At 59.6% G+C, this 230,686-nt stretch carries 215 protein-coding genes (2 of these 215 only partly in view); 92 read left to right on the forward strand and 123 right to left on the reverse strand.

All coding sequences use genetic code 11. The annotated features are described in order from the left end of the window. From HU754_RS00530 to HU754_RS00540, 3 genes are all read right to left on the reverse strand, one after another. Positions 1-525 carry the start of an ABC transporter permease subunit gene (locus tag HU754_RS00530; protein WP_175559543.1) on the reverse strand. 1,509 nt of this gene lie to the left of the window's left edge, so 525 of the gene's 2,034 nt are visible here — the first part of the coding sequence; its start codon is at positions 523-525; its stop codon lies off the left edge, out of view. Positions 526-947: 422 nt separating this feature from the next. Next, the gene (locus HU754_RS00535; protein WP_186620218.1) at positions 948-1,949 is read right to left on the reverse strand and encodes a phosphate ABC transporter substrate-binding protein PstS; all 1,002 of its coding nucleotides are present in this window, start codon (positions 1,947-1,949) and stop codon (positions 948-950) included. A gap of 233 nt (positions 1,950-2,182) precedes the next feature. Beyond that, a complete protein-coding gene (locus HU754_RS00540) occupies positions 2,183-3,481 on the reverse strand; it encodes an MFS transporter (protein ID WP_186620220.1) in 1,299 nt (432 codons plus the stop codon). A gap of 376 nt (positions 3,482-3,857) precedes the next feature. On the opposite strand from HU754_RS00540, the gene HU754_RS00545 reads away from it, so the two are divergent. Both HU754_RS00545 and HU754_RS00550 read left to right on the forward strand, forming a co-directional pair. Then, positions 3,858-4,262 carry an acyl-CoA thioesterase gene (locus HU754_RS00545; protein WP_003229628.1) on the forward strand — a complete coding sequence of 135 codons (405 nt, stop codon included), beginning with the start codon at positions 3,858-3,860 and terminating at the stop codon, positions 4,260-4,262. A 57-nt stretch (positions 4,263-4,319) separates the two neighbouring features. Continuing rightward, a complete protein-coding gene (locus HU754_RS00550) occupies positions 4,320-5,219 on the forward strand; it encodes a D-hexose-6-phosphate mutarotase (RefSeq protein WP_186620222.1) in 900 nt (299 codons plus the stop codon). A gap of 125 nt (positions 5,220-5,344) precedes the next feature. On the opposite strand, the gene HU754_RS00555 is transcribed toward HU754_RS00550, so the two are convergent. From HU754_RS00555 to HU754_RS00575, 5 genes are all read right to left on the reverse strand, one after another. Beyond that, the gene (locus HU754_RS00555; RefSeq protein ID WP_007920225.1) at positions 5,345-5,881 is read right to left on the reverse strand and encodes a DUF3299 domain-containing protein; all 537 of its coding nucleotides are present in this window, start codon (positions 5,879-5,881) and stop codon (positions 5,345-5,347) included. A gap of 93 nt (positions 5,882-5,974) precedes the next feature. Continuing rightward, positions 5,975-6,220, reverse strand: coding sequence for a GlsB/YeaQ/YmgE family stress response membrane protein (locus HU754_RS00560; RefSeq protein ID WP_003229635.1), 246 nt, complete (start codon positions 6,218-6,220; stop codon positions 5,975-5,977). A gap of 110 nt (positions 6,221-6,330) precedes the next feature. Further along, positions 6,331-7,413, reverse strand: a complete 1,083-nt coding sequence (locus HU754_RS00565) for a 5-(carboxyamino)imidazole ribonucleotide synthase (RefSeq protein WP_047596872.1) — start codon at positions 7,411-7,413, stop codon at positions 6,331-6,333. A 10-nt stretch (positions 7,414-7,423) separates the two neighbouring features. After that, positions 7,424-7,915 carry a 5-(carboxyamino)imidazole ribonucleotide mutase gene (purE, locus tag HU754_RS00570; protein WP_085579114.1) on the reverse strand — a complete coding sequence of 164 codons (492 nt, stop codon included), beginning with the start codon at positions 7,913-7,915 and terminating at the stop codon, positions 7,424-7,426. A gap of 331 nt (positions 7,916-8,246) precedes the next feature. Beyond that, complete coding sequence (locus tag HU754_RS00575) at positions 8,247-9,155, reverse strand: LysR substrate-binding domain-containing protein (RefSeq protein WP_093429621.1); 909 nt, start codon at positions 9,153-9,155, stop codon at positions 8,247-8,249. A gap of 180 nt (positions 9,156-9,335) precedes the next feature. Here HU754_RS00575 and HU754_RS00580 point away from each other — a divergent pair, with 180 nt between their 5' ends. The 6 genes from HU754_RS00580 (at position 9,336) to HU754_RS00605 (ending at position 20,985) form a co-directional block, all read left to right on the forward strand. Continuing rightward, the gene (locus tag HU754_RS00580) at positions 9,336-10,760 is read left to right on the forward strand and encodes an aspartate ammonia-lyase (RefSeq protein ID WP_186620224.1); all 1,425 of its coding nucleotides are present in this window, start codon (positions 9,336-9,338) and stop codon (positions 10,758-10,760) included. Between the two features lie 463 nt (positions 10,761-11,223). Next, positions 11,224-12,672: an alanine/glycine:cation symporter family protein gene (locus tag HU754_RS00585; RefSeq protein WP_093429619.1), complete on the forward strand. Its 1,449-nt coding sequence runs from the start codon at positions 11,224-11,226 to the stop codon at positions 12,670-12,672. Between the two features lie 171 nt (positions 12,673-12,843). Then, on the forward strand, positions 12,844-13,848 hold the full coding sequence (locus HU754_RS00590; RefSeq protein WP_186620226.1) for an asparaginase: 1,005 nt from the start codon (positions 12,844-12,846) through the stop codon (positions 13,846-13,848). Between the two features lie 248 nt (positions 13,849-14,096). Further along, positions 14,097-15,089, forward strand: coding sequence for an AraC family transcriptional regulator (locus HU754_RS00595; protein ID WP_116254211.1), 993 nt, complete (start codon positions 14,097-14,099; stop codon positions 15,087-15,089). 123 nt (positions 15,090-15,212) lie between these two features. Next, positions 15,213-16,238, forward strand: a complete 1,026-nt coding sequence (locus HU754_RS00600; protein WP_186620228.1) for a histone deacetylase family protein — start codon at positions 15,213-15,215, stop codon at positions 16,236-16,238. Between the two features lie 151 nt (positions 16,239-16,389). Further along, positions 16,390-20,985, forward strand: a complete 4,596-nt coding sequence (locus HU754_RS00605) for a dermonecrotic toxin domain-containing protein (protein ID WP_186620230.1) — start codon at positions 16,390-16,392, stop codon at positions 20,983-20,985. On the opposite strand, the gene pdxR is transcribed toward HU754_RS00605, so the two are convergent. Then, positions 20,942-22,495: a MocR-like pyridoxine biosynthesis transcription factor PdxR gene (gene pdxR, locus HU754_RS00610; protein WP_186620232.1), complete on the reverse strand. Its 1,554-nt coding sequence runs from the start codon at positions 22,493-22,495 to the stop codon at positions 20,942-20,944. The two genes, HU754_RS00605 and pdxR, sit on opposite strands and share 44 nt — an antisense overlap. 92 nt (positions 22,496-22,587) lie before the next feature. Between pdxR and HU754_RS00615 the strand changes: the two genes are divergently transcribed. From HU754_RS00615 to HU754_RS00625, 3 genes are read left to right on the forward strand one after another with little or no spacing between them, the layout of a single operon-like run. After that, positions 22,588-23,211: an FMN-binding negative transcriptional regulator gene (locus HU754_RS00615; RefSeq protein WP_093429613.1), complete on the forward strand. Its 624-nt coding sequence runs from the start codon at positions 22,588-22,590 to the stop codon at positions 23,209-23,211. A gap of 11 nt (positions 23,212-23,222) precedes the next feature. Further along, entirely contained in the window at positions 23,223-23,669 is a 447-nt protein-coding gene (locus HU754_RS00620) for a GNAT family N-acetyltransferase (protein WP_186620233.1), read from the forward strand. A gap of 12 nt (positions 23,670-23,681) precedes the next feature. After that, positions 23,682-24,353 (forward strand): GNAT family N-acetyltransferase, encoded by a 672-nt coding sequence (locus tag HU754_RS00625; protein ID WP_186620234.1) that lies wholly within the window; start codon positions 23,682-23,684, stop codon positions 24,351-24,353. Positions 24,354-24,453: 100 nt separating this feature from the next. Here HU754_RS00625 and HU754_RS00630 read toward each other — a convergent pair whose 3' ends face one another. Beyond that, on the reverse strand, positions 24,454-25,353 hold the full coding sequence (locus tag HU754_RS00630; protein WP_186620235.1) for a homocysteine S-methyltransferase family protein: 900 nt from the start codon (positions 25,351-25,353) through the stop codon (positions 24,454-24,456). A 113-nt stretch (positions 25,354-25,466) separates the two neighbouring features. Between HU754_RS00630 and HU754_RS00635 the strand changes: the two genes are divergently transcribed. The 4 genes from HU754_RS00635 to HU754_RS00650 all read left to right on the forward strand — a co-directional run bounded on the left by HU754_RS00635 (position 25,467) and on the right by HU754_RS00650 (position 32,540). Continuing rightward, a complete protein-coding gene (locus HU754_RS00635) occupies positions 25,467-26,288 on the forward strand; it encodes an ABC transporter substrate-binding protein (RefSeq protein ID WP_186620236.1) in 822 nt (273 codons plus the stop codon). Then, complete coding sequence (locus HU754_RS00640) at positions 26,285-27,124, forward strand: amino acid ABC transporter permease (protein WP_099757553.1); 840 nt, start codon at positions 26,285-26,287, stop codon at positions 27,122-27,124. Before HU754_RS00635 ends, HU754_RS00640 begins: the two co-directional genes overlap by 4 nt. Positions 27,125-27,205: 81 nt before the next feature. Further along, the gene (locus HU754_RS00645; protein WP_186620240.1) at positions 27,206-30,163 is read left to right on the forward strand and encodes an autotransporter outer membrane beta-barrel domain-containing protein; all 2,958 of its coding nucleotides are present in this window, start codon (positions 27,206-27,208) and stop codon (positions 30,161-30,163) included. Positions 30,164-30,362: 199 nt separating this feature from the next. Next, entirely contained in the window at positions 30,363-32,540 is a 2,178-nt protein-coding gene (locus HU754_RS00650; protein WP_186620244.1) for an autotransporter domain-containing protein, read from the forward strand. Between the two features lie 196 nt (positions 32,541-32,736). On the opposite strand, the gene oadA is transcribed toward HU754_RS00650, so the two are convergent. After that, positions 32,737-34,545 carry a sodium-extruding oxaloacetate decarboxylase subunit alpha gene (gene oadA / locus HU754_RS00655; protein WP_099757556.1) on the reverse strand — a complete coding sequence of 603 codons (1,809 nt, stop codon included), beginning with the start codon at positions 34,543-34,545 and terminating at the stop codon, positions 32,737-32,739. 11 nt (positions 34,546-34,556) lie between these two features. Beyond that, complete coding sequence (locus HU754_RS00660; protein WP_025112637.1) at positions 34,557-35,972, reverse strand: acetyl-CoA carboxylase biotin carboxylase subunit; 1,416 nt, start codon at positions 35,970-35,972, stop codon at positions 34,557-34,559. A gap of 190 nt (positions 35,973-36,162) precedes the next feature. Between HU754_RS00660 and HU754_RS00665 the strand changes: the two genes are divergently transcribed. Continuing rightward, the gene (locus HU754_RS00665; RefSeq protein WP_093429604.1) at positions 36,163-37,125 is read left to right on the forward strand and encodes a LysR family transcriptional regulator; all 963 of its coding nucleotides are present in this window, start codon (positions 36,163-36,165) and stop codon (positions 37,123-37,125) included. On the opposite strand, the gene HU754_RS00670 is transcribed toward HU754_RS00665, so the two are convergent. From HU754_RS00670 to HU754_RS00680, 3 genes are all read right to left on the reverse strand, one after another. Next, on the reverse strand, positions 37,067-37,270 hold the full coding sequence (locus HU754_RS00670) for a PA3496 family putative envelope integrity protein (RefSeq protein WP_095188667.1): 204 nt from the start codon (positions 37,268-37,270) through the stop codon (positions 37,067-37,069). The genes HU754_RS00665 and HU754_RS00670 overlap by 59 nt on opposite strands. A 239-nt stretch (positions 37,271-37,509) precedes the next feature. Beyond that, entirely contained in the window at positions 37,510-38,376 is an 867-nt protein-coding gene (gene hexR / locus HU754_RS00675; protein WP_007962240.1) for a transcriptional regulator HexR, read from the reverse strand. Between the two features lie 127 nt (positions 38,377-38,503). Further along, positions 38,504-41,374 carry a GGDEF domain-containing phosphodiesterase gene (locus HU754_RS00680; RefSeq protein WP_186620245.1) on the reverse strand — a complete coding sequence of 957 codons (2,871 nt, stop codon included), beginning with the start codon at positions 41,372-41,374 and terminating at the stop codon, positions 38,504-38,506. Positions 41,375-41,631: 257 nt separating this feature from the next. Between HU754_RS00680 and uvrD the strand changes: the two genes are divergently transcribed. The 4 genes from uvrD to HU754_RS00700 all read left to right on the forward strand — a co-directional run bounded on the left by uvrD (position 41,632) and on the right by HU754_RS00700 (position 45,996). After that, positions 41,632-43,815 carry a DNA helicase II gene (gene uvrD, locus HU754_RS00685; RefSeq protein WP_007912069.1) on the forward strand — a complete coding sequence of 728 codons (2,184 nt, stop codon included), beginning with the start codon at positions 41,632-41,634 and terminating at the stop codon, positions 43,813-43,815. Positions 43,816-43,956: 141 nt separating this feature from the next. Next, positions 43,957-44,397 carry an EamA family transporter gene (locus HU754_RS00690; protein ID WP_016984014.1) on the forward strand — a complete coding sequence of 147 codons (441 nt, stop codon included), beginning with the start codon at positions 43,957-43,959 and terminating at the stop codon, positions 44,395-44,397. Between the two features lie 177 nt (positions 44,398-44,574). Continuing rightward, on the forward strand, positions 44,575-45,450 hold the full coding sequence (locus HU754_RS00695) for a Tim44 domain-containing protein (protein WP_093429599.1): 876 nt from the start codon (positions 44,575-44,577) through the stop codon (positions 45,448-45,450). A 138-nt stretch (positions 45,451-45,588) separates the two neighbouring features. After that, positions 45,589-45,996, forward strand: coding sequence for an SMI1/KNR4 family protein (locus tag HU754_RS00700; protein ID WP_003187120.1), 408 nt, complete (start codon positions 45,589-45,591; stop codon positions 45,994-45,996). 21 nt (positions 45,997-46,017) lie between these two features. Here HU754_RS00700 and HU754_RS00705 read toward each other — a convergent pair whose 3' ends face one another. Next, positions 46,018-47,781 (reverse strand): cation:proton antiporter, encoded by a 1,764-nt coding sequence (locus tag HU754_RS00705; protein ID WP_093429598.1) that lies wholly within the window; start codon positions 47,779-47,781, stop codon positions 46,018-46,020. 279 nt (positions 47,782-48,060) lie between these two features. Here HU754_RS00705 and HU754_RS00710 point away from each other — a divergent pair, with 279 nt between their 5' ends. Next, positions 48,061-48,543 (forward strand): acyl-CoA thioesterase, encoded by a 483-nt coding sequence (locus tag HU754_RS00710; protein WP_003229693.1) that lies wholly within the window; start codon positions 48,061-48,063, stop codon positions 48,541-48,543. A gap of 104 nt (positions 48,544-48,647) precedes the next feature. Here HU754_RS00710 and pdxY read toward each other — a convergent pair whose 3' ends face one another. Then, a complete protein-coding gene (gene pdxY, locus HU754_RS00715; protein WP_007912061.1) occupies positions 48,648-49,520 on the reverse strand; it encodes a pyridoxal kinase PdxY in 873 nt (290 codons plus the stop codon). A 117-nt stretch (positions 49,521-49,637) separates the two neighbouring features. Here pdxY and HU754_RS00720 point away from each other — a divergent pair, with 117 nt between their 5' ends. Then, positions 49,638-50,051 (forward strand): DUF3301 domain-containing protein, encoded by a 414-nt coding sequence (locus HU754_RS00720; RefSeq protein ID WP_026000521.1) that lies wholly within the window; start codon positions 49,638-49,640, stop codon positions 50,049-50,051. A 78-nt stretch (positions 50,052-50,129) separates the two neighbouring features. On the opposite strand, the gene HU754_RS00725 is transcribed toward HU754_RS00720, so the two are convergent. Then, on the reverse strand, positions 50,130-51,095 hold the full coding sequence (locus HU754_RS00725) for a CobW family GTP-binding protein (RefSeq protein ID WP_186620246.1): 966 nt from the start codon (positions 51,093-51,095) through the stop codon (positions 50,130-50,132). 29 nt (positions 51,096-51,124) lie between these two features. Between HU754_RS00725 and HU754_RS00730 the strand changes: the two genes are divergently transcribed. Beyond that, positions 51,125-51,481: an NADH:ubiquinone oxidoreductase gene (locus HU754_RS00730; protein ID WP_186620248.1), complete on the forward strand. Its 357-nt coding sequence runs from the start codon at positions 51,125-51,127 to the stop codon at positions 51,479-51,481. A 4-nt stretch (positions 51,482-51,485) separates the two neighbouring features. Here HU754_RS00730 and HU754_RS00735 read toward each other — a convergent pair whose 3' ends face one another. Continuing rightward, positions 51,486-52,130, reverse strand: coding sequence for a DUF1826 domain-containing protein (locus HU754_RS00735; protein WP_093429594.1), 645 nt, complete (start codon positions 52,128-52,130; stop codon positions 51,486-51,488). Beyond that, entirely contained in the window at positions 52,130-53,335 is a 1,206-nt protein-coding gene (gene zigA, locus HU754_RS00740; RefSeq protein WP_186620250.1) for a zinc metallochaperone GTPase ZigA, read from the reverse strand. Before zigA ends, HU754_RS00735 begins: the two co-directional genes overlap by 1 nt. A 222-nt stretch (positions 53,336-53,557) precedes the next feature. Between zigA and HU754_RS00745 the strand changes: the two genes are divergently transcribed. Continuing rightward, a complete protein-coding gene (locus HU754_RS00745; RefSeq protein WP_186620252.1) occupies positions 53,558-53,935 on the forward strand; it encodes a glutamine synthetase in 378 nt (125 codons plus the stop codon). Here the strand turns inward: HU754_RS00745 and HU754_RS00750 are convergent. Next, positions 53,932-55,134 carry an N-acetylmuramoyl-L-alanine amidase gene (locus tag HU754_RS00750; protein WP_186620254.1) on the reverse strand — a complete coding sequence of 401 codons (1,203 nt, stop codon included), beginning with the start codon at positions 55,132-55,134 and terminating at the stop codon, positions 53,932-53,934. The genes HU754_RS00745 and HU754_RS00750 overlap by 4 nt on opposite strands. Positions 55,135-55,218: 84 nt before the next feature. On the opposite strand from HU754_RS00750, the gene folE2 reads away from it, so the two are divergent. Genes folE2 through HU754_RS00780 form a run of 6 tightly spaced genes read left to right on the forward strand, consistent with a single transcriptional unit; the run spans position 55,219 to position 60,426 of the window. Further along, positions 55,219-56,115, forward strand: a complete 897-nt coding sequence (gene folE2, locus HU754_RS00755) for a GTP cyclohydrolase FolE2 (RefSeq protein WP_186620256.1) — start codon at positions 55,219-55,221, stop codon at positions 56,113-56,115. Continuing rightward, entirely contained in the window at positions 56,112-56,780 is a 669-nt protein-coding gene (locus HU754_RS00760; RefSeq protein WP_186620261.1) for a metal ABC transporter ATP-binding protein, read from the forward strand. The genes folE2 and HU754_RS00760 overlap by 4 nt, the downstream gene beginning before the upstream one ends. Next, entirely contained in the window at positions 56,780-57,646 is an 867-nt protein-coding gene (locus HU754_RS00765; protein ID WP_186620263.1) for a metal ABC transporter permease, read from the forward strand. Before HU754_RS00760 ends, HU754_RS00765 begins: the two co-directional genes overlap by 1 nt. Positions 57,647-57,657: 11 nt before the next feature. Continuing rightward, on the forward strand, positions 57,658-58,533 hold the full coding sequence (locus HU754_RS00770) for a metal ABC transporter substrate-binding protein (RefSeq protein ID WP_186620265.1): 876 nt from the start codon (positions 57,658-57,660) through the stop codon (positions 58,531-58,533). After that, positions 58,530-59,090: a gamma carbonic anhydrase family protein gene (locus HU754_RS00775; protein ID WP_186620267.1), complete on the forward strand. Its 561-nt coding sequence runs from the start codon at positions 58,530-58,532 to the stop codon at positions 59,088-59,090. Before HU754_RS00770 ends, HU754_RS00775 begins: the two co-directional genes overlap by 4 nt. 4 nt (positions 59,091-59,094) lie before the next feature. Next, complete coding sequence (locus HU754_RS00780; RefSeq protein ID WP_186620269.1) at positions 59,095-60,426, forward strand: dihydroorotase; 1,332 nt, start codon at positions 59,095-59,097, stop codon at positions 60,424-60,426. A 93-nt stretch (positions 60,427-60,519) separates the two neighbouring features. Here the strand turns inward: HU754_RS00780 and HU754_RS00785 are convergent, their stop codons facing one another. Then, positions 60,520-61,038, reverse strand: coding sequence for a DUF3617 domain-containing protein (locus tag HU754_RS00785; RefSeq protein ID WP_034152149.1), 519 nt, complete (start codon positions 61,036-61,038; stop codon positions 60,520-60,522). 131 nt (positions 61,039-61,169) lie between these two features. Here HU754_RS00785 and cls point away from each other — a divergent pair, with 131 nt between their 5' ends. Beyond that, complete coding sequence (gene cls / locus HU754_RS00790) at positions 61,170-62,609, forward strand: cardiolipin synthase (protein WP_186620272.1); 1,440 nt, start codon at positions 61,170-61,172, stop codon at positions 62,607-62,609. Positions 62,610-62,644: 35 nt separating this feature from the next. On the opposite strand, the gene cfaB is transcribed toward cls, so the two are convergent. The 8 genes from cfaB to hflK (HU754_RS00830) all read right to left on the reverse strand — a co-directional run bounded on the left by cfaB (position 62,645) and on the right by hflK (HU754_RS00830) (position 71,914). Continuing rightward, positions 62,645-63,832, reverse strand: a complete 1,188-nt coding sequence (cfaB, locus tag HU754_RS00795; protein ID WP_116254199.1) for a C17 cyclopropane fatty acid synthase CfaB — start codon at positions 63,830-63,832, stop codon at positions 62,645-62,647. Positions 63,833-63,916: 84 nt separating this feature from the next. Next, entirely contained in the window at positions 63,917-64,705 is a 789-nt protein-coding gene (locus tag HU754_RS00800; RefSeq protein ID WP_186620274.1) for an HvfC/BufC N-terminal domain-containing protein, read from the reverse strand. Then, positions 64,696-65,541: an MNIO family bufferin maturase gene (gene bufB / locus HU754_RS00805; protein WP_186620276.1), complete on the reverse strand. Its 846-nt coding sequence runs from the start codon at positions 65,539-65,541 to the stop codon at positions 64,696-64,698. Before bufB ends, HU754_RS00800 begins: the two co-directional genes overlap by 10 nt. 65 nt (positions 65,542-65,606) lie before the next feature. After that, the gene (gene bufA2, locus HU754_RS00810; RefSeq protein ID WP_093429581.1) at positions 65,607-65,858 is read right to left on the reverse strand and encodes a BufA2 family periplasmic bufferin-type metallophore; all 252 of its coding nucleotides are present in this window, start codon (positions 65,856-65,858) and stop codon (positions 65,607-65,609) included. 110 nt (positions 65,859-65,968) lie between these two features. Continuing rightward, a complete protein-coding gene (locus HU754_RS00815) occupies positions 65,969-67,876 on the reverse strand; it encodes a heavy metal translocating P-type ATPase (RefSeq protein ID WP_186620278.1) in 1,908 nt (635 codons plus the stop codon). Continuing rightward, positions 67,873-68,922, reverse strand: coding sequence for a protease modulator HflK (gene hflK, locus HU754_RS00820; RefSeq protein WP_186620279.1), 1,050 nt, complete (start codon positions 68,920-68,922; stop codon positions 67,873-67,875). Before hflK (HU754_RS00820) ends, HU754_RS00815 begins: the two co-directional genes overlap by 4 nt. Beyond that, a complete protein-coding gene (gene hflC, locus HU754_RS00825) occupies positions 68,919-69,956 on the reverse strand; it encodes a protease modulator HflC (RefSeq protein ID WP_186620280.1) in 1,038 nt (345 codons plus the stop codon). Before hflC ends, hflK (HU754_RS00820) begins: the two co-directional genes overlap by 4 nt. Then, entirely contained in the window at positions 69,953-71,914 is a 1,962-nt protein-coding gene (hflK, locus tag HU754_RS00830) for a protease modulator HflK (protein ID WP_186620281.1), read from the reverse strand. The genes hflC and hflK (HU754_RS00830) overlap by 4 nt, the downstream gene beginning before the upstream one ends. A gap of 210 nt (positions 71,915-72,124) precedes the next feature. On the opposite strand from hflK (HU754_RS00830), the gene lpdA reads away from it, so the two are divergent. Next, positions 72,125-73,525: a dihydrolipoyl dehydrogenase gene (gene lpdA / locus HU754_RS00835; protein WP_186620282.1), complete on the forward strand. Its 1,401-nt coding sequence runs from the start codon at positions 72,125-72,127 to the stop codon at positions 73,523-73,525. Positions 73,526-73,655: 130 nt separating this feature from the next. Here the strand turns inward: lpdA and HU754_RS00840 are convergent, their stop codons facing one another. Next, complete coding sequence (locus HU754_RS00840; protein ID WP_186620283.1) at positions 73,656-74,129, reverse strand: Lrp/AsnC family transcriptional regulator; 474 nt, start codon at positions 74,127-74,129, stop codon at positions 73,656-73,658. Positions 74,130-74,273: 144 nt separating this feature from the next. On the opposite strand from HU754_RS00840, the gene HU754_RS00845 reads away from it, so the two are divergent. Beyond that, on the forward strand, positions 74,274-74,903 hold the full coding sequence (locus tag HU754_RS00845) for a LysE family translocator (protein WP_186620285.1): 630 nt from the start codon (positions 74,274-74,276) through the stop codon (positions 74,901-74,903). Here HU754_RS00845 and HU754_RS00850 read toward each other — a convergent pair. The 6 genes from HU754_RS00850 to HU754_RS00875 form a co-directional block, all read right to left on the reverse strand. After that, positions 74,900-77,038 (reverse strand): hypothetical protein, encoded by a 2,139-nt coding sequence (locus tag HU754_RS00850; protein ID WP_186620287.1) that lies wholly within the window; start codon positions 77,036-77,038, stop codon positions 74,900-74,902. The two genes, HU754_RS00845 and HU754_RS00850, sit on opposite strands and share 4 nt — an antisense overlap. Next, positions 77,025-78,209 (reverse strand): DUF3142 domain-containing protein, encoded by a 1,185-nt coding sequence (locus tag HU754_RS00855; protein ID WP_186620289.1) that lies wholly within the window; start codon positions 78,207-78,209, stop codon positions 77,025-77,027. Before HU754_RS00855 ends, HU754_RS00850 begins: the two co-directional genes overlap by 14 nt. Before the next feature lie 135 nt (positions 78,210-78,344). Beyond that, positions 78,345-79,184: a class I SAM-dependent methyltransferase gene (locus tag HU754_RS00860; RefSeq protein ID WP_186620291.1), complete on the reverse strand. Its 840-nt coding sequence runs from the start codon at positions 79,182-79,184 to the stop codon at positions 78,345-78,347. After that, on the reverse strand, positions 79,178-80,332 hold the full coding sequence (locus HU754_RS00865; protein ID WP_186620293.1) for an acyltransferase family protein: 1,155 nt from the start codon (positions 80,330-80,332) through the stop codon (positions 79,178-79,180). The genes HU754_RS00860 and HU754_RS00865 overlap by 7 nt, the downstream gene beginning before the upstream one ends. Beyond that, the gene (locus HU754_RS00870) at positions 80,329-81,630 is read right to left on the reverse strand and encodes a glycosyltransferase (protein WP_186620295.1); all 1,302 of its coding nucleotides are present in this window, start codon (positions 81,628-81,630) and stop codon (positions 80,329-80,331) included. The genes HU754_RS00865 and HU754_RS00870 overlap by 4 nt, the downstream gene beginning before the upstream one ends. After that, positions 81,624-83,201 carry a glycosyltransferase gene (locus HU754_RS00875; RefSeq protein ID WP_225919955.1) on the reverse strand — a complete coding sequence of 526 codons (1,578 nt, stop codon included), beginning with the start codon at positions 83,199-83,201 and terminating at the stop codon, positions 81,624-81,626. The genes HU754_RS00870 and HU754_RS00875 overlap by 7 nt, the downstream gene beginning before the upstream one ends. Positions 83,202-83,627: 426 nt before the next feature. Between HU754_RS00875 and HU754_RS00880 the strand changes: the two genes are divergently transcribed. Genes HU754_RS00880 through HU754_RS00915 form a run of 8 tightly spaced genes read left to right on the forward strand, consistent with a single transcriptional unit; the run spans position 83,628 to position 92,616 of the window. After that, a complete protein-coding gene (locus tag HU754_RS00880; RefSeq protein ID WP_186620299.1) occupies positions 83,628-84,542 on the forward strand; it encodes a GDP-mannose 4,6-dehydratase in 915 nt (304 codons plus the stop codon). After that, positions 84,539-85,510, forward strand: coding sequence for a GDP-mannose 4,6-dehydratase (gene gmd / locus HU754_RS00885; RefSeq protein ID WP_093429566.1), 972 nt, complete (start codon positions 84,539-84,541; stop codon positions 85,508-85,510). Before HU754_RS00880 ends, gmd begins: the two co-directional genes overlap by 4 nt. Before the next feature lie 3 nt (positions 85,511-85,513). Continuing rightward, complete coding sequence (locus HU754_RS00890) at positions 85,514-86,956, forward strand: mannose-1-phosphate guanylyltransferase/mannose-6-phosphate isomerase (RefSeq protein ID WP_093429565.1); 1,443 nt, start codon at positions 85,514-85,516, stop codon at positions 86,954-86,956. Next, a complete protein-coding gene (locus HU754_RS00895; protein ID WP_186620301.1) occupies positions 86,957-87,754 on the forward strand; it encodes an ABC transporter permease in 798 nt (265 codons plus the stop codon). It begins immediately after the preceding gene. After that, on the forward strand, positions 87,754-89,007 hold the full coding sequence (locus tag HU754_RS00900; RefSeq protein ID WP_186620302.1) for an ABC transporter ATP-binding protein: 1,254 nt from the start codon (positions 87,754-87,756) through the stop codon (positions 89,005-89,007). The genes HU754_RS00895 and HU754_RS00900 overlap by 1 nt, the downstream gene beginning before the upstream one ends. Beyond that, a complete protein-coding gene (locus tag HU754_RS00905) occupies positions 89,004-90,371 on the forward strand; it encodes a glycosyltransferase family 4 protein (protein WP_186620303.1) in 1,368 nt (455 codons plus the stop codon). The genes HU754_RS00900 and HU754_RS00905 overlap by 4 nt, the downstream gene beginning before the upstream one ends. Continuing rightward, positions 90,355-91,485: a glycosyltransferase family 4 protein gene (locus HU754_RS00910; protein ID WP_186620304.1), complete on the forward strand. Its 1,131-nt coding sequence runs from the start codon at positions 90,355-90,357 to the stop codon at positions 91,483-91,485. The genes HU754_RS00905 and HU754_RS00910 overlap by 17 nt, the downstream gene beginning before the upstream one ends. Beyond that, complete coding sequence (locus HU754_RS00915) at positions 91,486-92,616, forward strand: glycosyltransferase family 4 protein (RefSeq protein WP_186620305.1); 1,131 nt, start codon at positions 91,486-91,488, stop codon at positions 92,614-92,616. 118 nt (positions 92,617-92,734) lie between these two features. On the opposite strand, the gene HU754_RS00920 is transcribed toward HU754_RS00915, so the two are convergent. The 24 genes from HU754_RS00920 to rpmH form a co-directional block, all read right to left on the reverse strand. Beyond that, on the reverse strand, positions 92,735-94,765 hold the full coding sequence (locus HU754_RS00920; protein WP_186620307.1) for a pyridoxamine 5'-phosphate oxidase family protein: 2,031 nt from the start codon (positions 94,763-94,765) through the stop codon (positions 92,735-92,737). Between the two features lie 45 nt (positions 94,766-94,810). Next, complete coding sequence (locus HU754_RS00925) at positions 94,811-95,437, reverse strand: glutathione S-transferase family protein (protein ID WP_186620309.1); 627 nt, start codon at positions 95,435-95,437, stop codon at positions 94,811-94,813. Positions 95,438-95,542: 105 nt separating this feature from the next. Beyond that, the gene (locus HU754_RS00930; RefSeq protein WP_186620311.1) at positions 95,543-96,469 is read right to left on the reverse strand and encodes a LysR family transcriptional regulator; all 927 of its coding nucleotides are present in this window, start codon (positions 96,467-96,469) and stop codon (positions 95,543-95,545) included. Between the two features lie 73 nt (positions 96,470-96,542). Next, positions 96,543-98,375: a glutamine--fructose-6-phosphate transaminase (isomerizing) gene (gene glmS, locus HU754_RS00935; protein WP_186620313.1), complete on the reverse strand. Its 1,833-nt coding sequence runs from the start codon at positions 98,373-98,375 to the stop codon at positions 96,543-96,545. Positions 98,376-98,377: 2 nt separating this feature from the next. Then, the gene (locus HU754_RS00940) at positions 98,378-99,154 is read right to left on the reverse strand and encodes a DeoR/GlpR family DNA-binding transcription regulator (protein ID WP_007911964.1); all 777 of its coding nucleotides are present in this window, start codon (positions 99,152-99,154) and stop codon (positions 98,378-98,380) included. 231 nt (positions 99,155-99,385) lie between these two features. After that, complete coding sequence (gene glmU, locus HU754_RS00945) at positions 99,386-100,753, reverse strand: bifunctional UDP-N-acetylglucosamine diphosphorylase/glucosamine-1-phosphate N-acetyltransferase GlmU (RefSeq protein WP_186620316.1); 1,368 nt, start codon at positions 100,751-100,753, stop codon at positions 99,386-99,388. Positions 100,754-100,871: 118 nt separating this feature from the next. Beyond that, the gene (locus HU754_RS00950; protein WP_007954164.1) at positions 100,872-101,297 is read right to left on the reverse strand and encodes a F0F1 ATP synthase subunit epsilon; all 426 of its coding nucleotides are present in this window, start codon (positions 101,295-101,297) and stop codon (positions 100,872-100,874) included. Positions 101,298-101,342: 45 nt separating this feature from the next. Beyond that, the gene (gene atpD, locus HU754_RS00955) at positions 101,343-102,722 is read right to left on the reverse strand and encodes a F0F1 ATP synthase subunit beta (protein WP_007911961.1); all 1,380 of its coding nucleotides are present in this window, start codon (positions 102,720-102,722) and stop codon (positions 101,343-101,345) included. A gap of 27 nt (positions 102,723-102,749) precedes the next feature. Continuing rightward, positions 102,750-103,610, reverse strand: coding sequence for a F0F1 ATP synthase subunit gamma (gene atpG, locus HU754_RS00960; RefSeq protein WP_008084419.1), 861 nt, complete (start codon positions 103,608-103,610; stop codon positions 102,750-102,752). Between the two features lie 50 nt (positions 103,611-103,660). Beyond that, positions 103,661-105,205 carry a F0F1 ATP synthase subunit alpha gene (gene atpA / locus HU754_RS00965; RefSeq protein WP_016984064.1) on the reverse strand — a complete coding sequence of 515 codons (1,545 nt, stop codon included), beginning with the start codon at positions 105,203-105,205 and terminating at the stop codon, positions 103,661-103,663. Between the two features lie 21 nt (positions 105,206-105,226). Then, on the reverse strand, positions 105,227-105,763 hold the full coding sequence (locus tag HU754_RS00970) for a F0F1 ATP synthase subunit delta (RefSeq protein WP_007911956.1): 537 nt from the start codon (positions 105,761-105,763) through the stop codon (positions 105,227-105,229). 12 nt (positions 105,764-105,775) lie between these two features. Next, positions 105,776-106,246, reverse strand: coding sequence for a F0F1 ATP synthase subunit B (locus HU754_RS00975; protein WP_003229781.1), 471 nt, complete (start codon positions 106,244-106,246; stop codon positions 105,776-105,778). Positions 106,247-106,305: 59 nt separating this feature from the next. After that, complete coding sequence (atpE, locus tag HU754_RS00980) at positions 106,306-106,563, reverse strand: F0F1 ATP synthase subunit C (protein WP_003097235.1); 258 nt, start codon at positions 106,561-106,563, stop codon at positions 106,306-106,308. A 133-nt stretch (positions 106,564-106,696) separates the two neighbouring features. Continuing rightward, positions 106,697-107,566, reverse strand: a complete 870-nt coding sequence (atpB, locus tag HU754_RS00985) for a F0F1 ATP synthase subunit A (RefSeq protein ID WP_093429553.1) — start codon at positions 107,564-107,566, stop codon at positions 106,697-106,699. A gap of 16 nt (positions 107,567-107,582) precedes the next feature. Next, positions 107,583-107,990 carry a F0F1 ATP synthase subunit I gene (locus HU754_RS00990; protein WP_186620435.1) on the reverse strand — a complete coding sequence of 136 codons (408 nt, stop codon included), beginning with the start codon at positions 107,988-107,990 and terminating at the stop codon, positions 107,583-107,585. Positions 107,991-108,138: 148 nt separating this feature from the next. Then, the gene (locus tag HU754_RS00995; protein WP_034152184.1) at positions 108,139-109,011 is read right to left on the reverse strand and encodes a ParB/RepB/Spo0J family partition protein; all 873 of its coding nucleotides are present in this window, start codon (positions 109,009-109,011) and stop codon (positions 108,139-108,141) included. Positions 109,012-109,020: 9 nt separating this feature from the next. Further along, positions 109,021-109,818, reverse strand: coding sequence for a ParA family protein (locus HU754_RS01000; RefSeq protein WP_008084406.1), 798 nt, complete (start codon positions 109,816-109,818; stop codon positions 109,021-109,023). Between the two features lie 18 nt (positions 109,819-109,836). Next, entirely contained in the window at positions 109,837-110,481 is a 645-nt protein-coding gene (rsmG, locus tag HU754_RS01005; protein WP_038359549.1) for a 16S rRNA (guanine(527)-N(7))-methyltransferase RsmG, read from the reverse strand. Continuing rightward, positions 110,478-112,376 carry a tRNA uridine-5-carboxymethylaminomethyl(34) synthesis enzyme MnmG gene (gene mnmG, locus HU754_RS01010; RefSeq protein WP_016984066.1) on the reverse strand — a complete coding sequence of 633 codons (1,899 nt, stop codon included), beginning with the start codon at positions 112,374-112,376 and terminating at the stop codon, positions 110,478-110,480. Before mnmG ends, rsmG begins: the two co-directional genes overlap by 4 nt. Positions 112,377-112,928: 552 nt before the next feature. After that, positions 112,929-114,299: a tRNA uridine-5-carboxymethylaminomethyl(34) synthesis GTPase MnmE gene (gene mnmE / locus HU754_RS01015; RefSeq protein WP_186620318.1), complete on the reverse strand. Its 1,371-nt coding sequence runs from the start codon at positions 114,297-114,299 to the stop codon at positions 112,929-112,931. A gap of 79 nt (positions 114,300-114,378) precedes the next feature. Beyond that, positions 114,379-116,058, reverse strand: a complete 1,680-nt coding sequence (gene yidC / locus HU754_RS01020; protein ID WP_034152190.1) for a membrane protein insertase YidC — start codon at positions 116,056-116,058, stop codon at positions 114,379-114,381. A 2-nt stretch (positions 116,059-116,060) separates the two neighbouring features. After that, positions 116,061-116,306 (reverse strand): membrane protein insertion efficiency factor YidD, encoded by a 246-nt coding sequence (yidD, locus tag HU754_RS01025; protein ID WP_010465488.1) that lies wholly within the window; start codon positions 116,304-116,306, stop codon positions 116,061-116,063. Further along, a complete protein-coding gene (gene rnpA / locus HU754_RS01030) occupies positions 116,299-116,700 on the reverse strand; it encodes a ribonuclease P protein component (RefSeq protein WP_042704971.1) in 402 nt (133 codons plus the stop codon). Before rnpA ends, yidD begins: the two co-directional genes overlap by 8 nt. Before the next feature lie 16 nt (positions 116,701-116,716). After that, the gene (gene rpmH / locus HU754_RS01035) at positions 116,717-116,851 is read right to left on the reverse strand and encodes a 50S ribosomal protein L34 (protein ID WP_003213577.1); all 135 of its coding nucleotides are present in this window, start codon (positions 116,849-116,851) and stop codon (positions 116,717-116,719) included. A gap of 566 nt (positions 116,852-117,417) precedes the next feature. Here rpmH and dnaA point away from each other — a divergent pair. From dnaA to gyrB, 4 genes are read left to right on the forward strand one after another with little or no spacing between them, the layout of a single operon-like run. Further along, positions 117,418-118,944 carry a chromosomal replication initiator protein DnaA gene (gene dnaA / locus HU754_RS01040; RefSeq protein WP_093429550.1) on the forward strand — a complete coding sequence of 509 codons (1,527 nt, stop codon included), beginning with the start codon at positions 117,418-117,420 and terminating at the stop codon, positions 118,942-118,944. Positions 118,945-118,983: 39 nt separating this feature from the next. Beyond that, positions 118,984-120,087, forward strand: a complete 1,104-nt coding sequence (gene dnaN, locus HU754_RS01045) for a DNA polymerase III subunit beta (RefSeq protein ID WP_007911887.1) — start codon at positions 118,984-118,986, stop codon at positions 120,085-120,087. Between the two features lie 14 nt (positions 120,088-120,101). Next, positions 120,102-121,205: a DNA replication/repair protein RecF gene (recF, locus tag HU754_RS01050; RefSeq protein WP_038359568.1), complete on the forward strand. Its 1,104-nt coding sequence runs from the start codon at positions 120,102-120,104 to the stop codon at positions 121,203-121,205. A gap of 5 nt (positions 121,206-121,210) precedes the next feature. Further along, positions 121,211-123,628 carry a DNA topoisomerase (ATP-hydrolyzing) subunit B gene (gyrB, locus tag HU754_RS01055; RefSeq protein WP_093429549.1) on the forward strand — a complete coding sequence of 806 codons (2,418 nt, stop codon included), beginning with the start codon at positions 121,211-121,213 and terminating at the stop codon, positions 123,626-123,628. A 102-nt stretch (positions 123,629-123,730) separates the two neighbouring features. On the opposite strand, the gene HU754_RS01060 is transcribed toward gyrB, so the two are convergent. Further along, positions 123,731-124,450: a response regulator transcription factor gene (locus tag HU754_RS01060; protein ID WP_186620320.1), complete on the reverse strand. Its 720-nt coding sequence runs from the start codon at positions 124,448-124,450 to the stop codon at positions 123,731-123,733. Between the two features lie 169 nt (positions 124,451-124,619). Between HU754_RS01060 and HU754_RS01065 the strand changes: the two genes are divergently transcribed. After that, positions 124,620-126,152, forward strand: a complete 1,533-nt coding sequence (locus HU754_RS01065) for a sensor histidine kinase (RefSeq protein ID WP_093429547.1) — start codon at positions 124,620-124,622, stop codon at positions 126,150-126,152. Positions 126,153-126,320: 168 nt separating this feature from the next. Here the strand turns inward: HU754_RS01065 and HU754_RS01070 are convergent, their stop codons facing one another. From HU754_RS01070 to glyQ, 4 genes are all read right to left on the reverse strand, one after another. Next, positions 126,321-127,100 (reverse strand): lysophospholipid acyltransferase family protein, encoded by a 780-nt coding sequence (locus tag HU754_RS01070; protein WP_093429546.1) that lies wholly within the window; start codon positions 127,098-127,100, stop codon positions 126,321-126,323. 83 nt (positions 127,101-127,183) lie between these two features. Further along, positions 127,184-127,723, reverse strand: coding sequence for a D-glycero-beta-D-manno-heptose 1,7-bisphosphate 7-phosphatase (gmhB, locus tag HU754_RS01075; protein ID WP_186620322.1), 540 nt, complete (start codon positions 127,721-127,723; stop codon positions 127,184-127,186). Between the two features lie 4 nt (positions 127,724-127,727). Beyond that, entirely contained in the window at positions 127,728-129,782 is a 2,055-nt protein-coding gene (gene glyS, locus HU754_RS01080; protein ID WP_186620324.1) for a glycine--tRNA ligase subunit beta, read from the reverse strand. Continuing rightward, positions 129,779-130,732, reverse strand: coding sequence for a glycine--tRNA ligase subunit alpha (glyQ, locus tag HU754_RS01085; RefSeq protein WP_003187265.1), 954 nt, complete (start codon positions 130,730-130,732; stop codon positions 129,779-129,781). Before glyQ ends, glyS begins: the two co-directional genes overlap by 4 nt. Before the next feature lie 81 nt (positions 130,733-130,813). Here glyQ and HU754_RS01090 point away from each other — a divergent pair, with 81 nt between their 5' ends. The 3 genes from HU754_RS01090 (at position 130,814) to HU754_RS01100 (ending at position 132,612) form a co-directional block, all read left to right on the forward strand. Next, positions 130,814-131,371 carry a DNA-3-methyladenine glycosylase I gene (locus HU754_RS01090; protein WP_186620326.1) on the forward strand — a complete coding sequence of 186 codons (558 nt, stop codon included), beginning with the start codon at positions 130,814-130,816 and terminating at the stop codon, positions 131,369-131,371. 40 nt (positions 131,372-131,411) lie between these two features. After that, entirely contained in the window at positions 131,412-132,299 is an 888-nt protein-coding gene (locus tag HU754_RS01095) for a lysophospholipid acyltransferase (RefSeq protein ID WP_093429542.1), read from the forward strand. A 73-nt stretch (positions 132,300-132,372) separates the two neighbouring features. Continuing rightward, positions 132,373-132,612, forward strand: coding sequence for a PilZ domain-containing protein (locus tag HU754_RS01100; RefSeq protein ID WP_095049573.1), 240 nt, complete (start codon positions 132,373-132,375; stop codon positions 132,610-132,612). 1 nt (position 132,613) lies between these two features. Here HU754_RS01100 and HU754_RS01105 read toward each other — a convergent pair whose 3' ends face one another. The 5 genes from HU754_RS01105 to def all read right to left on the reverse strand — a co-directional run bounded on the left by HU754_RS01105 (position 132,614) and on the right by def (position 137,304). Next, positions 132,614-132,928 (reverse strand): tetratricopeptide repeat protein, encoded by a 315-nt coding sequence (locus HU754_RS01105; protein ID WP_186620329.1) that lies wholly within the window; start codon positions 132,926-132,928, stop codon positions 132,614-132,616. 146 nt (positions 132,929-133,074) lie between these two features. Beyond that, positions 133,075-134,451, reverse strand: coding sequence for a Trk system potassium transporter TrkA (gene trkA / locus HU754_RS01110; RefSeq protein WP_093429539.1), 1,377 nt, complete (start codon positions 134,449-134,451; stop codon positions 133,075-133,077). A gap of 22 nt (positions 134,452-134,473) precedes the next feature. Continuing rightward, entirely contained in the window at positions 134,474-135,784 is a 1,311-nt protein-coding gene (gene rsmB / locus HU754_RS01115; protein ID WP_093429538.1) for a 16S rRNA (cytosine(967)-C(5))-methyltransferase RsmB, read from the reverse strand. Then, on the reverse strand, positions 135,781-136,740 hold the full coding sequence (gene fmt, locus HU754_RS01120; RefSeq protein ID WP_186620331.1) for a methionyl-tRNA formyltransferase: 960 nt from the start codon (positions 136,738-136,740) through the stop codon (positions 135,781-135,783). Before fmt ends, rsmB begins: the two co-directional genes overlap by 4 nt. 57 nt (positions 136,741-136,797) lie before the next feature. Further along, on the reverse strand, positions 136,798-137,304 hold the full coding sequence (gene def, locus HU754_RS01125) for a peptide deformylase (RefSeq protein ID WP_016984087.1): 507 nt from the start codon (positions 137,302-137,304) through the stop codon (positions 136,798-136,800). A gap of 160 nt (positions 137,305-137,464) precedes the next feature. On the opposite strand from def, the gene HU754_RS01130 reads away from it, so the two are divergent. The 4 genes from HU754_RS01130 to HU754_RS01145 all read left to right on the forward strand — a co-directional run bounded on the left by HU754_RS01130 (position 137,465) and on the right by HU754_RS01145 (position 141,199). Then, positions 137,465-138,490: a LysM peptidoglycan-binding domain-containing protein gene (locus tag HU754_RS01130; RefSeq protein ID WP_077575172.1), complete on the forward strand. Its 1,026-nt coding sequence runs from the start codon at positions 137,465-137,467 to the stop codon at positions 138,488-138,490. A gap of 80 nt (positions 138,491-138,570) precedes the next feature. Beyond that, entirely contained in the window at positions 138,571-139,671 is a 1,101-nt protein-coding gene (gene dprA / locus HU754_RS01135; RefSeq protein WP_186620439.1) for a DNA-processing protein DprA, read from the forward strand. A gap of 55 nt (positions 139,672-139,726) precedes the next feature. Then, positions 139,727-140,284, forward strand: coding sequence for an L-threonylcarbamoyladenylate synthase type 1 TsaC (tsaC, locus tag HU754_RS01140; protein WP_093429535.1), 558 nt, complete (start codon positions 139,727-139,729; stop codon positions 140,282-140,284). A 240-nt stretch (positions 140,285-140,524) separates the two neighbouring features. After that, the gene (locus HU754_RS01145; RefSeq protein WP_099757606.1) at positions 140,525-141,199 is read left to right on the forward strand and encodes a hypothetical protein; all 675 of its coding nucleotides are present in this window, start codon (positions 140,525-140,527) and stop codon (positions 141,197-141,199) included. Between the two features lie 64 nt (positions 141,200-141,263). On the opposite strand, the gene HU754_RS01150 is transcribed toward HU754_RS01145, so the two are convergent. Next, positions 141,264-142,241 (reverse strand): NADPH:quinone reductase, encoded by a 978-nt coding sequence (locus tag HU754_RS01150; RefSeq protein WP_186620332.1) that lies wholly within the window; start codon positions 142,239-142,241, stop codon positions 141,264-141,266. A 150-nt stretch (positions 142,242-142,391) separates the two neighbouring features. On the opposite strand from HU754_RS01150, the gene hemF reads away from it, so the two are divergent. Beyond that, positions 142,392-143,306, forward strand: a complete 915-nt coding sequence (gene hemF / locus HU754_RS01155; RefSeq protein WP_186620333.1) for an oxygen-dependent coproporphyrinogen oxidase — start codon at positions 142,392-142,394, stop codon at positions 143,304-143,306. A 9-nt stretch (positions 143,307-143,315) separates the two neighbouring features. Continuing rightward, positions 143,316-144,137: a shikimate dehydrogenase gene (aroE, locus tag HU754_RS01160; protein ID WP_186620334.1), complete on the forward strand. Its 822-nt coding sequence runs from the start codon at positions 143,316-143,318 to the stop codon at positions 144,135-144,137. Between the two features lie 116 nt (positions 144,138-144,253). Here the strand turns inward: aroE and HU754_RS01165 are convergent, their stop codons facing one another. The 3 genes from HU754_RS01165 to betC all read right to left on the reverse strand — a co-directional run bounded on the left by HU754_RS01165 (position 144,254) and on the right by betC (position 148,527). After that, the gene (locus tag HU754_RS01165; protein ID WP_186620335.1) at positions 144,254-145,822 is read right to left on the reverse strand and encodes a SulP family inorganic anion transporter; all 1,569 of its coding nucleotides are present in this window, start codon (positions 145,820-145,822) and stop codon (positions 144,254-144,256) included. A gap of 253 nt (positions 145,823-146,075) precedes the next feature. Further along, on the reverse strand, positions 146,076-146,996 hold the full coding sequence (choX, locus tag HU754_RS01170) for a choline ABC transporter substrate-binding protein (RefSeq protein WP_186620341.1): 921 nt from the start codon (positions 146,994-146,996) through the stop codon (positions 146,076-146,078). Between the two features lie 16 nt (positions 146,997-147,012). Continuing rightward, positions 147,013-148,527, reverse strand: coding sequence for a choline-sulfatase (gene betC, locus HU754_RS01175; RefSeq protein ID WP_186620343.1), 1,515 nt, complete (start codon positions 148,525-148,527; stop codon positions 147,013-147,015). Positions 148,528-148,641: 114 nt separating this feature from the next. Here betC and HU754_RS01180 point away from each other — a divergent pair, with 114 nt between their 5' ends. Continuing rightward, positions 148,642-149,592 carry a choline sulfate utilization transcriptional regulator gene (locus HU754_RS01180; protein ID WP_186620344.1) on the forward strand — a complete coding sequence of 317 codons (951 nt, stop codon included), beginning with the start codon at positions 148,642-148,644 and terminating at the stop codon, positions 149,590-149,592. A 7-nt stretch (positions 149,593-149,599) separates the two neighbouring features. Here the strand turns inward: HU754_RS01180 and HU754_RS01185 are convergent, their stop codons facing one another. After that, positions 149,600-150,265 carry an NAD(P)-dependent oxidoreductase gene (locus tag HU754_RS01185; protein ID WP_186620345.1) on the reverse strand — a complete coding sequence of 222 codons (666 nt, stop codon included), beginning with the start codon at positions 150,263-150,265 and terminating at the stop codon, positions 149,600-149,602. Between the two features lie 83 nt (positions 150,266-150,348). On the opposite strand from HU754_RS01185, the gene HU754_RS01190 reads away from it, so the two are divergent. Continuing rightward, entirely contained in the window at positions 150,349-150,675 is a 327-nt protein-coding gene (locus tag HU754_RS01190) for a DOPA 4,5-dioxygenase family protein (RefSeq protein WP_093429525.1), read from the forward strand. Here the strand turns inward: HU754_RS01190 and HU754_RS01195 are convergent, their stop codons facing one another. Further along, positions 150,676-151,077 carry a GFA family protein gene (locus tag HU754_RS01195; protein ID WP_186620346.1) on the reverse strand — a complete coding sequence of 134 codons (402 nt, stop codon included), beginning with the start codon at positions 151,075-151,077 and terminating at the stop codon, positions 150,676-150,678. Between the two features lie 322 nt (positions 151,078-151,399). Here HU754_RS01195 and HU754_RS01200 point away from each other — a divergent pair, with 322 nt between their 5' ends. The 9 genes from HU754_RS01200 to HU754_RS01240 all read left to right on the forward strand — a co-directional run bounded on the left by HU754_RS01200 (position 151,400) and on the right by HU754_RS01240 (position 161,854). Continuing rightward, positions 151,400-152,707: a CitMHS family transporter gene (locus HU754_RS01200; RefSeq protein WP_007911819.1), complete on the forward strand. Its 1,308-nt coding sequence runs from the start codon at positions 151,400-151,402 to the stop codon at positions 152,705-152,707. Between the two features lie 85 nt (positions 152,708-152,792). Then, the gene (locus HU754_RS01205) at positions 152,793-153,560 is read left to right on the forward strand and encodes a TerC family protein (RefSeq protein WP_093429523.1); all 768 of its coding nucleotides are present in this window, start codon (positions 152,793-152,795) and stop codon (positions 153,558-153,560) included. 305 nt (positions 153,561-153,865) lie between these two features. Next, positions 153,866-155,524 (forward strand): Na/Pi cotransporter family protein, encoded by a 1,659-nt coding sequence (locus HU754_RS01210; protein ID WP_186620347.1) that lies wholly within the window; start codon positions 153,866-153,868, stop codon positions 155,522-155,524. A gap of 168 nt (positions 155,525-155,692) precedes the next feature. Next, positions 155,693-157,084 carry a M16 family metallopeptidase gene (locus HU754_RS01215; RefSeq protein ID WP_116254169.1) on the forward strand — a complete coding sequence of 464 codons (1,392 nt, stop codon included), beginning with the start codon at positions 155,693-155,695 and terminating at the stop codon, positions 157,082-157,084. Between the two features lie 178 nt (positions 157,085-157,262). Further along, a complete protein-coding gene (locus HU754_RS01220) occupies positions 157,263-158,291 on the forward strand; it encodes a DUF5924 family protein (protein WP_016986428.1) in 1,029 nt (342 codons plus the stop codon). A 54-nt stretch (positions 158,292-158,345) separates the two neighbouring features. Beyond that, on the forward strand, positions 158,346-159,494 hold the full coding sequence (locus tag HU754_RS01225) for an ABC transporter permease (RefSeq protein ID WP_093429519.1): 1,149 nt from the start codon (positions 158,346-158,348) through the stop codon (positions 159,492-159,494). Then, on the forward strand, positions 159,491-160,294 hold the full coding sequence (locus HU754_RS01230; protein ID WP_116254167.1) for an ABC transporter ATP-binding protein: 804 nt from the start codon (positions 159,491-159,493) through the stop codon (positions 160,292-160,294). Before HU754_RS01225 ends, HU754_RS01230 begins: the two co-directional genes overlap by 4 nt. 1 nt (position 160,295) lies before the next feature. Beyond that, positions 160,296-161,234 (forward strand): MlaD family protein, encoded by a 939-nt coding sequence (locus tag HU754_RS01235; RefSeq protein ID WP_093429517.1) that lies wholly within the window; start codon positions 160,296-160,298, stop codon positions 161,232-161,234. Further along, on the forward strand, positions 161,231-161,854 hold the full coding sequence (locus HU754_RS01240) for an ABC-type transport auxiliary lipoprotein family protein (protein ID WP_093429516.1): 624 nt from the start codon (positions 161,231-161,233) through the stop codon (positions 161,852-161,854). Before HU754_RS01235 ends, HU754_RS01240 begins: the two co-directional genes overlap by 4 nt. Before the next feature lie 121 nt (positions 161,855-161,975). On the opposite strand, the gene HU754_RS01245 is transcribed toward HU754_RS01240, so the two are convergent. From HU754_RS01245 to HU754_RS01265, 5 genes are all read right to left on the reverse strand, one after another. Then, on the reverse strand, positions 161,976-163,205 hold the full coding sequence (locus HU754_RS01245) for a nucleoside recognition domain-containing protein (RefSeq protein WP_186620348.1): 1,230 nt from the start codon (positions 163,203-163,205) through the stop codon (positions 161,976-161,978). A gap of 231 nt (positions 163,206-163,436) precedes the next feature. After that, positions 163,437-164,768, reverse strand: a complete 1,332-nt coding sequence (gene gltP, locus HU754_RS01250; protein WP_186620349.1) for a glutamate/aspartate:proton symporter GltP — start codon at positions 164,766-164,768, stop codon at positions 163,437-163,439. A 702-nt stretch (positions 164,769-165,470) separates the two neighbouring features. Next, entirely contained in the window at positions 165,471-165,935 is a 465-nt protein-coding gene (locus tag HU754_RS01255; RefSeq protein WP_093429513.1) for an inhibitor of vertebrate lysozyme family protein, read from the reverse strand. A 2-nt stretch (positions 165,936-165,937) separates the two neighbouring features. Further along, positions 165,938-166,102: a DUF1328 domain-containing protein gene (locus tag HU754_RS01260; protein WP_003177151.1), complete on the reverse strand. Its 165-nt coding sequence runs from the start codon at positions 166,100-166,102 to the stop codon at positions 165,938-165,940. 72 nt (positions 166,103-166,174) lie between these two features. Next, positions 166,175-166,459: a hypothetical protein gene (locus HU754_RS01265; RefSeq protein WP_093429512.1), complete on the reverse strand. Its 285-nt coding sequence runs from the start codon at positions 166,457-166,459 to the stop codon at positions 166,175-166,177. Positions 166,460-166,886: 427 nt separating this feature from the next. Between HU754_RS01265 and algB the strand changes: the two genes are divergently transcribed. Next, positions 166,887-168,233, forward strand: coding sequence for a sigma-54-dependent response regulator transcription factor AlgB (gene algB, locus HU754_RS01270; protein WP_007954049.1), 1,347 nt, complete (start codon positions 166,887-166,889; stop codon positions 168,231-168,233). A 10-nt stretch (positions 168,234-168,243) separates the two neighbouring features. Further along, complete coding sequence (locus tag HU754_RS01275; protein WP_186620352.1) at positions 168,244-170,034, forward strand: KinB sensor domain-containing domain; 1,791 nt, start codon at positions 168,244-168,246, stop codon at positions 170,032-170,034. Here the strand turns inward: HU754_RS01275 and HU754_RS01280 are convergent. The 7 genes from HU754_RS01280 to HU754_RS01310 form a co-directional block, all read right to left on the reverse strand. After that, positions 170,031-171,644: an EAL domain-containing protein gene (locus HU754_RS01280; RefSeq protein WP_186620441.1), complete on the reverse strand. Its 1,614-nt coding sequence runs from the start codon at positions 171,642-171,644 to the stop codon at positions 170,031-170,033. The two genes, HU754_RS01275 and HU754_RS01280, sit on opposite strands and share 4 nt — an antisense overlap. Positions 171,645-171,720: 76 nt before the next feature. Continuing rightward, the gene (locus tag HU754_RS01285) at positions 171,721-172,503 is read right to left on the reverse strand and encodes an N-acetylmuramoyl-L-alanine amidase (RefSeq protein WP_186620353.1); all 783 of its coding nucleotides are present in this window, start codon (positions 172,501-172,503) and stop codon (positions 171,721-171,723) included. A 101-nt stretch (positions 172,504-172,604) separates the two neighbouring features. After that, the gene (locus HU754_RS01290) at positions 172,605-174,683 is read right to left on the reverse strand and encodes a GGDEF domain-containing protein (RefSeq protein ID WP_186620356.1); all 2,079 of its coding nucleotides are present in this window, start codon (positions 174,681-174,683) and stop codon (positions 172,605-172,607) included. After that, entirely contained in the window at positions 174,680-175,558 is an 879-nt protein-coding gene (locus HU754_RS01295; RefSeq protein ID WP_093429507.1) for an endonuclease/exonuclease/phosphatase family protein, read from the reverse strand. Before HU754_RS01295 ends, HU754_RS01290 begins: the two co-directional genes overlap by 4 nt. A 14-nt stretch (positions 175,559-175,572) precedes the next feature. Continuing rightward, positions 175,573-176,214, reverse strand: coding sequence for a thiol:disulfide interchange protein DsbA/DsbL (locus HU754_RS01300; protein WP_007911777.1), 642 nt, complete (start codon positions 176,212-176,214; stop codon positions 175,573-175,575). A 187-nt stretch (positions 176,215-176,401) separates the two neighbouring features. Further along, a complete protein-coding gene (locus HU754_RS01305; RefSeq protein ID WP_008081240.1) occupies positions 176,402-177,013 on the reverse strand; it encodes a c-type cytochrome in 612 nt (203 codons plus the stop codon). Between the two features lie 43 nt (positions 177,014-177,056). Then, on the reverse strand, positions 177,057-177,347 hold the full coding sequence (locus HU754_RS01310; protein ID WP_186620357.1) for a c-type cytochrome: 291 nt from the start codon (positions 177,345-177,347) through the stop codon (positions 177,057-177,059). A gap of 191 nt (positions 177,348-177,538) precedes the next feature. Between HU754_RS01310 and yihA the strand changes: the two genes are divergently transcribed. Continuing rightward, positions 177,539-178,183, forward strand: a complete 645-nt coding sequence (gene yihA, locus HU754_RS01315; protein ID WP_008081236.1) for a ribosome biogenesis GTP-binding protein YihA/YsxC — start codon at positions 177,539-177,541, stop codon at positions 178,181-178,183. A gap of 424 nt (positions 178,184-178,607) precedes the next feature. Here the strand turns inward: yihA and polA are convergent, their stop codons facing one another. Continuing rightward, positions 178,608-181,412 carry a DNA polymerase I gene (polA, locus tag HU754_RS01320; RefSeq protein ID WP_093429505.1) on the reverse strand — a complete coding sequence of 935 codons (2,805 nt, stop codon included), beginning with the start codon at positions 181,410-181,412 and terminating at the stop codon, positions 178,608-178,610. Positions 181,413-181,486: 74 nt separating this feature from the next. Between polA and HU754_RS01325 the strand changes: the two genes are divergently transcribed. Together HU754_RS01325 and HU754_RS01330 are read left to right on the forward strand one after the other, a co-directional pair. Further along, positions 181,487-181,783: a DUF2782 domain-containing protein gene (locus HU754_RS01325; RefSeq protein WP_093429504.1), complete on the forward strand. Its 297-nt coding sequence runs from the start codon at positions 181,487-181,489 to the stop codon at positions 181,781-181,783. Positions 181,784-181,844: 61 nt separating this feature from the next. Beyond that, positions 181,845-182,798, forward strand: coding sequence for a homoserine kinase (locus tag HU754_RS01330; protein WP_093429503.1), 954 nt, complete (start codon positions 181,845-181,847; stop codon positions 182,796-182,798). Positions 182,799-182,888: 90 nt separating this feature from the next. On the opposite strand, the gene HU754_RS01335 is transcribed toward HU754_RS01330, so the two are convergent. Beyond that, positions 182,889-183,809, reverse strand: a complete 921-nt coding sequence (locus HU754_RS01335; protein ID WP_186620362.1) for a zinc ABC transporter substrate-binding protein — start codon at positions 183,807-183,809, stop codon at positions 182,889-182,891. A gap of 66 nt (positions 183,810-183,875) precedes the next feature. Here HU754_RS01335 and HU754_RS01340 point away from each other — a divergent pair, with 66 nt between their 5' ends. The 4 genes from HU754_RS01340 to HU754_RS01355 are packed head-to-tail and all read left to right on the forward strand — an operon-like array spanning position 183,876 to position 186,675. After that, positions 183,876-184,358, forward strand: coding sequence for a Fur family transcriptional regulator (locus tag HU754_RS01340; protein ID WP_007911760.1), 483 nt, complete (start codon positions 183,876-183,878; stop codon positions 184,356-184,358). Next, positions 184,358-185,143: a zinc ABC transporter ATP-binding protein ZnuC gene (gene znuC, locus HU754_RS01345; protein WP_007911759.1), complete on the forward strand. Its 786-nt coding sequence runs from the start codon at positions 184,358-184,360 to the stop codon at positions 185,141-185,143. Before HU754_RS01340 ends, znuC begins: the two co-directional genes overlap by 1 nt. Continuing rightward, the gene (gene znuB / locus HU754_RS01350; RefSeq protein ID WP_007911758.1) at positions 185,136-185,924 is read left to right on the forward strand and encodes a zinc ABC transporter permease subunit ZnuB; all 789 of its coding nucleotides are present in this window, start codon (positions 185,136-185,138) and stop codon (positions 185,922-185,924) included. Before znuC ends, znuB begins: the two co-directional genes overlap by 8 nt. Positions 185,925-185,961: 37 nt before the next feature. Next, complete coding sequence (locus HU754_RS01355) at positions 185,962-186,675, forward strand: PA5502 family lipoprotein (RefSeq protein ID WP_093429501.1); 714 nt, start codon at positions 185,962-185,964, stop codon at positions 186,673-186,675. A gap of 137 nt (positions 186,676-186,812) precedes the next feature. On the opposite strand, the gene katE is transcribed toward HU754_RS01355, so the two are convergent. Further along, a complete protein-coding gene (gene katE, locus HU754_RS01360; RefSeq protein WP_186620443.1) occupies positions 186,813-188,954 on the reverse strand; it encodes a catalase HPII in 2,142 nt (713 codons plus the stop codon). Positions 188,955-189,214: 260 nt separating this feature from the next. Between katE and HU754_RS01365 the strand changes: the two genes are divergently transcribed. From HU754_RS01365 to HU754_RS01375, 3 genes are all read left to right on the forward strand, one after another. Continuing rightward, positions 189,215-190,222, forward strand: coding sequence for a methionine ABC transporter ATP-binding protein (locus HU754_RS01365; RefSeq protein WP_099757627.1), 1,008 nt, complete (start codon positions 189,215-189,217; stop codon positions 190,220-190,222). Next, positions 190,222-190,896, forward strand: coding sequence for a methionine ABC transporter permease (locus HU754_RS01370; RefSeq protein ID WP_016986455.1), 675 nt, complete (start codon positions 190,222-190,224; stop codon positions 190,894-190,896). Before HU754_RS01365 ends, HU754_RS01370 begins: the two co-directional genes overlap by 1 nt. A 76-nt stretch (positions 190,897-190,972) precedes the next feature. Next, a complete protein-coding gene (locus tag HU754_RS01375) occupies positions 190,973-191,743 on the forward strand; it encodes a MetQ/NlpA family ABC transporter substrate-binding protein (RefSeq protein ID WP_186620363.1) in 771 nt (256 codons plus the stop codon). Positions 191,744-192,066: 323 nt separating this feature from the next. Here the strand turns inward: HU754_RS01375 and HU754_RS01380 are convergent, their stop codons facing one another. The 5 genes from HU754_RS01380 to HU754_RS01400 are packed head-to-tail and all read right to left on the reverse strand — an operon-like array spanning position 192,067 to position 195,975. Continuing rightward, positions 192,067-192,702, reverse strand: coding sequence for an SCO family protein (locus tag HU754_RS01380; protein WP_008081211.1), 636 nt, complete (start codon positions 192,700-192,702; stop codon positions 192,067-192,069). Next, the gene (gene cyoE / locus HU754_RS01385; protein WP_093429498.1) at positions 192,699-193,598 is read right to left on the reverse strand and encodes a heme o synthase; all 900 of its coding nucleotides are present in this window, start codon (positions 193,596-193,598) and stop codon (positions 192,699-192,701) included. The genes HU754_RS01380 and cyoE overlap by 4 nt, the downstream gene beginning before the upstream one ends. Continuing rightward, entirely contained in the window at positions 193,586-194,665 is a 1,080-nt protein-coding gene (locus tag HU754_RS01390; protein ID WP_095113101.1) for a COX15/CtaA family protein, read from the reverse strand. Before HU754_RS01390 ends, cyoE begins: the two co-directional genes overlap by 13 nt. Positions 194,666-194,675: 10 nt before the next feature. Continuing rightward, positions 194,676-195,269, reverse strand: coding sequence for a PA_0111/PP_0108 family redox-active disulfide protein (locus HU754_RS01395; RefSeq protein ID WP_186620364.1), 594 nt, complete (start codon positions 195,267-195,269; stop codon positions 194,676-194,678). Continuing rightward, positions 195,235-195,975, reverse strand: a complete 741-nt coding sequence (locus tag HU754_RS01400; RefSeq protein WP_186620365.1) for an SURF1 family protein — start codon at positions 195,973-195,975, stop codon at positions 195,235-195,237. Before HU754_RS01400 ends, HU754_RS01395 begins: the two co-directional genes overlap by 35 nt. 71 nt (positions 195,976-196,046) lie before the next feature. Between HU754_RS01400 and HU754_RS01405 the strand changes: the two genes are divergently transcribed. Next, positions 196,047-196,250: a twin transmembrane helix small protein gene (locus tag HU754_RS01405; protein ID WP_007911731.1), complete on the forward strand. Its 204-nt coding sequence runs from the start codon at positions 196,047-196,049 to the stop codon at positions 196,248-196,250. Between the two features lie 9 nt (positions 196,251-196,259). Here the strand turns inward: HU754_RS01405 and HU754_RS01410 are convergent, their stop codons facing one another. From HU754_RS01410 to coxB, 4 genes are all read right to left on the reverse strand, one after another. Beyond that, the gene (locus HU754_RS01410) at positions 196,260-197,147 is read right to left on the reverse strand and encodes a cytochrome c oxidase subunit 3 (RefSeq protein ID WP_093429494.1); all 888 of its coding nucleotides are present in this window, start codon (positions 197,145-197,147) and stop codon (positions 196,260-196,262) included. A gap of 25 nt (positions 197,148-197,172) precedes the next feature. Continuing rightward, positions 197,173-197,724, reverse strand: a complete 552-nt coding sequence (locus HU754_RS01415; RefSeq protein WP_186620366.1) for a cytochrome c oxidase assembly protein — start codon at positions 197,722-197,724, stop codon at positions 197,173-197,175. 116 nt (positions 197,725-197,840) lie between these two features. After that, entirely contained in the window at positions 197,841-199,427 is a 1,587-nt protein-coding gene (gene ctaD / locus HU754_RS01420) for a cytochrome c oxidase subunit I (protein WP_034152254.1), read from the reverse strand. A gap of 82 nt (positions 199,428-199,509) precedes the next feature. Then, the gene (gene coxB, locus HU754_RS01425) at positions 199,510-200,637 is read right to left on the reverse strand and encodes a cytochrome c oxidase subunit II (protein WP_108224870.1); all 1,128 of its coding nucleotides are present in this window, start codon (positions 200,635-200,637) and stop codon (positions 199,510-199,512) included. Positions 200,638-201,006: 369 nt separating this feature from the next. Between coxB and HU754_RS01430 the strand changes: the two genes are divergently transcribed. Further along, positions 201,007-201,657 carry a hypothetical protein gene (locus HU754_RS01430; RefSeq protein WP_093429493.1) on the forward strand — a complete coding sequence of 217 codons (651 nt, stop codon included), beginning with the start codon at positions 201,007-201,009 and terminating at the stop codon, positions 201,655-201,657. A gap of 129 nt (positions 201,658-201,786) precedes the next feature. On the opposite strand, the gene HU754_RS01435 is transcribed toward HU754_RS01430, so the two are convergent. The 3 genes from HU754_RS01435 to HU754_RS01445 all read right to left on the reverse strand — a co-directional run bounded on the left by HU754_RS01435 (position 201,787) and on the right by HU754_RS01445 (position 205,429). Further along, the gene (locus tag HU754_RS01435; RefSeq protein ID WP_186620367.1) at positions 201,787-203,313 is read right to left on the reverse strand and encodes a SulP family inorganic anion transporter; all 1,527 of its coding nucleotides are present in this window, start codon (positions 203,311-203,313) and stop codon (positions 201,787-201,789) included. 90 nt (positions 203,314-203,403) lie between these two features. Next, positions 203,404-204,132, reverse strand: a complete 729-nt coding sequence (locus HU754_RS01440) for a carbonic anhydrase (RefSeq protein ID WP_064116616.1) — start codon at positions 204,130-204,132, stop codon at positions 203,404-203,406. 238 nt (positions 204,133-204,370) lie between these two features. Then, positions 204,371-205,429, reverse strand: a complete 1,059-nt coding sequence (locus HU754_RS01445) for a PA0069 family radical SAM protein (protein ID WP_186620368.1) — start codon at positions 205,427-205,429, stop codon at positions 204,371-204,373. Positions 205,430-205,656: 227 nt separating this feature from the next. Here HU754_RS01445 and HU754_RS01450 point away from each other — a divergent pair, with 227 nt between their 5' ends. Both HU754_RS01450 and HU754_RS01455 read left to right on the forward strand, forming a co-directional pair. Then, complete coding sequence (locus HU754_RS01450) at positions 205,657-205,959, forward strand: hypothetical protein (protein ID WP_095049528.1); 303 nt, start codon at positions 205,657-205,659, stop codon at positions 205,957-205,959. A 206-nt stretch (positions 205,960-206,165) separates the two neighbouring features. After that, a complete protein-coding gene (locus tag HU754_RS01455) occupies positions 206,166-206,441 on the forward strand; it encodes a hypothetical protein (protein WP_186620369.1) in 276 nt (91 codons plus the stop codon). A gap of 59 nt (positions 206,442-206,500) precedes the next feature. Here HU754_RS01455 and HU754_RS01460 read toward each other — a convergent pair whose 3' ends face one another. From HU754_RS01460 to HU754_RS01470, 3 genes are read right to left on the reverse strand one after another with little or no spacing between them, the layout of a single operon-like run. After that, the gene (locus HU754_RS01460; protein ID WP_186620370.1) at positions 206,501-207,802 is read right to left on the reverse strand and encodes a c-type cytochrome; all 1,302 of its coding nucleotides are present in this window, start codon (positions 207,800-207,802) and stop codon (positions 206,501-206,503) included. Positions 207,803-207,814: 12 nt separating this feature from the next. Next, complete coding sequence (locus tag HU754_RS01465) at positions 207,815-209,599, reverse strand: GMC family oxidoreductase (RefSeq protein ID WP_186620372.1); 1,785 nt, start codon at positions 209,597-209,599, stop codon at positions 207,815-207,817. A gap of 2 nt (positions 209,600-209,601) precedes the next feature. Then, entirely contained in the window at positions 209,602-210,348 is a 747-nt protein-coding gene (locus tag HU754_RS01470) for a gluconate 2-dehydrogenase subunit 3 family protein (RefSeq protein ID WP_186620374.1), read from the reverse strand. A gap of 303 nt (positions 210,349-210,651) precedes the next feature. Here HU754_RS01470 and HU754_RS01475 point away from each other — a divergent pair, with 303 nt between their 5' ends. Then, positions 210,652-211,296 carry a dual specificity protein phosphatase family protein gene (locus HU754_RS01475; RefSeq protein ID WP_093429486.1) on the forward strand — a complete coding sequence of 215 codons (645 nt, stop codon included), beginning with the start codon at positions 210,652-210,654 and terminating at the stop codon, positions 211,294-211,296. Between the two features lie 49 nt (positions 211,297-211,345). On the opposite strand, the gene HU754_RS01480 is transcribed toward HU754_RS01475, so the two are convergent. Both HU754_RS01480 and prlC read right to left on the reverse strand, forming a co-directional pair. Continuing rightward, a complete protein-coding gene (locus HU754_RS01480; protein ID WP_093429485.1) occupies positions 211,346-211,633 on the reverse strand; it encodes a YheV family putative zinc ribbon protein in 288 nt (95 codons plus the stop codon). Next, on the reverse strand, positions 211,630-213,681 hold the full coding sequence (prlC, locus tag HU754_RS01485) for an oligopeptidase A (protein ID WP_095113094.1): 2,052 nt from the start codon (positions 213,679-213,681) through the stop codon (positions 211,630-211,632). Before prlC ends, HU754_RS01480 begins: the two co-directional genes overlap by 4 nt. A gap of 88 nt (positions 213,682-213,769) precedes the next feature. On the opposite strand from prlC, the gene HU754_RS01490 reads away from it, so the two are divergent. Further along, positions 213,770-214,315: a gamma carbonic anhydrase family protein gene (locus HU754_RS01490; RefSeq protein ID WP_093429483.1), complete on the forward strand. Its 546-nt coding sequence runs from the start codon at positions 213,770-213,772 to the stop codon at positions 214,313-214,315. A 28-nt stretch (positions 214,316-214,343) separates the two neighbouring features. After that, entirely contained in the window at positions 214,344-214,994 is a 651-nt protein-coding gene (locus tag HU754_RS01495; protein WP_186620376.1) for an HAD family hydrolase, read from the forward strand. Positions 214,995-215,087: 93 nt separating this feature from the next. On the opposite strand, the gene HU754_RS01500 is transcribed toward HU754_RS01495, so the two are convergent. Next, positions 215,088-216,170 (reverse strand): aminopeptidase, encoded by a 1,083-nt coding sequence (locus HU754_RS01500; protein WP_186620378.1) that lies wholly within the window; start codon positions 216,168-216,170, stop codon positions 215,088-215,090. Between the two features lie 59 nt (positions 216,171-216,229). Here HU754_RS01500 and HU754_RS01505 point away from each other — a divergent pair, with 59 nt between their 5' ends. Both HU754_RS01505 and HU754_RS01510 read left to right on the forward strand, forming a co-directional pair. Further along, positions 216,230-216,652 (forward strand): PA0061/PA0062 family lipoprotein, encoded by a 423-nt coding sequence (locus HU754_RS01505; protein WP_034152270.1) that lies wholly within the window; start codon positions 216,230-216,232, stop codon positions 216,650-216,652. Positions 216,653-216,692: 40 nt separating this feature from the next. Beyond that, positions 216,693-217,112, forward strand: a complete 420-nt coding sequence (locus HU754_RS01510) for a PA0061/PA0062 family lipoprotein (RefSeq protein ID WP_186620380.1) — start codon at positions 216,693-216,695, stop codon at positions 217,110-217,112. A gap of 6 nt (positions 217,113-217,118) precedes the next feature. Here HU754_RS01510 and HU754_RS01515 read toward each other — a convergent pair whose 3' ends face one another. Continuing rightward, positions 217,119-217,358: a DUF1161 domain-containing protein gene (locus tag HU754_RS01515; protein ID WP_099757641.1), complete on the reverse strand. Its 240-nt coding sequence runs from the start codon at positions 217,356-217,358 to the stop codon at positions 217,119-217,121. A gap of 222 nt (positions 217,359-217,580) precedes the next feature. Further along, entirely contained in the window at positions 217,581-218,012 is a 432-nt protein-coding gene (locus HU754_RS01520; RefSeq protein ID WP_007911695.1) for an OsmC family protein, read from the reverse strand. 242 nt (positions 218,013-218,254) lie between these two features. On the opposite strand from HU754_RS01520, the gene HU754_RS01525 reads away from it, so the two are divergent. Beyond that, positions 218,255-219,256 (forward strand): LLM class flavin-dependent oxidoreductase, encoded by a 1,002-nt coding sequence (locus HU754_RS01525; RefSeq protein WP_034152274.1) that lies wholly within the window; start codon positions 218,255-218,257, stop codon positions 219,254-219,256. A 256-nt stretch (positions 219,257-219,512) separates the two neighbouring features. Here the strand turns inward: HU754_RS01525 and HU754_RS01530 are convergent, their stop codons facing one another. Together HU754_RS01530 and HU754_RS01535 are read right to left on the reverse strand one after the other, a co-directional pair. After that, entirely contained in the window at positions 219,513-219,737 is a 225-nt protein-coding gene (locus HU754_RS01530) for a DUF1161 domain-containing protein (protein ID WP_186620382.1), read from the reverse strand. Positions 219,738-219,864: 127 nt separating this feature from the next. Then, positions 219,865-220,080, reverse strand: coding sequence for a dodecin (locus HU754_RS01535; protein WP_003220389.1), 216 nt, complete (start codon positions 220,078-220,080; stop codon positions 219,865-219,867). Between the two features lie 157 nt (positions 220,081-220,237). Here HU754_RS01535 and HU754_RS01540 point away from each other — a divergent pair, with 157 nt between their 5' ends. Continuing rightward, positions 220,238-220,564, forward strand: a complete 327-nt coding sequence (locus HU754_RS01540) for an ElaB/YgaM/YqjD family protein (protein WP_007911686.1) — start codon at positions 220,238-220,240, stop codon at positions 220,562-220,564. Here the strand turns inward: HU754_RS01540 and HU754_RS01545 are convergent. Continuing rightward, positions 220,537-221,454, reverse strand: coding sequence for a LysR family transcriptional regulator (locus HU754_RS01545; RefSeq protein ID WP_186620384.1), 918 nt, complete (start codon positions 221,452-221,454; stop codon positions 220,537-220,539). The two genes, HU754_RS01540 and HU754_RS01545, sit on opposite strands and share 28 nt — an antisense overlap. 114 nt (positions 221,455-221,568) lie before the next feature. Here HU754_RS01545 and trpB point away from each other — a divergent pair, with 114 nt between their 5' ends. From trpB to HU754_RS01560, 3 genes are all read left to right on the forward strand, one after another. Next, the gene (gene trpB / locus HU754_RS01550; protein ID WP_186620386.1) at positions 221,569-222,801 is read left to right on the forward strand and encodes a tryptophan synthase subunit beta; all 1,233 of its coding nucleotides are present in this window, start codon (positions 221,569-221,571) and stop codon (positions 222,799-222,801) included. Then, complete coding sequence (trpA, locus tag HU754_RS01555; protein WP_186620388.1) at positions 222,801-223,613, forward strand: tryptophan synthase subunit alpha; 813 nt, start codon at positions 222,801-222,803, stop codon at positions 223,611-223,613. The genes trpB and trpA overlap by 1 nt, the downstream gene beginning before the upstream one ends. Before the next feature lie 121 nt (positions 223,614-223,734). Next, on the forward strand, positions 223,735-224,190 hold the full coding sequence (locus HU754_RS01560; protein WP_186620396.1) for an anti-virulence regulator CigR family protein: 456 nt from the start codon (positions 223,735-223,737) through the stop codon (positions 224,188-224,190). 47 nt (positions 224,191-224,237) lie between these two features. Here HU754_RS01560 and HU754_RS01565 read toward each other — a convergent pair whose 3' ends face one another. From HU754_RS01565 to HU754_RS01600, 8 genes are all read right to left on the reverse strand, one after another. After that, positions 224,238-226,199: a DUF7844 domain-containing protein gene (locus tag HU754_RS01565; protein ID WP_186620398.1), complete on the reverse strand. Its 1,962-nt coding sequence runs from the start codon at positions 226,197-226,199 to the stop codon at positions 224,238-224,240. Further along, positions 226,196-226,516, reverse strand: a complete 321-nt coding sequence (locus tag HU754_RS01570) for a DUF2388 domain-containing protein (protein ID WP_007911662.1) — start codon at positions 226,514-226,516, stop codon at positions 226,196-226,198. The genes HU754_RS01565 and HU754_RS01570 overlap by 4 nt, the downstream gene beginning before the upstream one ends. 43 nt (positions 226,517-226,559) lie before the next feature. Next, entirely contained in the window at positions 226,560-226,877 is a 318-nt protein-coding gene (locus HU754_RS01575) for a DUF2388 domain-containing protein (RefSeq protein ID WP_186620400.1), read from the reverse strand. Between the two features lie 107 nt (positions 226,878-226,984). Then, complete coding sequence (locus HU754_RS01580) at positions 226,985-227,302, reverse strand: DUF2388 domain-containing protein (RefSeq protein WP_186620402.1); 318 nt, start codon at positions 227,300-227,302, stop codon at positions 226,985-226,987. A gap of 135 nt (positions 227,303-227,437) precedes the next feature. Next, a complete protein-coding gene (locus HU754_RS01585) occupies positions 227,438-227,647 on the reverse strand; it encodes a DUF1127 domain-containing protein (RefSeq protein ID WP_093429470.1) in 210 nt (69 codons plus the stop codon). Between the two features lie 258 nt (positions 227,648-227,905). Further along, positions 227,906-228,121, reverse strand: a complete 216-nt coding sequence (locus HU754_RS01590) for a DUF1127 domain-containing protein (RefSeq protein WP_007911656.1) — start codon at positions 228,119-228,121, stop codon at positions 227,906-227,908. Positions 228,122-228,442: 321 nt separating this feature from the next. Continuing rightward, positions 228,443-229,936, reverse strand: a complete 1,494-nt coding sequence (scpC, locus tag HU754_RS01595) for a succinyl-CoA:acetate CoA-transferase ScpC (RefSeq protein ID WP_186620404.1) — start codon at positions 229,934-229,936, stop codon at positions 228,443-228,445. 214 nt (positions 229,937-230,150) lie between these two features. Further along, on the reverse strand, positions 230,151-230,686 hold the final stretch of the coding sequence (locus HU754_RS01600; RefSeq protein ID WP_186620405.1) for an NAD(P)(+) transhydrogenase (Re/Si-specific) subunit beta. Its footprint extends 898 nt past the window's final position; 536 of the gene's 1,434 nt are visible here — the last part of the coding sequence; its start codon lies off the right edge, out of view — the gene reads right to left on this strand; the stop codon is at positions 230,151-230,153.

Below are 230,686 nucleotides of genomic sequence, written 5' to 3' on the forward strand. Positions count from 1 at the left end.
CGGGTCGACGAAGATGTTTTTCACCGGCTCAGTCATTTGCGGCAGATCGATACGCTTCTGCTCGTTGGTGACTTCGCCAGTCATCATGTTTTCTTCGCTGGTCAGCGACAGCACGTTGAGTTGCGAACCGGTCGAACCGACCAGCATCAACGTCGTGTCGGTGGCGTTCAGGCTGACATGCTCCAGCGCGCCGCCGGCTTCGTTCAGCGCGATCGGCGTCTCGCCGTACGGATACTCGATGGCCGGGCTGATGGTTTTCTTGCCATCGGGGTAGCTGACTTTATAGGTGTGACGGAACACCAGCGCCTGACCGTTGGACAGACCCACGGCCACCAGCGGATGGCCCGGCTGATCTTCACCGATAGAAGTCACGGTTGCGCCGGCTGGCACTGGCAGATCGACGCGCTTCAGTTCAGCGCCACTGTCGATATCAAAGAACAATGCCTGGCCCTTGTCGGAAACGCGCATGGCCACCTGATTCTGCTCTTCGAGCGAAATCATCAGCGGCTTGCCGGCGTCCTGCATCCAGGCCGGGGTGATCGAGTCTTTCGCGGTCAGGTCGGCACCCTGGAACAGCGGCGCCACCACGTAGGCGAGGAAGAAGAAGATCAGGGTGATGGCTGCCAGCACCGCGAGACCGCCAACGAGGACGTACCAGCGGGTGAAGCGATCCTTGAGCGCACGAATGCGGCGCTTGCGTTGCAGCTCAGGCGTATTGAAATCAATGCGCTTGGGAGGATTAGTAGTCATTTGGGAATTGGCCAGATCATTCATGCGCTCACCCTAGCGATCCTGTATGACAGAAAGATGACAATGCAGTGACGCAGCAAATCCACCGCCAGCGGGACTGGCAGGGGATCAAAAATTTGAGGTGTGTAAAAGGCCGGTCTGCACGCAGATCCGGCCTTTTACATGAGTCCGGTGGGGTTCACTCTGGACTCAATTTGTTACTTTTTTGCGACTTCAGCGCCGCCTTCCTGCAGACCCAGGTCAGCCAGTGCTTTTGCAGCAACCTTGGCTGGCAACGGGATGTAGCCGTCTTTCACTACCACTTCCTGGCCCTGCTTCGACAGCACCAGTTTCACGAACTCAGCTTCCAGCGGAGCCAAAGGCTTGTTCGGGGCTTTGTTGACGTACACGTAGAGGAAACGCGACAGCGGGTACTTGCCGTTCAGGGCGTTTTCTTCGCTGTCTTCGATGAAGTCAGTGCTGCCCTTCTTCGACAGAGCTACGGTCTTCACGCTAGCGGTCTTGTAGCCGATGCCCGAGTAACCGATGCCGTTCAGCGAGGAGCTGATCGACTGCACAACCGACGCCGAACCTGGTTGTTCGTTGACGTTTGGTTTGTAGTCGCCTTTGCACAGGGCTTCTTCTTTGAAGTAGCCGTAGGTGCCGGATACCGAGTTACGACCGAACAGTTGCACTGGCTTGTTGGCCAGGTCGCCGGTCACGCCCAGGTCGCCCCAGGTTTTCACGTCGGTTTTGGCGCCGCACAGACGGGTGGACGAGAAGATCGCGTCAACCTGTTCCATGGTCAGGTGCTGGATCGGGTTGTCCTTGTGCACGAACACTGCCAAGGCATCCACGGCAACCGGGATAGCGGTTGGCTTGTAGCCATACTTCTGCTCGAAGGCCGCCAGTTCGGTGTCCTTCATCTTGCGGCTCATCGGGCCCAGGTTGGAGGTGCCTTCAGTCAGCGCAGGTGGCGCAGTGGCGGAGCCAGCGGCCTGAATCTGGATGTTTACGTTCGGGTATTCTTTTTTGTAGTTCTCAGCCCAGAGGGTCATGAGGTTGGCCAGGGTATCGGAACCGACGCTGGACAGGTTGCCCGACACACCAGTGGTCTTGGTGTAGCTCGGGATAGCAGGGTCAACAGCGGCGAACGCGTTGGCAGTCGCAACGCCAGCAGCGACAAAAGTCATTGCCGCCATCAAACGCTTCAGTTTCATGCCTTACTCCTAGCAGATAGGGTGTGTTAAGTCGGGGCCAAGTATCAGCAGGCCGTGTGAACACTCTATGGCTGAAATATGACAATTGGATGAAAGGCCAGCATCGAGGTTTTACTGGATGATTCGTGGTGCCCCCATTCGCGAGCAGGCTCGCTCCCACAGTTGAAATGCATTCCAAATGTGGGAGCGAGCCTGCTCGCGAAGGCGCCGGGACTATTGAGGGAGATTTCGGATCAACGCCCTTTCTTCCAGAGCCACGCCCCGACCAGAATCCCCATCGCGCACAGCACCGCCACATAGTAGGCAGGCCCCATCGCGCTTTCTTTCAGCAGCAGGCTGACCACCATCGGCGTCAACCCGCCGAAGACCGCGTAAGCCACGTTGTACGAGAACGACAATCCACTAAAACGCACCACCGGCGGGAACGCCTTGACCATCACGTACGGCACCGCACCAATGGTGCCAACCAGAAAACCGGTCAGCGCATACAGCGGGAACAGCCAGTTCGGGTGATCGGCGAGGCTGTGATAGAAGGTCCATGAGCTGATCAGCAAACCCAGGCAACCGAACACAAACACGCGGCCGGCCCCAAAGCGATCCGCCAGTGCGCCGGAAATGATGCAGCCGATGCTCAGGAACACAATCGCCAGACTGTTCGATTGCAACGACTCGGTCGGCGAGAAGTGATAGACCATTTGCAGCACGGTCGGGGTCATCAGGATCACCACAACGATCCCGGCCGACAGCAACCAGGTCAGCAGCATCGAGATCGCAATCGCCCCGCGATGATCACGCAGCACTGCGCGCAGAGGCACTTCTTCAGCCAAGGCTTTACGCAGTTGCAGCTCGGCGAATACCGGGGTTTCGTGCAGCCAGCGGCGCAAGTAAACCGAGAACAGGCCGAACACACCGCCCAGCAGGAATGGAATACGCCAGGCGTAATCGGATACTTCCGCCGGCGTATAAATGCTGTTGATCGCGGTGGCGACCAGCGAGCCGAGCAAAATGCCGGCGGTCAGGCCACTGGTGAGGGTGCCGCAGGCGTAACCCATGTGCTTTTGCGGTACGTGTTCGGAAACGAAGACCCACGCGCCCGGTACTTCGCCACCAATCGCCGCGCCTTGAATAACCCGCATTAATAGAAGAAGGATTGGCGCCCACAGGCCGATCTGCGCGTAGGTTGGCAGCAGACCCATGATCAGGGTCGGCACGGCCATCATGAAAATGCTCAGGGTGAACATCTTCTTGCGCCCCAGCAGGTCGCCGAAGTGCGCCATGACGATGCCGCCCAGCGGTCGCGCCAGATAGCCGGCGGCGAAAATGCCGAAGGTCTGCATCAGGCGCAGCCACTCGGGCATGTCGGCGGGGAAGAACAGCTTGCCGACCACGGTGGCGAAGAAGACGAAAATGATGAAATCGTAGAATTCCAGCGCGCCGCCAAGGGCGGACAGCGATAGAGTCTTGTAGTCATTGCGGGTCAACGGTCGTGCGGGTTGCTCGGGCTGCGCGAGGCTCGAAGGCGCTGTGGTCATGGCAAGGGCTTCTCTTATAGTCGGATCTGCCGCCACAACAACGCTGGCGGTGGCTTGGGCAGGTTCGGCACCATAGCAAATTGTTCGAAAAAGCACATAGAGGTGCGTATTTGACGGTCGAAATGAGAACCGGATGGTCGTCGCGGAGTCTACCGACCGATATACTCGCAACCTGCTCCGGTTTGTAGGGGGTTGCTGTGCGAAAACGTCGTTGGCCCGGCCTTTGCTCGGGATTAGCCGGTTTCGCAGAGTTTCTCCTTAGGCGCCTGATGGAAAACGTGACGAACGTAGTATGTTCGGTGCTGAATCGTTTTTCCCGAAGACGGCTACCACCAGCAATACCAACGAAGAGTCACGGGTCAGAGGCACCCCCGGCATGATAGAGCTCGAACAAGAAGATCCGATCCCGCAAGGCGACCTGGCCCTGCAAATCACCGCACTCCCACGCGAAACCAACGGCTTTGGCGATATTTTCGGCGGTTGGCTGGTTGCACAGATGGATTTGGCCGGCACCGCAATGGCCAGCCGTGTCGCTGGCGGACGCGTCGCCACCGTCGCCATCGACCGCATGGCGTTCCTTGTGCCTGTGGCTGTCGGCGCGCAATTGTCCTTTTATACCCAGACCCTGGAAATCGGCCGCAGCTCGATCCAGATGATGGTCGAAGTGTGGAGCGACGACCCGTTGTCCAGCGAGTGGCGTAAAGTCACCGAAGCGGTCTTCGTCTTCGTCGCCATCGACGGCAGCGGCCGCACTCGCTCGGTTCCACCACGCGCGCGTTAAACATCGTCGCCGTTTTACGGTCGATAGTTGTCCTTGTTACTGATCGAGAGCTGTCCCATGAACACGCCCAACGTTGAAGCCGTGAAACTGGATGAACTGAACTGCTGGCGTATCCGCCACGGTCAGGCCGAAGTGCTGGTGGCCCAGCAAGGCGCGCACATCCTCAGTTATCAGATCGATGGCCAGCCGCCGATCATCTGGCTCAACGACAAGGCCGAGTTCAAGACCGGCAAAAGCATCCGCGCCGGTGTACCGGTGTGCTGGCCGTGGTTCGGCAAGTTCGAGCGTAACCCGCAGAGCGTGCAGGCCATGTATACCGGTGAGCAACCGGCACCCGCGCACGGTCTGGTGCGGGCGATGGATTGGGAGCTGGGCGGCATCGAATCGGAGGCTGACGGCGTCAAGGTCGAATTCAAGCTGCCCTACCCCGAAGGTGGTTTGCCGGGCTGGCCACATCAGGTCGATCTGACCCTGACCCTGCATTTGTCCGAGCAACTGAGTTTCAGCCTGACCAGCCATAACCGTGGCAGTGAAAGCGTCAGCCTGAGCCAGGCGCTGCACACTTACTTCGCGGTCAGTGACGTGCGCAATGTGCATGTCGATGGCGTGGATGGTTTGAATTACATCGAGACGCTGGATGACTGGAAAACCACCAGTCAGCAAGGTGCTCTGCATTTTGCCGGAGAGACCGACCGCATCTACCTCGATGCTCCGCCACAGCTGAGCATTGTCGATCCAACGTGGGAACGACGCATTGTGCTGACGGCTACCGGTTCGCGCACGGCGGTGATCTGGAACCCGTGGATCGACCGCGCCGCCGCGCTGGCCGACATGGATAACGATGGCTGGCAGCGCATGCTGTGCATTGAGACGGCGAATGTGATGGATGACATCGTCACGCTGGCGCCGGGTGCGAGCCATACCATGGGCGTGAGTGTCGCCAGCAAGCCGCTCTAACAGCACCGCAATACAAAATGTGGGAGCGAGCCTGCTCGCGAAGGCGTTGTATCGGTCAACATTCAAATGTCTGACACACCGCTTTCGCGAGCAGGCTCGCTCCCACAGTTGCTTCGTGGTGATTGTTAGAGATCAGATTCCTGCACCACCCGCACCTTGTCCGCTTCCAGCGCATACGCCGCATCGGCCAGATCATTGCTGACCTTCTCGACCTTCAGCGTGCCGGTCACCCACAACGGTGTGTAGATATCATCCAGCTTCAAGCCTTTCGGATAACGCACCAGCACCAGTTGATTCGGTGGCGGTGGCGGCACATGGATGCACGCGCCCGGGTACGGCACGAGGAAGAACAGCGTGCTGCGACCCTTGGCGTCGGATTCCAGCGGCACCGGATAACCACCGATGCGGATGTGCTTGTCGTTCATCGACGCCACTGTTTTGGTCGAATACATCACTGCCGGCAGACCTTTGGCCTGCTTCATCCCGCCCTTCTCGGTGAAGGTGCCGGTGGCTTCCGGGGAGTTGTGGTCGATTTCTGGCATGGCCTCGAGGGCCTTTTGGTCCGACTTGGGCATCAGTTCGAGCCAGTCGGTTTCCGGCAGTTCGCCGGCGTGGGCCAAACCGCTGCCCAGGAAAAGGAGAGTCAACAAAAGACGGCGCATGAAGGTGCTCGGTATAGAAAGGAAAGAACAGTAAATCGCCGAGCATTCTAGCCCTCCCGGCCACTTTGGCAGAGAGGGCTTTGCCGCTTTGGATCAGTTCTTTTTGATCAGGCCGTAGATCACCAGCAACACGATCGCGCCGACCAGTGCGCCGATGAAGCCTGCGCCCTGACCTGCCTGATAGATGCCCAAGGCCTGGCCGCCGTAGGTGGCTGCCAGCGAACCGCCGATACCGAGCAGGATGGTCATGATCCAGCCCATGCTGTCATCGCCCGGTTTCAGGAACCGCGCCAGCAGGCCGACGATCAAGCCGATAAAGATGGTTCCGATAATTCCCATGGCATTTCCCTCTGAATAGTAGATATGCGAAGCCTAGTCAGACTTTAGCATCCTGCCATCAGAGAACGGCGGCACCTGAATGGTTCCGCCGCTGCCACATGAAACTGTCGTTACTCAGCGATCAGCGCTTCGACCTTGACGATCTGCGCCTGCAGCGTGGCCATGTCGGCGCAGCGCAGGTTGGCGTGACCGACCTTGCGCCCGGCCTTGAAGGCCTTGCCGTAGTGATGCAGATGGCAGTCTTCGATAGCGATGACTTTCTCAACCGGCGGTACAACACCGATGAAGTTAAGCATCGCGCTCTCGCCGACTTTGGCCGTCGAACCCAGCGGCAGGCCGGCAACGGCGCGCAGATGGTTTTCGAACTGGCTGCACTCGGCGCCTTCGGTGGTCCAGTGCCCGGAGTTGTGCACGCGCGGGGCGATTTCGTTGGCCTTGAGGCCACCGTCGACTTCAAAGAACTCGAACGCCATGACGCCGACGTAGTCGAGTTGCTTGAGCACGCGGCTCGAGTAGTCTTCGGCCAGCGCCTGCAACGGGTGATCGGTACTGGCCACCGACAGCTTGAGGATGCCGCTGTCGTGGGTGTTGTGCACCAGCGGATAAAACTTCGTTTCACCATCGCGGGCACGCACGGCGATCAGCGAGACTTCACCGGTGAACGGCACAAAGCCTTCCAGCAGGCAGGCAACGCTGCCCAGCTCGGCGAAAGTGCCGACCACGTCTTCCGGCTTGCGCAGGACTTTCTGGCCCTTGCCGTCATAACCCAGGGTGCGGGTTTTCAGCACGGCCGGCAGACCGATCGAAGCCACCGCAGCGTCCAGATCGGCTTGCGACTGAATGTCAGCGAAAGCCGGAGTCGGGATGCCCAGGTCCTTGAACATGCTCTTTTCGAACCAGCGGTCGCGAGCGATGCGCAGGGCTTCGGCACTCGGGTAGACCGGGACGAATTGCGACAGGAATGCCACGGTTTCGGCCGGGACGCTTTCGAACTCGAAGGTCACCAGATCGACTTCATCGGCGAGTTGGCGCAGATGATCCTGATCGCCGTAATCGGCCCGCAGGTGTTCGCCCAACGCAGCGGCGCAAGCGTCCGGCGCAGGGTCGAGAAAAGCGAAGTTCATGCCCAGCGGCGTACCCGCCAGAGCCAACATGCGACCCAACTGGCCGCCACCGATTACACCGATCTTCATCTCAACAACCTCAGGCAATACGTGGGTCTGGATTGTCCAGGACGCTGTCTGTCTGCTCGGCACGGAAGGTTTTCAGTACCGCGTGGAACTGCGGATGCTTGGCGCCGAGGATGCTCGCCGAGAGCAGGGCAGCGTTGATCGCGCCGGCCTTGCCGATGGCCAGGGTGGCGACCGGAACGCCCGCTGGCATCTGCACGATCGACAGCAGCGAGTCGACGCCAGAGAGCATGGCCGACTGCACCGGCACACCCAGCACCGGCAGGTGGGTCTTGGCCGCACACATGCCTGGCAGGTGGGCCGCGCCACCGGCTCCGGCGATGATCACCTCGATGCCACGACCTTCAGCCTCTTCGGCGTACTGGAACAGCAGATCCGGGGTGCGGTGGGCAGAGACCACTTTGACCTCGTACGGGATGCCGAGCTTTTCCAGCATATCGGCGGTGTGGCTAAGGGTGGACCAATCGGACTTGGAGCCCATGATCACGCCAACCAGTGCACTCATCGTCGCGCCTCTTCTCTCTGGAGCGCCCGCAGGCGCGTCATAAAACAACAAGCCACGCAGGTTGCGTGGCTTGATTGTACGAAAAATGGCCGGACGTGCCGGCCGAAGGCCGCGCAGTATACCGCAAAGAAAGCAATAAACAGCCCCCCGCACGACCATCTGTCATCTGCCGCAAATGCCCGGTTTTATTGACTTGAAGGTCAGCGACAGAACACCGCAAATCCCCTGTAGGAGTGAGCCTGCTCGCGATGGCGGTGTATCAGTCACATCATCGTTGAATGTGCAGACGCTATCGCGAGCAGGCTCACTCCTACAAGGGGGCCGCGTAGGCTCAGGAAGCTTGGGCAGCGCCACCCTCGAGCTTGCGCCACAGCAGGCGTACGTTGGCTTTGCGTACCAAGGCGCAGCGGTAGAGGCGAATTTCCAGCGGCACATGCCATTGCGGGCCGCCGCAGACCACCAGCTCGCCACGAGCCAGCTCAGCACGCACGCTCAATTGCGGTACCCAGGCGATACCCAGGCCTTCCAGTGCCATGCTTTTCAGACTGTCAGCCATCGCCGTTTCGTAAATAGTGGTGAAACGCAGCTGACGCTGACGCAGCAAACCATTCACCGAACGCCCGAGAAACGCACCGGCGCTATACGCCAGCAACGGCACGCTCGCATCACCTTCGAGATCGAACAGGGGCTTGCCCTCGGCATCCGCCGCACACACAGGGAGCATTTCCGTCTGGCCCAAATGCAATGAAGGGAAAATCTCCGGGTCCATCTGCATTGCCGCATCCGGATCGTAGAACGCCAGCATCAAATCACAGCCACCTTCGCGCAACGCATGCACCGCATCGCCGACGTTGGTTGCAACCAATCGGGTGGCGATGTTCAACCCTTCATTACGCAACTGCGCGATCCAGCGCGGGAAGAAACCCAGCGCCAAGGAGTGAGCGGCAGCGACCTGCATCACTTCGCCCTGCCCGCCTTCCAGATGATGCAGATGGCGTAGCACTTCACCGAGCTGTTCAACCACCGTGCGCGCGGTCACCAGAAACAACTGCCCCGCTGCCGTCAGTTCGATCGGCGTGCGCGAGCGATTGACCAGAGTCAGCCCCAGCGCAGCCTCCAGACTGCGAATCCGTCGGCTGAACGCCGGCTGGGTCACGAAGCGCCGTTCGGCCGCCTGCGAAAAGCTGCGGGTGGCGGCCAGAGCACTGAAGTCCTCGAGCCATTTGCTTTCCAGATTCATCACGTCCTCCAGGACACGCACCAAAACAGGTCACACGTCTGCCGCGCACGCGGCGTCACACGGGCATTATGCCGAATGTGCATAGGGCAGTGCTGAACAGCATTGGCCCAAAATTTCCCACAAGCCTAGCATTCGCAGCGTTCCGGCACAGACCGGGTCCATATCGAGATGATTTCTATCATGTCCTCCGCTGCATCTTTCCGCACAGAAAACGACCTGCTTGGCGCCCTCGAAGTACCGGCTCAAGCGTATTACGGCATCCAGACCCTGCGAGCGGTGAACAACTTCCGTCTCTCCGGCGTTCCGATTTCGCATTACCCGAAACTGGTTGTCGGCCTGGCGATGGTCAAACAGGCCGCCGCTGACGCCAACCGCGAGTTGGGTCACCTGAGCGAAGCCAAGCACGCTGCCATCAGCGAAGCCTGTGCCCGATTGATCCGCGGTGATTTCCACGAAGAGTTCGTGGTCGACATGATTCAAGGTGGCGCCGGTACTTCCACCAACATGAACGCCAACGAAGTGATCGCCAACATTGCTCTGGAAGCAATGGGTCACCAGAAAGGCGAGTACCAGTACCTGCACCCGAACGACGACGTCAACATGGCGCAGTCGACCAACGACGCCTACCCAACGGCGATCCGCCTGGGTCTGCTGCTCGGTCACGACACCCTGCTGGCCAGCCTCGACAGCCTGATTCAGGCGTTCGCGGCCAAGGGCAAAGAATTCGATCACGTCCTGAAAATGGGCCGTACCCAGCTGCAAGATGCCGTGCCGATGACCCTCGGCCAGGAATTCCGCGCGTTCGCCACCACCATGGGCGAAGACCTGGCGCGTCTGAGGTCGCTGGCCCCGGAACTGCTGACTGAAGTGAACCTGGGCGGCACCGCGATCGGTACCGGCATCAACGCCGACCCGCGTTATCAAGCGCTGGCTGTACAGCGTCTGGCCCTGATCAGCGGTCAACCGGTAGTGCCGGCGGCCGACCTGATCGAAGCGACTTCCGACATGGGCGCCTTCGTGCTGTTCTCCGGCATGCTCAAGCGCACCGCGGTCAAACTGTCGAAGATCTGCAACGACCTGCGCCTGCTGTCCAGCGGCCCACGCACCGGCATCAACGAAATCAACCTGCCAGCGCGTCAGCCAGGCAGCTCGATCATGCCCGGCAAGGTCAACCCGGTAATCCCGGAAGCCGTGAATCAGGTGGCGTTCCAGGTCATCGGTAACGACCTGGCGCTGACCATGGCAGCCGAAGGCGGCCAACTGCAGTTGAACGTGATGGAGCCACTGATCGCCTTCAAGATCTTCGACTCGATCCGCCTGCTGCAACGCGCCATGGACATGCTGCGCGAGCACTGCATCGTCGGCATCACCGCCAACGAAGCGCGCTGCCGCGAACTGGTCGAGCACTCGATCGGTCTGGTCACCGCACTGAACCCGTACATCGGCTACAAAAACGCCACCCGTATTGCCGGCCTCGCCCTTGAAAGCGGCCGCGGCGTACTGGAACTGGTGCGCGAAGAAGGTCTGCTCGACGAAGCCATGCTCGCCGACATTCTGCGCCCGGAAAACATGATTGCTCCGCGTCTGGTTCCGCTTAAAGCCTGAGCCGACGCGTAGTTTGTAGCACCGCTCACCAGGTCGAGGGACTAGACACCTCTCACCTTTTGAGGGCTTGGGGATTTGTCCCCAAGCCCTTTTTTTTAACTTTCTGACCCTGAGACCCGTATGTCTGGGGACTGAACAATGGGGGAGTCCGCTCCCACAAAAAAGCAGTTCCCGCACAAGCCCGGCGCCGGTAACGCCGGGTGTTTCACAGCTTCGTTTCGTCGCTTGCACCACAACCGTGCAGACGGGCGCCGCACTGATCGGTATAGTGCCGCCCCTCTTCGCGTGAGCGGTCGTCGGTAACGAGGCCACAACCCATGCGAAACCCGAACTAATAACAAACCCGCGAAATGGATCCGGGACGAAACCATCGCCTCACCTGTCGTGCCGTGCGCACACCGGTGTAACACGATATTTCTACCATCCAGCATTTGCTCACACAAAAAACAGCGAGGAAAAATCCATGCTCGAAGTCATCAACGACTTCCTCTCAGGGAAAGTACTGATCGTGCTCATTGTCGGGCTCGGTAGCTACTTCACGATTCGCTCGCGTTTCGTTCAATTGCGGCACTTCTTCCACATGTTCGCGGTGTTCCGCGACAGCCTCAAAGGCAGCGCCGGGCAACTCAGCTCGTTCCAGGCCCTGATGCTCAGCCTTGCCGGCCGTGTCGGTGCAGGCAACATCGCCGGTGTCGGCATCGCCGTGACCCTGGGTGGTCCAGGTGCGGTCTTCTGGATGTGGGTGACCGCACTGGTCGGCATGTCCAGCAGCTTCTTCGAATGCACCCTGGCCCAAGTCTACAAGCGCGCCGATGGCGACGGCCTGTACCGTGGCGGTCCGGCTTACTACATCCAGCACGGCCTGAAACTCAAAGGCATGGCGGTGGTGTTCTCGGTCCTGCTGCTGGTCACCTACGGCTTTGCCTTCATTGGCCTGCAGTCCTACACCGTGACTCACTCGCTGCAGAACGCCTTTGAATTCAACCCACAACACACCGGTATCGTCCTGGCAGTGTTGCTGGCCATCACCTTCATCGGCGGCATCAAGCGCATCGCCTCGGTGTCCGACCTGCTGGTACCGATCAAGACCCTCGCCTATATCGGCGTGACCCTGTACGTGATCGGTACTCAGATCGAACACGTACCAGCCATGCTGGAAACCATCTTCAAGAGCGCCTTCGGCCTCGACCCGGCCTTTGGTGGCCTGCTCGGCAGCGCCATTGTCATGGGCGTGAAGCGTGGCGTGTTCGCCAACGAAGCAGGCCTGGGCAGTGCGCCGAACGTCGCCGCCGTGGCTGCCGTGAAGCACCCGGGCGCCCAGGGCGTGGTTCAGGCCTTCAGCGTGTTCCTCGACACCTTCGTGATTTGCACCTGCACCGCGCTGCTGATTCTGCTGTCGGGCTTCTACACCCCGGGCTTCGAAGGTGACGGCATCGTCCTGACCCAGAACTCGCTGGCCGCTGTGGTCGGTGACTGGGGTCGCATGTTCGTCAGCGTCGCGCTGTCGCTGTTCGTCTTCACTTGCATCCTCTACAACTACTACCTGGGCGAAAACAGCCTGCAGTTCCTCACCCGCAACCGCGCCGCGCTGATGATTTTCCGCGGCCTGGTGCTGGCGCTGGTGGTATGGGGTTCGATGCAGGACCTGTCGACCGTGTTCGCCTTCGCTGACATCACCATGACCTGCCTGGCCTTCGTCAACCTGATGGCCCTGGCCATGCTGTTCAAGGTCGGCATGCGTGTAATGCGCGACTACGACGAGCAGCGCCGCGCCGGCGTTAAACAGCCCGTGTTCGACTCCAGCAAATTTACCGATCTGGATCTCGACCTGCAGGCCTGGCCGACCAACCCGTCTGCCGCTGCCGGCAAGACCGAAGCCGAGCCGCAAGGCGTGCCTGCAGCGCAACGCTGACAGGTGAATGACGGGCGCATCCTCTGCGCCCGTCAGTTATTGTGACGCAATAACTTGTAGGAGTGAGCCTGCTCGCGATAGCTGTCTTTCAGCCAACATCAATGTTGAATGATGAACCGCTATCGCGAGCAGGCTCACTCCTACAATGTCATCTCTTGTGGAGACCCTCAGATGATTGCCAATTCCTATCCCGCCGCCCAACACGTCATGGTGCTCTACACCGGTGGCACCATCGGCATGCAGGCCAGCGCCAACGGTCTGGCCCCGGCATCCGGTTTCGAAGCGCGGATGCGCGACTACCTGCACAGTCAGCCTGAGCTCGTTGTGCCGCAGTGGCGCTTCCGGGAAATGTCGCCGCTGATCGACAGCGCCAACATGACCCCGGCCTATTGGCAGCAACTGCGTGAAGCGGTGGTCGATGCCGTGGATGTGCAAGGTTGCGACAGCGTGCTGATCCTGCACGGCACCGACACCCTGGCTTACAGTGCGGCGGCGATGAGCTTCCAGTTACTGGGGCTGAATGCTCGCGTGTGTTTCACCGGCTCCATGCTGCCAGCCGGTGTTACCGACAGCGATGCCTGGGAAAACCTCGGTGGCGCACTGATCGCCCTCGGCCAAGGCCTGGCGCCCGGTGTGCATCTGTACTTCCACGGTGAGTTACTGGCGCCAACCCGTTGCGCGAAGGTGCGCAGCTTCGGCCGTCATCCGTTCAAACGACTTGAGCGTCAGGGCGGCGGCGTGAAAGCGCCTTCGATTCCAGCGTCGTTGAACTACAACCAGCCGAAGCAACTGGCCAAGGTTGCTGTGCTGCCACTGTTCCCCGGCATCAGCGCCGAAGTCCTCGATGGTCTGCTCGCCAGCGGCATTCAGGGTCTGGTGCTGGAGTGCTACGGCAGCGGTACAGGGCCGAGCGACAACCCTGAGTTTCTGGCAAGCCTTGGCCGTGCGCGGGATAACGGTGTGGTGGTGGTTGCCGTGACGCAATGCCATGAAGGCGGCGTTGAGCTGGATGTGTACGAGGCTGGCAGTCGATTGCGCGGTGTCGGCGTGTTGTCCGGTGGCGGCATGACTCGTGAGGCGGCGTTCGGCAAGTTGCATGGGGTGCTCGGTGCGGGGCTGGAAACTCAAGAAGTGCGTCGGCTGATCGAACTGGATCTGTGTGGTGAGCTGCTCTGAGCACGACTCAGGATCGGCCCTCACCCTAGCCCTCTCCCGAAGGGAGAGGGAACTGACCGAGTTGTTTTTCGCTGTCTGTCGACCTGATAAATCGCGTCGATTGTGGATTCGGCAGAGATGTATCACCTCGGTGCATCTCGCCAATATCCCCCAATCGGCCCCCTCTACCTTTGGGAGAGGGTTGGGGTGAGGGGCTGCTGCGGCATGCAACTTGCTGCATTCCAGCCATCCTCAGGCTGGAAGATCTTATGCTCCACTCCCACCTCACCACCCTCAACGCCGTCTCGCTAATCCTCAACACCTTCAAAGCCGAAGGCCTGTCGAGCGAAGCGTTGCTGGCCGGCAGCGGCATCAGTGCGGCGGATCTCAGCCGGGCCGACACGCGCATCACCACCAATCAAGAGATGCAGGTCTGCGCCAATGCGGTCGCGCTTAAGCACGATATCGGTCTGGAGCTGGGCCGGCGCATGCACGTTTCCTGCTACGGCATCCTTGGCTATGCCTTGCTGACTTGTGCCACCTTCGGTGACGCTTTGCGCCTGGCGATTCGTTATCCGGCGCTGTTGGGAACACTTTTCGAACTGAGTCTGGAGGACGATGGCGAACGCGTCTGGTTCGTCGCGGCCGATTATCGCGAGAGCCCGGCGATGGCGGTGTTCAATGCCGAGTTCTGCCTGGTGTCGCTGAAAGTCATTTGTGATGACCTGCTCGGGCATCCGCTGCCCTTGCTCGCCACGCGCTTCGAACACGCCGCACCGGATTACCGTGACAGTTATGCCGAGCACTTCGACAGCCCGCTGCACTTCGCCGCCAAGGACAACGCCTTCGCCTTCGACCGTCACTGGCTCGATCAACCGCTGCCGCTGGCCGATGCCATCACCCATCAAGCCATGGCCGAACGCTGCCGCAAGCAGAACCTTGAGTTCACCGGACGCCAAGCGTGGCTCGGGCGCATCCGCCAGTTGCTCAGCGCCCAACTGAACGCCGCGCCGGGGCTGGAAGGTCTGGCGCAACAGATGAAGTGCTCGCCACGCACTCTGCGCCGGCATCTCAAGGACATGGGCTGCAGCTATCAGGAATTGCTCGATGAACTGCGCTTCGAGCGAGCCAAGCAGATGTTGTGTGAGGATCAGTTGCCGATCTACCGCATCGCCGAGACCCTTGGCTTCAGTGAGACTGCGAGCTTTCGTCATGCCTTCGTGCGCTGGAGCGGCGTGGCGCCGAGTCAATTCCGGGCCTGAGGGGCGAATTGCGGTCAGTTTTTTTGGCCATATCCATCCCCTTTTGGCCTTTCCTGCCGTTTTCCGATTCACCTCGCGCCGCAACACTGGGAGCAACCGAATCAGCCCTGCGGAGAACAACAAATGCTGACGATCTACTCGGACGATCACCACCTGCACCATGGCCGCTGCGAACTCATCGATGGCCAACTGAAGCCGTGCTTCGAGATGCCGTCGCGCGCCGACCATGTGCTGCAGCGCGTTAAAAACCAGAAGCTCGGCTCGGTCGAAGCGCCGAAGGATTTCGGTCTGGAGCCGATCGCCCGTATCCACAGCCGTGACTACCTCGACTTTTTCAAAGGCGCGTGGGCGCGCTGGACTGAATTCAATACCGACGGCGATCTGCTGCCCTACACCTGGCCGGCGCGCACTCTGCGTGCAATCAAACCGACCAGCCTGCACGGCCAGCTCGGTTATTACAGCTTCGATGGCGGCGCACCGATCACCGCCGGCACCTGGCAAGCGGCGTACAGCGCGGCGCAAGTGGCCCTGACCGCACAAGCGGAAATTCAGCGCGGCGCGCGCGCGGCATTCGCCTTGTGCCGGCCACCGGGACACCACGCCGCCAGCGATTTGATGGGCGGTTATTGCTACCTCAACAACGCCGCCATCGCCGCACAAGCCTTTCTCGATCAGGGCCACAGGAAAGTCGCGATCCTCGACGTCGATTACCATCACGGCAACGGTACGCAGTCGATTTTCTATGAGCGCAGCGACGTGCTGTTCACCTCGATCCACGGCCACCCGGAAGCAGAATTTCCGTTTTTCCTCGGCTACGACGATGAGCGTGGCGAAGGCGCTGGGGAAGGCTTCAACTTCAACTATCCGCTACCCGCAGGCTCCGGCTGGGACGTGTGGAGTGCGGCGCTGGATCAGGCCTGCGACGAGATCGATCGCTACGGCGCCGACATCATTGTCGTATCGCTCGGCGTCGACACCTTCAAGGATGACCCGATTTCGCAGTTCAAACTCGACAGCCCCGATTACCTGGCGATGGGCAAGCGCATCGCTGCACTCGGCAAACCGACATTGTTCGTCATGGAGGGCGGTTACGCTGTGGAGGAAATCGGCATCAACGCGGTGAACGTACTGGAAGGCTTCGAACGATAACCAGATTCCCGTCGCAACCGTAAACACCAGACCCGCCCAGGCGGGTCTTTTTTTGCCCGCAATATGTATGTACCGCACGTGCGCCGCCGCTCGCCGCTACCTTGCCCGGAACCGCCGCCCTTGGGCGCGCCCATCAGAGCAGGAGTTGCCCATGCCCGAAATCCCCTCGCCCAGCGCCGTCGATGTCGTGACTCAACTGGTGACCGGCCCGTCACTGCGAGAAGTTGCGTCGAAAACGCTGCGCCCCGCGCTCAGGACGCTGTATCCCGACCTCGATCTCGACCCGCAGCTGGCCATGGTCGTAAGACCGACCTGGGTCATTGAAGATGATCGGGTCGTCCCCGGTCGCCACCTGATCGAATCGCTGACCGACACCCTGGTACGCCTGGGCCTCTCCGGCACGACTGTGGCGTATCTCGACGGTGAGCATTATCTGACCTTGCAGCCCGACCTGCCGTCCGCCATCCAGCTCCCGGTGAAAATCAGCGCGATCGGTAAGCTGCTCAATGAGCTGGCACCGTTGCTGTTCATCGCCTACAAGGAACACCAGGTCAATTACTGGGATGATTTCACCTACCCAGGGCAGCCGCGCTGGCAGCAGATGTCACAGGCCCTGCGCAATTTGTGGAAGGTCGACGCGAACCCTGGCTGGGATGCCGACCAGCGCGCCATGGCCGAAGCGCTTTATAAATACCCGGACAAACACCAGCGACTGCCCACCGACAAATACAAGACCCGCGCCTGTCTGATTGATCTTGACCGCGGCGAGGGTGACGAGCAGAAGCATGTGACCCTGCTCGATACCGCGGTACTGATCGGCACCGATGACAAGCGCACCTTGATCATGACCCACTCGGTGCTGCAGGGCTTCGAGAGTTTTCAATCGCTGGAAAAACTCGGCGAAGCCCTGCCGCGTCGTTATTGGCAAGGTGCCTCCGGTGCCGGGTTGAAATGGCGACTGGTCGAACCACAGGGCCATTTCTTCGACTATCAAGCCTGCACACTGGTCGCCCTGGAAGCCGAGGCGCTGGGCGCGATCAATTATTTTCAGGGTTCGAGTTCCAGCGAGCTATATCCGCACACCGGGACTGTCGGCAATCCGCGAGAGCCGACACCGCGCCTCAAACCTCATATCGCTCGCCTGCGTCCGATGCTGCCAGAATGGCTCGACAGCGCCTCTCCCGCCGATCAAACCCGTTACAGCCGGCATCTGCTGGATCTGACGATGGTGCAGCACACGAACAAGGGAAAATCATTTCAAAGCGAAGTCATCAGCCTGCAAGCGTTCACCCGTGATGCCCTGAAACAACAGATAGCCAAGGATCATCCGCAAGCCGGCGAGGTGAGGATCGATGACATCGAGATCAGCATCACCAGCCTGGTGGTCTGGGGCACATTTGTCTTTCCGGGTAACACGCAGACCAAGACGCTGTCGCTCATTGAACTCGCGCTGCAGAACCTCGCGGGGCAGCCAGCCGGCAACAAAACCGTACGTTACAAGGATGGCGGCGTGTTGCCTGAGTGGATGACCGCAAGCTACCTGCAACAACTGGTCAGCAGCGTCGATATCGGCCAGACCTACCCGGCGTACCTGCAAAACCTGCTGATTGACAACAATGAGCAGGCGTCGGCAGTGCAAGCACTTTATGCCAGCCAGTTGCCCATCGAACTGCCGCTGCTGGCGTTGCAGCACAAAATACAGGGCAAGACCGGCATCACTGAACAGGGTTACCGCTATGTGGTTGCCGCGCTGGCAAACACCGGCGATGAGCGTCATGTCGATCGCGATGAAATCGTCATTCGCCCGCTGGGGTTCGTGGCCCATCGCAGTCGATCACAGGCCGACATCGTCAACAACATGTTCGTCATCGGCCCGCGCGAGGCGGACAAAGGGCCGTGCCTGCTTTATCGACCACTGTTCGAAACGGCACTGATGCAATTTCCCTCACACGCCAACCTGTTTTACGAGATCCAGCACTCACAGGAGCTGCGCGAATCGGTCCTGGCCTGGTTGCCGGACGATGTGCGCTTCAAGTACAGCCAGTTCGTCTTCACCGCCCGATTGCCTTCAGTCTGGACTATCCCGCAATTGCTGGTGAACCCCTTCACCGCCCTCGACATGTCCGGCCCCGTTGCGCTGGCGACCGCAACGATTGAACACGATGTACTGGCGACCCTGCATAACAGCAACGTGCAGGCTGTCATCACCCAGGCCGATCGGCAATCGGTCTCTGATGCAGAAGCACGCTGGGCAACGCTCAAACACGGCGGCTGGATGCTGTTCAACGCGGCGTTGCCATTCCTCGGGCGCAGCGTCGGCACGGCAGCGTGGATCTGGCAGATCATGGACGACCTGCAAGAGATCAGCGACGAGGCCAATGAGCAATCCGGCAAGCTTGCCTGGACAGCCCTCACCGACATTCTCCTGGCCTTGGGCATGGTGCTCGCCCATCGCGCAGCGGTCGGCGACAAGCCATTCAGCGAGTCGATCCCGCAGGAAGAACCCACCGCCACCGTCACCACCGAACTTGTCGTCAGCAAACCGTTGCAGTTGCCGGACGTATCCAGCACTGCACTGCCCATTGCGCATGAGATGGTGGTCAACCCCTTCACGGCGCTGAAACGATCCCCGGTCGCACTCGCAGCGCTGCTCGACAGTTTTCAGATCGCCAAACCCAAAGGCATCGGCGATGCCGCCACCGAGGGCACACACAGGCATCTTTATCCCCGCCAACAACAGTGGTTCGCTCCCGTAGGCCAGCGCTGGTTCGAAGTCATGCTCAATGAGCACGCCGAGGTGCAGATCATCGACTCGCGCCAGCAACCGCCGCGCAACGGGCCGCAACTGACCCGCACGGCCAACGGCCAATGGGTGGTCGACCTTCGCTTGCGCCTGCGAGGCGGCGGACTCGACAGCGCACTTGAGGCCGTTCAGGACGTGAGCAAAATGGACGCCAGGCAACTGACTGCCGAAATCAGTGCGTTCGACGTAACGATGAAAGCCAAGCAGACTCAGTGTGATGCTGACCACAAAGCCTTCAACGATGCGGTCGGGCAAGCACGAGGACCGGCACGCGAGCACTATCTGGCAACGCTAGACGCACAACTCAAGGCGTACGGCGCGAATATTGAACAGATCAAGGCGTTGAATCAGAAAGAGCCGATTCCGAACTACCGGACCGTCATGATTGAGCGACTGCAAATGCAGCTGTTTCTCGGGCAGGAATGGCTCGACCTGCATTCCGCCGTATTTCAGACTGACCTGAAGGCCATGCAGACAATGCTTGCCGATGAAGCCGGATTCATCGCGCAGGCGTTTGTTCAGACCTTTGAAAGAATGACCCTCCAGACCCAGGCCATCATTGAAAAAACAGAGTTGGCCAATAGCCGTTTTGACGAACTGATGTTGTTGGGAAAAGATGCCGTCAAAATTATTCCAACCTATCGCAAGGCATTGCCGAAATATGATCTGAACGACCTCAAGCTTTTGCAGATCAGTCTTGGCCAGGAAATTTGCATCAAGGCCGGTACGACAGCGGACGCCGCCAATGCCTATCAGGCACTCGCCAGTCTCATCGAAGACGCCGCGTTGAGTATCCAGAGCACGCTGAATCTGACCGAGGATGAAAGCCTCGACAACCTGCGCGAACGCATCGATGTCCTGAGCAATGTGGCCGAACAGTTTTCCGCCATCGATCAGCGCTTTGGTGATCTGCTCATCGACTACCCCGAACACATCAACACTGAGCGACTGCAGCATGTGCGTAAACGGGTAAACGGGTTCAGGGCGCGCACGGATGTAAAGCTGGCCGAGTTGCTGCACTTCAAGCACTTGCTGGGACCGACATCGGGGCCTTCGAAGGCGAGATCATCAACGCGCCAGATCATCAAAACCCAATCCAGAGGCACGGTAGTCGGCAATCGAAAAAAACGCATCAAGGGGCAAAAATCCGACCAGGTGGAAGTACGAACCACCCTGACGGGTGTCATCGCCACATTCCAGGAAGAGTCACCCGGTGTCTGGGTAGAACAGCGCACGGCAAAGACCCGCCAACCCAAGGCCCATTCATCCGTGAGTGCCAGCAGCCGTGCCGGCCAGGCGCTGATCGACGGCCTGGATGCATTCCACCAACGTATCGAGGCTCACCTCAAACGAGGGCGGCGGATACCTGTCGAGGTCGAGGAGGAATACCACAAGCATGCCGCTGTCTTGCGCGAAGCCAATGCGGCGATTGATGAAGCATTGACCGCCAGTAATCTGACCGCAGACTTCAAAAAGCCGACCGAAGAAATCGGCCACAAGCTTGACGAGGCCGCTAACGCCCTTGACGAAAAAGGCACCAGCATTCGCATCGGACTGATCAAACAACAACCGCCGACTGCGGCGGGGGTGCAGTGGCTCAAAGAAAAAGGTGAAGTAACGGTTTCCAAAACCATTACCCGTCGCCGGCTCAAAGGCCACTCAAGGGGTTTTCTCGACGAATACGAAGTACGCGATGCCCACACCGGCAAGGTGCTGTGTTACGCACACTTCCACTACAGCAGTGTCGACGCTCCCGTCGCTTCGTTTACCGCCGGGCACATGAAAACAGTCGCGCAACGACACATCGGCGGTTCCCACGAGCCGAGCGATCCCACCAGTTCGCAGCTCCTCGAAATCCATCGCAGCGAGATTTCACGACAGTCAGCCGAGCATCTGTTCTTCACGCCTGCCAAACCTGCCGCAAGCGCTTCAGTGCCGCTGTAATGTCAGGTTCAGGGACGGCGGCAAAGCCCAGGACCAACCCGGCGCGCTGGTCCAGCGGTGTAGTGGAGTCCGGCAGCCAGTAACTGCTCAAGCCGTTGATCTCCACGTCAACGCCTGCTGCCTGCGCTATCAACTGCTGCTCGCGCTCGATGCTTGTTACGGCCACGGTCAGGTGCAGCCCGGCGGAAACGGCGGGCAAATCTCCAACACCGGCAATGGCGGTCGGCCAACCGTGGAGCAAGGTATTGCGACGGCTCAGGGCGGCGCGGCGCATGCGCCGGATATGCCGCTGGAAATGCCCGGCCGCCATGAACTCGGCCATCACCGCTTGGGTACTGACCTCGGAATGGCGGACATCCACCGCGCGGCGTTGCGAGAAGGCATCGACCAGCGCCGGCGGCAGCACCAGATAACCGAGGCGCAATGCCGGAAAGGCAACCTTGCCGAAAGTACCGACATACAGCACTCGCCCCTGTCGATCGAGTGCCGCCAACGGCGCCAGCGGCGCACCGGTGTAGCGGTATTCGCCATCGTAGTCGTCCTCGACGATCCAGCCTTGGTTGCGCTCGGCCCAGGCGAGCAGTTCGAGGCGCCGCGCAAGACTCATCACCACGCCTGTCGGGTACTGATGAGAGGGCGTGACATACGCTACCCGACAGTCCCCGGTGGCCGACAACGCCGAGCAGTCCATGCCCTCCTCGTCCACGGCAATACCCTGCAAACGACCTCCTGCCACCGCGAACGCATGACCGGCCGCGCGGTAACCCGGATTCTCGATCGCCACACCGTCGCCCGGCTCCACCAGCAGCTGTGCACAAAGACTAATGCCTTGCTGTGCGCCGCTGGTGATCACAATTTGCTCAGGCGAGCACTGCATGCCGCGCGAACTGCGCAAATAGGCAGCGATCATTGCACGCAGGCGCGCATCGCCGGAAGGATCGCCATAGCACAGTTGCTCCAGATCCGGTTTGCGCCAGAAAGCCGCATTCAGCTTGGCCCACACCTCGAACGGGAACAGATCAAACGCCGGTACACCGACCCGAAAGGCTCGTGGCGGACCACTCGGTGGCCGGGCCAAATGGTTCTTTTCGATGCGCGAAAAACTATCGCTGTGGATAACTTTACTGGATGAAATTACAGGTAAATCCAGCCAATTTGTGGATAAGGCTGTGGGTAAGCCTGTTGAAAACCCTGTGGATACTTTTGTGGATAATTTTTTCGCAGGGCTCGCTACCGGCATCAATTGTGCGACGTAGGTGCCATCGCCTACCCGCCCTTCGATAAAGCCTTCGGCATACAGTTGATCGTAGGCGCGCACCACGCTGTTGCGGGAAATCCCCAACGCCGCCGCCAGATCGCGACTGGCTGGCAACCGCGTGCCGCTCGCCAGCCGTCCATCCAGCACCCGCAGGCGCAAAGCCTGATACAGCTGACGGCTCAAACCCTGACGGCGATCAAGCTCGATCCCGGCAGGGTTGAACGGCATGGATAACAGCGGCGAATCGGGCATGGCAATGGACCTATGAAATTGGTCATCAATGGCTCTTACAACAGACCAATAGCCTGCCTAGGATGCTGGCATTCGCCAAGGAAAATCTGCCCATGTACACGCCACGCGCCTTTGCCATCGAAGAATTGTCCCAACTGCACGAACTGATTCTCGCCACCCGCCTCGCCATTCTGGTGAGCCATGGCGAAAGCGGCTTGCAGGCCAGCCATGTGCCGGTACTGCTGCATTGCGAACAGGGCGAGTACGGCACGCTCTACGGGCACCTGGCCCGCGCCAACCCACAGTGGAAAGACCTGCGCGACGGCGCCGAAGCCATGCTGATCTTCGCCGGCGCCGATGCCTACGTCAGCCCGGGCTTTTACCCGAGCAAGGCCGAACACGGCAAAGTCGTGCCGACCTGGAACTACATCGCCGTGCACGCTTATGGCCACGCCGAAACCTTCAGCGATGGCGGACGCCTGCTCGACATCGTCAGCACCCTCACCGACCGGCATGAGGCCGGCCGCGCCCAACCGTGGTCAGTCGCCGACGCGCCCGCCGATTACATCGACGGCATGCTCAAGGCGATTGTCGGTTTCGCCATTCCCATTGACCGTCTCGAAGGCAAGCGCAAGCTCAGCCAGAACCGCAGCGCCGAAGACATTGCCGGCGTGCGCGAAGGCCTGGCCGCCAGCCCGGACATCAATGATCAAACCCTCGCCCGATTGATGCGCTAAGGAAATCCCCCATGAGTCAGATCGACATTCGCCCGGTCAGCGCCGACGACCACGCCGCCTGGCTGCCGCTATGGCAGGCCTACCTGCGTTTCTACAACACCGAACTGCCGGACGCTGTGACGCACAGCACCTGGCAGCGTTTTCTCGACCCGAACGAATCGACCCACGCCGCCCTCGCCTGGGCTGGCGGTAAAGCGGTAGGCATGGTGCATTACATCTATCATCGTTCGAACTGGAGCATCGAAAACTCCTGCTACCTGCAGGACTTGTTGGTGATCCCGGAGACCCGGGGCACCGGCGTCGGCCGCCAGTTGATCGAACACGTCTACGCCACCGCCAAGGCTGACGGCTGCTGCAAGGTTCATTGGTTGACCCACGAAACCAACGCCACCGCGATCCAGCTCTACGAGCGTATCGCCGAACGCCCGGGCTTCATCCAGTTTCGCCAAGCCCTTTAAGGAGACGCACGCATGATCGCTTCACTCGCTGACTGGAAAGGCGTCCCCGCCCCCACCGCCACCTTGCTTGAAGGGCGTTTTATCCGTCTGGAAAGACTCGACCCGGCGCGCCACGGTGACCAACTGTTCGCCGCACTCGAAGGCCCCGGTGCCGACCCGAAACTCTGGGATTATTTGCCCTACGGCCCGTTCCCGGAACGCAGCGTTTTCGACGCTTGGCTGAACAACCACGCGGCCGCCAGCGACCCGTATTTCTTCAGCGTCGTCGATCGCGCCAGCGGTCAGGTACAAGGCATCCTTAGCCTGATGTCGATTGTCCCGGCCCAGGGCCGTATCGAAATCGGCCACGTCACCTTCGGCGCGCCGATGCAGCGCTCGCCGAGAAGCACCGAAGCGGTGTACCTGTTGGCCAAATATTCCTTCGACCTCGGCTACCGCCGCCTCGAATGGAAATGCAATAACGGCAACGCCCGCTCCAAATACGCTGCCGAACGTCTGGGCTTCAGCTTCGAAGGGGTGTTCCGCCAGCACATGGTGGTCAAGGGCCAGAATCGTGATACCGCGTGGTACTCGATTCTGGATGGCGAGTGGCCGGGAATTGCGGCAGGTTTCGAGCGGTGGCTGTCGGATGAAAATCAGACGCCCGACGGGCAGGTGAAAGGTTTGGTCGAGTGCCGTTCCTGATTATCTGAAAAGCAAAAGATCGCAGCCTGCGGCAGCTCCTACACGGTGAATTTAAATCCCATGCAGGAGTGGCCGCAGGCTGCGATCTTTTGATCTGCGGCTACTCCAGTTTCTGCGCCAGCACCGCAATGTGCTCCGGCCCGATCCCGCAGCAACCGCCCAAATGGCTCGCACCGCGCTGCTGCCAGTCAATCGCCCAGTGCAAGTAACCCGGCGGATCCAGGTCATCGCGCAGCGGATCAAGTCCGTCATTGGCCGTAGCTTCTTTTGGCTGCGGCGGAAACGCATTGGCATAGGCACCAAGGTGAATTTTCGCCCCCAGACGCTCGAAGGTGTCACGCGCGGCATCAATCGCGGCACCGATCACTTCCGGCTGACTGCAATTGAACAACAACGTCTCGACGCCCAACTCAGCCGCCACCGCAGCCGCCTCGGCGACTGGCTCACCCGAGCGCAGGCGCGGCACTTCATCGGTGTCTTCGTCCTTCAAGGTGAACGACAACCAGAACGGTTTGCCATCCTTCGGCAACCCGGCGTGAATGGCACGCGCCTCGATGATCGAGCTTTGGGTTTCCGCCAGCCACAGATCAACGTGCGGGGCCAGACCATTGACCAAGGGCGCCAGCAACTCGGTCACTCGGTCGGCGTTGAACAGATCCGGACGATAGGAGCCAAACAGCGGCGGCAATGAGCCAGCCACTCGCACGGATTTCCCTGAGGCCTGCACCGCACGTCGCGCCAGCTCACCGGCCAACGCTGCCAACGCCTGCCCTTCAGCGGCGAAACGCTCTTCGCCAATATGGAACGGCACCACGGCGTAACTGTTGGTGGTAATCACATTGGCACCACTGGCGATATAAGCGGCATGTACCGCCTCAACCGCTTGCGGCGCCTCGCTCAACGCCAGCGCCGACCACTCCGGCTGACGAAATGGCGCCCCGGCGCGCTGCAACTCACGGCCCATGCCGCCATCGAGAATAATCGTGCTTCCTGCGCCCATATGCTTTTCACTCATATGCTTATGAAAATAACTCACTATCAGAGTCGTTCTTATAACTATTTAATACGCACCATCCGGTTAATAACAACCTCTTTTTTGCTCAGGGATCGACTGTGAAATTTCAACCGCTACTGGCCTTGGGCCTGACCATTCTGGCCGCTTCCACTCAAGCCTTTGCTGGCGCCACGCTGGATCGTATCGAGCAGAAAAAAGAGCTGGTCGGTGTGCTGATGGAAAGCTATCCACCGTTCTCGTTTCTCAATGACCAGAATCAGCTTGATGGCTTCGATGTGGACGTCGCCAAGGCCGTGGCTGACAAGTTGGGCGTGAAGTTGCGACTGGAAACGCCGTCCTGGGACGTCATTGCCGCCGGCCGCTGGAGCGGGCGTTACGATATCTGCATCTGCTCGATGACACCGAGCAAGGCCCGCGCCGAAGTGTTCGATTTCCCGGTCGAGTACTACGCCTCGCCCGCAGTGATCGTAGTCAACGCCAAGGATGATCGGATTCACGCTGCCAAGGATCTGAGTGGCAAAAAAGTCGGCCTCACCAGCGCGTCCAGTTACGAAAGCTATCTGAACAAGAACCTGGTTATCGAAGGTGCCGAAGACAAGCAGCTGCAATACCCGTTCGAAGATGTGCAGATCGCGCCGTACGACACTGACAACGTTGCCTTCCAGGATTTGGGCCTGGGCGCCGGCGTGCGTCTGGATGCAATCCTCACCAACCTCGTCACCGCGCAGCCACGCCTGAACGAAGACAAACGCTTCAAACTGGCCGGCGCGCCGCTGTATTCGGAGCCGAATTCGGTGGCCATCGAAAAGGGCGATGCGCAATGGGACGCCAAAGTGCGCGAGGTGTTCGCGCAACTGAAACAGGACGGCACCCTGAGCAAGCTGTCACAAAAATGGATCGGCGCTGATATCAGCCAATGACTTCTTTCCCGACACCTCCACAGCCACCACAACCGGTGGCTGAATCACGCCTGCAACGCCTGTTCGGTTTTCGTACGCGGCTGTACCTGACATGGGCAGCGCTGTTCTGTCTGTTCGCCGGGTTCTTCCTGAGCTTCGATCTGAAATTCTCGATCATCCTCGACAAACTGCCCAACCTGGTCGGCTTGCACCTGGCGCCCAATGGCTTTCTGCAAGGCGCGGCGCTGACGCTTTTCCTGTGTATGTGCTCGATTGTCGCCTCGTCCCTGCTGGGCTTCATCACGGCATTGGCGCGCCTGTCGAAAAGCGCCGTGGCGTTCGGTATCGCCAGCTTCTACACCTCGTTCTTTCGCGGCACGCCACTGCTCATCCAGATCCTGCTGATCTACCTCGGCTTGCCGCAACTGGGCATCGTGCCTGGCGCCATCGTCGCGGGCATCATTGCCTTGTCGCTGAACTACGGCGCCTATCTCAGCGAGATCTTCCGCGCCGGCATCCTCGGTGTCGACCACGGCCAGCGCGAAGCTTCGCTGGCACTGGGTATGCGCGAGACGGTGATTTTCTGGCGCATCACCCTGCCGCAAGCCATGCGCACGATCATCCCGCCCACCACCAACCAGTTCATCTCGATGCTCAAGGACTCGTCGCTGATCTCGGTGATGGGGGTCTGGGAAGTGATGTTTCTCGCCCAGTCATACGGGCGCTCAAGCTACCGCTATATCGAAATGCTGACGACGGCGGCGATCATTTACTGGCTGATGTCGATTGGCCTGGAGTTGATTCAGGCACGCATGGAGCGGCATTACGGCAAGGCTTACGTGCGTCGCGATCAGTGACTCATCACCTCAAAGACATCATTCTGTAAAAACCCTTCGCTATACAGGACGGCCCGCTTATAACAAAAAGGCCGTCCGACCATGCCGTTCCCGCCCCAGCGTCTGTATCTCGCCATTGCCCTGTTGATCACCGCCACGGCAGCCCACGGCAAAACCGTGCAGATCGACACCGCCACCACGGCAGCGCAAACGCTGGGAGGCAGCGATACGCTGACGATTTCCGCACCGGGCAGCATCACCAACAGCGGCAAGGCCGTGAGCCTGAAAGACAAGACCAGTGGTGCGGGTGTGGTGATCGATAACGCCGGCAAAATCGTGTCCAGCGGTGGCCGGGCCATCGACAGCAGCGGCGACCTGACCCAGGCGCGCAACTACACGATCTACAACCGCAGCGGCGGGCAGATTCTCGGCGCCAACGACGCCTTGCGCATCGACAGCAACTTCGTCAGCGGCAGCCTGTTAATCGACAACAGCGGTGTGATTCGCTCCACTACCGGCCAAGGCCTGGATCTGGATGCGCTGCGCAGCGACGGGGTGAAAACCACCATTATCAACCGCGCCGACGGGCTGATTCGCGGCGACGCCAGCGACGGCATGAAGACCGGGGCCAACGCGACCATTACCAACTACGGCGAGATTTCCACCGGCGATTCGCACAATGCCGACGAGAAGTTCGATGGCATCGATATTGACTCCGCGAGCGGCGTTAGCGTGACCAACTACGGAGTGATTTCCGGCGGCCGGCATGGCATCACCACCGACCTCGGCGCGACACTGATCAACTACGGGCAGATCACCGGCCGCAATGGTTCCGGGTTCGGTTCCGACGGCGATGGCACGGTGATTAACCACGGCACCATCACTGGCGCTTACTCAGGCTTGCAAGCGAACGGTGACGGCGATGGCGTGGACATCGACAAGATCGCCCACATCGAAAACTACGGGACCATTCAGGGCGTCGGTGCAGGTGGTGTCGACAAGGGCGGTTTCGCCAACGGCAGCGAAGGTATTGCCCTCGGTGGTGGCTACATACTCAACGCCAGCAACGCGTTGATCAGCGGTGCCGACAGCGCCATTCTGGTGGACGATGGCAGCGGCGGTTCGGGGCTGGCGGCGACCACCCTGGAAAACTTCGGCACCATTCAAGGCCTCAACGGTTTTGGCGTGAAGTTCGTCGGTGATTTCGCCGACAACGTCATCAACGGCGGCACGATCAGCGGCAGCAATGGCCTGGCGCTGGATCTGGGCAGCGGTAACGATAGCCTGACCTTGCGCAACGGCAGTCGCTTTGTCGGCGTGGTGGATGGCGGCAGCGGTTACGACCGTGTGGTGATGGAGGACGCGGCCGGTGGCAGCTTCGGCGCCAGTCGCAACTTCGAATGGCTGGAGGTCAAGCAAGGCGCGTGGACGCTGTCGGGCAGTGGCGATTTCAGCGACGGCGGCGCGGTGCGCAACGGCGCCATCCTGATCAACCAAGGCAGCATCACTGGCAACCTGACCGTCGACGCTGGCGGTGTGTATGCCGGTGGCGGTTCGGTGGGCAATCTCAACGTCAACGGCACGCTACGCACGGACACCGGACTCGGCCGCGCAACCATCGTTCACGACTTGAACATGGGCAGCGCCGGCACCCTCGCCTACGGCGTCAATGCCGACGGCAGCAGTGCGCCGGTACAGGTCGGCGGCATCGCCAACCTCAACGGTGCAACGCTCGCCGTCAATCCCGGCAGCGGCACCTATCCCTGGCAGAGCCACTACACCGTGCTGCAAGCGGCGCAGGTCAACGGCACCTTCGGCAAGGTCAGCAGCGACTACGCATTCCTGACGCCGACTCTCGCCTACACACCCACGCAAGTCGATCTGACCTACACCCGCAATGATGTGGCGTTCAATGAGTTCGCCACGACTGGCAACGGCACAAACGCCGCCAACAGCCTCGCCTCAATCGGCAAAGACAACGCCTTGTACAACGCCTTGCTCAATACCAGCCAAAGCAGCGCCGGCGCGGCGATCGAGCAACTGGCCGGTGCCAGCAATGCCAACCTGACCAGCGCCACCCTCGGCGCCAGCAGTCAGGTCGGCAGCAGCATGCTCTCGGCGATGCAGCAAATGGGCGCCAGCCCGGGACTGATGGTCGGCCTCGATCAGCGCGACACCCCTGTGCTGGCAGCCAATGGCGTGCCGTCCGAGGCGCGTAATCTGAATGATCCTGACGCTCGCGGGCGGCTCTGGCTGCAAGGCATCGGCGGCTACGGCAAGCTCGATGGCGAACATGGCAGCAGTGGTCTGGAACAACGCACCAAGGGCAGCGTGCTGGGTGCCGACTGGTCGCTGAATCCAGCATGGCGGCTGGGCGTACTCGGTGGCTATTCGAAAACCGATCTGGACGCGACCGGCGTCGACGGCAACGTCGAGAGCTGGCACGCCGGCGTCTACGCGCTGCACCAGAACGGCCCGATCGCTTTGCGCCTCGGCGCGGCGTACAGCGGCCATCAAGGCGAAAGCAAACGCACCATCGCCTTCAATGGTTTCAGCGACCGCCCGAAAGGCGACTACGACGCCGATAGCCAGCAAGCCTTCGCCGAACTCGGCTATGCCATGGGCAGCGGCCGCCTCAGCGCCGAACCATTCGCCAGCCTCGGCTATCAGCGCTACCACCGCGACGGCTACCAGGAAAAAGGTGGCGCCGCCGCACTGCAAGTCGACAGCCAGACCCAAGACAACTTCAGCAGCACCTTCGGCCTGCGCCTGGCGCACCTGAGCAGCCTGGACAACGGCATGAGCGTGACCCCGCGCATGGCCGCTGGCTGGAAACACACCTATGGCGATGTCAGCAGCTCGACTCGTCAGGCCTTTATAACCGGCGGCACGGCGTTCAGTGTCGATGGCAGCTCGCTGGATCGCGACAGCCTGGTGCTGGAGGCCGGTCTGGATGTGGGGATCTCGGCGCGGCACACGCTGGGTGTGGGATACAGCGGCGAGATCGGCAGCAACAGCCGCAATCACGGTTTGATCGGGCAGTGGCAGATGAGCTTTTGAGGGTTGAACAGCCGGCGGGGTCTTGAATGGTTGTAGGAAAAGGGAACGCTGCAACCGAGTAAAAATCCTGGTTGCGGATCTCGCGGTCATTTTCTACAAAACGATGCGATGTCGCCTGCAAGCCTGCGGGAAGCAGCCGACATCGGATTTTTCAGTGCATCAATAGAGTTGGGTCTCCTGCTAACCGAGGCTCGACTCAATGACCATTCGACACACGTTCAAACCAAAACATCTGGCTTTGGCCATTTCGCTGGCGCTGGGTTGCGTAGCGGTTGCCAACGCTCAGCAACCCTCTGAAGTCGCTGATTCAACCGCAGTAGCGGATGTCACTGAATTGTCCGAAACCAGCCCTAAAAAAATGGCGCTTGAACGACTGAAGGGATTTCTCACCGACCCAAGTACGGTGCCCATCGCATTTAAAACCCCTAAAGAAACGTTTAAAGGTACCGCTGTAAACGATCTGATCACGCTCACGGACGGCGCAAGCTTTACCGGCCTGCTGGATGGTGGCGGGGGAGATAACGTCCTGTTCCTGGATGCAGCGGCAGGCGGCGAGCTGAAAGACACACGTAATTTCAACGGCCTGTTCCTCAGCCGGGGCGATTGGGCGCTGAGTTCCAAGGGAGACTTCAAGGAGGGCGTGCTGGTCAACAGCGGTACCACGTTGACCAACCTGGGGAGCATTAAGGGCGACGTGTATGTCGAGAGCGGTGGCAGCTTTGCCGGTAAAGGTGTGGTGGGAAGCCTGGAGGTCGCCGGCCTGCTCACCGTCAATGAGGTGCTAGGCAGCCCGCGCGTGAAAGGCGACTTGCGCTTGTCCCCGACCGCCGAACTGGCTTACGAGGTCACCCCCGGTGGCAGTCAAACGATCAAGGTTGATGGCACCGCCAAGCTGGAAGGCGCCACCCTGAAAGTCGTTGCGGCTCCGGGAGAATATCCGCAAAGCAGACAGTACAAAATCCTCGAAGCGGGTAAGGTAGAAGGCGAATTCGGTACGGTCGTTAGCGACCTCGCCTTCATGACAGCCACTGCGCAATACAACAAAAAGTCCGTCGGGCTGACTTACGCCCGTAACGGTAAGCCGCTTTCGAGCGCTGCCACGACAGCCAACACTCGTGCCGCTGCCGAGGCCATTGTCGATCCAACAGCACCTGCGCCATCAGTGACAACAACGCCATTGACGGCGTCTGCACCAGCTCCAATTTCTGTTCCTGTCCCGACTTCAGCGCCGACTCCCACTGCAGAGTCCGTCCCATCGCCAATGCCGGACGAACCTCTTACTGCGCAAGTTAACGAGTCCGCCGAACAGCCCGCACCTGCGCCTATAAAACCTGCAAACGCAGCAGTCGCCGCGCTTCTGACCAGCGACAAAACCACCGCACCGGTCGCCCTCGAACAACTCGCCGCCGGCAGCAATGCAAACCTCGCCAAAGCCACGCTGAGCAGCATCACTCCCGTAAGCGCGAGCATGCTTTCGGCCATGCAGCAACTGAACAGCCGTTACGGTTCTGCCTACAGTTCCGGCAACTCGCCGCGTCAGGCCGCCGGCGCTGCCGATTCCGGGCGCGTGTGGATTCAGGCGCTTGGCCATGGTGGCAAAGTCGACCGTAACTTCGACAGCACCCTCAAACACGCTACCCAAGGCCTGGTCATGGGCGCCGACTGGCGGCTCAACGAGCAATGGCATGTCGGCCTGGTCGGCGGTAAATCGCAGACCAGACTCGATGCCCGGCAATACGATGGCGACCTCGACAGCTGGCACCTCGGTGCCTACGCCGCACGTCAGGACGGCCCCTTCTCGCTGCGTCTCGGGGCGACCTACGCCAGTCATGACGGCGCCAGCAAACGTCGCGTGGCCTTCAACGGCTTCAGCGATCGCCTCAAGGGCAATTACGACGCCAACACCCAACAAGCCTTTGCCGAACTGGCGGTCAACATTGGCCGGCACAACGCGACGCTCGAACCGTTCGCCAGCGTCGGCTATCAGCGCTATCAACGCGACAGCTACCGTGAAAACGGCGGGGATGCGGCGCTGAAAGTCTTCGGACAAACCCGCGACAACCTCAGCAGCACCTTTGGCCTGCGCACGGCGAAAATCAATCGGCTGGACAACGGCATGACGCTGACACCGCGATTCAGTGCCGGCTGGAAACACACCTTTGGCGAGATCGAAAGCGACACCCGCCAGCAACTGGTCAAGGGTGGCAAACGCTTTGAAATTGCCGGTGCCGCGCTGGATCGCAACAGCCTGTCGGTGGATGCCGGCCTCGATCTCGGGCTGTCTGCCAATCACACGGTCGGCGTGGGTCTCACGGGTGAAATGGCCACTGACAGCCGAACTCACGGCGTAATGGGCCAATGGCGCATGGCGTTCTGACGGATTGAACATCGTCACTGTGGGAGCGAGCCTGCTCGCGAATGCGATCGGTCAGTTGAATAAATATCGACTGACACTCCTCTTCGCGAGCAGGCTCGCACACATAGGCCTCATGTGATGCAGACAAACTCCGGATGAAAAAAAAGGGGAGCACATGCCCCCCCGAGGTTTAAAACGTTGGATCGCGGCCGTTATCTCAGCCTTCGATTTCGATCAGAATTTCACCCGGATTGACCCGATCACCCTTGGCCACATGAATCGCGGTGACCTTGCCGGCAATCGCAGCCTGGACTTCGGTTTCCATCTTCATCGCTTCAGTGATCAGCACAGCCTGGCCGGCCTTGACGGTGTCGCCCTCCTTGACCAGCACATCGACGATGTTGCCCGGCATGGTGGTGCTGACGTGACCCGGTGCCGACGCCTGCTTGCGTTTGCTGCTGCCTCCACTGACAAATTCGTTGAGCGGTTCGAACACCACTTCTTCCGGCATGCCGTCGATGGACAGGTAGAAGTGACGCTTGCCTTCGGCCTTCACACCGACGCCGGTGATATCGACGCGGTAAGTTTCGCCGTGGACGTCGATGACGAACTCGGTCGGCACGCCTTCGCCGCCCGCCTTGGTCACACCGCCCGCTTCCGGAATCGGCAGCAGCACTTCAGGGGTGAGGGTGCCGGCGGCACGCTCTTCGAGGAATTTGCGACCTATGTCCGGGAACATGGCGAAGGTCAGCACGTCTTCTTCGGACTTGGCCAGTGCGCCGATGTCGGCACGCAATTTGGTCATTTCCGGCTTGAGCAGATCGGCCGGACGCACGTCGATGACTTCTTCACTGCCGATCGCCTGGCGACGCAGCTTCTCGTCGACCACGCCCGGCGCTTTGCCGTAACCGCCTTGCAGATACAGCTTCACTTCGTTGGTGATGGTCTTGTAGCGCTCGCCGGCCAGCACATTGAAGAACGCCTGGGTGCCAACAATCTGCGACGTCGGGGTCACCAGCGGCGGAAAGCCGAGGTCCTCACGCACGCGTGGGATTTCCGCCAGCACTTCGGCCATGCGGTTAAGGGCGCCCTGCTCTTTCAACTGATTGGCAAGGTTGGAGATCATCCCGCCCGGCACTTGGTTGACCTGCACACGGGTGTCGACGGCGGTGAACTCGCTTTCGAACTGGTGGTACTTCTTGCGTACGGCGTAGAAGTACAGACCGATCTCTTGCAGCAGTTCGAGGTTCAGGCCGGTGTCGTACTCGGTGCCCTTGAGCGCTGCAACCATCGACTCGGTGCCCGGGTGGCTGGTGCCCGAAGCGAAGCTGGAGATCGCGGTGTCGATATGATCGGCGCCGTTTTCGATCGCCTTGAGCTGGCACATGGTCGCCAGACCGGCCGTGTCGTGGGAGTGGATGAACACCGGCAGCGATTGCTCGGCTTTCAACGCGCGAACCAGTTCGCCAGTGGCGTACGGAGTCAGCAGGCCGGCCATGTCCTTGATCGCCACCGAGTCGCAACCCATGGCTTCCATCTGCTTGGCCTGAGTGACGAACGCATCGATGGTGTGCACCGGGCTGGTGGTGTAAGCGATGGTGCCCTGGGCATGTTTGCCGGCCGCTTTCACCGCTTCGATCGCCACGCGCAGGTTACGCACGTCGTTCATCGCATCGAAGATGCGGAACACGTCGATGCCGTTTACTGCAGCTTTAGCGACGAAGGCTTTAACCACGTCGTCGCTGTAATGGCGGTAGCCCAGCAGGTTCTGACCGCGCAGAAGCATCTGCAGGCGCGTGTTAGGCAACGCCGCGCGCAGTTGGCGCAGACGCTCCCAAGGGTCTTCTTTCAGGAAGCGTACGCAGGCGTCGAACGTCGCGCCGCCCCAGCACTCCAGCGACCAGTAGCCGACTTTGTCGAGCTTGTCGCAGATCGGCAGCATATCTTCGGTGCGCATGCGGGTGGCGAGCAGCGATTGGTGAGCGTCGCGCAGGATGGTATCGGTGACAAAGATCTTCTTGGACATTGTTGTATTCCTCACAGGCCTGCGTGGGCGGCGATGGCGGCGGCGATGGCCAGGGCCAGCTCTTCGGGTTTGCGCTTGATCGAGTAGTTGGTCAGTTCAGGGTGGCTTTCAACGAAGCTGGTATTGAACTGGCCGCTACGGAATTCCGGGTTGCGCAGGATTTCCTGGTAGTACGCGGCGGTGGTCTTCACACCTTGCAGACGCATGTCGTCGAGGGCACGCAGGCCACGGTCCATCGCCTCTTCCCAGGTCAGCGCCCAGACCACAAGCTTCAGGCACATCGAGTCGTAGAACGGCGGAATGGTGTAGCCGGTATAGATCGCTGTGTCGGTGCGCACACCCGGGCCGCCGGGGGCGTAATAACGGGTGATCTTGCCGAAGCTCGGCAGAAAGTTGTTCTTCGGGTCTTCGGCGTTGATGCGGAACTGCAACGCGAAACCCCGGTGCTGAATGTCTTCCTGCTTCACCGACAACGGCAGACCGGAGGCGATGCGGATCTGTTCGCGGACGATGTCGATCCCGGTGATTTCTTCGGTGATGGTGTGCTCCACCTGCACCCGGGTATTCATCTCCATGAAGTACACCTCGCCCTCGGCGAGCAGGAACTCCACGGTACCGGCGTTCTCGTAACCGACAGCCTTGGCCGCACGCACCGACAGGTCGCCGATGTAGGCGCGCTGTTCCGGGGTCAGTTGCGGACTCGGGGCGATTTCGATGAGTTTCTGGTTGCGGCGCTGGATCGAGCAATCACGCTCGAACAGGTGCACGACATTGCCGAAGCTGTCGCCGAGAATCTGCGCTTCGATGTGCTTGGGGTTAACGATGCATTTTTCCAGAAACACTTCGGCCGAACCGAAGGCCTTGGTCGCTTCGGAAATCACCCGAGGGAAATTCTGTTCGAGTTCTTCGCGGCTGTTGCAGCGACGGATACCGCGACCGCCACCACCGGAAGTGGCTTTGAGCATCACCGGGTAACCGATGCGGTCGCCCTCGGCCAAGGCTTCTTCGATGTCGGCGACGTTACCTTCGGTGCCAGGCGTCACCGGCACACCGGCCTTGATCATGCTGCGCCGGGCTTCGGTCTTGTCGCCCATGCGGCGAATGACTTCCGCCGACGGGCCAATGAATTTGATGCCGCGCTCGGCGCAGATGTCTGCCAGCTCGGCATTTTCCGAAAGGAAACCGTAACCGGGGTGCAACGCATCGCAGCCGGTTTCAACCGCCAGGTTCACCAGCTTGCGCGGGTTCAGGTAACCGGCCAGTGGCTCGGCACCGATGCTGTGGGCCTCGTCCGCGCGTTTCACATGCAGCGCATGGCGGTCGGCGTCGGAAAAAATCGCAACCGAGCGAATGCCCATTTCGGCGCAGGCTCGCACGATTCGTACGGCAATCTCACCACGGTTGGCGATCAGGATCTTTGTTATCACTTGGAGGTTCCCTTGAGCCGGTGGCACCACGACCTGCTAGACCCAGGTCGACGCGTGACCAAATGTTTCAATTTAGTCGCAGGTCCACACTAGCGCTCATGAGGGATTAACAAAAATGAATAAAAATTGGGCTAGCCATAAGTAAAGACTTATAGTTGAACGATCAGCCTGCCATCAGAGCCTATAAGAAATGCGTAAGTCATTGATGCGTATGACATTGCGTCAGTTGCAAATCTTCAACGAAGTGTGTGATTTACGCTCTTACAGCCGCGCAGCCGAGGAAATGTCGCTCACGCAACCGGCCGTCAGCCTACAGATTCGTCAGCTCGAAGAGCTGATCGGGCAGCCATTATTCGATTACGTCGGCAAAAAACTTTACATGACCGAGGCCGCCGAAGCACTTCAGCGCGCCAGCCGGGACATCTTCGGGCGCCTGGAAAACCTCGATATGCAGCTGTCCGACATGCAGGGTTCGCTGCAGGGCCAATTGAAACTGGCGGTGGAGTCCAGCGCCAAATACTTCGTGCCGCACCTGTTCGCCGCGTTCAAGCGTCAGCACCCGGAAGTGAATCTGCAACTGACCGTGGTCAACCGTGGCCAGGTGATTCGCAGGCTGTCCGACAACCGCGACGATCTGGTGATCATGTCGATGGTGCCGCAGGACATGGGTCTGGAATTCCTGCCGTTCCTCAACAACCCGATTGTTGCCGTGGCGCGCCCGGATCACCCGCTGGCACACATGGGCCCGCTGCGGTTGCAGGATCTGGAACCCTACACGCTGCTGATCCGCGAACCCGGCTCGGGCACACGACTGGCCTGCGAAGAGTATTTCAAAGAGAAACGCGTGCACTTCACCCAGACTCAGGAAGTGGCCTCGGCCGAAGCTCAGCGTGAATGTGTTCAGGCGGGTCTGGGCCTGGCGCTGTTGACGCGCCACGCCCTGAACCTGGAGCTGGCGACCGGCGGCCTCGTCGAGTTGCCGGTCGAGGAATTGCCGCTATTCCGTAGCTGGTGTCTGGTGCAAGCCAAGGCCAAACGCTTGTCACCGGTGGCACACGCCTTCCTGGCGTTTATCCGCAGCGAACGGGTGCAGATCAGCGCGCTGGTTGAGCGCTTCGACGGGAAGCTGCGGGTGCTGCCTGCCAATGGTTGATCTCGGGAAAATCGCCGATTTCGGCTTGTAGCTGGCGAAGTTCGAAGCGATCTTCGATAGCGCGGCGAAACTCCATGCGGCGCTGGTCTTCCTGCTGACGACGGGTTTTCGCGGCGCTGTTGCGTTCTTCGTAGGGCTGAGCCATTTCGAGTCTCCCAAGGCGATTACGGGAGTTTCACGATAGGCGGGAGGGATGACGGTTTGGCTGCGCGGGGATGACAGTGCGATGAAACTTGTGCAGGGTTGTGGTGTTTTTGAGGACGCCTTCGCGAGCAGGCTCGCTCCCACATTTGATCTCGGCATGACACAGAATCTGTGTTCACAGGAAATCCCCTGTGGGAGCGAGCCTGCTCGCGATTAAGGTCGGAACGACCTTGGATAACTTCAGTCATCCAGCGCTTTCACGGCTTTCGGCGACAAGCGCAAGCTGCGCAGACTGCGCTTCACGCTCTTCAGGTGATTGACCAGACTCGGCCCACGCGCCATCGCCACGCCCATCGCCAGCACGTCAATCACTACCAGGTGAGCAATACGCGAAGTCAGCGGCGTATAGATTTCGGTGTCTTCGTGCACATCGATTGCCAGATTGACGGTCGACAGTTCGGCCAACGGCGTCTGGCTAGGGCACAGAGTAATCAGCGAAGCGCCGCTCTCACGCACCAGATTGGCGGTAATCAGCAGGTCCTTGGAACGCCCTGACTGGGAAATGCAGATCGCCACATCGGTCGGTTTCAACGTCACCGCCGACATCGCCTGCATGTGCGGATCGGAATACGCCGCCGCCGTCAGCAGCAAACGGAAGAACTTGTGCTGCGCATCCGCCGCCACCGCGCCCGACGCGCCGAAGCCGTAGAACTCGACGCGCTGCGCCTGCGACATCAACGTCACCGCACGCTGCAACTCAACCGGATCGAGCTTCTCGCGAACCTCCATCAAGGTGTGCAATGTGGTGTCGAAAATCTTCAGGCTGTAATCGGCAACCGAGTCGTCTTCATGGATTGCGAACTGACCGAAGCTGGCTCCGGCGGCCAGGCTTTGCGCCAGTTTGAGCTTGAGATCCTGGAAACCGGAGCAACCAATGGCGCGACAGAAGCGCACGATGGTCGGCTCGCTGATGCCAACGCTGTGGGCCAGGTCGGCCATGGAACTGTGCATCACCGCCGCAGGGTCAAGCAGCACGTGGTCGGCGACCTTGAGCTCCGACTTGCGTAACAGGTGACGTGACTGGGCGATGTGTTGCAGCAGATTCAAGGGGCTGGACTCTTCTTATGGGCAAGGATGTAGCACGCTTGTAGTTATACTACATGAATTGGCTTTTTGCCTGCTCAATGCGTAACTCCATGTCCCCATATCAGGCGCGATGGGATGCATGTAGCCCTTAAAGCGGTTTTTCCTGTTCGCGCAAAAGCCCGGCCAGACCGCTCGCCTCCACCGGCCGGCTGATCAGGTAACCCTGCACTTCATCGCAACGCTCGGCGCGTAAAAATTCCAGCTGCTCCTGGCGCTCGACACCTTCGGCGACCACTTTCAGTGACAGCCCATGGGCCATGGCAATGATCGCGCGAGTGATCGCCGCATCTTCACTGCCCTCCCCCAAACCGCGAATGAATGCCTGATCGATCTTCACGTAATCCACCGGAATGCGCTTGAGGTAACTCAGCGACGAATACCCGGTGCCAAAATCATCGATGGCCAGTTTCACCCCCAGATCGCGCAGTTGCTGGAAGGTCGCGATGATGTGCTCGACGCTGTCGAGCAACTGGCTTTCGGTCAGTTCCAGTTCGAGGTAGTGCGGCGCCAGTCCGGTTTCCTCCAGCACCTGCCGCACCAGACTGACCAGTTTGCCCTGACGCAGTTGATGCACCGACAGGTTGACCGAAACACGAATCGGCTCCAGCCCCTGACGCTGCCATTCACAGGCCTGCCAGCACGCCTGACGCAGGACGAATTCGCCGATCGGCCCGATCAGACCGGTTTCCTCGGCCAGCCCGATGAAGTCCCCCGGCGGCACCTGGCCCATGGTTGGATGATCCCAGCGCACCAGTGCCTCTGCCGCATTCAAACGCCCGGTTTGCAGGCACAGCTTCGGTTGATAGAACACTTTCAGCTGCTTGTCTTCGATGGCCTTGCGCAGATGGTTTTCCAGCTGCAAGCGCTCAAGGGTGCTGGCCTGCAGGCTTTCGGTGTAGAACTGGAAGTTATTGCCGCCGAGGTGTTTGGCATGCTGCATGGCCATGTTCGACTGGCTGACCAGTGCGGAGATTTCCCGGGCGGTGTCCGGCAGCATGCTGATGCCCATCGAGGCACTGACCACCAGCTCATGCCCTTCGACCGTCAGTGGCAGGCGCAACTTGCTCGACAGGCGCGTGGCGACCCGGGCCAGACTTGAGAGATTGCCGTAGGCATCGAACAGTACGGCGAACTCGTCACCGGACAAGCGGGCGATGGTATCCGCTTCCGGTAAGGCGTTGACCAGCCGGCGCGCCATTTTCTGCAGTAACTGGTCGGCAATCTCATGGCCGAGACTGTCGTTGAGCAATTTGAAGCGATCCAGATTGATGTGCAGCAACGCCAGGCTGCGCCGGCCCTGACGCGAGCGCTGATGCGCTTCATGCAAACGCTCGCGGAACAGCGAGCGGTTGGCCAACCCGGTGAGCTCGTCGTAATGGGTCAGATAGCGCATGCGCTCTTCGGATTCGCGCCGCGCCGACAAATCGGCGAAGAAGCCGACGATATGGCTGACATTTCCCCGACCATCACGCACTGCATTCAGTTGCAGCCACTGCGGATACAGCTCGCCGTTCTTGCGCGTCTCCACCAGTTCGCCCTGCCAACTGCCGTGTTGCTCAAGTGCATGACGGATGGCGACGTAATGGCGGCGGGCATCACGGCTGCACGGTAGCTCGACGACGTTGCGCCCGAGCATGTCCTCGATGTCGTAACCGGTGACCCGGCTGAACGCCTGATTGATTGCGATCAACGCGTAATTCGGGTCGAGAATCACGATGCCTTCACTGGCCGCTTCGAACACCGTCGCCGCCAGGCGCTGCTGCTCTTCGAGGCTTTTGCTGGCACTGATGTCGCGGCGGGTGCCGACCATGCGGATCACCCGGCCGCTGTCGCTGCGCTCAACGGCGCGGCCACGGTCTTCGATCCACACCCAATGGCCATCGCCGTGACGTACGCGGTATTCGATCTGATAGTCCTCGGTGCGCCCCTTCAAGTGCTCGATCAATGCGTACTTCAGCGTCGGCACATCGTCTGGATGCAGACGTGGCTTGAGGTCGCGCAAAAGTGCCGTGACGTATTCCGGAGCGAGGCCGAACAGTTCCTGAATCTGCGTGTGGTGGACCTCATCGGTTTGCAGGTTCCAGTCCCACAGCCCCAGCTCACTGGCCTTCAGCGCCAGCGCCAGCCGCGCTTCGCTTTTGCTCAGGGCCTGATTGGCCGCGTCCAGTTCAAGGCTGCGCTGGGCCACGCGGTCTTCAAGTTCAACCTGCGCTTCACGCAATTTGCTTTCGGCGCAGCGGCGCTGGTCGATTTCTTTGGCCAGTTCCTGATTGAGCTGTTCGCTGCGCGCCTGCGTCTGTTGCAGGTGTTCGATCAAGCGCTGATTCTGGAAGCGCCGCAGCAAGCCGCGATCGATCAGCCGATTGACCTGCCACGCGACCACGCTCAGCGAGCCGAGCAGGATCAGTCCGAGCCAGCCCCAACCGCGCGCCTGCTCGTCACCGCCCCAGAACAGATAACCGATCGCCGGCAACAGGCAGGGCAAGGTAAACGACAGAAACGCCGGCAGGCTCACCGCGTAGGCGACGCTGGCCGAGAGGGTTGCGGCGCCGATCAGGCCGAACACCCAGGCCTGTTGTATGAAGTTGTCGGCGGGCACCAGGGCGATGCCGGCGCCGGCCAGGGTCAGGCCGGTCATGGTCGAGCCGAGCAGAAACATCCGCCGCCAGATCGGTTGCGCCTGACGATCAGGGATCGCCGAATCGAACGCCGCCACCTGAATCACCCGCAACGCAACCAGCGACAGCAACCACACCAGCCAGACGCTGACCACGAAATAGCGCTGCGGGCTCCAGAGCAAAGCGGCGCAGACCAGACCATTGATCAACATGAACAGCGTGGGCAATAACGAGCCCTGATACAGCAGACGCGTGCGCTCAACCGCCATCTCGACGGCATAGTGCTTGCGGATAACCCGGGGATCCACGGAGGGGCCCGACAGTTCGGAGCTGAGGGTCATGGGCAACGTTCTTGTTCTTATAAGGAGGGCGTGCGCCCGAAACGTGGACGGAGCATACACAAGCCGATCCCGTTGCCAAACTGCTCAAGATCATAAATTCAGCGAAACTTTTCCGTCCTTTGCCACCGGCCAAACCCTGGGAACGCGGCGGGCCAATGCCTGTAGCCAGTGACCGACCGGTCGTCATCGACAGGAGTTTCATCGGCTAATGCAAAGCTCGGTTTGCCCGGGCCTGCGGCGCACCCTAGAATGCCCCGATGCGCGATGATCTCTCCCTTCTGCTGAACTCCCTCAACGATGCCCAACGCCAGGCCGTAGCAGCCCCCGTTGGCCGTCAGTTGGTCCTGGCCGGTGCTGGCTCCGGTAAAACCCGAGTGCTGGTGCACCGTATCGCCTGGTTGATCCAGGTCGAAAACGCCTCGCCCCACTCCATTCTGTCGGTGACCTTCACCAACAAGGCCGCTGCCGAGATGCGTCATCGCATCGAGCAGTTGCTGGGGATCAACCCGGCCGGCATGTGGGTCGGCACTTTCCACGGCCTGGCGCACCGCTTGCTGCGGGCGCACTGGCAGGAAGCCGGACTGAGCCAGACTTTCCAGATTCTCGACAGCGATGACCAGCAACGACTGGTCAAACGGGTGATCCGCGAACTCGGCCTCGACGAGCAACGCTGGCCGGCGCGTCAGGCACAGTGGTTCATCAATGGCCAGAAAGACGAAGGCCTGCGTCCGCAACACATTCAGGCCAGCGGCGATTTGTACCTGGCGACCATGCGCGGCATCTATGAGGCCTATGAGGCGGCGTGTCAGCGTGCCGGCGTCATCGATTTCTCCGAACTGCTGCTGCGTGCCCTCGACCTGTGGCGCGATCACCCGGGCCTGCTGGCGCATTATCAAAAGCGCTTCCGCCATATTCTGGTGGACGAGTTCCAGGATACCAACGCCGTGCAGTACGCCTGGTTGCGCTTGCTTGGCAAGGGTGGCGACAGCCTGATGGTGGTCGGCGACGACGACCAGTCGATCTATGGCTGGCGCGGCGCGAAAATCGAGAACATTCATCAGTATTCTTCCGACTTCGCGGATTCGGTGACCATTCGTCTGGAGCAGAACTACCGCTCCACCGCCGGCATCCTCAAGGCCGCCAACGCCTTGATCGCCAACAATACCGGGCGTCTGGGCAAAGAGCTGTGGACCGACGGCGGCGACGGCGAAGCGATCAATCTGTACGCCGCGTTCAATGAACACGACGAAGCACGCTACGTGGTCGAAACCATCGAAAGCGCGCTGAAAACCGGCTTGGCCCGCAGCGATATCGCGATTCTGTACCGCTCCAACGCCCAATCGCGCGTTCTCGAAGAAGCCTTGCTGCGTGAGCGCATTCCGTACCGCATCTATGGCGGTCAGCGCTTCTTCGAACGTGCCGAAATCAAGAACGCCATGGCCTACCTGCGTTTGCTCGAAGGTCGCGGCAACGATGCAGCGCTGGAACGGGTGATCAACGTGCCGGCCCGAGGCATTGGCGAAAAAACCGTCGAAGCCATCCGCGATCACGCACGCCACAGCGATGTGTCGATGTGGGAAGCGATGCGCCAACTGGTCGCCAATAAAGGCCTGACCGGTCGCGCCGCCGGTGCGCTGGGTGCGTTTATCGAGCTGATCGAGAATCTCGCCGCCAAGTGCATGGAGATGCCGCTGCACCTGATGACGCAAACCGTCATCGAGCAGTCCGGCCTGATCGCTTATCACGAAGCGGAAAAAGGCGAGAAAGGCCAGGCCCGGGTAGAAAACCTTGAGGAACTGGTCAGCGCCGCGCGCAACTTCGAGAACACCGAAGAGGATGAAGAACTGACGCCGCTGGCGGCGTTCCTCGGCCATGCTTCGCTGGAAGCCGGGGACACTCAGGCTGACGAACACGAAGACAGCATTCAGTTGATGACCCTGCACAGCGCCAAAGGCCTGGAATTCCCTTACGTGTTCCTCGTGGGCATGGAAGAAGGCCTGTTCCCGCACAAGATGAGCCTGGAAGAACCGGGGCGTCTCGAAGAAGAGCGGCGTCTGGCTTACGTGGGGATTACCCGGGCGATGCAGAATCTGGTGATGACCTATGCTGAAACCCGACGCCTGTACGGCAGCGAGACCTACAACAAGGTTTCGCGCTTTGTGCGCGAAGTACCGAAAGGCCTGATTCAGGAAGTGCGCTTGTCGAACAGCGTCAGCCGACCCTTCGGCGGCAATCAGTCGATGAGCGGAAGCAATCTGTTCAGCGGCAGCGAGATTCCGGAAACGGGTTTCAGCCTCGGTCAGGCGGTACGCCATTCGATCTTTGGTGACGGCGTGATCCTCAACTTCGAAGGCGCCGGCGCCCAGGCACGGGTGCAGGTGAATTTCAGCGAAGGCAGCAAATGGCTGATGCTCGGTTACGCCAAGCTGGAAGCGATCTGACGCCGATTTCGCTTTTCTGTGGGAGCGAGCCTGCTCGCGAATGAAATCACCGCGGTTGATCTGATAAACCGTGGTGCGGCATTCGCGAGCAAGCTCGCTCCCACAGGATCTGGGTCGGCAGGTTGATAAAAGGACATTTCCATGGGCTCAGGCTTCTTTTCTTCTTGGACATTCTGGGCCCTGCTCTCGGCGACTTTCGCCGCATTGACGGCGATCTTCGCCAAAGTCGGCATCGAAAACGTCAATTCCGACTTCGCCACCCTGCTGCGCACCATCGTGGTACTCGTCAGCCTGGCCTTGATTTTGTACGCGACGGGCCAATATCAATCTTTGGGATCGATCTCTGCGAAGAGTTATCTGTTCCTGCTGCTGTCTGGCCTGGGAACCGGTGCGTCGTGGCTGTGCTATTTCCGCGCGCTGAAAGTCGGTCCGGCCTCGCTGGTCGCGCCAGTGGACAAACTCAGCGTGGTGCTGGTGGCAGTGCTCGGCGTGATCCTGCTGGGCGAGAAACTCGACCTGCGCCAATGGGGCGGCATCGGCCTGATCACCGCAGGTGTGGTGATGCTCGCTTTTCGTCGCTAAACGAGCTTTCTCACTGAACCTGTCCCGATTTCCTACAACCAAAAGTACATGGCCTTATTGTCCCGACCGAGCTGAACGTAACCTGTCAGGCAAAAGCCCGAAACACTCTCTCGCTAGCCAGTAACACTTCAGCTGTGCAACATGGCGCGCGTGTCTCCACAAACGGGAATTCCCTTTATGAAACGTTTTCTTAGCATCGCCATGGCGTTGTGCATCGGCCTGACGATGAGCCTCGACGCCAACGCCAAGCGCTTTGGTGGTGGCAAAAGCGCCGGCGCTGCGCCGACGCACCAGACCAGCCAGATGGCTCCTTCTTCTCCAGGTGTCGGCGGCGCTGCGGCGACCGCAGGTGCTGCCGGTGCCGCAGGCGCTGCCGCCAAGGCCGGCGGTGCTTCGAAATGGCTCGGCCCTCTGGCCGGTATCGCCGCCGGTGGCCTGCTCGCTTCCATGTTCATGGGCGGCGGTTTCCAGGGCATGCAGATCTTCGACATCCTGATCATGGCCGTGATCGCGTTCGTGATCTTCCGCTTCATCGCCGCGCGTCGACGCAAGCAGCAGGAGCAGTTCGCTCCGGCCGGCGCGCCGATGCAGCGTGAAGTGTTCGAGCAGAAGCCTGCCGCCATGGGTTCGATCTTCGGTGGTTCGGCCGCACCCGCCGCCGCTCGTCCGGTGATCAACGCGCCAGCCTGGTTCAATGAGCATAACTTCCTTGAAGCTGCCCGCAGCCACTTCCAGGCGCTGCAGCAGCACTGGGACGCCAACGAGATGGACAAGATCGCCGAGTTCGTGACCCCGCAAATGCTCGAGTTCCTCAAGCGTGAGCGTGCGGATCTGGGCGATGCGTTCCAGTCGACCTACATCGACAACCTCCAGGTTCAACTGGATGGTGTGGATGACCGCGCCGACAAGACCATCGCCACCCTGACATTCAGCGGTGTGTCGAAGACCTCGCGTTTCGACCAGGGCGAAGTGTTCAGCGAAAGCTGGAACATGGAACGTCCGCAGGGCGAGAACCAGCCTTGGCTGGTTGCCGGTATCCGCCAGAACGGCTGATCCCTTCCAGGCGTCACTTGCCGTAATAAAAAACCCCAGCCTCGGCTGGGGTTTTCTATTTCGCGGTTGCATCTATAGCGAGCTACTGTATAAACCGGCCCATATAAACCGCGCCATTCAAGCAAGAGGATCCCGGACGTGGAAGAAATCATCGAACAACTGCGTGAAGCCAACGAACCCGTGCCGGTTCCATTGGAGTTGCCTGACGAAGATCTGCTGGTCGAAATCGAAGAACAGCTGTTCATCGACATTCCGTTTGTCTTCAGAGAGTTTTTGCTGACCGTCAGCGATGTGGTGTACGGCAGCCTCGAGCCGGTGACCGTTACCGATCCACAATCCCACACCTACTTGCCGGATGTTGCCGCCAACGCCTGGGATGCCGGTGTTGATCGCAGCCTGATTCCAATCTGTCAGGACGGCGATGACTACTACTGTGTCGAAGAGGATGGCACGGTGGTGTTGTGGCAGGCCGAAGAAGAGTTGATTGCCGAGGAAACCTGGGAATCGGTATGGCACTGGGCGCGGGACGTCTGGCTGGAAAGCTGATCGGCCAGCCGCCCCGCATGGTCAATGCCCCGACGACTCCTTATGGTTGTCGAGGGTTTCCAGCAGCGCCACCTGCATCCGCGTGTGCACGCGGATGAACCAGCGCCAGAGCAGCGCCGCCACGGCCGCCGCCACCACGGCGATCAGTACCAGCAACTTGTTGGTCGGCAAGATACTGGCCGACAAGGCTGCCAGCAGCAGGAAAATCACCAGCAGCGAGAGAATCGGGATCACTTCGGAGATCACCCGGCGCACTCGCTGTGTGTGACGCCCGGCCATCTCGGGCTTCACACCCATCTCCGCCAGCAGCATCGACAACGCCTTGAGCTTGCGATAAGCGGCGATCAGAAACGGCAACGACACCAACAATGCCCCGCCCCAGATCAACGCCTTCTGCCAGCTCGGATCGCTGATCCAGTCTTGCAGCCACAGCGAGATGCGTTCAGCGAAATACGCGCCGGCGAAGAAGATCGCAATCACCAGCGCCAGGTTGACGCCGACTTGCAGCAAGATCTTGCGAATGATTGACGCCAGCATCGCACCCTCGCCTTGCGGCTGAATGCTGCGCAGCCATTCGCCATACATGCCCAGCACGCGGCCGAGAGGCTTGGGCACAGCCGCGGACAACTTGATCGACAGCGGATCAGCCGCGCGGATCAGATACGGCGTCAGCAAAGTGGTAATCACCGACACCGCCACGGCGACCGGGTAGAGGAAGTTACTGGTCACCTGCAACGTCATCCCGAGAGCGGCGATGATGAAGGAAAATTCACCAATCTGTGACAGCCCCATCCCCACTCGCAGTGAGGTACGTCCGTCATTGCCCGCGATAAACGCTCCGAGACCGCAGGACAACATCTTGCCGAGTACAACGGCTACGGTGATCACCGCAATCGGCCACGCGTATTCGAGCAGAATCATCGGATCGAGCATCAGCCCGATAGCGACAAAGAAGATCGCGCTGAACAGGTCGCGAACCGGCTCGATCAGACGCTCGATTTTTAGCAGTTGTCGCGACTCGGCCATGATCGCGCCGATCAGGAACGCACCGAGTACCATGCTGTATTCGAGTTTGACTACCAGCAGGCAGAAGCCGAAACACAGGCCGAGCACGGTGATCAGCAGCATCTCGTTGCTTTCGAATTTGGCCACATAGGCCAGCAATCGCGGCACCAGCAGAATGCCGATGACCAGCGCGACAATCATGAACAGCGACAGTTTGCCAACCGTGGAAAACACTTCTCCGGAACTGACCGTGCCGCTGACGGCGATGCTTGAAAGCAGTGCGATGATGCCGATGCCGAGGATGTCTTCGACGATCAGCACGCCGAAGATCAACTGCGCAAAGCGCTCGTTTTTCATCTTCAGATCATTGAGGGCCTTGACGATGATGGTGGTCGAGGAGATCGCAAGAATCGCGCCGAGGAACAGCGAGTCCATGGTGTTCCAGTCGAACCAGCGGCCGATTTCATAGCCGATCCAGATCATCAGGACGATCTCGAGGAACGCCGCAATAAACGCCGTGGCGCCGACCTTGAACAGCTTGCGCAGGCTGAACTCCAGGCCGAGGCAGAACATCAGGAAAATCACCCCCAGCTCGGCGAGGGTCTTGATGGTGTCTTCGTCGTGAATCAGGCCGAACGGCGGGGTGTGCGGGCCGATGATGAAGCCGGCGACGATGTAGCCGAGCACCACCGGCTGTTTGAAGCGATGAAACAACACGGTCACCACACCTGCGACCAACATGATCACCGCCAGATCCTGAATAAAGCTGATGGCATGCATGGCGTGGGCTCCTTGAATGACGAGGCTCGCCGGCAGACGTCAGAAAGGTCTGGGCGAGCGTAGTAAAAGTCCGCTTTTCGTGTGGGAATTGCCTTTGTAAGGGGCTTTTGCAGGTTAACACCGCGACTTGCGGCTGGAAGGCGGTGCAATATATGGAAACAGATCGATTCCGGCGTGACGGCGGCCAGTCGCCCGGCGTCCCGATAACGGTGCTTTTGAAAAGCGACCAGGCACCCGCAGAGGTGCTTCCAGCAATCAGCCTTGATCCGTGAGAACGTTATGGAACCCGGAAACGCCCAGCTGTCGATGACGGTACTGATGACCCCCGACATGGCCAACTTCTCTGGCAATGTCCACGGTGGCACCCTGCTCAAATACCTCGACGAAGTGGCCTACGCCTGCGCGAGCCGTTATGCCGGTCGCTACGTGGTGACGCTGTCGGTGGATCAGGTGATTTTTCGCGAGCCGATCCATGTCGGCGAACTGGTGACCTTCCTCGCGTCGGTCAACTACACCGGCAACACCTCAATGGAAGTCGGTATCAAAGTCGTTACCGAGAACATCCGCGAGCGCTCGGTGCGCCACACCAACAGCTGCTTCTTCACCATGGTCGCGGTGGATGACCAGCGTAAGCCGGCCGCCGTGCCGCCGCTGCAACCGCAGAACAGTGAAGACAAGCGTCGTTATATGCAGGCGCAGCAGCGTCGGCAGATTCGTCAGGAGCTGGAGAAGCGCTATCAGGAGATCAAGGGCGACGCCTGAGATTTGTAGCGTTAGGAAATCGCTATCGCGAGCAGGCTCACTCCTACATTGGAATTCGTTTCCCTGTAGGAGTGAGCCTGCTCGCGATTGGATTCAACGCGGTCTTACAGACTGATCGCCGTCGCCTCGAACTTCACCCGCGGATGCGCAATGCGATCCTGCGCCCGCACCAGCTGCAGCTCATAGCTGGCGCAGGCTTGAGTTTCCAGTAGCACCTCATGCACCGCCGCCGCGGTGAATTCGAACGCCGCCACCAGACTGTCACCCAGCAGCACCCGCGCCAGGAACAGGCCGGATGTCAGATCGCCCACACCCACTGGCTGACGCGGGAACGCCAGCAACGGACGGCGCAGATGCCAGCTGCCTTCAGCCGTCACCAGTAGCATTTCAAAGCCATCGGCCGGTTTGCCCGGATAATCCAGATGCTTGACCAGTACTGCTTTCGGCCCGCGCGCCAGCAAGGCCCGCGCCATTGCCAGGCAATCGAACAGCGACTGCGGCTTGCGCCCGGAGAAGCTGTCCAGCTCCAACTGGTTTGGACACATGATGTCCGCCACGGCCGCCGCCTCTTCCAGCAGAAAATCGCTGACCTCGGTCGGCACGCTGCAGCCCTTCTCCGGATGGCCCATCACCGGATCGCACAGATACAGCGCCTTCGGATTGACCGATTTGATGCGCTCGACGCCGCTGAGAATCGCCCGGCCCTGCGCCGCGCTGCCGAGGTAACCGGACAGCACCGCATCGCAATTGCCCAGCTCGCCAATCGCAGCAATCCCTTCGACCAGCTCGGGAATCTGTTGCGGCGCCAGCACTTCGCCGGCCCACTGACCGTACTGGGTGTGGTTGGAAAACTGCACGGTGTTGAGCGGCCAGACATTAACCCCGACCCGCTGCATCGGAAAAACCGCGGCGCTGTTGCCGGCGTGGCCGAACACCACATGGGACTGAATGGCGAGCAGATGAGGCGTACGTTTCATTCGGGTCATTCCGTAAAACGATTGAAATTCAAGCCGCGCAGTATGCGACGAAACGCAGCCTGTACGACAGACCAGCGACGCAGTTAAGCTGACGCTATCTTTTGGAGTTCGATGTTGATGCTGACCCTGGAAAACATCTTCGTGCTGATACTGTTCGCCGCTGCCGGCGCGTGGTTATGGCATAACCACGGCTTGCGCGAGCGCGCGCTGGAGCGGGTCAAACAGCATTGCCTGAACGTACGGGTCGAGTTGCTCGACGGCAACGTTGCCCTGAAGAAGATCGGTTTCATCAAGGACGCCAACGGTCGCCGACGACTGGCGCGGGTGTACAACTTTGAATTCACCGTGACCGGCGAAACCCGGCATAACGGCACCATCACCCAGTTTGGCGCGCACAGTGCGCAGATCGAACTGGCGCCCTACCCGGCACCGTTCGACGACACGCCGCCAGTAGTGGAAGTGCACAAGCCGCGGGCGGAAGTGATCGAGTTGAGCCAGTGGCGGCAAGAACATACGAAGTGGAAACCGTAAAAATCGCAGCCTTCGACAGCTTCTAAAGGGTGCACAAAAATCCCATGTAGGAGCTGCCGAAGGCTGCGATCTTTTGATCTAACCCTCCCGACACCCCAATAGCTCCCGCTGCAACACTTCAACACTCTGTGCCTCAGCGAAGATCAGCTCGAGTCGCGAATCTTTTCGCCATTCGCTGGCTTGCCAGATCAGTTCGGCATTATTCAAAGCATTAGCCGACACCCAACCCTCCGAGCTGTGGATAACCAGTTTCGCCCGCTGCCAATTGAGGCTGGCTAGCCAGTCAGCAATGTGCCGCTTGTCGAACGTCTGTCCCGGATGCCAACGCCAACCAATACTCCAGCCTTCCTCCTGCGCCTGACTCAGGCAAATCGGCAGCGTCGGATCAGTCCAGACGGCCGGCATTTGTCCTAATCCCTTGGGTACGGCCAAATTATCCACACCGTTGACCGCTTTTGCGGCTAGGCCCGGCAGTTCGCCCAGGCTTAGTTGCGCCTCTTGAGTCCAGACCAACGGCACTGCCGGCAACTGGCTGGCGATTTTTTCTCTGGCCCTGTCATCAAGGTTTTCAGCCTTGTTCAACAACAGCAGGCCAGCGGCTTCCAAGGCTTCTTGTTGCGCTACCGGCAAGGCTTTCCCTGCCTGCAGCGCTTGAGCATCCAGCACCAGCACACACGGCTGCACCGCCAGCACACCTCGCCACGGCGCCTCTTTCAACTGGCTAATCAGCTGCGCCGGATGCCCCAGCCCGGACGGTTCGATAAACAACCGATCCGGCTTCGCCTTGCGCAGCAACCGCCCCAGGCCAATCTGAAACGGCGCGCCGTTGACGCAACACAGGCAGCCGCCGGCCACTTCGCCCAGTGCGATACCCTCGGCGTCACTCGTCAACAGGGCGGCGTCGAGGCCGATCTGGCCGAACTCGTTGATCAATACCGCCCAACGTTCGCCTTCCGGGCGCTGGGCCATGAGCTGGCGAATCAGGCTGGTCTTGCCGGCGCCCAAAGGGCCAGCAATGACATGGGTAGGAATGTTCTGCAACATGGCCGGGAGATTTCTTGGGAGATTCAAAGATGCGTTGGAGGGGATGGTCGTTGCTGTTGGCGCTACTGTCGAGTGAAGCATGGGCCCAGGCCTGCGTGGTGCACAGTCAGGGCGAGCGGCTCGACGTCAAAGTCTGTCAGCAGAACCGCAATATCCCAGAGAAACTGTTCAACGACGGTTTCTGCCAGCCGAAGCTGGCCGGACAGAAAGTCAAAGTGCAGTACGTCGACCAGTGCCCGAGCGGTGCATTTGGCGTATGCAGCAACGCACAAGTCGCCAATATGCCCTATCGCCAGGATATCCACTATTACGGCGTGGCCACGGATGCGGCGTATCTGCAACCGTACTGCGAAGGCCTGAGCCAGGGTAAGTGGCTCAAGCCTTGAGGCGTCAGCCGAGCCAGTCGAGGGTCAGTATCAGACGGCGCTGCCCCGCGTCCGGGTGCGGCGAGCGGTGGATCAGGCCAAAGCCTTCATTGCCGTGCCATTTCTCGCCTTTCAACAGCGCCACGTCGCCGCTGTTGAGTTGCTGGATTTGCACGTGGGGCTCGGCGTTGGCCTGCCCCAGCTGACGGCGATCCATCGCACCTTCCTTGAGCCATTGGCTGCCAACGCCCGCATAAGTCGTGATCAGTCGCACCGGCACGTGATCGACATGGAAGCGTGGACACATGGCTTTATCCAGTACCCGCAGGCGCAGGCCCACGCGCTTTGCCCCCAGTAAGCAGGCGAATGCGCTGACCAGCCATTTCAGGTCGGCGATAAAGCCCTCGTAGCCTTCCAGATCACGGAAGCCTGATGCCACACCGGTGAGATCAGGCTCGGCGTCCTCATCCGGCAACTCAAGGCACAACGATTCCGCCAAGGGCTCATTGAGCGACAGCAGCAGGTGAGCGAACTCGCTGATGTGCAACGGCAGTTGGCGTTGCCAGACGGCGAGGTTGGTGTCGTCTTCGAGGATTCGCGTCAACGCTTTCGGTGTCGGACCTTGATGCTGATGGCGCGTACGGTTCTGCAGCAGCTTTAGCGCGAGCATCAGGCAGCCTCTTCGTGCCAAGAGCCGAACGGGTCTGGCAACAATCGCCAGCCTTCGACACCGAGCGCCATTTCTTCATCGGTGAGCAGGCAGGCATCCAGTTCGGCTGAGAGCTGTAGGAAATCAATGTTCTGACCGATAAACACCAACTCCTGGCGGCAGTCTCCTACGCTCGACAGCCAGTTTTCCATGATGGCAGCGGTGCTTTCCTGATCTTGTGGCCACTGCTCCTTTGGCACGAAACGCCACCAGCGCCCGGCAAAACCGTGGCGCATCAAACCACCGGCTTGCGACCAGCTGCCGGCGTCGGTGGGTTTGCTCGCGAGCCAGAAGAAGCCTTTGGAGCGCAGCAGTTTCCCGTTCAGCCAAGGACGATCGATAAAGCTGAAAAAGCGTTGCGGGTGAAAGGGCCGACGGGCGCGATAGGCTGTGGAGGCGATGCCGTACTCATCGGTTTCCGGCACGTGTTCGCCGCGTAATTCCTGCAGCCAACCCGGTGCCTGTGCGGCTTTCTCGAAGTCGAAACGCCCGGTGTTGAGGATTTTTTCCAACGGCACCTCACCCATCACCATCGGGATGATTTCCGCTTGGGCGTTGAGACGCTGGAGGATCGCGATCAACTCCTCACGCTCGCGCTGGCTGATCAAGTCGATCTTGCTGATCAACAACACGTCGGCGAACTCGATCTGTTCGATCAACAGATCGGTGATGGAGCGTTCGTCTTCTTCGCCAAGGATCTCGCCACGGGACGCGAGGCTTTCCGCTGCCTGGTAGTCCGGCAGGAAGTTCACACCGTCGACTACAGTGACCATGGTGTCCAGACGCGCGATGTCGGAGAGACTCTGGCCGTGCTCATCGCGGAAGGTAAACGTCTCTGCCACGGGCAACGGCTCGGAAATCCCGGTGGACTCGATCAGCAGATAATCGAAGCGATTTTCACGGGCCAGCTTGCTGACCTCTTCTAACAGATCTTCACGTAACGTACAGCAGATACAGCCGTTACTCATTTCGACTATTCTTTCTTCTGCACGATTCAGGCTGACATCACGCTGGACTTCGCTGCCATCAATGTTGATCTCGCTCATATCATTAACGATAACAGCCACGCGCAAACCCTCTCGATTACGTAGTACGTAATTCAAAAGTGTACTTTTTCCGGCGCCGAGAAATCCTGAAAGTACGGTGACGGGCAATTCTGCTGACATTGGATAATCCTCTTCGGATGGCGACCAATTTGCGCTTTTGCTTGCGCAGGGCGTTTTGCGCTTCCCAATGTGAATTGCGTAGCAAACAAACGCTTTGAAATTGGCCTGCCCAAGCTTAATTCGAATTAATGTTATAGTATAACAATAAGAACAAACCAGCCTTCTCTTGTCTTGATCGACAAAGAGTTGGAAGCTGTGCCAATACCGAGCCCGGAAATCACCATGGAAAATGCGCTGAAATGCTCGATCTTGAGCCTTGGGCTGTTGCTGGCTGGTAACGCTTTTGCGCAATTGCCAGCGCTAGCCAGCTGCACACGCAGCGCCAACCTGCTGGCGTGTGTCGACCCCGATGGCAATGCCTATAGCGTCAATACCGTCGGCAACACGCTCTATCTGCGCGGTTTTGAGAAGAATGGCCAACGTTATTGGGCGCAGACCAACAGCCGTTTCGGCCAATTGACCTTCTTCACTGGGATCGCCACTGATGGCGAAGCCTGGGTTGGCTACACCCGACGTGTCGGCTGGACGACCATCAATCGGTTCTCCAGCTCGGGCGGCACCAGCGAAAAATTCACCTGCAGCCGCATTACCGGCTGTTAAACCTGTGTGTTTTTCTGCGCCTGCTGCCAGGCAAGGTAGCTGTCGATGGGCGGATTCTTTGCAAAATAACGCTGCAATCCTTCAAACAACCCGTTGGCCACGGCCTGCTGATGTCGCGCAGTAACCAGCCGTTGACTGTCGCGCGCATTGGAAATGAAGCCGGTCTCCACCAGAATTGAAGGTACATCTGGCGATTTCAGAACCGCGAATCCTGCCTGTTCCACACGCTTCTGATGCAGCGTAGTGATGCCTGCCAGACTGCCAAGTACCGTGCTGCCCAACTGCAGACTGGCAGCGATCGTCGCGTTCATCGACATGTCGAGAATCACCCCCGCCAGCATCGGATCCTTATCTTTCAGGTTGAGCGGACTGGTGGCGCCGAGCAGATCCGCACCATTCTCCCGCTGCGCCATGAAGCGTGCCGTCGCCGATGTCGCACCGCCCTCAGACAGGCAATAGACCGACGCGCCGGAAGCAGTCAGACGCGGCGCTGCATCGGCATGCACTGAGATAAACATGTCCGCCTTATGCTGACGCGCGATCTCCACGCGTTTGCGCAACGGCACGAAAAAGTCGTCATTGCGCACCAGTTTTACATTGAAGCCCCTCTCTTTTTTCAGGCGTTTGGCGAGCAGTTGCGCAATGGCAAGCACCACATCCTTTTCCCTTTCGCCCTTGGCACCGACAGCACCGGGATCCTTTCCGCCGTGCCCAGGGTCAACGACAACAATGATGTCGCGTCTGGGATGCGCTTTCAGCGCAGGTGTTTCACGTGGAACCATTGGCGTATTTGGCGTTGATTTGGCGCTAACCAGATCCAGAACCAAGCGATGGCCCTGGCCGTCCTGCGGCGCCAAAAGGAAGCTGTTCAACAGCACCGGATTGCTCAGATCCAGAACAATCCGCGTGTCACCGTGACCAAAAGGCCCGGAGCGAATCGAACGAATCACCGTTCCATTTAGCGCGAGCTGACGGAAATCTGCGCCTACGCTCGCACTAGACACATCAATTATCAGACGTTCCGGGGCCGTTAGCGTGAAGGTTTTATAGCGCACCGGGCCGCTTAGATCGAACACCAATCGCAGCTTTTCATCCGAGCGCCATAGGCGCGCATTACGAATTTGCGTAGCTGAAACACTGAAAGGGAGAGCGAGGGCCGCGCTGGCCAGGATCAGATTAAGCAAGTGGCGTCTGTGCATATGAAAGCCTGTTCATGAAAAAGGCATCGTGATTTGAATTGTTATAATGTAACATCTAATTCAATCAACACGACGGTCCCGAACATGAATTCGATGACACTTCCGGATATCGCCGCGCAGGCCGCACGCCAAACTTTGCCACTCGAATGGGTGGGCATGCGCGGCATTGCGTTACCTGTTTTGTTAGAGGGTCAGCGCTTGAGCGCCAAGGCTGATGCGGGTGTCAGTCTTGATGATGGCGAGGCGCGTGGCATTCACATGTCGCGGCTGTATCTGGCCTTGGAAGCACTCGAACAGAAGAACCTGTCCCCAGCGCTACTGCAGCAGGTGCTCAAGGATTTCCTGCAAAGCCACGAAGGTTTATCCACCCGCGCCTACCTGAATATCCACACCGACTTGCTGCTAAAGAGGTCAGCGCTGATCAGCCCATTGGCCGGCTGGAAGTCATATCCCGCGAGCATTTTCGCCAGCCTGATAAATGAAGTGTTCCACGTGGAACTCAAAATCGAAGTGCCCTACTCCTCAACTTGCCCTTGCTCAGCAGCCTTGGCGCGACAGTTGATCCAGCAGAAATTCACCGCCGACTTCGCCAACAAAGCTCTACAACACGCCGACGTTCTGGCATGGCTTGGCTCGACCCAAGGCATCCTTGCCACGCCTCACAGCCAACGCAGCACAGCACAATTGCACCTTCACCTCGACGACTTCATTGATGAGTTTCCTCTTAGCGTGATCATCAATGACGCTGAAGCTGCCCTCGGCACCGCCGTACAAACCGCCGTAAAACGCGCAGACGAACAAGCCTTCGCCCTCGCCAACGGGCAAAACCTGATGTTCTGCGAAGACGCGGCACGCCGTCTGAATCTGGCCCTGCGACGTACTCCCGGTATCAGCGCATTTCAATTGCGAGTGATCCACGCCGAAAGTCTGCACGCTCACGACGCCGTCGCCGAAAGCCATTGGCAGCGTGAGCAAGCATGATCCGCTGCCAATCCCTGAGTTGGGGTGCACCCGGCCAACCACTGACCGTGCCCCTGGACCTTGAACTCGACAGCGGCAGCCTGACGGCGATCATCGGTGCCAACGGCTGTGGCAAAAGCAGCCTGCTGAAAGTAATCGCCGGGCTACAAAAGCCATTGGCAGGCAATGTCGGGCTGAGTGTCCCACGTCAAAGCGGGTTGTCCTTTCTGCCCCAGCAACAGCATCTGGATCGCCAATTCCCCATCAGCCTTGAAGATCTGGTCGCCGCCGGTTTCTGGGGACGCAGGCTCTCGACTCAACTACGAAGCCAGCGCCTGAAAGACGCACTGGCGAACTGGCACCTGAGCGGACTCGAGCAACGCCCACTCATGGCCCTGTCCGGTGGCGAACTGCAACGCGCCCTGCTCGCTCGACTGAGCTTGACCGACGCGCCCGTGCTGCTGCTCGACGAGCCCCACGCCGCACTCGATGCACTCGGTCAGCAGTTGCTCTGGCAGCACATCCACGCCTGGCACGGCGAAGGTCGGACACTGGTCGTCGTGTGTCACGACCTCGCCGCCGTACGCCAACACATCCCGAAAACGTTGCTGATCAAAAACCGCGACTGCGTGTTTGGTGCAAGCGCAGAACTCATTCAGCAAACACCTCACACACAGGTGGCCTGATGCTCACCGTCGCCCACCTCTGGCAACCATTTAATGAGTTCGTGTTCATGCGCCGTGCCCTGCTCGGCGGACTGGTATTGGCGTGCAGCACCGCCCCCCTCGGCGTGTTCTTGATCCTGCGACGGATGAGCCTGATCGGTGACGCCGTGGCCCACGGTATCCTTCCCGGCGCGGCACTGGGTTTCTGGTTTGCCGGACTGAGCCTGCCCGCGCTAACGCTGGGAGGCTTGGGCGCCGGTTTGAGCATGGCTGGCCTCGCAGCCTGGATCACCCGTCGCACGGGCCTGCGCGAAGACGCCAGTCTCGCTGCGATCTATCCGATCTCGCTGGCCAGTGGCGTACTCATCCTCGGCATCGCCGGCAAACGCCTCGACCTGTTGCACCTGCTGTTCGGCTCAGCACTGGCCGTCGATGGTCCGACCCTCATCGGCATGATGTGGGTTTCGGGATTCAGCCTGATCGCCATGGCGCTGATCTACAAACCGCTGCTGCTCGACACCCTCGATCCGTTGTTCTTGAGAACCGTCAGCCGCCTCGGCCCACTCGCCCACGGCGTGTTCCTGACGCTGGTCGTACTCAATCTGGTAATCGGTTTCCAGGCCATCGGCGCGCTGATGGTGGTCGGCCTGATGATGCTTCCCGCTGCGGCTTCGCGATTCTGGAGCCGCCGGCTGCCGACCCTGATTGCCATCGCGGCCGTCATCGGTTGCCTCTCGGTCTGGTTCGGCTTGCTGCTGTCGTTCTACTACTCGTTGCCGAGCGGCCCGGCCATCGTGCTGATCGCCGGTCTTGGCTATCTGTTGTCCGTGGTGTTCGGGTCGGTGCACGGTCTGTTGCGCCGCCCGCCTTTGCTCACATCCCAATGAGGTGCTTCCCGATGCGCGCTCTACTCGTGCTGTTCAGCCTGATGCTGTCGATGTCATTGTCGGCGGCAGAAAAACTGCCTGTGGTCACTAGTTTCAGCATTCTTGCCGACATGGTCCATCAGGTCGGCGGCGAACATGTCCAGATCACCAACATGGTTGGACCGGACGCTGACGCTCACACTTACGAGCCGACGCCAGACGATGCCAAAGCCCTTCTGAAGGCCAAACTGATCGTCAAGAATGGCTTGGGTTTCGAGCCATGGCTGGATCGTCTGGTCACCAGTACCGAGACCAAAGCCACGGTCATCAGTGCCAGTCACGGCGTGATTCCACGCTCGCTGGATGAGGACGGCGAAACCGTTCCCGACCCGCATGCCTGGCACAATCTGGCGAACGCCGAGTTGTACGTCGCCAATATCACCAAAGCACTGATCGCTGCGGATCCCGCGAACAAAGCCGACTACGATCGCAACAGCAAAACCTACCTGAAGCAGATCTACGCCCTGCTCGCCGAAGCCAAAGCCAAACTCGGTGCGCTGCCACCGGGCAACCGCAAGATCGTTACCAGCCATGATGCTTTCGGTTATCTCGGTCAGGCCTACGGTATCGACTTCATGGCACCGCAAGGCCTGTCCACCGAACGCGACCCCTCGGCTGCCGAAGTCGCCGCGCTGATCACCCAGATTCGCCAGGCCCACGTCAAAGCGGTGTTCATGGAAAACATCAAGGACGCACGCCTGCTCAAACAGATCGCTGACGAAAGCGGCGCGCACATTGGCGGCACGCTGTACTCGGATGCCCTCGCTGCCAGCGGTCCCGCCAGTACCTTCACCGGTCTGTTCGAATACAACCTCAACACTCTTTACGACGCACTGAGCCAACCATGATCCGCAAGAATCCTTCAGGTGATTTGCCCCACATTGCCGAATCGGCCTACGTCGATAAAACCGCGATCATCTGCGGCAAAGTGGTGATCGGCGAGAACGTCTTCGTCGGCCCCTACGCAGTCATTCGCGCCGACGAAGTGGACGCCTCAGGCCAGATGGAGCCGATCACCATCGGCGCCAATTCGAATATCCAGGACGGCGTGGTCATCCATTCCAAATCCGGCGCGGCAGTGACCATCGGTGAGCACAGTTCCATCGCCCACCGCTCGATCGTGCACGGCCCCTGCGTCGTCGGCGATCGAGTGTTCATCGGTTTCAACAGCGTCCTGTTCAACTGCGTCGTCGGCAACGGTTGTGTGGTGCGGCACAACTCGGTGGTCGACGGGCGAGATTTGCCGGACGCCTTCTATGTGCCCTCGACGACTCGCATCGGCCCGAACACCGACCTCTCGCAATTTCCACCGGTGAGCGTCAGCGCTTCGGAGTTTTCTGAAGACGTGGCGCGCACCAACGTCGACCTGGTGCGCGGCTACAAAGCCTTGCAGAACGAGTTCTGAACCCATGAGCAGCGTGCTGATTCGCAACGCAAGGCTGGTCAACGAAGGACGCGAGTTCGACGGCGATCTGTTGGTCAGCAATGGGCGCATCGTCAAGATTGCCCGCAGCATCGAAGGCGAAAACGCCAAGGTTGAAATCGACGCGAAGGGCCAATGGCTGCTGCCGGGGATGATCGACGACCAAGTGCATTTTCGTGAGCCTGGTGCGCCAACCAAGGGCAGCATTCATAGCGAATCTCGTGCGGCAGTCGCCGGTGGCATCACCAGTTTCATGGACATGCCCAACACCCAACCGGCCACCCTTACCCTCGACGCACTGGCGGATAAAAAGCGCCGGGCAGCGATCAGCTCGGTGGCCAATTACGGCTTTCACTTTGGCGTGAGCCAGGACAACCTCGATACAGTGGCAGCACTCAATCCCTGCGAAGTGGCAGGCGTGAAAGTGTTCATGGGCGCCTCGACCGGCAACATGCTGGTGGACGATCCGGAGATCCTCGAGCGACTGTTCGCCGAGGTGCCGACGATCCTCTTGGCTCACTGCGAGCACACGCCCAGCATCAAAGCCAATGCCGCCAACTTGCATGAGCTGTTCGGTGATCGTTTGCCCCCGGCTGCCCATGCGTTGATCCGTAATGCCGAGACCTGTTATCGCTCTTCTTCAATGGCGGTTGATCTGGCGAAACGTCACGGCACGCGCCTGCATGTTTTGCACCTGACCACGGCGCGTGAAGTGGCGTTGTTCGAGGACAAACCGCTGGCGCAAAAACACATCACGGCGGAAGTTTGCCTGCACCATTTGCTGTTTGATGATCGCGACTATCCCCACCTCGGCAACCTGATCAAATGCAATCCGGCGATCAAAACCCCATCCGATCGCGATGCACTACGCGCGGCACTGAACAGCAATCGACTCGATGTGATCGGCAGTGACCATGCACCGCATACCTGGGCTGAAAAACAGCGACCTTATGCGCAGGCACCTGCGGGTTTACCATTGGTGCAGCACGCTTTACCGGCACTGCTGGAGTTGGTGGCGGACGATGTGCTGCCAATCACTACGCTGGTGGCGAAGACCAGCCACAGAGTCGCGGATCTTTTTGCGATTCCCGATCGTGGGTATCTACGTGAGGGCTACTGGGCGGATCTGGTGCTGGTTGAGGCGCAGACGCTGGAGGTCGATCGGCAACCGATTCTGTCGCAGTGCGGATGGACGCCGTTTGCCGGGCGCAGCTTTCGGCATCGGGTGAATGCGACGATGGTGTCGGGGCAGATTGCCTGGCGGGAGGGTCGGGTGAACGAGGGATGTCGGGGGCTGGCGCTGAGGTTTATGCGCTGAATACGAAGACGCTTTCGCGAGCAGGCTCCCACATTAGACTGCATTTCAAAGGTGGGAGCGACGGTGCGACGATTCGACCTGCTCGCGAAGCTTTTAAGCTCTTGGCTTCACAGCGCCGCAGTCCTGACCCAACCAAACCGCGCGAGTCTCCAGACTGCCCTTCTGATTGATCCCTATCGCATTGAACGTGCCGTTGGCCACGGTGGTGAATTCACGATCACTGAGGAACGTCGCCACCCCGGTACCCTGCGCTTTCGGGCAACTGAAACGGAATTTCCACTGGTTGCCCGTGCGGTCGGTAATCTGCTGTTTGCAGCCCGATTGCGGGTCGGCCAATGGAATATCGTTGGTCGCCACCTGCTCCGGCGTCAGACAGGCACGAATGCCCTTGCCGCCGATATTGATCCCGTTCTTCTCCAGCGCAGCACGCTGTTGCGGGGTCATCTGGCCTTGCAACTGGCCGAGGATCGATTGCACATCCATCGGCTGGTCATCGACCTTGACGTTGCTCGATGTCATTTCCCACAGCCCCGGCTGCAGCATCTGCGCCTGCGCAACCACCGGCAATGCCAAACCCAGGCCCAGCGCCAAACCCAGCAGACGAACGTTCATCGAAAAACTCCTGATCAGTAGTGGCCGTTAGACGTCGGCCGATTGCTTCGGTTCATGCACCAATTAAATAGCGACATTCGCGGCAGAACATGGTCTGTTAAGCATTGAATCTTCCGGAGCAAGGCTGCCCCATGGATTATTTTGGACCGCACATTTTCGGTTATCTGATCGCCCTGATACACACCCTCGGTCTGATCGCCGCAATTCACGCGGTGCTCACCGTGCGCACGGCTCAAGGCTCGATCGCCTGGGCATTGTCGCTGATCTTCATTCCCTACCTCACGCTAATTCCGTACCTGGTATTTGGGCGCAGCACTTTTGATGGTTACATCAAGGCGCGGCGCCAGGCCAACGAACAGATGCGTCAGGCCATCTCCGAGTTGAACTGGCGTCCGTGGGTGGAAGAAGCGCTGACTGCACGCGCCTCGAATGCCTATGCCTCGTTACGTGCGATGCCCAAACTGGGACGTATGCCTTGCCTGGCGAATAACGAAGTGCAATTGCTGGTAAACGGCATGGCCACCTTCGACGCTATCTTTCAGGCCATCGATCAAGCTAAAGAAGCAGTGCTGATTCAGTTTTTCATCATCCACGATGATCGGCTCGGTCAGCGTTTGCGTGATCTGCTACTGAAGAAGGCTGCTGAAGGCGTATCCATCCATCTGCTTTACGACCGCATCGGCAGCCACGCCCTGCCCCACAGCTATGTGCAGACGTTGCGTGATGGCGGCGTCGAGGTCAAAGCCTTCGCCACACGCAGTGGCTGGCTCAATCGCTTTCAGGTCAACTTCCGTAATCACCGCAAGATCGTCGTGGTCGATGGAGTGGTCGGGTTTGTCGGCGGACATAACGTTGGCGATGAATACATGGGTGAAAAACCACCGCTGGCACCTTGGCGCGATACGCATGTGAAGGTACGTGGCCCGGTGGTCGCGTGTATGCAGGAATCCTTTGCCGAAGACTGGTTCTGGGCCGCGCGTACCCTGCCGCCACTGATCCTGCCTGACGAGTACCCGGATGACGGCGTGCTCTGCCAATTGCTCGCCAGCGGCCCGGCGGATGCCTACGAAACCTGCTCGTTGTTCTTTGTCGAAGCGATCCACGCGGCGACCGAACGGGTGTGGATCACCAGCCCGTATTTCATTCCGGACGAAGCCGTATTCGCCGCACTGAGGCTGGCCGTATTGCGTGGCGTCGACGTGCGATTGCTGCTGCCGTCGCGTCCCGATCACCGCATCGTTTACGCTGCTTCCAGTCTCTACGCCTTTGAAGCCGTGAGGGCCGGCGTGCGGGTATTCCGCTACGAACCCGGTTTCCTGCATCAGAAAGTGGTGTTGATCGACAGCGAGATCAGCGCGATCGGCAGCGCCAATCTGGACAACCGTTCGTTCCGGCTGAATTTCGAAGTGATGCTGCTGACCGTCGACAGTGACTTCGCCGCCAGCGTGGAGAACATGCTCAGCGCCGATTTCGCGCAAGCCTACGAGGTCGCCAAAGAAGAAAGCCGGGAGATCCACCGCCTGCAACAGGTCGGCATGCGGATCGCCCGGCTTATTTCACCGATTCTATGAAAGCCCTCACCGGTAAGAAAAGGACTGCTTAACGATTAAGGGTTGTAGATATCGTCGCGCGTCCACGGCAGTTCATGGCTGCCATCCGCATGCGCCTTCACCGCGAGGATCTGGTGCAGATTGATCCAGCCGCGCGCAAACGCATAAGCGCAGCCGGCCAGGTACAGACGCCAGATACGCAGCGCTTGATCCGGTACCAGTTTGCCAGCGGCTTCCAGGTTGTCCTCCAGCCGCTCACTCCAGTGGTCCAGCGTGCGCGCGTAGTGCAGGCGCAGGCTTTCGACGTCGACAATCTCCAGACCGGCTTCGCTGATCTCGGCCGATATCATCGCCAGGTGCGGTAATTCGCCGTTGGGGAAGACGTATTTCTCAATGAAATCCCCGGCACCGCGTCCCACCGGACGGCCGTCGGTGTGCTTGGCGGTGATGCCATGGTTCATCACCAGACCGCCCTCCTTCACCGCACCGAACAGGGTTTTGCAGTACTCGGCCAAGTTGGCATGGCCAACGTGTTCGAACATGCCGACGCTGACTACCTTGTCGAAACGGCCGTCCTGAGGCAGATCGCGATAGTCGAGCAATTGCAGTTCGACCTGGTCTTCCAGGCCTTCGGCTTTGACCCGTTCGCGGGCCAGTTCCAGTTGTTCCTTGCTCAGGGTGATGCCGAACACTTTCGCCCCGAACTCCCGCGCGGCATACCTGGCCAGCCCACCCCAGCCGCAACCGACATCCAGCAGATAGTCACCCGGCTGCAAACGCAGCTTGCGGCAAAGGTGGCGGAATTTGGCTTGTTGCGCCTGCTCGAGGGATTCGCTGCCGGTTTCGAAATACGCGCAGGAGTAGGCCATGTCGCTGTCCAGCCAGAGCTGGTAGAACGCATTCGACAGGTCGTAATGGTAGGAAATGGCTTTGGCGTCGGTTTCCTTGTCGTGCAAGGTACGCACTGGCTGACTGTCGTCATCTTCGCCGAGCAACGCGTTGCTCAATTCGTCGCAGACCCGGATGACCTCGCTGATCGAGCCCTCCAGTTCCAGCTTGCCTTCAACGAATGCCGCTCCGAGCGTGTCGAGGCTTGGATGGGTGAACTGGGTGACCATCGTCGGGTCCTTGACCACGATGGTGACGCTGGGCGCCGGCCCCAGATTGAACTCATGGCCATCCCAGAGTCGCAGGCGCAGCGGAAGCTGCAGATTCTGTAAGGCCGGTGGAAGTTGCGCGAGCATGGAAAATCCCCCTTGTTTCAGACGTCAGATCTGAGGGTAGACCATCCCGAAAAAATAGCAGGCTATCGATTTGATTAACCTTGTCTATCGTTGCAGACGCTCCAGCAAACCATCCTGTATCCACTGTTTCAACCAGGTAACCGCTTGAAGTGGCGCGCCCTCACCATAAGTGACTGCTAACTCGGCGCACAGTTCGGCGAAATTCCAGCCACCGTTGAGTATGCCCATGAGAGCTGTGGCTTCGGCTGAATCCAGGCTGCGGTAACTGCAGATCAACTGGTTTCGCCAGATCAGACAGATCTGTGGGATTTCGAGCGGCGCGCTTTCAGGGAATTGCGCTTCTTCCTTTACCGAGCGCCATAAAGATAGGCTGTTGAAACGGCACTCCAGCCGTTGCATGGACGGCACCGCTCTGACGCGTAATTCGGGCCACTCCTCCGGAGCCAAAGCCGCCATGGCCTCAATTGTCAGCGGCTCAGCGGCAGGTGCATCGAAAGCCAGGGTGAAGGCCCATTCGAGCGCAATCAGCTCGGCCAGCGGCGCGCTCTGTTCCGGCACCAGATGCTCGCGGACGAAGCCTTCGAAGCCTTTACCCAACCAGCGCAGGCTGAAGTGCGCAGACGGATACCGATAGATGTAAGCCATTGCGAGGCGGTCGAATTCCTCATCGCCCAGCCAGTGCAGGCTCGTGGGAAAGTCATTGCGCAACACGTCCAGCAAACGCGCCTTGTAAGCATTGTGGTAGATCGCCAGTCCCGTGCCGACATCCAGTGTCGGGCCACCGATCAGGCTCTCGATCAACGTCGGATTCGCGTTGGGGTCTTCTTCGAGCAGAAACGCTTCAAACGCCAGTTGCCACTCTTTCAGGAGCATGGCTGCCTCCGCGCAAGAACATTGTTCCCGAGCTGACGGGCCGTTTGCAGTTCATCAAGCAGCGCTTCGAAGGGCGGAAAATGATCGTCGCGTTCCAGCAACGTCGCCACCGGGCCGAAATGTTCGAGTGTGCGTTGATAGAGCGCCCAGACCGGATCGCTCACCGGATGGTCGTGGGTGTCGATCACGTAATCGCCGTAATCGCTGTGCCCCGCCAGATGCAGTTGGCGGACTTTATCAACGGGCAGGCTGCTGATGAAGTCCCATGGATCGAAGCCATGATTACGTGAACTGACGTAGACATTGTTCACATCCAGCAGTAATTCGCAGCCGCTCACATGGCTGAGCAAAGCAAGAAACTCCCACTCGGTGAATTCGTCAGAGGCGCCGCGCACGTAACTGGAGACGTTTTCCAGCACCAACGGGCGCTGCAGAATGTCCTGAACCTGCATCACCCGAGCAGCAATGTGGACCAGGCTTTCTTCGGTGTAAGGCAACGGCAGCAAATCGTGTAGCTGATGGGCATTGCCGCGGCTCCAGCACAGGTGATCAGAAATCCATGCCGGTCGGACGCGTTCGGCCAATTGTTTGAGTTGTTTGAGGTAGTCAGGATCGAGGGCATGCGGCCCGCCGATGGACAACGATACGCCGTGCATCACCAACGGATAGCGTTCGGCGAAGGCATCGAGGTAATACAGAGCCTTGCCGCCCTGCACCATGAAGTTTTCCGAGACCACCTCGAACCAGTCGACATCCGGCGACTGCTCAAGGATCTGTTGATAATAAGCACTGCGTAAACCCAGGCCATAACCCAGAAAAGGAAAAGAGGCGGACATGTGCGGACTCCTGATAAAAAGTGGCCGCAGTGGCGCAAACCACTGCGGCAACACTTGCCGGTCAGTTATTCGCCGACCTTGCCACCGGCTTTTTCGCACGCCGCCTGAGTCATTGCCTTGAAGCCCTGGCCTTTGCAGGCGCCCATGCCTTTACAGGCGTGGTCTTTGGTTTTGCAGTCGTTCTGGCCTTTGCAAGCGGTCACGCCGTAGCAGTGAACGTTGGCATCGGCGGCCATCGCGTTGGAGGCAACACCGGCAAACATTGTGGCGGCAGCCAAAGCGAGAGCGGCACCAGCAGCAGCGGTCTTGATGGTCATTTTTCTTATCCTCGGTAATCGTCAGGGGTGTCGGCTGGAAGGTTGTTCAGTCCCGACATAGCACTAGAGAGAGCGGCCCCGACGGCGTTACAGAGGATCGAAAAATAATTTCAAAGATCGTTCTTGAACTTGAGCAACGGCTCCTGAAAGCGCAGCAAGCGCCCGGCATTCCCGAGGACCAGCAACGTGCTGAGGTTGTGCAGCAGCGCGGCGATCATCGCCCCGGCGGCACCCAGCCAACCGAAAGCGGCAAACACGACAATGGCCAGCGTCCAGCCCAGGCCGATGATCACATTGACCTGCAACGTCCTGCGGCACTGGCGGCTAAGCCGCACACATGTACCGAGACGGCGCAGGTCACTGCCGATCAACACGATGTCGGCTGAGGCCAGCGCGATGTCCGCTCCGCCCGCGCCCATCGCTACACCGACCACGCCCGCCTTCAGTGCGAGGGAATCGTTGATACCGTCACCGACTACCATCGGCCGGAAACCATTGTTGATTTCCTTGAGTACGTGATTGAGTTTGTCCTCGGGCAGGGCTTGGGCTTGCACCTCATGCAAGCCGACCTCGCTGGCCAGCGATTGCGCCACGCTTTGGCGATCGCCGGTCAGCAGCAATTGCCGGCCAAGACCCAACTCGCGCAATTCGTCGAGGGCAAAACGCGCTTCCGGTTTAACCGTGTCGGCAAGCAACAACCAAGCGAGGAATGCACCGTTCAATGCCAACCCGGCAATCGGACCGTCGTGATCGGGAACCGTCGTCGTGGTGATGCCCAGTTGCGCGAACAACTCCGGTCGGCCCAACGCGGCTTCGCCTTGCGCGGTCATGGCCACCACGCCGAGGCCCTGACGTTCGTGGATATCACTGAGTGCCAAACATTCTTCCTGACTGACCAACCCTGCGAGCGCACGACTGACCGGATGACTGCTTGCCGCGCCAAGGCTGGCGGCAAGCGCGATGATCACGGATGACTCTGCGCACGGGTTATTGATCGACTGCAAGCGCAGGGTGCCGAAAGTCAGGGTGCCGGTCTTGTCGACCACCAGCGAAGTCAGGTCGGCCAGTTCCTCAAGGAACGCCGAACTGCGGATCAGTATGCCGTGACGTGCGGCCACTGCCACACCCGCAATCGCCGTGGCCGGAGCCGACAACACCAACGCACACGGACAAGCGGCGACCAATACCGCAAGCATCGCTTGCGCATCGTGAGTGATAAACCAGGTCACTGCCGCCAGCAGCAAGACCAGCACCATGTAGCTGCCAGCGTAACGTTCGAGCAACCGGGTGATTGGCGGTTTCGAGCGCTCGGCGTTCTGCATCAACGCAATGACCTTGCCCAGCGTCGACTCGCCACCGGTGCGCGTCACTTCAATACGCAACAGACCGTCGAGGTTGATCGCACCGCCGAACACCGACATGCCGACACCCGCCTCGACCGGCACCGATTCACCGGTAATCGATGCAGTGTCGAGACTGGCCTGACCGGATAACACTCGACCATCTGCAGGAATCCGATCACCGGCGCGCACTTCAACGGTGTCGCCGGCTTTCAACGTGCCGTTGTCCACTTCGATGATCGAGCCATCCACTTGCACCTTGCGCGCATGGCTGCGCGTCAGTTGGCCAAGGGCATGGATCGCCTCTTGCGAGCCGATGACGCTGCGCTCCTCCAGCACATGGCCGAAGATCATGATGATCGGCAGCAACGCGGCCGTCAGCAAGTCACCAGTCGCCCAGGCACCGAGCATAGCCAGGGCAATCAGTTGATCGGTGATGCCGTGCAAGCTCGGATAGCGCAGGCTGTACCACGCCGAGCGCATCACCGGTACGGCGACCAATAAAGAAGCAACACCCAACAGCAACTGACTGACACCGGTTTGCTCGGGCATCTGCCAGCGCCAGATCAGACCCAGACCAAGCAGGCCCAGCGCAAGCATGGCCAAGGTCAGTTGCCGTGCAGCACGGCGTTGTTCGGCCGAAGACAACAGGCTCGGTGCGGCGGTCGTCGCAGTCATTTACTGGCTCCCTGAATGATCAGGTGGGAATCGTCTTTCGGGTCGACCGTGGTCACCGATCCGGCCTGACCGAGAATCTTCGGTATGCGCTCGCGGTACAGGCGCAGGAGCATTTGCGGGTCGGTAGTGTTGGCCAGACTCAACACCGTGGCCGTATCGGCAGAGGCTTTGGCCAAGCGCTCGCCAGCCTGCGCGTGAGCGACTTGTAGCGCGCGGTCGGCCTGTTCATTGGCGGTCTGGGTGAGTTTCTCGGCGTCGGTGCGTGCATTGGCCACAGCTTTGTCGGCTTGCTGACTAGCGGTCAATACCGCGTTGAAAGCACTGACCGCCGGATCGGGCAGACTCGATTGCACATCGACCCGCGCCACTTCGATACCGATGCCCTGCCCGCTTGCCTTCAACTCGGCCAAGCGTTTGTTGATGCCTTGCACCAGATCGCCACGCAGTTTTTCCCGACGTTCCGCGGCTTGATTATCAGCACCGATCAACTCCGGTCGAGCGACCAGAATGGTGTCCAGATCGCGTGCGGCCGTCAGCGCCACCGCGCTGCGCGTCACCAGACGATCCAGCGCCGGCAAGACATGCTCGCCCTGCAACACGAAGTCGTAAGGGTCAGTGACTTTGTAGAACACCCGCACATCCAGTTGCACCACGCCGGCATCACCGGTCAATAAATAACCGGATCCGGCCAGCGCATCACTCAGGGGGGTGGCAAAGGAAGCGACCCGATCGGCCTTCAGCGCCTCATCACTGCGCAACAGATTCTCGACACGACGCTCGATCACCCGATCGGCTGACGGCAGCAAAATCACCTGTTCGAATGGCTGCGGCCAAGCCAATAGCAGACCGGCATTCTGGATGCGATCCAGCGCGCCGAAATGCAAAACCACTGCGCGATTTTGCGGATCGATTTGCCGCACATTGGAAAACACCCAAACTAATGCCGCCAGGATCGTCACCGCGTACAAGGCAAAAAACGCCAAGCGCCCAGCTTGAATCCACGGACTGTTCAGCGAATGTGTTCCACGTGGAACTTCGTCATTCATGGCTGCGATCCGGTTTTGCTGTCGAGTGTCGGCGGGCCGTCGACCAATACTCGAAATGGCGCGGCGTCTGTACGCAGAATCAGTTTGGTGTCCGGCGTAACGATGGTGCCGAGGGTGTCCAGCGAGCGCAGCAAATTGTAGAGCTGCGGTGAGCTGGCGTAAGCACGGCCATAAATCTGCGCCGCTTCGACACGAGACTGCGCTTCGATCTCTGCCGCTTTTACCGTCGCGTCAGCCTGCACAATTCGCGCATCGCGCTCAGCTGCGGAACGGATTTGCGCGGCCTCACGTTTGCCGATGGCCGTGCGTTCAGTGGCGATGGTTTCACGCTCGGCGCGCATGCGATCGACCGTGGCAGTGAGTGTCACCGACGGCAAGGTCAAACGCTCGATGCCGACTTGCACAACCCGCACGCCATACGTCGCGAGCAATTGCTGATCGATCTGCTGGCGCAACTGCGCTTCGAAATCGGCGATACGCACCTGACTGGCATCGGTGTTCACCAGATTCGCCAGATCAAAACTGCTCGCTGTGGTTTCCAGCGCCGAGCCGACAAAGGTACGAATCTGCCGCGCCGCTTCGTCCGGCTGATTCTGCACCGCACGCATGAAACGCTGCACATTGTCGGCATCGCCCTGCACCTGCCACGCGACGTAGGCTTGCACAATGATGCGCAAACCGTCGCGGGTGCCGACATCCTGCAAGCCACTGGACGTCGTGCGCAAACGCAAGTCGACCGGAATCGCCGCCTCGAACGGCGCTGGCCAACGCCAGCTCAAACCCGGATCAAGCAACACCCGCGCAGGGTTACCAAAACGCGTGATGACCGTGGCCTCGCCCGAGCGCACTTGCACCAGGCTTGCCGCCGCGATGGCGAACGCTACCAACAAGACTGCCCAGCCCATCCGCCGCCAAGGAAAAGGCCCGGCCTCCTCCGGCGCACCGTGATGATGTCCGTGGTGATGGTGATGCCCGCCGTGACCGTGATCGTGGTCGCTGTGGTCATGATGATCGTGTGTGTGCGACTGGCTCAATGGGCGACTCCTGGTTGAGCGGTGGTGCGCGCGGGCGTCGGGTCAGCCGGCAGCGTGAACGTACGCAGATCGATGGTCGGTGCATTGCTGCTACCGCCCAGACGGTGGTCGAGTATCAACAATTTGGCCTTGCTCAGGCCTTGGCCAAGCTGGCCGAGGTATTGCTCCAGCACAAAGGCCTGGCCGGCGCTGGCGTAGGCTTTTTGCTCGGCGTTGAAGCGCAGATCCGCCGCCTGCGCGGTTGCGCTGGTTTCCCGCGCACTGGCGCTGGCCTGATCGTGAGCCAGGCTGGCTTGCAATTGCGCCTGATTACTCGCTTCAGCTGCCGCGCCACGCTCGCGGGAGATCAATGCCTGCGCGCCGATCTGCGCGGCTTGCACGCTGTGATAGGCATTGGCAGCACCGGCCGGCGGGTGAATGGCTTCGACGACCGTGGCGAGAATCTCCACGCCACTGTTGAGTGTTTGCAGGTCACGCTGCACCGCGCGACCAATCTCATCGCCCAGCCCTACCCGGTCTTGACCAAGTAAGCCGTCCAGCGTGCGCGAGGCAAAGTCATGCACCAGAATCCGGCTGGCGGTGCTGCGAATCAGCGTTGGCACATCCGCGCTGTTATACGTCGCCGCCAGTGCGGCCTGATCGCTGAGGCCGATGCGATAGACGAAGCGCACGTCCATGTTGACGATCTGAAAGCTCTGTTGCTCGCCACGACTGCTGGCGATCACTTGCGATTTGTCGTTGACGTGGCTGGCGTCCCACAAACGGTTGGCGGTCATCGGTGCCGGACCCTCAGCAGGGTCGGCTTGCAGCGGGACCGGGTTGTCGCCGACGCTGGTGGCCAGTTCATGCACCACGCCGTTTTCGATGATCCGCACCCGCCCCAGCGGCCAGGGTAAGCCGCTGTGCAACCCCGGGCCGAATACCTGCACCGGTTTGCCGAAGCGCTCATAAATACCGCGTCCCTGTAGCGGAATTTCATGGATCCCGGTGAGCAACCAACCCACTGCGGCTACTAGCACCAGCACCTGTAGAAAAGCACGGCGCATGTAGCTGAACGCCCAGATCTGGCGCAGATCAATGCCAAAACGGTTGTGCAATTCATGCTGCAACGCGAGTAAAGGTTGTGGCGGCCAGCGCAACATATCGACGACAAAACTGCGCGCCAGCAGGCGCGGCTCAAGCTGCTCGTGACGAGGACTGAACACTGACAGAACGGCGCGCAATAACAACTCGATCGCGACCAATCCCGGCAAGATACCGATCAGGACAGCGACGCGAACTGGCCACACCGCATTCTCGCCCGCGAACAACAAACACAGTGCGCCCAGCACCAGGCTGATGATCGCCACACGCGTCAGTTGCGCGAGTGAAACCGCTTCGGGCCATTGCGCCGGGTTTTCCTGGGCCAGTTGCCGCTCCAGCACCAGCAGACCGAACGCCAGCAACAATGCCAACGCTGCGCCCACCGTTGCCGATAAACCCACCGCAGCGGCCGGCAACGTCAGGTTCCACACCTGCTCGATGCTCAGCACCGTCAGCAGCGCCCAGCCACCCAACCACAGCGTCGCCGCGCCGATCTGGCCGAGCAGGTGCAGGCTACGTTGGCTCAAACGGTCCAGCAGCCGCTCATACCACCCCAGCGGCGCGGGTTGTTCCTCCACGGCAAGCGGCGCCAGCACCACAGGATTGATCACCCGCGCGCGCCACTGTGTCACCCACCACGCCGATTGCAGCCCGGCAACCAGCACCAGCAGCGCGGCGCTCTGATTGACCAGCAGCGGCAGCCACAATGACTGCGGGGCAAACAGCCCGACAAAGAACGCCAGCACCCACCCTGCCCCAGCCAGTCCGCCGAGGCCGATCGCCCAGCGGCGCAGACGCCGGCTCTGCACGGCCGCCTGTTGAAAGCGCGGCAGTCCGGTCACGTGCGTGCCATCCACCTCCAGATCGACTTGCATATCACCCCAATTCATTAGCCCACACTGCATATCGTTACGATATAACGAAAAGCGTGAAATATTCGTACACAATTACGCTTATTCAAAGATGCCCAACCTGTCGCTTGGCTGAAGCCTTGACCGAAATGTCCGCAAACGCACATATTACGTTCGTAATTTTTATCCGAAACTACCGTTAGCGATCTGCATCCATCCATCAGGAGCAAGCACATGAGCAACTATGACGTAGTGATTCTGGGCGGCGGCCCGGGTGGTTATAACGCGGCGATCCGCGCCGGCCAGTTGGGGCTCAAGGCCGCTTGCGTCGAAGGCCGGGCAACCCTCGGCGGCACCTGCCTGAACGTTGGTTGCATGCCGTCCAAAGCCTTGCTGCATGCATCAGAGCTTTACGATGCGGCGATGGGTGCGGAATTCGCCAACCTCGGCATCGAGGTCAAACCGACGCTAAACCTTGTGCAAATGATGAAACAGAAAGACGAAAGCGTGGCAGGCCTGACCAAAGGCATCGAATTTCTGTTTCGCAAGAACAAGGTCGACTGGATCAAGGGCTGGGGCCACATCGACGGCCCCGGCAAGGTTACGGTGACCGACGATCAGGGCGGCAAAGTCGAACTGACCGCCAAGGACATCATCATCGCCACCGGTTCCGAGCCCACTCCCCTGCCCGGTGTCGAGATCGACAACAAACGTATCCTTGATTCGACCGGTGCGCTTTCCCTGAGTGAAGTGCCCAAACACCTGGTGGTGATCGGTGCCGGTGTGATCGGTCTGGAGTTGGGCTCGGTGTGGCGGCGGCTCGGCGCGCAGGTCACCGTGGTCGAATACCTCGACCGCATCTGCCCGGGCGTCGATGGTGAGGCCGGCAAAACCCTGCAGCGCTCGCTGAGCAAACAGGGCATCACGTTCAAGTTGAGTTCGAAAGTCACCAGCGCCACCGCTTCCGCCAACGGTGTGCAACTCAGCGTCGAGCCGGCCGCTGGCGGCACTGCCGAGTTGCTGGAAGCCGATTACGTGCTGGTCGCTATCGGTCGCCGCCCTTATACCCAGGGCCTAGGTCTGGAAAACGTCGGCCTGAGCACCGACAAGCGCGGCATGCTCGCCAACAAACAGCACCGCACCGAAGCGGCAGGGGTCTGGGTGATCGGCGATGTGACCTCCGGGCCGATGCTCGCGCACAAGGCTGAAGACGAAGCGATGGCCTGCGTCGAGCAGATCCATGGCAAGGCCGGCGAGGTCAATTACGACCTGATCCCCAACGTGATCTACACCAAACCGGAACTGGCCAGCGTCGGCAAGACCGAAGAACAGCTCAAGGCTGAAGGACGCGCCTACAAGGTCGGCAAATTCCCGTTCACCGCCAACAGCCGGGCGAAGATCAACCACGAGACCGAGGGGTTTGCCAAAGTCATCGCCGACGAGCGCACTGATGAAGTCCTCGGCGTACACCTGGTCGGTCCGAGCGTGAGTGAAATGATTGGCGAGTTTTGCGTGGCGATGGAGTTCAGTGCTTCGGCGGAGGACATTGCGTTGACGTGCCATCCGCATCCAACGCGGTCAGAGGCGTTGCGCCAGGCGGCGATGAATGTCGAGGGGATGGCGACGCAGATGTAAGCAAAAAAGTATGTGGTGACTGGGCGTCTGCTATCGCGAGCAGGCTCACTCCTACAGTTGATCGCGTTTGTTCAGAAGCATCGCGATCAATGTGGGAGCGAGCCTGCTCGCGATTGGGGACAACTCGGTCTCAGGCAGGAAGATGCCCCAGCGGCAACGCCCTCGGCGTCTTCACCGTGTGAATCGCAAAGTTGCTGCGGATGTCACTCACCCCCGGCAGTTTCAACAGGCAGCCGCTGAGAAAACGGTCATACGCACGCAAATCCGGCACCACCACTTGCAGCAAAAAATCCGACTCCCCCGACACCAGAAATGCTGAAATCACCTCCGGCAATGCCGTCACTGCGGTGTAAAACGCCTCGGCCTGTGCATCGTTGTGGCGCTCGACCTTGACCCCGACAAACACCGTCAGTCCCAGCCCGACTTCATCGCGATCGAGATTGGCCTGATAACCGCGAATCACCCCGGCCTCCTCGAGCATCCGCACCCGGCGCAGACACGGTGAGGCCGACAAGCCGATTTCGTCAGCCAGCTCGACATTGCTCAAGCGTCCGTTGCGTTGCAGCGCCGCGAGAATCTTGCGGTCGAAGGCGTCGAGTTTCATGGTTGGCAGATCCTGATAGTCGTGGCGTTGAAAACCAGCAGATTATGCCAAAGCAGCAGGCTTTTGAAGCGGACTACGCAAGCACCTGCCTCACCTTTCGGGCCTAGACTTGGCGCACCGAATCGACAACGAAAGGGCTGCAACATGGCGAGTCTCTGGCTGTTCTTCCTGGCATTGGCGGTGGTCTATCTGTTGCCCGGCCCGGACATGATCCTGCTGCTGCAAACCGGCGCTCGGCAGGGACGCGGCGCGGCGCTGGCCACCGCTGTCGGTCTGGGCATCGCCCGTGGTTGTCACGTGGCCCTTGCGGCGTTGGGGCTGGCGGCGCTGTTCAAAGCGGCGCCGTGGACATTCGAGGTGGTGCGATTGGCGGGGGCAGCGTATCTGCTGTGGATCGGCATTCAATGCCTGCGCAGCACCCTGCTGCCGAACCTGAATACCGGTGAATCTGTCGACGCACACGGGCAATGGCGCGAAGCCGTCCGACGCGGTTTGCTGACCAACCTGCTCAACCCCAAAGCGCTGCTGTTCTGCTCGGTGTTGCTGCCGCAGTTCATCGTCAATGACGGCGTGGCGGTGCTAAGCCAGTTCGCCGTGCTGGGCATGCTGCTGGTCGGTGTCGGCCTGCTGTTCGACAGCGCCTACGCCCTCACCGGCGCCGCGCTGGGTCGTTGGCTGCAACACAGTCCAACGGCCCAACGCGTACAACAATGGCTGTTCGGCAGCCTGCTGATCGGTTTCGCCGTGCGCCTGACGTTCGTCCAGCAGGCTTAGCCTTTACGGACCTTGCGCTGGCGACGACTGATCAACAGCAACGCAGCACCCGCGACCAGCACAACCGCGCCGATCTGCACCGGCCACTTGTACGGCCGCAGCGATGAACGCACGGCATCCGTGACCTGGGTGACGTAACGCTTGTCGGCGTTTTCGAAGTCCGGGTACGGGCACTGATTGCCGAAATCCACCGCCCACGGGACAAACGGACCTTCCTTGATGTAACGCTGATACAGCGCGCTCTGATCTTCCAGGCTACTGTTCCAGCCAGCGGCGTTGCACAGCACTGCGGCAAACGCCTGACTGGTGTGCGGCAGGTTGTCAGCGGCGCGCCCAGCCAGCTCGGTGGCGACGAATCGGTAGTGATAGCGCTGATCCGGTTTCGCTTCGCTGGCGACCTGACGTTGCACTTCGGCTTCGCTCACCAGCGGACCGACTTTCAGCTCGGTACTTTCCAGGCTGTAGTTGCCACCGAACGTTGCGTAGTCCGGCGCCATCTCGTAACCGAGAATATCCATGCCCCACTCGCGGGCTGTCCACGCCGCGTTGTACAAGGCACTGGCGCGCTTGGTCGGCCACCACGCGGCATCAGCCTTCAGCCGTTGTTCGCCGTAGAGGCGAGCCTTGTTTTGCAGGTCGGGATTGTCGAAATAAGCCACCGCGTCGGCGTAATGCCCTTCACGCAGCAAGCGCCGACCAAGCAGATTGCGCAGGCTGGCGGCGACCGGCAGCGGCACGTAGTTGTCACGCTCCTGCTGGGTCAACGCCGGCGGCGCCGGGACGTTGTCGTCGACGTATTTTTTCAATTCCTCGACCGTCAGCACGCGTTCGGCCACGGTCGCAGCGTCAAACCAATAGGTGCTGTTGCTGCGATACAACTGCACGAAGGCTTGCAGGTATTCGCCGCGCTGCAAGGCGAGAATCGCGCTTTCGCCCTCGACCCGGCACTTCGGCTGAACGGCTTCATACGCCCAGTCCGGGGTTCGCCGGTAACCCCAGTCTTCGCTCTGCGGGAAGGCCTGCGCGGCTTTCGAATAGGCGGCGGCCGCGGCATTTTTATCGCCGTCACGCACCGCCAGTTTCGCCCGTAGCCACCACGCCAATCCGCCGTCGCCGGCGTTCTCGAGAAAAGCCTTGGCCCCAGCGTAATCACCCTGTTGATAACTCATTGCCGCCAGACGATCAGCGTTGTCGAGGCTGCCACGGGTGCTGTTTTGCAGCAGCTTGACCAGTTTCTTCTCGTTCGGCGGCTCATCGCCAAACGACCAGCCTTGGCGGCTGACCAGCGATGCCGTGACCATTTGCTGCACGGCTTTGTGTTGCAGCAGCTCGGCCAGTTCGGCCTCGGGCAACTCCGCCAGTTCATTCATCAATTGCTTGAGCGAGGTGTAACCCACGGCCGAACCGTGCAGATTCTGTGCTTCATACAATTCGATGGCGCCGCTCCAGTCGCCTGCCGAGCGCAACACCCGCGCCTCTTCACCGAGGCTGGCAACACCCAACTCCAGCGGATCGCTGAAACCGTCGATGCTCAGTTGCCGGGCCTGGCGGAACGCATCACGCGATTGTTCCAGCGCCTCGACCGCATCCCCTCCTTCACTGCTCATCGCAAACCAGGTACGGCCCATCGAATACGCCGCCCACGTGCTGCGCAACGGACGCTGATCTGCCGGCAGCGCCAGCAGCTTGTTGAAATACTCGACGGCGAGTTGATGATCGCCCGTGGCAAACGCCACCGCACCGGCCACGTACAAACGGATTTCCGTCGGCAGACTGGCGCCCTGCACCTCGACCTGACGCGCATCGGTCAGGCCACGCAGTTGTTTGACCAACGCTTGCTGCTCGGCGCTCAGTCCGGCCTGCTCGGCCTTCTCCCGTGCCTCGGCGGCCGCGTTTTCCTCGCCGTACATATCGTTCGGATTGTGCGTTGCCGCGGTGACATTCTTCAGCCCGGCGATGGCTTTGCCGAGGCGACTGAGTTCGAAGTTGAAGTTGCCCTCTGGCAGATCCGCGAGGGTTTGCCCGCGATTGTCGAGCAGGCGCATGGGGAAATCCGGTCCGCAGGCCAGCGCCGAACCCAGCGGCAGGCAGAGGCTCAGGCAGAGCAGATGGCGGGGCCAGTTACGGGTCAACATGCGAACCTCCTTGATCAATATTGGCGCAACGCGCCCAACCGATGGCGCGTTGCCCACCCGCCGGCAAACGGCCGTCGCGCAGGCGGGTGAAGGTAAGCAGATCCGGGCCTTGTTGCAACGAGTAACCGGCGAGCGCATCGGCGCCTTCACAGCTTTGCGCCTTCAAGGTGATTTGCGCAGGCCAGGCACTGTCGAGGTTACCGGGGTTTTCGAGTTTGATGTCGTAGAGACCGTCGTGTTCGCTGAACGTCACGCCGAGCTGGCTGACGAGTTGATCACCCCGGGCCACCGCGCGCAGGGTGGTCAGGCTCCAGGCGCGGCGATCATTGGCCAGCGGCAAGCGAAACCAGATCAGCCCGGCCAGATGCGCCGGCGGGTCTTCGCGCAGGGTCTTGCCGAGTTGGCTCAACTGCAGCGGATCGGCGAGCAACTCCTGACGCTCACCGCCGCGCTCAAGTTGCACCTCGCTTTCCACCACCGGCGCCCCGCCGTCATCCGGCAACAGCGCGACACCGTAAGCCGGCAGCGCGAGATAAAAAGGTTTGTCGGTAATCCGTGCCCAGGCCTTGGCCCACTTCAACGCCTGATCAGGATCGAACAAACCCCGACGCGGATCGCTGACGGCGTGGACTTGCAGCACGCTGCTGTCGACGGTTTGCAGGAGTGTTGGCAATTCTGCGCTGTCGAGCCAGGCTGGCAGTGCAGTGATACTAAGCGCTAGTGAACTCGGCAATGCCGCACGCAGATGCTGGAGGAATTGCGCGTACGCCGGCAGACGCGCATTACCCGCGTCGTGATCGATCTCGACACCGCTCGGCGTCAGACCTTGCGCCTGCCAATCGGCAAGCACCTGCAGAATCTGCGCGGTGACCTGGTCCTGATCCAGCGACTTGAGCTGGCCGTCGAGACGAATCACCGCGATCAACGGACGGCCATCGGCTTTCAATAATTGCGCATCGATCCGCGCCCGGCGCCATCCGGCATTCGGAAAGGCCTGCAGCGCCAACACACGCAGCGTCGAGAAATCCTGGCGACTGTCAGCCAGCGCCGCCTCGTGGGCCGGCGTCCATTGGCGTTGCCAGATGTAGAGTTGTTGGTCGAGGGGGCGCGCGTCCTGCTGCTTGCAACCAGCAAGCAAAATGCCCAAGAACAGACCCACAATAAGCCGCATACCTTCCAACCTTCCGACACTACAAGGCTGCAAGGTTACACAAAAACCCTGTCGGAGCTGTCGAGTGAAACGAGGCTGCGATCTTTTGATCTTCTTTTTTCAGGATCAAGATCAAAAGATCGCCGCGTGCCGCAGCTACAGGGGTGCGGCGGGTTTACGGGCAATGATCACCTGGCTTTTCGCAACCACCGCATCCAGCGCCTGTTTGATCTGCGCGCCACGCGGCGAGTCCAGCACCGCTTGCCAGGTGTCGGCCCAGTGATTGAGCAGCGGATGATCCGGATTACTGAAATCGACCTTGGCTTCCCAGAACAGCAACATCCACATCGACCAGTAAAAACCGTATTGGCTGTGGCTGATGATCTCCAGCCCCGCTTCACTGACCATCGCCTTGAACTGGTCTTCGCTGATGATGCGAATGTGGTTGGGCTTCTGGAAATACTCGGCCGCGGCGATATCTTTTTGCAAATCTTCGGAGCTAGGGTGCGGCACGCTCAGCAAGTACAGGGCGCCTGGCTTGCCGACACGTACCAGTTCGGCAAGGAACTGCGCCGGGTCGTCGACGTGCTCGATGACTTCCGTGGAGACCACACGCGTGGCCGTGCCGTCGGCAATCGGCAGCGGATTGCAGTCGGTGACGTGGCATTCGATGTCCCGCGCCGGGGTATCGCTGAGACGCTGACGGGTCGCTTCAACCTTCGCTCCGTCAATGTCGGCAATGATGATCTTCGCCCCACGCATGCCGCAGAAATGCACGTTGCCGCCATCACCGCAGCCGACGTCGAGCAGGGTGTCATCGGCGGTCACCGGAAAGTCTTTGAACAGCTCGCCGGTTTCCTGGTTGAACCAGCCACTGAGCATCGCATCGTGCAGGCCGAGCATGTACGGATCGGTCTTCTCGGCGACCGCCGCGACAGGCTGCGCGGCGGCCGGAGCAGGCGTGCCCGCCGTGAGTTTCTTCAAAAGGCTCAGCATGAGGTGGCTCCAGAGGATGGGATGGCGGTTCGGGACGTGCCGAGGCGTTTGACCAGCGCAGCGCCACGGTTGCGCATCGGCATTTCGACAAGGCGATAATTCAGTTCACTGAGCAGCACGATCAGGCCGAACGCTAGCAACAGGGTGACGATCGGATGCCCGGCAGGGCTGGGCAAACCGGCGTTCTGCAAACGGAAGATCAGTTCACGCACCAGTTGATAGGCCGGAATGTGGATCAGGTACATGCCGTAGGAGCGACTGCCGACCCACGCCAGCACACGCTGTACAGCACCGGCAGGCATCAGGTAGTCGCGGTTGTACGAAGCGATCCACACCAGCAAGGCGCCGAGTACGGCAATCGATCCGATACGGTAAGGGGCAAAGGTGAAACGGTCGGTGGCCATGAAACTCAGCAGTGATCCGATGGCGATCAGCGCCGAAATGCCGACCCACGGTCGACGCAGGAAGGTCGGCTCCCAGCGTTGATAACCCGGCTGCGCGCTCCACATCGCCAACAACACCCCGAGGGCCAGCGCGTCTGTCCGCACGACCATCAGCAACGGCGTGCGCACGGTCAGAATCTGCACCGCCACCAGCGCCAGCAACGCCCAGACCAGACGCTGGCGAAACAGCACAATCAACAGCGGGAACAGCAGATAGAACTGTTCCTCCAGCGCCAGGCTCCAGTAGACAAAACTGCTGCCGTACTCATAGTGAAAGAAACTGTCGGCAAAACGAAAGTTCGCGTACTGCAGCACCCCGGCCAGCGTCGCTTGCAGGTTCGCGGACAACGTCCCGAACGCGCCGGAACGATTGAGAAACACGCAGGCCAGCAACATCAGCGCCAGCCACAACCAGGCCGACGGCAACAGGCGAAACGCCCGGCGCAGCCAGAAATTGCGCGTTTGCTGCCAATATTCCCGGCGAGTCGTACAGCCTTGCAGCGTCGGAATCAGGCTACGGGCGATGACAAAACCGGAAATCGCGAAGAACAGATCGACGCCCCACCACGGCTGCGCCCAACCATGAATCTTCTCCAGCAACGGCACCGGGTCGGTGAACAGGCTGCCCTGCAGATGGTGGAACAGCACGCCCAGCACGGCAATGGCGCGCAGGACTTCAATGTCCATGATCCGTTTGCTGCTCATGCTTGGGGAGTTTCCATGGCCATGCAGCGCTGTTCGAACAACTGTGCGAGGAATACCTGCAGACGCTGTTCAGCCACGGCCTGACTGCAGAAACCTTGCAGGCTGCTGACGGCGTGTGCCGACATCTGTGCGTAACGCGCCGGATGGTTTTTCGCCACGTCGTAACTGGCTTTGTAGGCTGCACACAACGACGCCCAGTTGGTCACATAACGCAAGGTGCGAAAGGCCCGACGCGGGTCGTGCGGCCAGGCGGTCAGTTCGTCGGTGGACTCGATCAGAAAGGCATTGTCGGCGCTCAGGTAATCGATCATGGCCGTGGTGCGCGGCGCCACCGCCGGTTTGCCGCAGGACATGAACTCCATCAGCGGCAAGCACTGACCTTCGCCATACGAAGTGTTGACCACGTAACGGGTGGCCTGCACCAACCGCTCATAATCCGGATCGGCAAGGTAGCCATAGATCAACACGATGCGGCAGCGGTAGTACTGGTTTTTGTACAGGTGATGGAGGATGTCGCTGAGGGCTTCTTCGGCATCGTGGTGGGTCAGTTTCAGCACCAGCGTGGCATCTTCGACGTCGCGAAAACTCACACAGAAAGCGCTGAGCATGTCTTCCCAGTTCTTGCGCCCGTCGCCGGGGTTGAACACCGAGGTGTACACAACGCCGTCGAGCAATAGCTCCTGCTCGGCGACCGGCGCGGTGAAATCGATGCCGGGGCCACTGCGCAAATGGGCCGGGCCGAACGCATTCAGATCGAGCGTGCGACTGTCTGCTACCAGGCCTTTGATTGTCAGGCGCAACGGCTCTTCCCGCGGTGCCCCATGCAACTGCGCGCCACGCGCTGCAAAGCGATCCCACACCGGCGCCGGCACCGCAACGATCGGGTAGTCATCCGTCATCGCTTCGCGCACGGCGTTCACCGTGTAACTCGAATGAGTGATCGCCGCGCCACAGGCAGCCAACACCGTGCGCCAATCGTTGCGCGACTCAGCGGCAAACGGCTCGTTGGGGATGGTGCTGAATTCCCACGCAAACACCGGCAATGTCGGACACGCCAGGTGTACCGGGGTGCGATGTGGCGGCGAGAACGACAGAAACACACACGGCTCGCCCCGGCTCAGGCACTCCAGGTACAGCGCATCGACCTCAACCTGCGGATCGAGCACTTCCACCACCCGCCCGAGTCGTTCGAGTACCGGACGGTATTCCTTGAGCACAAAGTAATAGCTGTACTCCGAACGTCCGAGGTTCTGCGCGATGGTGTGCTGGTTGGTTTCCGAGTGAATGATGATCAGCATGAGGCGTTATCCGTCACGGGCGCGGCATCGGCAGTCCTGGGTGCCAGCGCGAAAAAGTCCGCCATGCGTTTTTGCACCGGGGCGAACGCGCAGTAATCGTGCATGCGTTCGATGGCGGCCATGGACATCCGCTGATAGTCCTGAGGCTGGGTCCTGGCCATCCGATAGCTGTGTTCGTAGGCGTTTTTCAGCGAGCCCCAGTCCGGGCGATAACGCAATGTGCGGTAGATGATGCGGGTGTCCTGCGGCCAGATCGTCAGCTCTTCGCTGGACTTGACCACGAATGCCACCGCGTCATCGATGTAGTCTTCCATCGCCGTGTGATCGGGGGCGATCACCGGTGTGCCGCTGGACATGAACTCCATGAGCGGCAGGCACAGGCCTTCACAGCGCGAGGCGTTCACGTAGAAACTCGCGGCCTGATACAGCCTGGCGTACTGCGCGTCGTCGAGGTAACCGTGCATCACCACCACCCGGCAGGCGAACGGCGTGAGTTGCGCAAGCAATGTCATCAACTCGCTGTAGTAGGACGCCAGATCGTTCTGGGTAATCTTCAACACAAGCGTCGCGTCGGACGTTTCGCGAAACGCCCAACAGAACGCGGTGATCAGTTGGTGCCAGTTCTTGCGGCCATCCTTGGGATTGAACACGGTGACATAAACCACGCCGTCGACTGTGGTTTCGGCCACCGATGTGGTGTCCGGCAAGTTCAGCGTCACCGGTTCGACGACGGGTACCGGCAGCGGCCCACACACCGCCGGCAAGCGTTGTTCGAGCCAGCCGTGCAGCGTGTCTGGCACCAGATCGCGAATGCCTTCCCAATACCAGTTGTAGAGAAACTTCACCCGTGGCACCGGTTCTGCCTGCTCGAGTCCCAGATCCAGCGCCCATAGACGCAGGTAATGCCGGGCAATGACGAAGCGGCGTTTGAGGGTCAGCGGTGGCGGACGCGCGGCTTCGATTTCGGCCGCCAGCGCGGCTTCTTCTTCCGGCGTGATCGGCGTCGGGATCAGTGCGTCGGCGCAGAGGCCGAGGGTGCGAGTATCGAAAATGCAGCCCTTGATCGCCAGCGAGGTGCCTGGATTGACTGGCGCACCAGCTGCCTGCTGACGGATCGCCGCGAAGTTTTCCCACAGCGGCGTGGGCAATACCAACACCGGGAAGTCTTCGCCCATGGCACGACGGATGGCTCGAGCGGTGTGGCTCGACAGCGTAATAACCCGCCCATGGCGAGCGAGCATCTGCGTCCAGTCCTGGCGCGGGTCGTTGTCCCACTGTTCGTCAGGAATCGAGTCGAACTCCCAGGCCACCACACACACCGTCGGGCATTCGAGGTCGACCGGGGTTTTCTGCGGCGGAGTGAACGACAGGAACAGGCTGTCTTCGCCAGCGACGAGCAGTTGTCGATACAGCGGATCGACGTCGGCGGTGGACGCGACCACGTGCACGCGCCCAAGGCTTTCCAGCACCGGGCGATAGGCCTTGAGCACGAAGTAGTAACTGTATTCCGGACGCCCGAGACTCTGGCTGATGGAGCGGTCGTTGACGTCCGAGTAAAGAATGAAATTCATGGCATCCCACGATGAAGCTGCCATCCTGGCAACCTCATGCTATGACGACCGGGCGCTGGTTCAAGTCGGCATCGCTGCTGCTTGTCCATCATCCTCGGGAACGTCTTCGTTTTTGTTTTAGTGGTCAGTTTCACCCCGTTGCGCTACGCCCACGGCGAACCTTGGGAATAGCGACGAGGGCCATTCTAAACACATCCATCAACGATCCGGGAACCGCCGGACGGGAATAAATCGGACTACGCTAACGAGAACTGACCGGTCACGGTTTGGCCTGTTGAAATTGCTGAGTAATTGGCACAGATTGGTAACAAACAACTACAACAACTGACTTCGCCTGTCTTTCACCCGGTTTTTCCTACGGTCTGACAGACCTCTCCTTAAAGCCTGTGAGAAAGTGGCGCAAGTTCAAGACCAAGGGGTCGCTGTTTGAAAAAGCGTCTGTTCGTCACGGGTCTCAGTGGATTCGTTGGACAACATATTCAGTCATGTTTGGCCTCGCCTGACTCAGCGTGGGAACTGCTGCCTGCAGCTTCACGTTACGACCTGACGGATCCGGACAGCCTTGTCGACCAGTGGCCGCAAATGCCTGACGCGGTCATGCATCTGGCCGGCCAGACTTTCGTCCCCGAAGCCTTCCGCGACCCGGCACGTACCTTCGACATCAATCTGCTCGGCACCCTCAATCTGTTGCAGGCTCTTAAGGCCCGTGGTTTTCAGGGCACCTTCCTGTACGTCAGCTCCGGCGACGTTTACGGCCAGGTCAGCGAAAGCGATCTGCCGATCACCGAACGACAAGCGCCCTGCCCGCGCAATCCGTATGCGGTGAGCAAACTCTCGGCCGAGTTTCTCAGCCTGCAATGGGGTTTGAGTGAGGGCTGGCCGGTACTCGTCGCACGGCCGTTCAACCACATTGGCACAGGGCAAAAAGAAAGTTTCGTCATCGCCAGTGCCGCCCGCCAGATCAATCGCATCAAACAGGGCCTGCAAGCCCCGCAGCTAGAAGTCGGCGATATCGACGTGACGCGGGATTTTCTCGATGTCGGCGATGTGATTTCGGCCTATCTCGCGCTGCTGGAAAAAGGCGCACCCGGCCAGGTCTACAACATCTGCTCGGGTCGTGAGCAAAGCATCCGCAGCCTGATCGAGCAACTCGGCGACCTGGCCGAAGTGGAGATGCAACTGGTGCAAGACCCCGCGCGCATGCGACGCGCCGATCAGCGTCGCGTTTGCGGCAGCCACGCAAAACTGGCCAAAGCCACCGGATGGTCGCCAGCCATCACCACACAACAATCCCTGCGGACGATCCTGTCCGACTGGGAGACGCGAGTACGACAAGAATGACAAAAAGTGCACTCATCACAGGGATCACCGGCCAGGACGGCGCGTATCTGGCCAAGTTGCTGCTCGACAAGGGCTACAAGGTTCACGGCCTCGTTGCACGACGCAGCAGCGACTCGCGCTGGCGTCTGCGCGAAATGGGCGTCGAAGCCGACATCGTCTATTTGGACGGTGACATGGCCGATGCCTGTTCGGTACAGCGAGCAGTCATTCAATCAGCGCCGGACGAGGTCTATAACCTCGCCGCGCAGAGCTTTGTCGCCGCGTCGTGGAGTCAACCGGTGACCACCGGCATCGTCGATGGCCTGGGCGTTACCCACCTGCTCGAAGCGATCCGCCAGTTCAGCCCGCACACCCGGTTCTATCAAGCCTCGACCAGCGAAATGTTCGGTCTGATCCAGGCCGAGCAACAGGATGAAAACACGCCGTTCTATCCGCGCAGCCCTTACGGAGTGGCCAAACTCTACGGTCACTGGATCACCGTCAACTACCGCGAAAGTTTCAACCTGCACGCCAACAGCGGCATCCTCTTCAACCACGAATCGCCGCTGCGCGGCATCGAGTTCGTCACCCGCAAGGTCACCGATGCCGCCGCACGCATCAAGCAAGGCAAACAGCAGGAGCTGGCCTTGGGCAACATCGATGCGAAACGCGATTGGGGGTTTGCCGGCGATTACGTCGAAGCCATGTGGCTGATGCTGCAGCAGGACAAGCCTGACGATTTTGTGGTGGCCACCGGCGTCACCACTACCGTGCGGGAAATGTGCCGCATCGCCTTCGATCACGTCGGCCTCAACTACCGTGATTACGTGAAGATCGACCCGGCGTTCTTCCGCCCCGCCGAAGTCGAAGTGCTGCTCGGCAATCCGGCCAAGGCTCAGCGCGTGCTGGGCTGGAAGCCGAAAACCGACCTGGATACCTTGATCCGCATGATGATGGATGCGGACATGAAACGCGTCGCCAAGGAGTAGGCCATGCTGATCCCCGTGATTCTGTCCGGCGGTGCCGGCACCCGTTTGTGGCCGGTGTCCCGCGAGGGCCATCCGAAACCGTTCATGAATCTGCCCGACGGCCAATCGCTGCTGGGCAAGACCTATCAGCGTGCGGCAGCGTTGCTCGACGGCTGGGGCGACATCGTCACGGTGACCAACCGCGAGTACTACTTCCAGAGCAAGGATCACTATTGCGCCGCCCATGTCTCGCGTCATCGCGGGCATTTCCTGCTGGAGCCGACCGGGCGCAACACCGCGCCGGCCATTGCTGCTGCCGCGTTGTCGCTGCAAGCACTGCACGGTGACGACGCGATCATGGTGGTGATGCCCGCCGATCATTTGATCGTCAATCAGGACGCGCTGAAAACGGCCGTCGAGCACGCGGTCAATCTGGCCAAAGACGGTTATCTGGTGACCTTCGGCGTAATCCCGACGGCGCCGGAAACCGGCTTCGGCTACATCGAAACCGGTGCCCCGCTGGACGCCAGAGGCGCGGCGAAAGTGCAGCGCTTCGTCGAGAAACCCGACCTGCAAACTGCCACGCATTATCTGGAGAGCGGCAACTTCCTGTGGAATTCGGGGATGTTCTGCTTCACCACCGCGACCTTGATTGCTGAACTGCAATTGCACGCGCCCGAGTTGCTGGAGCAGACCCGCGCCTGCATAGATGTCAGCGCGCCGATTGAAACCGTCGGCTGCCTGCAACAGGAACTGTCGCCGGCACTGTTCGCGGAAATCACTGACATCTCGATCGACTACGCACTGATGGAGCGCTCGGAAAAAGTGGTGGTCGTGCCCGCCGGTTTCGACTGGAGCGACATCGGTTCGTGGGGCGCCGTCGCGGCCCTGGTACCGGCCGATGCCGACAACAACCGCGCCAGCGGTGAAGCGATCTTTATCGACAGCCATAACAATTTCGTCCAGAGCGATGGCCGGCTGGTAGCGACAGTGGGTGTGGATAACCTGATCGTGGTCGACACCGCCGACGCGGTGCTGGTGGCCCACGCCGACCGTGCGCAAGACGTACGCCGCGTGGCCAAGCAACTCAAGGACAAATCCCACGAAGCCTATCGGTTGCATCGTACCGTCAGCCGCCCGTGGGGTACTTACACGGTTCTCGAAGAAGGTCCGCGCTTCAAGATCAAGCGCATCGTGGTCAAGCCTGGCGGCAAGTTGTCGCTGCAAATGCACCATCACCGCAATGAACACTGGGTAGTGGTCGAAGGCATGGCCAAGGTCACCAACAATGGCAGCGGTACCCATCTGGTGGCGAAAAACGAATCGACGTTCATCGCTGCCGGCCACCGCCATCGCCTTGAAAACCCAGGGGTGATCGATCTGGTGATCATCGAAGTGCAAAGCGGCGAATACCTGGGAGAGGACGACATCGTCCGCTTCGAAGACCAATACGGCAGGACGGTTTAAATGCTGCTTTCCCTGTATCGCTCGTTGCATGGCTACCGGGGTTTCATCCTCGGCAGCGTGCAGCGAGAGTTTCAAGCGCGATACCGCAATTCGCTGTTCGGCGCCTTGTGGCCGATTTTCAATCCGCTGTCGATGATCATTGTTTACACCGTGATCTTTTCCCACATCATGCGCGCCCGCTTGCCGGGTGTGGATGACAGCATGGCCTACAGTGTTTACCTCTGCGCCGGGTTGCTGGCGTGGGGACTGTTTTCCGAAATCACCCTGCGCAGCCAGAACATGTTTCTGGAAAACGCCAACCTGCTGAAGAAAATCAGCTTCCCTCGCATCTGCCTGCCAGTGATTGTGCTGTGCAACGCCGGGATCAACTTCGCGATCATCATCAGCCTGTTCCTGGGCTTTCTGCTGATCACCGGCCGCTGGCCGGGCATGGCCTTGTTGGCGCTGATTCCATTGATCGCCCTGCAAATGATGTTCTGCGCCGGACTGGGCATGGTCCTCGGCGTATTGAACGTGTTCTTCCGTGATGTCGGTCAGCTGTTCGGCATCTGCCTGCAATTCTGGTTCTGGCTGACACCGATCGTTTACCCGATCACGATCCTGCCGGAATGGGTACAGCGCCTGCTGCAACTCAACCCGCTGACCAACCTGTTCAGCAGTTATCAAAATCTGTTTCTCTACGGTCAGTGGCCAGTCTGGAGCTCGCTGCTGCCGATCTTCATCACGGGTGTGCTGTTTTGTCTGATCGGTCTGCGGCTGTTTCGCCAGCGCGTCGGCGAAATGGTGGATGAACTCTGATGGGGCATATTCGCGTCACCGGCCTGAGCAAGGCCTACAAACAATACCCCAACCGCTGGAGCCGGCTGGCAGAGTGGCTGATCCCGTTTTCGCCGATCCGCCACCGCCAGCACTGGGTGCTGCAGGACGTCGAATTCGAAATCGCCCCCGGTGAAGCGGTGGGCATCGTCGGCGCCAACGGCGCGGGCAAAAGCACTTTGCTGAAGATGATCACCGGCACCACCCAACCCACCACCGGCAAGATAGAACTGCAAGGCCGCGTGGCAGCACTGCTGGAACTGGGCATGGGTTTCCACCCGGACTTCACCGGTCGCCAGAACGCCATCATGGCCGGCCAGTTGCTGGGCATGCAGCTCGAAGAAATCGAAGCACTGATACCCGACATCGAGCATTTCGCCGAGATCGGCGACGCCATCGACCAACCGGTACGCACTTACTCCAGCGGCATGCAGATGCGCCTGGCGTTCAGCGTTGCCACGGCGCGGCGCCCGGACATCCTTATCGTCGACGAGGCACTGTCGGTGGGCGACGCCTACTTCCAGCACAAAAGCTTCGAACGCATCCGCAGTTTCCGCAAATCCGGCACCACGCTGCTGATCGTGTCCCACGACCGTTCGGCCATTCAATCGATCTGCGATTCGGCGATTCTGCTCAAGGATGGCCGCATGGCCATGTACGGCAAACCGGAGCCGGTGCTCGATTATTACAACGCGCTGATGGCCGAACGCGAAGGTCAGATCGTGCGACAGGAAATGCTCGCCGGCGGCGAAGTGCAAACCGTCTCCGGGACCGGCGAAGCAGCGATTCTCGGCGTGCGCCTGCTCGATGAAAACGATCGCAGCATCGACGCCGCCGAAGTCGGTCAAGCGGTGGTGCTCGAAGTGAAAGTTGAAGTGCGCAAGGACATCGAACGGCTGGTACTGGGCTTTATCCTCAAGGATCGTCTGGGCCAGATGATGTACGGCATCAACACCCATCGCCTCGACAAGGCGCTGACCGACCTGCACGCCGGCGAGCGTTTCACCTATCGCTTCGCTTTCGTCATGGGGTTGGGCAAAGGCAATTACTCCGTGTCGTTGAGCCTGTCGCGCCTGGACTCTCACCTCGATCGCAATTTCGAATGGCGTGACTACGGGTTGGTGTTTCACGTGATCAACAACCGTCAGGAGGATTTCGTCGGCTGTTCATGGCTGGGTGCCAAGACCACCATCACCCGCGACACCGAAGTCCGGCCTGTCGAGCGCTTGCCATGACCCGCTTGCTGGTGGAGTGCACCCATGTGTTCCAGCACCCGACGGTCAACTCGGGGATTCAGCGTGTGGTGCGCAACGTCATCAAGCAACTGCCTGCCAGCGCCGCAGGCGTCGAGTGCATGCCAGTGGTGGTGCTCAATGGCGAACTTTATCGCGTCCTGCAATTGGCAGCGTGCGATACGCCTTTTTTCAACGCGCTGGAAACCTTCGGTGGACGCCTGGAGCGCCTCGCCCATCGCGTCTGGCAATGGCACCAGCGGCGTGACGCCCAATGCACCTCGAAGCTGGCGCGACAGATTTTGTATGTCGGATACCGGCTCACCATCTTCGGCGCATTCGGCCTGCCGATCCGCCTGATCCGAAGAATCAACCGCAGGCAATTGCTCAAGCGTTGTTCACCACTGCAACATCAGCCGGGCGATCAATTGGTGCTGCTGGATTCATCCTGGCACTCGGATTTTTTTGCCCACGTCGAGCGACTGAAACGCGACGGCGTCGGCATGATTGCGGTGATCTACGACCTGATCCCGCTGACTCACCCACAGTTTTACGATACGCGTCTGGTCGAGGTCTTCAGCGAATGGTTCGACTGGATCACTCGCACAGCGGATGGCTACATGGCGATTTCCGCCACGGTGCGCGATCAAATGCATGAAGAGATGCAGCGCAGAATCGGTGCCGAGCAGTCCAATAAGCGCTGGTTCGATTTCTTTCACTTGGGCTCCGAACTGGATCTGCACAACGACCAGGCCACGGTTGATCCACGCCTGAGACAATTGTCCACGACAACAGACCCGGTTTACCTGATGGTCAGCACCATCGAGCCGCGCAAGAATCATGCGTATCTGCTCGATGCCTTCGAACGCGCCTGGGCCACAGGCTCGACGGCCCGGCTGTGCATCGCCGGGCGGGTCGGCTGGAAATGCGACACCCTCCTCGCCCGGGTGCGCAATCATCCCGAGCTGAACCAGCGTCTGTTCATGTTCAACGACCTCAGTGACACCAGCCTTGAACACGCCTACGCCCACGCCAGTGCGCTGGTGTTTCCCTCGTTCGTCGAAGGCTTTGGTCTGCCCCTGGTGGAAGCCATGCAGCGTGGCTTGCCGGCGATGGGCAGTGATATCGCGGTGTTCCGCGAAATCGGCGGCGAGTTCATGGCGTACTTTGATCTGCAGGATCCGCAAAGCCTTGCCGACCTGATCAACCAATTCCAGCGCAACGGCCAGTTCCCCGCTGCTCGCGACGTCGCGGACTGGCAGTGGATCGGCTGGCGCGAAGCCAGTCTGCAACTGGCTGAACGCAGTGTGCGGAATGTTCTGCAAGCGCCGGCGGCGCCAGCGAGGCTGCATGCGCATTGCCCTTAACGCACGAATTCTCCAGGCGCCACGTACCGGCATCGGCCACTACGTCGCCGAACTGGTCAACGCCTTGCGCAGCGAGCCTGATATGGATGTGACGTTATTCCATGGCTGGGGCTGGAGTTCGGCGCTGCCGGAAGCGGCCATGCCCGGTTACTCGCGTCTGACGCCACTGCTGCGGCAAATCCCCGGTGCCTATCAGGCGCGCCGCTGGCTGGAGCAGAAACGCTTCGATCAGGGGCGCGCGCAAGGTATCGACCTCTATCACGAGCCGAGTCTGTGGCCGCTGGCCTTCGACGGCCCGACCGTAATTACCCTGCACGACCTGACACACCTGCATTTCCCCGAGACCCAGCCCCCGGCGCGGCTCAAGGAAATCGAGCGTCGATTGGCTCAGGGTGTGCAACAGGCGCAGGTGATTCTCACCGACTCGCGAGCCATTGCTGAGGAAGCTCAAGCTTATTTCGGCCTGCCTGCCGAGCGTTTTGTGGTGGCGCCACTGGGCGTCGCCGAGCGCTTTCATCCACGCGAGGCGAGCACCATTGACGCGGTGCTCAAGGCGCACGCGGTCGAGGCGCGGGAATATTTCCTGAGTGTGGGCACGCTGGAGCCGCGCAAGAATCTTGGCCTGGCCCTACGTGCCCATGCCCTGTTGCCGGAGGCTGTGCGCCAGCGCTTTCCGCTGTTGATCGTCGGTATGGCCGGGTGGGAGCGCGAACAGTTCAGCGACCCCTTGCGTCAGGCACTGGCCAGCGGGCACGTGTGCCTGCTCGGTTATCTGCCCGATGAACAGGTGGCGCAACTGCTGGCCGGCGCCCGGGCGCTGATTTTTCCATCACTGTATGAAGGTTTTGGTCTGCCGGTATTGGAGGCCATGGCCAGCGGCACACCGGTGGTGCTCACGCGTTCTTCAGCGATGCCGGAAGTCGCGGGCGCGGCGGGCAACTATATTGAAGCTGACGATGCAGAAGGCCTGCGTGACGCGCTGAGCCGACTGATCGACGATCAAGCGCATTGGCAGGCATGCCAAGAAGCCGGGTTACAGCAGTCACGGCTTTTTTCCTGGGAGCGTTGTGCACAGGCCACAGCCAGTGCCTACCGCCAGGCCATGGGAGGTTGAATGCGAGTTCTTCATTTTTTCAAGACGTACCTGCCTGACTCCGTCGGCGGCATTGAGCAAGTGATCTTCCAGCTCTGCGAGAGCGGCGCCCAACACGGCATCGACGGCCAGGTGCTGACGCTCAGCGCCGACCCCAATCCACCTGTGGTGCAACTCGGTCAGCACGAAGTGCACCGCGCCAAACTGGATATTCAATTCGCCTCCACCGGTTTTTCCTGGAGCGTGTTCAAACAGTTTCGCGAAATGGCGGCCGAGGCCGATGTAGTCAACTACCACTTCCCGTGGCCGTTCATGGACCTGGTGCATTTCGCCAGCACGACGAATAAACCGAGCGTGGTGACGTACCACTCGGACATCATTCGCCAAAAGCACCTGCTCAAACTCTATCGCCCGTTGATGAATCGCTTCCTCGCCAGCGCCGACCGCATCGTTGCCGCTTCACCGAACTACCTGCACACCAGCGATGTGCTGCAGCAGTTCCAGGACAAGACCCGGGTGATTCCCTACGGTTTGAACAAGGCCGGTTATCCACAGCCGGATACCGAACGAATGAATCGCTGGCGCCAGCAGGTTGGGGACAAGTTTTTTCTGTTTGTCGGCGTGATGCGTTACTACAAAGGCCTGCACATCCTGCTTGAGGCCCTGAAAGACGTGGACTATCCCGTGGTCATTGTCGGCGCCGGGCCTCTGGAACTGGAACTGCACGCTCAGGCTCGGGCGCTGGGCCTGCGCAACATTCATTTCCTCGGGCGCCTGGGTGACGAAGACAAAGTCGCACTGCTGCAACTGAGCTACGCCATCGTCTTCCCTTCGCACCTGCGCTCGGAAGCTTTCGGCATCTCCCTGCTGGAAGGTGCGATGTACGGCAAGCCGATGATTTCCAGCGAGATCGGCACTGGCACCAGCTACATCAATATTCACAACGAAACCGGGCTGGTGGTGCCTCCGAGTCATCCACAGGCGTTTCGCGAGGCGATGCGCACACTGTGGGAAGACCCGGTGCGCGCCGCAACGATGGGGGTGAAAGCCGAAGCGCGTTACCGGCAGTTATTCACAGCCGATGACATGGGCCGCAAGTGGACAGAGCTGTATCAGGAATTGCTGGAAGAGAAATCCCTGTCTTACGCTTAATGCTATTCAACACAGATTCATTGTAGGAGTGAGCCTGCTCGCGATAGCGGTCTGTCAGCAACAATGATGTTGATTGACCCGACGCGATCGCGAGCAGGCTCACTCCTACAGGGTCAGGTTACAGATCCAGTACCAGCGGCTGCGTGCTTTGCGCCGGGACCGCGCAGCAAATCAGCACATGCCCCGCTTCCGGAATATCCGCCGGCACCTGTGGATAATTCACCGCGCCACTGACCAGCCGGGTCTTGCAGGTACCGCACGACCCACCACGGCAACTGAACTCCGGGCGTAGTCCGCGACTTTCTGCCAGTTCCAGCAAACTGCCGCCATCGGGTTGCCAACGTGCCTCTTTCGCCGAGCGCTCAAACACCACCGGCACCGAAGTGGTCGCTGCGGGCGGTTGCTCGATCACGATCGCATCCGGATCGGCCTGACGTTTCAGGGTCGACGGGCCAAAGGTTTCCGCGTGAATCTGCGTGTCGCGCACATCCAGTTCGCGCAAAGTGTCGTACAACCCTTGGGTAAAACCACCGGGGCCGCAGAGCACAAAGTCGAGCTGATCGAAATCCTCGGCCTCCAGCAGGTTCCTCAGCACCGCGCCGTCGATGCGCCCATGCACATCGAAATCCTCACCCTCTTGCAGATCGGCTTCCGGCTGGCTGAGCAGACGCAGCACTCGTACAGAATCGCCTGCGGTTTCGAGCAGACGATCCAGCTCCCTGCGAAACGGCTGATCGGCGAGGCTGCGCGAACTCTGCAGCAACAATGTCGGACGAATCCCTCGAGTGCGTAAGCCTTGGTAAACCACCTCACGCAACATCGACAGCAACGGCGTGATGCCTACTCCGGCCGCCAACAGCACCAACGGTCGGTGCTCCAGTGGCGCGACAGTGAAATGCCCTTGCGGTGCCCGCGCCTCCAGTACATCACCAACGCGAATCTGCTCATGCAGGTGCGAGGAGATCAGCCCTTCGCGCTTCACGCTGATCCGGTAGAAACCATCCGATGGCGCACTCGAAAGACTGTAGGTGCGGATATGCACCTCGCCATCAATAGTGAAACGCACTGGCAAATGCTGACCCGCGAGAAACACTGGCAACCCGGCGCCATCGGTTGGCTCCAGATAGATTGAACGGATGCTGCGACTTTCTGCTTCGATCTTCGCTACGCGCAGCGGCCGCCATTGACTACCCAGTGCCTGCGCCTGCAAACGCGCATCCGCCTCGGCCCAATTACCGGTCAACAGACTGGTCGGCGACATGCCGTCGAAGCGCCAGCGCAACGCCAGAGCTGCCGGACGCCGCACCAGTTTTTCCACCTCAAATGTCCACAGCCGTTCCGCACCTTGAAAGGCCTCGATCTGCGGGTCATCGAGAAGGATCTCGGTACGCCCGCTGAGTTGCAGCAGATCACCTGTGGAAAAGTCGATGAACAGCAAGCCGGCCTTGGGATTGAGCAGCAGATTGCCGAGGGTGTTGAAATGCAGGTTGCCGGCAAAGTCAGGGATGGTCAGACGATTGCCTTCCACCCGTACGAAACCGGCCTGGCCACCCCGGTGAGAAACATCCACCGCACGCTGGCCGTCGACATCGACATAACTGGCGACAAAAAACGTATCAGCGCCAGCGATCAGCGCAACGGCCGCGTCATCGAGGCCGCTCAGATGCTCAGCCGGGCGTGTCTGCGGATCCGTCAGAGGCACCCGCTGAAACTGCCGCAGTTGAATGTACTGCGGGCAGTTGCCGAAGGCCTGATCCACGCTGACGTCAAAACCATCAGCGCTTAGATTGCCGACATGGCCGTTGAGCCGATTGCGCCGGCGGGTGTGCAATTCGATGCCGAGCAAACCGATCGGCTCGCCATTGCGCAGTTGCGCCGGGTCATCGGCAGCAGGCTGGCTGGCGAAATGCAAATGCTCGGGATCCGGCGACCGGGCAAACCCCGGCGCACCTTCGAGCACACTGGCCCACGGCATCCCCTGCGCATCGACTGCGCCGTACAGCATGAAGGGCAGTTGCTGATAGAACTCACGGTGCTGATCCGGCATCCAGGTGCGAATCACCTTACGCCCGAAGGCTTCCATACGATCGGCAACGCCGACATGGCCCTGCAATTGCTGTTCGCCAGCGTGCCACGGTGAACGTTCCATCACGACCTCTCCCCTGCACCGTCGGCACAGTGTCGATTGCGAAAATCAGGCAGTGGTTTGCAGACCGGCAACCGTACGCGGCATGCCGACGAAACCAGGCAAGGCTTCAACCCGCGCCAGCCAGGCGCGGACGTTACCGTAGTCGTCCAGCGACACGTTGCCTTCCGGAGCGTGGGCGATGTAACTGTAGGCAGAAACGTCGGCAATGGTCGGTTCGTCGCCGGCCAGGTACGCAGTTTTGCCCAACTCGATGTCCATCACCTTGAGCAGGTTGTGCGCCCGGGTGATTGCCTCGTCCGCATTCAGTTGTGCGCCAAACACCGTGACCAGTCGCGCTGCAGCGGGTCCGAAGGCAATCGGCCCGGCGGCGGCCGACAACCAGCGCTGCACACGTGCGGCGCCGACAGGATCCGTTGGCAACCAACGGCCGTTACCGTATTTCTGCGCCAGGTACACCAGAATCGCGTTGGAGTCGGCCAGCACCACGCCGCCGTCATCAATCGCCGGTACTTGGCCAAAACTGTTGATCGCCAGATACGCCGGCTGCTTGTGCTCACCCTTGGCCAGATCGATGAAAACCAGCTCGGTCGGCAGTTGCAACAGGGACAACATCAGCTCGACACGGTGGGCGTGGCCGGAACGTGGAAAGTTGTAGAGTTTGATCGCTTGCATGGTCGACTCCGCTGAACAGGGGCGCCACTGCGGGAATGAGAGCGCCGATGGAGGCCATCTTGCGCTGATCGCAAAAACAACAGAATAACCAGTAACTGCAATCGATTATTTCATTGGGTGCAATAACGCAGCGCCTTTCAAAGCAGGATGTTCGCGCAAAGCGTTGGCGGTGAAATCGACAAAACTGCGGATCCGCGCCGGCGCCTTGCGCCCGCCCTGATACACCACATGGATCGGCAATGTCGGCAGTTCAAATTCAGCGAGGACGATTTCCAGCTCACCGGTCGCGATTTTGCTGGCAACTTGATAAGACAGCACCCGAGTCAAGCCCAGCCCCATGCAGGCTGCGGTAATCGCTGCCTGATTGGCGGTCACGATCAGACGCGGCTCAGGACGCACGCTGAGCGGTTCGCCCGCGTCGAGAAACGGCCAATTGCGTTGCTGGCTAATCGCTGAAGTCGCCACCACTGGCGCGCCCGCCAAGGCGTGGGGATGAGCCGGTCGGCCATATTTGGCAAAGTAGTCCGGCGAGCCGCAAACGACCCTACGCACCTCACCCACGCGAACAGCATGCTGACTGCTGTCCGGCAGATCACCGATACGCACCGCCACATCGATGCCCTCCTCGACCATGTTGACGATCCGATCGACCAGTACCGCATTGATCGTGACATCCGGATACTGCGCCAGATAACGCGCCATCAGCGGCGTCACAAACAAATCACCGAACAACACCGGCGCTGTGACCGTCAGTTGCCCACGCGGCTCGGCATGACTGCCCGCTGCCGAATCTTCGGCCTCCTGCACCTCGGCGAGGATCCTCCGGCAATCCTCCAGATAACGCTGCCCGGCTTCGCTCAAATGCACACTGCGTGTGGTGCGGATCAACAACTGCGTACCGATGCGTTGCTCCAGCGCCGCCACCGCCCGCGTGACGCTGGCAGCCGACAATCCCAGACGCCGCGCGGCAGAGGAGAAGCCTTGCTCCTGAGCGACGGTGGTGAAGATGTGCATTTCTTGGAAGCGATCCATGGTGCCTCTCGAGTCAGATACAAAAATCGCAGCCGAAGCTGCGATTTTTGCGCGTAGGTCAGCTGTGGATAACTTATTCCACCGTCACCGACTTCGCCAGGTTACGCGGCTGATCGACGTCCGTGCCCTTGAGCACCGCCACGTAGTACGACAGCAACTGCAGCGGAACCGTGTAAAGGATCGGTGAGAGGATGTCGTGGATGTGCGGCATCTGCACCACGTGGGTGCCTTCGCCGTTGGTCATCCCGGCTTTTTCATCGGCGAACACGATCAGTTCACCGCCACGGGCGCGGACTTCCTGCAGGTTGGATTTAAGCTTTTCCAGCAGTTCGTTGTTCGGCGCCACAGTGACCACCGGCATATCGTTATCCACAAGCGCCAGCGGGCCGTGTTTCAGCTCGCCGGCCGGGTAGGCTTCGGCGTGGATGTAGGAGATTTCCTTGAGTTTCAAGGCGCCTTCCATTGCTACCGGGAATTGCGCACCACGACCGAGAAATAGCGTGTGGTTCTTCTCGGCGAACAGCTCGGCGATTTTTTCCACGGTGCTGTCCATGGCCAATGCTTCACCGAGACGGGTTGGCAGACGACGCAGTTCCTCGACCAGACGCGCTTCAACGCCCTCGGCTAACGTGCCGCGTACTTGACCCAGCGACAGAGTCAGCAGCAACAGGCCGACCAGTTGCGTGGTGAAGGCTTTGGTCGAGGCGACGCCGATTTCGCGGCCGGCCTGGGTCAGCAGGGTCAGATCGGATTCGCGCACCAGCGAGCTGATGCCGACGTTGCAGATCGCCAGGCTGGCGAGGAAGCCCAGTTCCTTGGCATTGCGCAGCGCCGCCAGGGTGTCGGCGGTTTCGCCGGACTGCGAGATGGTCACGAACAAGGTGTCCGGCTGCACCACCACTTTGCGGTAGCGGAATTCGCTGGCGACTTCGACCTGGCACGGAATACCGGCCAGTTCTTCGAGCCAGTAACGCGCGACCATACCGGCGTGATAGCTGGTGCCACAGGCGACGATCTGCACGTTGCGGACTTTGGCGAACAGTTCGGCAGCTTGTGGACCGAACGCTTGCACCAGCACCTGATCGTTGCTCAGGCGACCTTCGAGGGTGCGTTGTACAACGGCCGGTTGCTCGTGGATTTCCTTGAGCATGTAGTGGCGGTATTCACCTTTGTCGGCAGCTTCAGCACCATCGCTGTACTGTACGGTCTGGCGCTCGACGGCGTTGCCGTTGATGTCCCAGATCTGCACGGTATCGCGGCGAATTTCGGCGATATCGCCTTCTTCCAGGTACATGAAGCGGTCCGTGACCTGACGCAGGGCCAATTGGTCAGAGGCGAGGAAATTCTCGCCCAGACCCAGACCGATCACCAACGGGCTGCCACTGCGCGCGGCGACCAGACGATCCGGCTGTTTGGCATTGATCACGGCCAGACCGTAAGCACCGTGCAGTTCCTTGACCGTCGCTTTAAGCGCAACGCTCAGGTCTGGCTGGTCCTTGAGCTTGTGGTTGAGCAGGTGGGCAATGACTTCGGTGTCGGTGTCCGAAGTAAACACGTAACCCAGCGCTTTCAGTTGTTCACGCAGGGCTTCGTGGTTTTCGATGATGCCGTTGTGCACCACCGCGATGTCGCCGGAGAAATGCGGGTGCGCGTTACGCTCGCAAGGAGCGCCGTGGGTGGCCCAACGGGTGTGAGCAATGCCGAGACGGCCCACCAGTGGGTGTTCGGCCAGCGCCGCTTCGAGTTCACTGACCTTGCCCGGGCGACGCATGCGCTCGAGGGTTTCGTCGTTGGTGAAGACCGCGACACCGGCGCTGTCATAGCCACGGTATTCAAGGCGCTTGAGGCCTTCGAGCAGGATGGCGGTGATATTACGTTCAGCAACTGCGCCGACAATTCCACACATGCTTATTTCTCCTGACTGACAGCCGCGCAAATCACGGTGATACCGCGGGCCTGTATCTGATCGCGCGCTTCGATAGGCAGGCGATCATCGGTAATGAGGGTATGGACGCTGCTCCACGGCAGTTCCAGATTGGGAATCTTGCGACCGATCTTGTCGGCCTCGACCATGACGATGACTTCTCGCGCCACCTCGGCCATGACCCGACTCAGTCCCAGCAATTCATTGAAAGTCGTCGTGCCGCGCACCAGATCGATACCGTCGGCGCCAATGAACAACTGGTCGAAGTCGTAAGAGCGTAGTACCTGCTCGGCGACCTGGCCCTGAAAGGATTCCGAATGCGGATCCCAAGTGCCGCCGGTCATCAACAGCACCGGTTCGTGCTCGAGTTCGCTCAGGGCGTTGGCGACGTGCAGGGAATTGGTCATCACCACCAGACCGGGCTGCTGGCCAAGTTCGGGGATCATCGCGGCGGTGGTGCTGCCGCTGTCGATGATGATCCGCGCGTGTTCGCGGATGCGTTTCACCGCCGCGCGGGCGATGGCCTGTTTGTACTTGGAAACGCTCTGCGCGGTTTCCGCGACCAGTTCCTGCGGCATGGTGATCGCCCCGCCGTAGCGGCGCAGCAACAGACCGTGGCTTTCCAGCGCGGCAAGATCCTTGCGAATCGTAACTTCCGAGGTTTCGAAGCGCTTGGCCAGTTCATCCACACTGACTTCGCCCTGCTCGTTGAGCAAGGCGAGGATGTTGTGGCGGCGTTGCGGCGTGTTGCGTTTCGACATGGCGACTTAAGTTTCGTTTCGAAAGATAACGGAAGCAATCAAAACCTATCGGCTCTAAATCGTCAAGCGGCAGCAAGGCTTTTTTGAAAACGACACAAACAAAAATGTGGGAGCGAGCTTGCTCGCGAAGGCATCGTGTCAGTCAACATCAATGTTGAATGATCTACGGCATTCGCGAGCAAGCTCGCTCCCACATTGGATTTTCGTCGTTAAAAAGAAACTGTGGATAACTCAGCTCTTTTTGATCTTCTCCGGCCGCTTCCAGCCGTCGATATTTCTCTGCCGCGCTCGGCCCACGGCCAACTGCGCGTTATCCACATTCTGCGTAATCGTCGAGCCGGCCGCCGTGGTTGCACCGTCGGAGATATCCACAGGCGCGACCAGCGAATTATTGGACCCGATGAATACGTCCGCACCCAACACGGTTTTCCACTTGTTGGCGCCATCGTAGTTGCAGGTGATGGTGCCGGCGCCGATGTTGGTACGCGCACCGATCTCGGCATCGCCCAGATAAGTCAGGTGTCCCGCCTTGGCGCCTTCGCCCATGCGGGCATTTTTCAGCTCAACGAAGTTACCCACATGCGCGCGTGCTTCAAGCACGGTGCCTGGACGCAGACGCGCGAACGGGCCGGCGTCGCTGCCCTCGCCCAGAACGGCACCTTCGATATGACTGTTGGCTTTGATGACCACGCCTTTGCGCAGGGTGCTGTCCTTGATCACGCAGTTCGGGCCGATCACCACGTCATCTTCGATGACCACATTGCCTTCGAGGATCACGTTGATGTCGATCAGCACATCGCGACCAACGGTCACTTCACCACGCACGTCAAAGCGCGCCGGATCACGCAAAGTGACGCCTTGCGCCATCAACCGACGACCAGCGCGCAACTGGTAATGACGCTCCAGCTCTGACAGTTGCTTGCGATCATTGGCGCCCTGCACTTCCATTGGGTCGTGCGGTTGCTCGGTGGCGACCACCAGACCATCACTGACAGCCATCTCGATCACGTCGGTCAGGTAGTACTCGCCCTGCGCGTTGTTGTTCGACAGGCGGCTCATCCAGTCAGCCAGACGATTGGCGGGTACCGCGAGAATGCCGGTATTACCTTCAGTAATTGCGCGTTGCGCTTCGCTGGCATCTTTGTGCTCAACGATCGCGGCCACCTTACCGTCGGTATCGCGCACGATGCGGCCGTAACCGGTCGGGTCATCCAGCTCGACGGTGAGCAAGCCCATCTGTCCAGGCACGACGTGCTTGAGCAGACGCTGCAGTGTTTCGACTTCGATCAGCGGTACGTCCCCGTAGAGGATCAGCACGGTGTCGGCAGTAATGAACGGCACCGCTTGAGCGGTGGCGTGGCCGGTGCCGAGTTGCTTGTCCTGCAGGACGAAATTCAGATCGTCGGCAGCCAGTCGCTCGCGCACCACGTCGGCACCATGACCAATCACCACATGAATGCGTTGTGGATCGAGTTGCCGAGCGCTGTGGATAACATGACCCAGCATGGAGTTGCCGGCAATCGGATGCAGCACCTTCGGCAGGGCCGAGCGCATACGGGTGCCTTGACCGGCCGCGAGGATAACGATTTCAAGAGACATGACTGGCTACCAATCCTGGGTGGTCAGCAACTGCGACCGGGTTTCGGGAATTCGGAAAAGAAAAAAGGGTAGCCGAGGCTACCCTTTTTTATCAATCGCACAACAAGCGGCTGACGGATTAACCGCCAAACTTCTTGCGGATCTGCTGGACGGTGCGCAGCTGTGCTGCAGCCTCGGCCAGACGTGCGGACGCAGCTCCGTAGTCGAAATCTGCGCTCTTCTCGTGCAGAGCAGCTTCGGCAGCCTTGAGAGCTGCTTGAGCCTGAGCTTCATCCAGGTCGGCGGCACGTTGCACGGTATCGGCAAGCACCTTGACCATGTTCGGCTGAACCTCGAGGAAGCCACCGGAGATGTAGAACACCTCGGCTTCCCCGCCTTGCTTGATCAGGCGGATCGGACCTGGCTTCAGATTAGTGATCAGCGGCGCGTGACCCAGAGCGATACCAAGATCACCCAGTGCACCGTGCGCAATCACCATCTCGACCAGGCCGGAAAAGATTTCCCCTTCCGCGCTGACGATATCGCAATGGACTGTCATAGCCATCTGATTGCCTCAACCTAAATTAGCGCCCGTTGCCGGGCGCCGGGATTACAGTTTCTTGGCTTTCTCGATCGCTTCTTCGATGCCGCCAACCATGTAGAACGCTTGTTCTGGCAGGTGGTCGTAGTCACCGTTGAGGATGCCTTTGAAGCCAGCAATGGTGTCCTTCAGGGAAACGTATTTACCCGAAGCACCGGTGAAGACTTCAGCCACGAAGAACGGCTGCGACAAGAAGCGCTGGATCTTACGAGCACGGTTAACCAACTGTTTGTCGGCTTCCGACAGCTCGTCCATACCCAGGATCGCGATGATGTCTTTCAGCTCTTTGTAACGTTGCAGAACGTACTGAACGCCGCGAGCGGTGTCGTAGTGGTCCTGGCCGATTACGTTCGGATCCAGCTGGCGCGAAGTCGAATCCAGTGGATCTACCGCTGGGTAGATACCCAGGGAAGCGATGTCACGGGACAGAACGACGGTGGCGTCCAAGTGGGCGAAGGTGGTCGCTGGCGACGGGTCGGTCAAGTCGTCCGCAGGTACGTATACCGCTTGGATCGAGGTGATCGAACCTTCCTTGGTCGAAGTGATACGTTCTTGCAGAACGCCCATCTCTTCAGCCAGGGTCGGCTGGTAACCTACTGCCGAAGGCATACGGCCCAGCAGTGCGGATACTTCAGTACCGGCCAGGGTGTAACGATAGATGTTGTCGACGAACAGCAGAACGTCGTTACCTTCGTCACGGAACTTCTCGGCCATGGTCAGGCCGGTCAGTGCTACGCGCAGACGGTTACCCGGCGGCTCGTTCATCTGACCGTAAACCAGTGCCACTTTGTCCAGAACGTTGGAGTCCTTCATCTCGTGGTAGAAGTCGTTACCCTCACGAGTACGCTCACCCACACCGGCGAACACGGAATAACCGCTGTGCTCGATGGCGATGTTACGGATCAGTTCCATCATGTTTACGGTTTTGCCTACACCGGCACCACCGAACAGACCGACTTTACCGCCTTTGGCAAACGGGCAAACCAGGTCGATAACCTTGATGCCGGTTTCCAGCAGGTCGTTGCCGCCTGCTTGCTCAGCGAACGAAGGCGCTGGACGGTGAATGCCCCAACGCTCTTCGGTGTCGATCGGGCCAGCTTCGTCGATCGGGTTACCGAGGACGTCCATGATCCGGCCCAGGGTCGCTTTACCGACCGGTACGGAGATGGCTGCGCCAGAGTCGGTAACTTCCAGACCGCGCTTCAAGCCCTCGGTGGAACCCATCGCAATGGTGCGAACCACGCCGTCGCCCAGCTGCTGCTGAACTTCCAGAGTGGTTTCAGCCGCGCTCACTACTTTCAGCGCGTTGTAGATGCTCGGTACGCTGTCGCGTGGAAATTCCACGTCGATAACGGCGCCGATGATTTGAACGATACGTCCGCTACTCATAGCTGGATCCTCTGAATATTTGAACCGTTAAACCGCGGCAGCGCCGCCGACGATTTCCGAGATCTCTTGGGTGATCGCAGCCTGACGCGCCTTGTTGTAGATCAGCTGCAAATCGCTGATCAAATCACCGGCGTTGTCGGTAGCGTTCTTCATCGCGATCATCCGCGCAGCTTGTTCAGCCGCGTTGTTCTCGACCACCGCCTGGTAGACCTGCGACTCAACGTAGCGGACCATCAAGCCGTCAAGCAGCTCTTTGGCATCCGGTTCGTAGAGATAGTCCCAGTGGTGCTTGAGATCCTGATCCGGGGTTGCCACCAATGGAATCAACTGCTCCACGGTAGGCTGTTGCGTCATGGTGTTGATGAACTTGTTGGACACCACGGACAGGCGATCAATACGGCCATCCAGGTAGGCATCCAGCATCACCTTGACGCTGCCGATCAGATCATTGATCGACGGCTCTTCACCCAGGTGGCTGATAGCTGCAACGACGTTACCGCCGAAGTTGCGGAAAAAGGCCGCACCCTTGCTACCAACAACACACAGATCAATCTCGACGCCGTTTTCGCGGTTTACCGCCATGTCCTTGACCAGGGCCTTGAACAGGTTGGTATTCAAGCCGCCGCACAGACCACGGTCACTGCTCACCACGACATAACCGACACGCTTGATAGCGCGGTCGATCATGAACGGGTGGCGGTATTCCGGGTTGGCGTTGGCCAGATGCCCAATAACCTGGCGGATACGCTCCGCATAAGGACGGCTAGCAGCCATGCGCATTTGTGCCTTGCGCATTTTGCTGACCGCCACTTTTTCCATGGCGCTGGTAATCTTTTGCGTGCTTTTGATGCTCGCAATCTTACTGCGAATCTCTTTTGCGCCTGCCATGTAACACCTATCAGGTTAGCAAGCGGGAGCCTCGCGGCTCCCGCTGCGGCTTACCAGGTTTGGGTGGCCTTGAACTTCTCGATACCGGCTTTCATGCCAGCGTCGATTTCGTCATTGAAGTCACCTTTAACGTTGATCTTGGCCATCAAATCGGCGTGATCGCGGTTGAAGAAAGCGATCAGCGCTTGTTCGAAGCTGCCGATCTTGGCGATTTCAATGTCAGTCAGGAACCCACGCTCAGCGGCATACAGCGACAGCGCCATGTCAGCGATCGACATTGGTGCGTATTGCTTCTGCTTCATCAGCTCGGTAACGCGCTGACCATGCTCAAGTTGCTTACGGGTCGCTTCGTCCAGGTCAGAAGCGAACTGGGCGAATGCCGCCAGTTCACGGTACTGAGCCAGAGCGGTACGGATACCACCGGAGAGCTTCTTGATGATCTTGGTCTGAGCGGCACCACCCACACGGGATACCGAAACACCGGCGTTCACTGCAGGACGGATGCCCGAGTTGAACATGGCCGATTCCAGGAAGATCTGACCGTCGGTGATGGAAATCACGTTGGTCGGAACGAACGCGGAAACGTCGCCAGCCTGGGTTTCGATGATCGGCAGTGCGGTCAGGGAACCGGTTTTGCCGGTCACTGCGCCGTTGGTGAACTTCTCTACGTATTCTTCCGAAACGCGGGATGCGCGCTCCAGCAGACGGGAGTGGAGATAGAACACGTCGCCTGGGTAAGCTTCACGGCCTGGTGGACGGCGCAGCAGCAGGGAAATCTGGCGGTAAGCCACTGCTTGCTTGGACAGATCGTCATAAACGATCAGCGCGTCTTCACCGCGGTCGCGGAAGAATTCACCCATGGTGCAACCGGAGTACGGTGCCAGGAATTGCAGCGCAGGAGATTCCGAAGCACTGGCAGCCACGATGATCGTGTTGGCCAGGGCGCCGTTTTCTTCCAGCTTGCGAACCACGTTGGCGATGGTCGATTGCTTCTGACCGATGGCTACGTAGACGCAGAAAATGCCGCTGTCTTTCTGGTTGATGATCGCGTCGATCGCCAGAGCGGTTTTACCGATCTGACGGTCACCGATGATCAGCTCACGCTGACCACGGCCGACAGGGATCATGGCATCGACAGCCTTGTAGCCAGTCTGTACAGGCTGGTCTACCGACTTACGCCAGATCACGCCCGGAGCAACTTTCTCGACCGCGTCGGTCTCGGTGTTGCCCAGTGGACCTTTGCCGTCAACAGGGTTACCCAGTGCGTCGACTACGCGACCCAGCAGTTCCTTACCAACCGGAACTTCGAGGATGCGGCCAGTGCACTTGGCGCTCATGCCTTCAGCCAGAGACTGGTAAGCGCCCAGTACAACGGCACCTACGGAGTCTTGCTCCAGGTTGAGGGCCATACCGTAGACGCCGCCCGGAAACTCGATCATCTCGCCGTACATAACGTCGGCCAGACCGTGAATCCGCACGATGCCGTCAGATACGCTGACGACAGTGCCTTCGTTACGGGCTTGGGAGGTCACATCGAGCTTGTCGATGCGGCCCTTGATAATTTCACTTATTTCGGAAGGATTGAGTTGCTGCATTGCTCTGCTGCCCCTTCAAACTCAAGATTTCAATGCTTCGGCAAGTTTCGCGATTTTGCCGCGAATCGAGCCATCGATAACCAGGTCGCCGGCGCGGATAACGACACCACCTATTAGGGCAGCATCCTCCGCAACTTGCAGGCGCACTTCCCGGTTGAGTCGTGCACTGAGAACCTTGGCGAGTTTGTCTTGCTGTTCTTGGTTCAATGCAAAAGCACTGGTCACTTCAACGTCTACCGACTTCTCTTGTTCGGCCTTGTACAGGTCGAAAAGAGCGGCAATCTCCGGCAGAAGCGGGAGACGGTCGTTTTCGGCAACGACATTGATGAAGTTCTGTGCCTTGGCATCAAACTTGTCGCCGCACACGTCAATAAACGTGGCGGCCTTTTCTGCGCTCGTCAGTCGCGGGGCCTTGAGCACGCGCTGCATGGTGTCGTCTTGCGACACCGCTGCAGCCAGGCCGAGCATGGCTGACCAATTGGCCAGTTGCTGGTGGGCCTGAGCGTGCTCGAAGGCCGCCTTAGCGTAAGGTCGGGCCAACGTGGTCAGTTCTGCCATGATCGCCCTCGCTTAGATTTCAGCAGCCAGTTGGTTAACCAGCTCTGCGTGCGCGTTTTGATCGATTGTGGCACCCAGGATCTTCTCGGCGCCGCCGACAGCCAGCAAACCCACTTGGGCGCGCAGCTTGTCTTTGACACTGTTCAGTTCCTGTTCGATCTCGGCTTGAGCCTGAACCTTCACACGGTCAGCGTCGACACGGGCCTTTTCAACGGCCTCTTCGACAATCTGGTTACCGCGTTTCTTGGCTTGCTCGATGATTTCAGCTGCCTGAGCTTTCGCTTCGCGCAGTTGCTGACCCGCTTTTTCTTGGGCCAACTCCAGGTCGCGAGCTGCACGGCTGGCAGCGTCCAGACCATCAGCGATCTTCTTTTGACGTTCGTGCAGAGCAGCGATGACCGGAGGCCATACATACTTCATGCAGAACAGTACAAAAATCAGGAACGCAACGGACTGGCCAATCAGGGTCGCATTAATGTTCACGCCAACACCTCGCAGTTACGTTGTCCATCACATCAAATTACTCGGAAGAATCCGGGTAATTAGCCAGCGATCTGACCAACGAACGGGTTCGCAAAGGTGAAGAACAGAGCGATACCAACACCGATCATGGTTACGGCGTCGAGCAGACCGGCAACGATGAACATTTTAACTTGCAGCATTGGAACCATTTCTGGCTGACGCGCTGCGCCTTCCAGGAACTTGCCGCCCAGCAGGCCGAAACCAATTGCGGTACCCAGTGCGCCCAGGCCGATCAACAGTGCAACAGCGATAGCGGTTAGACCAACTACAGTTTCCATCTTTCCTCCCGACTTTTACGTCGTATGGTTTAGGTTTTTTAGATTAAAGCGGTAAAACAAATCGTTTCAGGTGCCCTGTGAAGAGCCCCTTCCCGTTTGACCGGGAAGGACATCAGACTAGTCGAGACTGGCCTTAATGGTTTTCTTCGTGCGCCATCGACAGGTAGACGATGGTCAGCATCATGAAGATGAACGCCTGCAGCGTGATGATCAGGATGTGGAACACAGCCCACGCCCACTGCAGAACAACGCCCAGGCCGCTCAGCCAGAGCAGGCCGCTGCCGAACATCACAGCGATCAGAATGAACACCAGCTCGCCGGCATACATGTTGCCGAACAGACGCAGAGCCAGAGAGATCGGCTTGGCGATCAGGGTCACGAATTCCAGCAGGAAGTTCACCGGGATCAGCAGGGCTTGAACGAAGATGTTCTTGCTGCCGAACGGGTGCAGGGTCAGTTCGCCGATGAAGCCGCCGAAGCCCTTGACCTTGATGCTATAGAAAATGATCAGTGCGAAAACCGAGAACGCCATGCCCAGGGTCGCGTTCGGGTCGGTAGTCGACACGGCGCGGAACGGGATGTGGTGGTCGCCGGTGATCAGGATGGCCAGCTGAGGAATCCAGTCGACCGGTACCAGGTCGACGGCGTTCATCAGGAACACCCAGACGAAGATGGTCAGTGCCAGAGGTGCAATCACCGGGCTACGGCCATGGAAGCTGTCTTTCACGCTGCCATCGACGAATTCGACCAATACTTCAACGAAGTTCTGCAAAGCACCCGGCTGACCCGAAGTCGCTTTCTTTGCCGCCATGCGGAAAAGAAGTACGAAGATCAGACCCAACGCGACCGACCAGCCAAGGGTATCGACGTGGAAAGCCCAGAAGCCCATTTCTTTGGCTTCTGCTGCGGTATGGGCAAAGCCCCAGCCGCCGTTAGGTAGCTGACCGAAGGTCAGGTTCTGCAAGTGGTGCTGGATATAGCCCGAAGCGGTTGTTTCTGCCATGGTTGCCTCAAACGCCCTAAGGTCTCGAAAGTCTTGTTCTCATCAGCAGGGGAGCGAACCAGCTGACCGACTGAGTCAGCACGAACGCGCCGAATACAGCTATCGGCGCCAGTGGCTTCACACCTGCAAACACCAGTGCAAAGAGCACTGCCGTCAAAATCAGTTTGCCTGCCTCGCCGGCGTAAAAGGACCGGACGATGGACTGGGCTGCTCGGGCGCCGGAAAACCGAAATGCCTTGTGAGCGAAATAAACATTGGGCAGCAAGGCTATCAGGCCTCCGCAAAGTCCCGAGTATCCGGCAACGACTCCGTGCCATTGCCAGAGCGCCAAAGCGGCAATGAGCAAAATGACAAACTGAGCCATTAACACCGGAAAAACCGCCAGGCGATGGAACGGCAGGCGGTTTGGCTTGCGGCTTTCCATCAAGTTTGCTCTCCAATGGTCGGCTGCCAGAATTCAATAACTTGGCATAATTTGTGCCGACAAAATGCGCGCAGAGTATAGGGGCGGTTCTGCCCCTATTCAACTGTCAGGTAGTGATTTCCGACTGCGCGCTACATGAGGAAATGTTTCAGCGGATGTGTGCGAGCACACCTTGAAGCTCATCGAGGGAGTTGTAACCGATCACCAACTGGCCCTTTCCCTTCTTCCCATGGCGAATCTGCACCGCAGAGCCTAGGCGCTCGGCCAGACGCTGTTCAAGGCGGGCGATATCCGGGTCGGGTTTGGTCGCTTCCACAGGCTCCGGTTTGCCACTCAACCACTGGCGAACCAGTGCCTCAGTTTGGCGCACGGTGAGACCGCGTGCGACAACATGTCGCGCCCCTTCCACCTGCTGATTGTCCGGCAGACCGAGCAAAGCACGGGCATGCCCCATTTCCAGGTCGCCATGGGACAGCATGGTCTTGATGACTTCCGGCAGTGCAATAAGCCGCAACAGGTTAGCCACAGTGACGCGGGACTTACCCACAGCCTCGGCGACCTGCTGCTGCGTCAGCTGGAATTCCTGCTGCAAACGCTGCAGGGCCACCGCTTCTTCGATCGGGTTGAGGTCTTCGCGCTGGATGTTCTCGATCAGCGCAATGGCGATCGCGGTTTCATCCGGCACATCGCGGACCATCGCCGGGATGGTTTCCTGCCCGGCCTGTTGACTCGCGCGCCAGCGGCGTTCACCAGCAATGATCTCAAAACGGCCACCGCCAATCGGGCGCACCACGATCGGCTGCATCACGCCTTGCGCCTTGATCGACGCTGCCAGTTCTTCCAGCGCCTGCGGATCCATGTCGCGGCGCGGCTGGTATTTGCCGCGCTGCAGCAGATCCAACGGCAAGTGCTGCAGTTCGCGGGTGTCAGCTTGCGCCGCTTGTTCTTCCAGCGCGCTGACGGTCGGACCACTCAGCAGTGCATCCAGTCCACGTCCGAGACCTCGTTTCTTGACGGCCATGGGGATTCCTTAAGTTGCCTGAGCGGCGGCGATGCGTGAGTTTTTGCGCTGACGGCGAACCATCTCGCCGGCCAGGGCCAGATAAGCCAGGGCGCCGCGCGATTGCTTGTCGTAGGCCAGCGCCGGCATGCCGTAGCTCGGCGCTTCGGCCAGGCGGATGTTGCGCGGGATCACCGTGTCGTACAGCTGATCGCCGAAGTGTTCCTTGAGCTGCGCCGAAACGTCGTTCATCAGGCTCAGGCGCGGGTCATACATGGTCCGCAGCAACCCTTCGACTTTCAGGTTCGGATTCAGCAGTTCAGCGATGCGCTTGATGTTATCCACAAGGTCGCTGAGACCTTCAAGCGCAAAGTACTCGCACTGCATGGGGATAATTACCCCGTCAGCAGCAACCAAGGCGTTCAGCGTAAGCATCGACAGCGACGGCGGGCAGTCGATCAGAATGTAATCGTAGTTTTCGCGGATTGGCGCCAGCGCGCTGCGCAGACGGCTTTCCTTCATCTGCATTTCCAGCAGCACGACTTCGGCCGCCGTCAGATCGCGGTTGGCCGGCAGCAGTTGGTAACCGCCATGTTCGGAATAGTGCATGGCCTGAGCCAGATCACATTCGCCGATCAGCAGGTCGTAGACCGAGTTTTCCAGGCCGTGTTTATCCACACCGCTACCCATGGTGGCGTTGCCCTGTGGATCGAGATCGATCAACAGCACCCGGCGCTTGGTCGCGACCAGGGATGCTGCGAGGTTGATGCAGGTGGTGGTCTTGCCCACACCACCCTTTTGGTTCGCTATCGCGAATACCTTAGCCATTCTTGCTTGTGTTCCCAATCATGCCGTGCGGCGCAGTATCAGCAGATGGCGTTGGCCTTGGCAACCGGGTACGGCCAGGGCGTGTTCGCTATCGAGTTTGAAGTCTGCCGGCAATGCTACCAGCTCATCGGCCGGATGAACGCCCTTCATTGCCAGCCAACGTGTATCGGCGTCGCCTAAGTGGCGAGTCCAGTTGGTGAAGTTTTCCATGCTGCTGAACGCCCGGGAAATGATCCCGTTGAACGGCTGCGCAGGCTGGAACGCTTCGACACGACTGTGGATAACTTGCAGGTTATCCAGTTTAAGTTCGAGTTTGACCTGGGTCAGGAAGCGGGTTTTCTTGCCGTTGCTGTCCAGACAAGTCACTTGCGAGTCCGGATACAGGATCGCCAACGGGATTCCCGGCATGCCGCCGCCGCTACCGACGTCGAGCCAACGGCCGTTTTCGATGAACGACATCACGCTCAGGCTATCGAGCAGGTGACGCGAAACCATTTCGTCCGGATCACGCACCGCAGTCAGGTTGTAGGCCTGGTTCCATTTGATCAACAGGGCCAGATAACCCAGCAGCAATTCATGCTGGGCTTCAGTGAGGTTGACACCGAGCTCGCGGGCTCCTGTGGATAACTCTTCGGCGTGTTGCGAAGTGACCTTAGAACTCAAGCGCTTTGCTCCAACTGACGGCCCGCGCCGCGTTTTTTCAAATGAATCATCAACAGCGAAATCGCTGCCGGGGTCACACCCGGGATCCGCGAAGCCTGGCCCAGCGTCTCTGGTCGAGTCGCGCCGAGCTTGCTCTGGATCTCCTTGGAGAGACCGGAAATGTTGGTGTAATCGATATCCACAGGCAATTTCGTGTCTTCACTGGCGCGCAGACGGGCGATTTCGTCCTGTTGACGGTCGATGTAACCGGCGTATTTGGTCTTGATCTCAACCTGTTCGGCGACCTGTGGATCTTCGGCGCCATTGCCGGTCACTTCGACCAGACCAGCGTAGTCGATTTCCGGACGGCTCAAGAGGTTGAGCAAGTTGTATTCGTGAGTCAGCGGTGTGCCGAATTTCTCGGCAATCGCATCGCCCTGCTGCGTATTCGGGCGAACCCAAGTGCTCTTCAGGCGCTGTTCTTCCAGCTCGATGCTTTCGCGCTTCTTGCAGAAGGCTGCCCAACGCGCGTCATCGACCAAACCGAGCTCGCGACCTTTTTCGGTCAAACGCAGGTCGGCGTTGTCCTCGCGCAGGATCAGGCGGTATTCGGCACGGGAAGTGAACATGCGGTACGGCTCTTGGGTACCGAGGGTGATCAGGTCATCGACCAACACACCGATGTACGCTTCATCGCGACGCGGACACCAGGCTTCTTTGCCCTTGGCGCGCAGTGCGGCGTTGGCCCCGGCCAGCAAACCTTGGGCGCCAGCTTCTTCGTAACCGGTGGTGCCGTTGATTTGTCCGGCAAAGAACAAACCGCCGATGACTTTGGTTTCCAGGCTGTACTTGAGGTCGCGCGGATCGAAGTAGTCGTACTCGATCGCATAGCCCGGACGCACGATGTGCGCGTTTTCCATGCCGCGGATCGATTGCACGATCTGCAATTGCACGTCGAACGGCAAGCTTGTGGATATCCCGTTCGGATACAGCTCATGGGTGGTCAAACCTTCCGGTTCGATAAACACCTGATGGCTTTCCTTGTCGGCAAAGCGATGGATTTTGTCTTCGATCGACGGGCAATAACGCGGGCCGATGCCTTCGATCTCGCCGGCAGCGGAATACATCGGCGAACGGTCGAGGTTCGCCGCGATGATTTCGTGAGTTCGGGCGTTGGTGTGAGTAATCCAGCAACTGACCTGACGTGGATGCTGTTCTTTGTTACCCATGAACGACATCACCGGGATCGGCGTATCGCCTGGTTGCTCGGTCATTACCGAGAAATCCACAGACTTGCCGTCGATACGCGGCGGTGTGCCGGTTTTCAGGCGACCGACACGCAGCGGCAGTTCACGCAGACGGTGAGCCAGTGCGATGGACGGCGGATCACCGGCACGACCGCCGGAAAAATTCTGCAAACCGATGTGGATAAGTCCGCCGAGGAACGTACCGGTGGTCAACACCACGGAATCGGCGAAGAACCGCAGACCCATTTGCGTGACAACACCACGGACTTGTTCCTGCTCGACGATCAGGTCGTCAGCAGCTTGTTGAAATATCCACAGGTTCGGCTGGTTTTCCAGAATTTCGCGGACAGCGGCTTTGTACAGAATTCTGTCAGCTTGCGCACGGGTCGCCCGTACGGCCGGGCCTTTGCGGCTGTTCAACACGCGAAACTGAATGCCACCCAAATCGGTAGCGGTGGCCATCGCGCCGCCGAGGGCATCGATTTCCTTGACCAGATGGCTTTTGCCAATGCCACCGATGGCCGGGTTGCAACTCATGGCACCGAGGGTTTCCACGTTATGCGTCAGCAACAGGGTTTTTGCCCCCATACGTGCTGAGGCCAGTGCTGCCTCGGTACCGGCATGACCGCCGCCGATGACGATCACTTCAAAACGGGAAGGGAAATCCACCACGCACCTCGTGCCTGCTTAAGTAGGTAATTCAGGAATAGTTTGAGATCAGGTTTCTGAACCTGGTCGACAAGTATAGGGACTTCGCCCTTCCTAAAGAACCCTTTGCACAAAATTTAACCAGCTGTGGAGAACTCGAGGTTAAAAGAATAAAAAAGAGAGAAATTTATAAAACCTTTGTTTTTATGTTTATTTCTACTGAGCACCATTTCTGTGGATAGATTGCTACAAGCCTTTATATTCAATATGTACAGACTTTCAAAACCCTGTGCTCATGTGCCAATGAGAGCCTTGGATAACCGGTTTAAGCCTGTGGATTAAAGGGTTGGTTATCCACAGAGGGGGTTATGTCCAGTTTTCAGGCCCTGTTATCAACTGCCCTTAGTGGCAGTTATTCACAGGGCTTAATCCACAGAAATACGGTGAATGAAGAAATAACAGGCGCGAGAAATCCGCTCAGGGAGATGAAATCTGCCCGGCACTGGAGAAAGGTTTGAGAAAGAGGAGGCGCAGACAGGTCGCGAATGGACCTGTCTGTGGAAAGCGGAGGGTTTATTTACCGATACAGAAGCTGGAAAAAATCCGTCCCAGCAGATCATCAGAGCTGAATGCCCCGGTGATTTCCCCTAGAGAGTGCTGAGCCTGACGCAGGTCTTCGGCCAGCAACTCGCCCGCACCCGCCAGAGTCAGTTGTGCACGACCGTGTTCAAGGGCTGCACTGGCATGGCGCAACGCTTCCAGATGGCGACGACGAGCACTGAAGCTGCTTTCCGAAGTCTGCTCGTAGCCCATACAGGCCTTGAGGTGATCACGCAGGAGTTCCAGACCATCACCTGCAGATTTGGCGCTCAGGCTGATCGTCACGTGGCTATCTTCACTGACTTCCAGGGAAATGGATTCACCAGTCAGGTCTGCTTTGTTACGAATCAACGTAACCTTGGCCGGATCCGGGCGGGTTTCGAGGAATTCAGGCCACAAGGCAAACGGATCCAGTGCTTCCGGAGCGGTTGCATCGACCACCAGCAGCACCCGATCTGCCTCGCCAATGGCTTTCAACGCCCGTTCAACACCGATCTTTTCCACATGATCATCGGTATCACGCAGACCTGCAGTATCGACAACATGCAGCGGCATGCCGTCGATGTGGATATGTTCACGCAGGATGTCGCGGGTGGTGCCGGCAATCTCGGTAACGATCGCCGCTTCGCGACCGGCCAATGCATTCAACAGGCTGGACTTGCCGGCATTCGGACGACCGGCAATCACCACGGTCATGCCATCGCGCAACAACGCGCCCTGCCCGGCTTCGCGCAATACTGTGGATAATTCATCACGGACTTTGTCGAGCATGCTCAGCACATGGCCATCGGCGAGGAAGTCGATTTCTTCTTCCGGGAAGTCGATGGCGGCTTCGACGTAGATGCGCAGGCCGATCAGTTGTTCGGTCAAGTTATGCACACGCTGGGAAAACGCACCTTGCAAGGAACGCAGAGCATTACGCGCAGCCTGTGCAGAACTGGCTTCGATCAAATCGGCAATCGCCTCGGCCTGGGCCAGGTCGAGTTTGTCATTGAGGAAGGCACGTTCACTGAACTCACCCGGACGGGCCAAGCGGCAACCCAATTCCAGGCAACGCTTGAGCAACATATCCAGAACGATCGGGCCACCGTGGCCCTGCAATTCCAGAACGTCTTCGCCGGTGAACGAGTTCGGTCCCGGGAAATACAGCGCCAGGCCTTCGTCCAGCACCTGCTGGTCGTCGCTGAAAAACGGGCCGTAATGGGCGTAACGCGGTTTCAGTTCACGGCCGCTGATGGCTTTTGCCGCGACACTGGCCAACGGCCCGGAAATACGGACGATGCCGACACCACCGCGACCTTGAGCGGTGGCGACGGCGGCGATGGTTTCACGAGGTACGCTCATTAACCGGAATCCAGACAAAAATGACAGATAGCAAAACGCCCCACTAGGGGGCGTTTTGAGTGGTTATCCACAGTGTAAATCAAGCGGCTGCTTTGGTAGCCCGTTCGATCTTACGTGTGATGTACCACTGTTGGGTGATGGACAGGCAGTTGTTCACAACCCAGTACAGCACCAGACCTGCAGGGAACCACAGGAAGAAGAAGGTGAAGATGATTGGCATCATTTTCATGACCTTCGCCTGCATCGGATCCGGCGGAGTCGGGTTCAGCTGCTGCTGGATGAACATGGTTGCGCCCATGATGATCGGCAGAATGAAGAACGGATCCTTGATCGACAGGTCAGTGATCCACAGCATGAACGGCGCCTGGCGCATCTCTACGCTTTCCAGCAGAACCCAGTACAGCGAAAGGAAAACCGGCATCTGCACGAGGATCGGCAAGCAGCCGCCCAGCGGATTGATCTTCTCTTTCTTGTACAGCTCCATCATGGCTTGCGACATTTTCTGCCGGTCATCGCCATGTTGCTCTTTCAATGCAGCCAGTTTCGGCGCAACGGCACGCATGCGCGCCATCGATTTGTAGCTGGCAGCCGACAGAGGGAAGAAAAGACCCTTGATCAGCATGGTCAGGAAGATGATCGACCAGCCCCAGTTACCAACGATCGCGTGGATGTGTTGCAGCAGCCAGAAGATTGGCTGGGCAATGAACCACAGAATGCCGTAGTCGACGGTCAGTTCCAGACCTGGGGACAACTCTTTCAGTACAGCCTGGCTTTTCGGACCGGCGTACAGCACAGCGCTGGTTTCAACTTTGGCACCCGGAGCAGCGGTCAGTGTAGGACCGGTGTAACCGATGATGTAGTTGCCTTTGCTGTCTTTACGGGTCTGGACGACATTGTTCTCGCCCTTGGCCGGAATCCACGCGGTCACAAAGTAGTGTTGCAGCCAGGCTACCCAACCACCGGTGACGGTTTCCTTCAGTTGCGCCTTGTCCATGTCCTTCATGGACACTTTCTTGTACGGCTCCGAACTTGTCCACAGGGCAGCGCCCAGGTAAGTCGCGGTACCAGTAGCGGTTGTGGACGAAGGATCCGCGCTGTTGTCGCGTTTCAACTGAGCAAACATTGCGCCGTTCCAGGGCTGAGCGCTCTGGTTATCCACAATGTAGGAAACGGCTACGTCATACAGGCCGCGTTTCAGGGTGAAACGCTTGATGTAGTTGACGCCGTCCTTGCTGAATTTCAGGTCGACGACCAGTTGGTCCTGACCGTCAGCCAGTTGATAAGTCTTCTTCTCCGAAGAGTAGACCGGACGACCGGCCGGATTTGCATCCGGGCCATTGGTGCCGATCAGGCCGCTTTGGGCCAGATAAACACGTTCGCCACCGTTATCGAACAGCTGGAACGGCACATCAGGACGATCCTGACGACGTGGATACAAAGGCAAAGTCAGTTGAGCAACATCACCACCTTGTGGATCGATCGCCAGATCGAGCACGTCGGTTTTGATCTGGATCAGATCCTTGCTGGCGGCTACCGGTGTTTCGGCAGGTGCGCTGGTATCGCTAGCGGCACGCGGAATATCGTCACTGGCGGCAGCATTATTGCCAGTGGCGGTATCCGGCAAACCGGATGTAGTCGTACTGGAAGCAACATTCTGAGTCGGCAGGGCAGCCTGACCATAGTCCTGGTTCCATTTAAGGACCATAACGTAGGCCACGATTGCCAGGGCGACGATCAGGATCGTGCGTTTGATATCCATGATTACTCGGCCATCGAAGAAGAACGGGAGGTAGGGATAGGTGGAACCGGGTCATAACCACCGGGATTCCACGGATGACAGCGACCTAAACGACGAAAGGTCAGCCAGCCACCGCGCAGAAGGCCATGATTTTCGATGGCTTCATACGCGTAGCAGGAACAACTGGGGTAGAAACGACAGTGACTGGCCATCAAAGGACTAATGGCATAGCGATAAAACTGGATCGGAACGAGGGCCAGTTTACGCATCTGGACTGTCTACCCCTACAGTTTCGGTTTTGACTTCTGGAACTGGCTTGCTGCGTGCCAGACGCTTCCAGAGCTTGCCGAAATGCTGAATCAATTCGGGGTTTTCTACATCGCCCAGACCTTTGCGCGCGACGATAACGATGTCCCAGCCAACCAGTGAATCCTGGTGCAGACGGAACGATTCGCGCATCAAACGTTTGAGGCGATTGCGCTCAACGGAGAGCTTTACGCTCTTTTTCCCGATAACCAGCCCGAGACGGGGGTGATCAAGATCGTTGTTGCGTGCAAGGAGCAGGAGATTTTTCCCCGGAACCTTGCCGGTAGGGGAGTCAAAGACTGCCTTGAAATGCCGGGGAGTAAGCAGACGCTTTTCCCGACTGAAGTCCTGACTCACCTCCAGTACCGGATTATCAAACTGCCAGACGCGCACGACCTTTGGCGCGGCGACGCGACAGGACAGCACGGCCGTTCTTGGTAGCCATGCGAGCACGGAAACCGTGGGTACGGGCGCGTTTGATAGTGCTTGGTTGGAAAGTACGTTTCATGTCGTGTTACCTGGTTCGTCCACAACGGGCCGGAATGGCCCCCGTTTTAAGAGACCGGGGATTCTAGAGAAAGCAAGCCTTCAGGTCAATTTCCAACCAGCGTTTCCTTATAAATAGATCTCAGGGCTGTCTCTGGCTGAAAGCCTGTCTGCCAAACATAAAAATAAAGAAGGGAATTATTTAAAGCTTTTCTGTAAAGCTTATAAAAGCTAGGGATGCCTCCTTCTGTGGATAAGTGGTATCAGCCCTTATTTCGCCTGATGTACAGAGAATGACAACTACAGTGGAAAACCGTGTTCAGCCTGTGCTGCACTATCGGATAACCTGTGTGTGGAAAGGCCTGTTATCCACAGGCAGGTTATCCACCGAGTTCAACCCCCAGTTGTCCAGTGCCCTTAGAGGCGGTTATCCACAGAGCTTATTCACACACCGTTGGTCGCCTTTTTTCGATTTAACGCATTGATAAATCATGGTCACCGGGCAACCTGCATGTGGATAAGTGGACCGCTCGCCGCTACAATGGCCGCTTGTTTTTGCCTCACCGGCTTTCAACTTAGGGGATATCCGTGTCAGTGGAACTTTGGCAGCAGTGCGTGGAGCTTTTGCGCGAGGAGCTGCCTGCCCAACAATTCAACACCTGGATCCGTCCACTACAGGTCGAAGCCGAAGGCGACGAGTTGCGCGTCTACGCACCGAACCGTTTTGTGCTGGATTGGGTCAACGAAAAGTACCTGGGCCGCGTCCTTGAACTGCTGGATGAGCATGGCAACGGCACGGCGCCGGCCCTCTCCTTATTAATAGGCAGCAAGCGCAGCTCGGCACCGCGTGCCGCACCGAATGCACCGCTGGCTGCCGCGCAGGTTTCCCAGGCTCAGGTCAATGCCGCACCTGCGAACGTGCAGGCACCGACGCAGACGCCCGCACCGACGGCCAAGCGCTCGACGCAGAAAAGCCCTGAAGTCAGCGATGAACCGTCTCGCGACAGTTTCGATCCGATGTCCGGTGCCGCTTCGCAGCAAGCCCCGGTTCGCGCCGAACAGCGCACCGTGCAGGTAGAAGGTGCGCTCAAGCACACCAGCTACCTGAACCGCACCTTCACCTTCGAAAACTTCGTCGAAGGTAAATCCAACCAGCTCGCCCGCGCGGCGGCCTGGCAAGTGGCGGACAACCCCAAGCACGGTTACAACCCGCTGTTCCTTTATGGTGGCGTCGGCCTGGGTAAAACCCACTTGATGCACGCGGTGGGTAACCACCTATTAAAGAAGAACCCGAATGCCAAGGTTGTGTACCTGCATTCCGAGCGCTTCGTGGCCGATATGGTCAAGGCGCTGCAACTGAACGCGATCAACGAGTTCAAGCGTTTCTACCGTTCGGTGGATGCTTTGCTGATCGACGACATTCAGTTCTTCGCCCGCAAAGAGCGCTCGCAGGAAGAGTTTTTCCACACCTTCAACGCCCTGCTTGAAGGTGGCCAGCAGGTCATTCTTACCAGTGACCGCTACCCGAAAGAAATCGAAGGCCTTGAAGAACGCCTCAAATCCCGCTTCGGCTGGGGCCTGACGGTAGCTGTCGAGCCGCCGGAACTGGAAACCCGCGTGGCTATCTTGATGAAGAAGGCCGACCAGGCCAAAGTCGAGTTACCGCATGACGCCGCGTTCTTCATCGCCCAGCGCATTCGCTCCAACGTCCGTGAGCTTGAAGGTGCGCTGAAACGCGTGATCGCCCACTCGCACTTCATGGGCCGCGACATCACCATCGAGCTGATTCGCGAATCCCTGAAAGACCTGTTGGCGTTGCAGGACAAACTGGTCTCTGTGGATAACATTCAGCGCACCGTCGCCGAGTACTACAAGATCAAGATCTCGGATCTGCTGTCCAAGCGCCGTTCGCGCTCGGTGGCTCGTCCGCGTCAGGTCGCCATGGCCTTGTCCAAGGAACTGACCAACCACAGCCTGCCGGAAATCGGCGATGTGTTCGGCGGCCGCGACCACACCACGGTGTTGCACGCCTGTCGAAAGATCAACGAACTTAAGGAATCCGATGCGGACATCCGCGAGGACTACAAGAACCTGCTGCGTACACTGACCACTTGATGAACACCAGCGCAGCTTATTAAGGCAAGGGACTAGACCATGCATTTCACCATTCAACGCGAAGCCCTGTTGAAACCCCTGCAACTGGTCGCAGGCGTCGTCGAGCGCCGACAGACCTTGCCGGTACTCTCCAACGTGCTGCTGGTTGTCGAAGGCCAGCAACTGTCGCTGACCGGTACCGACCTCGAGGTCGAGCTGGTTGGTCGTGTGCAACTTGAAGAGCCGGCTGAAACAGGTTCCATCACCGTGCCTGCGCGCAAGCTGATGGATATCTGCAAAAGCCTGCCCAACGACGCGCTGATCGACATCAAGGTCGACGAGCAGAAGCTGGTGGTGAAGGCTGGCCGTAGCCGCTTCACCCTGTCGACTCTGCCGGCCAACGATTTCCCGACCGTTGAAGAAGGTCCGGGCTCGCTGACTTGCAGTCTTGAACAAAGCAAACTGCGTCGCCTGATCGAACGCACAAGCTTCGCCATGGCCCAGCAGGACGTGCGTTATTACCTCAACGGCATGCTGCTGGAAGTGTCCGAAGGCATCATCCGCGCTGTGGCCACCGACGGTCACCGTCTGGCCATGTGCTCGATGAAGGCCGATATCGGCCAGCCAGATCGCCATCAGGTGATCGTGCCGCGCAAAGGTATTCTGGAACTGGCGCGTCTGCTCACCGAACCGGACGGCAATGTCAGCATCGTGCTGGGTCAACATCACATCCGCGCCACCACCGGCGAATTCACCTTCACCTCGAAACTGGTTGACGGCAAGTTCCCGGACTACGAGCGCGTTCTGCCAAAGGGCGGCGACAAGCTGGTATTGGGCGATCGCCAGGCCTTGCGTGAAGCGTTCAGCCGTACCGCGATTCTGTCCAACGAGAAGTACCGTGGTATCCGTCTGCAACTGGCCAGCGGTCAGTTGAAGATCCAGGCCAACAACCCGGAACAGGAAGAAGCGGAAGAAGAAGTGGGCGTTGAATACAACGGCGGCTCCCTGGAAATCGGCTTCAACGTGAGCTACTTGCTCGACGTGCTGGGCGTGATGACCACCGAGCAGGTTCGCCTGATCCTGTCTGACTCCAACAGCAGTGCGCTGGTACAAGAGTCCGACAACGACGATTCGGCTTACGTTGTCATGCCGATGCGTCTGTAATCAGCTGACCCTGGATGTCCTTAAGTCGTGTTTCGGTCACCGCGGTGCGCAATCTGCACCCGGTGACCTTCTCCCCCTCCCCCCGCATCAACATTCTTTACGGCGCCAACGGCAGCGGCAAAACCAGTGTTCTGGAAGCCATTCATCTGCTGGGGCTTGCCCGTTCGTTTCGTAGCACGCGGCTGTTGCCGGTCATTCAATACGAGCAACTCGCCTGCACCGTGTTCGGTCAGGTCGAATTGGCTGAGGGTGGGCACAGTGCGTTGGGGATCTCGCGCGATCGTCAGGGCGAGTTCCAGATCCGCATCGACGGCCAGAACGCCCGCAGTGCTGCGCAGCTGGCGGAGATCCTGCCGCTGCAGTTGATCAACCCCGACAGCTTCCGCTTGCTTGAAGGTGCGCCGAAGATTCGTCGACAGTTTCTCGACTGGGGCGTGTTCCACGTCGAGCCGCGCTTTATGGCCACCTGGCAGCGGTTGCAGAAGGCCCTGCGCCAGAGAAACTCTTGGCTGCGACATGGTACACTTGACGCCGTTTCGCAAGCGGTTTGGGACAGGGAACTGTGCCAGGCCAGCGCTGAAATCGATGAATACCGCCGCGCGTACATCAAAGCCTTGAAACCAGTCTTTGAACAAACCTTGAGCGAACTGGTTGAGCTTGAAGGTTTGACGCTCAGCTATTACCGAGGCTGGGACAAAGACCGGGAATTGAGCGCCGTACTGGCTGGATCCGTGCAACGGGATCAGCAAATGGGTCATACCCAGGCCGGACCGCAACGGGCTGATTTGCGTCTTAGATTGGGCGCTCACAACGCCGCGGACATATTGTCCCGGGGTCAGCAGAAGTTAGTGGTCTGTGCACTACGGATTGCCCAAGGGCATTTGGTCAGCCAGGCCCGTCGCGGTCAGTGTATTTATCTGGTGGATGACTTGCCGTCCGAGCTGGACGAGGGCCATCGTCGCGCGCTGTGCCGTTTGCTGGAAGACTTACGCTGCCAGGTGTTCATCACCTGTGTAGATCACGAATTATTGAGGGAAGGCTGGCAGACGGAAACGCCAGTCGCTCTGTTCCACGTGGAACAGGGCCGTATCACCCAGACCCACGACCATCGGGAGTGAAGGCATTGAGCGAAGAAAATACGTACGACTCAACGAGCATTAAAGTGCTGAAAGGCCTGGATGCCGTACGCAAACGTCCCGGTATGTACATTGGTGACACTGACGATGGCAGCGGTCTGCACCACATGGTGTTCGAGGTGGTCGACAACTCGATCGACGAAGCCCTCGCCGGCCACTGCGACGACATCAGCATCATCATCCACCCGGATGAGTCCATCACCGTTAAAGACAACGGCCGTGGCATCCCGGTAGACGTGCACAAAGAGGAAGGCGTTTCCGCCGCCGAGGTCATCATGACCGTCCTCCACGCTGGCGGTAAGTTCGACGACAACTCCTACAAGGTCTCCGGCGGTCTGCACGGCGTAGGTGTATCGGTAGTGAACGCACTGTCCGAAGAACTGGTCCTGACCGTTCGCCGCAGCGGCAAGATCTGGGAACAGACCTACGTCCACGGCGTACCTCAGGCACCGATGGCCATCGTTGGCGACAGCGAAACCACCGGTACCCAGATCCACTTCAAGGCTTCCAGCGAAACCTTCAAGAACATTCACTTCAGCTGGGACATCCTGGCCAAGCGCATTCGTGAACTGTCCTTCCTCAACTCCGGTGTCGGCATCGTCCTCAAGGATGAGCGCAGCGGCAAGGAAGAGCTGTTCAAGTACGAAGGCGGCTTGCGGGCGTTCGTTGAATACCTGAACACCAACAAGACTGCGGTCAACCAGGTGTTCCACTTCAACATCCAGCGTGAAGACGGCATCGGCGTGGAAATCGCCCTGCAGTGGAACGACAGCTTCAACGAGAACCTGTTGTGCTTCACCAACAACATTCCGCAGCGCGACGGCGGTACCCACCTGGTGGGCTTCCGCTCGGCCCTGACGCGTAACCTGAACAACTACATCGAGCAGGAAGGTCTGGCGAAGAAGCACAAAGTCGCCACCACCGGTGATGATGCCCGTGAAGGCCTGACCGCGATCATCTCGGTGAAAGTGCCGGATCCGAAGTTCAGCTCGCAGACCAAAGACAAACTGGTGTCTTCCGAAGTGAAGACTGCGGTCGAGCAGGAGATGGGCAAGTACTTCTCCGACTTCCTCCTGGAAAACCCGAACGAAGCCAAGCTGGTCGTCGGCAAGATGATCGACGCTGCCCGTGCCCGTGAAGCGGCGCGTAAAGCTCGTGAGATGACCCGCCGCAAAGGCGCGCTGGACATTGCCGGTCTGCCAGGCAAGCTCGCTGACTGCCAGGAAAAAGACCCTGCGCTGTCCGAACTGTATCTCGTGGAAGGTGACTCCGCGGGCGGCTCTGCCAAGCAGGGACGTAACCGCAAGACCCAGGCGATCCTGCCGTTGAAGGGCAAGATCCTCAACGTCGAGAAAGCGCGTTTCGACAAGATGATCTCTTCCCAGGAAGTGGGCACCTTGATCACCGCGCTGGGCTGCGGCATCGGTCGCGACGAATACAACATCGACAAGCTGCGTTATCACAACATCATCATTATGACCGATGCTGACGTCGACGGTTCGCACATCCGTACCCTGCTGCTGACCTTCTTCTTCCGTCAGTTGCCGGAGCTGATCGAGCGCGGCTACATCTACATCGCCCAGCCGCCGCTGTACAAGGTCAAGAAAGGCAAGCAAGAGCAATACATCAAAGACGACGACGCCATGGAAGAGTACATGACGCAATCGGCTCTGGAAGATGCGAGCCTGCACCTGAACGAAGAGGCCCCAGGCATTTCCGGTGAAGCTTTGGAGCGTCTGGTAAACGACTTCCGCATGGTGATGAAGACCCTCAAGCGTCTGTCGCGCCTGTACCCGCAAGAGCTGACCGAGCACTTCATCTACCTGCCGGCCGTGAGCCTGGAAATGCTTGGCGACCACGCCAAGATGCAGGACTGGCTGGCCCAGTACGAAGTCCGTCTGCGCACCGTCGAGAAGTCCGGTCTGGTCTACAAGGCCAGCCTGCGTGAAGACCGTGAACGTGGTGTATGGCTGCCGGAGGTCGAACTGATCTCCCACGGCCTGTCGAACTACGTCACCTTCAACCGCGACTTCTTCGGCAGCAACGACTACAAAACCGTCGTCACCCTCGGCGCTCAACTGAGCACCCTGCTCGACGACGGCGCGTACATCCAGCGTGGCGAGCGCAAGAAGGCAGTCACCGAGTTCAAGGAAGCCCTCGACTGGCTGATGGCGGAAAGCACCAAGCGTCACACCATTCAGCGATACAAAGGTCTGGGCGAAATGAACCCGGATCAGCTGTGGGAAACCACCATGGACCCAAGCGTGCGCCGCATGCTGAAGGTCACCATCGAAGACGCCATTGGCGCAGACCAGATCTTCAACACCCTGATGGGTGATGCGGTCGAACCTCGCCGTGACTTCATCGAGAGCAATGCGTTGGCGGTTTCTAACCTGGATTTCTGATTCCGGCTGGCGCCATCAAAAAAGGCCAACGCAATGCGTTGGCCTTTTTTTATTTTTCTGGTTTGCCATTTTCAACCATTCCGAGCATGTGCTCGGAATGGTCTACTCGACCGCAGATGCGACGCTTTCTAAACGATACCCATACCCATAAATCGTCAGCAACTGCCAACCCCGATCCGCCGTCAGCCCCAATTTGTTACGCAGCCGATAGATATGCGTATCCAGCGGTCGCGACGACGCCATCTCCTCGTGCGGCCAAAACCGCTCATACAGGTAGTCCCGCGACAATGGCCGGCCCAGATTGCTGAACAGGCACCGGGCGAGTCGGTACTCGCGTTCGGTCATGACAATCGGTTTGCCCTCGCGGGTAACCGTCAGTTCAGCGTCATCAAATGTCAAATCATTAAAGCTCAGCACCTCACTTGCAGCCGCGCGTTGCTGGCTATGCCGACGCAGCACCGCCGCCACCCGCGCCTTCAACTCATTCGGCCGGAATGGCTTGCTGACGTAATCATCGGCGCCAGCGTTCAAGGCCTGGACGATATCGCTCTCGCCATCGCGACTGGTCAGCATGATCGCCGCTGGTGGCGCTTCCATGTGTTCGCGGGTCCAGCGCAGCAGGGCCAGGCCGGTCAGGTCTGGCAGTTGCCAGTCGAGGATCAGCAGGTCGAAGGTTTCCCGGCGCAACTGGCGCAGCAAGTCTTCGCCACGCTCGAAGCTGTGCAGCGACCATGGCTGATCGCCGGCATCGGCCATTTGCTGCAGGGTTTGCTCGACCCGGCGCAGTTCGGCGGGTTCGTCGTCCAGAATCGCAACGCGCATTCGCGGTTATTCCTTGTTGCTGGGGCAGTTGGCGGACAACCATAGTCGCTCGGCCCAAGCTGTGAAAGTAAGCGGCCCGCCGTTGGTCGACGTCCGCTATGATTCTTCGGGTCTACGTCTCAGACCTGTGGCCCATGAAACCATTCACACTGCCCTGCCCTTTTTCCCCATGAACAATCAGCGTCGGCGTGAAAGCCGTGAACCGAGCCAGGTGCAGCGATTGTTTCGACAGTTGGTGCGCGAATGGTTGTGGATAAGTCTAGTGCTGTTGCCGCTGACTGCGCTGCTGTCTTATCGCGCGCAGATTAACCTGCACGATGCGTCTGCCGCCAAAGGCGCCCTGTTGTCGGTCGCCTTGGTGGCCGGCAGTCTTGGGCTGCTGTTGTGGCGCCCGCGCTGGGCGCTCTGGGTCACGTTGATCAGCATGGCGTGCGCGTTGCTGACCAGTGCAGGTTTAGCGGAAACGCGCCGCTGGTGGTCGCCGACGCCAGCCGTGTTGGGGATGTTGTTCGGTTATCTGATCTGGAACTGGCGGCGCCTGAGCGTAGTGCTGACTTATTTCGGCTGGGAGCTGGCACGACTGGACAGCGAGCCGAAGGTTTTCCCCGAACGCCGTCGCTCGCAATTCACCGGTGCTGATCGCTTGCAGGGGCAGATCATGGCGCTGGAACAGGCTATGAGTCGCACCCGTGATACCCGGCGCTTTATTGCCGACGGTCTGGAGTACTTGCCCGTCGCCACACTGATCAGCGATCCCAAAGGCCAGATCCTGCTGGGCAATCGCAAGGCTCGCCAGCTATTCGATCACAATCTGGTGGGGGACGACGTCCTCGATCAACTGGCCAGCCTCGGTTACCCGGAGTTGTCCACAGAGTTGCGCCCGTCACTGTCGGCCATTCCGCTGTTGGAGTTTCGCGATCACAAGGAACGCAGCCTGCGCCTGGAGCGTGCCGCCCTGCTGCCGGTGGACGGAGACACCCCGATTGGTTGGCTGCTCAGCCTCACCGATCTCAGCGCCGAACGTGCCGCCGAGGAACAACGCGGGGTATTGCTGCGCTTTCTTTCCCACGACTTGCGTGCCCCGCATTCGGCGATCCTCGCCCTGCTCGATGTTCACCGCCATCAGGCCGGGGCGGACTCGCCGTTATTCGAACAGATTGAGCGGCAGGTGCGTCGCGCGCTGGATCTCACCGATGGTTTCGTCTTGCTGGCGCGGGCCGAGTCCGAAGCCTATCAGTTCCAGCCGAGCCTGTTCGCTATGTTGGTGCTGGACGTGCTGGATCAGGCCTTGCCCATCGCCCAGCAGAAACGCATCGAACTGCTGCACGACATGGATGAGCAATCCCAGGAGCGCCTGATCATGGCTGACCAGGGATTACTGACGCGTGCGCTGTTCAACCTGCTGGAGAATGCGATCAAGTACAGCCCGGCAGATACCACGATTGAACTACGAGTCAGTTGCCAAGGAGAGTGGCTACGTTGCGAACTGACCGATCAAGGCAAAGGCATCGCCGAACAAGAGTTGCCCGACCTGTTCAGTCAGTACCGACGTTTTTCCTCCGCACAAGGCATCGACGGCGTTGGCCTGGGCTTGTCGATGGTCAAAGCGGTGGTTGATCACCACGGCGGCAAAATCTCGTGCCACAGCATGGTCGATCAAGGCACCACATTTCTTTTCGAATTACCGTTGATCGCCGAGTGAACAGGCACAAAAAAACCGGCTATATCAGCCGGTCTTTTTACATCCGAAAAAAACTTATGCACGTTTTACGGTGTTTTATGAGCTTGAGAAATATATAAGTAAATCAATTACTTAATTTCAATATTCAGGCTTTTTCAACAAAACCGTACACAGGTTATCCACAAAATCTCAGACAGCGATCTGATCGCTTGCAGCCGGTGCTTGCGGTGCCGGTGGCAGCGAACCCATTTCCCGTTGAGTCTTCTCGTTCCACGCTTGTACGCGGTCGTTCAGATCAGCAATGGCGCGAGGCCCTGTGCCTTCGGCATACATCGGCTCACCGATGACCACGGTGATCACCCCGGACTTCTTGCCCCAGCCGATTTTCGGCCAGAATTTGCCGGCATTGTGTGCAATCGGCAGGACCGGAAGCGCCGCATTTACCGCCAAAGCGCTACCACTGCGGGAGAACTTGCCGACAGTGCCAAACGGCACGCGTGTGCCTTCAGGAAAGATCAGCACCCAAACGTTGTCCTTGAGCAGCTCGTCACCTTTGGCGGCGACTTGTTTCAGTGCAGCTTTCGGGTTGTCACGGTCAATCGCGATTGGCCGCAGCATGGCCATGGCCCAGCCAAAGAACGGTACATAAAGCAGCTCGCGCTTGAGCACCTGGCTCAACGGCGAAAAATAAGCGGAGAGAAAGAACGTCTCCCAAGTGCTCTGGTGGTTCGACTGAATCACGCAGGGCCGGTCAGGTACGTTTTCCGCGCCTTTGATTTCGTAACGGATACCGAGGAACACCTTGGTCAACCACAAGGCACAGCGGCACCAGTACACGTTGATAAAACGATAGCGCGCCTTGAACGGCAAAAACGGCGCGATAAAAAAACTCAAGCTGCACCACAGCAGGGAGGTGGTGCCCAGCAGCAGGTAAAAGAGAAAAATCCTGATGGCCCGCAGTATCGACATAGTGACGTTTACCGTTACGGGGCAATGCCCGAATGTTCAAGCGCACTCCCGATCAATCCCTGGTCAGGAACTTCAGAAGTACTCTAGTTGTGGATAAGTTCTGCGGCAATCGCCGCCAGATCGTCAAAAATCAGAGTGCCAACCGGCAGGGTTTTGCCCTGAGTCTTTGCGCCCTTTCCGGTCTTTACCAAAACTGGCTGTGAATCGACGGCTTTGGCAGCTTCCAGGTCACCAAGGCTGTCGCCGACGAACCAGACATTGGCCAGCGTCACGTTGTAATGCGCCGCGATGGTTTTCAGCATCCCCGGTTTCGGCTTGCGGCAATTGCAGCCTTCGTCCGGCCCATGCGGGCAATACACGATCAGCCCAACTTCACCGCCCTGCTCCGCGACCAGCTCGCGCAGGCGCGCGTGCATGGCATCGAGGGTGGCGAGGTCGTAGTAGCCGCGAGCAATGCCCGACTGGTTGGTGGCGACCGCCACCGTCCAGCCGGCCTTGCTCAACTGCGCAATCGCCTCGATCGAGCCGGGCAGCGGAATCCACTCCGCCACTGACTTGATGTAAGCGTCGGAGTCGTAATTGATCACTCCGTCCCGATCGAGAATCAGCAGTTTCAACAGCAATCCCTCAACCCAGCAGCGAAATGTCGGCAACACCGAGGAACAGACCACGCAGACGCGCCAGCAGCGCGTAACGGTTGGCCCGCACATTGGCGTCGTCGGCATTGACCATCACCGCGTCGAAGAACGCATCTACCGGCTCACGCAAAGCCGCCAGGCGTGCCAGCGATTCGTTGTACTGACGCGCTGCCGCCATTGGCTGCACCGCTTGATCCGCTTGCTGGATCGCCGAGTACAGAGAGAACTCGTTGGCGTTGTCGAAGTACTTGGCTTGCACCTCGGTCGGTACCGCGCCTTCGAGTTTGCTCAACAGGTTCGACACACGCTTGTTCACCGCCGCCAGCGCTGCCGCTTCCGGCAGTTTGCGGAAGGCTTGCACTGCTTGCACACGCTGGTCGAAGTCCAGCGCCGAACCCGGCTTCAGGGCACGCACCGACAGGTAAGTGGCGACTTCAACGCCTTCGTCTTCGTAACGCGCACGCAGACGGTCGAAGATGAATTCCAGTACGGACTCGTTGAGGCCGGCAGCCTTGACCTTGGCGCCGAACGCAGTCACGGCGAAAGCCACGGCGTCGTTCAGGTCGAGGTCGAGTTTTTTCTCGATCAGGATGCGCAGCACACCGAGGGCCGCACGGCGCAGGGCATACGGGTCTTTGCTGCCGGTTGGCAGCATGCCGATACCGAAGATCCCGACCAGGGTGTCGAGCTTGTCAGCGATCGCGACGGCCGCACCGGTCAGGGTCGCCGGCAATTCAGCACCAGCACCGCGTGGCATGTACTGCTCGTTGAGCGCCAGCGCGACGTCTTCCGGCTCGCCGTCATTGAGGGCGTAGTAGTAACCGGCGACACCTTGCATCTCCGGGAACTCGCCGACCATTTCGGTGGCCAGGTCACACTTCGACAGCAGACCTGCGCGCGCAGCCCACGAGGCATTGCCGCCAATGCGTGCGGCGATGTACGCAGCCAGTTTCGATACGCGCTCGGCCTTGTCGTAGACGCTGCCGAGTTTTTCCTGGAACACCACGTTCTTCAGGCGATCATTGAAAGCTTCGAGTTTCTGCTTCTTGTCTTGCTTGAAGAAGAACTCGGCGTCGGTCAGACGTGGACGAACCACTTTTTCGTTACCGGCGACGATCTGCTGCGGGTCTTTGCTTTCGATGTTGGCCACAGTAATGAAACGTGGCAGCAACTTGCCGTCGGCATCCAGCAGGCAGAAGTACTTCTGGTTGTCCTGCATGGTGGTGATCAGGGCTTCTTGCGGCACGTCGAGGAAACGCTCCTCGAACGAGCAGACCAGCGGCACCGGCCATTCGACCAGCGCGGTCACTTCGTCGAGCAGTGCCGGCGGAACGATTGCCGTGCCTTCCTGACGGGTGGCCAGTTCTTCGGTGCGCTTGCTGATGATCTCGCGACGCTCGTTGGCATCGGCCAATACGTAAGCGGCACGCAGGTCGGCGAGGTAGCTCGACGGCGAACCGATGCGCACGCTTTCCGGGTGATGGAAGCGGTGACCACGGGAATCACGGCCAGCCTTCTGCGCGAGGATGGTGCAGTCGATGACCTGGTCACCGAGCAGCATCACCAGCCATTGGGTCGGACGCACGAACTCTTCCTTGCGCGCACCCCAACGCATGCGTTTCGGGATCGGCAGGTCGTTCAGCGAGTCTTCGACGATGGTCGGCAGCAGGCTCGCGGTCGGCTTGCCGGCGATGCTCTGGCTGTAACGCAGTTTCGGGCCGCTCTGATCGATTTCGCTCAGATCGACGCCGCACTTCTTGGCGAAGCCCAGTGCTGCTTGCGTTGGATTGCCGTCAGCGTCGAACGCCGCCTGACGTGGCGGGCCGTCGAGGTTGATACTGCGATCCGGTTGCTGGGTAGCCAGCGCGGTGATCAGCACAGCCAGACGACGCGGTGCGGCGTAGACAGTTTTAGTCTCGTAGCTCAGGCCAGCGGCGTGCAGGCCCTTGTCGATACCGGCGAGGAACGCTTCAGCCAAGGTGTTCAGGGCTTTCGGTGGCAGTTCTTCGGTGCCCAGTTCAACCAGAAAATCTTGCGCACTCATTGTGCTGCCTCCAGCTTGGCCAGTACTTCGTCACGCAGGTCCGGGGTCGCCATCGGGAAGCCCAGCTTGGCGCGCGCCAGCAGGTAGGCTTGCGCAACGGAACGCGCCAGGGTGCGTACGCGCAGAATGTATTGCTGACGCGCGGTCACCGAGATCGCCCGGCGTGCATCCAGCAGGTTGAAGGTGTGCGACGCCTTCAACACCATTTCGTAGCTCGGCAACGGCAGCGGCTGGTCGAGTTCGATCAGGCGTTTGGCTTCGCTTTCATAGAAGTCGAACAGTTCGAACAGCTTGTCGACGTTGGCGTGTTCGAAGTTGTAAGTGGACTGTTCCACTTCGTTCTGGTGGAACACGTCGCCGTAGGTCACCTTGCCAAACGGACCGTCAGCCCAGACCAGGTCGTAGACCGAGTCCACGCCTTGCAGGTACATGGCCAGACGCTCGAGACCGTAAGTGATCTCGCCGGTCACCGGGTAGCACTCGATGCCGCCCGCCTGCTGGAAGTAAGTGAACTGAGTCACTTCCATGCCGTTGAGCCAGACTTCCCAGCCCAGACCCCAGGCGCCGAGAGTCGGCGATTCCCAGTTGTCTTCGACGAAGCGAATGTCGTGGACCAGCGGGTCCAGGCCGACATGCTTGAGCGAGCCCAGGTACAGTTCCTGGAAGTTATCCGGGTTCGGCTTCAGGACGACCTGGAACTGATAGTAGTGCTGCAGACGGTTCGGGTTTTCGCCGTAGCGGCCGTCAGTCGGACGGCGGCTTGGCTGCACGTAGGCGGCGTTCCAGGTTTCCGGGCCGATGGCGCGGAGGAAGGTCGCGGTGTGGAAAGTGCCGGCGCCTACTTCCATATCGTAGGGCTGAAGTACCACGCAACCTTGCTCGGCCCAGTATTGCTGGAGCGCGAGGATCAAGTCTTGGAAGGTACGCACGGCTGGCGTAGGCTGGCTCACGAAATTCACCTGTTTCTTGGGCTGCGATTTAAAGAGCGGGAGTATACCCGATTCAGTCGCACCTCCACCCCCTGGAGCCTTATGCCACGCTGCTTTTGGTGTACCGAAGATCCGCTGTACATGGCTTATCACGATCAGGAGTGGGGCACGCCGCTACGCGATGCGCAGGGTTTGTTCGAGTTGCTTTTGCTCGAAGGGTTCCAGGCCGGGCTGTCCTGGATCACCGTGTTGCGCAAGCGCGAGCGTTATCGCGAGGTGTTGTTCGGCTTCGACGTACAGCGCGTGGCGCAGATGAGCGACGCTGAAATCGACGAATTGATGCTCGATCCTGGGATCATCCGCAACCGCCTGAAACTCAACGCCGCCCGGCGTAATGCCCAGGCCTGGCTGGCGCTGGAGGACCCGGTGGCGTTCCTCTGGTCGTTCGTCGGTGACCAACCGATCATCAATCATTTCAAGGATCGCAGCGAAGTCCCGGCGATCACCCCCGAAGCGCTGGCGATGAGCAAAGCCTTGAAAAAGGCCGGATTCACGTTCGTCGGCCCGACCATTTGCTACGCACTGATGCAGGCCTCGGGCATGGTCATGGACCACACTCAGGACTGCGACCGCTACGCGCAGCTCGTCAACGCCGGTTAGAATGGCCGCCTCGCGCACCGCACAAGATCAGGAGTGACCTGTGGAAAAGTTTAAAGGCGCCTTGCTGGTAGGCGCTCTGCGGCTGTTTGCCCTGCTGCCATGGCGGGCCGTGCAGGCCGTAGGTTCGGCGATTGGCTGGATCATGTGGAAAACCCCCAACCGTTCCCGCGAAGTGGTGCGGATCAACCTTGCGAAATGTTTTCCACAGATGGATGCCGCCGAACGTGAACGTCTGGTCGGCCAAAGCCTGAAAGACATCGGCAAGTCGCTGACCGAAAGCGCCTGCGCGTGGATCTGGCCGGCGCAGCGCTCGATCGATCTGGTGCGCGAAGTCGAAGGTCTCGACATCCTCAAGAATGCCTTGGCCTCGGGCAAAGGCGTGGTCGGCATCACCAGCCATTTAGGCAATTGGGAAGTGCTCAATCACTTCTATTGCAGCCAGTGCAAACCGATCATTTTCTACCGTCCGCCGAAGCTCAAGGCTGTGGACGAATTGCTGCGCAAACAGCGTGTGCAATTGGGCAACAAAGTCGCTGCTTCCACCAAGGAAGGCATCCTCAGTGTGATCAAGGAAGTGCGCAAAGGTGGTGCAGTGGGCATTCCTGCTGACCCGGAACCGGCCGAATCCGCCGGGATCTTCGTGCCGTTCTTCGCCACTCAAGCGCTGACCAGCAAATTCGTGCCGAACATGCTCGCCGGTGGCAAAGCCGTCGGTGTGTTCCTGCATGCGCTGCGCCTGCCCGACGGTTCCGGCTACAAAGTGATCCTCGAAGCCGCGCCAGAAGCCATGTACAGCACCGATACCGCCGAATCCTGCGCCGCGATGAGTAAAGTCGTCGAGCGTTACGTCGCCGCGTACCCGAGCCAGTACATGTGGAGCATGAAGCGCTTCAAGAAGCGTCCGCCGGGCGAAGAGCGCTGGTACTGAGCTGATTGGCATGATCTGTGGATAACCTCACTGGCGAGGTTATCCACAACCGTTCATCAAAGGGCGCAACAAGATGTCCGAACAACGCAAATCCTTCCGCATCAAGATTACCCACGACAGCTTTGGCGAATGCCTCGGGCAGACGCGCAACCTGTCGCCTACCGGGGTGTTTGTGCAGCATCCGGTTTTGGCTTCTTTGCCCAAAGGCGCAGTGGTTTACGGCGAGGTGCAGGGTTTACCCACAGGCGCGCCGCGGGTGCGGATGGAAGTGGTGACGGTAGATGCCGACGGGATCGGTCTTCGCTACCTTTGATTTATAGCGCCTGACGGTCAAGCTTCTTCAGAAACACCGTCATTTCCTTCTCGGCCTGCTTGTCGCCATGGGCGCGGGCCGCTTCCAGACCTTGTTCCCACGCATTACGCGCGACGGCGTGATCGCCCAGCGCCAGATGCGCTTTGCCCAACAGCTTCCAGGCTGCCGAATATTTCGGATCGAAGCCGACACAACGTTCAAAGTGCTCGGCGGCCTTGGCATTTTCACCCAGATCCAGATAACCCTTGCCCAGGCCGAAGCGCAGCAGGGAGTTATCCACACCCTTGGCGAGCATTTTTTCCAGGGATTCGAGCATCGGTGGATTCCTTTCTTGGGACTGTCAGGTGTTGATGGGGTTTAGTGAGACCGCCTTCGCGAGCAGGCTCGCTCCCACAGGGGAAACGTATTCCAAATGTGGGAGCGAGCCTGCTCGCGAAGGCGCCAGTGCCGTCAGCGCAAACCTCAAAAGAAGCTCAACCCCACATGAAATAGCTTCTCCACATCGCGAATATGCTTTTTATCCACAAGGAACAGGATCACATGGTCGCCTGCTTCGATCACCGTGTCGTCGTGGGCGATGATCACTTGCTCGTTGCGAATGACCGCGCCAATGGTGGTGCCGGGCGGCAGGCCAATCTTCTCGATGGGCTTGCCGATGACCTTGCTCGACTTCGCATCACCGTGGGCAATCGCCTCGATGGCTTCTGCCGCACCGCGGCGCAGTGAGTGCACGCTGACGATATCGCCACGACGCACGTGCGCCAGCAAGGTGCCGATGGTCGCCAGTTGCGGGCTGATGGCGATGTCGATATCGCCGCCCTGAATCAGATCGACGTAGGCCGGGTTGTTGATGATCGTCATGACCTTCTTCGCCCCCAGCCGTTTGGCCAGCAGCGACGACATGATGTTGGCTTCGTCATCGTTGGTCAGGGCGAGGAAGATATCGGCGTCGGCAATGTTCTCCTCCATCAGTAAATCACGATCTGATGCACTGCCCTGCAGCACCACGGTGCTGTCGAGGGTGTCGGAGAGATAACGGCAACGCGCCGGATTCATCTCGATGATCTTCACCTGATAACGGCTTTCGATGGCCTCGGCCAGACGTTCACCGATCTGCCCGCCACCGGCAATGACGATGCGTTTGTAGGTTTCGTCGAGGCGGCGCATTTCGCTCATCACCGCGCGAATATTCTCACGGGCGGCGATGAAAAAGACTTCGTCATCGGCCTCGATCACCGTGTCGCCCTGCGGCAGGATTGGTCGGTCGCGACGGAAAATCGCTGCCACGCGGGTTTCGACATTCGGCATGTGCTCACGCAACTGCCGCAGTTGCTGACCCACCAGCGGCCCGCCGTAATAGGCGCGCACCGCTACCAGTTGCGCTGCACCCTCGGCGAAGTCGATCACCTGCAACGCGCCCGGATGCTGGATCAGGCGCTTGATGTAGTTGGTCACCACCTGCTCGGGGCTGATCAGCACGTCGACCGGAATCGCTTCGTTCTGGAACAGTTGCTCCTCGCGATTGAGGTAGGACGCTTCGCGCACCCGGGCGATTTTGGTCGGGGTGTGGAACAGCGTGTGGGCGACCTGGCAGGCGACCATGTTGGTTTCGTCGCTGTTGGTCACCGCCACCAGCATGTCCGCGTCGTCGGCGCCGGCCTGACGCAGCACCGACGGCAGCGAGCCCCGGCCCTGCACGGTGCGGATGTCGAGGCGGTCGCCGAGGTCGCGCAGGCGCTCACCGTCGGTGTCGACTACCGTAATATCGTTGGCCTCGCTGGCCAGATGTTCTGCCAGCGAACCGCCGACCTGTCCTGCACCGAGGATGATGATTTTCATCCAGTCACTCCGTTAAATCCGTTTAGCTGCGTGCGGCAGCAATCTTGATCAGCTTGGCGTAGTAGAACCCGTCATGCCCACCTTGCTGGGCCAGCAGTTGGCGACCATGGGGCTGTTTGATTCCGGCCGACGTGGCCAGATCCAGTTCACGGGCGCCTGGGGTACGCTCAAGGAACGCAGCGATGACTTCGGTATTCTCGGTCGGCAGCGTCGAGCAGGTGGCGTACAGCAGGATGCCGCCGACTTCGAGGGTTTTCCACATCGCGTCGAGCAGTTCGCCTTGCAGTTGCGCGAGGGCGACGATGTCGTCCGGCTGACGGGTCAGCTTGATGTCCGGATGGCGGCGGATCACGCCGGTCGCCGAGCACGGCGCGTCTAGCAGAATGCGCTGGAACGGTTTGCCGTCCCACCACTTTTCGGTATCGCGACCGTCGGCGGCGATCAGTTCGGCGTTCAGACCGAGGCGTTCAAGGTTCTCCTTGACCCGCACCAGACGCTTGGCTTCCAGATCCACCGCCACTACACCGGCCAGCGCCGGTTCGGCTTCGAGGATGTGGCAAGTCTTGCCGCCCGGCGCGCAGCAGGCGTCGAGCACGCGTTGCCCCGGCGCCAGATCGAGCAGATCGGCGGCCAGTTGCGCCGCTTCGTCCTGCACGCTGATCCAGCCTTCGGCGAAACCAGGCAGGCTGCGTACGTCGGCGGCGGCTTCGAGAATGATGCCGTCGCGACTGTACACACATGGCGTCGCGGCAATCCCGGCCTCCGTCAGCAAGCCGAGATAGGCGTCGCGGCTGTGGTGACGGCGGTTGACCCGCAGGATCATCGGCGGATGCGCATTGTTCGCCTCGCAAATCGCTTCCCACTGCTCCGGCCAGAAGGCCTTCAGGGATTTTTGCAGCCAGCGCGGGTGAGCGGTACGCACCACTGGGTCACGTTCCAGCTCGGCGAAAATCGTTTCGCTTTCGCGCTGGGCATTGCGCAGCACGGCGTTGAGCAGGCCCTTGGCCCAAGGTTTTTTTAGCTTGTCGGCGCAACCGACGGTTTCGCCGATGGCGGCATGGGCCGGCACGCGGGTGTAGAGCAATTGGTAGAGACCGACCAGCAGCAGCGCTTCGACATCGGCGTCGGCAGCCTTGAACGGTTTCTGCAGCAGCTTCTCGGCCAGTGCCGACAGGCGTGGCTGCCAGCGCGCAGTGCCGAAGGCCAGATCCTGAGTGAAGCCGCGATCACGATCCTCGACCTTGTCCAGTTGCGTCGGCAGGGAGCTGTTCAACGAGGCTTTGCCGCTGAGCACGGCGGCGAGTGCCTTGGCGGCGGCCAGACGCGGGTTCATTGCGCGTCCACCGCTGCGCCGAGCACGGTGCCGACAGCGAATTTCTCTCGACGGCTGTTGAACAGGTCGCTGAAGTTCAGCGCCTTGCCACCCGGCAATTGCAGGCGGGTCATGCACAGCGCCCGCTCGCCGCAAGCGACGACCAAACCGTCCTTGCTGGCGCTGAGGATTTCACCCGGCGCGCCTTTACCTTCGGCGAGTGTCGCCGCCAGTACTTTCAGCGCTTCACCGTTGAGGGTGCTGTGGGTGATCGGCCATGGGTTGAAGGCGCGCACCAGGCGTTCCAGCTCAACGGCCGGACGGCTCCAGTCGATGCGTGCTTCGTCTTTGTTCAGCTTATGCGCGTAAGTGGCGCGCTCATCGTTCTGCACTTCACCTTCCAGCGTGCCTGCAGCCAGACCGGCAATCGCCTGGACCACGGCGGGCGGGCCCATTTCGGCGAGGCGGTCGTGCAGCGTGCCGCCGGTGTCTTCGCCGGTGATCGGCGTGACGACCTTGAGCAGCATCGGTCCGGTGTCGAGGCCCGCTTCCATGCGCATCACGGTCACGCCGCTTTCCGCGTCACCGTGTTCGACGGCGCGCTGAATCGGCGCCGCACCGCGCCAGCGTGGCAGCAAGGAGGCGTGGCTGTTGATGCAGCCCAGACGCGGGATATCCAGCACCACTTGCGGCAGGATCAAGCCGTAGGCGACCACCACCAGCAAGTCCGGCTTCAGTGCGGCCAGTTCTGCCTGAGCGTCAGCGTTGCGCAACGTCGGCGGCTGCAACACCTGGATATTATTTTCCAGGGCGAGCTGTTTGACCGGGCTTGGCATCAGTTTTTGCCCGCGACCGGCCGGACGATCCGGTTGGGTGTAGACCGCAACGATCTCGTAAGGGCTATTCAGCAGGGCCTTGAGGTGTTCGGCGGCGAATTCCGGGGTGCCGGCAAAAACGATGCGCAGTGGCTCAGTCATGAAGGGCGTCTCATAAAAAGAAAAAGGCTTGCCGCAGCAAGCCTTTGAAGAGGGGCATCAAGCGTTCTGGCGGTGCTGCTTTTCCAGTTTCTTCTTGATCCGGTCGCGTTTGAGCGTGGACAGGTAATCGACGAACAATTTGCCGTTGAGGTGGTCGCATTCGTGCTGGATGCACACCGCGAGCAGGCCTTCGGCGATCAGCTCATAGGGCTTGCCGTCGCGGTCCAGCGCCTTGATCTTGACCTTTTGCGGGCGGTCGACGTTTTCGTAGAAACCCGGTACCGACAGGCAGCCTTCCTGGTATTGGTCCATTTCGTCGGTCAGCGATTCGAACTCGGGGTTGATGAACACCCGCGGTTCGGTGCGGTCTTCGGAAAGGTCCATCACGACGATACGTTTGTGCACGTTGACTTGGGTCGCGGCAAGGCCGATGCCCGGCGCTTCATACATTGTTTCAAACATGTCATCGACCAACTGACGCACTTCGTCGTCCACTACAGCCACAGGCTTGGCGATAGTGCGCAGACGCGGGTCCGGGAATTCGAGGATGTTTAAAATGGCCATAGGCTTTGATTGCTGCACACGTTGAGTAAAGTCGGGCGATGGCCTGGCAGGTCCGAAGATGCAGGCTACCGTTGTGAAGCGTAGCTTGTGCATTTTGCACAAGCGAGCCACGGGGGCTCTGACGGTTCACGCGAATGCACATGATAAAGGGATTCACTGCATGAGGAAAACACTACTCGCCCTGCTGCTGTTGGCTTCGGCCGGCGTGGCGCAAGGGCAAGTGCAACTCAGGGATGGTTTTCCACAGCAATACACGGTGGTTTCGGGGGATACGCTCTGGGACATTTCCGGCAAATACCTGCGCGAGCCCTGGCAGTGGCCACAACTGTGGCGGGCCAATCCGCAAATCGAAAACCCCAACCTGATCTATCCCGGCGACACGCTGACGCTCAGCTATGTCGACGGCCAACCACGTCTGACCCTTAATCGCGGCGAGTCGCGCGGCACCATCAAGCTCTCGCCACGCATTCGCACCAGCCCGGTGGCCGAGGCTATTCCGAGCATTCCGCTGAAATCCATCAACAGCTTTTTGCTGAGCAACCGCATCGTCGACAAGGTCGAGGACTTCGACAAGGCGCCGTACATCGTTGCCGGCGATGCCGAACGCGTGCTCAGCGGTACCGGTGACCGAATTTTCGCTCGCGGCCATTTCGACCCGGATCAACCGGTCTACGGCATCTTCCGTCAGGGCAAGGTCTACACCGATCCACAGACCAAGGAGTTCCTGGGAATCAACGCCGACGACATCGGCGGCGGCGAAATCGTCGCCACTGAAGGCGACGTCGCCACCCTCGCCCTGCAACGCACCACCCAGGAAGTGCGCCTTGGCGACCGTTTGTTCAGCGGCGAAGAGCGCTCGATCAACTCGACCTTCATGCCCAGCGCGCCAACGACCAGCATCAACGGCGTGATCATCGATGTGCCGCGCGGTGTCACCCAGATCGGCGTGATGGACGTGGTCACCCTGAACAAGGGCAAGCGCGACGGTCTGGCCGAAGGCAACGTGCTGGTGGTAATGAAAACCGGTGAAACCGTGCGCGACCGCATCACTGGCCAGCCGCTGAAAATTCCCGATGAACGCGCCGGGTTGCTGATGGTGTTCCGCACCTACGACAAACTCAGCTACGGCCTCGTCCTCAACGCATCGCGCTCGCTCGCGGTGCTCGACAAGGTGCGCAATCCGTAAGCGTGCTTCACAAGTTACCAACAGAGTTATCCACAGCTTGTTCCGAATGGTTCGGGGCTTATAACGATCAAGGATGATCCATCATGTTGCCTGTCTGTACGCCGGTTTCCCCGGCGGAACTGGAAGCGCGTCTGCGCCTGCACCGCTTGCCGGATGTTGGCCCGAAGCGTTTTGCCAAATTGCTCGAAGCCTTCGGCTCGGCCTCCAAAGCCATCAGCGCGCCGGCCAGCGCCTGGCGTTCTCTCGGTTTGCCGGCGGCGTGCGCCGAAGCGCGGCGCTGCCCCGAAGTTCGCGACGGCGCCAGCCATGCAATGCGCTGGCTAGAGCGTCCGGATCAGCATTTGCTGATGTGGGACCAACCCGATTACCCCGCATTGCTGGCGCAGATTCCCGACCCGCCGCCAATGTTGTTCGTGGCCGGTGATCCGCAGATTCTGGAAAAACCGCAACTGGCGATGGTCGGCAGTCGCCGCGCCTCGCGTCCGGGCATGGATACTGCCGCAGCGTTTTCCCGCAGCCTTGCCGGTGCCGGTTTTGTCATCACCAGCGGATTGGCACTGGGTATCGATGCCGCTGCGCATCAGGCCGCGCTGGATGTTGGCGGGTTGACGGTCGGTGTCCTCGGCACGGGGCTGGAAAATTTTTATCCACAGCGCAACCGCCGCCTGGCTGACGCGATGATTGCGTGCGGCAGCGCAGTGCTTTCCGAGTTTCCGCTGGATGCCGGGCCAACGGCGAGCAACTTCCCGCGACGTAACCGCATCATCAGCGGTTTGTCCCTCGGCGTGCTGGTGGTCGAGGCCAGCGTCGCCAGCGGTTCGCTGATCACCGCACGGCTGGCGGCGGAACAGGGACGCGAGGTTTACGCGATTCCCGGTTCGATCCATCACCCCGGCGCACGCGGTTGCCATCAGCTGATCCGCGATGGCGCGGTGCTGGTGGAAACCATTGAGCACATCCTCGAAGCCTTGCGTGGTTGGCAACATCTGCCGCTATCCACTGACACGGCGAAAGCCGATCACCCGTTGCTCATCCTGCTCCATGCCGCCCCGCACACCAGCGAAGGCTTGGCTGACAGCAGCGGCTGGACATTGCCCAAAGTGCTGGTGGCACTCACCGAGCTGGAAATGGATGGCCGTGCAGTGTGCGAAAACGGTCGCTGGTTGGCCAGGACACGCTAGGTTTTACAAGGAAGATCGGTAAACTGCGCGAAACCTGTTTGCGGAGAGTTTTTTCATGGTTAACAGTTGGCGTGTGCAACAAGCCGCACGAGAGATTCGCGCCGGGGCGGTGATTGCCTATCCAACCGAAGCCGTCTGGGGGCTGGGTTGCGACCCATGGAACGAAGAGGCCGTGGATCGGTTGCTGGCGATCAAGAATCGTTCGGTGGTCAAAGGTCTGATTCTGGTTGCCGACAACATTCGCCAGTTCGACTTCCTGTTCGAAGACTTCCCGCAAGAATGGATCGACCGCATGGCCAGCACCTGGCCGGGGCCGAACACCTGGCTGGTGCCGCATCAGGGCTTGCTCCCGGAATGGGTGACCGGCATGCACGACACCGTCGCGCTGCGGGTCAGTGATCATCCGCAAGTACGCGATCTGTGCTCGATGGTCGGGCCGTTGATTTCGACCTCAGCCAACCCGCAGGGCCGCCCGGCGGCGCGCACGCGATTGCGTGTCGAGCAGTATTTCCGTGGGCAGATCGATCTGATACTGGGCGGGCAACTGGGTGGGCGCAAGAACCCCAGCGTGATTCGTGATCTGGCGACCGGCAAAGTCATTCGTCCCGACTGATTCAGCCTCGAACATTTGTAGCGTGAGTACTCCTCGCCTTGATGGCGAGGAGTACTACACGTGCCTGCGATTTATCCTGCAATGAAGCTGGTTGTTGCGTCGGAAAAATCATCAACTATCTGAATCAACTGAATTTTCCCACCTGATTATCAGACCGCGTTTCGTGGCGGTATCGCCAAAAGCAACCATCCTTTCCCTGCACTCGAAACACTTCGATAAGTTAAGGTCTGCGGAGAAAGAATGGACACTACGGATTTGCAACTCACGGATTACCTGCAGGCGCTCCAGGTGACGTTAAACAGTCATCAGGAGGGTTGCCGTATCGTGATGCTTGAAGCGGGGTCGGATACCCAGGTGTTCGATCGGTTTATCGATCGGCAATTTCGGCTTCGGCTGCAGCATTACATGCTGACGTCCAGGGCGCGGATGCTCGAAACCCGACTGGCGACACGGTCGCGCAGTACCCACTTTCTGCTGTATCGGCACGAGCAATTGCTGGCGGTATTGAGGGCCACTCCGGCGCCGTTCGAGTGGGCATCACTGGCGCAGCAACATGTTTCGCCCACGGTGGCGTTGTCACGCCATGTCGAACTCAGTCGCTTGATCTCGTACGCGCCCAGCCAACAGCCCATTGCCGTCGACAGTCTGCTGGCGGCCGCTGCCGAGTGGGCCATAAAACAGGGCTATCTAGGTGTCACCGCGTTGTGCAGGGCATCGCAGCTGCGCCTGTACCAGCGTTTCGGTCTGATGCCGGTCGCCTCCAATCCCTTGCATATCGAACAGCGCGCACGCGGGGATTACTGGGTGTTGTCAGCCGAGTGGCGGCAAATCCTCGCCGCGTTGCAACAGCCTGATTCCGCGAATGTCGGCCATTGGGCGCCAAGACCGTTGGCGGCTCATCCACCGCAGTACTGAACACGCTCGAAGCGTCCTGCCAGTCATGGTCCTGAAACCCTGACTGGCAGGACGCCGGGAGGTATCAAGGCAGCAGGATGGTGGAACCGGTAGTGCGCCGCGCCGACAGCTCGGTTTGCGCCTTCGCCGCATCAGCCAGTGGATAACGCTGGCTGACGTCCACCTTCAACTTGCCGCTGATGATCATCTCGAACAGCTCATCGGCCATTCGCTGCAGGTTTTCGGCGTTGTTGGCATAAGTCGCCAGAGTCGGCCGGGTCACGTACAGCGAACCCTTGGCGGAGAGAATACCCAGATTCACGCCGTCCACCGCGCCGGAAGCATTACCGAAGCTCACGACCAGGCCACGCGGCGACACGCTGTCGAGGGACGTCAGCCAGGTGTCCTTGCCGACACCGTCATAGACCACCGGGACTTTCTTGCCATCGGTCAATTCCAGCACGCGCTGGGCAACGTTTTCGTGGCTGTAATCGATCGTCGCCCAGGCGCCATAGGCCTTGGCCAGTTCGGCTTTCTCTTTGGAGCTGACGGTGCCAATCAGCTTCACGCCTAACGCTTTGGCCCATTGGCAGGCCAGTGAACCGACACCGCCGGCCGCCGCGTGGAACAGAATGGTTTCGCCACCCTTGAGTTCATAGGTCTGGCGCAGCAGGTATTGCACGGTCAGGCCTTTGAGCATTACACCGGCAGCCGTTTCGAAACTGATTTCGTCGGGCAGATGCACCAGATTGTCCTGGGGCAGCACATGCAATTCGCTGTAGGCCCCCAACGGGCCGCTGCCATAGGCCACGCGATCACCGACCTTGAACCGGGTGACGTCGCTGCCCACGGCATCGACGATCCCCGCACCTTCAGCACCCAGGCCGGACGGCAAGGCGGGCGGTGCGTACAGACCGCTGCGGTAATAGGTGTCGATGAAGTTCAGGCCGATCGCCTTGTTCGCCACGCGGACTTGATTGGGGCCGGGCGCGGCGGGTTGGTAATCAACATATTCGAGCACTTCGGGGCCGCCGTGGGCACGGAACTGGATACGCTTTGCCATCTGCCTGCTCTCCTTGGGTCTTTTGTGAGCCCCCTATCCAACTCCCATGCTTGATCTTCGTCAACTGCGGCGGGCTATTGTGCGGTGGTATGCTACGCGCCCATTTGCGTCGCCCGTCTGCCGGGGCGCCGCCCGATTCAAGGTGAAGCCATGACGACCCGCACCGACGCCGTAAAGGCCTATCTGCTCGACCTGCAAGACCGCATCTGCGCGGCTCTCGAAACCGAAGACGGCGGCACGCGCTTCGTCGAAGACGCCTGGACCCGGCCCGCCGGCGGTGGCGGTCGTACTCGCGTGATCGAGAACGGCACGGTAATCGAAAAGGGCGGTGTCAACTTTTCCCACGTCTTCGGCAGTGGTCTGCCACCGTCGGCCAGCGCCCATCGCCCGGAATTGGCTGGCCGCGGTTTCGAAGCCCTTGGCGTGTCGCTGGTGATCCACCCGCACAACCCGCATGTGCCGACGTCCCACGCCAACGTGCGCTTTTTCATCGCCGAGAAGGAGGGTGAAGAGCCGGTCTGGTGGTTCGGCGGCGGCTTTGACCTGACCCCGTATTACGGCAATGAAGAAGATTGCGTTCACTGGCACCGCGTTGCCGAGCAGGCTTGCGCGCCGTTTGGCCCGGACGTCTACCCGCGCTACAAGGCCTGGTGTGACACCTACTTCCACATCAAGCATCGCCACGAACCGCGCGGCATTGGCGGTTTGTTCTTCGATGACCTGAACGAGTGGGACTTCGATACCAGCTTCGCTTTTATGCGGGCCATCGGCGACGCCTACATCGATGCTTATCTGCCGATCGTGCAGCGCCGCAAAAACGATGCGTTTACCGCTCAGCAGCGTGAATTCCAGGAATTCCGCCGTGGCCGTTACGTCGAGTTCAATCTGGTCTACGACCGTGGCACCTTGTTCGGTCTGCAATCGGGCGGGCGTACCGAGTCGATCCTGATGTCGTTGCCGCCGCAAGTGCGCTGGGCCTATGACTGGAAGGCCGAGCCTGGCAGCGAAGAAGCACGCCTGACCGAGTACTTCCTGCAAGACCGCGACTGGCTGGCCGAGGCCTGAGGACATCTGATGGATCGTTACGTCGTTTTCGGCAACCCGATCGGCCACAGCAAATCGCCGATGATTCACAAGCTGTTCGCCGAGCAGACCGGCCAGCACCTCGACTACAGCACCTTGCTGGCGCCGCTTGAAGATTTCGCCAACTGCGCCACGGCGTTTTTCCAGGAAGGTCGCGGCGCCAACGTCACCGTGCCGTTCAAGGAAGACGCCTATCGTCTGGCCAATAGCCTGACCGCTCGCGCACAACGGGCCGGTGCGGTGAACACCTTGAGCAAACTGGCCGACGGCTCACTGCTCGGTGATAACACTGACGGCGCCGGACTGGTGCGCGATCTGACGGTGAACGCCGGGTTCAGCCTGACCGGCAAACGCATTCTGCTGCTCGGTGCCGGTGGTGCGGTGCGCGGGGCGTTGGAACCGTTGCTGGCGGAACAACCGGCCTCGGTGATCATCGCCAATCGTACGGTGGACAAGGCTGAGTTGCTGGCGGAATTGTTCTGCGACCTCGGGCCGGTCTCGGCCAGTGGTTTCGACTGGTTGCGCGAGCCGGTGGACGTGATCATCAACGCCACATCGGCCAGCCTCACTGGTGACGTGCCGCCGATTGCACCGAGCCTGATCGAGCCGGGCAAGACCCTGTGCTACGACATGATGTACGGCAAAGAGCCAACGGCGTTCTGCCGCTGGGCCCGTGAACATGGCGCGGCGGTGGCGATGGATGGCTTGGGGATGTTGGCGGAGCAGGCGGCTGAGGCGTTTTTCCTGTGGCGTGGTGTGCGCCCTGATACCGCACCGGTACTCGCCGAACTACGCCGCCAACTGGCGCAATAAATACCCATGTGGGAGCGAGCCTGCTCGCGAAAGCACTCTGTCTGACACATCAATGTTGGATGTGCCGCAGTCTTCGCGAGCAGGCTCGCTCCCACAAGGATTACCTCGATCGCCAATCAATCCTCAAACCGGATCGGACATTTCTCCGGCCCTTCCAGCTTCCGCAACTCCTCCACCACCTGCGGCCGCGCCCGGCGCAAGGTCAGGCTGCGATTCTGGCGCAACAACCGCCGCGCCTCCTGATGCAGCATTTCCACCCCCGAATAATCGATGAAGTTGATCTGCTGCGCCTCGATCACCACCCGCGCGCCGTGCATACGTTGCAGGCGTACCTGCAGGTAATGGCTGGCGCCGAAAAAGATCGATCCGCCGACACGCAACACATCGTCTTCGCCGTCGCGCCAGTGCTGCACGCGCGGTTGCGAAGTGCGCTTGAGGTAGAAGAACAGCGAGGCCAGCACACCGGCATAAATCGCCGTCTGCAATTCCAGTAGCAAAGTCGCGAGGCAGGTCAGCGCCATGACCACAAACTCGGCGCGGCTGACACGCAGCAATGCGCGAATGCCTCGGTGGTCGACCAGCCCCCAGGCAATCAACAGAATGCTCCCGGCCATCGCCGGGATCGGAATGTGCGCGATCAGCCCCGCACCAAAAATTGCGAACAACGCCACCCAGATTGCTGAAAACACCCCGGCCAGCGGCGAGCAAGCGCCTGCCTCGTAACTGAGGCCAGAGCGTGTGAACGACCCGGCCGACAGCGACCCGGAAAAGAACGCCCCGACAATATTCGACAAGCCCTGTGCACGGACTTCCTGATTGGCATCAAGCAATTGCTGCGACCGCGCCGAAATCGAGCGCGCAATCGACAGACTGGTAACCAGGCCGAGCATGCCCACCGCCACAGCGCTTGGCAGCAATCGCAGGATCAAGTCCAGATCCAGCGGCAATCCACTGAGCGGCGGCAAACGCCCGACAAACGCGCTGACCAGATGCACATGGCCGAACACGCCCGGCCACAACCACACCAGCAAACTGGCCAGCACCAGCGTGATCAACAGCGTCGGCCAGCGCGGCAACAGGTGTTTGAGCAGCAGACCGACGACCACCGTGGCCAAACCCAACACCAGCGAAGGTTTATCCACAGCCCGCAGGTGTTGCAGCAGATCCATCAAACTGGCCAGCGCCGTGGCTTTTGCCGGCAACTCCAGGCCCAGCAGGTTTGGCAATTGCCCGATAGCAATCACCACCGCGGCGCCAAGGGTGAACCCCAGCACCACCGAATGCGAGACGAAATTCACCAGCGCGCCAAAGCGCAGCAAACCGAGCAGCCACTGGAATATCCCCGCAAGCAAGGTCAGCAGCAGGATCAGGGTGATGTAGTCCTGCGAGGCTGGAACCGCTAAAGGGCTGACACTGGCAAACAGCACAATCGAAATCGCTGCCGTCGGACCGCAGATCAAATGCCACGACGAACCCCACAGGCAGGCGATCAGCACCGGAATGATTGCGGCGTAGAGGCCGTACTCGGGTGGCAGACCAGCGATCAACGCGTAGGCAATCGACTGGGGGAGCGCGAGAATCGCCCCGCTGAGGCCGACGATCAGATCCCGTCCGACGCTGGCGCGGGTTTGTCGCGGCAACCAGGTGAGGAAGGGGAAGAGAGAGTGGCGGCTGGGGAAGGCCATGGGTCCTCGCGGTTGGGTTTTGTTCAAGGTTATCAGGGTGCCAGGGGAAAGGCCCCTCACCCTAACCCTCTCCCAAGGGAGAGGGGACTGACCGTGGTGTTTATTCAAGATTCACCGACCTGCGATTTCAGAGTTGAACGCAAGTTTTGAATCCAACAGATATCGGCTCCCTTTCCCCCTCGCCCCTCTGGGGAGAGGGCTGGGGTGAGGGGGCAAAAATCTCGAGCCGAGCACAATTCCAGCCACCCCACGATCAAAGCTTCGCTTTCACCGCCGCCAACGCATCCTTCCCGTCAGCCGTCTTGACGCCATCCAGCCACTTATCCAACACCGCCGGATTCGCCTTGATCCAAGCCTTCGCCGCCTCGGAATTGCTGACCTTTTTGTTCACCACCTCAGCCATGATGCTGTTCTCCATCTCCTGAGTGAACGAAAGATTGGTCAGCAATTTACCCACATTCGGACACGCCTCGGCGTAGCCCTTGCGCGTTAACGTAAACACGCTGCCGGTGTCGCCAAAGTACTTCTCGCCACCCTTGAGGTAATGCATCTTCAACTGCACGTTCATCGGGTGCGGCGTCCAGCCGAGGAAGGTAACGAATTTCTGTTTCTTCACCGCCCGCGACACTTCAGCCAGCATCGCCTGTTCGCTGGATTCGATCAGCTTCCACTGGCCCATGTCGAAGTCGTTCTTCTTGATGATTTCCTGCAGCGAGATATTCGCCGGCGCACCCGAACCGATGCCGTAGATCTTCTTGTCGAACTTGTCGGCGTATTTGTTCAGGTCTGCAAAGTTATGCACACCCGCGTCCCACACGTAGTCCGGCACGGCGAGGGTGAATTCGGTGCCGTCGAGGTTCTTCGCCAGTTGCGTGACATCGCCAGTGGCGACGAACTTGTCGTAGAAGCCCTGCTGCGCCGGCATCCAGTTGCCGAGAAACACGTCCACCTGGCCGTCCTTCAAACCACCGAAGGTGATCGGCACCGCGAGGGTGTCGACCTTGGCTTTGTAGCCCATGCCATCCAGCAGAAACCCGGTGATGGCGTTGGTCGCGGCGATGTCGCTCCAGCCCGGATCGGCCATTTTCACGGTGTCGCAGCTTTGCTCAGCGAAGGCCGAGGCGCTGCTCAGCGCGAGCAGGCCGATCGTCACTACTGTGGATAACTTACGCATGGACTTCCCCTTAACATTATTGGTTTTGGCAGGGTTGTGGATAACGTGCTTTGCGTTCCAGATCGTCGAGGTCGATGTGGTTGCGCATGTATTGCTGACTGGCGTCCACCAGTGGCTGGTGATCCCAGCTCTTCAGCTTGCCGAGGGTCAACGCGTCGGCGACAAATCGGCGGCGGCGCTGGCTCGCGAGGACCTCCCGGTGAATCGACTGAATGTCCCATTTGGCCCGTGCTTCGGCGAGAAAATCGTCGAACAGCGGGCGATGTTGCGGCGATTGGCTGAGTTCTTCCAGTTCATGCGGATCGTTATCTACGTCGAAGAGTAGGCAAGGGTCGCTTTCACTGTAGATAAATTTGTAGGCGCCGCGACGGATCATCATCAGCGGGCTGATGGTGCCTTCGGCCATGTATTCGCCGAACACTTCGTCATGACCGCCCTGCCCTTGAAGGTGTGATACCAGCGAGCGGCCATCCAGTGGCAGGCCCGGTTCCAGCGTGCCGCCGGCCAATTCGACGAAGGTTGGCAACAGGTCTGCGGTCGATACGGCAGCGCTGACACGCCCGGCATCGAACTGGCCTGGAGCACTTATCAACAGGGGGACGCGGGCCGCCATTTCGTACCAGTGCATTTTGTACCAAAGGCCCTTTTCGCCGAGCATGTCGCCGTGGTCACCGGAGAAGACAATAATTGTGTCATCGATCAGGCCGGTTTCTTCGAGGGTTTGCAGAAGTTTGCCGACGTTGGCGTCGATATAGCTGCATGCACCGAAATATGCCCGGCGTGCATCGCGAATCTTATCCACAGGCAGTGGCTTGTCCCACAGGTCATAAACCTTGAGCAGCCGCTGCGAGTGCGGATCGAGTTCGTGTTGATCCGGGGTTGTAGGCAACGGGATATCGGCATCGTCGTACAAATCCCAGAACGCCTTGGGAATGGTGTACGGGTCGTGTGGGTGAGTCATCGATACTGTCAGGCAGAACGGCTGATCGCCGTCCTCGCGGATGTGATCGAACAGATATTGCTGTGCCTTGAACACCACCTCTTCATCGAAATCCAGTTGATTGGTGCGCACACATGGCCCGGCCTGCAGCACCGAAGACATGTTGTGGTACCAGCTCGGCCGTACATCCGGCTCATCCCAGTTCACGGCCCAACCGTAATCGGCCGGGTAGATATCACTGGTCAGGCGTTCTTCATAACCGTGCAACTGGTCCGGACCGCAGAAGTGCATCTTGCCGGATAGCGCGGTGCGGTAGCCGAGGCGGCGCAAGTAATGGGCATAAGTCGGCACATCGGCAGGGAAATCGGCGGCGTTGTCGTAGGCGCCGATCTTGCTCGGCAACTGGCCGCTGACCAGGGTGAACCGCGATGGCGCGCACAACGGGCTGTTGCAGTAAGCGGCATCGAACACCACGCCTTGGGCGGCGAGGCGGGAAAGATTCGGCAGTTTGATCGGCGATGGGCCGTAGAACGGCAACATTGGCGCGGCCATCTGATCGGCCATGATGAAAAGAATATTCTTGCGCTTCATGTGATCGCGGCATTCCATAGTGAATATTTATGCGACATTGCTGCGATCGAGCATGGAGTCCATGCTTTATCCGGTAAAGCCCACGCCGGACAATGACTAGGATAAGCACAGCTTATGTATGAAGCCTTGGGTGATCTGTCCCTCGACCTGTTGCGCGCCTTTGAGGCGGCCGCTCGCCAGCGCAGCTTTACCGCAGCGGCGGTAGAGCTTGGCACCACGCAACCAGCGATCAGTCAGCAGATCAAACGGCTGGAAGAACAACTCGGCACGCGACTATTTGATCGCATTTACCGTGGGATCGAGCTGACCGAAGTCGGCGCGATACTGTTTGAGCAAGTTACTCTCGGTTTACAGAATATCGATGCAGGATTGAGCACGATCAGCGCACAGCAACAACATGAAGTCCTGCAAGTTGCCACCGACTTTGCCTTCGCTGCTTATTGGCTGATGCCGCGCCTGCACCGCTTTCATGAAGCTAACCCGCAGGTCGACGTCAGCCTGGTGACCAGCGAACGCAACCACAACATGCTGCGCACCGATATCGACGTGGCGATTCTGTTCGGTGATGGGCGTTTCAAGCAGGGCGAAAGCCTTTGGTTGTTCAGCGAAGAAGTATTCCCGGTGTGCAGCCCGCAATTGCTCAAGGATCGCGCCCTGCCCTTGCCTGCTCACGCGCTGCTGGAGTTCCCGTTGCTGCACCTGCGTGGGGAAAACAGCAGCAACTGGTTTGACTGGAGTGGTCTGTTCCGTGAACTCGGTATCAATACGCCGCCGGCACCGGGGCAATTGCGTTTCGACAATTACACGCTGTTGATTCAAGCGGCGATTGGCGGTCAAGGCGTAGCGATTGGCTGGCGGCACCTTGTGGATAACTTGCTGAGTCAGGGTTTGCTGTGCCGCCCCATCGCCGAAACGACCTTGTCGCGCCTCGGTTATTACGTGGTGCTGCCCCAGCGCAAACGTCGGGGCGCGTTGATTCAACAGTTTGTCGATTGGTTAATGGCGGAACAGGCGAGCAGCGCGCAATCCCTCAACGGTTTGACGTTGCCTTCGATCGCGGTTTGAAGATCTTTTACGTATCTGAAGCCGCAACGAAATTCACATGCTGCCCTACATGCAAATTCAGCCTTAGCTCATCGGCAATCCCCACCGCCACGCGGTTCAGCCGCTCCAGTGGCTCGGCCAGACCCGGTTCGAGATTGCCGCCGACCTGGCTGAAATGCTCAATGGTCAGCCCGGCCACGCCGTGCGGCGCATTGACCAGCGTCCAGTGCAGCGGGCTGCTTTGCACGGCTTCGCGAATTTCTTCGGCGGCATGGCGTTGCAGGCGATCATCGACGTCCGGCTCATCGAGTACGGCAAAATCCCCCACCAGAAACAGCCGCGAAACGTTGGCGGCTTGCAGTCCATCGACCAATGCATCGACGGCCAGCACCTGCTCGACGGGGCCGAGCACGACAGAGCGCTCAACGTGATCGCTGCTGAATGGCAAACCTGGCGCATCCAATAAGCAGATGACCACCGAACTGCCGGCCACACTTTGATTGACCCTCTCGGAGTCGAACAGATCGCCGCTCTTGGTGCGTAGTCCGGGACGCGGCGCAAGTGCGGTCAGATCGTCGAGAATGGCGATGACTTCATGCTGACGACGCAGCAACTCAGCCATCAACGCGCTGCCCAGGCTACTCATGGCACCATAGAGCACCACTTTTACCGCCGGGGTTTCGGCATTTTTCATGGCTGATCCCTTTTCTTATCCCTTGTATGGCGTGTGACATACGGGCAACGCCGAGGGTTCGAACCGATTTCCGAGGGCTTCAGATGCAAGCGATCAAGGGCTACCACGCCCACGTCTATTTCGACGCCAGCACCATTGAACAGGCACGGGCCTTGTGCGAGCAGGCCGCGCAGTTATTTGCAGTGAAAATGGGCCGTGTTCACGAACGTCCGGTCGGTCCGCATCCGGACTGGAGTTGCCAGTTGGCCTTCGGCCCCGAGTTGATCAGCGATGTGCTGCCGTGGCTGGTGTTGAACCGCAAAGGTCTGGTGGTGTTTCTGCACCCGGACACTGGCGATGACCTGCTCGACCACACCGAACACGCAATCTGGATGGGCGCGATGCGGTCGCTGGATCTGTCTGTTTTCTGATCAGATCGTTTCTTCGGCTTCGCCCGGCAGATGCTCGTCCAGGTGCAGCCAGGGCAATTGGCTGTCGGTCCAGATGTGTCGTTCGGCGGGCGCCAGCTCGGGTTGATCGAGGGTGGCGATGGTCAAGTCGATGCTCTGTGGGCTGAGCAACGTCACCAACGCCAGTTGCGCGCCGCACTGCGGGCAGAAGTACCGCGCGCAACTGTCGGATGAGTCATAACGCGCCGGCGTACCAGCCAGCCATTGGAAACTGGAGGCTGGCACCGTGATCCACGTCGTGACGATGCCGCCGCTGACCTTGCGGCAAATCGAACAATGGCAATGGGCGATGTCCTGCAACGCCCCGCTGAACTGATAACGAATGTGTCCGCAATGGCAGCCGCCGCTGTGCAATTGGCTCATGATCAAAGCCCTCCTTCCCGTGTTTATTGACTCTGGTTCGCATCCGACGGCCGGTTGACCGTTCACCCAAAGCTTTCTGCAGCGAAAGGTAGCTGAAAGCTTGCCCGATTAGGATCGCCTCCACTTCCGGCAACAGACCGGTTGGCCAATGCGTGTGATACCTCGCACTAAAGGCCCAATTAACAACAACAATGGTGATTCTGATGTCCTCTGTAGCCCGCCTTTACGCTGTCACTCCGCCCGTACGTCTCGTGCTTCCCGTTCTGCGCTGATCGGCCAGATCTGCTCATTTAACTAGCCGCGCTACGCCTGGAGTATTCCCATGCTGACTTTCCTTGGCTTCGCCATGGTCATCACGTTCATGTTCCTGATCATGACCAAGCGCCTGTCCGCGCTGATCGCTCTGATCATCATCCCGATCGTCTTCGCCCTGTTCGGCGGCTTTGCACCGAAGATCGGCCCGATGATGCTCGAAGGCATCACCAAGCTCGCGCCGACTGGCGTGATGCTGATGTTCGCCATTCTCTATTTCGCCCTGATGATCGACTCCGGCCTGTTCGACCCGGCCGTGCGCAAGATCCTCAAACTGGTCAAGGGCGACCCGCTGAAAGTTTCGGTCGGCACCGCCGTACTGGCGCTCGTCGTTTCCCTCGATGGTGACGGCGCGACCACTTACATGATCTGCGTGGCCGCCATGCTGCCGCTGTACAGCCGCATCGGCATGAGCCCGCGGATCATGGCTGGTCTGATCATTCTCGCCGGCGGCGTGATGAACATGACCCCATGGGGTGGCCCGACTGCCCGCGCCGCGAGTGCGCTGCACGTTGACCCGTCGGACATCTTCGTACCGATGATCCCGGCGATGGCCGCGGGTGTGGTCGCGATTCTGGTTATCGCTTATTTCTACGGCAAACGTGAACGTGCGCGTCTGGGTGAGCTGCATCTGGTTGGCGATGATATCGATCACAGCGAAATCAGCGTGTCGCAGTTCCCGGATGCCCGCCGTCCAAAACTGATCTGGTTCAACGGCGCCCTGACCTTCGGTCTGATGTGCACCCTGATCGCCGGCCTGTTGCCGTTGCCGGTGCTGTTCATGGTGGCATTCAGTATTGCCATGATCGTCAACTACCCTTGCCTGCAGATGCAGAAGGATCGCGTCGCGGCTCACGCCGGGAGCGTGCTGGCAGTGGTCGGGCTGATCTTTGCGGCGGGTATCTTCACCGGTATCCTGAGCGGCACCGGCATGGTCGATGCGATGTCGAAGAGCCTGTTGGCGGTGATTCCGGATTTCCTCGGCCCTTACCTGGCCGTGATCACGGCGCTGGTGAGCATGCCGTTCACCTTCTTCATGTCCAACGATGCGTTCTACTATGGCGTGTTGCCGGTGTTGGCCGAAGCTGCCAGCCACTACGGGATCACCGCAGTGGAAATGGCCCGTGCCTCGATCGTCGGTCAGCCCGTCCACTTGCTGAGCCCGTTGGTGCCATCGACGTATCTGTTGGTAGCCCTGGCCGGCATTGATTTTGGTGACCACCAGCGTTTCACCCTGAAATGGGCGATCCTGGTATGTATCTGCATTCTGATTGCTGCACTGCTGTTGGGGACTTTCCCGGTGTTCAGCACTCTATAAGCCCAAGACTCACCGTTTCGGGTCCTGGCTTCGCGGTTTGAAGCCCGGACCTTTTTCGGTTTAACACTCGCTCAAAGGAATACACATGGATTGGCTGACCAACCCCGAAATCTGGGTTGCCTTCTTTACCCTGACCGCCCTGGAAATCGTTCTGGGCATCGATAACATCATCATGATTTCGATCCTGGTCAGCCGCATGCCCAAACACATGCAGCAGCGCACCCGGATCTTCGGTCTTGGCCTGGCCATGATCACCCGCATCCTGTTGCTGCTGTCGATCACCTGGGTCATGCGCCTCACCGCCGATCTGTTCGAAGTGTTCGGCCAAGGCATTTCCGGCCGTGACCTGATCCTGTTCTTCGGTGGTCTGTTCCTGCTGTGGAAGAGCTCGCAAGAGATGTACCACGCGCTGGAAGGCGAAGATGAAAGCGACGAAACCCCGGGCGGCAAGGGTGGCAACTTCCTCTACACCATCATCCAGATTGCAATCATCGACATCGTCTTCTCGCTGGATTCGGTGATCACGGCGGTGGGCATGGTGTCCCACGTGCCGGTGATGGTCGCGGCGATCGTCGTGGCGGTACTGGTGATGATGCTGGCCTCGGGCAAGATCAGCGAATTCATCGACAAGCACCCGTCACTGAAAATGCTGGCGCTGTCGTTCCTACTGGTGGTCGGCACCGTGCTGATTGCCGAGTCGTTCGACGTGCATGTGCCAAAGGGCTACGTCTACTTCGCCATGGCGTTCTCGCTGGCCGTGGAAGCGATCAACATCAAGCTGCGCGGCGCAATGGCCAAGAAAAAACAGCAGCAAGACCCGGTGAAACTGCGCAAGGACATTCCGGGCCAGTAACCCGGTAGTCTTCAGGCAACACCCCTTGTAGGAGTGAGCCTGCTCGCGATAGCGGTCTGTCAGTCAACATCAATGTTGAGCCTGATGGCCCTATCGCGAGCAGGCTCACTCCTACATTTGTTTGTGGTGGATTCAGGTGGGTGAATGAACCCGTTTTCATGACACTTTTGTTTCAATCGACACTTTAGCTGTGCAATGCTGGCGCCCAGACCGTTAGCCAACTACAGCTTAAGTATCAAAAACGTAGAAACCGCGCGGTACCGTCAACTTGCCTCTCTGAGGCACTGCTACTACAGGGGGTCTCCATGCTCACCCTGCTCAATCTGCTTTCCGCCGTCGCCCTGTTGATCTGGGGCACGCACATCGTTCGAACCGGCATCCTGCGGGTGTACGGCACCAACCTGCGCCATGTGATCGGCCAGAACATGTCCAAGCGCTGGCTGGCCTTTGTCGCCGGCATCGTCGTTACCGCGATGGTGCAGAGCAGCAATGCCACGGCCATGCTCGTGACCTCTTTCGTCGGCCAGGGCTTGATGGCGCTGACCCCGGCGCTGGCGACCATGCTCGGCGCCGACGTTGGTACCGCGCTGATGGCGCGGGTGCTGACGTTTGACTTGTCGTGGCTGTCGCCGCTGCTGATTTTCCTCGGGGTGATTTTCTTTCTGTCGCGCAAACAGACGCGGCTCGGGCAGATGGGCCGGGTCAGCATCGGTCTGGGGCTGATCATTCTCGCGCTGCAATTGATCGTCGAGGCCGCCGCACCGATCACCCACGCGCAAGGGGTCAAGGTGATCTTCGCCTCGCTGACCGGCGATATCCTTCTCGACGCCTTGGTCGGCGCGTTGTTCGCGATGATTTCCTACTCGAGCCTCGCCGCCGTGTTGCTCACCGCGACACTGGCCGGCGCCAGTGTGATCAGTCTGCCGGTGGCGATCGGCCTGGTGATCGGCGCCAATATTGGCAGCGGCATTCTTGCGTTCATGAGCACCAGCATGCAGAACGCGGCCGGGCGGCAAGTGGCGCTGGGCAGTCTGCTGTACAAACTGATCGGCCTGCTGCTGATCATTCCGGTACTCGATCCGCTGGTGCACTGGATCGACAGCCTCGATTTCAGCCCGCAGGAAATGGTCATCGGCTTCCACTTGCTCTACAACACCGCGCGCTGCCTGATTCTGCTGCCGTCGGTGGGGCCGATGGCGCGTCTCTGCGCATGGCTGCTGCCGGAACGGCCGGAGGTCAACGGCACCGCCAAACCGCGCCATCTCGACGCGACCGCGCTGGTCACACCGAGCCTGGCGTTGGCCAACGCCGCGCGGGAAACCCTGCGCATGGGCGATCTGCTCGACAACATGCTCGACGCCTCGCTTGATGTGCTGCACGGCAAGCAGACCGCCGTCACCCAGGAAATGCGCCGATTGACCGACGACGTCGAAGCGCTGTATAGCGCGATCAAACTGTACCTGGCGCAGATGCCCCGCGAAGACCTCGGCGAGCAGGACAGTCGGCGCTGGGCCGAGATCATCGAGCTGGCGATCAATCTGAAACTGGCCGCCGACCTGATCGAACGCATGCTGCGCAAGATCCAGCAGCAGAAAACCTCGCAGCGGCGCTCGTTTTCCGAAGAGGGTCTGGAGGACCTGGCCGGGCTGCAGCAGCAACTGATCGCCAATTTGCGTTTGGGCCTGTCGGTGTTTCTCAGCGGCGACCGCGAAAGTGCCCGGCAATTGCTCCGCGAGAAACGCCGCTTTCGCGCGCAGGAACGTCGTCTGGCCCACGCGCATGTCAGCCGTTTGCAACGCAAGATCGTGCAGAGTATTGAAACCAGCTCGCTGCACCTGGAGTTGATTGCCGACATGAAACGCTTGAATTCGCTGTTTTGCGGCAGTGCGTATGTGGTGCTGGAAACGGCGGATACCGGGGCGCTGGCGGCGGATGATATTGCCGACATTACGCATTCGCCTTGAACGACTGGGGCTGGGTTTAGTCAGTTACATTGATTCAGCCTTCAGGCCGCTATCGCGAGCAGGCTCACTCCTACAGGGGGACGCATTCCAAATGCAGGAGTGAGCCTGCTCGCGATGGGGCCCTGGCTGACGACACGGATCTCCAAATCAGCCGTACGGAAGCCTGTTATGCGTTGCCTGTTGTTCGCCTGTCTGTTGCTCGGTTCCCTGCCCGCCTTCGCCCTGGATCGTTTTCAGGTTGAAGGCTATGCGCTGCCCAACGGTTTGCAGCTAATGCTCAAGCCCGGCACCGAACGGGGGCACGTGGCGATCCGGCTGGTGGTCGGCGTCGGCCTTGATGATTTCGAGTGCGATGACAAGGAGCTGCCGCACCTGCTCGAACACCTGCTGTTCAGTGGCATCGACGCCACCGGCGAAGGTGGTCTGGAGGAGCGCATGCAAGCGCTGGGCGGTGACTGGAATGCCTTCACCAGCAACGCCGACACCACCTTCGTCATCGAAGCTCCGGCGAAAAACCAGCGCAAGGTACTCGACCTGCTGCTCGCTCTGCTCACGCAAACGCGTATCGACGACAACGCGATCAACGCCGCCAAACGTGTGGTCGAGCGCGAGGACGGCGGCCATTACACACGCCTGCAACGCTTTCTCGATCGTCAGGACCTCGGCCACACCGCGAGCAATCAGCTAGCTGTTGAACTGGGCCTCAAATGCCCGCAACGCGCCGAGGTCGGCCATCTGACTCAGGAGCAACTGGAGAAGGTGCGCAAGGCCTGGTACGCGCCGAACAACATGACGCTGATTGTCGTCGGCGAACTCGACAAACTGCTGCCGGCGTATCTGGAACGCACTTGGGGCGCGCTCGAAGCGGTCGAGCCAAGCGAACACCGCCCACTGCCGGATATCCGCACCAGCGCCGCCCACGAGCGCACGCTCACCCGTGGCTTTATCGGCGACAGCGCCAAATTGCACTGGCTGGTGCCGGAACCGGTGCTGGACGATCAGTACGACCAGACGTTCGATATCCTCAAGGATTATCTCGACTGGGCGCTGTACCGGCAGATTCGTCTCAACCACGGTTTATCCTATGGGCCGTGGGCCGAGCGTGAGGTGTTTGGCGGCGTCGGTTTCATGAGCCTGAATGCCGATCTGGATCGTGATGACGTCGACGAAGCCATTCAGGTGCTGGAGGACCTCAAGGCTGATCTGCTGAAAAACGGCCTAGACCCGGATACTTTCGCGCGGATCAAGCAGGCCTCGATCGCCCATCAGGCGTGGGCGGTGCAAGGCAACAGTGCGCTGGCGGATTATTACTGGAGCGCCCTCGGTGATTACCAGGACGGTCGTTTTGCCAACCCGGCGCGGGAGCTGCAAGGGGTGACGCTGGAAGCGGCGAACAAGGCCATGCGTGAGTTGCTGTTGCAACCGGGGTATCTGCGGATCGAGAAGCCGTTGATCAGTGATGATCAGGTTTTGTGGTTGAGTGCGGGTGGCTTGGGTCTGGTGTTGTTGATCCTGATCGGCTGGCGTTTGCATCACCGCCGCCGGCCGGCCGAACACTAACCCTGTAGGAGTGAGCCTGCTCGCGATAGCGGTCCTTCAGTCATCATTTCTTCGGCTGATACACCGCAATCGCGAGCAGGCTCACTCCTACAAGGAAATGCGTTGGTTTTAAGTGACCATCAGCCTTGCCAGCGCTACTCTGTCGAGGTTTTTTCCCCTCAAATCGTGAACCGCCCAAATGCCAAAAATACAGCTCCTGATCCAGCGCATTCTCGAACTGATGAAGCGTTATCCCGGGGTCATTGCGCTTGGCGGGTTCATCTCCGGGGTCGGCAGTTTCATCATGGTCGATCGTCAGCAGGGCCTGGCGAGCTGGATCACCGTGATCATGCTGCTCAGCTGGATCTGGCTGATGCTGGAAAACACCCTCACCGGCCTCTTCACCCGCGTGTTCAAACGCGAGATTCCCCAGCCGCTGCTGCGTTACGCGACGCAGATGATCCACCAGGAAAGCCTGTTTTTCGTCTTGCCGTTTTTCTTCATCACCACGACCTGGAACAGCGGCCAGTTGTTTTTCACCGGGCTGCTCAGCGTCGCCGCACTGATTTCCATCGTCGATCCGCTTTATTACAAATGGCTGGCACCACGGCGCTGGGCGTTTCTCGCGCTGCACACGCTGACCCTGTTCGCCGCCCTGCTCACCGCGTTGCCGGTGATCATGCACCTGACCACCGCGCAAAGCTTCAAGTGGGCGCTGGGCATTGCCGTGTTGTTGTCGTTCCCGAGCCTGGCGTCGATCTTCCCGATCCGCACGGTGCGCAATGCTTTGGCAATCCTGTGCATCACGGTCGGCATCGGTGGCGTGGGTTGGGCGCTGCGTTCGTGGGTGCCGCCGGCGACGCTGTGGATGACCGACGTGGCGATCAGCACGCAAATGCAGGACCGCACCCCCGGCGCCAGCCTCGACACGGTCAGTGCCGAGCAGATTCGTGGCGATGGCCTCTATGCCTACACCGCAATCAACGCGCCGCGCGGGCTCGATGAGCGGATCTATCACGTCTGGCAATTCAACGGCAAAGAGGTCGACCGCATCGCCCTCGACATCCATGGCGGGCGCAAGGAAGGCTACCGGGCGTGGACGCACAAGCAGAATTTCCCTGGCAATCCGGCGGGCAAGTGGCAGGTGCGGGTGTTGACCGAGGATGGCCAGGTGATCGGCGTGCTGCGTTTCGAAGTCACGGACAGCACAGCGATCAAAGAAAAGTAATCCGGTTCGTGCTATTACGTTAGTTCGCATAAAGGCCGAACAAGCACGGAGCTTATGACCAGCAGCTCGATCAGCGGTAATGCTCAACTGGACACGTCGATAACCCCTGCCCGCCTGCGGGTCACGGGGGACTGGACGCTTGCCCATTACGCCGAGCTCAAGCAACTGAGCGAAAAGCTCCACGGTCAGTACGATGCCAACACCCCGATCGACCTCAACAGCCTCGGCGCCCTCGACACCGCTGGCGCTTCGTTGCTGGTCGAACTGCTCGGCTCCGAACGCCTGGGCAAATCCGCCGAACACCCCGATTGCACCCTGACCTCCGCCGACCGCGCGCTGCTGCAAACCGTGTACTGCTCGATGACCGATTTCTGCGTGCCGATCAAAGAACCGGAAATCAGCGTCAGTGTGCAACTGCTGACGCGCATTGGTCGCGCCGTCGACACCGTCTGGCAGGACACTCTGCAACTGCTCGGTTTCGTCGGCCTGATCATGGAAACCATCGCTCGCAACCTGTTACGGCCCAAGCGCTGGCGCATCACGCCGATGATCGCGCACATCGAGCAGACCGGCCTCGACGCCGCGCCGATTGTGGCGTTGCTGACTTTTCTGGTGGGTGCGGTGGTGGCGTTTCTTGGCGCGACGGTGCTGGCCAGTTTCGGTGCGACAATTTTTACTGTGGACCTGGTGGGCTTCTCGTTCCTGCGCGAATTCGGTGTGCTGCTCACGGCGATCCTCATGGCCGGGCGCACTGCCAGTGCCTTCACTGCGCAGATCGGCTCGATGAAGGCCAACGAGGAAATCGACGCAATCCGCACCCTCGGCCTCGATCCGATGGAGCTGCTGGTGGTGCCGCGGGTATTGGCGATGCTGGTGGCGCTGCCGATGCTGACGTTTCTCGCCATGCTTTGCGGGATCATCGGTGGCGGCGTGGTCTGCGCGGTGTCGCTGGATATTTCGCCGGCGATGTTTCTGTCGTTGCTGCAATCGGACATCGGCATCCAGCATTTTCTGGTGGGCCTGGTCAAAGCACCGATCTTCGCTTTCCTGATTGCCGCGATTGGTTGTCTGGAAGGTTTCAAGGTCAGTGGCAGCGCCGAGTCGGTTGGCGCGCACACCACGTCTGCCGTGGTGCAATCGATTTTCGTGGTGATCGTGCTCGACGCGGTGGCCGCGCTGTTCTTCATGGAGATGGGCTGGTGAGTCGTCTACCCCGCGCGCCCTCGGAGGCGGTGATCGAAGTCCGTGGCCTGTGCAATCGCTTCGGCAGCCAGAGCGTGCACGAGAACCTCGACCTGGATTTGTACAAAGGCGAGATTCTCGCCGTGGTCGGCGGCTCCGGCAGCGGCAAATCGGTGTTGCTGCGCAGCATCGTCGGCCTGCGCCGCCCTAGCGAAGGTATCGTCAAAGTGTTCGGCAAGAATCTGCCGAGCCTGTCCGAGCATGAGCGCTCGCTGGTCGAACGCCGTTTTGGCGTGCTGTTTCAGAAAGGCGCGCTGTTCTCCTCGCTGACGGTCACCGAAAACGTCGCCCTGCCCCTTATCGAACACGCCGGCCTCAGCCGCAACGACGCCGAACACCTGGCCGCGGTGAAACTGGCGCTGGCCGGGTTGCCATTGTCGGCGGCGGACAAATACCCGGCGTCGTTGTCTGGCGGCATGATCAAGCGTGCCGCGCTGGCCCGGGCTCTGGCGCTGGATCCGGACATCCTGTTTCTCGACGAACCCACCGCTGGCCTTGATCCGATTGGCGCGGCGCAATTCGATCAATTGATCCTGACCTTGCGCGATGCGCTCGGCCTCAGCGTGTTTCTGGTGACCCACGACCTCGACACGCTCTACACCATCACTGACCGCGTGGCGGTGCTGGCGCAGAAGAAGGTGCTAGTGGCAGGTCCCATCGACGTTGTCTCGGAAACCGACGACGCGTGGATTCACGAATACTTCCACGGCCCGCGCGGCCGCTCGGCGCTGGACGCCGCCAAATTGCTCAACGAGGTCTGACATGGAAACCCGAGCGCATCATGTGTTGATCGGCCTGTTCACCGTGATTGTGGTGGCAGGCGCCCTGCTCTTCGGCCTGTGGCTGGCCAAGTCCAGCGTCGACACCGAGTTCAAGGATTACGAAATTGTCTTCAGTGAGGCGGTCAGTGGCTTGTCCAAAGGCAGCCCGGTGCAGTACAGCGGGATCAAGGTCGGCGATGTGATCAACCTGCGCCTTGATCCGAAGGACCCACGGCGGGTGCTGGCGCGGATTCGCCTGGCCGGTGACACGCCAGTCAAGGAAGACACCCAGGCCAAACTGGCGCTGGCCGGGATCACCGGTACGTCGATTATCCAGCTCAGCGGCGGTACGCCCGAGAGCCCGAAACTGCGTGGACATGACGGCAATCTGCCGACCATCGTCGCTTCGCCCTCGCCTATTTCGCGGCTGCTCAATGACAGCAATGATTTGATGAGCGGCATCACCGCGCTGCTGCAAAACGCCAACCAGATGTTCTCTGCCGACAACGTCGAGCGTGTGAGCAAAACCCTCGCCCATCTGGAGCAGACCACCGGCACCATCAACGATCAGCGCGGTGACATCAAGCAAGCCATGCAGCAACTGGCGAGCGTTGGCAAACAGGCCGGCAGCATGCTCGAACAGACCTCGTTATTGATGCGCAATGCCAACGGCTTGATCAACGATCAGGGCAAGCAGGCATTGGGCAGTGCCGAACAAGCCATGAAGTCGCTGGAGCAAAGTACCGCGACGATCAGCACCCTGCTGAACAAAAACGAAAACTCCCTCGACAACGGCATGCAGGGCCTCAATGGCCTGGCCCCGGCGATCCGCGAACTGCGCGAGACGCTGACCTCGCTGCGCGCCATCTCCCAACGCCTTGAGGCCAACCCCAGCGGCTACCTGCTGGGCCGTGACAAGAACAAGGAATTCACGCCATGAAGCTGACTCGACTTGCCCTTCTCGCCGGCTTCACGCTGATCAGCGCCTGTTCGATTCTGCCCCAGTCGGAGCCGTCGGATGTCTATCGCCTGCCGGCCGCCCAGGCGCCCGCCTCGGCCAGTTCAGCGGCGACTCAGTCTTGGTCGTTGCGGCTGAACAAGTTGCAGGCCAGTGAGGCGTTGAACCGGCCGACGATTGCGGTGATTCCGCAGGGCGACGTGATCAGCAGTTACAAGGGCTCGCGCTGGAGTGATCCGGCGCCGGTGCTGGTGCGTAATCGCTTGCTCGATGGGTTTCAGCGTGATGGTCGGGTGACGTTGCTTAGTACCGATGACAGCAACTTTGCGGCGGATCTGGAATTGGGCGGAAGTTTGCAGGCGTTTCAGACCGAATACCAAGGCTCACAGGCCAGCGTTGTGGTGCGCGTCGATGCGTTGCTGGTGCGCGGTTATGACCAGCGCATTCTCGCCAGTCGCCGCTTTGAAGAGCGCCAGCCGTTGAGCGATGTGCAGGTGCCGGCGGTGGTGGCCGGGTTTGGCCAGGCCAGTGATCGCCTGACCGCGAAAGTCGTCGCTTGGGCTGTCGACCAAGGCCAGAAACTCGCCCCCCCAAAACCTTAAGCCCGACACACAACCCCTGTAGGAGTGAGCCTGCTCGCGATAGCGGTTTATCAATCGCCATCATCGGTGACTGATACACCGCTATTGCGAGCAGGCTCACTCCTACAGTCTGGATTTTTGTTCAGCCGAAGAACCAGTAGCAGACGGCGATCGCGCCAACCACACCAGCGAACTCCGCCAGCAACGCACACCCCACCGCATGCCGCGCGCGCTGAATGCCCACCGCGCCGAAATACACTGCCAGCACATAGAACGTCGTCTCGGTACTACCTTGCACCGTCGCCGCGACCAGCGCCGGGAAGCTGTCGACGCCCGAGGTCTTCATCGTCTCGATCAGCATGGCCCGCGCTGCGCTGCCGGAGAACGGCTTGACCATCGCCGTCGGCAACGCATCGACAAACCGCGTGTCCCAACCCGCCCACTCGACCAGATGACGAATGCCGTCCAGACCGAAGTCCAGCGCCCCGGACGCACGCAGTACGCCGACCGCACAGAGCATCGCCACCAGATACGGCAGCAGGTTCTTTGCGACGTCGAAGCCTTCCTTCGCGCCTTCAACGAACGCCTCGTAAACCTTCACTTTCCTTAACGCGCCGATGATCAGAAACAGCATGATCAACCCGAACAGCGTGAGATTACCGAGGATCGACGACAATCCCGCCAAAGCCGTCGCCGAAAGGGTGCCGAGCAACGCCATGAAGCCACCCAACAACAGCGCACCCGGTACCAGATAGGCCAGCACCACCGGATCCCAGATCCGCAGGCGCTGCATGAACGCCACCGAGAGGAAGCCGACGATCGTCGAGCAACTGGTCGCCAGCAGGATCGGCAGGAACACCAGCGTCGGATCTGGCGCGCCTTGCTGGGCGCGGTACATGAAGATCGTCACCGGCAGCAGGGTCAGGGAGGAGGCGTTGAGCACCAGGAAGAGGATTTGCGCGTTACTGGCGATGGTGGCGCTGGGATTGAGCTCTTGCAGCGCCTTCATGGCTTTCAGGCCGATGGGCGTCGCGGCATTGTCGAGGCCCAAGCCGTTGGCGGCGAAGTTCAGGGTGATCAGGCCAAGGGCGGGGTGACCGGGTGGGACTTCCGGCATCAGCCGCAGAAACAGCGGGCCGAGGACCTTGGCCAACCATTCGACAATGCCGGCCTTCTCGGCAATGCGCAGGAAGCCCAGCCACAGGGTGAGGGTGCCGAACAGCAGCACCATGACTTCGACCGAGAGCTTGGCCATGGCGAAAATGCTTTCCACCATCGCCGCGAAGATCCCGGCGTTGCCGCCGATCAGCCACTGCGCCAGCGCCGACACGGCTGCCACGATGAAGAAGCCAAGCCACAGGCCATTAAGCATCAGTCAAATCCCCCGAAGAATGCCGCGAATGATAGCGGGGTCACCAGAAACGACAAACCCCGGATTTCACCGGGGTTTGTGTGTGCCTCATTTGTGGCTTGGCTCACATCCCCTGTGGGAGCGAGCCTGCTCGCGAAAGCGTTCTGCCAGTCACTTCTGTGCTTAATGACACTCCGCCTTCGCGAGCAGGCTCGCTCCCACAGAAAAGCCAATCTCCACAGGGTTCAGCAATCAGTTCTTGGAGATTTCGCCCGCTGGCAGTTTTTCCTTGCTGCGCCAGTGTGGCAGGGAGTTCCAGTAGCGCTGGCCCTTGGCATCGTCGTACATGCCTTCCCAGCGTGCGATAACCAGTACCGCCAAGGCATTGCCGATCACGTTCAGAGCGGTACGCGCCATGTCCATGATGCGGTCGACACCGGCGATGAAGGCCAAGCCTTCCAGCGGAATGCCGACGCTGCCCAGTGTCGCCAGCAGCACCACGAAGGACACGCCCGGTACACCGGCGATGCCTTTGGAGGTGACCATCAGGGTCAGGACCAGCAGCAGCTGCTGGCTGATCGACAGGTCGATGCCATACAGCTGGGCAATAAAGATGGCGGCGATCGACTGGTACAGGGTCGAACCGTCGAGGTTGAACGAATAACCGGTCGGCACCACGAAGCTGCAGATGGCTTTCGGTGCGCCGTAGGCTTCCATCTTCTCGATCACGCGTGGCAGCACGGTTTCCGAAGACGCGGTGGAGTAGGCCAGCACCAGCTCATCCTTGAAGATGCGCATCAGCTTGATCACAGAGAAACCGAACAGCTTGGCGATCAGGCCCAGCACCACGAAGGCAAAGAAGGCGATGGCGACGTAAACCAGGATCACCAGTTTCGCCAGCGGCAGCAGCGAGGCGAAACCGAAGTTGGCCACGGTCACCGCGATCAGTGCGAACACGCCGATCGGGGCGTAGTTCATGATCATGTGGGTGACTTTGAACATGCTTTCCGAGACGCCCTGGAACATCTTCACCAGCGGCTCGCGCAGGTCCGACTGCAGGCTCGACAGACCGAGACCGAACAGCACGGAGAAGAAGATGATCGGCAGCATTTCGCCGCGGGCCATGGCCGCGAAGATGTTCGACGGGATCAGGTTGAGGATGGTCTCGATGAACGCGTGTTCATGCTGCACCTCGGCGGCGGTCGCCTGGTACTTCGAGATGTCGACCGTACCCAGGGTGTTCATGTCGATGCCGGTGCCCGGGTGGAACAGGTTGGCCAGCAGCAGGCCGACAACGATGGCGATGGTGGTGACGATTTCGAAATAGATGATCGTCTTCAGGCCGATCCGCCCGAGTTTCTTGGCGTCGCCCACGCCGGCGATGCCGACGATCAGGGAAGAGATGACGATCGGGATCACGATCATCTTGATCAGACGGATAAAGATATCGCCTGCCGGTTGCAGGACGTTGCTGATCCACCAGGCCTTCTCGGCACTGAAGTGATTGAGCAACGCACCAATTGCAATCCCTAGAACAAGACCGATGAGGATCTGCCAGGCGAGGCTGATTTTTGCCTTCTTCATTATCTTTACCCTTACTTGCGTTTGACTCAGGCACATGCAGGAACTGGAACGCTCTTTAGCGGAAAAGTCTGTGCATCTGCCTCCGTATAAGGTGCCCCGAAGCGCGTAGTTACGGCTCTTCGGCAGGCGAAAAAAGGCGCAACTATTCCGATGCAAGGTTGCGCCGTCTAATGCCGTAAACGCCTACCCTATGCCGAATCGGCATGAGCTTTTTTAAATGAAACTGGCGTCCCAACCGGTTCGATTGTGACATTTCGGCCGGCATAAGTGCCGTGAACCGGTCATCACAGCCTAGGTTGGTTATTTTTTGAACGAGAAAAATCGACGAAATAATTAGGAAAAAGCCTACGCAGGAAGACTAGAAGTCCTACTGTTTAAGCGGTCTCTTTGTCGATATACGGTCGCCATGAAACACCGCGTAATGTTTTCGCGCGCAGTGTCAGCGATAAAAAGGATGAGCTGGACGCTCTGGATCAATGTTTTGCGTGTTGGAAAGCTCAGCGCAAGTCCGTCGAGCCACTACGGGTCGGCGAACCTGCGGCGCAGCTTTTACCCTGACCCGGCCCTTGCGCAGGCACTCCCTGTCCCCGTAGGTCACTCCGACCCTGCAACAGTCAGAACGTCCCGGCCCCTTGGTCATGCGCCTGCCTTCCTCAGGTGGGCGCAATGGAAGGCAGCAGGGCTGCTGCCTTCATGTTCAAATCAGTACCACTTCGGATCTTTCTTCAGGGTTTCCATCAAAAGATCCTGCATGCCTTGATCGGGTTTGCCGAGGAAGCGATAGGTCGCATGTCGCGTCGGCGACTTGTCGGCCGGCAGTCCTTCGGGCACATCAACGAGCATGGCGTAAGCGTCTTTCTTGTCGAAACTGAAGGCGACGATCAAACGGTGGTTGAGGCACTTGTCTGCGGATTCGCAGAGGGGGCCGACCAGATACTTGTCGCCATCTTCAGTCACGGCATTCATCTGCTGGTCAGGCGTGCCGGACAGGTTCATCACCCATTCCGGCAGGCGTTCTTCCTTCTTCACCACGCCTTCCCAGGTTTCGCGATACTGCGGGTCGGAACTCAACAGTTCGTTGACCCGCGTCTGGCCGTCATTGGCCGCCATCGCCATGGCACTACCGCCCAGAAGCAGGGCGGCTGCCAGTGTCTTTAACACAGTCATCGTTAACCTCGGCCGCGACGGCCAAAGAAGAAGGAAGCGATGAACATCACCAGGAACACGACAAAGAGAATCTTGGCGATACCCGTGGCGGTGCCCGCGATACCACCGAAGCCCAGTACTGCAGCGATGATGGCAATGATCAAGAATGTAATTGCCCAGCTCAACATGGTGATTCTCCTTACTTCTCTATTTAGGGGTGTTACGTGTTCTGGCGCTGTGCGCCCGAATTCATGTGTTCTTTAGAAAACCCAACGCTCTTCACGTGGCAGTTGATCCAGCGGCTGCGCCTGATCGACATCCATCATGCGCATCGAGGCGCTCTCGGCCTGGCTGCTGCTGACGGCGCTGAAGTGCGTTTGCGTGTTGTGCTGGATCGAAATCAGCGGCTCAACCTGCTGGCTGTTTTCCCAGCGCAGGTATTGCTGACAGGCGATCAGGGTGATCAACAGCGCCAGTACGCCAAACAGACCTTGCTGAATATGCAGTGGCGAGATACGCACTTGGGCGGCACGTTGGCGAGTCATCCTGGGTTCCTCACTCTTATTCGGTTGGGGCAGTTCATTTCTGCCCGGGCTGAATGAGGTATTGCAGCCTGCATGCCAGTTTTTTAACTGAAAAATATTCAATAAAATCAATTAGTTATGATCTTAGTAAAAAACGTTCGCGACGCATCCTGCACGATGGGTCATCTGGGATCGTGCGCAATGCACGATTTTTTCGTAGGAGATTTCATTCTTATGGAATTGAGAGCAGGGCGCAGATGTCAGAAAAGTACGCAGGGAATGCCCTGCAAATCGGCATTTGTTTAAAAAACCAACAAAATCAACGTATTGGCCGTAAAGGCAGGAGAGAGCTACCCTCCTATGGCTGGCATCGTTCAGAATCAACCATGCAACTTGCCCGATTTTTCCGGGACTAACTCAAGACCAATCACTATGGAGCGTAGGAAAAATGGAATCTGCCACTGAGCATCAAGGCCGCATTCTGCTGGTGGACGACGAATCCGCCATCCTGCGTACTTTCCGTTATTGCCTCGAAGATGAAGGCTATACGGTTGCCACAGCCAACAGCGCGGCTCAGGCCGACGCCTTGCTGCAACGCCAGGTCTTCGACCTGTGCTTCCTTGATTTACGTCTGGGTGAAGACAACGGCCTCGACGTACTGGCGCAGATGCGCATTCAGGCACCATGGATGCGAGTGGTGATTGTCACCGCGCATTCGGCTGTCGATACCGCCGTCGACGCGATCCAGGCCGGCGCCGCCGACTATCTGGTCAAACCGTGCAGCCCGGATCAGCTGCGTCTGGCCACCGCCAAGCAACTGGAAGTGCGCCAACTGTCGGCGCGCCTCGAAGCCCTCGAAGGCGAGATCCGCAAACCGAAGGACGGTCTTGATTCCCACAGCCCGGCAATGAAAGTCGTACTGGAAACTGCACGTCAGGTCGCCGGCACCGACGCCAACATTCTTATCCTCGGCGAGTCCGGCACCGGTAAAGGTGAGCTGGCCCGAGCGATTCACGGCTGGAGCAAGCGCGAGAAAAAATCCTGCGTGACCATCAACTGCCCGTCGTTGACCGCTGAACTGATGGAAAGCGAGCTGTTTGGCCACAGTCGAGGCGCATTTACCGGTGCCAGCGAAAGTACACTGGGCCGAGTCAATCAGGCCGACGGCGGTACGCTGTTTCTCGACGAGATCGGCGATTTTCCGCTGACATTGCAACCAAAATTGCTGCGTTTCATTCAGGACAAGGAATATGAGCGGGTAGGGGATCCGGTGACTCGTCGCGCGGATGTGCGCATCCTCGCCGCAACCAACCTCAATCTGGAAGACATGGTCCGTGACGGCCGATTCCGTGAAGACCTGCTCTATCGCCTCAACGTCATTACTCTGCACCTGCCGCCTCTGCGCGAGCGTGCCGAGGACATCCTGACGTTGGCCGACCGCTTCCTCGCGCGCTTCGTCAAAGAGTATGCGCGTCCGGCACGCGGCTTCAGCGACGAGGCTCGCGAGGCACTGCTCGGCTATCGCTGGCCGGGCAACATTCGCGAGTTGCGCAACGTGGTCGAGCGGGCGAGCATCATCTGCCCGCAGGAACGCGTGGAGATCAGCCACCTGGGCATGGCCGAACAACCGGCCAACAACGCGCCACGAGTCGGTGCCGCGTTGAGTCTCGACGAGTTGGAGAAGGCCCACATCGGCGCCGTCCTCGCCACCGCCGGCACCTTGGACCAGGCGGCGAAAACGCTCGGCATCGACGCCTCGACCCTGTATCGCAAGCGCAAGCAGTACAACCTGTGAGCGCCCGACGATGAAACTGGCGATGAAGTTGCGGACCCGTTTGTTCTTGAGCATTTCCGCGCTCATCACCGTGGCCTTGCTCGGGCTGTTGCTCGGGCTGGTCAGCGTGATGCAAATGGCTGGCTCGCAGGAAACGACGCTGCGTAACAACTTCGTCACTCTCGATCTGGGCCTCAAGCTGCGACAAACCCTGGGTGATCAACTGGTCCTCATGCTCGCCGAAGAACCCGATCCGGTCGCGTTCGAGGCGTCCAAGCAGCAGTATCTCAAGTTGCTTGATGACGGTATCGCCCAAGAGCACATTGGCGATGGCCGCCAGTATGGTTTCAGTCAGGCCAAGGCTGATTACCTGAGTTTTCTTCAGGCCTTTGATGTGTCCCGTGATCCGGCGACTGCGTTGAGCAGCAACGCCAACCTCAGAGAGCGCTTCAACAAGTTGCGCAACGGTTTGATCACTGAACACAAGCATGCACTGGACAACATCAACGCGGTTCAGCATCAAGCGCGCGACCGGGCATTGTTGATCGCCGGTCTGTTGGGTTTTGTCGGGCTGGCGGTGTTGATCATCGGCTTCATCACGGCCCACGGGATTGCCCGGCGTTTCGGCGCGCCGATCGAGGCGCTGGCGCAGGCGGCGGACAATATCGGCCAAGGCAATTTTGAAGTGACCCTGCCGATTTCCTCGGCGATGGAAATGAACCTGCTGACCAAGCGTTTCGGCCTGATGGCTGAGGCCCTGCGGGAACATCAGGCGACCAATGTCGACGAATTGTTCGCCGGTCAGCAGCGGCTGCAAGCGGTGCTCGACAGTATCGACGACGGCTTGCTGATGATCGACCGCGAGGGGCATCTGGAACACCTCAATCCGGTGGCTCAGCGCCAGTTGGGTTGGGACGATGATCGCCTCGGCCAAGGCTTGGGCACCGCGCTGGAGCGGCCGGAGCTGGATGCGCAGTTGCAACTGGTGTTGCGCGGTGGCTCGCTTGAGCGCGCACCGGAAGACCTGAGCATCGAGGTCGACGGCGAATCTCGTTTGCTGACCTACAGCCTGACGCCGGTCAGCCACACGCAGGGGCATATCCTTGGCGCGGTGATGGTCTTGCATGACGTGACCGAGCAACGCGCCTTCGAGCGGGTGCGCAGCGAATTCGTGTTGCGCGCTTCCCATGAGCTGCGCACGCCGGTCACCGGCATGCACATGGCCTTCGGGCTGTTCCGCGAACGAGCGAAGTACGCCCCGGAATCGCGCGAAGCCGATTTGCTCGACACCGTGAACGAAGAGATGCAGCGCTTGATGCAGTTGATAAACGACTTGCTCAACTTCTCGCGTTATCAGAACGGCCTGCAGAAACTAACGCTGGCACCATGCTCCATCGAGGATTTGCTGGAGCAGGCGCAACTGCGCTTTGCCGATTCGGCGGCGGCCAAGGGCATCGCCCTGCATGTCGAAGTGCAGGGACCGTTGCCACGTTTGCAGGCCGATCAGGCACAGCTCGATCGTGTGCTGGATAACCTGATCGACAACGCCTTGCGCCATACCGCCCGCGACGGTCAGATCCGCTTGCAGGCACGTCGGCATGGCGAACGGCTGATTATCAGCGTCGAAGACAACGGCGAAGGCATTGCCTACGGCCAGCAGGGGCGGATCTTCGAACCTTTCGTGCAGGTAGGGCGCAAGAAGGGCGGTGCCGGTTTGGGCCTGGCGTTATGCAAGGAAATCGTCCAGTTGCATGGTGGTCGTATGGGCGTTTACTCACGGCCGGGGCAGGGCACGCAGTTTTATATGGCGCTCGCTGTCTAGGCTTCATCATCCATGCGTCGACCGGCAAGGCGCCGGCCACGGGTGATCAGTTCGATGAATTGCACCGCGCTCAGCGCATGGGCGAACAACCAGCCCTGACCGAACTTCACGCCCTCGCTGCTGAGCAATTGCGCTTGGGATTCGAGCTCGATGCCTTCGGCAATCACTTTCAAATCCAGCGCCTGAGCCATGTGAATGATGTGCGGGGCGACGCCGCTGCTGGCCGCGTCATGGCCCAGTGCATCAATGAATGCTTTGTCGATCTTCAAGCAGTCCACTGGCAAGGTTTGCAAGTAGGCGAGGCTGCAATAGCCGGTGCCGAAGTCGTCGATCAACACCTGATGGCCAACGTTGCGCAAGGCTTGCAGGTTTTCCCGTGCCACCACCACATCAATCAAGCCACGTTCGGTGACCTCGAAGGCAATCTGCCGCGCCGCCACGCGATGCAGGGTGAGCAGCCGCGCCATGACCTGGCCGATGCGCGGCACCATCACGTCGCAGGCTGCCAGGTTGACCGAGATGTATAGCTGCGGATTGGCGCGCAGCAACTGGCCCAGTTGCTCCAGCAGGCGCTGCAGGACGAAGTCGGTCATCTGCCGGATCTGCCCGGTGTTTTCTGCCATGGGGATGAACAGGTCGGGGCTGGTCAGCGTACCGTCGGGGCGGCGCCACCGCAGCAGGGCCTCGGCACCGACGCAGTTGCGGCTGTCGAGGTCGAAGATCGGTTGATAGAGCACCTGCAACTCGCCACGGCGGATCGCACCGTGTAGTTCGGCATCCAGAGACTGACGCTGGCGCACCAGTAAGAACACGAAAAATCCGACAAAGGCGCCGAGCAGCAGACACGCCGGGATGATCCACCACCAGACAGCCGGAATGTGCATGCCGGTTCTGGGTGTGATCAGGACCAACTGATATTCCGGATTATCCGTGGGCATGCGGTAGATCAGCCGGGTTTGCGTAACTTGCAGGGCATCGCGACTTTTCGGTGGCCAGTGTTCCGTGGGTGGCCAGGCTTGCGCCGTGCCAAGCACCGGGATAGCACGGGTGCCATGATCGAGCACCACCAGCAGGCTGCTGCCGGGGGACAAATCGACCATGTCGGTCAGATGCCCGCGCGAGGTGGCCACGCGGAAATTGCCGCGCCCCAGCATCAGCGCTGCGCGATTTTCATCAGGTTCGGTGGTGGTGTTCAGCCAATAGCTGTAGGTCGGGCCTTTGATGTCTGGCGCGCGGACCACCGACAGGCCTTCCTGGCGCGGACGGTTGGAGCAGATCCGCGAAGCGTCCATGTAAGCCGCTTCATAGACGAAGCGATAGTTGAAGGTGACTTGCTGCAGGGTGGCGATCATTTCATCGTCACAACTGCGCAAGGGCTGCGCTTCCAGATCATCGAGACTTTCACGCAACTGGCCAAACAATTGTTCGAGGCGGGCCAGAAAACGTTCGCCTTGTGCGTTCATTTGTTGGCTTTCGTTTTGCTCGACCTGACGCATCGCCACGAACATACCGCCGGCGATCAGCAGGATGGCACTGAGGACAGCCGCGATCATCGCCAAAAACCAGGGGCGATAAAACCAGCTACGCAGCGTCTCTCGGGTAGCAACCATCATGGAATATCCGAAGAATTACCAATGAGTTATAGCTGCTGATTGCAATTTCGCCCTGACCGTCGGGCGGGCGTCATTATTTTGTCTGATTGAGTACCAGCAACAACGCTGCCGTTTGTGCATCCGGCGTGCCGTCGAAGCGCGAAGGGCGGAAGTGCATCTGGAAGGCGGCGAGGACGTGGCGTGTGGCAACGTCCAGCTCACCGGTCTGCGGTGTGTCATAACCCAAGTGCGCCAACTGTGCCTGGAACCAGCTGATGCTCGGCAGTTCGCTGCAGTTGAACAGCATTTGCTGGCGCGCTACTGCCTGTTCGTTCGGCCATACGCCCAAGCCTTCGGCGGCGAGACGTTTCCACGGGAACAATGGGCCCGGATCGAGTTTGCGCAGTGGCGCGATGTCGCTATGGCCGATGATGTGGCGCGGGCTGATGCCGTTGCGCTTGCTGATGTCCTTGAGCAGGACGATCAACGATTGAATCTGCGCTTCGCTGTACGGATACCACAGACGGCCGGTCGGGGTGTCCTTGAAGCCCGGATTGACGATTTCGATACCGATCGAGCTTGAGTTAAGCCAGGTACGGCCCTGCCATTGGCTTTCGCCGGCGTGCCAGGCGCGCTGGTTTTCCTCCATCAGCTTGTAGATGGTGCCGCTCTTGTCGTCGCCGATCAGGTAATGGCTGCTGACTTCGCCATGGGTCAGCAGTTGCAGCGAGCGTTCCAGCGACGCCGAGGTGTAGTGGACGATCACGAACTGGATACGGCTGTCGTAATTGGCTGAAGGATGGCTAGTGTCGTAACGCGGGGCGCTGGCACAACCGGCCAGAACGAGCAGCGACGCGAGGAGGGCAAGGAATTTCATGGCAGAGGACAGTACACGCAAGACAGTAATGCAACAGTGTAACGTACTGCCTTGCGTCTCGACGGTCAGTGGGCGGATTTAAACAAAATGGAACAATTTGCTCAGCCCAGCTCGACCCTGTTGCGCCCCGCATTTTTCGCCCGGTACAACGCCTGATCGGCTCTTTTCAATACAAGATCGCTGTGTTCTCCGGCACGGAATGTCGCCAGTCCCATGGAGAGGGTGATGGTCACTCGTTCACCCTTGAAGTGGAACGGGCAGGCTTCGATAGCGGCGCGCAGGGTTTCCAGCAGTTTTGCGCCGACCGCTGGCGGCGTCGCCGGCATCAACAGAACGAACTCCTCACCGCCGAAACGGGCGATGAAATCGCCGCTGCGCAGACGTTTGCGCAGTACGGTGGCGATGATTTTCAGCACCTTGTCGCCGGCCAGATGGCCGTAGTTGTCATTGATCCGCTTGAAGTGATCGAGGTCGAGCATGGCCAGGCTCAGCGTGTTGCCGTGCTGTTGCCACTGCTTGATTTCATGCTCAAGGCGTTCGCTCCACGCGGCGCGGTTCGGCAGGCCGGTGAGCGGGTCGATCAGTGCTTTCTGCCGCTGTACTTCAAGATGCTCGCGGAAACCCTGGGCTTCCTGCTCCATATGCGCCACGCGTTCGGACAGGCTTTTCAGCCGCGTGGCGACTTCCTGCTCGCGGGCGTCGCGCTGCTTCTGGTGCTGGTCCATGGTGCCGAGCAGGCCTTCAAGATGGTTTTCCAGCACGTGCTTGAGGTCTTCCAGATCCGCCGCTTCCTGCACGCTGGTCTGCAGGCCGTCGACTTGCTCACGGATCTGCGTGTCCATGGCTTTCGCCGCCGAGCTGTTGTCGGCATGGCCCTCGCTGGCGGCTTGCAGATTGCTCTGAAACGCTTCGAGGCGTTCATTGAGTTGTTGCAGATAGGCTTCGAATTCGTGCTGGCCGCTATCGGTGATCGCCAGCATCAACGTTGCAAGATCGTCGAGAATCGGGATCAGTTCGTACCAGTTCAAACCGTGTTTTAGCCGCTCACGCATGGCTTCGGCTTGCGGGCGGTGGCGTTCCGGCAGAGTCAGGTCGTCGAGCAGCCCGATCAGGGTGTCTTCGATGTGCTTGGCCACGGAACTGTAAGACGGCTCCGGGGTGTCCGGCAGGGCGAACAGAATGTCGTGCTCGGGCTGTTCCGGGTCGATGGCGGCCAGCGCCTGAGCAATCGGTTCAGGCAGGGGCAGGCTGTCGATGATCGGTGGTGATGGATCACCGGGGTGGATCAGTTCATCAGGATTGACCGCCTCAGCGGTGATCGGCGCTTGAGCCGGCGCTGAAGCGGGGGCGAAAACAGGCTCGGGCTCGAGGCGCTCTGCCTCCGGTTCGAGCGGTTCACTGATAACTTCGCTGACGACCGTGGGCGGCACGAAGGCCACCACATTTGCCGGTTCCAACTGGGCTGGAGCGGCTGGCGTGGATGGTTGGACAACAGGCGCAAATGCTTCGCTGGTAGGCGCTGCCGGTACCGGCTCAGCCGCCGCGACAGGCGCGAGCTGTGCGGTTTCCGCTGTGGGTGACGGTGCAGCCAGCGGTTGCTCTGGCGGCGAGGCTGGAACCTGCGCGGGGGATTGTGTCGCTAGCGCTTCTTCGCTGTCACGGCTACCAAACAAACGCTGCAACAATCCTGGGCGCCCCGGTTCGGCTGGCGTTTCCAGCTGACTCAAAGCCTTGCCCTGCAAGCCGCTGAGTTCACTCAGCAACAGGGGCATTTCCCGCGCCGAACCGACGCGGCTATCCAGTTGTTTGGCGAATTTCTTCAGTGGCTGAGCGACTTCACGCGGCAACGGCAAAGCCTGCAACTGAGTGACCAGCGATGTCAGCGCGGTACTGACTTGATCGATGCGGGTTTCGCGACGCTGCTCGGAATCGAGCACGGCTTTTTCCAGGCGCGGCAACAGGGCGGCGAGGCCGGCGTCCATATCGTCGGTGCGCACCACGTCGCGCATCTCTTTCATGCACTGATCGACGACTTTATCGGTGCCTTCAGCCGCTAGTGTGCTGCGCACCAGACCGCGCCGCAGCAAGTCGAGCCTGGCGGCCCAGCGCCGTTCAAGCTTGTCTTGCTGTTCGATGCTTTTGAGGTACTTCTCTTTCCAGCGCTGGGCGTCGTCGCTCATTCAGGGGTTCCGCGAGGGGCAGGACTCAACGCGGGCAATGCATCGGCCGTGAGCGAACCCGGCAGACGAATCTCTACCGCGACCGGCAGGTGATCGGAAATCGGTTGTGCCAGCACTTCGACCTTTTCCAGCGTCAGGGTCGGGCTGAGCAAAATATGATCAAGGCAACGCTGAGGACGCCAGCTGGGGAATGTCGCTTCCACCTGCGGGGCCAGCAGGCCGAGATCGCGTAACGGAGAATGTTGCAGCAGATCGCTGGCATGGGTGTTCATGTCGCCCATCAATACCTGGTGTTTGTAGCCACCGATCAGCTCACGAATATAGGCCAGTTGCAGGCTGCGGGTTCGTGCGCCAAGGGCCAGATGCATCATCACCACCACTAACGCCTCCGGACCTTCGCCGAAGCGCAGCAGAATCGCGCCGCGACCTTTCGGACCGGGCAGCGGGTGATCCTCGATCGCCCACGGTTTCAGGCGACTGAGCACACCATTGCTGTGCTGGGCCAGTCGACCGAGGTTGCGATTGAGTTGTTGATACCAATAAGGGAAGGCGCCGAGCTGCGCCAGATGTTCGACCTGATTGACGTAGCCCGAACGCAGGCTGCCGCCATCGGCTTCCTGCAGCGCGACCAGATCGAAGTCGCCGAGCAGGTCGCCGATCTTTTGCAGATTGCCTGAGCGGCCGTTGTGCGGCAGCAGGTGCTGCCAGCTACGGGTCAGGTAATGCCGATAACGCTCGGTGCTGATGCCCACCTGGATATTGAAACTGAGCAAACGCAGACGCTGGTCTGCGGGCAGGCCCGTGGACTCCAGGTGATGCTCGTTGACCTGCGGATCATGCAGGCCAACGATGCGTTCAGACTTCCAGCGGCGCATGGCGGTTGCCGCGCTTAGTTGGCAGCAGCCTTGGTTGCCGCTCGCTCTTTGGCAACCAGTTGGTCAGCCAGTTTCAGCGCCTGCTCGGCACCACCGGCAGAGCCGATGTCAAAGCGGTACTTGCCGTTGACGATCATGGTTGGCACGCCAGTGATTTCGTACTTCTTGGCAAGTTCGCGAGCTTTGACGATCTGACCCTTGATAGCGAACGAGTTGAAGGTGGCCAGGAACTTGTCCTTGTCGACACCCTGGGTCGCAAGGAAGTCAGCCATATCCTGTGGATCGGTCAGCTTCTTGTGTTCTTTCTGAATTGCGTTGAATACCGCAGCGTGAACCTTGTGCTCGACACCCATCGCTTCCAGGGTCAGGAACATTTGACCGTGAGCGTCCCACGGGCCGCCGAACATGGCCGGAATACGGACGAAGTTGACGTCGGACGGCAGTTTTTCAACCCATGGGTTGATCACTGGTTCAAACGCGTAGCAATGCGGGCAGCCATACCAGAACAGCTCGACCACTTCGATCTTGCCAGGCTCTGCCACCGGCACCGGGTTGGCCAGTTCCACGTAAGGGGCGGCAGGTGCTTCGGCGGCTTGAGCGGTCACGCCGAACAGGCTGGCAGCGACGAGAGCGGCGCTGATGATCAGATTACGCATGCTTTACTCCTGGACAATTTGGGTCGCCTCGCGCGACCTGTTTTCAGACAGATCCTGGCGGGCATGAGTTCTGTAGTGTAACGGCAGCGGCCACAAAAAAGGGCGGCCAAAGCCACCCTTTTTATACTTGCTGCGACGGATTAATCGAGCGTTAACGTTGCACGAGATCTATCGCTGCCAAATGCTCTTAGTGCAGACCTTGAATGTAGCTGGAGACCGCAGCAATATCTTCGTCGCTCAGGCGCTTGGCGATGGTCTGCATGGTCATGGTGTCGCCGTCGTTGGTGCGGCCACCTTCTTCCTTGCGGAAATCGGTCAGTTGCTTGGCGATGTATTGAGCGTGTTGGCCACCCAGGTGTGGGAACCCGGCGGCGGCGTTGCCAGCGCCATTCGGCGAATGGCAGCCAGTGCAGGCTGGCAGGCCTTTGGCCAGGTTGCCGCCACGGAACAGCGCTTCACCGCGAGCGACGATCTTCGGATCGGCGGCGCCGACGCTGCCTTTCTGGCTGGCGAAGTAGGCGGCGATGTCGGCCAGGTCCTGATCGCTCAGGTTGGTCAGCAGGCCGGTCATTTCCAGAACGGTGCGCTTGCCCGACTTGATGTCGTGCAGTTGCTTGGTCAGGTAGCGTTCACCTTGGCCGGCCAGTTTCGGAAAGTTTGGCGCCATGCTGTTCCCGTCCGGGCCATGGCAGGCTCCGCATACGGCGGCTTTTGCCTGGCCTGCTGCGGCATCACCGGCAGCATGGGCGAAGCCTGAGATTCCCACGGTCAACAGCAGACTCACGATCAATTTGTTCATCAGCTAATCCAACTACGGCTAAGGGTTAAGTTATGGACCGGGTTTACTCGCTCATCCACAGGATGATGGCTTGGTAATCCTCGGCACTGCAGTCCATGCACAAACCACGCGGCGGCATCGCCTTGAAACCCTGGGTCACGTGTTGCGCCAGCGTCTCCATACCTTTCGCCAACCTCGGCGTCCAAGCTTCCTGATCGCCTCTTTCGGGCGCCATGGGTAGTTGGCCGGAATGACAGGCACCACAAACACGGTTGTACACAGCTTCCGGATCCTGTGTAGCCTGTGCGCTGTAAAGCGGCATCAAGACTCCGGCAGCCAGCAGCCATTTCGTCATAAAACGACCTTTTCAGGGTTGAGAGCGTTCTGCGTTCTAATGCGCAATCAAAGTCTGTCGCTCTCGTGAACTTCATCCTTCGCTGGGACAAAGCACACACAAAATCTGCGGCATTATATACTGGCGTCACTGAAACGGAAGCGACACCGCGTTCCGCGCCCAATCCCGGCGCCGCCCACATCGGAAATCCCATGCAACTCAAGAATCCCATCCTCGGCCTGTGCCAACAGTCCACGTTTATGCTCAGTGCCGCCAAAGTCGATCAATGCCCTGACGACGAAGGCTTCGAAGTAGCGTTCGCCGGTCGTTCCAACGCCGGCAAATCCAGCGCGCTGAACACTTTGACTCACGCTAGTCTGGCGCGCACCTCGAAAACCCCAGGTCGCACACAGCTGTTGAACTTCTTCAAGCTAGACGAAGATCGCCGTCTGGTCGACCTGCCGGGCTACGGTTACGCAAAAGTACCGATCCCGCTGAAGATGCACTGGCAGCGTCACCTTGAGGCTTACCTCGGTGGCCGCGAGAGTTTGAAGGGTTTGATTCTGATGATGGACATCCGTCATCCAATGACCGACTTCGACCTGCTGATGCTCGACTGGGCCGTTGCGGCCGGCATGCCGATGCACATCCTGCTGACCAAGGCCGACAAACTCACCTACGGCGCAGCCAAGAACACCCTGCTCAAAGTGCAGTCGGAAATCCGCAAGGGCTGGGGCGATCTGGTCACCATCCAGCTGTTCTCCGCGCCAAAACGCATGGGCCTGGAAGAGGCCTACACTGTACTGGCCGGCTGGATGGAACTGGCAGACAAAGGCGCCGAGGCGGCAGCCGAGTAAGTCGGGATATGGAAATTTGTTTGTAGTGTGTTCAGGCAAGGCGAAAGCACGGTGAAAAGCGGCCGGGGTCGCGCTCGACTTTAGGGGACCTAAATGAGCATTTGAGCTGTGCTTTCAACGCAGCATGAGCGCGCTACAGACAAATTTTGGGCAAAAAAAGCCCCGGATTTCATTGGGGAGGGAGAAATTCCGGGGTTTAAGTTCCGAACCGCTAGGGCGGGGTTCAGATATCTGCCAACACTTAACACAACATAGGAGCATCGAAGGGCTTCACCAGCCATTCAGTATCTCTGAGTGGTGTCCTTCCAGATTAGTTCAGATTTTTTTCAAAAAGCTTTGGAATAATCCCAAGCGCTTTTCGAAATAAGCAGGTTTTACTGGCGTTGCCGCGACAAAAGGTCGCGGCAAACCGTGTTCAAAAGCCTCAGTGAGCCTCATCCCAATTGTTGCCCACACCCACTTCGACCAGCAGCGGGACATCCAGTTTCGCCGCCTCGCTCATGTGCACGCGAATCTCGGCACTGACTTGTTCGACCAGATCCTCACGAACCTCCAGCACCAGTTCATCGTGCACCTGCAGGATGACTTTGGCGTCCAGCCCGGATGTCGCCAGCCAGTTATCCACCGCCACCATGGCTTTCTTGATGATGTCGGCAGCCGTGCCCTGCATCGGCGCGTTGATCGCTGTGCGCTCGGCAGCGGCGCGTTCCTGCGGCTTGTTCGAGTTGATCTCCGGCAGGTACAGACGACGACCGAAAAACGTCTCGACATAACCCTGATCCGCTGCCTGCGCGCGGGTGCGATCCATGTATTCGCGAACCCCCGGATAACGGGCGAAGTAGGTATCGATGTAAGCCTTGGCGGTCTTGGTATCGACGCCGATGTCCTTGCCGAGTTTTTGTGCGCCCATGCCGTAGATCAGGCCAAAGTTGATCGCTTTGGCGCCACGGCGCTGGTCGGAGGTCACTTCATTGAGCTCGACCTTGAACACTTCGGCAGCGGTGGCGGTGTGCACGTCCAGATTGTTGCGGAAGGCATTCATCAGGCCTTCGTCCTTGGACAGGTGCGCCATGATTCGCAGTTCGATCTGCGAATAGTCCGCCGCCAGCAGTTTGTAGCCCTTTGGCGCGACGAACGCCTGACGGATGCGCCGGCCTTCCGCGGTGCGCACCGGGATGTTCTGCAGGTTTGGATCGCTCGAGGACAAACGCCCGGTCGATGCCACAGCCTGGTGATACGAGGTGTGGACACGCCCGGTGCGCGGATTGATCTGCTCCGGCAGGCGATCGGTGTAGGTGCTTTTCAGCTTGCTCATCGACCGGTGCTCCATCAGCACCTTCGGCAAGCGGTGATCGTCTTCAGCGAGCTTCGCTAGCACTTCTTCAGCGGTGGACGGTTGGCCCTTGGCGGTCTTCTTCAATACTGGCAGGCCGAGTTTCTCGTAGAGAATCACGCCCAACTGCTTCGGCGAGCCAAGATTGAATTCTTCCCCGGCGATCTCGAAGGCTTCGCGCTCCAGCGCGACCATTTTGTTGCCCAGCTCGATGCTCTGAATGCCGAGCAACTCAGCGTCAACGAACGCGCCTTGGCGCTCGATGCGGGCGAGAACGGGCACCAGCGGAATCTCGATGTCGGTCAGCACGCTGGCCAGGCTCGGGATCGCGCTGAGCTTTTCAAACAAAGTCTGGTGCAGGCGCAGGGTGATATCAGCGTCTTCGGCGGCGTACGGCCCGGCCTGTTCCAGGGCGATCTGGTCGAAGGTCAGCTGCTTGGCGCCTTTGCCGGCGATGTCCTGGAAGCTCACGGTGGTGTGGTCCAGGTACTTCTGCGCGAGGCTGTCCATGTCGTGGCGGGTGGCGGTGGAGTTGAGCACGTAGGACTCAAGCATCGTGTCGAAGGCGATGCCGCGCACGTTGATGCCTTGGCTCTGATCGCCGCCGATGGCGCAGTTGGCCAAAATGTTCATGTCGAACTTCGCGTGCTGGCCGACCTTGAGCTTGCTCGGATCTTCCAGAATCGGCTTGAGTGCGCGCAGCACGGTGTCGCGATCCAGCTGTTCCGGCACGCCGATGTAGGAGTGGGTCAGCGGAATGTACGCGGCTTCGTTGGCCTGCACGGCGAACGACAGGCCGACCAGTTGCGCCTGCTGCGCGTCGATGCCGGTGGTTTCGGTGTCGAAGGCGAACAGCTTGGCGTTGTTGAGTTTTTCCAGCCAGACGTCGAAGCGCGCCTGATCAAGGATGGTTTCGTAGGCAGCTTCGGCGGGAGCAGCAGGCGCTTCTTCCGCTGGTGCGCTGAACAGATCGCCGGCCAGCGCAGGTTCGCTGGCTGCGCTCAGTTCCAGACGTTTGGCGTCGCGATCGAGATCGTTGATCCAGCTTTTGAATTCCAGCAGCGAGTACAGTTCGTAGAGCTTGGCCGGGTCTTCGGCGCCCATCTGCAAATCATCGAGTTCAACGTCCAGTGGCACGTCGACCTTGATGGTCGCCAGTTGATAGGAGAGGAACGCCATCTCCTTGTGCTCCTCAAGCTTGGCTGGCAGGGTCTTGGCGCCGCGAATCGGCAGGGTCGGCACGATGTCGAGATTGGCGTACAGCTCGGTGAGGCCGCCATTCACGCCGACCAGCAGGCCGGACGCGGTTTTTGGGCCGATGCCGGGAACGCCCGGAATGTTGTCAGACGAATCGCCCATCAGCGCCAGATAATCGATGATCTGCTCCGGAGCGACGCCGAATTTCTCCTTAACGCCCTCCACGTCCATCGAGCTACCGGACATGGTGTTGACCAAAGTAATGTGGCCATCGACCAGTTGCGCCATGTCCTTGTCGCCGGTGGAGATGATCACCGGGCGATCCGCCGCCGCGCTGCTGCGCGCCAGGGTGCCGATCACGTCGTCAGCCTCGACGCCTTCCACGCACAGCAGCGGGAAACCGAGGGCGATCACGCTCTGGTGCAGCGGCTCGATCTGCACGCGCATGTCGTCGGGCATGCTTGGGCGGTTGGCTTTGTATTCGGCGTACATTTCATCGCGAAATGTCCCGCCCTTGGCGTCGAACACCACGGCGAACGGGCTGTCCGGGTACTGCTTGCGCAGACTCTTGAGCATGTTCAGCACGCCTTTGACCGCACCGGTCGGCAGGCCTTTGGAGGTGGTCAGTGGTGGCAGCGCGTGAAAGGCGCGGTACAGGTAAGACGAACCGTCCACCAGGACGAGGGGGGCTTGGCTCATGAGCAGGATCAACCTTTTCGGCGGGTCCGGCGCTAGAATAGCGGGACCGTTGACGACAAAGGGACAAGGTTATCATGCGTACGTTAAATCGCTTGCTGCTGGTCGGTCTGATTGCTGCCTCACCGTTGGCCGCGATGGCGGCGGATGATGCGCCGTCAAAGGAGCCGGAAGTTACCATTAACACGCACACGGAAGGCGACAAGGTTATCCAGGAATACAGTCGCAGTGGTTTCGTCTATGCGATCAAGGTCACGCCAAAGGGTGGCAAACCGTATTTCCTGGTGCGCGCCGATGGTACGGACGCGAACTACATTCGCTCCGACCAGCCGGATATGCTGATTCCGTCGTGGGAAATCTTTACCTGGAAGTAAGTTTCCCGACTTTTAATCGGCGTCGCCTGACCGCGACGCCTGAACTGAGCAGTTTTTGACCATGTCTGTGTTCACTCCCCTGGCTCGGCCCGAGCTGGAAACCTTTCTCGCCCCTTACGGGCTTGGCCGTCTGCTTGATTTCCAGGGGATCGCCGCCGGCAGCGAAAACACCAATTTCTTTATCAGCTTGGAGCAGGGCGAATTCGTCCTGACTCTGGTCGAGCGTGGCCCGGTGCAGGAGATGCCGTTTTTCATCGACCTGCTCGACGTGCTGCACGAAGCCGACTTGCCGGTGCCGTACGCACTGCGCACCACCGACGGCGTGGCGTTGCGTGATCTGAAAGGCAAACCGGCACTGCTGCAACCGCGACTGTCCGGCAAGCACATCAAAGTCGCCAATGCTCAGCATTGCGCGCAGGTCGGCGAGTTGCAGGCGCATCTGCATCTGGCGACCCAGGGCGAGCGCATGATCAAGCGCAAGACTGATCGTGGCCTCGACTGGATGCTGGAGGAGGGCAACGAGTTGCTCTCGCACCTGAGCGATGAGCCGCGTGCCTTGCTGCAAAAGGCGCTGGATGAAATCACCGAGCGCAAAGAGAAGATTCTCGCGCTGCCTCGGGCCAACATTCATGCCGACCTGTTTCGCGATAACGCGATGTTCGAAGGTACGCACCTGACCGGGCTGATCGACTTCTACAACGCCTGCTCGGGGCCGATGCTGTATGACGTGGCGATTGCGTTGAACGACTGGTGTTCGGACGAGGACGGTCTGATCGATGGGCCGCGTGCCCGCGCATTCCTTGGCGCTTATGCGGCGCTGCGACCATTCACGGCGGCGGAGGCCGAGTTGTGGCCGACCATGCTGCGCGTGGCGTGCGTGCGGTTCTGGCTGTCGCGGTTGATCGCGGCGGAGCAGTTTGCCGGGCAGGATGTGTTGATTCACGATCCCAAGGAGTTTGAGCAGCGCTTGGCGCAGCGGCAGCAGGTTCACACACCGTTACCTTTCGCCCTTTAAAAGCATCGCGAGCAGGCTCACTCCTATAGGGGTTAGGTGATCTCTTGTAGGAGTGAGCCTGCTCGCGATTGAGGCGAAGCCGAATCAGCCTTAAAGCGATTCCAGGCAGCCCGCCATATCGTTACCCAACTTCTCCAGCACTTGCTCATAGCCCTGAGCCGTAGCCGGGGTGTACCCGCCCAACGCATCCAGCTCAGCCAGTTTCACCGGCAGGCCAGCCACCAATGTTTCGGCCAAACGCGGCCGCAACGGCGGCTCGCTGAACACACACGTCTTGCCGACTTCCTGCAAGCGCTTGCGCATCGCCGCGACATGTTGCGCGCCCGGCTGCACTTCGGCGGCCACGCTGAACACGCCGGCATGCTTCAGGCCGTAAGCCTCTTCAAAGTAATCAAACGCCTCGTGAAAGACGAAGTACGGCTTGCCTCCAACGCTGGCCAGACGCTTCTTCAAACGCTGATCCAATGCGTCCAGACGCTCATCAAACGCCTTGGCATTGCTCTGATAACGCTCAGCATTCGCCGGATCAACGGCGCTGAGGTCAGCGGCCATCTTGTCGGCAATCACCCGCGCATTGACCGGCGACAACCACAAATGCGCATCGAGCGTGCCAGGACGGTGATCGTGATCATGCTCGTCAGCCTCTTCGGCGTGGGAGTGGCTGTCCTCAGCGAAACGCCGCAGTTTCATTCCTGGCAGATCCTGCACCGCGACGCTCGGCAGCGTCCGACCGTTCAACACGCGCGGCAGAAAGCCTTCCATGTCCGGGCCGATCCAGTAGAGCAGATCCACCGATTGCACCTTCCGTACGTCGGATGGCCGCAGGGCGTAATTGTGTGGCGAAGCACCCGGCGGCAGCAGCACTTCGGGAATCGCTACGCCGTCCTGCACGGCTGCTGCAATCAACTGCAACGGTTTGATGCTGGTGAGGACTTTGACCTCGGCCTGAGCCGAACCGATCAGCAGAAAACTGGCGACAAAAGCCACAAAAACAGAAAAAAGTCGGGACACGATGACCACTCAAGGAGGCGAGAACGGGTAACATAATAACGTCTCTATCAAAACTCGTCGCCGCCCATGCCTATTACACCGATTGCCAGCCGTCCCCACGACCACTCTCATTGCGTGCACAGCGCTTTGTCCGAGGCCGATACCTTGTGCGCCCAGAAAGGCTTGCGCCTGACCGCGTTGCGCCGCCGGGTGCTGGAATTGGTGTGGCAGAGCCACAAACCGCTGGGCGCCTACGACATTCTTGCCGTGCTGAGCGAGCAGGATGGCCGCCGCGCCGCGCCGCCGACCGTGTATCGCGCGCTGGATTTCCTTCTGGAAAACGGCCTGGTGCACCGCATCTCCTCGCTCAACGCCTTCGTTGGCTGCGTGCACCCGGAGCACGCGCATCAGGGTCAGTTCCTGATCTGTCGCGATTGCCACGCCGCCATCGAACTTGAGCAAAAAGTGATCAGCGACGCGATCATCAACAGCGCCAAAGACGTTGGTTTCATCGTCGAAGCGCAGACCGTCGAAGTCGTCGGCCTGTGTTCCGGTTGCCAGGGGGCTTGATGAGCAATGCGCTGATCCGTCTGGAGCAGGTCGCCGTCACGTTTGCCGGGCAGGCTGTGCTGGACAACATCGAGCTGAGCGTCGAGCCGGGGCAGATCGTCACCCTGATCGGCCCCAACGGCGCCGGCAAGACCACGCTGGTGCGCGCCGTGCTCGGCTTGCTCAAGCCGGACAGCGGCAGTGTCTGGCGCAAGCCGAAGCTGCGCGTCGGTTACATGCCGCAAAAACTCCACGTCGATCCGACCTTGCCGTTGTCGGTGCTGCGCTTTCTGCGCCTGGTTCCGGGCGTTGACCGCCCGCGTGCGCTGGCTGCGCTGAAAGAAGTCGGCGCCGAACACGTCATCGATAGCCCGGTGCAAAGCGTTTCCGGCGGCGAAATGCAGCGCGTGCTGCTCGCTCGCGCGTTGTTGCGCGAGCCGGAATTGCTGGTGCTCGATGAACCGGTGCAAGGTGTCGACGTCGCCGGCCAAGCGGAGTTGTACAGCCTGATCACCCGTCTGCGCGATCGTCATGGTTGTGGCGTGTTGATGGTGTCCCACGATTTGCATCTGGTGATGAGCACCACCGACCAGGTGGTCTGCCTCAACCGTCATGTCTGCTGTTCCGGGCATCCCGAGCAGGTCAGCGGCGATCCTGCGTTCGTCGAGCTGTTCGGCAAGAACGCGCAGAGCCTGGCGGTTTATCACCACCATCACGACCACGCTCACGACCTGCACGGTTCGGTGGTCAAAGGGCCGGTTATTGGCCAACCTCACGTTCACGGAGACAACTGCAAGCATGGCTGATTTTCTGTTGTATGCCCTGCTTGCAGGTCTGGCGCTGGCGATCGTTGCAGGTCCGCTGGGTTCGTTTGTGGTCTGGCGGCGCATGGCCTATTTCGGCGACACCTTGTCCCACGCCGCGTTGCTGGGTGTGGCGCTGGGCTTTCTGCTGGATGTCAGCCCGACCGTTGCGGTGACCGTAGGCTGTCTGTTGCTGGCGGTGCTGCTGGTCACATTGCAACAGCGTCAACCGCTGGCGTCCGACACGTTGTTGGGAATTCTCGCACCGAGCACGCTCTCTCTCGGCCTGGTGGTACTAAGCTTCATGCATGAAGTGCGGATCGACCTGATGGCCTATCTGTTTGGCGACCTGCTGGCGATCAGCCCGACCGATCTGGCGTGGATCCTCGGTGGCAGCGCGGCGGTGCTGGTGTTGCTGGTGACACTGTGGCGGCCATTGCTGGCGATCACCGTGCACGAAGAGCTGGCCAAGGTTGAAGGTCTGCCGGTGGCGGGCCTGCGCATGGCGCTGATGCTGTTGATCGCGGTGGTGATTGCGGTGGCGATGAAAATCGTCGGAGTGTTGCTGATTACTTCACTGTTGATCATCCCGGCGGCTGCGGCACAGCGTCACGCCCGCTCGCCGGAGCAGATGGCACTGGGCGCAAGCCTGCTGGGCATGCTCGCCGTGTGTGGCGGGCTGGCGTTGTCGTGGTTCAAGGACACCCCGGCCGGCCCGTCAATCGTTGTGACGGCGGCCGCACTGTTTCTGTTGAGTTTTGTTCTGCCCCGTCGTGGGGTGTAGACTTGGCCGCTTTTTGCGCAAATAGAGAGTCGCAGGAATGAAGCCGTTCGCCTCCCGTTATCTGCTCCTTGTCGCATTTTCAGTGCTACTGGGCGCCTGCCAAAGCACGCCGCCGGTGGCCGAAGTCCCCGATGCGCGAGCTGCGGCCATCGCACAGCTGGAGCAAAGCCTGGCCAGCAGCGAGCTGGCCACTGCCGAAGATCAGTTGGCCGCTTTGCAGAAAGAAACCCCCAACGATCAATCCCTTGAGCAATACCAGCGGCAATTGGCCGAAGCGTATCTGCGTCGCAGCCAGATTGTGCTGCAGAAGGGCGATGTGAATGCTGCCGCTACGGCGTTAAGCCGTGCCCGCGCGTTGATGCCGAAAGCGCCGGCGCTGACCGGTGGCGTCAACGGTGCCATTACTGAAGCGCGCAAGGCTGAGCTGGAAAAGGCTGAGGCTGCATTGCTGGCCGCCGAGGCCAAGCCGAAAGCCAAAGTAATTGATCCGACTGCCGAGAGCACCACGGTTGCGCTGAACATCACCGATAGCCGCAAACTTCGTCGGCAACTCGACGCGATCGCCGCTGATGTAGTGAATTACGAGTGTGGGGTGACCATTCAGGCGCCACGGACCAATGATTATCCTTGGTTAGCGACGTTGCTGACCAAGCGGGTCAAGAAATTAAATCCGGATTTTGATCTGAAGATTGTGAAGCAAACTCTGCGCACAGTACCGGCGCAGATGGTCTTGAGTCCGCGTAAACCTTAAAAGCTTCGTCGGAACGCCGCCCGGAGCAAGCTCGCTCCCACATTTGATCTCGGGCCTGACACAAAATCTGTGTTCAGCAGAGATCCCTTGTGGGAGCGAGCTTGCTCGCGAAAGCGTCCTTTCAGCCAGCGAAGATCTTAAGCCGGAATGGCCTTCGCCTTAGGCTCGCGATCCCAAACCCGATGCTGCCCGATCGCCGCAAAGAACGGCTTGGTCAACGCTGGCACATCCTTGCCTTGCAGCAATCCGTCATCCGTCTCCAGTTTCAGCAGATCCTGCAACTGATTCGCATCACCCTGCAACGCAATCGCCTTCAGATGCTTGTACGCCTCCAGCAGGTAATGCAACGCCACGCCGTCGCCGCTCAACGCTTTCACCGACGCCGCGCCACCCGGCACAAACACCGCATCGAAGATCACCGACGGCATGCCTTCCATCGACGCATCCACCGCCAGGGTTTTGCCCTCAGCGGTCTTCACCGGCGCTGAAGTTGGGCCGAGCAACTTGGCATGCGCACCCTCAGCCGCCAATGCCTTCCTCATTGCATCAATCGCCGCACCATCGACGCCGTTAGCGGCAAGAATTGCAACTTTTCGCGTCTTGATGTTTTCTGGCAGCAAATTAGCCTGACTCAATGACGGCGAGTGATCGAAAGACACCTTGCGCGCATCCACTGTGCCTTTGGCAGGCGCCGGCAAGCCCAGATTAGCCGCCACACGCTTGGCCAGTTCCAGATCGATATTGGCGAGAATCTCGTTCACCTCCCGCGCACGGATAAATTCACGCTCTACCTTGCCCAACTCGAAGCTGTAGGCCGCAATGATGTGCTCCTTCTCGTGATCGCTCATGCTGTTGAAAAATAGCGTCGCTTGGGAGAAGTGATCGCTGAACGACTCGCTGCGCTGGCGGATCTTGTTCGCGTCGATGCGTTCCGGATAACTCTCGAAGCCACCGTCCTGTGCGGCCGGCGGGGTTTCTTTCGGCCAGCCACCATCAATCGAGTTAGGCTCATACGAGGCGCGGCCTTTGTCGATCACCGTGCGGTGCTGCGCATCACGCTGGCCATTGTGGAACGGCGCCACCGGCCGGTTGATCGGCAACTCATGAAAGTTCGGCCCGCCGAGTCGGCTGATTTGCGTGTCGGTGTAGGAAAACAGCCGACCTTGCAGCAGTGGATCATTGGAGAAGTCGATGCCGGGCACGATGTGGCCAGGGCAGAACGCGACCTGCTCGGTCTCGGCGAAGAAGTTGTCCGGGTTGCGGTTCAGGGTCATCTTGCCCAGCGGCGTGATCGGCACGATTTCTTCGGGGATCAGCTTGGTCGGGTCGAGGATGTCGAAATCGAAGTCGTGCTCGTTTTCCTCCTCGATGATCTGTACGCCGAGTTCCCATTCCGGGTAATCGCCCATCTCGATCGCTTCCCAGAGGTCGCGACGGTGGTAGTCGGTATCTTTACCGGCAAGCTTCTGCGCCTCGTCCCACACCAGCGAACAAGTGCCGGCGGTAGGGCGCCAGTGGAATTTGACGAAGCGCGATTTGCCCTCGGCATTGATCAGGCGGAAGGTGTGCACGCCGAAGCCCTGCATGCTGCGCAGGCTTTTCGGGATCGCCCGGTCGGACATCGCCCAGATGACCATGTGCGCCGATTCCGGGACCAGCGAAACGAAGTCCCAGAAGGTGTCGTGAGCCGAGCCGCCGGTAGGGATTTCGTTGTGCGGCTCGGGTTTCACCGCGTGGACGAAGTCGGGAAATTTGATCGCGTCCTGAATGAAGAACACCGGCATGTTGTTGCCAACCAGGTCGAAGTTGCCTTCATCGGTAAAGAACTTCACCGCGAAACCGCGCACGTCACGTACGGTATCGCCGGAACCACGCGGGCCCTGAACCGTGGAAAAGCGCACGAACACCGGGGTCTTTTTCCCCGGATCCTGTAGGAACCCGGCCTTGGTCAGCGTCGAATGGTTCTCGTAGGCCTGAAAGAAACCATGCGCCCCGGTGCCGCGTGCGTGGACGATGCGTTCCGGGATCCGCTCATGGTCAAAATGCGTGATCTTTTCCCGCATGATGAAATCTTCAAGCAGCGACGGCCCGCGCGGGCCGGCCTTGAGGGTGTTCTGGTTGTCGGCAATCTTCACACCCTGGTTGGTGCGCAGCGCCTGGCCAGTGGCGTCGGAGCGGAATTTCTCCAGGCTGTCGAGTTTGGCGTTGGTGTTGGCGCGATCCGGGGCATCGGTTCCGGCCATCTGGCTTTTATCGGTCGTAGGCTTCTTGCTCATCAGTCGTAAACTCCTCGGTTGACCCCGTGGTTTGCCGGGGACTCTTGAGTGGTTCCCGGGCACGGCACCCAGGGTTTTCAAGTCGCTTACTTAGTGACTGATGAGGCGTTGGGGGCGTTCCTTTTTTATGACCTTTGATCTTGTTATTGCCAAATCGAAGGTTAATTGCGAAATAAATGCTAAGAACCTCTATACGGACAGGCTAAAATGCGCGCCCGGCTAACCGCTGATCCTTTTCTAACGCGCCCCACAAGGTTCGCTACGTGATCGAGTTTCAAAACGTCCACAAGACTTACCGCGTCGCCGGTAAGGATATTCCCGCGCTGCACCCGACCAGTCTCTCTATCGAGAACGGGCAGGTGTTCGGCCTGATCGGCCATTCCGGCGCGGGCAAAAGTACCCTGCTGCGTCTGATCAATCGCCTGGAAGACTCCAGTGGCGGCAAGATCATCGTCGACGGCGAAGAAGTCACCGCACTGGACGCCAACGGCCTGCGCCGTTTCCGTCAGCAAGTCGGGATGATCTTCCAGCACTTCAACCTGCTTGCCTCCAAGACCGTGGCCGACAACGTTGCGTTGCCGCTGACCCTGGCCGGCGAACTGTCGGGCGGCGAGATTGACAAGCGTGTTGCCGAATTGCTGGCGCGGGTCGGTCTGTCCGACCACGCCAAGAAGTACCCGGCGCAATTGTCCGGTGGCCAGAAGCAGCGCGTCGGCATTGCCCGCGCCCTGGCGACCAAGCCGAAGATTCTGCTGTGCGACGAGGCCACCAGTGCCCTCGACCCGCAGACCACCGCTTCGGTCCTGCAATTGCTGGCCGAGATCAACCGCGAACTGAAACTGACCATCGTCCTGATCACCCACGAGATGGATGTGATCCGTCGCGTTTGCGATCAAGTGGCCGTAATGGACGCTGGTGTGATCGTCGAGCAAGGTTCGGTCGCCGATGTGTTCCTGCATCCAAAACACCCGACCACCAAGCGTTTTGTGCAGGAAAGCGAGCAGATCGACGAAAGCGAACAGCGTGATGACTTCGCTCACGTGCCGGGCCGCATTGTGCGTCTGACCTTCCAGGGCGAAGCGACCTACGCGCCGCTGCTCGGTACCGTCGCCCGGGAAACCGGCGTCGACTACAGCATCCTCGCCGGTCGCATCGACCGCATCAAAGACATTCCGTACGGGCAATTGACCCTCGCCGTCACCGGTGGCGACATGGAAGCGGCCTTCGCCCGCTTCACCGCCGCTGACGTTCACATGGAGGTATTGCGCTAATGGAAGACCTGATCAGTTTCTTCACCAATATCGACTGGTACGAAATCTGGCTGGCAACCGGCGATACGATGCTGATGCTCGGTGGTTCGCTGCTGTTCACCGTATTGCTCGGCCTGCCGCTGGGCGTGTTGCTGTTTCTGTGCAGCCCGCGTCAGTTGCTGGAAAACCGTGGCCTCTACGCATTCATGTCGCTGGCGGTGAACATCCTGCGTTCGCTGCCGTTCATTATTCTGTTGATCGTGATGATCCCGTTCACCGTGCTGATCACCGGCACGTCGCTGGGCGTGGCCGGTGCGATTCCGCCATTGGTAGTCGGTGCGACACCGTTCTTCGCGCGTCTGGTGGAAACCGCGCTGCGTGAAGTCGATCGCGGGATCATCGAAGCGACCCAGTCGATGGGCGCGACCACGCGGCAGATCATCATGAACGCTTTGCTGCCGGAAGCCCGCCCGGGCATCTTCGCGGCGATTACGGTGACGGCGATTACACTGGTGTCCTACACGGCGATGGCCGGTGTGGTCGGCGCCGGTGGTCTGGGTGACCTGGCGATCCGTTTCGGTTACCAGCGTTTCCAGACTGACGTGATGATCGTCACCGTGGTGTTGCTGTTGATTCTGGTGCAAGTGCTGCAGATGGTCGGTGATCGACTGGTTGTGCATTTCTCGCGCAAATAACCGGTTTTGTAATCAAGAGATGAGCCGGCCATTCGCTGGCAGGCGCCAGACGGGCGCCTCATAAGGAGTTAGCTGAATGAAAAAACTGATCGCTGCTTTTGCTGCCGTTGCAGCATTCTCGGCCCACGCCGAAACCCTGACCGTTGCCGCCACCCCGGTGCCGCACGCGGAAATCCTTGAGTTCGTGAAGCCGGCGTTGGCCAAAGAAGGTGTGGATCTGAAGGTCAAGGTCTTCACCGACTACATTCAGCCGAACGTACAGGTCGCGGAAAAGCGTCTGGACGCCAACTTCTTCCAGCACCAGCCGTACCTCGATGAGTTCAACAAGGCCAAGGGCACTAGTCTGGTTGCCGTGACCGGTGTGCACCTGGAGCCGCTGGGCGCCTACTCGAGCAAGCTCAAGGATCTGAAGGATCTGCCAAGCGGTGCCAAGGTAGTGATTCCGAACGACGCCACCAACGGCGGCCGTGCCCTGTTGCTGCTGGCCAAGGCGGGCGTGATCACTCTGAAGGATCCGACCAACATCCTGTCGACCGTCAAAGACATCGCGACAAACCCGAAAGACCTGAAAATCCGTGAACTGGAAGCCGCGACCATCCCGCGTGTGCTCACCCAGGTCGATCTGGCGCTGATCAACACCAACTACGCGCTGGAAGCCAAGCTCGATCCGTCCAAGGATGCGCTGGTAATCGAAGGCAACGACTCGCCGTACGTGAACATCCTCGTGTCCCGCGCGGACAACAAGGACAGCGATGCGATGCAGAAACTCGCTGCTGCGCTGCACAGCCCGGAAGTGAAGAAATTCATTACCGAGAAGTACAAAGGCGCAGTATTGCCGGCGTTCTGATTGGGTTGTTGCAACGAAAAAGGGGACGCCATGTGCGTCCCCTTTTTTGTCTCTGGTGTTTGGCTTTGGACCTGCTGTGACGCTGCCCCTCACCCCAGCCCTCTCCCAGAGGGAGAGGGGGCCGACCGAGGTGTCTTGCGTTCTACATCGACCTGAAAGATCCAGTCGATTATGGGTTCGGCACTGCACATCGATCTGAACGATCTTGGCGATTATGGATTCAGCACAGCGCTTTCAGGTCGGCGTATTTCGTCAGCATCCCCCAATCAGTCCCCTCTCCCTCTGGGAGAGGGCTAGGGTGAGGGGCTTTTGCCTTTAGGCGATTACTTGCGGTTAAGCATGACCGGCAGCTGCGCAACCAGTTTGGCATTGTTCAACGGCGCCCGAATAAACCCACGCTGCGTCCCGTCCGGCCCGATCACCGCAAGATTCCCGCTATGGTCGACGGTGTAATTCGGCTTGCTCGTATCCGCTGGAATAAAAGGAATACTCACCGCGTTCGCCACCTTCTGCAGCTCTTCAATCGAAGTCGGTGTCAGGCCAATGAACTGCGGATCAAAATAGCCCAGGTACTGCTTTAACTGCTTGGGGTTATCGCGGTTCGGGTCAACGCTGACCAGCACGATCTGCAACTTGTCCACAGCGTCTTTCGGCAGTTCACTCTTGATCTGCCGCAGCTGCGCCAACGTTGTCGGGCAGATGTCCGGGCAGAAGGTGTAGCCGAAGAACAGCAGGCTCCACTTGCCTTTCAACTCGTTGATCGCCACCGGTTTGCCGTCCTGATCGGTCATCGTCACGTCCGGCAGATTGCGGCTCTGCGGCAGCAGGATAATGCCGGCGTCGATCAGCGCAGTCGGGTCGCCCTGGCCCTTGCCGCTCAGCACTTTGTTGACGGTAAGTCCCAGGATCAGCGCGATCACGGCGACGAGGATGAAGACGGTTTTCTGGGTTCGAGTCATAGGTTCAACAGTAAGTAGTGGTCTACGAGCAGGGCGATGAACAACAGGAACAAGTACCAAATAGAGTACTTGAAGGTGTTGATCGCCGCGTGCGGCCGAGTGCCACGGTACAGCACCACGGCCCATTGCAGAAACCTCGCGCCCAAGCAGAGCGCGCAAATCAGGTAGAGCATGCCGCTCATGTGAATCACGTAAGGCAGCAGACTCACCGCCAGCAGCGCGAAGGTGTAGAGCAGAATGTGCACCTTGGTGTAGTGCTCGCCGTGGGTGACTGGCAGCATCGGGATGTCGGCCTTGGCGTATTCCTCCTTGCGATGAATCGCCAGCGCCCAGAAGTGCGGTGGGGTCCAGGCGAAGATGATCAGCACCAGCAACAACGGTTCGGCGCTGACGTGGCCGGTGGCTGCGGTCCAGCCCAGTAATGGCGGGGCAGCACCGGCGAGGCCACCGATGACGATGTTCTGCGGCGTCGCGCGTTTGAGGAAGCCGGTGTAAATCACTGCATAACCAAGAAGCGAAGCCAAGGTCAGCCAAGCGGTCAGCGGATTGGTGAAAGTCAGCAACAACGCCTGACCGAGCAACGCCAGCACCAAGGCAAACGTCAGTGCCGCCGCCGGTGAAACCCGGCCCTCGGCTAGCGGCCGTTTATGCGTACGCGCCATCACCGCATCGATGCGCCGATCCACCACATGGTTGACCGCCGCCGCACCACCGGCACACAGGGCAATCCCCAGATTGCCGAACACCAGCACCGTCCACGGCACCCCGGCACGGGTCGCGAGGAACATGCCAACCAGCGAGGTGATCAGCATCAGCACCACGACTTTCGGTTTGGTCAGCTCCAGATAATCACGCCAGATCGCCTGATGCGGGCGCTCGCCAATCAGAATCGCCACGGCGTTTCTCCTTTTATGGTGATGGGCGCGGCCGCGTGTTTGCGCGGGCTCAGGCGCCAGCGCGCGAGCACCGGTTGTTTGACCCGGACCAGGCTGGTGCGCGCGTGGTAATTGACCAGCACCATGGTCAGCAACAGCGCCGCGCCGCCAGCGTTATGCGCGACCGCCACCGGCAGCGGCAGATGGAACAGCACGTTGCTGATGCCGAGGGTGATCTGCGCTGCGAGGGCAATAAGCACCAGCCCGGCCAGCCGCGTCATGCCAACCACTTTCAATTGCCAGGCGAGGCCGAGCAGCACCAGCGTCACCAGCAGCGCGCCGATACGATGAGTCAGGTGAATCGCCGTGCGTGCATCGCTGTCGAGTTGTCCGCCGAGATAATTCGGGCCGATGTGTTGAGTCAGGTGAAAACCGTTGGCGAAATCCGCTGGCGGCAGCCATTGCCCGTGGCAGGTTGGGAAATCGATGCAGGCCACCGCCGCGTAGTTGGAACTGACCCAGCCACCCAGCGCGATCTGGCCAATCACCAACAACAATCCCGCTGTCGCCCAATACTGCAAACGCTTGGGCACGGTCAGTGCCGGCAGTACGCCGGACAGTCGTAAGGTCAGCAAAAACAGCAAACTCAACGTCGCAAAACCGCCGAGCAAATGCCCGGTGACCACTTGCGGCCAGAGTTTGAGCGTCACCGTCCACATGCCGAACGCCGCTTGCGCGAACACCACCGCGAGCAGAAACAGCGGCAGCTTCAACGGCTGCCCCGGATGACGTCGATTGACCCACGCGCGCCCGGCCAGAATCGAAATGAGCAGGCCGAGGGTGCCGGCGAAGTAGCGGTGGATCATCTCGTTCCAGCCCTTGTGCGCCTCCACCGGTGAGTCGGGGTAATGCAGTTCGGCATGGGCCAGTTGCGCTTCGCTTTTCGGCACGCTGATAAACCCGTAGCAACCCGGCCAGTCCGGACAGCCGAGGCCGGCGTGGGTCAGGCGCGTATAGGCGCCGAGCAGCACCACAATCAGCGCCAGCAGGGTGGCAAACAGCGCGAGGCGAAATCCAGGTTTGGCCATGACGATGCCCTTATCCGATGTTCGACAGTTTCAGCAGGTGACGCAGGTCGTTGAGCAGATCCTTGCCTTTCACATTCGGCTCGTAACGCAGTACGAGATTGCCGTGGGGGTCGATGATCCACAGCTGCGGCGTGGCTTTGTCGCCCGTGGTTTTACTGAACGATGTAGCGTCCAGCGGATAGCGTTGCAGCTGTGGATATTCGCGGTTGAGCTTGGCCTCGTAATCGGCGCTCACCGGTTGCGCCATGGCGAGAGCGTGGCTGGCGCGGCCGGCATCGCGACCGAGGCCGATCTGGATCTGCCGCGCCAGATACACCAGTTGCTGGCAATCCACCGCGCAATCCTTCGGCGCGGTGACCAGCATCTGCCAGCGCTCTTCATCGGCTTGCACGCCGAGGTCGACGCGGGTCTGGCCGTTGCCGATCAGTTCGCCGTGATAGCTGCGACCCTCCGGCACCCAGAACTGCAATTTGTACATGCCGGTGGCGAGCACCATCGGGCCAATCACGCCGAGCAATATCAGCAGCAATTGAATGCGCCCGCGACGACGGGTGGCGGCAGGTTTCGCCTCAGACATGCTGGGTGGATTCATGGCCGTTCCCATGGTGTTTCTCCTTTGCGTTGTGCAAGCCCAAATAGACGTAGAGGCCGAGCAGGGCGGTGGCCATGGCGAACCACTGCACGGCGTAACCGAGGTGTTTTTCCGGGCCCATGGCGACCACCGGCCAATCGGCCTCGTAGCTGGCCGGGCCGGGTTCGGCGCGTAACTCGTAGGTGAAGCCGTCGCGCTCAAGGGTTTTCCACAGCTTGGCGGGTTCGACGGCAGTGATGGTTTGCGGCCAGGTGTTGCTGACCGGATCGGCATGAAGTTGAAAAGTGACGCCGGGGGCGACGTAGACCCAGGCATCGACATTCAAGGCTTCGGAAGGCGTGGTGAATTGCGGCGGCACGCGGCGGTCCGGCCACGGCAGCCAGCCGCGATTAACCAGCAGCCACAGGCCTGTACGTTGATCCTGAAACGGTTGCAGCAGCTCGACGCCGACCTTGCCGTTACGCTGACGGTTATCCAGCAGCAAGCTGTGCGCGGCATCGAACTGGCCGTGCAGATGCACGCGGCGATAAGCCGGATCAGCGCTATTGAGAAGTTCGCTGCTGGCCATCGGTTCGGCCGCGCGGCGTTCGGCGTAGCTGGTGAGCAGAGCGGTTTTCTCGGCACCCCGGCTCAATTGCCAGAAGCCTAGCGAAACCAGCAACGGCAGCAACAACGCCACCACCACGGTCGGTATCACGCCCGGGCGAAAGCGCTTCATGGCTGTGCCACAAAGTCAGTCGTTGCGATCGCTATACTCAATTGCATCGCCTGTCCCCCGGAGTTCTTCCCATGCTCAAAACAGCCATCGTCCTGATGCTGATTGCCACGGTGATCAGCCTGTTCAGCGGCCTGTTTTTCCTGGTCAAGGACGACAGCAGCTCCAATCGCCTGGTCATCGCCTTGAGTGTTCGGGTGGCATTGGCCGCCGCCACCGTCGGCTTGATCGCCTGGGGCTTTTACAGCGGCCAACTGGTGTCGCATGCGCCTTGGTAGTGGTGATCCTCAGAGTACGTAGACGAAGATAAACAGACCGATCCAGACCACGTCGACGAAGTGCCAATACCAGCTCGCCGCTTCGAAGCCGAACTGGTGCTCGTTGTCGAAGTGGCCCTTCATGATGCGCATCAGCATCACGAACAGAATGATCGTGCCGATGGTCACGTGGGCGCCGTGGAAACCGGTGAGCATGAAGAACGTCGCGCCATAAATACCGGAACCGAGGGTCAGGCCCAGTTCGTGGTAGGCGTGCATGTATTCCTCAGCCTGGAAGCCGAGAAACGCGCAGCCCAGCAGCACGGTGATCGCCAGCCAGATTTTCAGTGCGCCGCGATGGCCCTTTTTCAGCGCATGGTGGGCGATGGTGATGGTCACGCTGGAGCTGACCAGCAGAATTGTGTTGATCAGCGGCAGCCCCCACGGGCTGATGACTTCTTTTGGCGGCGGGAACAGTTTCGGATCCGGCGTGTGCAGCAACGGCCAGGTGAACTGGAAGTTCGGCCAGAGCATGTGCGCGATGCCTTTGGTGCCCTCACCGCCGAGCGCCGGTCCGGAGACGTGCCGCACGTAAAACAGCGCACCGAAGAAGGCGACGAAGAACATCACTTCGGAGAAGATGAACCAACTCATGCCCCAGCGGAACGAGCGATCCAGCTGCGGGCTATAAAGTCCCGCGCGGCTTTCCTTGATCACCGCCCCGAACCAGCCGAACAGCATGTACGCCAGCAACAGGCCACCGACGAAAAAGATGTACGGGCCGTGGGATTCCGGGCGCGCTGCCTTCAGATCGTTAAACCAGGTGGCGAGGCCGTACACAGTGATGGCCATGCCGAATGTCGCGATGATCGGCCATTTGCTTTGCGGCGGAACGTAATAATGCTCATGAGTTGCCATTTATTGTTCTCCTTATCGGGCACGCTCAACCGCCAGTGTTTACAGCCACCGGCGGATGTCGGGCGGTGATATCGAACAGCGTGTAGGACAGCGTCAGGTGCTTCACTTCCTTGGGCATGTCGCGGTCAACAATGAAACGCACCGGCATCTCGATCTGCTGACCGGGCTGCAGCACCTGCTGGGTAAAGCAAAAGCATTCGGTCTTGTGGAAATACGCCGCCGCGTTACTCGGCGCGATGCTCGGCACGGCTTGCGCACTCATCGGTTTGTCGGTGGGGTTGCGCGCGATGAAGATCATCTCGTTGACCGCGCCGGGGTTGGCGGTGAGTTCGTCATGCTTGGGGTAAAAGTCCCACGGCATGTCGACGTTGTTGGTCGACAGAAACTGCACACGCACCTGGCGCGAAGTGTCGACCACCTGCTCACCCTCGTACTGCCCGGCGGTCTTGCCGTTGATGCCGAAGGCTTTGCACATCACGTCGTAGATCGGCACCAAGGCAAAACCGAAGACAAACATCGCCACCACCACCCCGAGCAGGCGGGTGACGAGTTTTTTCATCGAGATCGAATCAGCCATGGTTCATGCCTCCCCACCAAACCCTGTAGGAGTGAGCCTGCTCGCGATGGGTGCACCGCGGTGTGCCCGACACACCGCCATCGCGAGCAGGCTCACTCCTACAAAAGCCAAGCGTTTCATTTCACTTCCGGCGGTGTGGTGAAGGTGTGATACGGCGCCGGGGACGGCACGCTCCACTCCAGACCTTCCGCACCATCCCACGGTTTGGCCGGTGCTGGCGGGCCGCCGCGAATGGTCTTGATGACGATGAACAGGAAGAAAATCTGCGTCGCACCGAACATGAACGCGCCAATCGACGAGACCATGTTGAAGTCGGCGAATTGCAGGTTGTAGTCCGGAATCCGCCGCGGCATTCCCGCAAGACCGACGAAGTGCATCGGGAAAAAGGTCAGGTTCATGCCGACGAACGACAGCCAGAAATGCAGCTTGCCGAGGGTTTCGTCGTACATGTGGCCGGTCCATTTCGGCAGCCAGTAGTAGGTCGAGGCGAAGATCCCGAAGATCGCCCCCGGCACCAGCACGTAATGGAAGTGCGCGACCACAAAGTAGGTGTCCTGGTACTGGAAGTCTGCCGGGGCGATGGCCAGCATCAACCCGGAGAAACCGCCGATGGAAAACAGGATCACGAACGCCACCGCGAACAGCATCGGCGTTTCGAAGGTCAGCGAGCCTTGCCACATGGTGCTGGCCCAGTTGAACACCTTCACCCCGGTCGGCACCGCGATCAACAGCGTGGCGTACATGAAGAACAGCTCGCCCACCAGCGGAATGCCGACCACGAACATGTGGTGCGCCCAGACAATGAACGACAGGAAGGCGATGCTCGCCGTCGCGTAGACCATCGAGGTGTAGCCGAACAGCGGCTTGCGCGAGAAGGTCGGGATGATCGAGCTGACGGCGCCGAAGGCCGGCAGGATCATGATGTACACCTCGGGATGGCCGAAGAACCAGAACACATGCTGGAACAGCACCGGGTCACCGCCACCGGCAGCGCTGAAGAAACTGGTGCCGAAGTGGATGTCCATCAGCATCATCGTCACGCACCCGGCCAGCACCGGCATCACCGCGATCAGCAGGAACGCAGTGATCAGCCAGGTCCAGACGAACAGCGGCATTTTCATCAGCGTCATGCCGGGTGCGCGCAGATTGAGGATGGTGGCGATCACGTTGATCGCGCCCATGATCGAACTGATGCCCATCAAGTGGATGGCGAAGATAAAGAAGGTCACGCTTTCCGGTGCGTAGGTCGTCGACAGCGGCGCATAGAACGTCCAGCCGAAGTTCGGCCCGCCACCGGGGGTGAACAGCGTCGACACGAGGATCAGGAACGCCGCCGGCAACAGCCAGAAGCTGAAGTTGTTCATCCGGGGCAAGGCCATGTCCGGCGCGCCGATCATCAACGGGATCATCCAGTTGGCGAGGCCGACAAACGCCGGCATCACCGCACCGAAGACCATCACCAGACCGTGCATGGTGGTCATCTGGTTGAAGAACGCCGGCTCGACGATCTGCAAGCCGGGCTGGAACAGTTCGGCGCGAATCACCATCGCGAACGTACCGCCGAGCAGAAACATGGAGAACGCAAACCACAGGTACAGCGTGCCGATGTCCTTGTGGTTGGTGGTCAGCACCCAGCGCATCAGGCCTTTGGCGGGGCCGTGGGCGTGGTCGGCATGACCGTGGTCATCAATGACAGCGCTCATGGCCGGTCTCCTTTACGTGAGTGGATGAGGCAGGCCGGGGCGCTCTGCCCCGACCGGTTCACGAGGTACGCGATAGACCGGCTCATTTGCTTTCCGCCTGTTTCAGCTCCAGCACTTCTTTTGGCGTGACCATGTCGCCCTTGTTGTTGCCCCAGGCGTTACGTTCGTAGGTCACGACCGCTGCGATATCGACTTCCGACAGCTGCTTGCCGAACGCCGCCATGGCGGTGCCGGGCTTGCCGTGGAAGACAATGCTCAAGTGGCCTTCTTTCGGTCCGGTGGCGATTTTCGAGCCTTTGAGCGCCGGGAACATCGGCGGCAGGCCCTGACCTTCGGCCTGGTGACAGGCGACGCAGGTGGTGTGATAGATCTTGTCGCCGCGTTCCTTGAGTTCGTCGAGGGTCCATTCCTTGCTGGTCAGCTCTTTGAGCTGCGCAGCCTCGGCTTTGCGCTCGGCGAGCCATTTGTCGTAGTCGGCCTTCTCTTTGACCTCGACCACGATCGGCATGAAGCCGTGATCCTTGCCGCACAATTCGGCGCACTGGCCACGGTAGATGCCGGGCTTGTCGATGCGCGTCCACGCCTCGTTGACGAATCCCGGGATCGCATCGCGTTTCACCGCGAAGGCCGGCACCCACCAGGAGTGAATGACGTCGGCGGAAGTCACGAGGAAGCGCACTTTGGCGCCGGTCGGCAGCACCAAGGGCTTGTCGACCTCGAGCAAGTAATGCTCGCCCTTGGTTTCCTTGTTGTGAATCTGTTCGGCGGGGGTGGCCAGGTTGCTGAAAAACTCGACGTCCTGGCCCAGGTATTTGTAGTGCCACTTCCACTGATAACCGGTGATCTGGATATCGATATCCGGCTCACTGGTGTCGTACATCTTGATCAGGGTGGCGGTCGCCGGTACGGCCATCGCCACCAGAATCAGGAACGGTACGACGGTCCAGAGAATTTCGACGGTAGTGCTTTCGTGGAATTTTGCGGCGACCTGCCCGGTAGAACGGCGGTGCACCATCATCGACCAGAACATGGCGCCGAAGACGATGATCCCGATCACCACACAGATCCAGAAAATGGTCATGTGCAGGTCGAATACTGCGTGACTGATTTCAGTCGCTCCAGGCGCCATATTTACAGTCCAGGCAGCGTGTGCCGGACTGAAAATCGACCACAACAGGAGGCCCATCCAGACGTGTGGATGTCGCATCATTGCGGGTTCCCCTTATCGTTCTTGTTATCCCGCCGGCTTTCGCCTGCGGCAAGGGAGCGGCTGCATCAGACTACGAACTTGAATCGCCGGGCCTTGCTGCGGGTGCAGTCGGGCGTCATCAGCTAACTCCATTCAATGGCGAGTATAGACAGCGACGGGAAATTGCAATGTGCGCACGTAAATGAACTGAAACAGCTGGCACTTGCGTTCAAGGGCACGAATGGAGAAGGATGCAGACGAGTGGTGGCAAACCGATATAACGCAGGTGCATCAAGGATGAAATAATTATGACAAATGCGTCTTAGCATTTTTCGTAAGCCAGCTAAGTTATGTCTTCCCTATTTCATTGCCTTGTTTCCTGGAGTTTTCATGAACACCGCCGCATTGCGCGAGCAGATCCAAAAAGCCCAACAACACGAAAAAGAAACCGGCCTGCTGACCCGTCAGCTGGAAAGCAAGCTGCCTCATTTACACCCGGCGATCCAATTGCCGGAAGCCGACGCCAACGGTGTGCTGACGCGTTTTGTCGCCGCATACATTGATGAAGTGCCAGACCTGCTGGATGCAGCCAATGAAGTTGCCAGGGAAGCGGGAATCGAATCGCAGATCAAACCGGTGCTGAAAATCGCCGAGCAGTATTTCCTCCAGCCGCCAGCCATCATGGCCGGGCACGTTGGCCTGGACAGCCTGCTCGACGAAGCCTATCTGGCGCACCGTTTTGTCGAAGAGGTCAACGACCTGTACATCAAGCATTTCGGCCAGCCACTGATCCCCTTGGACATGACGGTCGCTAACTTGATTGCTCACCAATTGATCGGTGAGGAATTTGCCAACCAACTGGACGAAGCGGTGCATCACGCCATCGACGAGATGCTCAACGACGAGAGTTTTGCCCTGGAATCGGTAGAAGCCTACCGCGGCAAACTCAGCAGCCCGGACACCGGCGCCGCGTGGAAACGCTGGCCGTGCATGGGCCGCCGACTGGGTGTGGGCCTGGAACTGGACCAGCCTGCCGCCTGAGTTACACACAATCCAATGTAGGAGTGAGCCTGCTCGCGATGGCGATAGATCATTCAACATCTCTGTTGACTGACCCACCGCCATCGCGAGCAGGCTCACTCCTACAGGGGTTGAGTTCAACCAGCAAATTTAGCCGGCAGCGCCGATACCGGTGGTGGTTCGAATCCGTCCCTCAAGCCTGCGCTTCAACCCGCGCGACTCAATCAACAGCTTCGAACCCTTCGCCGCATTCGCCCGGCCCCACTCCTCCAGCAACTCCAGACACGAATGGTCGATGTAGCTCAGGTTATTGAGCGGCACATGCACCGTCGTGCCTTGCGGAATACTGCCCAGCACTTGCGTCAACGCCGGCACTTTGAGGAATGTCGCCGCGCCGACCAGACGCAACTCCATCTCGCCGTCCTGCGGCAGATCGATCAGGCTGATCTTCAATCGCGAAGCCTTGAACGCCAGTTTCAACATCGTCAGACCGAAACCGATCAACACCCCGGTCAGCAGGTCAGTAAAGATGATCGCCAGCGCCGTCGCCGCATAGGTGAACATCGGCATCCGCCCATAACGACCCAGACCTCGAAACGCTTTGAGATCGACCAGTTTGAACCCGGTGTACACCAGCACACCCGCCAGACTCGCCACCGGAATGCTTTGCAGCACACTCGACAGCAACAGCACGAACGCCAGCAGCCACAGACCATGGAAGATCGTCGAGTAACGCGTGGTTGCGCCGGCCTGGACGTTGGCCGAACTGCGCACGATCACCCCGGTCATCGGCAGCGCGCCGAGCAGACCGCAGAGCATGTTGCCGACACCTTGCGCCGAAAGCTCACGGTCGAAGTCCGAACGCACGCCGCTGTGCATGCGATCCACCGCAGCGGCGGACAACAAGGTTTCGGCGCTGGCGATAAACGCCACGGCGAACGCGGCGATCAGCAGCGTCGGGTCGGCCAGACTGAGCAGGTCCGCCGGTTTCAGCCAATCGATGGCCTCCGCCAGATTCGCCGGCACTTCAACGCGTTTCACCTGCAACGCCAGCAGCAGACTTGCCCCGGTCGCCAGACCGACACCGAGCAATGCGCCCGGAACGAAGCGTAGCGAATGCGGGCGAAATTTTTCCCATAGCCACATCACCGCAATCGTCGACAGCCCCAACAGCCCGGCCTGCCAGCCGAACGACGGCAAGGCCTGCGCCACTGCCGCCGGGAACGCCGTAAGGTTATCCAGGCCAGAAGGCTTCGGTGACGCATCGAGCATCACATGCGCCTGCGACAGCACGATCAACACGCCAATCCCCGCCAGCATCCCGTACACCACCGCTGGCGCCGTGACCCGAAACCAGCAACCGAGCTTCAAGCGCCCGGCCACCAGTTGCAGAAAACCGGCAAGCAGCAGAATCGGCCCGAGCATCTCGATACCGTGCTGACGCACCAGTTCAAACACCAACACCGCCAGACCCGCCGCCGGCCCGCTGACCTGCAACGGCGAACCCGCCAGCCAGCCAACCACCAGACCGCCGATGATCCCGGTGATCAGACCTTTGGCCGGTGGCAACCCTGACGCAATCGCGATACCCATGCACAGCGGCAACGCGACCAGAAACACAACCACTGAAGCGAGCAACTCCCGTGGCAACACCGCTTTCAATTGAGCCGCACGCATGGCGATTCTCCCGAAGTTTTCTTCAGGCATGGCTTCGCCGAACCGCTGAAACAGCGGCCGGCGTCAAACCACACAGATGTTTAGGAAGATTTAGAAGCGCGCTTTGGGCGTCGCCACCGGAATCGGATGGCTACCATCGAGCGGCAGGAAACGTCCCTGATCCGCGTCGTAAGCTTTGATTTCGCTGGTTTCGATGTTGTAGACCCAGCCATGGATGAACAGATGACCGTTCGCCATGCGCGAGGCTACCGAAGGATGGGTACGCAAGTGCTGCAATTGGGCGATGACGTTTTCCTCGGTGAGGATCGGCATGCTTTCTTTTTCGTCGGCGCAGTGACAGTTGTCGTGCACCATGGTTTTCGCGACTTCAGCGTGGCGCAGCCAGGCTTTGACCGTCGGCATTTTTTCCAGGCTGTCCGGATTGAGCACCGCACGCATGGCGCCGCAATCGGAGTGGCCGCAGATGATGATGTGCTGCACGCCCAGCGCCAGCACCGCGTATTCGATCGCGGTGGATACGCCGCCGTTCATCTGGCCGTAAGGCGGGACAACGTTGCCGACGTTACGGGTCACGAACAGATCGCCCGGCGAGCTCTGGGTGATCAGTTCAGGGACGATGCGCGAGTCGGCGCAGGTGATGAACATCGCCTTTGGCGCCTGGGCCGTGGCGAGTTTCTTGAAGAGTTCTTCCTGCTGGGGAAAGACCTCATGATGAAAATGCAAAAAGCCGTCTACGATCTGTCGCAGCGCTGCATCGGCGGATTCCGCTTCAGGGGTTTGCGCCGACGCAGCCAACGGCTGTTTATCCTTGTCACTCATGATTCATCCTCTTTGGCGGATTAGGGGAGTCGTTCCCATGTATTCCGGTATGAAGCCAGTGGCTGTTTAAAACATCCGGGTCATCCCGACCCGTCAGTCACTCGATGAACAAGGTAGCCGCCGAAACTTAACTCAAACTGAATCAAACGCTCTAGCACGTGTGTTCCAGATCACAAAAAACGTGACTGAGTGATTTCGGCGGAAGGATTCCAACCCCTCAACCATAGGCTAATTGTCGCTAAATCAACGACATCTGGCGACCCGGCGGACAGAAGGCAGTGCAATCGAGGTTGTAGCTTTCGCGGTGATTGATGCCCAGACGCTTGATGGCTTTGGCAAATCGTTGCGCGAGCAGGTCGGCGAACACTCCTTCGCCGCGCATGCGCGCGCCGAAACGGCTGTCGTAGAGCTCGTCGCCACGGCTCTGGCGGATCAGGCTCAGCACATGCGCGGCGCGTTGCGGATAGTGCGCCGCCAGCCACTCCTCGAACAGCGGCGCCACCTCCAGCGGCAAGCGCAGCATCATATAGGCAGCGCTTTGTGCTCCGGCCGCGTGGGCTTCGTTAAGCAGGTTTTCGATCTCGCTGTCGTTGATCATCGGAATCATCGGCGAACACAGCACGCCGACCGGTATGCCTGCTTCGCGCATGACCCGAATGGCGCGCAATCGCGCTTTGGGGGCAGCAGCGCGCGGTTCGAGGATGCGTTTGAGCTCGTCATCGAGCGTGGTCAGGCTGATCATCACCGCGACCAGGCGTTGCTCGGCCAACTCAGTCAGCAGGTCGAGATCGCGCAGAATCAGCGAGCCTTTGGTGACGATGGTCACCGGGTGCCGGTAACGCAGCAGCACTTCGAGGGTCTGCCGGGTGATTTTGTGTTCGCGCTCGATCGGCTGATACGGATCGGTGTTGGAGCCCAGATTGATCGGCGCACATTGATAGCCTTTTTTCCCGAGCTGTTCTTCCAGCACTTGGGCGGCGTTGGTCTTGGCGATCAGTCTGGTTTCGAAGTCCAGCCCTGGCGACATGTCCCAGTAAGCGTGGCTGGGCCGTGCGTAGCAATAGATGCAGCCATGCTCGCAGCCACGGTAGGGATTGATCGAGCGGTCGAAGGGCAGATCCGGAGAGGTATTGCGGGTAATGATGGTTTTCGCGGTTTCGATCATCACCTCGGTGCCTTGGGTCAGCGGCACCTCTTGATACCAGCCGTCATCCTCGGCCACCGAACGGTTCGGCGCGAAGCGATTGTGCGGGTTGCTGGCGGTGCCGCGACCGCGCTGGGGAAGAGGGTTGATCATTGGGTAGGCTCCTGATCTGTATATGCATACAGTACATGAGCGAGCCCACGTTGATCCAGTACCGTTCAGCGATGGGATACTTGCTGAGTTCCAAAATTTATATATAGGTGCAGAGCCGAAGTACAACCCGAGATACATATGTTCGATTGTCGTGACAAGTTATCAAAGATAGTCTTGGCTACTTCGAGTGGTTCTTGTCCGATAACTAAATTAAAAGGATTTAATTCATGTCTTACCTCAATCAGCGCGGTGTCTTTGTGCAAATGATGCAACCCAATGCATCGGAACCCAACACGATTGTTTCGATGCAACTGGCACGAAAGGAACTGGGCTGGAACGCCGAACAGGAACTGCCCACCGAGGCACTGGTCGACTCGATCTACGTGGTGGCGGTGTCCAGCGACCGTGGCAAAACGTTCACTGTTCGCACCAACAAGAAAGATGTGGACGGTGATGGCGATATTGATAACGACGACAAAGCGAAGTTGATTGCACTGGCCAAGGCCTATGTAAGTATCGTTAATCCGTAATTGAAAGCTCAAGAGTCTCACAGCAAATGAAAATAAGTTCTGCATGACGACTCATACAGGACTTTATTGTTTTAGAAGAAAAGACGGTAAATGACAGGTGGCCAGTAAAAGACTGGCTGGGTATACACCCTGTCAACTCTGACAGTAGACCGGAATTTTCGCCAACCCTAATCTCAAGCACGTAATCAATCTGAAGGGTTTCATCCATGGCTATCAGAATACTGCTGGAAATTGCGGATATGGATCGAGATGGAACTCCGGAAATCGCGTTTTACCACTACAGCGAAGACGCGACCGAAATGATGGATTACGACTATGCGCTTTTTGCTTCGTCGTCGCAGGCCAATGGTCGTTTTGACCTGATCTCTGAAGACGCCGTGGATGCTGACGGTGATGGCGACATCGACAAATATGACGAGAAGCTCTATCTGCAACTGGCCGATGCATTTGCGCAGTTCAAAGGCTTTCAGTACAAGCGTTGACCGTCCGCTGGCACCGCACGAAAAGTCGAACCGTGCCAGCGGAGTATCAATCAGGTCCGTCAGTTATGCGTGGTGACTTGCCCCAAATCATCCCCGGAAGTCGTTTGCATATCGTTCTTGCGTAGATTGGCTACATCTTCAGCGTCAACCGGCGCGCCTTTGTTGCCCCAACTGCCACGAATGAAACTCACCACATCCGCCACTTCCTGGTCCGACAGGCGCCAGGCAAAGCCCGGCATGGTGAACGTCGACGGTGCCGTGTGCGTCGCCGGCAACGTACCGCCCTTGAGCACGATGTGAATCAACGAAGTCGGGTCTTCCGATTGCAGCACCGGATTGCCCGCCAGCGCCGGGAACACCCGGGTGTAGCCGTGACCATCGGTGCGGTGGCACGCCGCGCAGTTGTCGATGTACACCGCAGCTCCGCGCTGACTGTCGTCACCGTTCCACAAGGCTTTGGCGGCTTTTTCATCGTACTGATGCGGTTGATCGTTCGGATCACTGGCCGGCAACGACTTGAGGTAGCGGGCAATCGCGGTCAGGTCGGCATCGGTCATGTATTGCATGCTGTGGGTGACCACGTCGCTCATGCCGCCGAACACGGCGCTGCGGTCGCTGCGCCCGGTCTTGAGGAACTGCACCAGTTGTTCCTCGTTCCAGCTGCCGAGGCCATCCTTGTGATCGCCGCGCAGGCTCTTGGCGATCCAGCCTTCCAGCGGCGCACTGCCGGCGAGGAAGGTTGTGCCGTCAGCCGCACTCAGGGATTTTTCCTGCATGGTCAGCGCGCGTGGCGTATGGCAGGCACCGCAATGGCCGAGGCCTTCGACCAGATACGCGCCACGGCTGATGACGGCGTCGTCACCGACTGCCTTGTAGTCCTCGACCTTCGGCGCAAACATCCAGCGCCAGCCCACCAACGGCCAGCGCATGCTCAACGGCCACGGAATGTCGCTGGCCTTGTTTTCCTGCGCCACCGGTTCTACGCCGTGCATGAAGTACGCGTACAACGCTTGCATGTCGGTTTCGCTGACACGCGCGTAGGACGGATACGGCATCGCCGGGTACAACGTACTGCCGTTTTTGGCGACGCCATGCCGCACGGCCTGATCGAAGTCTTCGAAGCTGTATTCACCGACGCCGGTTTTATCCGGGGTGATGTTGGTCGAGTAAATCGTGCCGATCGGGGTTTCCATCGGCAGGCCACCGGCGAACGGTTTGCCGCCCTTGGCGGTGTGGCAGGCTACGCAGTCACCGGCGCGGGCGAGGTATTCGCCCTGTTTGATCAAACTTTGATCAACTTCAGCCGCATGGATTGCGGCGCTGCCGAGCAGCGCCAGAGTCGCGATAACGAGATTTTTCATGGTCATCGCTCCTTAAGCCTGAACCAGCGGGCCGGGGTTTTTCAGGTATTGCTCGCGGATCGCCTTCGCCGACCAATAGGTCAGTGCCGCAACCAGGCCGGTTGGGTTGTATCCAAGGCCCTGCGGGAATGCCGAGGCACCCGGAACGAAGACGTTGTGCACGTCCCAGCTCTGCAGGTAGCGGTTCAACGCGCTCTTCTTCGGATCGGTGCCCATGATCGCGCCGCCGTTGAGGTGGGTGGTCTGGTACGACGCCGTATTGAAGTGGTCGCCGACTTTCTTGCCGATCACCGCAATGGCTTTCGGCCCCATCGCTTCGGCGACCTTGCCCATTTTCTCGACCATGAAGCGGTTCATCTTGATGTCGTTTTCCTGCCAGTCGAAGGTCATCCGCAGCAGCGGCAAACCATAGGCATCGCGGTACACCGGATCGAGATCGAGGTAGTTGCCACGGTAGGACTGATGCGCGCCGTGGGCGTCCATCGACACCTGGTGGGTGTAGTAATCGGCGGTCGCGCGTTTCCAGGCACTGCCCCACGCAGGTGTGCCCGGCGGGTTCGAGGTGCCGGCAATCGGCCGGCTGCCAGCCTGGTTGACCCACATCGGCGAGCCGCCGACGAAGCCGTGCGGGCCGTGGTCGAAGTTATCGGCGTTGAAGTCATCCAGCGCCACGCCGTTGCCGCCGGCGCCGATGAAGTTGTTGGTGTGGGTGTCTTTGTCGAAGAACGCCTTGATGGTCGCCATGTTCTGGTAGGCAAAGTTACGCCCGACCACGCCTTCACCGCTGATCGGGTCGTATGGCTTGCCGATCCCGGACAGCAGCATCAGCCGCACGTTGTGCAACTGGAACGCGCCGAGAATCACCAGATCCGCCGGTTGCTCGATCTCGCGACCCTGTCCGTCGATGTAGGTCACGCCGGTGGCTTTGGATTTGCTGCTGTCGAGATTGACCCGCAACACATGCGAGTTAGGCCGCAATTCGAAATTCGGCAGCGGTTTCAGCGCCGGCAGAATGTTCACGTTCGGCGAGGCTTTGGAATACATGTAGCAGACATAGCCGCTGCAAAAACCGCAGAAGTTGCACGGGCCCATCTGCGCGCCGTACGGGTTGGTGTACGGTCCGGAGGTGTTTGCCGAAGGCAGGTTGTAAGGTTTATAGCCGACTTCTGTAGCCGCTTTGCCGAACAGCTGCGCGGACACCGTGTTCTTCTGCGCTTCCAGCGGGAACGGGTTGGAGCGATCCGGCGCGTACGGGTTGCCGCCCTTGCCCTGACCGACCAATTGGCCTTTCACCGTCCAGGCCTGGCCCGAGGTGCCGAAGACTTTTTCGGCGAAATCGAAGAACGGCTCCAGTTCTTCATAGCTGACGCCGAAGTCCTGGATGGTCATGTCCTTGGGGATAAAGCTTTTGCCGTAGCGCTCTTCGTAGTGGCTACGCATGCGCAACTCGATCGGATCGACCCGGAAGTGCACGCCCGACCAGTGCAGTCCGGCGCCGCCAACACCATTGCCCGGCAGAAACGCGCCCAACTGGCGGTTCGGCAGGGCGATGTCGTTGACGCTGTGGCGAATGGTGACGGTTTCCTTGGAGATGTCCTGAAAGAGTTTTTTACGCACGCTGTAGGTGAGTTCGTCGATCACCTGCGGATAGTTGCCGTCCGGGTAGGTGTCCTGCATCGGCCCGCGCTCCAGCGCCAGCACGTTGAGACCCGCTTCGGTCAGCTCCTTGGCCATGATCGCGCCGGTCCAGCCGAAGCCCACGATCACTGCGTCAACCTTCTTCATTATCGTTGCCATGCTTACGCCCTCTCGCCGCGAATCGAAACTGCCGGGAAGGGGTATTGCTCGTTACGTTCCACCCAATCCATGAAATCGGCGCGGGCGCCGGGGAAGCCGATCATGGTCCAGCCGACCATGCCTTTGTTGCCACCGTGGATCGGGTCGCAGAAGAACCCTTCCTTGGTGTTTTGCAGCAGCAGATTGAAGAAAATCTTTGCCGGAACCGCATCGAATTGCGGCTTGCCAGCTTCGAGTTGCTTGAGCAAATCGTCTCGGGTAGCGCTGTCTTGCTCAGCAAATACTTTACCGTTGAGGGATTTTGCCCACTGATCCGTGGCGGCGATGCCGAGTCGATAGATCTCTTTGGGCACCAGTTTGCTCTGCCAACCCATTTCCGGAGCGGCGTCGGCATTGAACGGGCCTTGCATGTACCAAAGCGCACCGGCGGCGTACGGCGTGTTCATCTGCCGGTCGATGTATTCCGGGACACCGGCTTCTAGCGCACCCGGACCTTGGGCATCGTTGGGGATCAGCTGTGCGACGGCGGCATTGATGAACGCCCATTCTTCGGCGGTGAAATAGCTCGGCTGATACACGCTGGCAGCAGTGCGAACCGGTTGCGGCGCGGGCGCAGCTGGTTTGGCTTCAGGCGCTGCTTGCAAGACGCTGCTGCCCAGACCGGTGCCAGCCAGGGTGACCACCGGAATCAGGGTCAGGGATTTGCGTAAGAATTCACGCCGCGGGTTGTCTCGACTTTCATCAGACATGGGGTGCACCTCATCAGGCATTAGGGGACAGCCGCTTCTGCGAACGGCTTGAGGAATTTTCGTCGCGACGTGACGGTATGACCCGGAAAATGGGAACGCGTCTGCAACATCGTGTGACAAATGGTAGCAGGCTAAGCTTCGGGATGAATCGATTCAGTGGAAAAAAACAGCGGTTTTCCGCATGCCAGTGCATGAAACCGTGCGGATTCACGATTCTTTGACAAGCGCCTCACAGGGCTTTGACCGCTCAACATCGAAGCTGCAGTTCCTCTCACCGATGAACCCCGACACGGTTACCCCAGCATGTCCCGAGTGCGTTTTTTTTCCGCTTTGTGCTTATCGCTATTGGTGCTGTTGCCCTGGATGCCTGCCCAGGCTGCGGCAACTGCGACAGTTCGTCCTGCTGATTGGGCGCAACCGGTCGAAGTGCAATACAACCTGTTCCAGATGTCGCCGACGCTCTATCGCAGCGCCTTGCCCGATGGCGGTGCGGTGCCGTTGCTGAAGAATCTGAAAGTCGCCACGGTGATCAACTTCCTTCCGGAAGCGGACAATAACTGGTTGTCCGAGCCGGGCATCAACCAGGTGCAATTGCCTTACCGCACCAATCATGTCGATGACGCCGATGTGCTCAAGACTCTGCGCGCGATTCAGTCCGCCGAAGCCAACGGTCCGGTGTTGATGCATTGCAAACACGGCTCTGACCGCACCGGCCTGATGGCGGCGATGTACCGGATCGTGGTGCAAGGCTGGAGCAAGGAAGATGCGCTGAATGAAATGACTCAGGGCGGATTTGGAGAAAGCGGTCATTTCAAGGATGGCGTGCGTTATGTGATGCAGGCCGATGTCGACAAGCTGCGCACCGCTCTGGCCAATGGTGATTGCAGCACCAGTGCGTTTGCCACCTGCTCGATGAAGAGCTGGTTTCAGTCAGTCAATCTGAAGTAATCCGCTACCTTCCACGACATTGCATCGTGGAAGGTTTTCAAGCTGCAGCTCAGTCTTCGGATTTCTTCTTGAGCTTCGGATTCGGGAAGAACTGTACTGCCTGCACCGTCTTGTCCGGCGCAGGTTTGTTCAGCGCGCTGGTGTTGACCCGCGTGCCCAGTTCTTTCGGTACCGACAGCCCTTGCTCGTTTAGCGTATCCGAGTAACCGCAGGCCACACATTCGCGGTGCGGCACGCCGTCCTCGTTCCACATCATCAGCTTGTCCGGTTCGCTGCACGCCGGGCAGACCGCCCCGGCGATAAAGCGTTTCTTGGTAATCACAGGTGCCTCACTCATGCTGCCGCGTCCTCACTCAGGCCGCTGTGGCGCAAGAGTGCGTCAATCGATGGCTCACGGCCACGGAAGTCGACGAACAGCACCATCGGTGCCTGCGAACCGCCGCGCGCCAGAATCGCTTCGCGGAAAGCGCGACCGGTTTCAGCGTTGAGCACGCCGTCCTCTTCAAACTTGGAGAAGGCATCCGCCGACAGTACTTCAGCCCACTTGTAGCTGTAGTAACCCGCCGCGTAACCGCCGGCAAAGATGTGCGCGAAGCTGTTCGGGAAACGGTTGTAGGCCGGCGGACGCATCACCGATACCTCGTCACGCACGCCTTCGAGCACTTGCAGCACGCTACGGCCGTCGCCGTGGGTGGCATGCAGTTCGAAGTCGAACAGCGAGAACTCGAGTTGGCGGACCATCATCAGGCCGGACTGGAAATTCTTCGCCGCGAGCATTTTTTCCAGCAGGTCCTGGGGCAGCGGCTCGCCGCTTTCGTAGTGACCGGAAATCAGTGCGAGGCCTTCCGGCTCCCAGCACCAGTTTTCCATGAACTGGCTCGGCAGCTCGACCGCGTCCCATGCCACACCGTTGATCCCGGAAACGCCGGCGTGATCAACGCGGGTCAGCAGGTGATGCAGGCCATGACCGAATTCGTGGAACAGCGTGGTCACTTCATCGTGGGTCAGCAGCGCAGGCTTGCCGCTGTCGGCCGGGGTGAAGTTGCACACCAGATTGGCCACCGGGCTTTGCAGCACGCCGTCGACGGTGCGGCGACGGTCGCGGGCGCCATCCATCCAGGCACCGCCACGCTTGTTGGCGCGGGCGTAGAGATCGAAGAAAAAGCGGCCGACGTGCTGGCCGTTTTCCTTGATTTCGAACAGGCGCACGTCCGGATGCCAGGTGTCGAAACCTTTCTGTTCAGCGATTTCGATGCCGTACAGACGCTGCACGATGGCGAACAGACCGCCCAGCACTTTGTCGATCGGGAAGTAGGCGCGCAGGGTTTCCTGAGCAACGCTGTAGCGTTGTTCACGCAGCTTCTCGCCGTAGAAACCGCTGTCCCAGCTTTGCAGATCGGCGCAGCCCTGTTCGGCGGCGTAGGCGCGCAGCTGTTGCAGATCCTGCGCAGCGAACGGCTTGCTGCGCTTGGCCAGATCGCGCAGGAAGCTCAGCACCTGATCGCTGGATTCAGCCATTTTGGTGGCCAGGCTCAGCTCGGAGAAACTGGCGAAGCCCAACAGTTTGGCCAGTTCCTGACGCAGGTCGAGGATCTCTTCCATCACCGGGCCGTTGTCGTTCTGACCGGCGTTCGGACCTTGGTCCGAGGCGCGGGTGCAGTAAGCGGCATAGACTTCTTCACGCAGGGCGCGGTCTTGCGCGTAGGTCATCACCGCGTAGTAGCTCGGGAATTCCAGGGTGATCAGCCAGCCGTCGAGGCCTTTGGCCTGTGCGGCAGCAGCCATTTGCGCCTTGGCTGAATCGGTCAGGCCGGCGAGGGCGGCTTCGTCGGTGACGTGCTTGGTCCACGCCTGAGTGGCGTCGAGCAGTTGATTGGAGAAACGGCTGCCCAGCTCGGACAGTTTGCTCTGCACTTCGGCGTAGCGTTTCTGTTCGGCTTCCGGCAGGTCGATACCCGACAGACGGAAATCACGCAGGGCGTGTTCCAGAATAGTCTTTTGCGCCACGTCGAAACCGGCGGCTTCCGGGCTGTTGGCCAGCGCTTCATAAGCCTGGAACAGCTCGCGGTTCTGGCCCATCTCGGTGGAGTAGGCGCTCAAAGCCGGCAGGCATGACTCGTAGGCTTCACGCAATTCGGCGCTGTTGCACACGGCATTGAGGTGGCTGACCGGGCTCCAGGCAGCGCCGAGGCGGTCATTGAGTTCGTCCATCGCCAGTACCAGACCGGCCCAAGTCGGGTTCTGAACCTGAGTCTTGAGGATTTCGGCAATGGCGGCGCGGTTGTCGGCCAGGATCGTTTCGATGGCGGGCAGGACGTGTTCGGCACGGATCGTGGAGAACGGTGGCAGGTCGTAGGACTGCAGCAGAGGGTTGTTCACGCTCACGGTTGGCACCTTGGCTGGGGAAACATTGCCCCATCTTAATTACAATCGGCATTCACCGCAGCTATCGGCGACAGAGAGAGAAATTATCGTGTCCGTTCGCAAGTACCAGAATCACACCCCGCACTTGAACAAAGGCGCGTTTGTCGACGGCTCGGCGGTGGTTATCGGCGACGTCGAAATCGGCGAAGACAGCTCTGTCTGGCCGCTGACCGTGATCCGTGGCGACATGCACCGTATCCGTATCGGTGCGCGCACCAGCGTGCAGGACGGCTGCGTGTTGCACATCACCCACGCCGGCCCGTTCAACCCCGACGGCTTCCCGCTGCTGATCGGCGATGACGTGACCATCGCCCACAAAGTCATGCTGCACGGCTGTACCGTCGGCAGCCGCGTGTTGATCGGCATGGGCAGCATCGTCATGGACGGCGCGGTGGTCGAGGACGACGTGATCATCGGCGCCGGCAGCCTGGTGCCTCCGGGCAAGCGTCTGCAAAGTGGCTTCCTCTATGTGGGTAGCCCGGTGAAACAGGTGCGAGAACTCACCGACAAGGAAAAAGCTTTCTTCACCTACAGCGCGGCGAACTACGTGAAACTCAAGGACCTGCATCTGGCCGAAGGCTACGACCAGCTCTGAATCGCCTTACACCTGCTCAGGATTTCTCATGCATTACCAGACCGTACTGTTCGACCTTGATGGCACCCTGACCGACCCGCGTGAGGGCATCACCCGTTCCATCCAGTTCGCCCTCGCCAAGCTCGGCATCGATGAGCCGGATCTGACCAAGCTGGAACACTTCATCGGCCCGCCGTTATTGCAGGCGTTCATGCAGTTTTACGGATTCGATGAGGCCAAGGCATGGCAGGCGGTGAATTTCTATCGCGAGCGCTTCAAAGTGACGGGCCTGTACGAGAACCGTGTGTTCGATGGCGTCACGCCGTTGCTGGAAACCCTCAGTGGCCAAGGCCGGCAGCTGTATATCGCCACCTCGAAGCCGTGGGAATTTGCCCGCGAGATTGCCCGGCATTTTGATTTTGCCCGGCACTTCAAGGTGATCTACGGCAGTGAGCTGGATGGCACGCGGACCAACAAGGTTGAGTTGATTGCGCATCTGATCAAGGAAGAAGGGCTGGACCCGGCGAAGACGTTGATGATCGGTGACCGTAAGCATGACTTGATCGGGGCGCGCAGCAATGGGCTGGATGCGGCGGCGGTCGGTTATGGGTTTGGCAGTTTTGAAGAGTTGAGTGCCGAGGCGCCGGCTTATCACTTTGAAACGCTGGACGAGTTGCATCAGGCGTTTCTGCAGCGCTGATTAGATTGCTATCGCGAGCAGGCTCACTCCTGCATGTGGAACGCATTCCCCTGTAGGAGTGAGCCTGCTCGCGATGACGCCCTTTCAGCCACCTCAGACTTCCGGATATGCCAACGCTTTCAGTGCCGCCTTGCGCTCAGCGGCCGGCAGTCCACCCAACCGCTCTACCTCAGCATAAAACCTCAGCCAATCTCCCCCGACCTTTTTGAATAGTGTCGAAAACGCGGGGACCCACTGGTCATAAAGCCCAAACGGCAACAACCGCGCATTGTTCAGCGGCGCATTCACCCAACCGTCATAACGCTTGTCCCCGGACCACTGACTGTCCCTCATCAGCCGATAACTCCGGCGAAACTGCTCGAACTCGGCCGCTTTGCGCTCGCGCATTTGCTCAACCGGCATTGACTGCACGTAAAGCTTCTCCAGCCGTGAACGGGTATCGAGGACCAATTCAATAAACTGATCGCGCTGCTTCAGCCGTGAATCGGTATCCGCCGGCAACCCGCGAAACGCCCGCCACTGCCGCGTGCCTTCCTGCTCGACAAACGTGGCAAAGGACTCGTTGAACTCGGTGTCGTCCTTCACATAGAAACGCTGATGCGCCAGCTCATGAAAGATCAGCGTGGCCAGGCGCTCATCACCCCAGCCCATCATTGAATTGAGGATCGGGTCGTTGAACCAGCCGAGCGTCGAGTAGGCCTCGACACCGCCAATCGACACGTCCATACCCTGCAAGCGCTGGATCGCTGCCTCGCCGCGCGCGGCGCTCTGGCTGTAATAACCGCGATAGGCCACGCAGCCGGCAATCGGGAAACAATGGTTCTGCGGTGTCAGGGAGAACTCTTGAGTGGCGAACACATTCCACACCACGTACGGGCGATGGATGTCGGCGTACAGGCGATAGCTCTGGTTATCCGGCAAATGCAGATGTTCACTCGCAAAGGCGCGGGCCTTTTGCGCTTGCGCCAGGTGTTCGCGCAGTGTCGCGTCGCGACTCGAATCGTTGATCACCTTTTCCACAGGCTCGCGCGCCCGCAGCAATTGCAGTTGGCCGCTGGCCAACTGCGTGTAATAGCTGACGCTGGCGCAACCGTTGAGCAACAAAAACAACACACCCGGAAACAAAATCCGAAAAACGCGATCAAGTAACCCAAGGCTTGGAAACGGCCTGCTCAAAATAAGAAATCCCCCGGAGAGTCTGCCCGCAAGACTATCCCGCCTTAAGGAGCACCGCTATGCGCATGTTGATGCTGTCAGGAGGCCTGCTGACGCTGGCCGGTTGTGCCGGATTCGGAATGCCCGATCCTGACCCTTCGCAAGCCTGGATCGATCTGGATGCCCGGCAGCAGGACACGGCGCTGCAAGCGCTGCAGGTCGATACCCAAGCGACTGCCGACAAACGCTACTTCGAAGTACAGCCCGGCAGCCATGAGTTGAAGGTGCGTTATCAATTTCCGGTCGAGGCGACCAACATCGGGCCCGACGCTGAGCCGCTGTGGCGCGATTGCCAGTTGAGCGTGAAATTCAAGGACTTCAACGCCGGCCAGCGTTATCAGTTGCAGGCCGGCAGTATTGGTTTCCGGCCTTGGGCCAAGCTCTATGACGAGCAGCGCAAAGTGGTAGGCCAAGGCACGCCGGCAGGCTGTCAGCGAACCTGAACGGCGCTATGCTGAGTATTCAGATCAGTGGATATTCGTCATGCGCCAGTTGCTGTTGTTGCTCGTTGCCAGTCTTGTGGCCGGTTGTCAGACGCCATTGCCCCCGGTCGATCCGCAGATGGCCTGGGTCGATTTTTCGACGCCGACACCCGGCGGTAAAGTGCTCATGGCCGAGCGCCTCGACAAACAGCGACTGAATGACGGGCGCTACTTTCAGGTCACGCCGGGCAGCCACGAATTGCGCGTGCGGTTCGATTTCGAAGTGTTTGGCGGTGGTGGCGCCCTGATGACCGGCCCCGTAGAGCGGCTGTGCTACCTGTACATCCGCTACGACCATTTCGAGGCCGGGCAGCGTTATGTGCTGGAAGGGCGTTCGCTGGGGTTCACACCGAGCGCCCGGCTGTATAACGCCAAGCGAGAAATCGTCGCCGAGGATTACGACTACAACTGCATTATCTAGTCAGGTTCAGCGATCGTTCTTCTGATAAATGATCGCTTTGGTGCCGTTGTCGCAGGTGCCGACGACCATCGCCACATCGTGTTTGTCGGCCTCTTCCTTGCTGACGATTTCCAGCGTGTAAGACGGCACGGCGTTGGCCTGAATTTTTACTTCGATTTCGTTCTTCAGTTCTTCGCAATCTTTGGGTGCCGCAATGACAGAAGTGGCCAGTGCACTGCAGAGGATCGCCAAGCCAATACGTTTCATGAGTGAAGCTCCCTGAGGCAGCGCGCACGGGCGTGCGCTGAAGCTGCTGTCATCTATTCGACCATATTTTTACAGCGAGGGTTCTGACTTCGCTCACAACTTCAGGTTTGATCTTCAAACAGCTTTCGCGAGCAGGCTCGCTCCCACAGGGATTTGTGTGGCACACAGTTCCAAGGTGGGAGCGAGCCTGCTCGCGAAGGCGTCAGATCAGACAACACCGAATCAACTGACCAGCGAAGCCTCAAGCGTAATCTTCGCATTCAGCACTTTCGAGACCGGGCACCCTTCCTTGGCCTTGTTGCTCAGCTCTTCAAACTGCTCCTGCGTCGCCCCAGGGATTTTCGCCTTGAGGATCAGCTTCACCGCGGTGATCGCGAACCCGCCATCCACCTGATCCAGAGTCACTTCAGCCTGAGTATCAATGCTGTCGGCCTTCAGGCCCGCATCGCCGAGAATCATCGAAAACGCCATGGAGAAGCAGCCGGCATGCGCGGCGCCGATCAGCTCTTCCGGGTTAGTGCCCTTACCGCCCTCAAAGCGCGCCTTGAAGCCGTAAGGGGCTTCTCTGAGGACACCGGTTTCGGTGGAGATCGAGCCGATGCCGGTTTTCAGATCGCCTGCCCAATGTGCGGATGCTTTCTTCACGATAGCCATGTCTGCCTCCTCAAGATCTGACGCGGAAACGCCGCGTCGTCGTGGTTTTTGCTTGCAAGGCTTCTGAGGATAGACGCCGCAGCAAAGTTCAGCCCGGCTGAATCGTTGACTTTTTTAGTAGGAAATTTCATCACTGCTATTGAAACTCGGGTATATGCCCTCATTGCACAAAACACGCTTATGGATTCGGCAGGTTTTCGTTTGCAAGAAGAACCTGCCTCCTCACTCGGAGACGCAGGTTTATGAAGCAACTGTCCGACGTAAAATTTTCCACCCTCGATCTGGTACCGGTGCGCGAAAACGGCAGCCCGGCGCAATCGCTGCGCAACTCGCTGGATCTGGCGCAGCACGTCGAGAAATTCGGCTATACGCGGTTCTGGGTGGCCGAACACCACAACATGGACGGTATCGCCAGCTCCGCGACGTCTGTATTACTCGGTTATCTGGCTGGCGGTACGTCGACCATTCGTGTTGGCTCCGGCGGCGTGATGCTGCCCAACCATGCGCCGCTGGTGATCGCCGAGCAGTTCGGCACCCTCGAAAGCCTCTATCCGGGACGGATCGATCTCGGCCTGGGCCGCGCGCCCGGCTCCGATCAGATGACTGCCCGCGCCTTGCGCCGCGAGCGCTCCGGCAGCGCTGATGATTTCCCCGAAGACGTCGCCGAACTGGTGCGCTACCTCGGCCCGCGCACGCCGGATCAGCGCGTGATCGCGATGCCGGGCACCGGCACCAATGTGCCGATCTGGCTGCTCGGTTCCAGCCTGTTCAGTGCGCAATTGGCTGGTGAACGCGGCTTGCCTTACGCCTTCGCCTCGCATTTCGCCCCGCGTTTCATGCACGAGGCCATTCGCGTTTATCGCAATCACTTCAAGCCTTCGGCGGTGCTCGACAAACCGTACGTGATGCTGGGTGTGCCGTTGGTGGCGGCGGATACCGATGAACAAGCCGATTACCTGGCGACGTCGGTGTACCAGCGCATTCTCGCGTTGATGCGCGGGCAGAGCCTGGTGCAGCGTCCGCCGGTGAAAACCATGGACGGGCTGTGGTTGCCGCATGAGCGTGAGGCGGTGGGGGATTTCCTCGGTCTGGCGATGGTCGGCAGCCCGCAGAAGATTCGCGCCAAGCTTGAGGTGCTGGTTGAGCAGACTCAGGCGGATGAGCTGATTTTTACCAGTGATTTGTATGAGCACGCTGATCGCGTGCACTCCTACGAGTTATTGGCGCAGGTCATGAAGGGCTGAAAAGCCGAAAGGCACCCTCACCCTAGCCCTCTCCCAGGGGGAGAGGGGACTGATTGAGGTCTTCTTGCGCTCGACATCGACCTGAAAAATCGAGTCGAACTCAGGCTCTGAACAACCCCCGATCCGCTCCCTTTCCCCCTCGCCCCCCATGGGGGAGAGGGCTGGGGTGAGGGGGATCAATCTCAAACACATCACAAATCTTTCAGACACAAAAAAGCCGACGCCTTCACGTCGGCTTTTTGTATTTCAGGCGCAATCAGCCGCGCTTGTAGACAATTTCCTTGGCGCCACCTTCACAGTTGCCAACAACCTTGCCGTCAGCCGCCGCGCCCTTATCGACAATCTCCAGCGAATACCCGGAAACGCCCTTGGCATCCAGCTTCGCCGCAATCTCGCTTTTCAGCTCTTCACATGGCTTGCCGGCAGCAAACGCACCACCCGCAAGGCTCAACAAACCTACTGCCAACATGAACTTCTTCATCGGTCGCACTCCCTGGTCGGATTAAAAGAGGCGGGCATCGAGCGTTGACCCGATGCACTCACCCTGTAGCGCTTTGCCATTCCTATGGCACTCGGCCAGCGCGCAAGTTCAGAAGACTAGACCAAACTCAGCTACTGGCAATGCGGAAGCCGACTTTCAGCGTCACCTGAAAGTGCGCTGCCTTGCCGTCCTTGATGTGGCCACGGGTGTCGACCACTTCAAACCACTCAAGATGCTTGATGCTCTTGTTGGCTTCGGCCAGCGCGTTGTTGATGGCGTCTTCGATGCTGCTGGTGGACGAACCGACCAGCTCGACTTTCTTGTACGTGTGATGGTCACTCATAACGATCTCCTTGGCGTGTGGAATTGAGACTAGCAGTGAATCTGCACTGTTGATTTCGGCGGCACCGCGCAGGCGAAGTTCAGATTTTCTGCACTTTCTCAAACCGCTGAAGTCCCAACCAACACACGCCACTCATCACCAATGCAGGAGAGCCACCATGGCCAACACCTCTTTACGTAAAGCCTCGTTGCAAAGCATGGAAGCCGAGATCGAGAGTCTGCTCAAATCGTTGGAAAGCTTGAAGGACGACGCTTCGGACGAGTCGCGCAAGACCCTCAAGGCGCTGAAAAGCAATGCCGAAAGTGCGCTGAAGCACTCGCGCCACCTGCTCAGCGATGCCTACGAAGAAGTCAAAGTGAAAACCCGCGAAACCGGGATCGCCACCCGTGATTACGCTCAGGAACATCCATGGACGACGGCCGGTGTGGCCGTCGGTGCGATCGGCCTGCTGGCGGCTTACTTGCTGTTTAAGCGCGGCGAGTGATCCGTCTGGCGCAGCTCGTTCTTGAGCCATTGCGCCAGTTGCCGGGCGCGCCCGTCTGCGGCGCGCTTGGGTAGCCACAACGCCAGTTGCGCCGGGGTTTCACAGAAACCCCATGGCGCAACCAGGCGACCGGCCTTCAAATCTTCCGTCACCAGCGGCTCCGGCGCGATGGCTACGCCGAGACCAGCGACCGCTGCTTCCAGCAAATAATACAAATGCTCAAAACCTTGCCCGAGCTTCAACGCTTTTGCGTCGAGGTCGCTTTGCTGTGCCCAGCTTGGCCAAGCTTGTGGGCGTGAAGTTGTGTGCAGCAACGGTTCGTTTAGCAGTGCCGAGGCTGGCGCGGTTTGCAGACGTTGATAACCACTGAACAGCGGACTCATGACCGGGCCGATGCGTTCTGCGGCCAGTTCATAGACCTGCATGTCCGCCGGCCACGGTGGTTCGGCGAACAGCAGCAAAGCATCCAGCCCCGGGCGTCGTGGATCGAGATCGCCTTCGCCCGCCGACAGGTGCAGCCGCAAATCCGGCAGATCGGCATTCAATCGCCCCAGGCGCGGAATAAACCAGCGCGCCAATAGACTTCCAGAACAACCCAAGACGAACGGCGCATCGGCGGTGCTCTGCGTCAGCTCGGCGCAAACACTGCGCAAGCGGTCAAACGCCTCTCCACTTGCATCGCGTAACCGCATGCCGGCATCTGTGAGTTTCAAGCCACGCCCATCCTTGACGAACAGACTGACGCCAAGGTGTTCTTCCAGCACCTTGAGCTGCCGACTGACCGCGCCATGGGTGACGTGTAGCTGTTCGGCAGCCTGACTGACGCTGTTCAGCCGGGCGGTGGCTTCGAACGCACGCAAGGCGTTCAGCGGGGGAAGGTCTTGGCTCATGGTATCTGTGAGTTTTCCTGACAGGTTGTGGCGATCTTATCGGTTTTCAGCATAGAAGGTCAGGGGTAGAGTGGTCGTCATTGTCTTCTCACCCGAATTCACCTGGAGCGACTCATGACCCAGACTTCGAACACCTCTGATCTGCGTAACGGCCCTGACGCCAACGGCTTGTTCGGTTCGTTCGGTGGCCGCTACGTGGCGGAAACCCTGATGCCGCTGATCCTCGATCTGGCTCGTGAATACGAAGCGGCCAAGGAAGATCCGGCGTTCAAAGAAGAATTGGCCTACTTCCAGCGCGACTACGTCGGACGTCCTAGCCCGCTGTATTTCGCCGAACGCCTGACCGAGTTCTGCGGCGGCGCGAAGATTTATCTCAAGCGCGAAGAGCTGAACCACACCGGCGCGCACAAGATCAACAACTGCATCGGCCAGATCCTGCTGGCGCGGCGCATGGGCAAGAAACGCATCATCGCCGAGACCGGCGCCGGCATGCACGGCGTGGCCACGGCCACCGTCGCCGCACGTTTCGGTCTGGACTGCGTGATCTACATGGGCACCACTGACATCGAACGTCAGCAGGCCAACGTCTTCCGCATGAAGCTGTTGGGCGCTGAAGTAATTCCGGTCGTGGCCGGCACCGGCACCCTTAAAGACGCGATGAACGAAGCCCTGCGTGACTGGGTGACCAACGTCGACAACACGTTCTACCTGATCGGCACCGTGGCCGGCCCGCACCCTTATCCAGCAATGGTTCGCGACTTCCAGGCCGTCATCGGCAAGGAAACCCGCGATCAGTTGCAGGCTCAGGAAGGTCGTCTGCCGGACAGCCTGGTGGCGTGCATCGGCGGCGGTTCAAACGCCATGGGCCTGTTCCACCCGTTCCTCGACGACAAGAGCGTTGAAATCATCGGTGTTGAAGCCGCCGGTTACGGCATTGAAACCGGCAAGCATGCGGCGAGCCTGAATGGCGGCGTTCCGGGTGTGTTGCACGGCAACCGTACCTTCCTGCTGCAGGACGACGACGGCCAGATCATCGACGCTCACTCGATTTCCGCCGGCCTCGATTACCCAGGCATTGGTCCTGAACACGCGTGGTTGCATGACATCGGCCGCGTTCAGTACACCTCGGTGACCGACGACGAAGCGCTGGATGCATTCCACAAATGCTGCCGCCTGGAAGGGATCATTCCTGCCCTGGAAAGCGCCCACGCCTTGGCTGAAGTGTTCAAGCGCGCACCGAACTTGCCGAAGGATCACCTGATGGTGGTCAACCTTTCCGGCCGTGGTGACAAAGACATGCAGACCGTCATGCACCATATGGAACAGTCTAAGCAGGAGAAACACTGATGAGCCGCCTGCAAACCCGTTTTGCCGATCTCAAAGAACAGAACCGCGCTGCGCTGGTGACCTTCGTCACCGCCGGTGACCCGGACTACGACACCTCGCTGGCGATCCTCAAAGGCTTGCCGGGTGCTGGCGCCGACGTAATCGAGTTGGGCATGCCGTTCACCGACCCGATGGCCGACGGCCCGGCGATTCAACTGGCGAACATCCGTGCCTTAGGCGCCAAGCAGAATCTGCTGAAAACCCTGCAAATGGTTCGCGAGTTCCGCGAAGTCAACAGTGACACCCCGCTGGTGCTGATGGGCTACTTCAACCCGATCCACATGTATGGCGTTGAGCGCTTCATCGCCGATGCGAAAGAGGCTGGCGTCGATGGCCTGATCGTGGTCGACATGCCGCCTGAGCACAACGCCGAGCTGTGCGACCCGGCGCAGGCTGCGGGTCTGGATTTCATCCGCCTGACCACGCCGACCACCGACGATGCGCGTCTGCCGAAGGTGCTTAATGGCAGCTCCGGTTTCGTTTATTACGTGTCGGTCGCCGGTGTGACCGGTGCCGGCGCGGCGACGCTGGAGCACGTTGAAGAGGCGGTGACCCGTCTGCGTCGCCATACCGATCTGCCGATCAGCATCGGTTTCGGCATCCGCACGCCGGAGCAAGCGGCGTCCATCGCGCGTCTGGCCGACGGTGTGGTGGTGGGTTCGGCATTGATCGATCACATCGCCAACGCGACCACACCCGACCAGGCCATCGACGGCGTGCTGAGCCTGTGCTCGGCTCTCTCCGAAGGCGTGCGTAAGGCCCGCGTCAGCTGAAGGTAAAGTTCCTGATACAGAGGAATTAGCGCCTCGCGGCACAGACTAATCCAGCAAGACCGAGGGATTCAGAACCACGTTCTGAATCCCTTTTTGCTGTTTGTGCCGTGAGGAAGACCCGATGAAAATGCCGAAACGTCTGATGGCCGGACTGGGCGTGCTGATGATCAGCGTGACACCGCTGCTGGCCAGTGCCGATCCGCGCGACGATCACGACCACGGCGGCCCACAGCAGGGCCAATACAACAACCATGGTAATGATCATCGCGATGATCATCGTGGCCCGCCAAGCGATCACCGTGGCGGCCCGCCGCCGCACGACTTCGGCCCGGTGCGCCAGACCATTCGTGACAATCATGGCTACTTCGTGCGCGGTGCGCCGCCGCCTCCGGGGATTCATCTGGAGCGTGGCCGGCCGTTGCCGCACGGCTATTACGGCGAGCGTCTGGATAATCGGGCGTTAGGTCGTCTGCCGGTGTACCCGGGTTACGAATGGCGCCGGGCGGGGGGTGATATCGTGCTGATCGCGGTGGGCACCGGTATCGTCTACGAAATTCTCGATGGCGTTTTGTATTGATCTGCAGGCAATAAAAAAGACCGCAGCCATTGGCTGCGGTCTTTTTTTCAGGGCAGCTCCAGTCCGCCGGAGGCCTTGTGCAGTTTGCGCAGATGCGCGCCGATCTGCTTCACGTTCTCCTCACTGGCCGCAATTTCCGCAGCCCGCTTGGGCTCCAGCAACTTGCGCACTTCGGCGTCGAGATCACCCGACAGCGCGAGCAACTTCTTCTGCCGTTGACTGCTCTCTGCTTCGAGTCGACTGAACTCGGTTGGCTGCGGCAATCCGTAACCCTTGGAATCGAGCAATTCCGCCGGACGGCTAAGGAACCCGCTGTTGGCGAGGATTTCCTGCAAGGTCGCGTTGGCCTTGTCCATGCCGCCGTTTTCCAGCTCCCGCGCGCCGAGGTAGCGTTGCTTGACCTCATCCTGAGCCAGCAACAACTGGCGTCGATAACTCGCCTGCTCCAACAGCAGCAGGGCGGCGCTGGTACGCAAGTCGGCGCGTTCGAACCACTCACGGCGTTCTTCGGCTGTCAGCGAAAGCCATTCCTCGACGGTGTTCTGTTTGATCGGCAATTGCTTCTTAAGCACATCGAACATGGCCTGATAGCGATCGCGGAACGAGTCGAAGCGGTAGCCAAGACGCAACGCTTCTTTCGGATCATCCAGCACACTGGTGTCCGCCAGACCACGGCCCTTCATCACTTCCAGCAAGCCGTTGGGCATGATGCTGTCCAGACCCACGAACTGGCTGTTGTCACTGCCGCTGCGCAACAGTTTCAGACCTTCCACCGCACAGTTGTTGGAGAGGAAGAAGTAGTTGCCGTCGTAGCTCCAGTGCATTTCGGCGGCGTGTTCGACCACGCCTTCGATCTCGCCCCGTGACAGGTTCAGCGGCACGGAAGCGAGGCTACGCAGTTCGGTCTTGGTGTATTCGTCGATGACCTGCGCGAGCGGCAGCACGAACAGGCGCGACGGGTACTTGCCGACCAGTCCGTCCCAGCTCGACAGCTGTACATCGCCGACAAAGGCGCGGTAGGACAACACCAGATGCTGATCGAGGTCGAGCCGGCAATCCGGCCCGCGCGGGCGACCCGGTGCACAGATCACCAGACGCAACATGCTGTGGCCCCAGCGGCTGACCCAGTTCTGATTGGCCTCGGCCAGTAGATAGTCGACGGCGTAGACCCGCTCGGGATCGACCTGCCCCAAGGGTTGCTTGGCGAAGTCGTTGCCGGCATTGAGGAAGGAGAAGGTCTTGCTGCAGGTGTCCTTGGCCGGCGGTGTCCAGCCGAAGTGCTGCTGGTAATAGCGATACAACGCCGGGCGACGGCAGGCATAGCTCGGGTCGAGGAGGAAATACTCCATGTTGACCGCGACAAACTCCTTCGGGCTGGAGATTTCGTACAGGTCCGGGCTGCGCGCGATCTGGCGGTTGTGTTGTTCGCGCTCACCCCGACGGCCGACGTATTGCTGCCAACCGGCGAGATCGAGCAGGCGTGGGTCATCACTGAGGGTGAAACGCCGCCCGTTCTGCCCGCGACACTCATCGGGAATGCCGATCAGCCCGGCGCTGTTGAAACGACGCGTGCAGCGCTGGATCAGTGTGCGTTCAGCATCTGGCCACAGGCGCGCACGATCATAAATATGGGTGATTTCATGCAGCACCGTGGCGAGCAATTCCTGGCGCACAGTGCCGTGGGGGCGATTGGTTTTTTCTTTGGCTGCAGTGCCGTCAGTGAGGCTGGCCAGCAGTTTGCGATTCAGATCGAGTTCGGCAACGAGCGTGGCCTGGCCGTAAGCGTTGGCGGGCATGTCGTCGCTCCAGCCGACATCGATGCGCCGATCCAGCCGTTCGATAAAGCTCGGCGGCAGCTTTTGCATCGCCTCATCGATCAGCGCCTGGCTGGCCTGTTGTTGGGTGGGGCTCAGACCGTCAGTCTTGAGCCGCAATTGCAGGCCGGCGTGGGCGCTGTTGCCAAGCAGCAACAACGCCCCGGCCAGCAGCCAGGTGCCGAGTGACTTCACAGTGCGAGGATGGCTTCGGCGAGAACCTGATCGCTGGCGTCGCGCGCTTCCGGCACACGGGTGCGCAGGGTGTTGAGCGCGGCTTCCAGATGCGCACCACGGATATCACCGTTAGTGGCGACGAAACTGGCGGCATCATCGTGTGCTTCGCGGATGATTTTCGAATCGCGGATCGACGTGGTGGTGTCGGAAGTGAAATCGATAGTGCGCTGGGAGGCACGAACGATGATGTTACTGGTGGCTACCAGGGTGTGCGCCTGGGCCACGTCGGCCAACAAAAACAGGCCAAGGGCGGCAGCAATCAGCGGGCTACGCATGGAACGACTCCGGAAGGGCAAGGATAACAGGGGTACAGGATAACTATTGGACGAGAATTGCCTCTGCCAGTTCAAGGTCGCTGACATGAAGTTTCGGCCGGGTTTTGCGCAGGTAATGCAGCGCGGATTCCAGTCGAGCACCTCGCCATTCACCGTCACTGGCAACAAAAGCTGCGGCATCATCGTGGGCCGCGAGCAGCAGTTTACGGTCGAACGGTGCGGAAGACACCATGCTGGTGGCGTAACCACTGACGACGGTGCCTTGGGTCGACGCGTTAAAAGCATCGAAGGCGTCCACCGACGTAGCCCAGCTAGCGGTTAGCAGAACAGAAGGGATCAGCAAATTTGAAAGAAAACGCATGAGACTCGGTATTGGTTAGCGAGCCCAAAGGCTAGCGCAATGCCCGGACCAGAGCCAGCGCCGAAACATCGGGACACGACCGGCGTGTCCCGAACGGTGTCAGGCGCTTAGATCGTCAGGATGGCTTGAGCCAACTGCGCGTCGGTAGCTTGTAGCTGTGGGGCCTGATGACGGATGTGATCCAGCGCGCTTTCCAGTTTCACACCACGGATTTCGCCTTCGCTGGCCACGAAGCTGGCAGCGTCGTCACGGGCGGCGAGGACGATTTTGTCATCACGGAACGACGAGGAAACGTCGGAGGTGGCGTCGGACGAGGATTTCAGTGCACCGACAACAGCGTCGGTGGTCACGATGAAGCTGGTGGCGCTGGCGTTGGCAACCACGGCCAGCAGGGCGGCAGCACTGAGCAGACGAAGACGGGACATGGTGTAACTCCTATGGATAAACCGTATTGAGAGGTGGCTCGGGATCTGAGGAGTCAGACGCCAGTGACACAGCATTCGCCACGTTCTGCGTGGATATTAGGCTTGCTTTGCGAGGTTCGCACAGTGGGCAAAATGCTAGCGCCAGAACGGTTTATCCAGTTCACTCAGTCGATCGGCATGGCTGAGGCCAAGATCGGCGAGATCCCGACCGTCGAGTTGAGAGAGCAGGCGCCTTGTTCTGGCGCGCTCCAGGCTGTCCAGAAGCCCGCGAATCAGGCGACGCAGAGCATTGGGGCGAGGGTAGGAATGGCTGAAGTTTCTTGAAACATCCTGTAAGTCATTCATGACGTAGTCCTTATTACCGGTGAAGGCGGAAGGTCATGTTGAGCCTGTGACAGAGGAAGAGGCAGATACAGCAGAAGCAAATTGTACTGGTTCAGGTTGTGATTCTAATAAACTGTACCTGCCGGCGATAAAGCTAGCTGTATAGGGATTTAAAACTCCCCAAAACGACGAAACCCGTCGTGGTTTCCCACGACGGGTTTCGTTTGTTCAATTCGGGTTGCTGGCGGTGGGTCTAACGACCAGAGCCAGCGACGCTACTTAGCGCCAGAACGGCTTGCTCAGCTCTTCGTAGCGTTGTGCTTCGCTGATACCGGCGTCAGCCAGCAAACGCGAATCCAGGCGAGCCAGTTGATGGCGGCTGGAGATGCGGCGCTGCCACAACATCAGGTTGGCGATAACGCGCAGAGGCAGGGAAGCCTGGGTGTTTACAGCTTTGTCTTCGAAGAACAGTTCGGAACTGAGTGTACGTTCCATGGTTGACATCCTTCCGCTTGTGGCGGGATCAGGTAGTGGTTTGACTGGTGCCCATGATCCTCTCGTTTGCCAAGTCTCTCTAGATACAGTTCAACTGTATTGTGAGTGACCAGTTAACTGTTTATAGGGGGTGTACGGGTCAAAATTGAGCAAACTGTACCTGTCCGCACTTAAGTGGTGCGTTTTTGATCGATTCGAGGAAAAAGGTAGGCAAAAGCTGTAGGAAAAGACCAGTACAGCAGTACAGTTTTTGTCAGCATTGAAGATTGCAACAATCCGCTGACGCAAACTGTGTTTGCGCCAACGGTTTATCTGAGTGGATTACACCGCAAGCATGCGCCCGGTTTCTTCCAGGTTCATATGCCAGCTCAACGCTTCACGCAAAATGTGTGGGGTATGGCCACCGATTGCACAGGCCTTCGTGAAGTAATCATTCAGCGCTTGACGGAAGTCCGGGTGCACACAGTTATCGATGATCACACGTGCACGTTCCCGCGGCGCCAGGCCGCGCAAATCGGCCAGACCCACTTCGGTCACCAGAATGTCGACATCGTGCTCTGTGTGGTCGACGTGGCTGACCATCGGCACCACGCTGGAAATCGCCCCGCCCTTGGCGATTGATTTGGTCACGAACACCGCCAGATGCGCGTTACGCGCGAAGTCACCCGAACCGCCGATGCCGTTCATCATCCGCGTGCCGCAAACGTGGGTGGAGTTGACGTTGCCGTAGATGTCGAACTCCAGCGCTGTGTTGATGCCAATGATGCCCAGCCGGCGCACCACCTCAGGGTGGTTGGAGATTTCCTGCGGACGCAGCACCAGTTTGTCCTTGTACTTCTCCAGATTGCCGAACACGTCGCTGTTGCGGCGTTCCGACAGGGTGATCGAGCTGCCCGACGCAAAGCTCAGCTTGCCGGCGTCGATCAGATCGAAGGTCGAATCCTGCAGCACTTCGGAGTACATCGTCAGGTCTTCAAACGGCGAATCGATCAGACCGCACATCACCGCGTTGGCAATGTTGCCGATCCCCGCCTGCAACGGGCCGAGCTTGTTGGTCATGCGCCCGGCGTCGACTTCCTGCTTGAAAAAGGTGATCAGGTGATCGGCAATGGCGTTGGTGTCGACGTCCGGCGACGACACGGTAGACGGCGAGTCCGCCTGCTGGGTGATCACGATGGCGACAATCTTCTCCGGCGGAATCGGAATCGCCGTGCTGCCGATGCGGTCGTCGACTTTTACCAGCGGAATTGGCGTGCGCGTCGGGCGATAGGTCGGGATATAGATGTCATGCAGGCCTTCGAGGTTGGCGTTGTGCGCCAGGTTGATCTCGACAATCACCTGTTTGGCGAAAATCGCGAAGCTTGCCGAGTTGCCCACCGAGGTGGTCGGCACGATGTGGCCTTGCTCGGTGATGGCCACGGCTTCGATGACCGCGATGTCCGGCAGCTTCAGTTGTTGGTTGCGCAGTTGCTCGACGGTTTCCGACAGATGCTGGTCGATGAACATGACCTCGCCGGCGTTGATTGCCTTGCGCAGGGTGCTGTCGACCTGGAATGGCATCCGCCGCGACAGCACGCCGGCTTCGGTCAGTTGCTTGTCGAGGTCGTTGCCCAGGCTGGCGCCGGTCATCAGGCTGATCTTCAGCGGCGTGACCTTGGCCCGCTCGGCCAGTGCATGAGGGACGGCTTTGGCTTCGCCGGCGCGGGTGAAGCCGCTCATGCCGACGGTCATGCCGTCCTCAATCAAAGCGGCTGCGTCGGCGGCGCTCATCACTTTATCCAACAACGAAGGCAGGCGAATACGGTCACGGTACATGGATTATTATCTCGGGAAGCGAGTAGCAGGATGCGCAGTCTAGTGAATTTGACGAGCGCCTGTCCCGCTACCAAGGTCGCAAACGAGGCGTCTATTTAGCGGGTTTGAAGTAAAACACCGTTACTGGATCTGCAACAACGCGGCAAATTGTCCGACTGTTTGCGCAAACAAAAACGCCCCGACAAGTCGGGGCGTTCGCTATTGCAGAGGGGAATTATTCGACCGCTTTGACCATGTCTTCGATGACTTTCTTCGCGTCGCCGAAGACCATCATGGTTTTGTCCAGATAGAACAGCTCGTTGTCCAGACCGGCATAGCCGCTGGCCATCGAGCGCTTGTTGACGATGATGGTCTTGGCTTTGAACGCTTCGAGAATCGGCATGCCGGCAATCGGCGATTTCGGATCGTTCTTTGCGGCCGGGTTAACCACGTCGTTCGCGCCGAGCACCAGCACCACATCGGCCTGACCGAACTCGGAGTTGATGTCCTCCATCTCGAACACCTGGTCGTAAGGCACTTCGGCCTCGGCGAGCAGAACGTTCATGTGCCCCGGCATACGGCCCGCTACGGGGTGGATCGCGTACTTCACGGTCACGCCACGGTGGGTCAGCTTCTCGGTCAGCTCTTTCAGCGCATGTTGCGCACGTGCCACTGCCAGACCGTAGCCCGGGACGATGATCACGGTGTCGGCGTTGGTCAGCAGGAAGGTCGCGTCGTCAGCCGAACCGGATTTCACCGGACGTGCTTCTT

Source organism: Pseudomonas zeae, from assembly GCF_014268485.2.
Taxonomy (GTDB): domain Bacteria; phylum Pseudomonadota; class Gammaproteobacteria; order Pseudomonadales; family Pseudomonadaceae; genus Aquipseudomonas; species Aquipseudomonas neuropathica.

Coding starts and splice junctions, on each gene's coding strand:
- trpB (WP_186620386.1), top strand. CDS start 221,569: ATGACCCAGACTTCGAACACCTCTGATCTGCGTAACGGCCCTGACGCC.
- znuB (WP_007911758.1), top strand. CDS start 185,136: ATGGCTGATTTTCTGTTGTATGCCCTGCTTGCAGGTCTGGCGCTGGCG.
- hflK (WP_186620281.1), bottom strand. CDS start 71,914: ATGCAAGTCGATCTGGAGGTGGATGGCACGCACGTGACCGGACTGCCG.
- HU754_RS00770 (WP_186620265.1), top strand. CDS start 57,658: ATGCGCGCTCTACTCGTGCTGTTCAGCCTGATGCTGTCGATGTCATTG.
- HU754_RS00625 (WP_186620234.1), top strand. CDS start 23,682: ATGATCGCTTCACTCGCTGACTGGAAAGGCGTCCCCGCCCCCACCGCC.
- HU754_RS00705 (WP_093429598.1), bottom strand. CDS start 47,781: ATGCATGCCATCAGCTTTATTCAGGATCTGGCGGTGATCATGTTGGTC.
- HU754_RS00725 (WP_186620246.1), bottom strand. CDS start 51,095: ATGTTGCAGAACATTCCTACCCATGTCATTGCTGGCCCTTTGGGCGCC.
- HU754_RS00860 (WP_186620291.1), bottom strand. CDS start 79,184: ATGCTGAGCCTTTTGAAGAAACTCACGGCGGGCACGCCTGCTCCGGCC.
- HU754_RS00620 (WP_186620233.1), top strand. CDS start 23,223: ATGAGTCAGATCGACATTCGCCCGGTCAGCGCCGACGACCACGCCGCC.
- HU754_RS01440 (WP_064116616.1), bottom strand. CDS start 204,132: ATGAGTGACAAGGATAAACAGCCGTTGGCTGCGTCGGCGCAAACCCCT.
- HU754_RS01475 (WP_093429486.1), top strand. CDS start 210,652: ATGTCCCGAGTGCGTTTTTTTTCCGCTTTGTGCTTATCGCTATTGGTG.
- HU754_RS00870 (WP_186620295.1), bottom strand. CDS start 81,630: ATGCTGATCATCATTCACTCGGAAACCAACCAGCACACCATCGCGCAG.
- HU754_RS01545 (WP_186620384.1), bottom strand. CDS start 221,454: ATGAGCCAAGACCTTCCCCCGCTGAACGCCTTGCGTGCGTTCGAAGCC.
- HU754_RS00605 (WP_186620230.1), top strand. CDS start 16,390: ATGCCCGAAATCCCCTCGCCCAGCGCCGTCGATGTCGTGACTCAACTG.
- HU754_RS00840 (WP_186620283.1), bottom strand. CDS start 74,129: ATGAAACTCGACGCCTTCGACCGCAAGATTCTCGCGGCGCTGCAACGC.
- HU754_RS01215 (WP_116254169.1), top strand. CDS start 155,693: ATGCGTTGCCTGTTGTTCGCCTGTCTGTTGCTCGGTTCCCTGCCCGCC.
- HU754_RS00615 (WP_093429613.1), top strand. CDS start 22,588: ATGTACACGCCACGCGCCTTTGCCATCGAAGAATTGTCCCAACTGCAC.
- HU754_RS00995 (WP_034152184.1), bottom strand. CDS start 109,011: ATGGCCGTCAAGAAACGAGGTCTCGGACGTGGACTGGATGCACTGCTG.
- HU754_RS00535 (WP_186620218.1), bottom strand. CDS start 1,949: ATGAAACTGAAGCGTTTGATGGCGGCAATGACTTTTGTCGCTGCTGGC.
- HU754_RS01590 (WP_007911656.1), bottom strand. CDS start 228,121: ATGGAACGTACACTCAGTTCCGAACTGTTCTTCGAAGACAAAGCTGTA.
- HU754_RS01445 (WP_186620368.1), bottom strand. CDS start 205,429: ATGATCAACCCTCTTCCCCAGCGCGGTCGCGGCACCGCCAGCAACCCG.
- HU754_RS01455 (WP_186620369.1), top strand. CDS start 206,166: ATGGCTATCAGAATACTGCTGGAAATTGCGGATATGGATCGAGATGGA.
- HU754_RS01260 (WP_003177151.1), bottom strand. CDS start 166,102: ATGTTGAGCTGGGCAATTACATTCTTGATCATTGCCATCATCGCTGCA.
- HU754_RS01515 (WP_099757641.1), bottom strand. CDS start 217,358: ATGAAACGTATTGGCTTGGCGATCCTCTGCAGTGCACTGGCCACTTCT.
- purE (WP_085579114.1), bottom strand. CDS start 7,915: ATGAGTGCACTGGTTGGCGTGATCATGGGCTCCAAGTCCGATTGGTCC.
- HU754_RS01380 (WP_008081211.1), bottom strand. CDS start 192,702: ATGACTCGAACCCAGAAAACCGTCTTCATCCTCGTCGCCGTGATCGCG.
- HU754_RS01130 (WP_077575172.1), top strand. CDS start 137,465: ATGAGGAAAACACTACTCGCCCTGCTGCTGTTGGCTTCGGCCGGCGTG.
- HU754_RS00875 (WP_225919955.1), bottom strand. CDS start 83,201: ATGAATTTCATTCTTTACTCGGACGTCAACGACCGCTCCATCAGCCAG.
- HU754_RS00750 (WP_186620254.1), bottom strand. CDS start 55,134: ATGCACAGACGCCACTTGCTTAATCTGATCCTGGCCAGCGCGGCCCTC.
- HU754_RS00640 (WP_099757553.1), top strand. CDS start 26,285: ATGACTTCTTTCCCGACACCTCCACAGCCACCACAACCGGTGGCTGAA.
- HU754_RS01505 (WP_034152270.1), top strand. CDS start 216,230: ATGCGCATGTTGATGCTGTCAGGAGGCCTGCTGACGCTGGCCGGTTGT.
- HU754_RS01370 (WP_016986455.1), top strand. CDS start 190,222: ATGGAAGACCTGATCAGTTTCTTCACCAATATCGACTGGTACGAAATC.
- HU754_RS01465 (WP_186620372.1), bottom strand. CDS start 209,599: ATGGCAACGATAATGAAGAAGGTTGACGCAGTGATCGTGGGCTTCGGC.
- algB (WP_007954049.1), top strand. CDS start 166,887: ATGGAATCTGCCACTGAGCATCAAGGCCGCATTCTGCTGGTGGACGAC.
- HU754_RS00895 (WP_186620301.1), top strand. CDS start 86,957: ATGCTGCTTTCCCTGTATCGCTCGTTGCATGGCTACCGGGGTTTCATC.
- bufA2 (WP_093429581.1), bottom strand. CDS start 65,858: ATGACCATCAAGACCGCTGCTGCTGGTGCCGCTCTCGCTTTGGCTGCC.
- HU754_RS01180 (WP_186620344.1), top strand. CDS start 148,642: ATGTATGAAGCCTTGGGTGATCTGTCCCTCGACCTGTTGCGCGCCTTT.
- gmd (WP_093429566.1), top strand. CDS start 84,539: ATGACAAAAAGTGCACTCATCACAGGGATCACCGGCCAGGACGGCGCG.
- pdxY (WP_007912061.1), bottom strand. CDS start 49,520: ATGAAACGTACGCCTCATCTGCTCGCCATTCAGTCCCATGTGGTGTTC.
- HU754_RS01275 (WP_186620352.1), top strand. CDS start 168,244: ATGAAACTGGCGATGAAGTTGCGGACCCGTTTGTTCTTGAGCATTTCC.
- atpE (WP_003097235.1), bottom strand. CDS start 106,563: ATGGAAACTGTAGTTGGTCTAACCGCTATCGCTGTTGCACTGTTGATC.
- glyS (WP_186620324.1), bottom strand. CDS start 129,782: ATGAGTGCGCAAGATTTTCTGGTTGAACTGGGCACCGAAGAACTGCCA.
- HU754_RS00970 (WP_007911956.1), bottom strand. CDS start 105,763: ATGGCAGAACTGACCACGTTGGCCCGACCTTACGCTAAGGCGGCCTTC.
- HU754_RS01430 (WP_093429493.1), top strand. CDS start 201,007: ATGAACACCGCCGCATTGCGCGAGCAGATCCAAAAAGCCCAACAACAC.
- HU754_RS01355 (WP_093429501.1), top strand. CDS start 185,962: ATGAAGCCGTTCGCCTCCCGTTATCTGCTCCTTGTCGCATTTTCAGTG.
- HU754_RS00690 (WP_016984014.1), top strand. CDS start 43,957: ATGGGCTCAGGCTTCTTTTCTTCTTGGACATTCTGGGCCCTGCTCTCG.
- HU754_RS01495 (WP_186620376.1), top strand. CDS start 214,344: ATGCATTACCAGACCGTACTGTTCGACCTTGATGGCACCCTGACCGAC.
- dnaN (WP_007911887.1), top strand. CDS start 118,984: ATGCATTTCACCATTCAACGCGAAGCCCTGTTGAAACCCCTGCAACTG.
- HU754_RS01220 (WP_016986428.1), top strand. CDS start 157,263: ATGCCAAAAATACAGCTCCTGATCCAGCGCATTCTCGAACTGATGAAG.
- atpA (WP_016984064.1), bottom strand. CDS start 105,205: ATGCAGCAACTCAATCCTTCCGAAATAAGTGAAATTATCAAGGGCCGC.
- HU754_RS00845 (WP_186620285.1), top strand. CDS start 74,274: ATGGCGAGTCTCTGGCTGTTCTTCCTGGCATTGGCGGTGGTCTATCTG.
- oadA (WP_099757556.1), bottom strand. CDS start 34,545: ATGTCCAAGAAGATCTTTGTCACCGATACCATCCTGCGCGACGCTCAC.
- HU754_RS01395 (WP_186620364.1), bottom strand. CDS start 195,269: ATGGGAACGGCCATGAATCCACCCAGCATGTCTGAGGCGAAACCTGCC.
- HU754_RS00800 (WP_186620274.1), bottom strand. CDS start 64,705: ATGCTCCTGAAAGAGTGGCAACTGGCGTTTGAAGCGTTTCTGCTCGAA.
- cfaB (WP_116254199.1), bottom strand. CDS start 63,832: ATGCTCGCGCAACTTCCACCGGCCTTACAGAATCTGCAGCTTCCGCTG.
- HU754_RS00905 (WP_186620303.1), top strand. CDS start 89,004: ATGACCCGCTTGCTGGTGGAGTGCACCCATGTGTTCCAGCACCCGACG.
- HU754_RS01375 (WP_186620363.1), top strand. CDS start 190,973: ATGAAAAAACTGATCGCTGCTTTTGCTGCCGTTGCAGCATTCTCGGCC.
- HU754_RS01185 (WP_186620345.1), bottom strand. CDS start 150,265: ATGAAAAATGCCGAAACCCCGGCGGTAAAAGTGGTGCTCTATGGTGCC.
- rpmH (WP_003213577.1), bottom strand. CDS start 116,851: ATGAAACGTACTTTCCAACCAAGCACTATCAAACGCGCCCGTACCCAC.
- HU754_RS01560 (WP_186620396.1), top strand. CDS start 223,735: ATGAAAATGCCGAAACGTCTGATGGCCGGACTGGGCGTGCTGATGATC.
- scpC (WP_186620404.1), bottom strand. CDS start 229,936: ATGTACCGTGACCGTATTCGCCTGCCTTCGTTGTTGGATAAAGTGATG.
- HU754_RS01525 (WP_034152274.1), top strand. CDS start 218,255: ATGAAGCAACTGTCCGACGTAAAATTTTCCACCCTCGATCTGGTACCG.
- HU754_RS00600 (WP_186620228.1), top strand. CDS start 15,213: ATGCTGACGATCTACTCGGACGATCACCACCTGCACCATGGCCGCTGC.
- HU754_RS01400 (WP_186620365.1), bottom strand. CDS start 195,975: ATGAAGCGCTTTCGCCCGGGCGTGATACCGACCGTGGTGGTGGCGTTG.
- HU754_RS01000 (WP_008084406.1), bottom strand. CDS start 109,818: ATGGCTAAGGTATTCGCGATAGCGAACCAAAAGGGTGGTGTGGGCAAG.
- HU754_RS01225 (WP_093429519.1), top strand. CDS start 158,346: ATGACCAGCAGCTCGATCAGCGGTAATGCTCAACTGGACACGTCGATA.
- HU754_RS01580 (WP_186620402.1), bottom strand. CDS start 227,302: ATGTCCCGTCTTCGTCTGCTCAGTGCTGCCGCCCTGCTGGCCGTGGTT.
- HU754_RS00560 (WP_003229635.1), bottom strand. CDS start 6,220: ATGGGAATTATCGGAACCATCTTTATCGGCTTGATCGTCGGCCTGCTG.
- HU754_RS01325 (WP_093429504.1), top strand. CDS start 181,487: ATGCGTACGTTAAATCGCTTGCTGCTGGTCGGTCTGATTGCTGCCTCA.
- uvrD (WP_007912069.1), top strand. CDS start 41,632: ATGCGCGATGATCTCTCCCTTCTGCTGAACTCCCTCAACGATGCCCAA.
- HU754_RS00925 (WP_186620309.1), bottom strand. CDS start 95,437: ATGCAAGCGATCAAACTCTACAACTTTCCACGTTCCGGCCACGCCCAC.
- def (WP_016984087.1), bottom strand. CDS start 137,304: ATGGCCATTTTAAACATCCTCGAATTCCCGGACCCGCGTCTGCGCACT.
- fmt (WP_186620331.1), bottom strand. CDS start 136,740: ATGACTGAGCCACTGCGCATCGTTTTTGCCGGCACCCCGGAATTCGCC.
- HU754_RS01285 (WP_186620353.1), bottom strand. CDS start 172,503: ATGAAATTCCTTGCCCTCCTCGCGTCGCTGCTCGTTCTGGCCGGTTGT.
- HU754_RS01255 (WP_093429513.1), bottom strand. CDS start 165,935: ATGACTGTGTTAAAGACACTGGCAGCCGCCCTGCTTCTGGGCGGTAGT.
- HU754_RS00940 (WP_007911964.1), bottom strand. CDS start 99,154: ATGTCGAAACGCAACACGCCGCAACGCCGCCACAACATCCTCGCCTTG.
- HU754_RS00590 (WP_186620226.1), top strand. CDS start 12,844: ATGATTGCCAATTCCTATCCCGCCGCCCAACACGTCATGGTGCTCTAC.
- cls (WP_186620272.1), top strand. CDS start 61,170: ATGGATTATTTTGGACCGCACATTTTCGGTTATCTGATCGCCCTGATA.
- HU754_RS00915 (WP_186620305.1), top strand. CDS start 91,486: ATGCGAGTTCTTCATTTTTTCAAGACGTACCTGCCTGACTCCGTCGGC.
- HU754_RS01330 (WP_093429503.1), top strand. CDS start 181,845: ATGTCTGTGTTCACTCCCCTGGCTCGGCCCGAGCTGGAAACCTTTCTC.
- pdxR (WP_186620232.1), bottom strand. CDS start 22,495: ATGCCCGATTCGCCGCTGTTATCCATGCCGTTCAACCCTGCCGGGATC.
- HU754_RS01105 (WP_186620329.1), bottom strand. CDS start 132,928: ATGCTCGAATCCCTGGAAAAAATGCTCGCCAAGGGTGTGGATAACTCC.
- HU754_RS00550 (WP_186620222.1), top strand. CDS start 4,320: ATGAACACGCCCAACGTTGAAGCCGTGAAACTGGATGAACTGAACTGC.
- HU754_RS00910 (WP_186620304.1), top strand. CDS start 90,355: ATGCGCATTGCCCTTAACGCACGAATTCTCCAGGCGCCACGTACCGGC.
- HU754_RS01410 (WP_093429494.1), bottom strand. CDS start 197,147: ATGGCAACTCATGAGCATTATTACGTTCCGCCGCAAAGCAAATGGCCG.
- HU754_RS00950 (WP_007954164.1), bottom strand. CDS start 101,297: ATGGCTATGACAGTCCATTGCGATATCGTCAGCGCGGAAGGGGAAATC.
- ctaD (WP_034152254.1), bottom strand. CDS start 199,427: ATGAGCGCTGTCATTGATGACCACGGTCATGCCGACCACGCCCACGGC.
- atpB (WP_093429553.1), bottom strand. CDS start 107,566: ATGGCAGAAACAACCGCTTCGGGCTATATCCAGCACCACTTGCAGAAC.
- HU754_RS01280 (WP_186620441.1), bottom strand. CDS start 171,644: ATGGTTGCTACCCGAGAGACGCTGCGTAGCTGGTTTTATCGCCCCTGG.
- HU754_RS00920 (WP_186620307.1), bottom strand. CDS start 94,765: ATGGAACGTTCACCGTGGCACGCTGGCGAACAGCAATTGCAGGGCCAT.
- HU754_RS01575 (WP_186620400.1), bottom strand. CDS start 226,877: ATGCGTTTTCTTTCAAATTTGCTGATCCCTTCTGTTCTGCTAACCGCT.
- HU754_RS01195 (WP_186620346.1), bottom strand. CDS start 151,077: ATGAGCCAATTGCACAGCGGCGGCTGCCATTGCGGACACATTCGTTAT.
- HU754_RS01245 (WP_186620348.1), bottom strand. CDS start 163,205: ATGCTTAATGGCCTGTGGCTTGGCTTCTTCATCGTGGCAGCCGTGTCG.
- HU754_RS01150 (WP_186620332.1), bottom strand. CDS start 142,241: ATGGCAAAGCGTATCCAGTTCCGTGCCCACGGCGGCCCCGAAGTGCTC.
- mnmE (WP_186620318.1), bottom strand. CDS start 114,299: ATGAGCGTACCTCGTGAAACCATCGCCGCCGTCGCCACCGCTCAAGGT.
- HU754_RS01235 (WP_093429517.1), top strand. CDS start 160,296: ATGGAAACCCGAGCGCATCATGTGTTGATCGGCCTGTTCACCGTGATT.
- HU754_RS01520 (WP_007911695.1), bottom strand. CDS start 218,012: ATGGCTATCGTGAAGAAAGCATCCGCACATTGGGCAGGCGATCTGAAA.
- HU754_RS00695 (WP_093429599.1), top strand. CDS start 44,575: ATGAAACGTTTTCTTAGCATCGCCATGGCGTTGTGCATCGGCCTGACG.
- HU754_RS01100 (WP_095049573.1), top strand. CDS start 132,373: ATGTCCGAACAACGCAAATCCTTCCGCATCAAGATTACCCACGACAGC.
- HU754_RS00815 (WP_186620278.1), bottom strand. CDS start 67,876: ATGACTGCGACGACCGCCGCACCGAGCCTGTTGTCTTCGGCCGAACAA.
- betC (WP_186620343.1), bottom strand. CDS start 148,527: ATGAAGCGCAAGAATATTCTTTTCATCATGGCCGATCAGATGGCCGCG.
- polA (WP_093429505.1), bottom strand. CDS start 181,412: ATGAGCCAAGCCCCCCTCGTCCTGGTGGACGGTTCGTCTTACCTGTAC.
- glmU (WP_186620316.1), bottom strand. CDS start 100,753: ATGTCTCTTGAAATCGTTATCCTCGCGGCCGGTCAAGGCACCCGTATG.
- HU754_RS01295 (WP_093429507.1), bottom strand. CDS start 175,558: ATGCGCCGCTGGAAGTCTGAACGCATCGTTGGCCTGCATGATCCGCAG.
- HU754_RS01570 (WP_007911662.1), bottom strand. CDS start 226,516: ATGCGTAGCCCGCTGATTGCTGCCGCCCTTGGCCTGTTTTTGTTGGCC.
- aroE (WP_186620334.1), top strand. CDS start 143,316: ATGGATCGTTACGTCGTTTTCGGCAACCCGATCGGCCACAGCAAATCG.
- atpD (WP_007911961.1), bottom strand. CDS start 102,722: ATGAGTAGCGGACGTATCGTTCAAATCATCGGCGCCGTTATCGACGTG.
- HU754_RS01535 (WP_003220389.1), bottom strand. CDS start 220,080: ATGAGTGACCATCACACGTACAAGAAAGTCGAGCTGGTCGGTTCGTCC.
- HU754_RS01450 (WP_095049528.1), top strand. CDS start 205,657: ATGTCTTACCTCAATCAGCGCGGTGTCTTTGTGCAAATGATGCAACCC.
- HU754_RS00580 (WP_186620224.1), top strand. CDS start 9,336: ATGTCCTCCGCTGCATCTTTCCGCACAGAAAACGACCTGCTTGGCGCC.
- HU754_RS01585 (WP_093429470.1), bottom strand. CDS start 227,647: ATGAATGACTTACAGGATGTTTCAAGAAACTTCAGCCATTCCTACCCT.
- HU754_RS01210 (WP_186620347.1), top strand. CDS start 153,866: ATGCTCACCCTGCTCAATCTGCTTTCCGCCGTCGCCCTGTTGATCTGG.
- yihA (WP_008081236.1), top strand. CDS start 177,539: ATGCAACTCAAGAATCCCATCCTCGGCCTGTGCCAACAGTCCACGTTT.
- HU754_RS01305 (WP_008081240.1), bottom strand. CDS start 177,013: ATGAACAAATTGATCGTGAGTCTGCTGTTGACCGTGGGAATCTCAGGC.
- HU754_RS00930 (WP_186620311.1), bottom strand. CDS start 96,469: ATGGATCGCTTCCAAGAAATGCACATCTTCACCACCGTCGCTCAGGAG.
- HU754_RS01070 (WP_093429546.1), bottom strand. CDS start 127,100: ATGTCGATACTGCGGGCCATCAGGATTTTTCTCTTTTACCTGCTGCTG.
- lpdA (WP_186620282.1), top strand. CDS start 72,125: ATGAGCAACTATGACGTAGTGATTCTGGGCGGCGGCCCGGGTGGTTAT.
- HU754_RS01290 (WP_186620356.1), bottom strand. CDS start 174,683: ATGAGCGACGACGCCCAGCGCTGGAAAGAGAAGTACCTCAAAAGCATC.
- HU754_RS01470 (WP_186620374.1), bottom strand. CDS start 210,348: ATGTCTGATGAAAGTCGAGACAACCCGCGGCGTGAATTCTTACGCAAA.
- HU754_RS00735 (WP_093429594.1), bottom strand. CDS start 52,130: ATGCTCGCGCTAAAGCTGCTGCAGAACCGTACGCGCCATCAGCATCAA.
- HU754_RS01240 (WP_093429516.1), top strand. CDS start 161,231: ATGAAGCTGACTCGACTTGCCCTTCTCGCCGGCTTCACGCTGATCAGC.
- HU754_RS00680 (WP_186620245.1), bottom strand. CDS start 41,374: ATGACCCTCAGCTCCGAACTGTCGGGCCCCTCCGTGGATCCCCGGGTT.
- HU754_RS01530 (WP_186620382.1), bottom strand. CDS start 219,737: ATGAAGAAGTTCATGTTGGCAGTAGGTTTGTTGAGCCTTGCGGGTGGT.
- HU754_RS00650 (WP_186620244.1), top strand. CDS start 30,363: ATGACCATTCGACACACGTTCAAACCAAAACATCTGGCTTTGGCCATT.
- HU754_RS00760 (WP_186620261.1), top strand. CDS start 56,112: ATGATCCGCTGCCAATCCCTGAGTTGGGGTGCACCCGGCCAACCACTG.
- HU754_RS01200 (WP_007911819.1), top strand. CDS start 151,400: ATGCTGACTTTCCTTGGCTTCGCCATGGTCATCACGTTCATGTTCCTG.
- HU754_RS00670 (WP_095188667.1), bottom strand. CDS start 37,270: ATGGCTCAGCCCTACGAAGAACGCAACAGCGCCGCGAAAACCCGTCGT.
- HU754_RS00990 (WP_186620435.1), bottom strand. CDS start 107,990: ATGGAAAGCCGCAAGCCAAACCGCCTGCCGTTCCATCGCCTGGCGGTT.
- HU754_RS01460 (WP_186620370.1), bottom strand. CDS start 207,802: ATGAAAAATCTCGTTATCGCGACTCTGGCGCTGCTCGGCAGCGCCGCA.
- coxB (WP_108224870.1), bottom strand. CDS start 200,637: ATGATGCGACATCCACACGTCTGGATGGGCCTCCTGTTGTGGTCGATT.
- trkA (WP_093429539.1), bottom strand. CDS start 134,451: ATGAAAATCATCATCCTCGGTGCAGGACAGGTCGGCGGTTCGCTGGCA.
- HU754_RS01510 (WP_186620380.1), top strand. CDS start 216,693: ATGCGCCAGTTGCTGTTGTTGCTCGTTGCCAGTCTTGTGGCCGGTTGT.
- choX (WP_186620341.1), bottom strand. CDS start 146,996: ATGCGTAAGTTATCCACAGTAGTGACGATCGGCCTGCTCGCGCTGAGC.
- HU754_RS00865 (WP_186620293.1), bottom strand. CDS start 80,332: ATGAGCAGCAAACGGATCATGGACATTGAAGTCCTGCGCGCCATTGCC.
- HU754_RS00855 (WP_186620289.1), bottom strand. CDS start 78,209: ATGCGGCTTATTGTGGGTCTGTTCTTGGGCATTTTGCTTGCTGGTTGC.
- HU754_RS01435 (WP_186620367.1), bottom strand. CDS start 203,313: ATGCGTGCGGCTCAATTGAAAGCGGTGTTGCCACGGGAGTTGCTCGCT.
- HU754_RS00710 (WP_003229693.1), top strand. CDS start 48,061: ATGGAACCCGGAAACGCCCAGCTGTCGATGACGGTACTGATGACCCCC.
- HU754_RS00585 (WP_093429619.1), top strand. CDS start 11,224: ATGCTCGAAGTCATCAACGACTTCCTCTCAGGGAAAGTACTGATCGTG.
- HU754_RS00900 (WP_186620302.1), top strand. CDS start 87,754: ATGGGGCATATTCGCGTCACCGGCCTGAGCAAGGCCTACAAACAATAC.
- rsmB (WP_093429538.1), bottom strand. CDS start 135,784: ATGAACCCGCGTCTGGCCGCCGCCAAGGCACTCGCCGCCGTGCTCAGC.
- HU754_RS01415 (WP_186620366.1), bottom strand. CDS start 197,724: ATGGCTGATTCGATCTCGATGAAAAAACTCGTCACCCGCCTGCTCGGG.
- HU754_RS01265 (WP_093429512.1), bottom strand. CDS start 166,459: ATGACTCGCCAACGTGCCGCCCAAGTGCGTATCTCGCCACTGCATATT.
- HU754_RS01190 (WP_093429525.1), top strand. CDS start 150,349: ATGCAAGCGATCAAGGGCTACCACGCCCACGTCTATTTCGACGCCAGC.
- HU754_RS00720 (WP_026000521.1), top strand. CDS start 49,638: ATGCTGACCCTGGAAAACATCTTCGTGCTGATACTGTTCGCCGCTGCC.
- HU754_RS00745 (WP_186620252.1), top strand. CDS start 53,558: ATGGAAAATGCGCTGAAATGCTCGATCTTGAGCCTTGGGCTGTTGCTG.
- HU754_RS01165 (WP_186620335.1), bottom strand. CDS start 145,822: ATGGCCTTCCCCAGCCGCCACTCTCTCTTCCCCTTCCTCACCTGGTTG.
- yidD (WP_010465488.1), bottom strand. CDS start 116,306: ATGCGTAAACTGGCCCTCGTTCCGATCCAGTTTTATCGCTATGCCATT.
- hemF (WP_186620333.1), top strand. CDS start 142,392: ATGACGACCCGCACCGACGCCGTAAAGGCCTATCTGCTCGACCTGCAA.
- HU754_RS00555 (WP_007920225.1), bottom strand. CDS start 5,881: ATGCGCCGTCTTTTGTTGACTCTCCTTTTCCTGGGCAGCGGTTTGGCC.
- HU754_RS01090 (WP_186620326.1), top strand. CDS start 130,814: ATGCCACGCTGCTTTTGGTGTACCGAAGATCCGCTGTACATGGCTTAT.
- HU754_RS00890 (WP_093429565.1), top strand. CDS start 85,514: ATGCTGATCCCCGTGATTCTGTCCGGCGGTGCCGGCACCCGTTTGTGG.
- HU754_RS00645 (WP_186620240.1), top strand. CDS start 27,206: ATGCCGTTCCCGCCCCAGCGTCTGTATCTCGCCATTGCCCTGTTGATC.
- znuC (WP_007911759.1), top strand. CDS start 184,358: ATGAGCAATGCGCTGATCCGTCTGGAGCAGGTCGCCGTCACGTTTGCC.
- HU754_RS01310 (WP_186620357.1), bottom strand. CDS start 177,347: ATGACGAAATGGCTGCTGGCTGCCGGAGTCTTGATGCCGCTTTACAGC.
- HU754_RS00850 (WP_186620287.1), bottom strand. CDS start 77,038: ATGTTGACCCGTAACTGGCCCCGCCATCTGCTCTGCCTGAGCCTCTGC.
- HU754_RS01340 (WP_007911760.1), top strand. CDS start 183,876: ATGCCTATTACACCGATTGCCAGCCGTCCCCACGACCACTCTCATTGC.
- HU754_RS00785 (WP_034152149.1), bottom strand. CDS start 61,038: ATGAACGTTCGTCTGCTGGGTTTGGCGCTGGGCCTGGGTTTGGCATTG.
- HU754_RS01480 (WP_093429485.1), bottom strand. CDS start 211,633: ATGAGTGAGGCACCTGTGATTACCAAGAAACGCTTTATCGCCGGGGCG.
- tsaC (WP_093429535.1), top strand. CDS start 139,727: ATGGTTAACAGTTGGCGTGTGCAACAAGCCGCACGAGAGATTCGCGCC.
- HU754_RS01065 (WP_093429547.1), top strand. CDS start 124,620: ATGAACAATCAGCGTCGGCGTGAAAGCCGTGAACCGAGCCAGGTGCAG.
- hflK (WP_186620279.1), bottom strand. CDS start 68,922: ATGAATGACGAAGTTCCACGTGGAACACATTCGCTGAACAGTCCGTGG.
- gltP (WP_186620349.1), bottom strand. CDS start 164,768: ATGAAGAAGGCAAAAATCAGCCTCGCCTGGCAGATCCTCATCGGTCTT.
- recF (WP_038359568.1), top strand. CDS start 120,102: ATGTCCTTAAGTCGTGTTTCGGTCACCGCGGTGCGCAATCTGCACCCG.
- trpA (WP_186620388.1), top strand. CDS start 222,801: ATGAGCCGCCTGCAAACCCGTTTTGCCGATCTCAAAGAACAGAACCGC.
- HU754_RS01405 (WP_007911731.1), top strand. CDS start 196,047: ATGCTCAAAACAGCCATCGTCCTGATGCTGATTGCCACGGTGATCAGC.
- yidC (WP_034152190.1), bottom strand. CDS start 116,058: ATGGATATCAAACGCACGATCCTGATCGTCGCCCTGGCAATCGTGGCC.
- bufB (WP_186620276.1), bottom strand. CDS start 65,541: ATGTCCGCCTCTTTTCCTTTTCTGGGTTATGGCCTGGGTTTACGCAGT.
- HU754_RS00565 (WP_047596872.1), bottom strand. CDS start 7,413: ATGAAGATCGGTGTAATCGGTGGCGGCCAGTTGGGTCGCATGTTGGCT.
- HU754_RS00540 (WP_186620220.1), bottom strand. CDS start 3,481: ATGACCACAGCGCCTTCGAGCCTCGCGCAGCCCGAGCAACCCGCACGA.
- HU754_RS01060 (WP_186620320.1), bottom strand. CDS start 124,450: ATGCGCGTTGCGATTCTGGACGACGAACCCGCCGAACTGCGCCGGGTC.
- HU754_RS00545 (WP_003229628.1), top strand. CDS start 3,858: ATGATAGAGCTCGAACAAGAAGATCCGATCCCGCAAGGCGACCTGGCC.
- HU754_RS00630 (WP_186620235.1), bottom strand. CDS start 25,353: ATGGGCGCAGGAAGCACGATTATTCTCGATGGCGGCATGGGCCGTGAG.
- atpG (WP_008084419.1), bottom strand. CDS start 103,610: ATGGCAGGCGCAAAAGAGATTCGCAGTAAGATTGCGAGCATCAAAAGC.
- zigA (WP_186620250.1), bottom strand. CDS start 53,335: ATGTCAGCAGAATTGCCCGTCACCGTACTTTCAGGATTTCTCGGCGCC.
- HU754_RS00575 (WP_093429621.1), bottom strand. CDS start 9,155: ATGAATCTGGAAAGCAAATGGCTCGAGGACTTCAGTGCTCTGGCCGCC.
- HU754_RS00780 (WP_186620269.1), top strand. CDS start 59,095: ATGAGCAGCGTGCTGATTCGCAACGCAAGGCTGGTCAACGAAGGACGC.
- HU754_RS01540 (WP_007911686.1), top strand. CDS start 220,238: ATGGCCAACACCTCTTTACGTAAAGCCTCGTTGCAAAGCATGGAAGCC.
- HU754_RS01390 (WP_095113101.1), bottom strand. CDS start 194,665: ATGGCCAAACCTGGATTTCGCCTCGCGCTGTTTGCCACCCTGCTGGCG.
- HU754_RS00730 (WP_186620248.1), top strand. CDS start 51,125: ATGCGTTGGAGGGGATGGTCGTTGCTGTTGGCGCTACTGTCGAGTGAA.
- HU754_RS01300 (WP_007911777.1), bottom strand. CDS start 176,214: ATGCGTAATCTGATCATCAGCGCCGCTCTCGTCGCTGCCAGCCTGTTC.
- HU754_RS01145 (WP_099757606.1), top strand. CDS start 140,525: ATGGACACTACGGATTTGCAACTCACGGATTACCTGCAGGCGCTCCAG.
- HU754_RS01205 (WP_093429523.1), top strand. CDS start 152,793: ATGGATTGGCTGACCAACCCCGAAATCTGGGTTGCCTTCTTTACCCTG.
- HU754_RS00595 (WP_116254211.1), top strand. CDS start 14,097: ATGCTCCACTCCCACCTCACCACCCTCAACGCCGTCTCGCTAATCCTC.
- folE2 (WP_186620256.1), top strand. CDS start 55,219: ATGAATTCGATGACACTTCCGGATATCGCCGCGCAGGCCGCACGCCAA.
- HU754_RS00765 (WP_186620263.1), top strand. CDS start 56,780: ATGCTCACCGTCGCCCACCTCTGGCAACCATTTAATGAGTTCGTGTTC.
- glmS (WP_186620313.1), bottom strand. CDS start 98,375: ATGTGTGGAATTGTCGGCGCAGTTGCTGAACGTAATATCACCGCCATC.
- HU754_RS00665 (WP_093429604.1), top strand. CDS start 36,163: ATGCGTAAGTCATTGATGCGTATGACATTGCGTCAGTTGCAAATCTTC.
- HU754_RS00775 (WP_186620267.1), top strand. CDS start 58,530: ATGATCCGCAAGAATCCTTCAGGTGATTTGCCCCACATTGCCGAATCG.